Annotated in this window: 206 protein-coding genes, 1 tRNA gene and 2 pseudogenes (1 of these 209 cut by a window edge); 108 read left to right on the top strand and 101 right to left on the bottom strand. The window is 62.3% G+C overall.

Features of this window, described 5'->3' with window-relative positions; all coding sequences use genetic code 11:
- Window positions 1-92: 92 nt before the first annotated feature.
- Window positions 93-1,292, top strand: coding sequence for a phosphoglycerate kinase (locus tag NN662_RS02850; RefSeq protein WP_261928804.1), 1,200 nt, complete (start codon window positions 93-95; stop codon window positions 1,290-1,292).
- A 184-nt stretch (window positions 1,293-1,476) separates the two neighbouring features.
- Window positions 1,477-2,502 (top strand): class I fructose-bisphosphate aldolase, encoded by a 1,026-nt coding sequence (locus NN662_RS02845; protein ID WP_261928803.1) that lies wholly within the window; start codon window positions 1,477-1,479, stop codon window positions 2,500-2,502.
- A gap of 94 nt (window positions 2,503-2,596) precedes the next feature.
- Here NN662_RS02845 and NN662_RS02840 read toward each other — a convergent pair whose 3' ends face one another.
- On the bottom strand, window positions 2,597-2,758 hold the full coding sequence (locus NN662_RS02840) for a hypothetical protein (protein ID WP_261928802.1): 162 nt from the start codon (window positions 2,756-2,758) through the stop codon (window positions 2,597-2,599).
- Window positions 2,759-2,908: 150 nt separating this feature from the next.
- Between NN662_RS02840 and NN662_RS02835 the strand changes: the two genes are divergently transcribed.
- From NN662_RS02835 to NN662_RS02820, 4 genes are all read left to right on the top strand, one after another.
- The gene (locus NN662_RS02835) at window positions 2,909-4,183 is read left to right on the top strand and encodes an MFS transporter (protein ID WP_261928801.1); all 1,275 of its coding nucleotides are present in this window, start codon (window positions 2,909-2,911) and stop codon (window positions 4,181-4,183) included.
- A gap of 12 nt (window positions 4,184-4,195) precedes the next feature.
- The gene (locus NN662_RS02830) at window positions 4,196-4,387 is read left to right on the top strand and encodes a DUF1192 domain-containing protein (RefSeq protein ID WP_261928800.1); all 192 of its coding nucleotides are present in this window, start codon (window positions 4,196-4,198) and stop codon (window positions 4,385-4,387) included.
- Between the two features lie 493 nt (window positions 4,388-4,880).
- Window positions 4,881-5,396, top strand: coding sequence for a DUF1465 family protein (locus tag NN662_RS02825; protein ID WP_261928799.1), 516 nt, complete (start codon window positions 4,881-4,883; stop codon window positions 5,394-5,396).
- A gap of 167 nt (window positions 5,397-5,563) precedes the next feature.
- Window positions 5,564-7,630: a prolyl oligopeptidase family serine peptidase gene (locus NN662_RS02820; protein ID WP_410010898.1), complete on the top strand. Its 2,067-nt coding sequence runs from the start codon at window positions 5,564-5,566 to the stop codon at window positions 7,628-7,630.
- Window positions 7,631-7,637: 7 nt separating this feature from the next.
- Here the strand turns inward: NN662_RS02820 and NN662_RS02815 are convergent, their stop codons facing one another.
- Together NN662_RS02815 and rpmE are read right to left on the bottom strand one after the other, a co-directional pair.
- Window positions 7,638-9,512: an acyltransferase family protein gene (locus NN662_RS02815; RefSeq protein ID WP_261928798.1), complete on the bottom strand. Its 1,875-nt coding sequence runs from the start codon at window positions 9,510-9,512 to the stop codon at window positions 7,638-7,640.
- Window positions 9,513-9,600: 88 nt separating this feature from the next.
- Window positions 9,601-9,822: a 50S ribosomal protein L31 gene (gene rpmE, locus NN662_RS02810; protein ID WP_261928797.1), complete on the bottom strand. Its 222-nt coding sequence runs from the start codon at window positions 9,820-9,822 to the stop codon at window positions 9,601-9,603.
- Between the two features lie 204 nt (window positions 9,823-10,026).
- On the opposite strand from rpmE, the gene NN662_RS02805 reads away from it, so the two are divergent.
- On the top strand, window positions 10,027-11,847 hold the full coding sequence (locus NN662_RS02805) for an ABC transporter transmembrane domain-containing protein (protein ID WP_261928796.1): 1,821 nt from the start codon (window positions 10,027-10,029) through the stop codon (window positions 11,845-11,847).
- A 55-nt stretch (window positions 11,848-11,902) separates the two neighbouring features.
- Here the strand turns inward: NN662_RS02805 and NN662_RS02800 are convergent, their stop codons facing one another.
- The 6 genes from NN662_RS02800 to NN662_RS02775 all read right to left on the bottom strand — a co-directional run bounded on the left by NN662_RS02800 (window position 11,903) and on the right by NN662_RS02775 (window position 17,456).
- Window positions 11,903-12,934, bottom strand: a complete 1,032-nt coding sequence (locus NN662_RS02800; RefSeq protein WP_261928795.1) for a peptidoglycan -binding protein — start codon at window positions 12,932-12,934, stop codon at window positions 11,903-11,905.
- A gap of 3 nt (window positions 12,935-12,937) precedes the next feature.
- Window positions 12,938-13,981 carry a MotA/TolQ/ExbB proton channel family protein gene (locus NN662_RS02795; RefSeq protein ID WP_261928794.1) on the bottom strand — a complete coding sequence of 348 codons (1,044 nt, stop codon included), beginning with the start codon at window positions 13,979-13,981 and terminating at the stop codon, window positions 12,938-12,940.
- Between the two features lie 122 nt (window positions 13,982-14,103).
- Window positions 14,104-14,904: an inositol monophosphatase family protein gene (locus NN662_RS02790; RefSeq protein WP_261928793.1), complete on the bottom strand. Its 801-nt coding sequence runs from the start codon at window positions 14,902-14,904 to the stop codon at window positions 14,104-14,106.
- 141 nt (window positions 14,905-15,045) lie between these two features.
- Window positions 15,046-15,510, bottom strand: coding sequence for an Lrp/AsnC family transcriptional regulator (locus NN662_RS02785; protein ID WP_261928792.1), 465 nt, complete (start codon window positions 15,508-15,510; stop codon window positions 15,046-15,048).
- A 114-nt stretch (window positions 15,511-15,624) separates the two neighbouring features.
- Window positions 15,625-16,794: a tetratricopeptide repeat protein gene (locus tag NN662_RS02780; protein WP_261928791.1), complete on the bottom strand. Its 1,170-nt coding sequence runs from the start codon at window positions 16,792-16,794 to the stop codon at window positions 15,625-15,627.
- Window positions 16,795-16,802: 8 nt separating this feature from the next.
- Window positions 16,803-17,456 (bottom strand): thiamine phosphate synthase, encoded by a 654-nt coding sequence (locus tag NN662_RS02775; RefSeq protein WP_261928790.1) that lies wholly within the window; start codon window positions 17,454-17,456, stop codon window positions 16,803-16,805.
- Between the two features lie 138 nt (window positions 17,457-17,594).
- Between NN662_RS02775 and NN662_RS02770 the strand changes: the two genes are divergently transcribed.
- A complete protein-coding gene (locus tag NN662_RS02770) occupies window positions 17,595-18,362 on the top strand; it encodes a sulfite exporter TauE/SafE family protein (protein WP_261928789.1) in 768 nt (255 codons plus the stop codon).
- An 84-nt stretch (window positions 18,363-18,446) separates the two neighbouring features.
- A complete protein-coding gene (locus tag NN662_RS02765; protein ID WP_261928788.1) occupies window positions 18,447-18,707 on the top strand; it encodes an ArsR/SmtB family transcription factor in 261 nt (86 codons plus the stop codon).
- A 167-nt stretch (window positions 18,708-18,874) separates the two neighbouring features.
- Here NN662_RS02765 and NN662_RS02760 read toward each other — a convergent pair whose 3' ends face one another.
- The gene (locus NN662_RS02760; RefSeq protein WP_261928787.1) at window positions 18,875-19,051 is read right to left on the bottom strand and encodes a YdcH family protein; all 177 of its coding nucleotides are present in this window, start codon (window positions 19,049-19,051) and stop codon (window positions 18,875-18,877) included.
- A 352-nt stretch (window positions 19,052-19,403) separates the two neighbouring features.
- Between NN662_RS02760 and NN662_RS02755 the strand changes: the two genes are divergently transcribed.
- The 6 genes from NN662_RS02755 (at window position 19,404) to NN662_RS02730 (ending at window position 23,251) form a co-directional block, all read left to right on the top strand.
- Window positions 19,404-19,607, top strand: a complete 204-nt coding sequence (locus NN662_RS02755; RefSeq protein WP_261928786.1) for a YdcH family protein — start codon at window positions 19,404-19,406, stop codon at window positions 19,605-19,607.
- A 22-nt stretch (window positions 19,608-19,629) separates the two neighbouring features.
- The gene (purE, locus tag NN662_RS02750) at window positions 19,630-20,130 is read left to right on the top strand and encodes a 5-(carboxyamino)imidazole ribonucleotide mutase (RefSeq protein ID WP_261928785.1); all 501 of its coding nucleotides are present in this window, start codon (window positions 19,630-19,632) and stop codon (window positions 20,128-20,130) included.
- Entirely contained in the window at window positions 20,130-21,209 is a 1,080-nt protein-coding gene (locus NN662_RS02745) for a 5-(carboxyamino)imidazole ribonucleotide synthase (RefSeq protein WP_261928784.1), read from the top strand. Before purE ends, NN662_RS02745 begins: the two co-directional genes overlap by 1 nt.
- Before the next feature lie 149 nt (window positions 21,210-21,358).
- Complete coding sequence (ykgO, locus tag NN662_RS02740) at window positions 21,359-21,484, top strand: type B 50S ribosomal protein L36 (protein WP_093004239.1); 126 nt, start codon at window positions 21,359-21,361, stop codon at window positions 21,482-21,484.
- Window positions 21,485-22,216 carry a tetratricopeptide repeat protein gene (locus tag NN662_RS02735; protein WP_261928783.1) on the top strand — a complete coding sequence of 244 codons (732 nt, stop codon included), beginning with the start codon at window positions 21,485-21,487 and terminating at the stop codon, window positions 22,214-22,216.
- Window positions 22,217-22,243: 27 nt separating this feature from the next.
- The gene (locus NN662_RS02730) at window positions 22,244-23,251 is read left to right on the top strand and encodes an alpha/beta fold hydrolase (RefSeq protein WP_261928782.1); all 1,008 of its coding nucleotides are present in this window, start codon (window positions 22,244-22,246) and stop codon (window positions 23,249-23,251) included.
- Window positions 23,252-23,311: 60 nt separating this feature from the next.
- Here the strand turns inward: NN662_RS02730 and pyk are convergent, their stop codons facing one another.
- Together pyk and NN662_RS02720 are read right to left on the bottom strand one after the other, a co-directional pair.
- Window positions 23,312-24,751, bottom strand: a complete 1,440-nt coding sequence (pyk, locus tag NN662_RS02725) for a pyruvate kinase (protein WP_261928781.1) — start codon at window positions 24,749-24,751, stop codon at window positions 23,312-23,314.
- A complete protein-coding gene (locus tag NN662_RS02720; RefSeq protein WP_410010897.1) occupies window positions 24,751-25,266 on the bottom strand; it encodes a DUF1036 domain-containing protein in 516 nt (171 codons plus the stop codon). The genes pyk and NN662_RS02720 overlap by 1 nt, the downstream gene beginning before the upstream one ends.
- Before the next feature lie 152 nt (window positions 25,267-25,418).
- On the opposite strand from NN662_RS02720, the gene NN662_RS02715 reads away from it, so the two are divergent.
- The 3 genes from NN662_RS02715 to NN662_RS02705 all read left to right on the top strand — a co-directional run bounded on the left by NN662_RS02715 (window position 25,419) and on the right by NN662_RS02705 (window position 26,899).
- Window positions 25,419-26,216 (top strand): N-formylglutamate amidohydrolase, encoded by a 798-nt coding sequence (locus tag NN662_RS02715; RefSeq protein ID WP_261928780.1) that lies wholly within the window; start codon window positions 25,419-25,421, stop codon window positions 26,214-26,216.
- Between the two features lie 23 nt (window positions 26,217-26,239).
- A complete protein-coding gene (locus tag NN662_RS02710; protein WP_261928779.1) occupies window positions 26,240-26,545 on the top strand; it encodes a DUF1244 domain-containing protein in 306 nt (101 codons plus the stop codon).
- A 90-nt stretch (window positions 26,546-26,635) separates the two neighbouring features.
- The gene (locus tag NN662_RS02705) at window positions 26,636-26,899 is read left to right on the top strand and encodes a DUF2312 domain-containing protein (protein WP_261928778.1); all 264 of its coding nucleotides are present in this window, start codon (window positions 26,636-26,638) and stop codon (window positions 26,897-26,899) included.
- Between the two features lie 76 nt (window positions 26,900-26,975).
- On the opposite strand, the gene NN662_RS02700 is transcribed toward NN662_RS02705, so the two are convergent.
- The 3 genes and pseudogenes from NN662_RS02700 to NN662_RS02695 all read right to left on the bottom strand — a co-directional run.
- Window positions 26,976-28,733 carry a DUF882 domain-containing protein gene (locus NN662_RS02700; RefSeq protein ID WP_261928777.1) on the bottom strand — a complete coding sequence of 586 codons (1,758 nt, stop codon included), beginning with the start codon at window positions 28,731-28,733 and terminating at the stop codon, window positions 26,976-26,978.
- A 246-nt stretch (window positions 28,734-28,979) separates the two neighbouring features.
- Window positions 28,980-29,183: pseudogene (locus NN662_RS21475) on the bottom strand (helix-turn-helix domain-containing protein); the annotation flags it as partial.
- A gap of 170 nt (window positions 29,184-29,353) precedes the next feature.
- A pseudogene (locus NN662_RS02695) lies at window positions 29,354-30,539 on the bottom strand (sigma-54-dependent transcriptional regulator); the annotation flags it as partial.
- A gap of 238 nt (window positions 30,540-30,777) precedes the next feature.
- Between NN662_RS02695 and NN662_RS02690 the strand changes: the two are divergent.
- From NN662_RS02690 to hemH, 9 genes are all read left to right on the top strand, one after another.
- Window positions 30,778-32,631: a M3 family oligoendopeptidase gene (locus NN662_RS02690; RefSeq protein ID WP_261931843.1), complete on the top strand. Its 1,854-nt coding sequence runs from the start codon at window positions 30,778-30,780 to the stop codon at window positions 32,629-32,631.
- A gap of 24 nt (window positions 32,632-32,655) precedes the next feature.
- Entirely contained in the window at window positions 32,656-33,810 is a 1,155-nt protein-coding gene (locus tag NN662_RS02685) for an aminodeoxychorismate synthase component I (RefSeq protein WP_261928775.1), read from the top strand.
- Window positions 33,795-34,415 carry an aminotransferase class IV family protein gene (locus NN662_RS02680; protein ID WP_261928774.1) on the top strand — a complete coding sequence of 207 codons (621 nt, stop codon included), beginning with the start codon at window positions 33,795-33,797 and terminating at the stop codon, window positions 34,413-34,415. Before NN662_RS02685 ends, NN662_RS02680 begins: the two co-directional genes overlap by 16 nt.
- Window positions 34,416-34,454: 39 nt before the next feature.
- Window positions 34,455-36,113 (top strand): YciI family protein, encoded by a 1,659-nt coding sequence (locus NN662_RS21465; protein WP_315972578.1) that lies wholly within the window; start codon window positions 34,455-34,457, stop codon window positions 36,111-36,113.
- 99 nt (window positions 36,114-36,212) lie between these two features.
- Window positions 36,213-37,145: a heme-dependent oxidative N-demethylase family protein gene (locus NN662_RS02670; RefSeq protein WP_261928773.1), complete on the top strand. Its 933-nt coding sequence runs from the start codon at window positions 36,213-36,215 to the stop codon at window positions 37,143-37,145.
- A 79-nt stretch (window positions 37,146-37,224) separates the two neighbouring features.
- A complete protein-coding gene (locus tag NN662_RS02665; protein ID WP_261928772.1) occupies window positions 37,225-38,670 on the top strand; it encodes a homospermidine synthase in 1,446 nt (481 codons plus the stop codon).
- Between the two features lie 183 nt (window positions 38,671-38,853).
- Window positions 38,854-39,222, top strand: coding sequence for an outer membrane lipoprotein Omp10 (omp10, locus tag NN662_RS02660; protein WP_261928771.1), 369 nt, complete (start codon window positions 38,854-38,856; stop codon window positions 39,220-39,222).
- A 226-nt stretch (window positions 39,223-39,448) separates the two neighbouring features.
- Complete coding sequence (locus NN662_RS02655) at window positions 39,449-41,455, top strand: 5'-nucleotidase C-terminal domain-containing protein (protein WP_261928770.1); 2,007 nt, start codon at window positions 39,449-39,451, stop codon at window positions 41,453-41,455.
- A 117-nt stretch (window positions 41,456-41,572) separates the two neighbouring features.
- Complete coding sequence (hemH, locus tag NN662_RS02650) at window positions 41,573-42,604, top strand: ferrochelatase (RefSeq protein ID WP_261928769.1); 1,032 nt, start codon at window positions 41,573-41,575, stop codon at window positions 42,602-42,604.
- Between the two features lie 12 nt (window positions 42,605-42,616).
- Here hemH and NN662_RS02645 read toward each other — a convergent pair whose 3' ends face one another.
- Window positions 42,617-43,387 (bottom strand): MBL fold metallo-hydrolase, encoded by a 771-nt coding sequence (locus NN662_RS02645; RefSeq protein WP_261928768.1) that lies wholly within the window; start codon window positions 43,385-43,387, stop codon window positions 42,617-42,619.
- An 88-nt stretch (window positions 43,388-43,475) separates the two neighbouring features.
- On the opposite strand from NN662_RS02645, the gene NN662_RS02640 reads away from it, so the two are divergent.
- The 3 genes from NN662_RS02640 (at window position 43,476) to NN662_RS02630 (ending at window position 46,085) form a co-directional block, all read left to right on the top strand.
- The gene (locus NN662_RS02640) at window positions 43,476-44,429 is read left to right on the top strand and encodes a GlxA family transcriptional regulator (protein WP_261928767.1); all 954 of its coding nucleotides are present in this window, start codon (window positions 43,476-43,478) and stop codon (window positions 44,427-44,429) included.
- 174 nt (window positions 44,430-44,603) lie between these two features.
- On the top strand, window positions 44,604-45,620 hold the full coding sequence (locus NN662_RS02635) for an SPFH domain-containing protein (RefSeq protein WP_261928766.1): 1,017 nt from the start codon (window positions 44,604-44,606) through the stop codon (window positions 45,618-45,620).
- Window positions 45,621-45,623: 3 nt separating this feature from the next.
- Entirely contained in the window at window positions 45,624-46,085 is a 462-nt protein-coding gene (locus NN662_RS02630) for an NfeD family protein (RefSeq protein ID WP_261928765.1), read from the top strand.
- On the opposite strand, the gene NN662_RS02625 is transcribed toward NN662_RS02630, so the two are convergent.
- Entirely contained in the window at window positions 46,086-47,081 is a 996-nt protein-coding gene (locus NN662_RS02625; RefSeq protein ID WP_261928764.1) for an SIS domain-containing protein, read from the bottom strand. It abuts the gene before it with no gap.
- Between the two features lie 144 nt (window positions 47,082-47,225).
- Between NN662_RS02625 and NN662_RS02620 the strand changes: the two genes are divergently transcribed.
- Complete coding sequence (locus NN662_RS02620) at window positions 47,226-48,746, top strand: outer membrane beta-barrel protein (protein WP_261928763.1); 1,521 nt, start codon at window positions 47,226-47,228, stop codon at window positions 48,744-48,746.
- Between the two features lie 57 nt (window positions 48,747-48,803).
- On the opposite strand, the gene galU is transcribed toward NN662_RS02620, so the two are convergent.
- Window positions 48,804-49,685 (bottom strand): UTP--glucose-1-phosphate uridylyltransferase GalU, encoded by an 882-nt coding sequence (gene galU / locus NN662_RS02615; protein WP_261928762.1) that lies wholly within the window; start codon window positions 49,683-49,685, stop codon window positions 48,804-48,806.
- 259 nt (window positions 49,686-49,944) lie between these two features.
- Between galU and NN662_RS02610 the strand changes: the two genes are divergently transcribed.
- Window positions 49,945-51,165: a lytic murein transglycosylase gene (locus tag NN662_RS02610; protein ID WP_261928761.1), complete on the top strand. Its 1,221-nt coding sequence runs from the start codon at window positions 49,945-49,947 to the stop codon at window positions 51,163-51,165.
- 154 nt (window positions 51,166-51,319) lie between these two features.
- The gene (locus NN662_RS02605; protein ID WP_261928760.1) at window positions 51,320-52,531 is read left to right on the top strand and encodes a DUF459 domain-containing protein; all 1,212 of its coding nucleotides are present in this window, start codon (window positions 51,320-51,322) and stop codon (window positions 52,529-52,531) included.
- A 7-nt stretch (window positions 52,532-52,538) separates the two neighbouring features.
- Here NN662_RS02605 and NN662_RS02600 read toward each other — a convergent pair whose 3' ends face one another.
- Both NN662_RS02600 and gltB read right to left on the bottom strand, forming a co-directional pair.
- A complete protein-coding gene (locus tag NN662_RS02600) occupies window positions 52,539-53,993 on the bottom strand; it encodes a glutamate synthase subunit beta (protein ID WP_261928759.1) in 1,455 nt (484 codons plus the stop codon).
- Between the two features lie 102 nt (window positions 53,994-54,095).
- On the bottom strand, window positions 54,096-58,793 hold the full coding sequence (gltB, locus tag NN662_RS02595) for a glutamate synthase large subunit (protein ID WP_261931841.1): 4,698 nt from the start codon (window positions 58,791-58,793) through the stop codon (window positions 54,096-54,098).
- On the opposite strand from gltB, the gene NN662_RS02590 reads away from it, so the two are divergent.
- From NN662_RS02590 to NN662_RS02565, 6 genes are all read left to right on the top strand, one after another.
- Window positions 58,792-59,109: a hypothetical protein gene (locus NN662_RS02590; protein ID WP_261928758.1), complete on the top strand. Its 318-nt coding sequence runs from the start codon at window positions 58,792-58,794 to the stop codon at window positions 59,107-59,109. The genes gltB and NN662_RS02590 overlap by 2 nt on opposite strands.
- A 277-nt stretch (window positions 59,110-59,386) precedes the next feature.
- Window positions 59,387-60,436, top strand: coding sequence for a threonine aldolase family protein (locus NN662_RS02585; RefSeq protein WP_261928757.1), 1,050 nt, complete (start codon window positions 59,387-59,389; stop codon window positions 60,434-60,436).
- A 274-nt stretch (window positions 60,437-60,710) separates the two neighbouring features.
- Complete coding sequence (locus NN662_RS02580) at window positions 60,711-61,019, top strand: DUF2282 domain-containing protein (RefSeq protein ID WP_261928756.1); 309 nt, start codon at window positions 60,711-60,713, stop codon at window positions 61,017-61,019.
- A gap of 73 nt (window positions 61,020-61,092) precedes the next feature.
- The gene (locus tag NN662_RS02575; RefSeq protein WP_410010896.1) at window positions 61,093-62,004 is read left to right on the top strand and encodes a DUF692 family multinuclear iron-containing protein; all 912 of its coding nucleotides are present in this window, start codon (window positions 61,093-61,095) and stop codon (window positions 62,002-62,004) included.
- Window positions 61,997-62,770, top strand: coding sequence for a DUF2063 domain-containing protein (locus NN662_RS02570; protein ID WP_261928755.1), 774 nt, complete (start codon window positions 61,997-61,999; stop codon window positions 62,768-62,770). Before NN662_RS02575 ends, NN662_RS02570 begins: the two co-directional genes overlap by 8 nt.
- 29 nt (window positions 62,771-62,799) lie before the next feature.
- On the top strand, window positions 62,800-63,384 hold the full coding sequence (locus NN662_RS02565; protein ID WP_261928754.1) for a DoxX family protein: 585 nt from the start codon (window positions 62,800-62,802) through the stop codon (window positions 63,382-63,384).
- An 83-nt stretch (window positions 63,385-63,467) separates the two neighbouring features.
- On the opposite strand, the gene NN662_RS02560 is transcribed toward NN662_RS02565, so the two are convergent.
- Window positions 63,468-63,938: an Hsp20 family protein gene (locus NN662_RS02560; protein WP_261928753.1), complete on the bottom strand. Its 471-nt coding sequence runs from the start codon at window positions 63,936-63,938 to the stop codon at window positions 63,468-63,470.
- 399 nt (window positions 63,939-64,337) lie between these two features.
- Here NN662_RS02560 and NN662_RS02555 point away from each other — a divergent pair, with 399 nt between their 5' ends.
- Complete coding sequence (locus tag NN662_RS02555) at window positions 64,338-65,324, top strand: alpha/beta hydrolase (RefSeq protein WP_261928752.1); 987 nt, start codon at window positions 64,338-64,340, stop codon at window positions 65,322-65,324.
- On the opposite strand, the gene hisN is transcribed toward NN662_RS02555, so the two are convergent.
- Both hisN and NN662_RS02545 read right to left on the bottom strand, forming a co-directional pair.
- Window positions 65,325-66,098, bottom strand: a complete 774-nt coding sequence (hisN, locus tag NN662_RS02550) for a histidinol-phosphatase (RefSeq protein WP_261928751.1) — start codon at window positions 66,096-66,098, stop codon at window positions 65,325-65,327.
- Window positions 66,099-66,397: 299 nt separating this feature from the next.
- On the bottom strand, window positions 66,398-67,282 hold the full coding sequence (locus tag NN662_RS02545; protein ID WP_261928750.1) for an N-formylglutamate amidohydrolase: 885 nt from the start codon (window positions 67,280-67,282) through the stop codon (window positions 66,398-66,400).
- Between the two features lie 255 nt (window positions 67,283-67,537).
- Here NN662_RS02545 and cpdR1 point away from each other — a divergent pair, with 255 nt between their 5' ends.
- Together cpdR1 and NN662_RS02535 are read left to right on the top strand one after the other, a co-directional pair.
- Window positions 67,538-67,903, top strand: coding sequence for a response regulator CpdR1 (gene cpdR1 / locus NN662_RS02540; RefSeq protein ID WP_261928749.1), 366 nt, complete (start codon window positions 67,538-67,540; stop codon window positions 67,901-67,903).
- Window positions 67,904-68,098: 195 nt separating this feature from the next.
- Window positions 68,099-68,173 (top strand) — tRNA-Val (locus NN662_RS02535).
- Window positions 68,174-68,202: 29 nt separating this feature from the next.
- Here the strand turns inward: NN662_RS02535 and NN662_RS02530 are convergent.
- The 9 genes from NN662_RS02530 to pcaD all read right to left on the bottom strand — a co-directional run bounded on the left by NN662_RS02530 (window position 68,203) and on the right by pcaD (window position 75,511).
- The gene (locus NN662_RS02530; RefSeq protein ID WP_261928748.1) at window positions 68,203-68,862 is read right to left on the bottom strand and encodes a phosphoribosyltransferase; all 660 of its coding nucleotides are present in this window, start codon (window positions 68,860-68,862) and stop codon (window positions 68,203-68,205) included.
- Entirely contained in the window at window positions 68,859-69,713 is an 855-nt protein-coding gene (locus tag NN662_RS02525) for a D-amino-acid transaminase (protein ID WP_261928747.1), read from the bottom strand. Before NN662_RS02525 ends, NN662_RS02530 begins: the two co-directional genes overlap by 4 nt.
- A gap of 4 nt (window positions 69,714-69,717) precedes the next feature.
- On the bottom strand, window positions 69,718-70,704 hold the full coding sequence (dgcA, locus tag NN662_RS02520) for an N-acetyl-D-Glu racemase DgcA (RefSeq protein WP_261928746.1): 987 nt from the start codon (window positions 70,702-70,704) through the stop codon (window positions 69,718-69,720).
- Complete coding sequence (dgcN, locus tag NN662_RS02515) at window positions 70,701-71,702, bottom strand: N-acetyltransferase DgcN (protein ID WP_261928745.1); 1,002 nt, start codon at window positions 71,700-71,702, stop codon at window positions 70,701-70,703. The genes dgcA and dgcN overlap by 4 nt, the downstream gene beginning before the upstream one ends.
- Window positions 71,703-71,873: 171 nt before the next feature.
- Window positions 71,874-72,932, bottom strand: a complete 1,059-nt coding sequence (locus tag NN662_RS02510) for a 3-carboxy-cis,cis-muconate cycloisomerase (protein WP_261928744.1) — start codon at window positions 72,930-72,932, stop codon at window positions 71,874-71,876.
- On the bottom strand, window positions 72,929-73,546 hold the full coding sequence (gene pcaG, locus NN662_RS02505) for a protocatechuate 3,4-dioxygenase subunit alpha (RefSeq protein WP_261928743.1): 618 nt from the start codon (window positions 73,544-73,546) through the stop codon (window positions 72,929-72,931). Before pcaG ends, NN662_RS02510 begins: the two co-directional genes overlap by 4 nt.
- A gap of 1 nt (window position 73,547) precedes the next feature.
- Window positions 73,548-74,297 carry a protocatechuate 3,4-dioxygenase subunit beta gene (gene pcaH, locus NN662_RS02500; RefSeq protein WP_261928742.1) on the bottom strand — a complete coding sequence of 250 codons (750 nt, stop codon included), beginning with the start codon at window positions 74,295-74,297 and terminating at the stop codon, window positions 73,548-73,550.
- Window positions 74,290-74,712, bottom strand: a complete 423-nt coding sequence (pcaC, locus tag NN662_RS02495; protein WP_261928741.1) for a 4-carboxymuconolactone decarboxylase — start codon at window positions 74,710-74,712, stop codon at window positions 74,290-74,292. The genes pcaH and pcaC overlap by 8 nt, the downstream gene beginning before the upstream one ends.
- Window positions 74,699-75,511, bottom strand: coding sequence for a 3-oxoadipate enol-lactonase (gene pcaD / locus NN662_RS02490; RefSeq protein ID WP_261928740.1), 813 nt, complete (start codon window positions 75,509-75,511; stop codon window positions 74,699-74,701). Before pcaD ends, pcaC begins: the two co-directional genes overlap by 14 nt.
- A 91-nt stretch (window positions 75,512-75,602) precedes the next feature.
- Here pcaD and pcaQ point away from each other — a divergent pair, with 91 nt between their 5' ends.
- The 11 genes from pcaQ (at window position 75,603) to NN662_RS02435 (ending at window position 94,625) form a co-directional block, all read left to right on the top strand.
- On the top strand, window positions 75,603-76,535 hold the full coding sequence (pcaQ, locus tag NN662_RS02485) for a pca operon transcription factor PcaQ (RefSeq protein ID WP_261928739.1): 933 nt from the start codon (window positions 75,603-75,605) through the stop codon (window positions 76,533-76,535).
- Between the two features lie 345 nt (window positions 76,536-76,880).
- A complete protein-coding gene (locus NN662_RS02480) occupies window positions 76,881-78,305 on the top strand; it encodes a mannose-1-phosphate guanylyltransferase/mannose-6-phosphate isomerase (RefSeq protein ID WP_261928738.1) in 1,425 nt (474 codons plus the stop codon).
- A 131-nt stretch (window positions 78,306-78,436) separates the two neighbouring features.
- Complete coding sequence (locus NN662_RS02475) at window positions 78,437-81,763, top strand: DUF2126 domain-containing protein (RefSeq protein WP_261928737.1); 3,327 nt, start codon at window positions 78,437-78,439, stop codon at window positions 81,761-81,763.
- Window positions 81,764-81,772: 9 nt separating this feature from the next.
- Window positions 81,773-84,190, top strand: a complete 2,418-nt coding sequence (locus NN662_RS02470) for a circularly permuted type 2 ATP-grasp protein (protein ID WP_261928736.1) — start codon at window positions 81,773-81,775, stop codon at window positions 84,188-84,190.
- Window positions 84,191-84,204: 14 nt separating this feature from the next.
- Window positions 84,205-85,083, top strand: coding sequence for a transglutaminase family protein (locus tag NN662_RS02465; RefSeq protein ID WP_261928735.1), 879 nt, complete (start codon window positions 84,205-84,207; stop codon window positions 85,081-85,083).
- A gap of 205 nt (window positions 85,084-85,288) precedes the next feature.
- Window positions 85,289-87,754, top strand: a complete 2,466-nt coding sequence (locus NN662_RS02460) for a glycogen/starch/alpha-glucan phosphorylase (RefSeq protein WP_261928734.1) — start codon at window positions 85,289-85,291, stop codon at window positions 87,752-87,754.
- Entirely contained in the window at window positions 87,751-89,946 is a 2,196-nt protein-coding gene (glgB, locus tag NN662_RS02455) for a 1,4-alpha-glucan branching protein GlgB (protein ID WP_315972577.1), read from the top strand. Before NN662_RS02460 ends, glgB begins: the two co-directional genes overlap by 4 nt.
- Window positions 89,947-89,964: 18 nt before the next feature.
- The gene (gene glgC / locus NN662_RS02450) at window positions 89,965-91,236 is read left to right on the top strand and encodes a glucose-1-phosphate adenylyltransferase (protein ID WP_261928732.1); all 1,272 of its coding nucleotides are present in this window, start codon (window positions 89,965-89,967) and stop codon (window positions 91,234-91,236) included.
- A 4-nt stretch (window positions 91,237-91,240) separates the two neighbouring features.
- Entirely contained in the window at window positions 91,241-92,683 is a 1,443-nt protein-coding gene (glgA, locus tag NN662_RS02445; RefSeq protein ID WP_261928731.1) for a glycogen synthase GlgA, read from the top strand.
- Between the two features lie 23 nt (window positions 92,684-92,706).
- Window positions 92,707-94,335, top strand: a complete 1,629-nt coding sequence (locus NN662_RS02440; protein ID WP_261928730.1) for an alpha-D-glucose phosphate-specific phosphoglucomutase — start codon at window positions 92,707-92,709, stop codon at window positions 94,333-94,335.
- Between the two features lie 8 nt (window positions 94,336-94,343).
- Entirely contained in the window at window positions 94,344-94,625 is a 282-nt protein-coding gene (locus tag NN662_RS02435; RefSeq protein WP_261928729.1) for a c-type cytochrome, read from the top strand.
- Window positions 94,626-94,642: 17 nt separating this feature from the next.
- On the opposite strand, the gene NN662_RS02430 is transcribed toward NN662_RS02435, so the two are convergent.
- Window positions 94,643-95,080 (bottom strand): peptidylprolyl isomerase, encoded by a 438-nt coding sequence (locus NN662_RS02430; RefSeq protein WP_261928728.1) that lies wholly within the window; start codon window positions 95,078-95,080, stop codon window positions 94,643-94,645.
- Window positions 95,081-95,306: 226 nt separating this feature from the next.
- Between NN662_RS02430 and glgX the strand changes: the two genes are divergently transcribed.
- Together glgX and NN662_RS02420 are read left to right on the top strand one after the other, a co-directional pair.
- On the top strand, window positions 95,307-97,289 hold the full coding sequence (glgX, locus tag NN662_RS02425; RefSeq protein ID WP_261928727.1) for a glycogen debranching protein GlgX: 1,983 nt from the start codon (window positions 95,307-95,309) through the stop codon (window positions 97,287-97,289).
- Between the two features lie 36 nt (window positions 97,290-97,325).
- On the top strand, window positions 97,326-97,814 hold the full coding sequence (locus tag NN662_RS02420; protein ID WP_261928726.1) for a MaoC family dehydratase: 489 nt from the start codon (window positions 97,326-97,328) through the stop codon (window positions 97,812-97,814).
- A 31-nt stretch (window positions 97,815-97,845) separates the two neighbouring features.
- Here NN662_RS02420 and NN662_RS02415 read toward each other — a convergent pair whose 3' ends face one another.
- From NN662_RS02415 to NN662_RS02400, 4 genes are read right to left on the bottom strand one after another with little or no spacing between them, the layout of a single operon-like run.
- Window positions 97,846-98,400, bottom strand: a complete 555-nt coding sequence (locus tag NN662_RS02415) for a sarcosine oxidase subunit gamma (RefSeq protein WP_261928725.1) — start codon at window positions 98,398-98,400, stop codon at window positions 97,846-97,848.
- Window positions 98,393-101,386 (bottom strand): sarcosine oxidase subunit alpha, encoded by a 2,994-nt coding sequence (locus tag NN662_RS02410; RefSeq protein WP_261928724.1) that lies wholly within the window; start codon window positions 101,384-101,386, stop codon window positions 98,393-98,395. The genes NN662_RS02415 and NN662_RS02410 overlap by 8 nt, the downstream gene beginning before the upstream one ends.
- The gene (locus tag NN662_RS02405) at window positions 101,383-101,700 is read right to left on the bottom strand and encodes a sarcosine oxidase subunit delta (protein WP_261928723.1); all 318 of its coding nucleotides are present in this window, start codon (window positions 101,698-101,700) and stop codon (window positions 101,383-101,385) included. Before NN662_RS02405 ends, NN662_RS02410 begins: the two co-directional genes overlap by 4 nt.
- Before the next feature lie 50 nt (window positions 101,701-101,750).
- Entirely contained in the window at window positions 101,751-103,004 is a 1,254-nt protein-coding gene (locus NN662_RS02400; RefSeq protein WP_261928722.1) for a sarcosine oxidase subunit beta family protein, read from the bottom strand.
- Window positions 103,005-103,327: 323 nt separating this feature from the next.
- Between NN662_RS02400 and rpsU the strand changes: the two genes are divergently transcribed.
- A complete protein-coding gene (gene rpsU / locus NN662_RS02395; protein ID WP_261928721.1) occupies window positions 103,328-103,552 on the top strand; it encodes a 30S ribosomal protein S21 in 225 nt (74 codons plus the stop codon).
- Between the two features lie 126 nt (window positions 103,553-103,678).
- Window positions 103,679-104,581 carry a tetratricopeptide repeat protein gene (locus tag NN662_RS02390; protein WP_261928720.1) on the top strand — a complete coding sequence of 301 codons (903 nt, stop codon included), beginning with the start codon at window positions 103,679-103,681 and terminating at the stop codon, window positions 104,579-104,581.
- Window positions 104,582-104,706: 125 nt separating this feature from the next.
- Here the strand turns inward: NN662_RS02390 and NN662_RS02385 are convergent, their stop codons facing one another.
- Window positions 104,707-104,931, bottom strand: a complete 225-nt coding sequence (locus NN662_RS02385; RefSeq protein WP_261928719.1) for an aa3-type cytochrome c oxidase subunit IV — start codon at window positions 104,929-104,931, stop codon at window positions 104,707-104,709.
- A 364-nt stretch (window positions 104,932-105,295) separates the two neighbouring features.
- Between NN662_RS02385 and NN662_RS02380 the strand changes: the two genes are divergently transcribed.
- Together NN662_RS02380 and NN662_RS02375 are read left to right on the top strand one after the other, a co-directional pair.
- Window positions 105,296-105,859 carry a TRAP transporter small permease subunit gene (locus tag NN662_RS02380; RefSeq protein WP_261928718.1) on the top strand — a complete coding sequence of 188 codons (564 nt, stop codon included), beginning with the start codon at window positions 105,296-105,298 and terminating at the stop codon, window positions 105,857-105,859.
- Between the two features lie 3 nt (window positions 105,860-105,862).
- A complete protein-coding gene (locus NN662_RS02375; protein WP_261928717.1) occupies window positions 105,863-107,761 on the top strand; it encodes a TRAP transporter large permease subunit in 1,899 nt (632 codons plus the stop codon).
- 195 nt (window positions 107,762-107,956) lie between these two features.
- Here the strand turns inward: NN662_RS02375 and NN662_RS02370 are convergent, their stop codons facing one another.
- Complete coding sequence (locus tag NN662_RS02370; protein WP_261928716.1) at window positions 107,957-109,063, bottom strand: TRAP transporter substrate-binding protein; 1,107 nt, start codon at window positions 109,061-109,063, stop codon at window positions 107,957-107,959.
- A 288-nt stretch (window positions 109,064-109,351) separates the two neighbouring features.
- Here NN662_RS02370 and NN662_RS02365 point away from each other — a divergent pair, with 288 nt between their 5' ends.
- Complete coding sequence (locus NN662_RS02365) at window positions 109,352-110,125, top strand: gamma-glutamyl-gamma-aminobutyrate hydrolase family protein (RefSeq protein ID WP_261928715.1); 774 nt, start codon at window positions 109,352-109,354, stop codon at window positions 110,123-110,125.
- Between the two features lie 2 nt (window positions 110,126-110,127).
- On the opposite strand, the gene NN662_RS02360 is transcribed toward NN662_RS02365, so the two are convergent.
- The 3 genes from NN662_RS02360 to NN662_RS02350 all read right to left on the bottom strand — a co-directional run bounded on the left by NN662_RS02360 (window position 110,128) and on the right by NN662_RS02350 (window position 112,773).
- Window positions 110,128-111,096 carry a 2-hydroxyacid dehydrogenase gene (locus NN662_RS02360; RefSeq protein WP_261928714.1) on the bottom strand — a complete coding sequence of 323 codons (969 nt, stop codon included), beginning with the start codon at window positions 111,094-111,096 and terminating at the stop codon, window positions 110,128-110,130.
- 10 nt (window positions 111,097-111,106) lie between these two features.
- A complete protein-coding gene (locus NN662_RS02355; RefSeq protein ID WP_261928713.1) occupies window positions 111,107-112,138 on the bottom strand; it encodes a LacI family DNA-binding transcriptional regulator in 1,032 nt (343 codons plus the stop codon).
- A gap of 128 nt (window positions 112,139-112,266) precedes the next feature.
- A complete protein-coding gene (locus NN662_RS02350) occupies window positions 112,267-112,773 on the bottom strand; it encodes a MarR family winged helix-turn-helix transcriptional regulator (RefSeq protein WP_261928712.1) in 507 nt (168 codons plus the stop codon).
- 85 nt (window positions 112,774-112,858) lie between these two features.
- Between NN662_RS02350 and NN662_RS02345 the strand changes: the two genes are divergently transcribed.
- A complete protein-coding gene (locus NN662_RS02345; protein WP_261928711.1) occupies window positions 112,859-113,650 on the top strand; it encodes a creatininase family protein in 792 nt (263 codons plus the stop codon).
- Here NN662_RS02345 and NN662_RS02340 read toward each other — a convergent pair.
- Entirely contained in the window at window positions 113,636-114,157 is a 522-nt protein-coding gene (locus tag NN662_RS02340; RefSeq protein ID WP_261928710.1) for a GNAT family N-acetyltransferase, read from the bottom strand. The genes NN662_RS02345 and NN662_RS02340 overlap by 15 nt on opposite strands.
- Window positions 114,158-114,289: 132 nt before the next feature.
- Here NN662_RS02340 and NN662_RS02335 point away from each other — a divergent pair, with 132 nt between their 5' ends.
- The 5 genes from NN662_RS02335 (at window position 114,290) to NN662_RS02315 (ending at window position 119,734) form a co-directional block, all read left to right on the top strand.
- A complete protein-coding gene (locus NN662_RS02335) occupies window positions 114,290-115,390 on the top strand; it encodes a CobW family GTP-binding protein (protein WP_261928709.1) in 1,101 nt (366 codons plus the stop codon).
- On the top strand, window positions 115,390-116,376 hold the full coding sequence (locus tag NN662_RS02330; protein WP_261928708.1) for a WD40 repeat domain-containing protein: 987 nt from the start codon (window positions 115,390-115,392) through the stop codon (window positions 116,374-116,376). Before NN662_RS02335 ends, NN662_RS02330 begins: the two co-directional genes overlap by 1 nt.
- 6 nt (window positions 116,377-116,382) lie before the next feature.
- Window positions 116,383-116,802: a DUF2267 domain-containing protein gene (locus NN662_RS02325; RefSeq protein ID WP_261928707.1), complete on the top strand. Its 420-nt coding sequence runs from the start codon at window positions 116,383-116,385 to the stop codon at window positions 116,800-116,802.
- Window positions 116,803-116,986: 184 nt separating this feature from the next.
- Entirely contained in the window at window positions 116,987-118,837 is a 1,851-nt protein-coding gene (locus NN662_RS02320; protein WP_261928706.1) for a methyl-accepting chemotaxis protein, read from the top strand.
- Window positions 118,838-119,014: 177 nt separating this feature from the next.
- Window positions 119,015-119,734, top strand: a complete 720-nt coding sequence (locus NN662_RS02315) for an SH3 domain-containing protein (protein WP_261928705.1) — start codon at window positions 119,015-119,017, stop codon at window positions 119,732-119,734.
- A gap of 96 nt (window positions 119,735-119,830) precedes the next feature.
- Here the strand turns inward: NN662_RS02315 and NN662_RS02310 are convergent, their stop codons facing one another.
- The 4 genes from NN662_RS02310 to odc2 form a co-directional block, all read right to left on the bottom strand.
- Window positions 119,831-120,277, bottom strand: a complete 447-nt coding sequence (locus NN662_RS02310; protein WP_261928704.1) for a glyoxalase superfamily protein — start codon at window positions 120,275-120,277, stop codon at window positions 119,831-119,833.
- A gap of 240 nt (window positions 120,278-120,517) precedes the next feature.
- Entirely contained in the window at window positions 120,518-121,207 is a 690-nt protein-coding gene (locus NN662_RS02305; RefSeq protein WP_315972576.1) for an OmpW family protein, read from the bottom strand.
- A gap of 297 nt (window positions 121,208-121,504) precedes the next feature.
- Window positions 121,505-122,092 (bottom strand): GNAT family N-acetyltransferase, encoded by a 588-nt coding sequence (locus NN662_RS02300; RefSeq protein ID WP_261928703.1) that lies wholly within the window; start codon window positions 122,090-122,092, stop codon window positions 121,505-121,507.
- Window positions 122,093-122,167: 75 nt separating this feature from the next.
- Window positions 122,168-123,301: an ornithine/lysine decarboxylase gene (odc2, locus tag NN662_RS02295; RefSeq protein WP_261928702.1), complete on the bottom strand. Its 1,134-nt coding sequence runs from the start codon at window positions 123,299-123,301 to the stop codon at window positions 122,168-122,170.
- 521 nt (window positions 123,302-123,822) lie between these two features.
- On the opposite strand from odc2, the gene NN662_RS02290 reads away from it, so the two are divergent.
- The 3 genes from NN662_RS02290 (at window position 123,823) to NN662_RS02280 (ending at window position 126,461) form a co-directional block, all read left to right on the top strand.
- Complete coding sequence (locus tag NN662_RS02290) at window positions 123,823-124,719, top strand: LysR family transcriptional regulator (protein ID WP_261928701.1); 897 nt, start codon at window positions 123,823-123,825, stop codon at window positions 124,717-124,719.
- Between the two features lie 72 nt (window positions 124,720-124,791).
- Window positions 124,792-125,424, top strand: coding sequence for a DUF1007 family protein (locus tag NN662_RS02285; RefSeq protein WP_261928700.1), 633 nt, complete (start codon window positions 124,792-124,794; stop codon window positions 125,422-125,424).
- Window positions 125,418-126,461, top strand: a complete 1,044-nt coding sequence (locus NN662_RS02280; protein WP_261928699.1) for a nickel/cobalt transporter — start codon at window positions 125,418-125,420, stop codon at window positions 126,459-126,461. The genes NN662_RS02285 and NN662_RS02280 overlap by 7 nt, the downstream gene beginning before the upstream one ends.
- Before the next feature lie 7 nt (window positions 126,462-126,468).
- Here the strand turns inward: NN662_RS02280 and NN662_RS02275 are convergent, their stop codons facing one another.
- Window positions 126,469-126,675, bottom strand: coding sequence for a hypothetical protein (locus NN662_RS02275; protein WP_315972615.1), 207 nt, complete (start codon window positions 126,673-126,675; stop codon window positions 126,469-126,471).
- Window positions 126,672-127,370 (bottom strand): GNAT family N-acetyltransferase, encoded by a 699-nt coding sequence (locus tag NN662_RS02270; RefSeq protein ID WP_261928698.1) that lies wholly within the window; start codon window positions 127,368-127,370, stop codon window positions 126,672-126,674. The genes NN662_RS02275 and NN662_RS02270 overlap by 4 nt, the downstream gene beginning before the upstream one ends.
- A 171-nt stretch (window positions 127,371-127,541) precedes the next feature.
- Between NN662_RS02270 and NN662_RS02265 the strand changes: the two genes are divergently transcribed.
- Window positions 127,542-127,988: a MarR family winged helix-turn-helix transcriptional regulator gene (locus NN662_RS02265; RefSeq protein ID WP_261928697.1), complete on the top strand. Its 447-nt coding sequence runs from the start codon at window positions 127,542-127,544 to the stop codon at window positions 127,986-127,988.
- A gap of 3 nt (window positions 127,989-127,991) precedes the next feature.
- On the top strand, window positions 127,992-129,983 hold the full coding sequence (locus tag NN662_RS02260; RefSeq protein ID WP_261928696.1) for an FUSC family protein: 1,992 nt from the start codon (window positions 127,992-127,994) through the stop codon (window positions 129,981-129,983).
- On the opposite strand, the gene NN662_RS02255 is transcribed toward NN662_RS02260, so the two are convergent.
- Entirely contained in the window at window positions 129,958-130,659 is a 702-nt protein-coding gene (locus tag NN662_RS02255) for a tellurite resistance TerB family protein (protein ID WP_261928695.1), read from the bottom strand. The two genes, NN662_RS02260 and NN662_RS02255, sit on opposite strands and share 26 nt — an antisense overlap.
- 73 nt (window positions 130,660-130,732) lie before the next feature.
- Window positions 130,733-131,371: a 2-dehydro-3-deoxy-phosphogluconate aldolase gene (locus NN662_RS02250; protein WP_261928694.1), complete on the bottom strand. Its 639-nt coding sequence runs from the start codon at window positions 131,369-131,371 to the stop codon at window positions 130,733-130,735.
- A gap of 162 nt (window positions 131,372-131,533) precedes the next feature.
- On the opposite strand from NN662_RS02250, the gene NN662_RS02245 reads away from it, so the two are divergent.
- The 3 genes from NN662_RS02245 to NN662_RS02235 all read left to right on the top strand — a co-directional run bounded on the left by NN662_RS02245 (window position 131,534) and on the right by NN662_RS02235 (window position 133,953).
- A complete protein-coding gene (locus NN662_RS02245) occupies window positions 131,534-132,028 on the top strand; it encodes a CYTH domain-containing protein (protein WP_261928693.1) in 495 nt (164 codons plus the stop codon).
- Entirely contained in the window at window positions 132,006-132,947 is a 942-nt protein-coding gene (locus NN662_RS02240) for a CHAD domain-containing protein (protein WP_261928692.1), read from the top strand. Before NN662_RS02245 ends, NN662_RS02240 begins: the two co-directional genes overlap by 23 nt.
- Before the next feature lie 88 nt (window positions 132,948-133,035).
- Entirely contained in the window at window positions 133,036-133,953 is a 918-nt protein-coding gene (locus NN662_RS02235; RefSeq protein WP_261928691.1) for a rhodanese-related sulfurtransferase, read from the top strand.
- A gap of 24 nt (window positions 133,954-133,977) precedes the next feature.
- Here the strand turns inward: NN662_RS02235 and NN662_RS02230 are convergent, their stop codons facing one another.
- From NN662_RS02230 to NN662_RS02220, 3 genes are all read right to left on the bottom strand, one after another.
- Window positions 133,978-136,161: an EAL domain-containing protein gene (locus NN662_RS02230; RefSeq protein WP_410010958.1), complete on the bottom strand. Its 2,184-nt coding sequence runs from the start codon at window positions 136,159-136,161 to the stop codon at window positions 133,978-133,980.
- A 104-nt stretch (window positions 136,162-136,265) separates the two neighbouring features.
- A complete protein-coding gene (locus NN662_RS02225) occupies window positions 136,266-136,808 on the bottom strand; it encodes an NADPH-dependent FMN reductase (protein ID WP_261928689.1) in 543 nt (180 codons plus the stop codon).
- 53 nt (window positions 136,809-136,861) lie between these two features.
- The gene (locus NN662_RS02220) at window positions 136,862-138,241 is read right to left on the bottom strand and encodes a GH1 family beta-glucosidase (protein WP_261928688.1); all 1,380 of its coding nucleotides are present in this window, start codon (window positions 138,239-138,241) and stop codon (window positions 136,862-136,864) included.
- A 350-nt stretch (window positions 138,242-138,591) separates the two neighbouring features.
- Between NN662_RS02220 and NN662_RS02215 the strand changes: the two genes are divergently transcribed.
- Window positions 138,592-139,230 (top strand): CatB-related O-acetyltransferase, encoded by a 639-nt coding sequence (locus tag NN662_RS02215; RefSeq protein WP_261928687.1) that lies wholly within the window; start codon window positions 138,592-138,594, stop codon window positions 139,228-139,230.
- 50 nt (window positions 139,231-139,280) lie between these two features.
- Here the strand turns inward: NN662_RS02215 and xylA are convergent, their stop codons facing one another.
- The 5 genes from xylA to NN662_RS02190 form a co-directional block, all read right to left on the bottom strand.
- Window positions 139,281-140,591 (bottom strand): xylose isomerase, encoded by a 1,311-nt coding sequence (gene xylA / locus NN662_RS02210; RefSeq protein WP_261928686.1) that lies wholly within the window; start codon window positions 140,589-140,591, stop codon window positions 139,281-139,283.
- Between the two features lie 44 nt (window positions 140,592-140,635).
- A complete protein-coding gene (gene xylB, locus NN662_RS02205; RefSeq protein WP_261928685.1) occupies window positions 140,636-142,087 on the bottom strand; it encodes a xylulokinase in 1,452 nt (483 codons plus the stop codon).
- 26 nt (window positions 142,088-142,113) lie between these two features.
- Window positions 142,114-143,139 (bottom strand): LacI family DNA-binding transcriptional regulator, encoded by a 1,026-nt coding sequence (locus tag NN662_RS02200; RefSeq protein ID WP_261928684.1) that lies wholly within the window; start codon window positions 143,137-143,139, stop codon window positions 142,114-142,116.
- Window positions 143,140-143,267: 128 nt separating this feature from the next.
- Window positions 143,268-144,848 carry a DHA2 family efflux MFS transporter permease subunit gene (locus tag NN662_RS02195; protein ID WP_261928683.1) on the bottom strand — a complete coding sequence of 527 codons (1,581 nt, stop codon included), beginning with the start codon at window positions 144,846-144,848 and terminating at the stop codon, window positions 143,268-143,270.
- 16 nt (window positions 144,849-144,864) lie between these two features.
- Window positions 144,865-146,097 carry an HlyD family secretion protein gene (locus tag NN662_RS02190; RefSeq protein ID WP_261928682.1) on the bottom strand — a complete coding sequence of 411 codons (1,233 nt, stop codon included), beginning with the start codon at window positions 146,095-146,097 and terminating at the stop codon, window positions 144,865-144,867.
- 169 nt (window positions 146,098-146,266) lie between these two features.
- On the opposite strand from NN662_RS02190, the gene NN662_RS02185 reads away from it, so the two are divergent.
- The 6 genes from NN662_RS02185 (at window position 146,267) to lysS (ending at window position 151,912) form a co-directional block, all read left to right on the top strand.
- Window positions 146,267-146,920: a TetR/AcrR family transcriptional regulator gene (locus NN662_RS02185; protein ID WP_261928681.1), complete on the top strand. Its 654-nt coding sequence runs from the start codon at window positions 146,267-146,269 to the stop codon at window positions 146,918-146,920.
- Between the two features lie 96 nt (window positions 146,921-147,016).
- Window positions 147,017-147,754: a TerC family protein gene (locus NN662_RS02180; protein ID WP_261928680.1), complete on the top strand. Its 738-nt coding sequence runs from the start codon at window positions 147,017-147,019 to the stop codon at window positions 147,752-147,754.
- Between the two features lie 149 nt (window positions 147,755-147,903).
- Window positions 147,904-148,299: a DUF1236 domain-containing protein gene (locus NN662_RS02175; protein WP_261928679.1), complete on the top strand. Its 396-nt coding sequence runs from the start codon at window positions 147,904-147,906 to the stop codon at window positions 148,297-148,299.
- Between the two features lie 65 nt (window positions 148,300-148,364).
- A complete protein-coding gene (locus tag NN662_RS02170; protein WP_261928678.1) occupies window positions 148,365-148,715 on the top strand; it encodes a hypothetical protein in 351 nt (116 codons plus the stop codon).
- 222 nt (window positions 148,716-148,937) lie between these two features.
- Window positions 148,938-150,410: a glutamate--tRNA ligase gene (gene gltX / locus NN662_RS02165; protein ID WP_261928677.1), complete on the top strand. Its 1,473-nt coding sequence runs from the start codon at window positions 148,938-148,940 to the stop codon at window positions 150,408-150,410.
- Window positions 150,411-150,415: 5 nt separating this feature from the next.
- Entirely contained in the window at window positions 150,416-151,912 is a 1,497-nt protein-coding gene (lysS, locus tag NN662_RS02160; RefSeq protein WP_261928676.1) for a lysine--tRNA ligase, read from the top strand.
- A gap of 114 nt (window positions 151,913-152,026) precedes the next feature.
- Here the strand turns inward: lysS and NN662_RS02155 are convergent, their stop codons facing one another.
- Both NN662_RS02155 and tal read right to left on the bottom strand, forming a co-directional pair.
- The gene (locus NN662_RS02155; protein ID WP_261928675.1) at window positions 152,027-153,496 is read right to left on the bottom strand and encodes a hypothetical protein; all 1,470 of its coding nucleotides are present in this window, start codon (window positions 153,494-153,496) and stop codon (window positions 152,027-152,029) included.
- Window positions 153,497-153,741: 245 nt separating this feature from the next.
- On the bottom strand, window positions 153,742-154,707 hold the full coding sequence (gene tal / locus NN662_RS02150) for a transaldolase (protein WP_261928674.1): 966 nt from the start codon (window positions 154,705-154,707) through the stop codon (window positions 153,742-153,744).
- Between the two features lie 230 nt (window positions 154,708-154,937).
- Between tal and NN662_RS02145 the strand changes: the two genes are divergently transcribed.
- Window positions 154,938-155,930, top strand: coding sequence for a sugar-binding transcriptional regulator (locus NN662_RS02145; RefSeq protein WP_261928673.1), 993 nt, complete (start codon window positions 154,938-154,940; stop codon window positions 155,928-155,930).
- A gap of 3 nt (window positions 155,931-155,933) precedes the next feature.
- Here the strand turns inward: NN662_RS02145 and NN662_RS02140 are convergent, their stop codons facing one another.
- Both NN662_RS02140 and NN662_RS02135 read right to left on the bottom strand, forming a co-directional pair.
- Window positions 155,934-156,815, bottom strand: coding sequence for a bifunctional helix-turn-helix domain-containing protein/methylated-DNA--[protein]-cysteine S-methyltransferase (locus NN662_RS02140; RefSeq protein WP_261928672.1), 882 nt, complete (start codon window positions 156,813-156,815; stop codon window positions 155,934-155,936).
- Between the two features lie 79 nt (window positions 156,816-156,894).
- Entirely contained in the window at window positions 156,895-157,392 is a 498-nt protein-coding gene (locus tag NN662_RS02135; RefSeq protein WP_261928671.1) for a DUF2244 domain-containing protein, read from the bottom strand.
- A gap of 25 nt (window positions 157,393-157,417) precedes the next feature.
- On the opposite strand from NN662_RS02135, the gene nth reads away from it, so the two are divergent.
- Entirely contained in the window at window positions 157,418-158,185 is a 768-nt protein-coding gene (nth, locus tag NN662_RS02130; RefSeq protein WP_261928670.1) for an endonuclease III, read from the top strand.
- On the opposite strand, the gene NN662_RS02125 is transcribed toward nth, so the two are convergent.
- The 4 genes from NN662_RS02125 to NN662_RS02110 form a co-directional block, all read right to left on the bottom strand.
- A complete protein-coding gene (locus NN662_RS02125; protein ID WP_261928669.1) occupies window positions 158,175-158,897 on the bottom strand; it encodes a sulfate transporter family protein in 723 nt (240 codons plus the stop codon). The two genes, nth and NN662_RS02125, sit on opposite strands and share 11 nt — an antisense overlap.
- Before the next feature lie 129 nt (window positions 158,898-159,026).
- Window positions 159,027-160,349 (bottom strand): tetratricopeptide repeat protein, encoded by a 1,323-nt coding sequence (locus NN662_RS02120; RefSeq protein WP_261928668.1) that lies wholly within the window; start codon window positions 160,347-160,349, stop codon window positions 159,027-159,029.
- Window positions 160,346-161,701: an HlyD family type I secretion periplasmic adaptor subunit gene (locus NN662_RS02115; RefSeq protein WP_261928667.1), complete on the bottom strand. Its 1,356-nt coding sequence runs from the start codon at window positions 161,699-161,701 to the stop codon at window positions 160,346-160,348. The genes NN662_RS02120 and NN662_RS02115 overlap by 4 nt, the downstream gene beginning before the upstream one ends.
- Window positions 161,673-163,901, bottom strand: coding sequence for a peptidase domain-containing ABC transporter (locus NN662_RS02110; protein WP_261928666.1), 2,229 nt, complete (start codon window positions 163,899-163,901; stop codon window positions 161,673-161,675). The genes NN662_RS02115 and NN662_RS02110 overlap by 29 nt, the downstream gene beginning before the upstream one ends.
- 213 nt (window positions 163,902-164,114) lie before the next feature.
- Here NN662_RS02110 and NN662_RS02105 point away from each other — a divergent pair, with 213 nt between their 5' ends.
- A complete protein-coding gene (locus NN662_RS02105) occupies window positions 164,115-165,305 on the top strand; it encodes a glycosyltransferase family 4 protein (RefSeq protein WP_261928665.1) in 1,191 nt (396 codons plus the stop codon).
- On the opposite strand, the gene NN662_RS02100 is transcribed toward NN662_RS02105, so the two are convergent.
- The 4 genes from NN662_RS02100 to NN662_RS02085 form a co-directional block, all read right to left on the bottom strand.
- A complete protein-coding gene (locus tag NN662_RS02100) occupies window positions 165,296-166,810 on the bottom strand; it encodes a tetratricopeptide repeat protein (protein WP_261928664.1) in 1,515 nt (504 codons plus the stop codon). The two genes, NN662_RS02105 and NN662_RS02100, sit on opposite strands and share 10 nt — an antisense overlap.
- Window positions 166,807-171,834 (bottom strand): tetratricopeptide repeat protein, encoded by a 5,028-nt coding sequence (locus NN662_RS02095; RefSeq protein ID WP_261928663.1) that lies wholly within the window; start codon window positions 171,832-171,834, stop codon window positions 166,807-166,809. The genes NN662_RS02100 and NN662_RS02095 overlap by 4 nt, the downstream gene beginning before the upstream one ends.
- Window positions 171,835-171,924: 90 nt before the next feature.
- Entirely contained in the window at window positions 171,925-172,311 is a 387-nt protein-coding gene (locus NN662_RS02090; RefSeq protein WP_261928662.1) for a DUF6165 family protein, read from the bottom strand.
- Between the two features lie 113 nt (window positions 172,312-172,424).
- Complete coding sequence (locus tag NN662_RS02085) at window positions 172,425-173,180, bottom strand: IclR family transcriptional regulator C-terminal domain-containing protein (RefSeq protein WP_261928661.1); 756 nt, start codon at window positions 173,178-173,180, stop codon at window positions 172,425-172,427.
- Window positions 173,181-173,330: 150 nt separating this feature from the next.
- On the opposite strand from NN662_RS02085, the gene NN662_RS02080 reads away from it, so the two are divergent.
- The 5 genes from NN662_RS02080 to NN662_RS02060 all read left to right on the top strand — a co-directional run bounded on the left by NN662_RS02080 (window position 173,331) and on the right by NN662_RS02060 (window position 179,259).
- Entirely contained in the window at window positions 173,331-174,038 is a 708-nt protein-coding gene (locus NN662_RS02080) for a 3-oxoacid CoA-transferase subunit A (RefSeq protein WP_261928660.1), read from the top strand.
- Complete coding sequence (locus NN662_RS02075; protein ID WP_261928659.1) at window positions 174,035-174,739, top strand: CoA transferase subunit B; 705 nt, start codon at window positions 174,035-174,037, stop codon at window positions 174,737-174,739. Before NN662_RS02080 ends, NN662_RS02075 begins: the two co-directional genes overlap by 4 nt.
- 46 nt (window positions 174,740-174,785) lie before the next feature.
- Window positions 174,786-175,988 carry a 3-oxoadipyl-CoA thiolase gene (gene pcaF, locus NN662_RS02070; protein ID WP_261928658.1) on the top strand — a complete coding sequence of 401 codons (1,203 nt, stop codon included), beginning with the start codon at window positions 174,786-174,788 and terminating at the stop codon, window positions 175,986-175,988.
- Between the two features lie 877 nt (window positions 175,989-176,865).
- Entirely contained in the window at window positions 176,866-177,963 is a 1,098-nt protein-coding gene (gene nspC / locus NN662_RS02065; RefSeq protein ID WP_261928657.1) for a carboxynorspermidine decarboxylase, read from the top strand.
- A gap of 48 nt (window positions 177,964-178,011) precedes the next feature.
- Window positions 178,012-179,259, top strand: a complete 1,248-nt coding sequence (locus NN662_RS02060) for a saccharopine dehydrogenase family protein (RefSeq protein ID WP_261928656.1) — start codon at window positions 178,012-178,014, stop codon at window positions 179,257-179,259.
- A 60-nt stretch (window positions 179,260-179,319) separates the two neighbouring features.
- Here NN662_RS02060 and nagA read toward each other — a convergent pair whose 3' ends face one another.
- Window positions 179,320-180,534 (bottom strand): N-acetylglucosamine-6-phosphate deacetylase, encoded by a 1,215-nt coding sequence (gene nagA, locus NN662_RS02055; protein ID WP_261928655.1) that lies wholly within the window; start codon window positions 180,532-180,534, stop codon window positions 179,320-179,322.
- Window positions 180,535-180,845: 311 nt separating this feature from the next.
- Here nagA and NN662_RS02050 point away from each other — a divergent pair, with 311 nt between their 5' ends.
- Together NN662_RS02050 and folD are read left to right on the top strand one after the other, a co-directional pair.
- Window positions 180,846-181,778 carry an ROK family protein gene (locus NN662_RS02050; protein ID WP_261928654.1) on the top strand — a complete coding sequence of 311 codons (933 nt, stop codon included), beginning with the start codon at window positions 180,846-180,848 and terminating at the stop codon, window positions 181,776-181,778.
- A 128-nt stretch (window positions 181,779-181,906) separates the two neighbouring features.
- Window positions 181,907-182,812 carry a bifunctional methylenetetrahydrofolate dehydrogenase/methenyltetrahydrofolate cyclohydrolase FolD gene (gene folD, locus NN662_RS02045; protein WP_261928653.1) on the top strand — a complete coding sequence of 302 codons (906 nt, stop codon included), beginning with the start codon at window positions 181,907-181,909 and terminating at the stop codon, window positions 182,810-182,812.
- Between the two features lie 15 nt (window positions 182,813-182,827).
- Here folD and NN662_RS02040 read toward each other — a convergent pair whose 3' ends face one another.
- The 7 genes from NN662_RS02040 to NN662_RS02010 all read right to left on the bottom strand — a co-directional run bounded on the left by NN662_RS02040 (window position 182,828) and on the right by NN662_RS02010 (window position 189,901).
- Window positions 182,828-183,535 (bottom strand): SDR family NAD(P)-dependent oxidoreductase, encoded by a 708-nt coding sequence (locus NN662_RS02040; RefSeq protein ID WP_261928652.1) that lies wholly within the window; start codon window positions 183,533-183,535, stop codon window positions 182,828-182,830.
- 99 nt (window positions 183,536-183,634) lie between these two features.
- Window positions 183,635-184,405 carry an ABC transporter ATP-binding protein gene (locus tag NN662_RS02035; protein WP_261928651.1) on the bottom strand — a complete coding sequence of 257 codons (771 nt, stop codon included), beginning with the start codon at window positions 184,403-184,405 and terminating at the stop codon, window positions 183,635-183,637.
- A gap of 1 nt (window position 184,406) precedes the next feature.
- On the bottom strand, window positions 184,407-185,159 hold the full coding sequence (locus tag NN662_RS02030; RefSeq protein WP_261928650.1) for an ABC transporter ATP-binding protein: 753 nt from the start codon (window positions 185,157-185,159) through the stop codon (window positions 184,407-184,409).
- A gap of 12 nt (window positions 185,160-185,171) precedes the next feature.
- Window positions 185,172-186,380, bottom strand: a complete 1,209-nt coding sequence (locus tag NN662_RS02025; protein WP_261928649.1) for a branched-chain amino acid ABC transporter permease — start codon at window positions 186,378-186,380, stop codon at window positions 185,172-185,174.
- A 1-nt stretch (window position 186,381) separates the two neighbouring features.
- Complete coding sequence (locus NN662_RS02020) at window positions 186,382-187,413, bottom strand: branched-chain amino acid ABC transporter permease (protein WP_261928648.1); 1,032 nt, start codon at window positions 187,411-187,413, stop codon at window positions 186,382-186,384.
- Window positions 187,414-187,507: 94 nt separating this feature from the next.
- Window positions 187,508-188,851, bottom strand: coding sequence for a substrate-binding protein (locus NN662_RS02015; RefSeq protein WP_261928647.1), 1,344 nt, complete (start codon window positions 188,849-188,851; stop codon window positions 187,508-187,510).
- Between the two features lie 246 nt (window positions 188,852-189,097).
- On the bottom strand, window positions 189,098-189,901 hold the full coding sequence (locus NN662_RS02010; protein ID WP_261928646.1) for a ferredoxin--NADP reductase: 804 nt from the start codon (window positions 189,899-189,901) through the stop codon (window positions 189,098-189,100).
- Between the two features lie 278 nt (window positions 189,902-190,179).
- On the opposite strand from NN662_RS02010, the gene NN662_RS02005 reads away from it, so the two are divergent.
- Window positions 190,180-190,629: a MarR family winged helix-turn-helix transcriptional regulator gene (locus tag NN662_RS02005; RefSeq protein ID WP_261928645.1), complete on the top strand. Its 450-nt coding sequence runs from the start codon at window positions 190,180-190,182 to the stop codon at window positions 190,627-190,629.
- A 36-nt stretch (window positions 190,630-190,665) separates the two neighbouring features.
- Here the strand turns inward: NN662_RS02005 and NN662_RS02000 are convergent, their stop codons facing one another.
- The 9 genes from NN662_RS02000 to NN662_RS01960 form a co-directional block, all read right to left on the bottom strand.
- A complete protein-coding gene (locus NN662_RS02000; protein WP_261928644.1) occupies window positions 190,666-191,370 on the bottom strand; it encodes an ABC transporter ATP-binding protein in 705 nt (234 codons plus the stop codon).
- A complete protein-coding gene (locus tag NN662_RS01995; protein WP_261928643.1) occupies window positions 191,360-192,133 on the bottom strand; it encodes an ABC transporter ATP-binding protein in 774 nt (257 codons plus the stop codon). Before NN662_RS01995 ends, NN662_RS02000 begins: the two co-directional genes overlap by 11 nt.
- Window positions 192,130-193,992 carry an ABC transporter permease gene (locus NN662_RS01990; RefSeq protein WP_261928642.1) on the bottom strand — a complete coding sequence of 621 codons (1,863 nt, stop codon included), beginning with the start codon at window positions 193,990-193,992 and terminating at the stop codon, window positions 192,130-192,132. Before NN662_RS01990 ends, NN662_RS01995 begins: the two co-directional genes overlap by 4 nt.
- A gap of 79 nt (window positions 193,993-194,071) precedes the next feature.
- On the bottom strand, window positions 194,072-195,271 hold the full coding sequence (locus NN662_RS01985; RefSeq protein WP_261928641.1) for an ABC transporter substrate-binding protein: 1,200 nt from the start codon (window positions 195,269-195,271) through the stop codon (window positions 194,072-194,074).
- Window positions 195,272-195,338: 67 nt separating this feature from the next.
- Window positions 195,339-196,406: an aromatic ring-hydroxylating dioxygenase subunit alpha gene (locus NN662_RS01980; RefSeq protein WP_261928640.1), complete on the bottom strand. Its 1,068-nt coding sequence runs from the start codon at window positions 196,404-196,406 to the stop codon at window positions 195,339-195,341.
- A 30-nt stretch (window positions 196,407-196,436) separates the two neighbouring features.
- Entirely contained in the window at window positions 196,437-197,021 is a 585-nt protein-coding gene (locus NN662_RS01975; RefSeq protein ID WP_261928639.1) for an amino acid synthesis family protein, read from the bottom strand.
- Window positions 197,018-197,602: an amino acid synthesis family protein gene (locus NN662_RS01970; protein WP_261928638.1), complete on the bottom strand. Its 585-nt coding sequence runs from the start codon at window positions 197,600-197,602 to the stop codon at window positions 197,018-197,020. Before NN662_RS01970 ends, NN662_RS01975 begins: the two co-directional genes overlap by 4 nt.
- Window positions 197,595-198,476 (bottom strand): UPF0280 family protein, encoded by an 882-nt coding sequence (locus NN662_RS01965; protein WP_261928637.1) that lies wholly within the window; start codon window positions 198,474-198,476, stop codon window positions 197,595-197,597. Before NN662_RS01965 ends, NN662_RS01970 begins: the two co-directional genes overlap by 8 nt.
- A gap of 2 nt (window positions 198,477-198,478) precedes the next feature.
- Window positions 198,479-199,933 carry a 6-hydroxynicotinate reductase gene (locus NN662_RS01960; protein ID WP_261931837.1) on the bottom strand — a complete coding sequence of 485 codons (1,455 nt, stop codon included), beginning with the start codon at window positions 199,931-199,933 and terminating at the stop codon, window positions 198,479-198,481.
- A gap of 234 nt (window positions 199,934-200,167) precedes the next feature.
- Between NN662_RS01960 and NN662_RS01955 the strand changes: the two genes are divergently transcribed.
- The 13 genes from NN662_RS01955 to NN662_RS01895 all read left to right on the top strand — a co-directional run bounded on the left by NN662_RS01955 (window position 200,168) and on the right by NN662_RS01895 (window position 219,517).
- Window positions 200,168-202,276 carry a hydantoinase/oxoprolinase family protein gene (locus NN662_RS01955; RefSeq protein ID WP_261928636.1) on the top strand — a complete coding sequence of 703 codons (2,109 nt, stop codon included), beginning with the start codon at window positions 200,168-200,170 and terminating at the stop codon, window positions 202,274-202,276.
- Window positions 202,273-204,018 carry a hydantoinase B/oxoprolinase family protein gene (locus NN662_RS01950; RefSeq protein ID WP_261928635.1) on the top strand — a complete coding sequence of 582 codons (1,746 nt, stop codon included), beginning with the start codon at window positions 202,273-202,275 and terminating at the stop codon, window positions 204,016-204,018. The genes NN662_RS01955 and NN662_RS01950 overlap by 4 nt, the downstream gene beginning before the upstream one ends.
- A 32-nt stretch (window positions 204,019-204,050) precedes the next feature.
- Window positions 204,051-204,548 carry a (2Fe-2S)-binding protein gene (locus NN662_RS01945; RefSeq protein WP_261928634.1) on the top strand — a complete coding sequence of 166 codons (498 nt, stop codon included), beginning with the start codon at window positions 204,051-204,053 and terminating at the stop codon, window positions 204,546-204,548.
- Window positions 204,545-208,057 carry a molybdopterin cofactor-binding domain-containing protein gene (locus NN662_RS01940; RefSeq protein ID WP_261928633.1) on the top strand — a complete coding sequence of 1,171 codons (3,513 nt, stop codon included), beginning with the start codon at window positions 204,545-204,547 and terminating at the stop codon, window positions 208,055-208,057. Before NN662_RS01945 ends, NN662_RS01940 begins: the two co-directional genes overlap by 4 nt.
- A gap of 83 nt (window positions 208,058-208,140) precedes the next feature.
- Window positions 208,141-209,163: a zinc-binding alcohol dehydrogenase family protein gene (locus tag NN662_RS01935; protein WP_261928632.1), complete on the top strand. Its 1,023-nt coding sequence runs from the start codon at window positions 208,141-208,143 to the stop codon at window positions 209,161-209,163.
- 225 nt (window positions 209,164-209,388) lie between these two features.
- Complete coding sequence (locus NN662_RS01930; RefSeq protein ID WP_410010957.1) at window positions 209,389-210,369, top strand: sialic acid TRAP transporter substrate-binding protein SiaP; 981 nt, start codon at window positions 209,389-209,391, stop codon at window positions 210,367-210,369.
- A gap of 117 nt (window positions 210,370-210,486) precedes the next feature.
- Window positions 210,487-211,053, top strand: coding sequence for a TRAP transporter small permease (locus NN662_RS01925; protein ID WP_261928630.1), 567 nt, complete (start codon window positions 210,487-210,489; stop codon window positions 211,051-211,053).
- Window positions 211,054-211,061: 8 nt separating this feature from the next.
- On the top strand, window positions 211,062-212,336 hold the full coding sequence (locus NN662_RS01920) for a TRAP transporter large permease (protein WP_261928629.1): 1,275 nt from the start codon (window positions 211,062-211,064) through the stop codon (window positions 212,334-212,336).
- 160 nt (window positions 212,337-212,496) lie between these two features.
- A complete protein-coding gene (locus tag NN662_RS01915) occupies window positions 212,497-214,272 on the top strand; it encodes an N-acetylglutaminylglutamine amidotransferase (protein WP_261928628.1) in 1,776 nt (591 codons plus the stop codon).
- A 9-nt stretch (window positions 214,273-214,281) separates the two neighbouring features.
- Window positions 214,282-216,087, top strand: coding sequence for an N-acetylglutaminylglutamine synthetase (gene ngg / locus NN662_RS01910; protein WP_261928627.1), 1,806 nt, complete (start codon window positions 214,282-214,284; stop codon window positions 216,085-216,087).
- Between the two features lie 9 nt (window positions 216,088-216,096).
- Window positions 216,097-217,269 carry an osmoprotectant NAGGN system M42 family peptidase gene (locus tag NN662_RS01905; protein WP_261928626.1) on the top strand — a complete coding sequence of 391 codons (1,173 nt, stop codon included), beginning with the start codon at window positions 216,097-216,099 and terminating at the stop codon, window positions 217,267-217,269.
- A gap of 155 nt (window positions 217,270-217,424) precedes the next feature.
- Window positions 217,425-218,375 carry a diacylglycerol/lipid kinase family protein gene (locus NN662_RS01900; RefSeq protein ID WP_261928625.1) on the top strand — a complete coding sequence of 317 codons (951 nt, stop codon included), beginning with the start codon at window positions 217,425-217,427 and terminating at the stop codon, window positions 218,373-218,375.
- A gap of 101 nt (window positions 218,376-218,476) precedes the next feature.
- Window positions 218,477-219,517, top strand: a complete 1,041-nt coding sequence (locus NN662_RS01895; protein WP_261928624.1) for a sensor histidine kinase — start codon at window positions 218,477-218,479, stop codon at window positions 219,515-219,517.
- A gap of 48 nt (window positions 219,518-219,565) precedes the next feature.
- On the opposite strand, the gene NN662_RS01890 is transcribed toward NN662_RS01895, so the two are convergent.
- Window positions 219,566-220,102 (bottom strand): PRC-barrel domain-containing protein, encoded by a 537-nt coding sequence (locus NN662_RS01890; RefSeq protein ID WP_261928623.1) that lies wholly within the window; start codon window positions 220,100-220,102, stop codon window positions 219,566-219,568.
- A gap of 169 nt (window positions 220,103-220,271) precedes the next feature.
- The gene (locus NN662_RS01885; RefSeq protein ID WP_410010895.1) at window positions 220,272-221,024 is read right to left on the bottom strand and encodes a Crp/Fnr family transcriptional regulator; all 753 of its coding nucleotides are present in this window, start codon (window positions 221,022-221,024) and stop codon (window positions 220,272-220,274) included.
- A 214-nt stretch (window positions 221,025-221,238) separates the two neighbouring features.
- Here NN662_RS01885 and NN662_RS01880 point away from each other — a divergent pair, with 214 nt between their 5' ends.
- Window positions 221,239-221,598, top strand: a complete 360-nt coding sequence (locus NN662_RS01880) for a hypothetical protein (RefSeq protein ID WP_261928622.1) — start codon at window positions 221,239-221,241, stop codon at window positions 221,596-221,598.
- 19 nt (window positions 221,599-221,617) lie between these two features.
- Here the strand turns inward: NN662_RS01880 and NN662_RS01875 are convergent, their stop codons facing one another.
- Complete coding sequence (locus NN662_RS01875) at window positions 221,618-222,181, bottom strand: sigma-70 family RNA polymerase sigma factor (protein WP_261928621.1); 564 nt, start codon at window positions 222,179-222,181, stop codon at window positions 221,618-221,620.
- On the bottom strand, window positions 222,174-222,395 hold the full coding sequence (locus NN662_RS01870; RefSeq protein ID WP_261928620.1) for a NepR family anti-sigma factor: 222 nt from the start codon (window positions 222,393-222,395) through the stop codon (window positions 222,174-222,176). Before NN662_RS01870 ends, NN662_RS01875 begins: the two co-directional genes overlap by 8 nt.
- Window positions 222,396-222,581: 186 nt before the next feature.
- Between NN662_RS01870 and NN662_RS01865 the strand changes: the two genes are divergently transcribed.
- Window positions 222,582-222,749, top strand: coding sequence for a DUF1328 domain-containing protein (locus NN662_RS01865; protein WP_261928619.1), 168 nt, complete (start codon window positions 222,582-222,584; stop codon window positions 222,747-222,749).
- A 99-nt stretch (window positions 222,750-222,848) separates the two neighbouring features.
- On the opposite strand, the gene NN662_RS01860 is transcribed toward NN662_RS01865, so the two are convergent.
- The 7 genes from NN662_RS01860 to NN662_RS01830 form a co-directional block, all read right to left on the bottom strand.
- Window positions 222,849-224,627, bottom strand: coding sequence for an SLC13 family permease (locus NN662_RS01860; protein WP_261928618.1), 1,779 nt, complete (start codon window positions 224,625-224,627; stop codon window positions 222,849-222,851).
- 74 nt (window positions 224,628-224,701) lie between these two features.
- Window positions 224,702-224,884: a hypothetical protein gene (locus NN662_RS01855; protein WP_261928617.1), complete on the bottom strand. Its 183-nt coding sequence runs from the start codon at window positions 224,882-224,884 to the stop codon at window positions 224,702-224,704.
- Between the two features lie 20 nt (window positions 224,885-224,904).
- Window positions 224,905-225,243: a hypothetical protein gene (locus tag NN662_RS01850; protein WP_261928616.1), complete on the bottom strand. Its 339-nt coding sequence runs from the start codon at window positions 225,241-225,243 to the stop codon at window positions 224,905-224,907.
- 56 nt (window positions 225,244-225,299) lie between these two features.
- Window positions 225,300-226,307 carry a putative zinc-binding metallopeptidase gene (locus tag NN662_RS01845; protein WP_261928615.1) on the bottom strand — a complete coding sequence of 336 codons (1,008 nt, stop codon included), beginning with the start codon at window positions 226,305-226,307 and terminating at the stop codon, window positions 225,300-225,302.
- Complete coding sequence (locus NN662_RS01840) at window positions 226,304-227,404, bottom strand: AI-2E family transporter (protein WP_261928614.1); 1,101 nt, start codon at window positions 227,402-227,404, stop codon at window positions 226,304-226,306. Before NN662_RS01840 ends, NN662_RS01845 begins: the two co-directional genes overlap by 4 nt.
- 77 nt (window positions 227,405-227,481) lie before the next feature.
- Window positions 227,482-228,432, bottom strand: coding sequence for a sensor histidine kinase (locus tag NN662_RS01835; RefSeq protein ID WP_261928613.1), 951 nt, complete (start codon window positions 228,430-228,432; stop codon window positions 227,482-227,484).
- A gap of 128 nt (window positions 228,433-228,560) precedes the next feature.
- Window positions 228,561-229,355: a response regulator gene (locus NN662_RS01830; RefSeq protein ID WP_261928612.1), complete on the bottom strand. Its 795-nt coding sequence runs from the start codon at window positions 229,353-229,355 to the stop codon at window positions 228,561-228,563.
- A gap of 169 nt (window positions 229,356-229,524) precedes the next feature.
- Between NN662_RS01830 and NN662_RS01825 the strand changes: the two genes are divergently transcribed.
- Window positions 229,525-229,722, top strand: coding sequence for a NepR family anti-sigma factor (locus NN662_RS01825; protein WP_261928611.1), 198 nt, complete (start codon window positions 229,525-229,527; stop codon window positions 229,720-229,722).
- A gap of 8 nt (window positions 229,723-229,730) precedes the next feature.
- Here the strand turns inward: NN662_RS01825 and NN662_RS01820 are convergent, their stop codons facing one another.
- Complete coding sequence (locus tag NN662_RS01820; RefSeq protein ID WP_261928610.1) at window positions 229,731-229,979, bottom strand: hypothetical protein; 249 nt, start codon at window positions 229,977-229,979, stop codon at window positions 229,731-229,733.
- An 86-nt stretch (window positions 229,980-230,065) separates the two neighbouring features.
- On the bottom strand, window positions 230,066-230,091 hold the 3' end of the coding sequence (locus NN662_RS01815) for a Dps family protein (RefSeq protein ID WP_261928609.1). 487 nt of this gene lie beyond the right edge of the window; the window shows 26 of its 513 coding nt (coding positions 488-513); its start codon lies beyond the right edge, outside the window — the gene reads right to left on this strand; its stop codon occupies window positions 230,066-230,068.

Genomic DNA, 230,091 nt, shown 5'->3' with positions numbered 1-230,091 from the left:
CTGCGGCCCGGCGTAGTATGGTCCGGGCCGACAGTTGGGAGCGGCTGCGGCCGCTCTTCAAAGCCTACCAGACGGACAAAAGTGGAGCACCCATGCCGACCTTCAAAACCCTCGACGATCTTCCGGATGTCACCGGCAAGCGCATTCTTCTGCGCGTCGATCTCAACGTGCCCGTCACCGACGGCAAGGTGTCCGACACGACCCGCATCGAACGCGTCCGCCCGACCATTCTGGAACTTTCCGACAAATGCGCCAAGGTCATCCTGCTCGCTCATTTCGGCCGCCCGAAGGGCAAGCCGGTTGACGACATGTCCCTGTCGCTAATCATCCCGGCCATCGAAGAGGTTCTGGATCGCCACGTCGCCTTCGCTTCCGATTGCATCGGCGAAGCAGCGGCGGAAGCCGTCGAGAAGATGAACAACGGCGATATCCTGCTGATGGAAAACACCCGTTTCCATGCCGGCGAAGAAAAGAACGACAAGGACTTCACCGCCGCGCTGGCTGCAAACGGCGACATCTTCGTCAACGACGCCTTCTCCGCCGCCCACCGCGCCCACGCGTCGACCGAAGGCCTTGCCCACCATCTGCCCTCCTATGCCGGCCGCACGATGCAGGCCGAACTGGAAGCACTGGAGAAGGGTCTCGGCAATCCGACCCGTCCGGTGGTCGCCATCGTCGGCGGCGCCAAGGTCTCGACCAAGATCGACCTCCTGCAGAACCTCGTGAAGAAGGTCGATGCGCTGGTGATCGGCGGCGGCATGGCCAATACCTTCGTTGCTGCCAAGGGCATCAATGTCGGCAAGTCGCTTTGCGAGCATGACCTCGCCGACACCGCCCGGGCCATCATGGCCGAGGCGGAAAAGTCCGGCTGCGAGATCGTTCTTCCGGTCGACGGTGTGGTTGCCCGCGAGTTCAAGGCCGGCGCCGACAACGAGATCGTCGCCATCGACGCGATCCCCGCCGATGCGATGATGCTCGACGTTGGCCCGAAGTCGGTCGATGCCGTCAATGCCTGGATCTCCAAGGCCCATACGCTGGTCTGGAACGGCCCGCTCGGCGCATTCGAGATCGAGCCCTTCGATGCGGCGACGGTTGCCGCCGCAAAGCATGCGGCAAACTGCACGACCGGCGGCGAGCTGGTCTCGGTTGCCGGTGGCGGCGACACAGTCTCGGCCCTCAACCATGCCGGCGTTGCAGACGATTTCACCTATGTATCGACCGCCGGCGGCGCCTTCCTGGAATGGATGGAAGGCAAGGTCCTGCCGGGCGTCGAGATCCTGACCAAGCAGTAAGCATTTCGATTATTGCGTGCACGAAGGAGCGGGATTTCCCGCTCCTTTTTGTTAAATTGATGTGAATTACTCAAATATTTCAAACGATTAAAATAATTTCAATCGTTTCAATAAAATCCACCTGCATTTTAATTGCCATAAACTTCTGCTAACGGAGGCTGAGATTTGCCCAGGGAGTAGTTGCATGAGCGAGCGCCTCGAAGACATTGCTGTGAAAATGGTGACCGGAGGCAAAGGCCTGCTGGCAGCCGACGAATCCACCTCCACCATCAAGAAGCGGTTTGACACGATCGGTCTGGAATCGACCGCCGACAGCCGCCGCGACTATCGCGAGATGCTGTTTCGCGCCGACGAGGCGATGAACGACTACATCTCCGGCGTCATCCTCTATGAGGAAACCCTCTTCCAGAAGGCCGCCGACGGCACGCCGCTCGTCGAGCTGATCAAGGCCGCCGGCTCCATTCCGGGCATCAAGGTCGACACCGGCGCCAAGCCGATGGCGCTTGCCCCCGGCGAAACCATCACCGAGGGCCTCGACGGCCTCGCCGACCGGCTCGCGCGTTACCATGAGGCCGGCGCCCGTTTCGCCAAGTGGCGCGGCGTGATCGCCATTTCCGACACACTGCCGACCTACGGCTCGCTGAAGGCCAACGCCCATGCACTGGCCCGCTACGCAGCCCTCTGCCAGGAAGCCGGCATCGTGCCGATCGTCGAGCCGGAGTGCCTGATGGACGGCAAGCCGGGCAACCACGACATCGCCCGCTGCGTGGAAGTCACCGAATTCGTGCTGCGCACCGTCTTCAACGAATTGGCCGAGATGAAGGTCGATCTCGAGGGCATGGTGCTAAAGCCGAACATGGTCATCGACGGCAAGAACGCCCGCAAGGCGTCTGTCGCCGAAGTCGCGGAACGCACCGTGCGCGTCTTGAAAGCGACCGTTCCCGCCGCGGTGCCGGGCATTGCCTTCCTGTCCGGCGGCCAGTCGACCGAAGAGGCGACGGCCCATCTCTCGGCCATGAATGCAACCTATGACATGCCTTGGGCCTTGACCTTCTCGTATGGACGTGCTCTGCAAGAGGACGCTTTGAAGGCGTGGGGCGGCAAGTGCGAGAACGTCGCTGCCGGCCAGCGGGCGTTTACGCACCGCGCACGCATGAACAGCCTGGCTGCCAAGGGCAGCTGGAAAAAGGATCTTGAAAAGGCAGCATAAAAAACGCGCCGTTCAAGGGAGGTTGGAGCCGCTGCGCCTTTGGCTGCAGCGGCTTCTTTCATTTCGGCGCTGTCGTCTCGATGGTGCCTGCCTATCAGCCGCCGGGCCGGATGAGCGCCGTCAGCATGGTCAGTACGAAAGCGCCGACCGCGATCTTCCAGAAATCGCCCCGCCGCGTCAGCCCCGGCAGGCCGATCGGCTTGATGATCTGCACGGCCATGGCGAGCACAAGCAGCAATGCAATGAGTTTTGCCATGACCTTTCCTCTTTTTCCGGTATGCTTTGCCGCAGGAATGATTCCGTCCCTCGCGATCGAGGGCTCCGCCCCGATCTATCGCAGATGAATGGAACCATGCAATGGCACTGAGCATTTGCATTTTCATTCAAAGTCCGCTCACATAAGACCATGCGCCGCAATATTTTTCCTGTTTTCGCACTCCTCCTCGGAGCCCTGTTCCTCTTCATCGGCAACGGCCTGCACGGCCTGCTGCTGCCGGTCCGTGGAGCCTCCGAAGGCTACAGCACCACCATTCTCGGCCTGCTTGGCACGGCCTGGGCCGGAGGCTTTGTCACCGGATGCTTCGTGGCGCCGGCGCTTGTCAGGCGCATTGGCCATGTCCGCGCCTTTTCCGGCTGCATCTCGCTGATCGCCATCGTCGCGCTGCTGACCGGCCTCGTCGTCAACGACATCGCTTGGGTCGCGCTTCGCGCCATGACCGGCTTTGCAGCCGCCGGAACGTCGATGATCGTCGAGAGCTGGCTCAACGAGCGCGCGACGAATGAAAGCCGCGGCACGATCTTCTCGCTCTATTTCGTGATCAACCTCTCCGGCGTCGTCGCCGGCCAGATGGTGGTCTCCTTCGGCGACGTCCACACGCCGGTCCTGTTCATGATCTGCGGCATCCTCTACTGCGTCGCCATGTTGCCGACCACGCTCTCCAACGCCGCCTCTCCGCAACCGTTGAAGAACGTCAAGCTCGACCTCAAGAGCCTCTTTTCGCATTCGCCCGTCGCCTTTGTCGGCATTCTCCTGATCGGCATCGCCAATGGCGCATTCGGCACGCTCGGCGCCGTCTTCGGCGCGCGTGCCGGCCTGCCGCAGGCCTCCATCGGCCTGATGATGAGCGCCGCCATCTTTGCGGGCGCCCTCCTGCAGCTGCCGGCCGGCCGCATCTCGGACCGGATGGACCGTCGCTACGTGCTCGCCGCCCTTGCCGGCATTGCCGCACTGGCAGGCATTATTCTCGTCGTCCTGCAGCCGACCAATGTAATATTCCTGATCGTCATCGTCGCCATCTACGGCGGCACGGCCAATACGCTCTATCCGATCGCCGTGGCGCATGCCAACGACCACGCCGCCCCGGACGAATTCGTCAAGGTCTCCGGCGGCCTCCTGCTGCTCTTCGGCATCGGCACCATCATCGGCCCGACGGTCGGCGGTCCGGTGATGTCGGCGCTTGGTCCCTACTCCCTGTTCCTGATCACGGCGATCGCCCACATAGCCACTGTCGGCTACGCCATCCTCAGAACCCGCATGCGGGCGGCCGTTCCCATCGCCGATCGCGAAAACTTCACGACCGTATCCAACACGCCGAACGCCCTCACCACGCCACAAGGCGCAGAACTAGACCCACGCGCCGGCGGCGATAACAGGCAGGATGGGCTGCAGGCTGCGGAATAGGAACCGATACCCATGAACCCGTTCGACGACGACAAGCCCAAGAAAAAGACCGAACACGAGATCGGCTCGGATATATCGAGCCTTTCCGCCGACGAACTGACGGCAAGGATAGCGCTGCTCGAAGCCGAGATAACCCGTCTCGCGACCGAGCGAGACGCCAAGTCGAAGGGCCGCGCGACGGCCGAAAGCTTCTTCAAACGCTAGAAATTATAAGTCTTCACGGACGAGAAAACGCAGTCATTTGAAGACGATATTAAGGCTTGATACACCCGGCCGATGGCGTTTAACGCAATATTAAGCTTTATAAGTCATTACTGTTGGCATCCAGTTCACTGGATTCGGACATTGCCCTTTTGGGTGTGACGTCTGATTTCTCCCTGTTTTACCTTGAGAGCTGCTTCCGAGCGGCTCTTTTTTTTGCCATTTTGGTGCCATAAGGCACAAGGACTGCGGAACAACGCCGTCAGATCGGAGTTTAGTTAAAATCCTAAGCAAAATCGGCACCTTGGCTTTGGCAATCGGCAGTATCTTCACATTGGTTTCTGCAAAGGTGTGGGAATTAACCCTTTCTTAATAATCGGCTTGCGCATTTGGGGTAATGATTGCATCCTGTAAACCGATAAAACGGGTGCCGCCCATCCAAGAAGGCGGCCAGTCCGACACCCAAGAATGTGATGCGTTGAACAGGGAAGTATCGATGTCAGACCGCGGTTTGAACACTATCAGTTTTGCCGGCCACGCGGCATCTTCCAGTCAGTTTCAGACACTCTACTCCGAGGGCATGTCCCTGGTGGAAGAGACTGCAAGCTATCTGGACGGTCCGGGTCGTGCCGCCTCCAAGGTTCTGCCGCGCCTCGCCTCCGTTCTCTATGCCGCCGAATCCATGCGGTTGACCACCCGCCTGATGCAGATGGCCTCCTGGCTGCTCCTGCAGCGCGCCGTCAACAACGGCGAGATGACCCGCGAGCAGGTCATCGCAGAGAAGAGCAAGGTGCGCCTCGACAGCTTCAACGTCGACCGTTCGGCCCCGGGCTGGAACGATCTGCCGGAATCCTTCCGCGATCTCGTCGAGCGCTCGCTCCGCCTGCAGAAGCGCGTCTCCCTGCTCGACCGCGAAATCTATCGCCCGGCCGAAACCGCACCGCAGACCGGTGGCGAGAATTCGGTCCAGGCCCAGCTCGATCTTCTGAAGACCGCCTTCGGCGGCCAGTAAGACGGATCCGTCGGTGCCGACCCGACCCCGATAAAAGCATCGCATCAGAAAAACCTCTGGCGAACCTCTTGCCGGAGGCTTTCTTTTTCCGATCTCGACCAGACAAACGACATACGAATCTCTTAAGCTCCCGCCCCAAGACGAGAAGCGGACGAGAGGAAGTGCCCGTGACATATCTGGAGTTCGAAAACGACGCGGCGCCCGAAACGCGTGCCTTCGTCGACAGGATGAACGCGGCGGCGGATGCGGCACTGCGCGACCCGGCCTTCGAACGTGACCGCGACCAGATCCGCGCACTGATCGAACGAGACGACAAGCTGATCATCCCTGGACGACGCGGTGACTGGCTCTATCAGTTCCGCAAGCTGAAAACCCACGCCCTCGGCGTCCTGCAGCGCGTACCAAAGGACGTACCGCCGCTCCCCGATGCCGACTGGGAAACGGTCTTCGACCTCGACGCCTTTTGCGAGGCGGAGGGCAAGACATGGGTCTGGCGCGGCGCCACGGCGTGTATCGACGACCCTGACCTTATTCTCATAGCACTGTCCGACGGCGGTTCTGACCTGATGCGCGACATCGAATTCGACTGCCGCGACAAGACGATCGTCAGGGACGGCTTCGATACGCCCGCCTGCCGCGCGCATGCCTCATGGATCAGCCGTGACGAGATCTTCTATTTCGGCTCCATCGACCGGGAATCGGCGACCCGTTCCGGCTGGCCGCGGGTCGGGCGGATATTGAAGCGCGGCATGGCACCCCCCGATGCCCCCGTCGTCTTTGAAGCCGGCGAGGACGACGTGACCGCCTATGCCTTCCGGATCGGCCCATCGCTTGCCGGCCTGCCGAAAACCGCCGGCCACATCGACGTCTTCGCCATCCGGCACGACATCGGTTCGGCGAGCTATTGGCTGCAGAAGAACGGCGGCGAGCGCATCGCCCTGGAGGTGCCGCGGCTCAGCGATGTGAGCTTCAACCACAATTACTATTTCTGGCGCGCCAAATCGAACGAAGCGGTGGCCGAGGGAAGCCTGGTGCTCGCACCGCTGCCGGTCTATTTCGACGGATGCCCGCCGCAGCTTGGCGAGCCGCGCATCCTATTTGCCCCCGGCGAACGCCAGACCGTCACGCAGTTCACCCTGCTGAAGGAGTGGTGCGTCTTCACGGTGTCCGACAATCTGCGGCCGAAGGTCTATTTGCTCGATCTCAGCGATCCGCAAGGCGAGCCGCGCGAGCTTCACATGCCGGCGAATGCCGAGACCATCTGGTTCAGGACGCTCGACGACGAGCTGCATCACGGCGACGACACCCTCCTCGTCTGGACGCAGGGTTTCCTGCAGCCGCCGACCCTCTATCGGCTCGATCTCACCGGTGCTGCGCAACTGCCGGAATTGATCGAGATGGCACGGGCGCCGGACCTCTTCGACGCTGGCGGCATGCGCTCGGAACTTCTGATGGCGACCTCGTCGGATGGCACCAAAATTCCCTACAGGCTCGTCCTGCCCAAGGACGCAACGGTCATGCCCCTGCCCGTCCTGCTTTACGGCTATGGCGGCTTCGAAAGCGGCTTGCAGCCCTATTACTCCGGCGTCACGGGCCTGTGGCTCTCGCAGGGCAATGCCTATGTCCAGGCCTATATCCGCGGCGGCGACGAATACGGTCCGGCATGGCATCTGGCCGCCAAGCGCGAAAAGCGGCCGACGGCCTATGAGGACTTCGCAGCCATCGCCCGCGATCTGGTGATGCGCGGCTATGCCCGGCCGGTGACGATCGCCTGCCAGGGCGGCTCGAACGGCGGCCTTCTGACGGGCGTCATGCTGACTCGCTACCCGGAAGATTTCGGCGCGGTCTGGTGCCAGGTGCCGGTGCTCGACATGCTGCGCTTTCACACCTTCCCCGCCGGCCGCGCCTGGATCGACGAATACGGCGACCCGGACACGCCGGAGGACGCCGCCTTTCTGAAGGCCTATTCACCGATCCACAACATTCGCCCGGCGGAGGAGCGCCGCTATCCGCCGGTCTACGTCGAAAGCTCCAGCAACGACGACCGCGTCCACCCCTCGCACGCAAGGCGTTTCGCCGCCCTGCTGCAAGATGCCGGACAGTCCGTCCTTTTCCGCGAGTTCGGCTCCGGCGGCCACGGCGGCGACGGCCGCGCCGACGACATCGCCGCCCGCCTAGCGACAGGCTACAGCTTCCTGAGGACAACGATCGTCGCAAATGCCCGCAGGGGGTAGTCGATACCTATTGACCTGATATCTGCCCCTCAAGGCGGAGATCGTCCAGGATGCCTTTCTCGATAAGAAAGGCATCTCCTTCCTCTGTCAGATGCTTGTTATCGAAGAAAACGGGGACACCGTCTTCGTTGAGCACATAGCAGAGATCGGCACGAGGGCAGACTTTTCCGAGAATATCGACATATTCGACGCCAGCCTCGTCGGAAGCGCGCTTGAGATCGGCATTCGTTCTGACGACGGTCGGATCAAGTTTCTCGGCGGCCAACTTCTCGACACCGTCAAGCTTCCCGAGTGAAGCCACCAGATCCATGCCGCTGCTGGACTGTGTCTTCGGCCCGATCAAGACGATGCGCTTGGCGCCCGACTGCCGCAAGGCTTGTACATTGTCCTTTATGAAGGACGGTGACCGGTCGAACCAGTTGAAGGCCAGAATGACAAGATCAGCTTCCTTGATGCGGCTGTCCGCCAGAATCCGCTCATTGCTCTTGCCGCAGCGTTCCCTCTCGTCGGGCTCCAGATCGTAGAAGGCGTTGTTCACGAGGATCTGGCAGGCGGCCGAGCTTGGAAACGACCTCAGATCGATGGACTCGCCATATTTTCGATCCAGCATATTTGCCATGTCGCCGGCCTGGCTGTCGCCGATGATGAGAACCTTCATTCGTGCGTCGTCTGCGAACGGGGTCTGCCTCTTCTTCAGCAGAGGCCACGTATGCTTTGCGCCAACGACCGCAAATCTCGGGTTCATCGAGAATGCAATTCGCGATGAATATCGAAATTTCCACACGCTATCGTCAAGACGCAGGCAAACAGCCAACCCGACAGTTAGCAACAACACTCCATAGCTCATCAGCCTGAATTTTATCGCCCGGTGAGGACCGGACCGAAAGGGCGTTTCGATCCAGCGGTAGCTCAGGAAGCCGAGCACCAGTGATATGACGAACAGCCAGTTGGTTCCAAGGCCGGCATCAAGATAGTTATCGAAGACGATCAACGGCCAATGGACGAGATAGATGGAGTAACTGGCACGTCCGAGCAACGCCATGACCCGATTGCCGAGGACCATCGAGCTGGCAGCGCCACCGGCCGACGCGATGACAGCCGCGGCGGAAAGGCATGGGAACAGGGCATAGAGGCCCGGAAATGGCATCGTTTCGCGATAGACGATCGCACAGACCAGAATGCCCGACAATCCAACAACGAGCGCTGCGAGGGACGTCTTCCTTGAGAGCCTCCCGGTCCCGCCAATCCAGTTCAGGGCCGCCCCGACGCCAAACTCGAATATGCGCGCCGGGGTCAGGAAGAACGCACCGGCGGGATCGATTGCAAGCCATGCCTGCGACAATGATATCGCCAGGACGAGAAATATGCCAGTGGCCAGGTATCGAGCAATCCGGCTTCGAATCCCGACGGCAGCCAGCATCAGCAATGGCCAAAACAGATAGAACTGCATTTCCACGCCGAGCGACCAGGTGTGGAGCAGCGGTTTGAAAATCGCATCGGAATCGAAATAACCCGCCTGCATCCAGAACAGAAAATTGGAGAGCCCGAACAGGCTCAGCAAGGCGGACCACAGTGTCGGCTCGATATTCGACGGCAGGAAGATGAAGACGCCGGCCACTGCGGAAATGGAGGCAACCGCCGCGAGTGCCGGAAGCAGGCGACGAATGCGACGGGCAAAAAACCGGCGGAAGGAAAACTCCCCCCGCTCCATCTCGCCGAGCAACTGCTGCGTGATCAGATAGCCGCTGATGACGAAGAAGACATCGACGCCGATGAAGCCCCCTCGAAAGATCTTATTGCCGAGATGAAACAGGAGAACGAGCAAAACGGCAACTGCGCGCAGGCCGTCGATATCGGGATTGTATTTGGTCTTCGCAAGCATGCCGTTCCGTCGCACATCGCTTCGGGTAATTCAAACGCAAAAAGCCCGGCGCGAGGCCGGGCTTTGGAAGCTGTTCGAGCGCGAAATCTTAGAGGCCGAGGCCGGAGAAGCGCTGCTTGAACTTGGAGACGCGGCCGCCGCGGTCCATGAGCTGCTGGTTGCCGCCGGTCCAGGCCGGGTGCGACTTGGAGTCGATTTCGAGGTTCATGACGGCGCCTTCCGTACCCCAGGTGGACCGGGTTTCGTATTCGGTGCCATCAGTCATGACCACCTTGATCATGTGATAGTCGGGATGGATGTCTGCCTTCATAACAATCTTCCTGTGACGCGCTTCGGGTCCAATTGTCGCAAGTTTTTGGCAAACCATTGCGGTCTATGGACCAATTGAATAAATGAAGCCGCAGTCGTTTCTGGCTACGGCTTTCCAATTCGATGCCGTGCCTATACATGAACGTTGCCTGGATAACAAGGCCCACAAGGCAGGAACTTCGTCCCGCCCGGGCAAGGGGGAAAAGTGGCCCAACAACAGCCCGACAGCACTGCCTCACGGCGCAATCTGCAGCCCCTGGCGCAACTGCTTCCGTACCTCAAGCGCTACAAGACGAAGATTGCCTACGCGTTGTTCTTCCTGACGCTTGCGGCCGCCATGACGCTCGCCCTGCCGCTTGCCGTGCGCCGGATGATCGACCACGGCTTCAACGAGGCCGACCACGCCTTTATCAACAACTACTTCGGCATGCTGGTGCTGATGGGCCTTCTCCTCGCTCTGGCGAGCGCCATGCGCTACTACCACGTCATCTCGCTTGGCGAACGGCTCGTCTCCGATGTGCGCCGCGACGTGTTCACGCGTGTCACCGCCCTGTCGCCGGAGTTCTTCGACGTCAACCAGTCCGGCGAGATCGTCTCGCGGCTGACGGCAGACACCACGCAGATCAAGTCCGCCGTCGGTGCGACTGCGTCGCTGGCATTGCGCAACACCATTCTCTGTCTCGGCGCAATCGGCATGATGGTCTATACCAGTCCCAAGCTGTCGAGCCTTGTTCTGGCCGCCATCCCTATCATCGTCTTTCCGCTCGTCGCCTTCGGCCGCTCCGTGCGCCGGCGCTCGCGCGCAGCACAGGACACGCTGGCCGATGCCACCGCCTATGCCGGAGAAACGATTGCCGCCAGCCGCACCGTGCAAGCCTTCAATGGCCAGGATGTTGCCAACGCCCGTTTTTCCGGCGCCGTGGAGCAGGCCTATGAGGCGGCGAGGGACGCCATCAAGTCGCGCGCGCTTTTGACCGGCGTTGCCATCACCCTGATCTTCGCCAGCATCATCGGCGTCCTCTGGTTCGGCGCCCAGAGCGTCATGGCCGGGACTTTGTCGCCCGGCACGCTCGGCCAGTTCCTTCTCTATTCGGTCATTGCCGCCGGCTCGCTCGGCTCGCTGTCCGAGGTCTGGGGCGAACTGGCGCAGGCCGCAGGCGCCGCCGAACGCATCGGCGAACTCTTGCGCGAAGTGCCGGCGATCCGTGCTCCGGCAAAGCCGCTCGCGCTGCCCGAGCCGGCCAAGGGCGAAATCGAATTTAGCGACGTCTCCTTCTCCTACCCGACCTCCGTCAGCAAGGTGACCTTGAACGGGCTGAGCTTCAAGGTCTCCTCCGGCGAACGCGTGGCGATCGTCGGTTCTTCAGGGGCCGGCAAGAGCACCGTCTTCTCGCTGCTGCTGCGCTTCTACGATCCGCAATCCGGGCTCGTCACGCTGGATGGCGTCGACGCCAAGGCGGTGACGCCCGAAGACCTGCGCGCCCGCATCGCCATCGTGCCGCAGGACGTCACCATGTTTGCCTCCTCCGTGCATGACAATATCGCCTTTGGCTCTCCCGGCGCCAGCCGCGAGGCGGTCCGCGCAGCGGCGGTCGCAGCCCAGGCCGACGAGTTCATTTCGCGCCTTGAGAACGGTTACGACACCATGGTCGGCGAGCGCGGCATCACGCTCTCCGGCGGCCAGCGCCAGCGCATCGCGATCGCCCGCGCCATCCTCAAGGATGCCCCCGTGCTGCTGCTCGACGAGGCGACATCGGCGCTGGATGCGGAAAGCGAAACACTGGTGCAGAAGGCGCTGGACGGGCTCATGGAAGACCGCACGACGGTTGTCATCGCCCACAGGCTGGCAACCGTGCTGAAGGCCGATCGCATTCTGGTGATGGACCAGGGAAAGATCGTCGAGGAAGGCACGCATCAGAGTCTTGTGAAGAAGGGCGGCATTTACGCCCGCCTGGCGCGCCTGCAATTCAACTACGAGATCGAGGCCGACGCCTCGGCGCAGGCGACGGCTCCCGCCGCAGTCTGACGGCGGACGCCAAGCCCAACTATCACCCTTGCCTTGCAGCCCAAGGCGGAGCGCCTCAGCGCTCCGTCAGCTTGAATTCGATGCGGCGGTTCTGCGACCGCGCTTCCGGGCTGTCGCCTTCGGCGATCGGCTGGTATTCGCCGAAGCCGGCCGCGACGAGGCGGTTGGCCGGCACGCCCTGCGAAATCAGGAACTTGACCACTGAGGTTGCGCGACCGGAGGAAAGCTCCCAGTTGTCGGAATATTTGCCCGAGCCGGACAGCGGCACATTGTCGGTATGGCCGTCGACGCGCAGCACCCAGTTGATCTCGTTCGGAATTTCCTTGGCGATATCGACGACGGCGCTGGCGAGCTTCGCGAGCTCTTCCTTGCCTTGCGGATTAAGATCGGCGCTGCCCGAGGCGAAAAGCACTTCCGACTGGAAGACGAAGCGGTCGCCGACGACGCGGATGTTCTTGCGATCCGAGAGGATCTCCCTGAGACGCCCGAAGAAGTCGGAGCGGTAGCGGTTGAGTTCCTGCACGCGCTGGGCAAGGGCGACGTTGAGCCTGCGGCCAAGATCGGCGATCTTCGTCTGGCTCTCCTGGTCCTTGGCTTCAGAAGCATCCAGCGCCTGTTCGATCGCGGCGATCTGCCGGCGAAGGGCGGCGATCTGCTGGTTGAGAATATCGATCTGGCTTAGCGCCCGGGCACTCACCTGTTTCTCGGAATCGAGCGCCTCGTTGAGATCGCTGATCGTGCCCTGCGCCGCCGCAGCACTGCCGGAACCGGAATCGAGTAGGCTCTGCAGCCGCGAGCGCTCGCTTTCCGACGTCGTCAGCGACGCCTGCAGATTGGCGAGCTGGTCTTCGAGATCCTGCTTGTTGCCCTTTTCGAGCGCCAGAAGCTGGGTGAGTTCGTTGATCTGACTGTTCAGCCGGTTCAGCACCTCGTCCTTGCCGCTGATCTCGCGCGACAGGATGAACTGACCGATGACGAAGACCGTCAGCAGGAACATGATGGCGAGCAGAAGCGTCGACAGCGCGTCGACGAAGCCCGGCCAGTAATCGACCGTGTGCGCCTGCCGCCGGTTGCGGGAAAGACCCATCGGCTATTCTCCGCTGACGATGTCGGTAAGGCGGTCGAGCGATCGGCGCATCGCCTTGGATTCCTCCTGCTGCGCCTCGATCCAGTCACGCAGCATCTGCTGTTCGGACCGCATGTTCTTGACCAAGCCCTGGATGCCTTCGGCAAGGTTGGCCATTGCCTGCACCGTCCGCTGGCTGGAGCCGCCGCCTTCCGCGATCTTCTGCAGCTGTTCGACGAGCAGCTTCATGTCTTCCGACGAGCCGCCGTCCGGCGCCGTGGTGGTCACGGCTTCGGCAACCGCAGCGATTTCGGAGCCGACGTCGGTGACGGACGACAGCCAGTTTTCCAGTTCCATGTAGAACCGGTTCTGGGCGCGGCCGGCCTGCAGGTCGAGAAAGCCGAGGATCAGCGAGCCCGAAAGGCCGAGCAGCGAGGATGAAAATGCCGTGCCCATGCCCGAAAGCGGCGCAGCAAGGCTTTCCTTCAGCGTGCCCAGAACGTCGGCGCTGTCGCCGGAGCCGGGGTCGAGCGACTGGATGACGTTGTTGATCGATCCGATGGTGCTGATCAGACCCCAGAATGTGCCGAGCAGGCCGAGGAAGACCAGAAGACCGATGAGATAGCGGGAAATTTCGCGCGATTCATCGAGACGCGTGGCAATCGAATCGAGGATCGAGCGCAGCGCGGTGGTCGACAGCGCGATCGTCTGCCAGCTGCCGATCAGCGAGCGCATCGGCGCCAGCAGCTTCGGCTCCCGCCCCACCTTGTCGGCACTGCCGACGGCGCGGAACGAGTTGAACCAGCGCACCTCCGGTCCGAGCCGCAGCACATGGCTGAAGACGAGCAGGATACCGATCCACAACACGAAGACGATGAGGCCGTTCAGACCCGGATTGGCCATGAAGGCCGTCTGGGCCTGGCGATAGAGAATGGCGACGATGAAGCCGACGATGATGAGGAACAGCACCATCGTCCAGAAATAGGGCATCGGGCTGGAAAGCTTCTGCCCGTACTCTTCAGCCTCCAGATCCGACTTACCAAAGCCAGACAGTCCGAATCTCGCCATATTTCATTCGCCTCCGCAACCAGTGCGCCGGAGGCTATTAGAAAATAGTGGAAAATTGAAGTGAAAAGCCGCGCAAAACTTTGTCGGGCAGCCGACGAATTGGCCGATTTGCCGAACCCGCCTCACGCTTTCGCGATCGGACGCTTCAAAACTTCGCCGAGTGCGCGGTGGATATGCTCGTTGCCGGCGAGCACGGCGCCCGTCTCCAGGCTCTTCGTGCCACCGTCCATGTCGGTCGCATAACCGCCGGCTTCGCGAATCAGTAGCAAGCCTGCCGCGAGGTCCCATGCCTGCAGCCCGGTTTCCCAGAAACCGTCGAGGCGACCAGCCGCCACATAGGCGAGATCGATGGAAACCGCACCCATGCGACGAATGCCGGCGACCTCACCCATGACGTTGCGCAATTCGACGAGGAACTGGCCGTGATGACCGCGGCCGAGATGCGGCACGCCGCAACCGATGACGGCGTCGGACAGTTCCCGGCGTGCGGCAACGCGCATGCGGCGATCGTTGACGAAGGCGCCGCCACCCTTTTCAGCCGTGTAGAGTTCATCCGTCGCCGGGTTGAACACGACCGCGACAACGATCTCGCCATTGCGCTCGAGCGCGATCGAGATGCCGAAACAGGGAATGCCGTGCAGGAAGTTGGTGGTGCCGTCCAGCGGGTCGACGATCCAGCGATGCGCGCCGTCGGTGCCGATGATCTCTTCGCTTTCCTCGCCGAGGAAGCCATAGGTCGGACGCGCCTTCAGGAGTTCGTCGCGGATGATCTTCTCGGCCTTGCGGTCCGCCTGGGAGACATAATCGCCGGGTCCCTTGAGCGACACCTGCAGGTTCTGCACCTCGCCAAAATCGCGCGCCAGCGACTTGCCAGCCTTGAAGGCGGCCTGAACCATGACATTGAGGAGAGCGGAGCGGGCCATGAGGCTTCTTATCCTTGAGAACTGATCGTGCAGCTTCGGCTCCACGAGCCCGGAAAGCTGTCTTCGTCGATGCGGATTGAATGATCGGCGGGTTCAAGACCACAAAACGGCCCGGAATTCAAGCCTTGGCGGTCAAGAGGCTCAGAAATCGAGCGGCGCGTTGTCGATCACTTCCTTCATCACGAAGAACGTCCGCGTCTGGCGAACGCCCGGCAGCGCGATCAGCTGCTCGCCATGCACGCGATTGAAATCCGCCATGTCCTGCGCACGGATCTTCAGGAAATAGTCGAAATCACCGGCCACGAGATGGCAGTCGAGCACGAATTTCAGGGAGCGCGCGGCCTTCTCGAATTCGGCGAAGCTGTCCGGCGTCGACCGGTCGAGCACAACGCCGACCATGACGAGCGCACCGCGATTGACCTTCTGCGGCGAGACCATCGCCCGGACCGTCTGGATATAGCCTTCGTCGAACAGGCGCTGGGTCCGGCGGTGGCACGTCGCCGGACTGACGCCGACGAGATCGGCCAGGTCGGCATTGGTCAGGCGGCCGTTTTCCTGAAGCAGTTTCAGGATTTTGACGTCGATCCGGTCGAGCTCTGACAGCATGGCGATGAGTTCCGTGATTTGCCAAAAGCCCGGAATATACGATCGCCTTCCGGCTTTCCAGTTCGTTCTGGCGCAAAGCGACACGCCGAAGGCGGCGTATCAGACTGCATCCGATCAGATGGGCCGGAATTTGTTGGCGGCGTCGATCGCCTGCTTCTGCTGGTCGTCGGTGAGGCCGAGGTAGAAATCCTCAAGTCCCGGATCGGCAAGCCCGGCGCGGCGCGACAGCACGTACCACTTGGCGGCCTCGATCGGATCGGGCCGTGTTCCAAGCGCGTTGATGTAGAGATAGGCGAGCTTGTTCTGCGCGGCGACATTGCCGCGAAGCGCCGCGATCCTCAGCCACTGAAAGCCCTTGTCGAAGTCCCGCGGCCCGCCCACACCGTTGACGAGCCAGACGCCCATGTCGAGCTGGGCGGTGTCGTAGCCGGCCCGCGCCGCGCGCAAGAGCCATTCACGGGCCTTCGCCCGCTTGTCTTCCGGAATATCCGGCAGCGACATGTAGACCTGCGAAACGGCGTATTGCGCGTCGGCGATCCCCTGCTCGGCGGACTTTTCGTAATAGGGCAGCGCCTGTTCGAGCCCGCGCTCGCCGGGATTGTCGGCAACCAGCATCTGGGCATAGTTGAACTGCGCGGAAGCATTGCCCGCCTCCGCCGCCTTCTTCATCATCTCGTCGGCCTTCGCCTTGTCGCGCGGCACATCCTCTCCCTCCATCAGGAGAAGCGCATAGCGGAACATGGCCGGCGGATCATCGTTTTCGGCCGCCTGCTTGAACCAGAACGCCGCCGCCTTCGCATCGCGCGCAACGCCGAGACCTCGCGACAGGAGCACGCCGACAAGCGTCTGCGCCACCGCATCACCAAGCTGTGCACGCGGCAAGGCCTTCTGCAGGGCGGTGACGTAGAGACCGCGCTGGTAGGCGCCATAGGCCTCGTCGACGACACCGGTATATGGCTTTTCGGGGGGAAGATCCGGCAGGCCCTCGGCCATGCGATGCAGGATCGTTGCGCGATCCGCCGCCCCGACCCTTCCGGATCGCGCGTCTGGAGCAAGCGTTCCACCGCCCGCCACCGGCGGCTCGATACCCATTCGCTGCAACAGGTCAGCCTCGCCGCCCGCTGCCGCACCGGGCCTTGCACCCTTGTGCAGCGGCTGCGCGAGGGCGCCGTCGTCCTGAAGCAAAAGACCGCCGAGGCTGTCGTCAGCCGCCAGCGCACCCGAACAGGAAAGGGCGCCTAGCACGGCGAAAAACAGGCAAGAGCGGGCGGGCTTCAGCATCATGCCAACGTTCAATCGTCAAACCGTGGCGCTTTTTCGTCAAGAAGAGCGTTTGCTTCGGCGACGGCACGGGCGGCTGCGGCCAGGTCCCCGAAAATCGCGGTCCGGAGCGCCACGAATTCCGCTCCGGTTTCGGCAACGGTGACGACGGAGTCGATCGAGGTGCCGCCCATGACGATGCAGGGAATTTCCACCATCGAGGCCCACCACTCGCCAAGCGCGACATTCTTCGGATGCGCTTCGGGCCGGATGTCTCCATCGAGCTTGCCGAAGAAGGCGTAGTCCGGATTGCATTCGCCGATTTCCAGCGCGTGATGACGATCCGGCATGTTGCCGCTGCCGACGATCATCTTCGGCGCGTGCTTTTCGATCGCGTCCGCCAGCGCCTCGGCGTCGGCTTCGATATGCAGGCCATCGGCGCGGGCGCGGCCGGCCACCCGGCTGTCGCCGGCGATCAGCGCTGCAACGCCGGCGTCCTGGATCACCGGGACGAGCTTTTCGGCATAATCCTGAAAATCACGGTCGGACATGCCGTATTGCGGCACGATGACCGATGCGACATCGCCACCGCGCAGAGCGTCCTCGACGGCTTTCAGCGCAATCGACGGCTCAGCAATGTCCGGAATCACGAGAACAAGTCTGCAACGATTGTCGGCACCGGCCATGTGTTACCTCTGCATTCTGACGGCATTCATGTCACAGGAAACGTCGGGAATGGGCTTTTGCCCAGATCGCCCCTCGTCTTATCCATGCAAATCCGATAGACCTCTCTCACCAATTGATCAACCGGAATACGGCCCGCCGTGACTCTTCCAGACATAACTTTCTTCCTCGCGGCCATTCCGGCCGTGACCGTGGTCGGCCTGTCGAAGGGCGGCATGGGCGGCGCCATGGCGCTGATGGGTGTGCCGCTGCTGGCGCTCGTCGTGCCGCCGGTTCAGGCCGCCGCCATCTTTCTGCCGATCCTGATCGCCATGGATCTGGTCGCCCTCTGGGCCTGGCGCAGCCACAATCACCGTGAAACGCTGCTTATCTGCCTTCCGGGTGCCGTCATCGGCATCGCACTTGGCTGGGCGACGTCGGCCTATGTCTCCACGAACATCATGCGCCTCGTAATCGGCGCGATCACAATCGTCTTCGCGCTGAAATTCTTCTACGACACCTACGGGCCGAAGCGGCATGTCGAAGTCAAGCCGAAGGAGCAGCGCCCGGCACTTGCGACCTTGTGGATGACGCTGTCGGGCTATGGCAGCTTCGTCGCCCATGCCGGCGGCCCACCCTTCCAGATTTACGTCCTGCCGCTGAAGCTCGACCCGAAGACCTACACCGGCACCAGCGTTCGCTATTTTGCCATCGTCAACGCGATCAAGGTCTTGCCGTACTTCGCGCTCGGCGAACTCGACACGGAGAACCTGTCGCTGTCCGTCCTCCTGCTGCCGGTCGCCTTCGTTTCCACCATGATCGGCGCCTGGGCCGTCAGGCACATGAAACCGCAGTTCTTCTACCCTTTCATGTATGTCATGGTGCTGATTGCGGCGACGAAATTGTTCTACGACGGGCTGCAATGGTAGCGCTCAAGATGAGAGATCGCCTTTTCTCGCTGCAGCGCACAAATATTCTTGCCCGCCTCCGGCCTTTCCCGTAAGTTCGCGCTCATGTCCAACACCGATCCTTTCAGTGCGATTGCGGATCCGAACCGGCGTTACCTGCTGGAGGAGCTCAGGCGCGCACCACGGACGGTGAACGAGCTGGCCGAGGGCCTGCCGATCAGCCGGCCGGCCGTCTCCCAGCATTTGAAGGCGCTGCTCGAAAGCGGCCTCGTTTCCGTGAAATCCGAAGGAACACGACGTATCTATGCCGTCAACAGCCAGGGCTTCATGAAGCTCAATCTGTGGCTGGACCAGTTCTGGGCGTGAACTACGGCAACAGCGGACACCCAGAACCGGTTTCTTGAAGGGCCGGATCTATCTATCCGGCAAATCCACCCTTAACAGACCTCGTCGAGGCCGGCCTCCTGGGCCGGGTGGCGGACTTCCCGGTCCAAATGCCGGAAAGCCGAGTAAACACACATACAGAATTCGACTTAGTGTCGCGTGGAGCTTTTGATGCGCTCCATCTCGTCCTTGATGCGCAACTTGCGGCGCTTGATCTCGGCAATTTCGCGGTCGTCACTGGATACGGACATAAGCGCTTGGTGCAGTTCCTGCTCGAGAGCGTCGTGCTTTTGTTCAAGCGATGCAAGATGAGCCTGTATGGTCATTTTTACTGTCCTTCCTTCCCTAAACCTATCCCGGCCACACTTGACCGTGGCTTCAGGTTTCAACAGGAGAAATGTGCCACAAGATGCCCCCCTTGTCGAAGGCGATTTCGTGGATTCTTGAAGGCAATTTGACAGCCGGATGAATTTTTTTCGGCTTTCAACAGACATCCCTAACGGAAGGTTAGCAACCGTTTCCCAAGGCTCTGAACGGCCTCGGCCGCATGGCCGGCCGCAAAATGCGGAACAGCCGTTCCAGATAACTTCCCGAATGCACGTTTTAGTGATAGGAGCTTGCCGCAATCGCCGGGCAACCGGCTCGCAGGGCATTGTGACGTGAGAGGCGGGGACTGGAATGGCGGATCAGGAACAGGCGGAAATTCGGCTGGCGGTCGCAAGGTTGCGTCAGGAACACGAAGACTACGATGCCGCCATCAACGCCATGATACAGGTCGGCTGCGAAGCCCTTCGCATCCAGCGCATGAAGAAGAAGAAACTTGTCATCAAGGACAAGATCAGCAAGCTGGAAGATCAGATCATCCCCGACATCATTGCCTGAACAGCTTGAAAGAGGACGACTTATGACCAGTGCGGAACGACCGCCGATCGCCATCATCATGGGAAGCCAGTCAGACTGGGAAACCATGAAGAATGCGGCCGACACGCTGGAGGCGCTCGGCATCGAATACGACGCCCGGATCATATCCGCCCACCGCACGCCCGACCGGCTGGTGACCTTTGCGAAGGGCGCCCGCGACGAAGGCTTCAAGGTGATCATCGCCGGGGCCGGCGGCGCAGCCCATCTGCCGGGAATGGCGGCTGCCATGACCCCGCTTCCGGTCTTCGGCGTACCGGTCCAGTCGAAGGCGCTCTCCGGACAGGACAGCCTGCTCTCCATCGTCCAGATGCCCGCCGGCATTCCGGTCGGCACGCTGGCGATCGGCAAGGCCGGAGCGGTCAACGCAGCGCTATTGGCCGCCGCCGTGCTGGCGCTGACCGACGAGGACGTCGCGATCGCGCTTGACCAATGGCGCACCCGCCAGAGCGAAGCGGTCGCCGAATACCCCATGGACGACGTATAATGAAAGACAGAACGATCGGGATCATCGGCGGCGGTCAGCTCGGCCGCATGCTGGCGATGGCCGCTGCCCGGCTGAACTACCGCACCATCATCCTCGAGCCACAGCCTGACTGTCCGGCAGCCCAGCTCACCAACGGCCAGATCACCGCTGCCTACGACGATGCGGCGGCCCTCGCCGAACTGTCGAACCTTTGCAGCGTCGTCACCTACGAATTCGAGAACGTGCCGGTCGCCGCCGCCGAAACGCTGGCCGCGACCGTACCCGTCTATCCGCCGCCGAAAGCGCTGGAAGTGGCGCAGGACCGCCTGACCGAGAAGCGGTTCCTGAACGGCTGCGGCATCGAGACCGCGCGCTTCCACGCCGTCGACAGCCAGGCAGACCTGGAAGCAGCGCTGGCCGATTTCGACGGCAAGGGCGTGCTGAAGACCCGCCGCCTCGGCTATGACGGCAAGGGGCAGCGCGTCTTCAAGGGACCTCAGGACAGCCCCGCCGGCGCCTTCGAGGCTCTCGGCGCCGTACCGCTCATTCTCGAGAGCTTCGTCCCGTTCGAGCGCGAGGTGTCGATCATCGCGGCGCGCGGAACCGACGGCACGGTACGCGCCTACGATGCAGCCGAAAACGTCCATCGCGACGGCATCCTGCACACCTCGACGCTGCCCGCAGCGATCGGTCCGCAGACGCAGGCCACCGCCCTGAAGGCTGCCGAAAGCCTGTTGTCGGCGCTCGATTATGTTGGCGTCATCGGCATGGAATTCTTCGTCCTTGGCGACGGCACGCTGATCGCCAACGAGATCGCGCCGCGGGTGCACAATTCCGGTCACTGGACGGAAGCCGCCTGCATCGTTTCGCAGTTCGAACAGCACATTCGCGCCGTCGCGGGCCTGCCGCTCGGCGATCCGGCCCGCCACTCCGACTGCGTGATGCAGAACCTGATCGGCGACGACATCGACGATCTCAATGATTGGCTGAAGACGAGCGACACCCTTGTCCACCTCTACGGCAAGACCGAGGCCCGCCCCGGCCGCAAAATGGGTCACGTCACCCGGCTGACCGGTGCAAACCGGCAGGAAAAGGCTTGAAGGCCGGTTGACAGGCCCAGGCCTACAGGGTATTTGCCTGTCAACTTTTCGAGGGGCGCGCCATAGGCTTTTCCGACCGGCGCGCTTTTGATTGTTTGGAGACCGGGAGCGCCGAGAGGCATCCCCACTGAGAAACGCGGATTAAGAAAATGAAGATCAAGAATTCGCTCAAAGCGCTGAAGGCCCGTCACCGCGAAAACCGCCTGGTTCGTCGCAAGGGTCGTATCTACATCATCAACAAGCAGAACCCGCGCTTCAAGGCCCGCCAGGGCTGATTGCCGCGCCGCCGGCGTGACCGGCGGCTGGCCGCGAGATCGGCAGGCTTGCGCGACAGGACTTTTGCCGCGCAGCATGATGACAGGCAGATTTCATTTGATATTGGGCGCTTTGCGGATACCATGACCGCCATGCGCCCTTTGTCATTTTGCCTGATAGCAATGCTGGCTTGCCCCTTGGCGGCAACTCCGGCCTTTTGCGTCGACGACACAGCCCGAATCGAAGAACCGGATACCGGCACGCTGACGCAGGCCGAAGAACTCGATTCGCTTTTCCTGAAATTGAAGCGTGAACGCGACGCCGGCAAGGCGGAGGACATCTCCCGCCAGATCCGTCGCCTGCTCACTGATTCCGGCAGTCCCACGGTCAACCTCCTGATGGATCAGTCCGCCAAATCCATGACCGAAGGCAGCACAGATGCCACCCTCGATCTCCTGGACCAGGTGACGCTATTAAAACCGGATTTCGCCGAGGGCTGGAACCGCCGCGCCACCGTTCATTACACGATGGGCGATTACCGCAAGGCGATGGCCGACATCCAGAAGACGCTTGAACTGGAACCACGACATTTCGGCGCGATTGCCGGCATGGCGGAGATCATGAACCAGATCGGCGACGAAGAAATGGCCCTGAAGGCCTGGCAGCGATATCTCGAGATTTTCCCGGCGAGCAAGGAAGCCCGCAAGAACATGGAAGACATCTCGGAAAAGCTTGCCGGCCAGCGCACCTGATAGCTTAGTCCAAACCCGGTCCCTCCCTTGCTTTCCATCCTCGCCTTCATCCTGCTCGCCATCCTGCTGGCGCTTCTCCTTCTCTTGATCTTTTCCTGGATCATGGCGCGGAGGATCACCCGACGCTTTCCGCCCCAGGGAAATTTGGTCGATGTCGGCGGCTATCGCATGCATGCCGTGCATGTGCCGCGGCCGGACACCGCCGACCTGCCGCCGCTCGTCTTCATCCACGGCGCCAGCGGCAACTGTCTCGACCAGATGACGCCCTTCCTGGCGCCACTTTCCGGCCGCGCCGAAATGCTGTTCGTCGACCGGCCCGGCCATGGCCACTCGGAACGCGGCGGACCGGAAAACGACACGCCGGACGGCCAGGCGCGCGCCATCGCCGCCCTCATGGATCGCTACGGCATCGAACGGGCGATCATCTGCGGCCACTCCTTCGGCGGCGCCATTGCCGCAAGCTTCGCGCTGGCCGCGCCGGAGAAGACGGCGGGACTTCTGTTTCTGTCACCCGCCACGCACCCCTGGCCAGGCGGGGTCGACTGGTACTACACGCTGACGGCGAGGCCCGTTCTCGGTTGGCTCTTTTCCCGAACGCTTGCGATGCCCGCCGGCCTGGTGCGGATGCACGGCGCGATCCGTGCAGTCTTCCATCCCAATCCGCAGCCGCCGGACTATCATGAGCGCACCGCGCCGGCGCTCGTCCTGCGGCCGGCCACCTTCCGCAACAATGCCAAGGACGTCGCGGGCCTGCTGGACTATGTGACTACCGCCGCCCGATCCTATCCGAGCATCTCCGCTCCGACGATCGTCATCACCGGCGACAGCGACGATATCGTGCTCGCCGACATCCATTCCGTGGGACTGGTTCGTGACATTGCGGATGCGGAACTGGTCACCCTTCGCGATCTCGGCCACAAGCCGGATTACATCGCCACCGACATCGCGATCGCCGCGATCGAGAAGATCGCCGGCAGGCAACACGACCTGCAGCACATGGCGCGAACCTTCGTCGCACCTCTTGCGGCACAATGACAAAAGCCCCGCACGGTGGCGGGGCTTTCGAATAATGTCAGCGCATATCTGGGAAGCGGCTCAGACGCCGCTCTGCCCGTCCGAACCGATATAGGCGATGCGCAGCATGTTGGTCGCGCCGGGTGTGCCGAGCGGAACGCCGGCGGAAATGATCACCCGATCGCCGGGCTTGCCGAAGCCCTCTGAGGCAACGATGCGGCAGGCGCGGTTGACCATGTCGTCGAGGTCGGACGCGTCCTGCGTGACCACGCAATGCGTGCCCCAGCAGATCGACAGGCGGCGGGCCGTCTGGATGATCGGCGACAGCGCAATGATCGGCACTTCCGGACGCTCGCGCGAGGCGCGCAGGCCGGTGGTGCCGGAAGCGGTGTAGCAGACGATCGCGGCAAGGTTCAGCGTTTCGGCGATCTGGCGGGCTGCGAGCGAAATCGCATCGGCGCCGGTTGCCTGCGGCTGCGGCCGCTGCGCATAGATGATGCCATGGAAGTGCGGGTCGCGTTCGACCTTGCTGGCGATCTTCGCCATCGTCTCGACGGCTTCGACCGGATAGGCGCCCGAGGCGGACTCGGCCGACAGCATGACGGCATCCGCGCCTTCGAAGACGGCGGTGGCGACGTCGGAGACTTCGGCGCGCGTCGGCACCGGAGCGGAAATCATCGATTCCAGCATCTGGGTGGCGACGACGACAGGCTTGCCCGCACGGCGACAGGCGCGAATCAGCTGCTTCTGCAGACCGGGAACCGTCTCAAGCGGCATTTCGACACCGAGGTCGCCACGGGCGACCATCAGCGCGTCGGACAGCTCGATGATCTCGTCGATGCGTTCGATGGCCTGCGGCTTCTCGATCTTCGACATCAGGCCAACCTGGCCGCGGGCGATCTTGCGCACTTCGGCAATGTCTTCCGGGCGCTGGATGAACGACAGGGCAACCCAGTCGACTTCACCGGTCGCCAGCACGGCGTCGAGATCGGCGCGGTCCTTCGACGTCAGCGCACCGACGCCGAGCATCGTGTCGGGAAGGCTCACGCCCTTGCGGTCGGAGATCGTGGTGCCGGAGATGACCGTGCAGACGATGGAGGTGCCGTCGCACTTTTCAGCGCGCAGATGCAGCTTGCCGTCGTCGATCAGCAGGCGCTGGCCCGGCTTGACCGATTCCAGGATTTCCGGATGCGGCAGGAACACGCGGTTCTCGTCGCCGGGAACGTCCTTGTTGTCGAGCGTGAAGGTCTGGCCGATCTTCAGCTCAACCTTGGTATCGGCGAACTTGCCGACGCGCAGCTTCGGACCCTGGATGTCGGCAAGAATGCCGATCGGCCGGCCGCTGCGCTTCTCGACGCTGCGGATACGGCCAATGAGCGTGCGCATCACGTCGTGGCTGGCATGGCTCATATTGATGCGGAACACGTCGGCGCCGGCCTGATGCAGCTTCTCGATCATGGCCTCTTCGCTCGAGGCCGGACCTAGAGTGGCGAGAATTTTTACTTTGCGATTGCGCTTCATCAGTTTTGGCTTTCCTGCGTCCCGGGAGTGTCAGACAATTGGACCATCCAGCTTCCCTGGCGGCCCGTATCATATTCTTTGAAGCCCATTTTTTGGTAGCCACGGGCATAGCAGTCGTTGACCCCGAGGATTTTGAACTCGTCCTCGGCAACGCACATATTGATATCGCCGGCCCAACGGCCGCCGCGCGCCGCATCCTCGGCATAAAGATAATAGTAGCGGGACTGGAGTTCGCCCTCGATCAGTGTCGCGCAGGCCGAGGCGGGCACCTGCCACCATCCCTCGCTCACCCAACCCTTTTCGGTGCGGTAACCGATCGCCACGCCGACGAGGTTCGCCGTGCCATTGCAGACGCGGAAGTCGGCATAGGCCGCCGGGGCCGAAAAATAGAAGACCGGAGCAAGCAATGCGAGGAACGCACGCAAGCCATAGCGTGACAGCCCCCGCCCGTATTTTGAATAGCGCTGTGGCACGATGATCAGGGAAACTCCGTGGCTAAGCATTTGGGTCTTCATGCGACGCCCATTGTCGAAAGTCAACGCCAGTTTAATCGATATAAATGGTCCGGGACATGGGTCACGCGGCATCCCGGACGCCGGATTGCGGCGCTTGCACGCTCTTCGGGCTCATGTAAATAAAGGCGCCTTATCATTTCAGGATGTGCCCCATGCATGAATTCTCACCATTCGAATTGCTAGAAGGCGACTATGACAAAGGTATGGTCCTGATCGCCGATCATGCCATGAACGGGCTGCCGGCGCATTACGGCTCGCTTGGACTTCCCGACAGCGCCTTCAAGCGCCACATTGCCTTCGATATCGGCATTGAGGGACTGACCCGGCGCTTGTCGGCAATGCTTGGTGTGCCCGCCATCATGGGCTGCTTTTCGAGGCTGCTGATCGATCCGAACCGCGGCGAGGACGATCCGACGCTGATCATGAAGATCTCCGACGGCGCGATCGTTCCGGCCAATCATCCGATCACCGAGGAAGAATGGGACAACCGCGTCAAAACCTTCCATCGGCCGTACCACGCGGCAGTCGATGCGCTGATCTCGCGCACCGCGAAGGCCTGCGGCAAGGCGCCGCTGGTGCTTTCGCTGCATTCCTACACGCCGTTCTGGAGAGAAACCCCGCGCCCCTGGCACGCGGCAGTCCTCTGGGACAACGACCCGCGTGCGCCGAAACAGCTCATCGACCTTCTTTCGCGACAAGGTGATATTCTGGTCGGCGACAACGAGCCCTATGACGGTGCGCTGAAGGGCGATTGCATGTACCGGCACTGCATGTCCCAGGGCATTCCGCACGCGCTCCTCGAGGTGCGCCAGGACCTGATCGGCGATGATGAAGGGATAGAGGCCTGGGCAAAGCGGCTGGCGCCGCTATTTGAAACGATGAATGCCGATCCGTCCTTGCATGCGGTCGAGCTGCACCCGTCCCGCACGGGTCCCTACCCGCAAGGCTGACCGAAACAAAGGAGAGCGACACGATGTCCAAGCCCACCCCGCAACAGGAAATCGAACTGCAGGCCGCCGCCTTCCGCCGCCTGGTCAGCCACCTGCGTGAACGCACCGACGTGCAGAACATCGACCTGATGAACCTCGCTGGCTTCTGCCGCAACTGCCTGTCGAACTGGTATCGCGAGGCAGCAGAGGCGGAAGGCCTTGCCGTCACAAAGGACGAATCGCGCGAGATCGTCTACGGCATGCCTTACGAGGAGTGGAAGGCCCGTCATCAGCGTGAGGCTAGCGCCGACGATCTGCAGTCGTTCGAGCGCAACAGACCGAAGGAATAGCGGCCTCGCCCGGAAATCTGCTTGACCTTGCCGCCCGTTCGCGGCAGGTGACGCTACCAAACCGAAAGTCACATCAAACAGGAGTAAGACATGTCTGATGCTCACGGGCTCGCCCGCGACCAGCTCCGCGCCTTTGTCGAACGCATCGAGCGGCTGGAAGAAGAAAAGAAGACGATCGCCGACGACATCAAGGACGTCTATGGCGAAGCCAAGTCCATGGGCTACGACACCAAGGTGCTGCGCAAGGTCATCTCGATCCGCAAGCAGGACAAGGATGAGCGCCTGGAACAGGAAGCGATCCTCGACACCTATCTGCACGCTCTCGGCATGATCGAAGCGCCGCCGGAAGAATGATGCGGGTCTGAAGACGACAACAAAAAAGCCGCCCCAGGGGCGGCTTTTTTCATGACCTGCGACACGCTCGAATACGTCAGAGCAATTCGTCGGCGGATCCGCTGAAACGTCCGGCATCGATCGGCTGCGTCTGCGTCGAGAAACCGGTGCCGCGGGCAATGGCCGGGCTGCGGCGGATGGCGTCGCCGGCAAAGCGGGGGGCCTTGATCACGCCGGCTCCATCCGGAGCGACCGCATTGGCGACCGCCCAGTCGGACAGCATCTTCCTGGTCAGCTCGACGCGAACCTTGTCGTCGCCGACACGGGCAACGATCGCCTCGGCCGTGTCGGGGCGTGCGCCCTTGACCGGAAGTCCCTTGGCGAGACTGTTGTCGGCCGCTTCAGGAACATCGAACGCATCGCCGAGGCCGCTGTTCTGCTTTATCACCTGCTTGACGGGGTCAGGTGCGGCATAGGCCGTCATGATCGGCTTCTGCTCGAAGCCGCTCTTCAGGACGGCAGCCGTCAGGATCTGGTCGGCATGCTGGACATGGCCGGCCTCCTGCTGCTTCTTGCCCCAGGAGACAACCTCGTCTGCAGACAGTCCTGCGCTGCGCAATTCGGCAGGTGTCAGCGACGCAACCTGATAGGCGGGGCGTTCCTGCGGCGCCGGAGCATCGCCGAAGCGGCTCCACTGACCGTCATCGGCACTCGCCGTCATGTTGCCCTCATCGGCATCGCCTGGCAGGCCACGGGCCGCAAGCAGCGTCGGAATCGGAATGTCGTCATAGTCCGCAAGATCGGCATATTCCTCGCCCGCATCCGTCGGGTTCTCCGGCATGGCAGCAGCAAGCGCATCTTCCGCTTGATTGTGTGCCGGCGGCAGGAGCGCAGCCGCGACCGCAATGTTGGCAGGCGCATCCTTGAGCGAAGGCCTCAGGAGCGGCACGGGCGGCTCTATGCTGTCGACGCCCGGAAGCTCAACCGAAGCGACCTGGACGGGCGCCTGCTCGACAACCTGCGGCGCGGGAGCCGGAGCCGAGACCGTTGCAGGCGCATCACCCACGTCCTCGCCCTCATCCTCGTCACCGCCGCCGAACAAGGCTGCGAATAACGTCTTGCCTCTCGATTTTCCACCGCCCTTGTCGGCCACGAGAACGGTGTTGGAACTCAGCCGTTTCTTGTAATCCGCCATCGCCAGTTCATAGCCCGGCAGCGGCTTGCCATCGGCGGGAATATGCAGGGTGCGGCCATTCGGGAACAGCTTCACCAGCTCCTGGCGGGTCATGCGCGGCCAGGCGCGAACGCTGCCGACGTCCATATGCACGAAGGGCGAGCCCGAGCGCGGATAGTAACCGACGCCGCCGGCCTGCAGCTTCATGCCGATTTCGCGAATCTTGGCGAGCTGAACGCCGGGAATGAAGAAGTCAACGGCGGTGCCGAGCATGTGCTGGCTCTTCTTGGCGACGCCGCTGGAGCGCGACCGGAGCATGGCATTGGTGGCCGGGGAGCGGTAACCGGAAACGACGTTGATGTACCCGTTTGAACCACTCTCGCGATAGACCTGCCAGAGCACGTCGAACAGACGCGGGTTCATGTTGGTGGATTCGTTGCGCCGCCAGTCGCGCAGGATATGGTTCAGCTGTTTCAACCCCTTGGGATCGTAACGACCATTCCGCTTGTAGACGATGTTGGCTTTTTCGCCGGTGTGGATGAAGTAGATTTTCAGCGAGCGCGTTTCGGCGGCGGCGCTGTTGGCCGACGCGAGGAATACCGGCGCTGCTGCAAACATCAGCATGAGCCAGCACAGGACCTGCAGCATGACCTGCCGTAGCGGAAAGCCACGCGCGGGCACTTGCCTAGAGTCCGGCCGCCCGTGCAATGCGGGCAGCTTGTAGCCTGTCACAACCTGCAACTCGATCCCCGTCCGAGAGACAATTTCAATGCCGTCTCACATGAAGCTGAAATACGGTAACACAATGGCAATTTTGCCACGGATTACCACTTCTTCCTGACATAGTGAATAATCCACTAACAAGATTTAGGGACATATACACTATGTGGCTTGCTCGACGGTTAACGGGGAACGCTTAAATATTTCTCATGCAGCGTCTTTTTTGGGATCATCCGGATCGATGCCGTAATCCCTGAGCTTGCGGTAAAGCGTCGATCGACCGATGCCGAGCTTGCGGGCCACGCGGCTCATCTGGCCGCGATAGAACTTCAACGCGAAGCGTATCAACTCCTCCTCGACCTCGGCAAGCTTCTTGACGTCGCCGAGCGGGTCCGTGCTGACGATGACATTGTCCGGAAAATCGTCCGTGGCATCGCCTTTCGCAGCAGCGGGAATTTCCTCCGCGGGCGCTGAAGCCGGTGCGGCGGCGCTGAATTCGGGATAGACCGGCGGCGCGGAATAGCGCAGCTGCGGCTTGAAGCCGCCGGGCGGCACCGATACGCCCTCGTCGCTCAGCGCACCCGGAATTTCGGCGGCCACCTGCGGGAAATCATGCTCGGTCAGCTGGCCGTCCTTGGCAAGCACGACGGCGCGGAAAATCGCATTTTCCAGCTGGCGGATATTGCCCGGCCAGTCATAGGCCGTCAGCAGCGCCAGCGCACCGGATGTGACTTCCGGCACCGTGTCGAGCTTCTGCTCCTCGGCAAAGCGCTGCACGAAGACGCGGACGAGATGCGGAATGTCCTCCCGGCGGCGGCGCAGGGCCGGAATATGGATCGGGAAGACGTTGAGACGATAATAGAGGTCCTCGCGGAAGCGGCCGGCCTTGACCTCCTCGATCAGATCCTTGTTTGTCGCCGAGATCAGCCTGACATCGACGCGGCGCGGCTTGGTGGCACCGATCGTTTCCACCTCGCCCTGCTGGACGGCGCGCAGGAGCTTGACCTGGACCTCGAGCGGCAGGTCGCCGATCTCGTCGAGGAACAGCGTGCCGCCATCGGCCTCGACGAACTTGCCGCTATGACGCTCGGTCGCGCCGGTGAACGCGCCCTTCTCGTGTCCGAACAGAATGCTTTCGACGAGGTTGTGCGGAATCGCGCCGCAATTGACGGTGATGAACGGACGGTTGGCACGCGGGCCGGACGACTGAATGGCGCGGGCGACCAGCTCCTTGCCGACGCCGGATTCACCTTCGAGAACAACCGGAATGTTCGACTGGGCCGACCGTTCAGCCAGCTCCACCACGCGCAGCATGTCGGGGCTGGCGGAAACGATGTCCTCGAACGAGATGTGCCCGGTGCGCGGACGGCGTCCGGCGCGCGCGAAGGCTTCCCGCTGGTCGAGCTTCAAGGCGTTGGAGATCGCCGAAGCGATGCGTTCCGGCGAAACCGGCTTGACGACGAAATCGAAGGCGCCGGCCCGCATGGCCTGGACGACGGTCTCGATGCCGCCCTGTCCGGTCTGGACGATAACGGGAATTTCCGTGCCACGCTGACGCAGCGCCTCGAGGAATTCCAGACCGGTCATCTCCGGCATCATCAGGTCGAGCACGATGACGTTGACCTGGTATTCGCCACGGCGCAGGAATTCCAGCGCCTCGCGGCCGTTCTCGGCAAGATGCGCCACATATCCGTGTCGTTCGATCGCATTTTTAAGCAGACGACGCTGGATCGGATCATCTTCGGCGACGAGGACATGGGCGGACATATTGGTATCACTCCTGCAAATCGGCTTCGGACCTGAAACAGGCTCAGGGCTGGCGATGGCACTCTTCCATGAACGATTGAACATCCCGTTTTGAGAAATGGTCGCATTTTAGCGATTGCCGTTTCCGCACGAGACCATGTCTTCTTCCGGCCTTGCCCCGCCCGCCTGGCTTGACTACTTCTTGGGCTGACGATGACGGCAGCGCGCCGTCGGCATGAACATGAAGGACTTGAAGACGATGAAGAACATTCCGGCAGCCGCCCTATTTTCCCCTGTCCGCGCCGCGGACGAAGCGCGGGCGAATGTTGCCGGGCTCGGCGATCTGCCGGTCTGGAACCTGACCGATCTCTATCCGTCCGCCGACTCGCAGGAATTCAAGACGGCGTTGAAGGAAGCCGCCGAAAAGGCCGAGGCCTTCGAAGCGCGCTGGAAGGGCAGACTGGCCGAGGCAGCGACCCGCGCCGGCGATCAGGGCATCGGCCAGGCGCTGAAGGAATACGAGGTGCTGGACGACCTGCTCGGCCGCATCGCCTCTTTCGCGGGCCTCACCTATTTCGGCGATACGTCCAAGCCCGAAAACGGCAAGCTTTACGGCGACGTTCAGGCCAAACTGACCGATGTTTCGGCGCGTTTGCTGTTCTTCACGCTCGAAATGAACCGCATCGAAGACGCCGTCATCGACGGCTGCCTGGCAAACGATCCCGTCGCCGCTCACTACCAGTTCTGGATCGTCGATCTGCGCAAGGACAAGCCATATCAGCTCGACGACAAGCTGGAGCAGCTGTTCCTCGAAAAGTCGATGACCAGCGCCGCCGCGTTCAACCGCCTGTTCGACGAGACGATGGCCGAACTGCGCTTCGATATCGATGGCGAAAAGCTGCCGCTGGAGCCTGTCCTCAACATGTTGCAGGAGCCCGATGGCGACGTGCGGAAGAAGGCTGCGATGGCGCTCGCCGAGACCTTCAAGGAAAACCGCCGGCTGTTCGTCCAGATCACCAATACGCTCGCCAAGGACAAGGAAATCTCCGACCGCTGGCGCGGCTTTGAGGACATCGCCGACAGCCGGCATCTCGCAAACCGGGTCGAACGCGAGGTCGTCGATGCGCTCGCCGCCGCCGTCCGTGACGCTTATCCGCGCCTGTCCCATCGCTACTACAAGATGAAGGCGAAGTGGCTCGGAATGGAGCAGATGAACTTCTGGGACCGCAACGCGCCGCTGCCCGAAACTCCCAACGCGGTGATCCCGTGGAGCCAGGCGAAGGACACGGTGCTGTCGGCCTACGGCGCCTTCTCGCCCGACATGGCGGGCATTGCAAAGCGCTTCTTCGACGAACAGTGGATCGACGCACCGGCGCGCCCGGGCAAGGCGCCCGGCGCCTTCGCCCACCCGACGGTTCCCTCCGTCCACCCCTATGTGCTCGTCAACTACATGGGCAAGCCGCGCGATGTGATGACGCTTGCCCACGAACTCGGCCACGGCGTCCATCAGGTGCTCGCCGGTGCGCAGGGCGCGTTGATGTGCCAGACGCCGCTGACGCTCGCCGAGACCGCGTCCGTCTTCGGCGAGATGCTCACCTTCCGCGCCCTTCTCGCCAAGACGACCGACAAGCGCGAACGCAAGGCCATGCTCGCCCAGAAGGTCGAGGACATGATCAACACAGTCGTCCGCCAGATCGCCTTCTACGAATTCGAGCGCAAGGTGCACACCGCCCGCAAGGAGGGCGAATTAACGGCAGAGCAAATCGGCGATCTGTGGCTCTCCGTCCAGGGCGACAGCCTCGGCCCGTCGATCTCGATCACGGACGAATACCGGGATTACTGGATGTACATCCCGCACTTCATCCATTCGCCCTTCTACGTCTACGCCTACGCTTTCGGCGATTGCCTGGTGAACTCGCTCTATGCGGTCTACCAGAACGCCGAGGCCGGCTTCCAGGAGAAGTATTTCGCGATGCTGAAGGCCGGCGGCACCAAGCATCACAGCGAGCTCCTGAAGCCCTTCGGCCTCGATGCGTCGGATCCGGCCTTCTGGTCGAAGGGGCTGTCGATGATCGAAGGCCTGATCGACGAGCTGGAAGCCCTTGACGCATAGGCCGCCTTGCTGACCTGATACCGCATGCGTGAAGCCTTCGCCCTCTTCCGGGACGACACCACCCGGCAAAGCCTCGTCTTTGCCGGGCCGGAGGAAATCGTCTGCGTTCGGCGCAGGGCCGACATCCTGCCGGCGCTCGAACGGCTGGAAGAGGCGCGACGAGAGGGCAAGTGGCTGGCAGGCTACATGTCCTACGAGGCGGGCTACATCTTCGAAGACAAGCTCGCGCCGCTGATCGAGGACAATCGCGAGACGCCGCTTGTCAACTTCGGCATTTTCGATGCGCCACAGGCCGACGACCATCCGTTGGCCGAGACACGGCAGCGCCAGGAAAACGAGCCCTTCATCACCGAACCGGCGGCAGCCTGGGATTTGGAAGCCTACCGCCAGCGCTTCGACACGCTGCATGACCATCTGCGCAAGGGCGATTGCTACCAGGGCAACCTGACGATGCCGATTGTGGCACGCTGGAACGGCGATCCGCTCGCCGCATTCCATTCGCTGATCGAGCGGCAGCCGGTGAAATACGGAGCGTTGATTGATCTCGGCGGCCCGATCATCCTGTCGCGCTCGCCCGAGCTTTTCTTCCGCACCGATGACGAGGGCTGGATCGAGACCCATCCGATGAAGGGCACCGCCCGTAGAGGCGCAACCTCGAAGGAAGATGAAGAGATCATCGCGGCAATGAAGGCAGACGAAAAGTCCCAGGCGGAAAACCGCATGATCGTCGATCTCCTGCGCAACGATATCTCGCGCATCACCGAAGTCGGCACCTTGGACGTTCCGAAGCTCTTCGAGGTCGAGACGTATCCGACGCTCCACCAGATGGTCAGCCACGTGCAGGCGAAACTCATTCCGGAGACGACGCTGACGGACATCTTTGCCGCGCTCTTCCCCTGCGGCTCGGTGACGGGTGCGCCGAAGATGTGGGCGATGAAGATCCTGCACGAACTGGAGGCCGGCCCGCGCGACGTCTATTGTGGCGCCATCGGCTTCGTCTCGCCGTCCGGGGCCATGCGGTTTTCCGTGGCGATCCGGACGCTGACCCTGTTCGATGATGGCCGGGCCGTCTTCAATGTCGGCGGCGGCATCGTCTTCGATTCCAATGCCGAGGCCGAATACGACGAATGCCTGCTGAAGGCCCGCTTTGCCGTGGGGGACCAATGGATTTCTCGCTGATCGAGACGCTGCGCTGGGAGCCGGGGACAGGCTTCGTCCGCCTCCCGCTTCATCTCGAACGGCTGAAAGCCTCTGCTGAAGCGCTCGGCTTCCCGGGTGCAGAAGGTGCGGAACGCGCATTACTTGCTGCCGTATCGGGAGACGAGCCCCTTCGCGTCCGCCTCGAGCTTTTCCCGAATGGCGGGATAGACGTGATGACTGCGCCCCATGCAGCATTGCCGGCCGATACGGTCTGGACCGTAAAGATGGCGAGAACGCGTCTTCGCTCGGACGATACACTCCTCCGCCACAAGACTTCGAGACGCGATGTCTATGCCGCGGCCCGCGCGGAATATGCCCGCGACGAGGCAGACGAGGTTCTGCTGCTGAACGAAAAGGGCGAACTCTGTGAAGGGACGATCACCAACCTCTTCATAGGGGACGCGACGGGGCGATTGCTGACACCGCCGCTCTCGGCCGGACTGCTCGAAGGTGTGCTCAGAACCGAACTCATCCGGTCAGGGCAAGCTCGGGAGCAATGCCTGAGACCGGAAGACATTTGCGATCGAGAAGTCTTCATTGGCAATTCACTCCGCGGCCTTGTTCGCGCGCATTGGCGCAAGTGATACGTCTTGGCGGCGAGAGCCGATTCGAGGCTCAGTTGCATGGAAGCGATTGCGAAAGTCGGCGAGCAGATGAACCTTGAAAGTCCGGCCAAAGTCGAAGGCATGCAGGAGGCGTATTCCCGGCGCAGCGGATCACCTCTGACGGACGCCTTCTTCATTCTGGCGCTGACCGGCCTTTTCCTCCTCCCGGCGGCACTCAACGGTTTTCCCTTCGTCATGGAGGACTCGATTGCCTATTCCGGCGAAGGCACGAACTGGATGCGGCCCGCCTTCGCCGCGGTTCTGGCATCCCCGCTGTATCACCTGATCGGCTATTGGAGCCTGCCGGTTATCATGGCACTCCTGTCGGCCGTTGCCTGGGTCTCCTTCTGCTCGGAATTCAATTGTCGGCGCTGGTTGCCGCTGGCCGTTCCACTGGCAGTCCTCTCGCTGCAACCCGTCTACACCAGCGCGGTCCTGGTGGACGGGCTCTTTTTCCCCGCTATTGTCTTCATGATCCTGGCAATCAGGAGGAAGAACCTCGCATTCGCTCTTGTTGCCGGCTGCCTATTGTCCAGCCATGGCAGCGGCGTGCCACTCGCGGCCGTGCTGACACTCGTTGCAGCTCTATTGCTGAGAAGCCGCGCGGCCCTGATCTTTGGAGGCCTGACCGTTCTGGTCGCCCTCGGCGTCGGCATGGCGCTTCATGCAAAGTACGACAACGGCTTGCCAACCCTTGGCAAGACATTCCTCGCCGCAAGGCTGTTCTCTGTCGAACCGACACTTCTCGGCGACGAGTGCCGCAAAAGTGGAAACCAGAGCCTCTGCGAGGCCGAGGCAGAGTTGAAGATCATCAAGACGTTGCCCGGAAACAAGAACCGCCGCGACCTGTTCTGGGATGTGAAGAGCCGCATGGGCGAACGCTTCGATATGGTGGATTTCGAACGCAATCACGCCCTGCCGATCGTCTGGCACGGGCTGACCAGCCAACCAGTGAGATTTGCCGGTATCATTCTGCAGGATTGGCTGAGTTTCTATCTTCCCAGAACGCGGTTCGATTTTCGTGCCACGCTCGACGAACCCATGCCGACCGCCTATTACAAGTCTCTCCAGAGCAAGGGAATGATGCAGAGCAGCGCCGCACGAGATATCGCTACGGGCCTGCGTTACGCCTTCTATATCACCCTGGCCTTCGGGCTGTTCACCGCCCGCAAGATCCTATCCGGTAGCGAATGGCGCTGGAGTGCAACGATACTGCTACTTTGTCTCGCCAATGATCTGCTGTTCGCCATCGTCTCGGGGCCGCCCGACCGCTATCACCACCGCATACTGCCGGTGGCTGCTCTTGTCGCTCTTCTTGCCCTGGCCCGCGCACTGGAGGCAAGGCGCAAGGCTGAGAGCCATCTTAACCCAGGATCAGATGAGGTCCCCCCAATGATCATCGTTTCGCTCACCTATGTCATGCCCATCGAAGCCGTCGAGGCGCAATTGGAGGGCCACATTGCGTGGCTCAAGGAGGGATATGAGAGCGGCATGCTGATCGCCTCCGGCCGGAAGGTGCCGCGCACCGGCGGCGTGCTGCTGGCAAAGGGGGACCTCGACGACGTCAAGGCATTTTGCGCGCGTGATCCATTCGCGGTTCACGGGGTTGCCACATACGACTTTACGCAGGCTGCCATCTCCATGACCGCTCCCGGTCTGGAAGGCCTCAAAGACTGAGGCGGCCAAAAGATTGGGTCAAGAGATATCGCCTCGCTGATCTCGACAGCGGCAACGACAGCAGCATAGTCTGGGCTGAGTTCAATTGGACGTCTTCGCATGGTCACGACGATACAAGCACCCATCTACACCCGCGACACCGCCCTGCCGACGCCCTTCAGCATCGGCCTCAAGCCAATAGACTATGGCCACTGGATCGAACCCGACGTGGATCTCGGCTTCTATCTCGACGAAAAGGCCCGCCTGTGCCGCGAAAACCTGGACGAGGTGTTCCGGATGGAGAGCGGGACGGAAGAGGCGCAGGAAGAGGTGCTGACGCGGCTTGCCGATCATCTGGCGAGCGAGCACGGCGACCTTTACCGTCGCGAGGGCTCGATCTTCGAGATGGGCGGACATCGCGTCGACATCGCCGATACGTCGCGGCCCGCCTTGCTGCGTGCCGGCTCGCTCGTTCAGGACGATCTGGTCCTCATGCGGCGCAAGAAAACGGGCTGGCACATCGTTGCCGCCTATGTCGCGTTCCCATCGTCGTGGTCGCTCACGGAAAAATTCGGCCAGCCGATGGAAGGTGTCCACGCCAGCGTTCCGGGTTTCCAGGGCGGCACCCGCAACGCGCAGCTGGTCAACCGGATCTTCGACAATCTTCTCTTCGAAAAGCCGGTCGAACGACTGAACTGGTCGATCAAGGGCGACGGTGCCCTGCCGCAACCCGTCTCCAAACACACAGCCGGTGATCCCGCGGTGGCGGGAGCGGAAGCGATCAAAAACTTCATCCGCGCCGAACGCCAGACACTGAGCCGTCTGCCGGTCTCGGGCGACATTCTCTTCACGATCCGGGTCTTCGTCGATCCGCTGGCGGCGATCGCCGCAAGGCCCGACGCTTCCCAACAGCTTTCCAGCATGGCCAGGCTGCTCGAAGGCCTGAATGACGATCAGCTTGGTTACAAGGGGTTACGCACGCTGCGCGACCCGCTGGTGGCATTTCTCGGCGCCTTGGCCGCCGAAAAAGCGGCCGCGACGGAACAGGCGTGAGAGAACCGTCTTTATTATGTCAGAAGACTGTGATTAGAGCGGAACGAACAAGGGCGCTCATGCCCAGGAGAAAAGCATTATGACAGACCAGACCTACCCGGTTTACGCTGAAATCACCGGCCCGATCGTGATGATCGGTTTCGGCTCCATCGGTCGCGGCACGCTGCCGCTGATCTGGAGGCACTTCAGCTTCGACATGAACCGGTTCGTGGTCATCGATCCCCTGCCCGACGACACTGGCATCCTTGCCAAGTTCGGCGTCCGTCATATCCAGGAGCATGTCACCAAGGAGAACTACAAGGACCTCCTGAAGCCGCTGCTGACGGAAGGCGAAGGCCAGGGTTTCTGCGTCAATCTCTCCGTCGACACCTCCTCGCTCGACATCATGAAGCTCTGCCGCAAGCTCGACGTCCTTTACATCGACACGGTCGTGGAGCCGTGGCTCGGCTTCTACTTCGACAAGGGCATGAAGAACGCCGACCGCACCAACTACGCGCTGCGTGAAACCGTGCGCAAGGAAAAGGAAAAGCGCCCCGGTGGCACGACCGCCGTCTCCTGCTGCGGCGCAAATCCGGGCATGGTCTCCTGGTTCGTCAAGCAGGCGCTCGTCAACCTCGCCAACGATACCGGCCTGGAATTCGAGGAACCGAACCACGAGGATCGCGACGGCTGGGCGAAGCTGATGAAGAAGCTCGGCGTCAAGGGCGTGCACATCGCCGAACGCGACACCCAGCGCTCCGTCAATCCGAAGCCGCTCAACGTCTTCTGGAACACCTGGTCGGTCGAGGGCTTCATCTCCGAAGGCCTGCAGCCGTCCGAACTCGGCTGGGGCACGCACGAGAAGTGGATGCCGAAGAACGCCAAGAAGCACAAGAAGGGCAACAAGGCGGCGATCTACCTCGAGCAGCCGGGCGCCAATACCCGCGTTCGCACCTGGTGCCCGACACCCGGTCCGCAATACGGCTTCCTCGTCACCCACAACGAGTCCATCTCGATTGCCGACTACTTCACGGTCCGCGACAAGGACGGCGACGTGTCCTTCCGCCCGACCTGCCACTATGCCTACCATCCGGCCAACGACGCCGTTCTGTCGCTGCACGAGATGTTCGGCAATGGCGGCAACGCCCAGCCGGTGCTGCATGTTCTCGACGAGAACGAACTGGTCGACGGCGTCGACGAACTCGGCGTGCTGCTCTACGGCCACGAGAAGAATGCCTACTGGTACGGCTCGCGCCTGTCTCTGGAAGAAACCCGCCGCATCGCGCCCTATCAGAACGCCACCGGCCTGCAGGTGACCTCCGCGGTCCTCGCCGGCATGGTCTGGGCGCTGGAGAACCCGAAGGCCGGCATCGTCGAGGCCGACGAGATGGACTACAAGCGCTGCCTCGAAGTGCAGATGCCTTATCTCGGCCCCGTCGAGGGGCACTACACGGACTGGACGCCGCTCGAAGGCCGCCCCGGTCTCTTCCCCGAATCAATCGACGAAAGCGACCCCTGGCAGTTCCAGAACATCCTGGTCCGCTAGGCCGAACCGCCGCAATCAAGGGCCTCAAGCCAAAGCTTGAGGCCTTTTTGCAACGCTATCAATTGCTTGCCTCCGGATAACCACGGGTAACCTGCCCGGGGACCCTTGCTTTCGCCCCTTCGTCGCGGCAAGGTCTTGTCAAAGGCCCGAAAAAGGGCGGGACTCTGTTTCTGGAGAGACTTCATGAATTTCAAGATTGCCGGCACGGCCATCCTCTGCGCCACCGCGCTCACCGCCTGCCAGACCGGCGGCAGCTACTATCGCCCGCTGCCGGCGCAGCCCCGCGTGCAGACGATCGAAGGGACCTGGGCCGATTCCAACGGGCTGATCTCGACGTTCCAGGGCGGCTCGTTCGCCACCCGCACCACCGACACCAACCAGCTCCTGGCGTCGGGCACCTACGCGCAGATCAACGACAAGCTTATCGAGATCAACCTGACCTCGATGGTCCGCAACACGACCTCCAAGGTCAATTGCGCGCTGGTCACGCCGAGCCAGTTGAACTGCACCTCGGAATCCGGCGGCCAGTTCTCGCTGACGCGCCGCAGCTGACGGCCTGCCGCATACGGCAAATGACAGACCTGAAAACTCCCGCCCCGGCGGGAGTTTTTTTATGCCCAGGCGCTAGGTGCCGGCGATAAGCAAACCCGCAAAGTCATATTTTTTGACCGGAAGGAAAAAATCGGCTTGCTCATCATTAGAAGCGATGAATAATCGTCATAAAGGCTTGCGGATAGTCAGCCTATAAGGGCTTCGGCCGAAGAAAGAGGAGAGCCACATGTTTTCACGATTGAAACTGGGACTGTTCAGCGCCTCGCTGATCGCGCTGTCAAGCGGCAGCGCATTTGCCGACTTCGAACTCGACATCCTGCACATCAATGATTTTCACTCGCGCATTGAATCGATCAACAAGTACGATTCCACCTGCTCGGCCGAGGATGAGACCGCCGGCAAGTGCTTCGGCGGCGCCGCTCGCCTGCTGACGGCGATCAACCAGACGCGCGACACGTTGAAGGGCGAAGGCAAGAACGTCATCCTCCTCAATGCCGGCGACAACTTCCAGGGCTCCCTGTTCTTCACCACCTATCACGGCGCGGTCGAGGCCGAGTTTCTCAACCTGATGAAGTTCGACGCGATGACCGTCGGCAACCACGAATTCGACGAGAGCGAGGATTCGCTGAAGACCTTCCTCGACAAGGTCCAGTTCCCGGTTGTCACCGCCAATGTGAAGGCCAATGCCAACTCCACCATCAAGGACCGCATCGTACCCTCGCTGGTGCTGACCGTCGGTGGCGAAAAGGTCGGCATCGTCGGCGCCGTCACCAATGACACGCCGGAATTGTCTTCTCCCGGCCCCAATATCGACATCACCGTCGACAAGGACGCCATTACCGCCGAGGTTGAAAAGCTGAAGAGCGAAGGCGTCAACAAGATCATCGCCCTGACCCATGTCGGCTATCCCCGCGACCTGGCCGTCATCGCCAAGATCCCGGATGTCGACGTCGTCGTCGGCGGCCATTCGCACACACTCCTGTCGAACACCGACGAGAAGGCCGAAGGCCCCTATCCGACCTGGGTCGACAATCCCGGCGGCTACAAGGTGCCGGTCGTCCAGGCGGCGTCCTACAGCAAGTATCTCGGCAATCTCGACGTTGTCTTCGACGACAACGGCGTGGTGAAGTCCGCCAAGGGCGACCCGATCCTCATCGATGCGAGCTTCAAGCCGGATGAAGCCGTGCTGGCCCGCATCAAGGAACTGGCTGCCCCGATCGAGGAACTGCGCCAGAAGGTCATCGGCAGCAGCACCGCTCCGATCGAGGGATCGAGCAAGGTCTGCCGCGTCAGGGAATGCGCCATGGGCGACCTCGTCGCCGATGCCATGGTCGACCGCGTCAAGGATCAGGGCATGACCATCGCCATCCAGAACGGCGGCGGTCTCAGAGCCTCGATCGATGGCGGCGATGTGACGATGGGCGAAGTCCTGACGGTGCTGCCGTTCCAGAACACCCTTGCCACCATGCAGCTGAAAGGTGCCGACATCGTCACGGCGCTTGAAAACGGCCTGAGCCAGATCGAGGACGGTGCCGGCCGCTTCCCGCAGGTCTCCGGCTTGAAGTACAGTTTCGACCGCTCGAAGCCGGCCGGCAGCCGCGTTGTCTCGGTTGAGACGAAGGAGGGTGACGCCTATGTGCCGCTCGATCCCGAGAAGCTCTACGGCGTGACGACCAACAACTACATGCGCTCCGGCGGCGACGGCTACAAGATCTTCGCCACGGCCGGCCAGAACGCCTATGATTACGGCCCGGGCCTCGAGACCGTGGTTGCCGATTACATCGCCGCCCACAGCCCCTATCAGCCGATCGACAGCACCGACCGTATCACCGACGTGACCCCGGCCGACTATGTCGCACCGACAGCCGCACCGGCAACGGCAACCGCCGCCGAGGTGGTCAAGGAACAGAAGAAGACCGCCGAGGCAGCCCCCGCAAAGACCGAAATGCCGGCCAAGACGGACGCAGCGGCACCGGCTGAAACACCGGCCAAGGCCGAGACGACGGCACCGGCGGAAGCGCCTGCGAAACCTGAGGCGACGATGACGTCGGAAATGCCGGCAAAGACCGACATGTCGATGACCTATGTCGTCAAGAAGGGTGACTCCCTCTGGGCGATCGCCAAGGAACAGCTCGGTGACGGTGGCAAGTGGACGGCCATCGCCAAGGAAAACAAGCTGCGCCATCCGAACGTCATTTCGATCGGCAAGGAGCTGACGCTTCCGAAAATGTGATCGGATCGTCAAAGCCGATCGTAATCAGGACAGACAAATGTCCGGCCCGGGCTTTGCCGGGCCGGATTTTCTTTCTAAATAGCCGGCACATGACTTCGTCAAAGGACTGATATCGAAATGCTCACCGCACCCTCCGCGCTCCCCTCCGATCATCCACCGGTCAAGTTCGGCAAGGTCGGTGTCCTGCTCGTCAACCTGGGAACGCCGGACGGTACCGACTTCAAATCGATGCGCCGCTATCTGGAGGAATTTTTGACCGACCGGCGCGTCATCGAATGGTCGCGGCTGTTCTGGTACCCGATCCTCTACGGCATTGTCCTCAATCGCCGTCCGGGCAAGGTCGGCAAGGCCTATGAATCGATCTGGAACAAGGACCGCAACGAAAGCTACCTGCGCACCTACACGCGCAGCCAAGGCGAGAAGATGGCGACCGCGCTTGCCGACCTGCCGAACGTAACGGTGGACTGGGCCATGCGCTACGGCCAGCCGTCGATCGCCTCGAAGATCGATGCGCTGCAGCAGGCGGGCTGCGAGAAGATCCTGCTCTTCCCGCTCTATCCGCAATATGCCGCCTCGACGACCGCAACCGTCAATGACAAGGCCTTCGAGAAACTGCAGCAGATGCGCTGGCAGCCGGCGCTGCGCACCGTACCGGCCTATCATGACGATCCGGTCTATATCGAGGCGCTGGCCAATTCCGTCACCAGCCATCTGGCAAGCCTCGACTGGGAGCCGGAAAAGGTCATCACCTCGTTCCACGGCATTCCGCAGTCCTACTTCAAGAAGGGCGACCCCTATCACTGCCACTGCATGAAGACCGCCCGCCTGCTGCGCGAGAAGCTTGGCATGGGTGACCGGCTGATGATCACCTTCCAGTCCCGCTTCGGGCCGGAGGAATGGCTGCAGCCCTACACCGACAAGACGGTCGAGAAGCTCGCCCAGGAAGGCGTGAAGCGGATTGCGGTAATGAACCCCGGCTTCGTTTCCGACTGCCTGGAAACGCTTGAGGAAATCGCCGGAGAAGCCGGCCACATCTTCCTTGAGCACGGCGGCGAGAAGTTCACGCACATCCCCTGCCTCAACGACAGCGAGGACGGGATGCGCGTGCTCGAACATGTCGTCCGGCGGGAGCTGCAGGGCTGGGTCTGAGCCCCTCTCGTCTCAGGCGAGCGCCACCCGCTCGCCGCGTCCGATCGTCCGCAGCCGTTCGCTCATCCCGAAGGTCGTGAAAGCGTCGACCAGCACGTCTGCGCTTTCCGTGAAGTGTTCCCATCCCTCATTGTGAACCGGAATGATCAACGCATCCTTGAAGGCGTGCGCCGTGTCGAGGACATCGTTGACGGACATCGTCAGGTCGAAGGGGCCACGCGCCTGGGCCGCCCCGGTGAACGCGATGATGTGGCCGGGCGAAAAGCGGCGGGCGACCTCGGCCACACCCTCATAATAGACCGTGTCTCCGGTGACATAGACCGGCTCCATGCCGCCGGCCTCGATCATGAAACCGATGACGTCGCCGGCGATCGGCTCGATGCCCGCCGGTCCGTGGCGGCACGGCGTGGCGGTCACGCTGACGATGGTGCCATCGGGTGCCGTCAGCTCGACATGATCCCACACCGCGAGCCCTCTGACCGCGCCACCCAGCCGCCCGGCTCCCACCTCCGTGGTCAGCACCAGAGGCACGCTTTCGAGGAATTGACGGCCTGAATCGTCGAGATTGTCCTTGTGCTGGTCGTGGCTGAGCAGCACGGCGTCGATCGTGCCGAGCGAAGCCGGGTCGATCACCGGGTCGGAGGTTTTCCGCAGCGTGACGGCACCATGATATTCGCATCCGGCGTGGTCGAAGGTGGGATCGGTCAGAAACCGCAAGCCCTTGAACTCGATCAGAACCGTTGGTCCGTTGATCAGCGTGACGACGAAATTTTCATTTGGCATTTTTACCTCCTTTGATAATATAATGCCAAAATCCTACAATGCCGCCGTGAGTGCGCAATTGGCCAATTTGCCATTATTGGAGTGTTTAATGCCAAATTCGGCCGGCATCGCCATTCTGTTCCACAAGCATGCGGCGGTGAGCTACGCGCTGCTCTGTCAGTCGGTGTTCAAACTGGCCAACCGCATTTCCGGCGAGATTTTATTCGACGTCCGTTTGGTCGGTGCCAACAGACACCACAAATGGGAGAACGGACAGATCGACCTGCAGCCGATCGCAGACATGTCACCCGGCTCCTATCTCGTCATCCCGCCCATCGAAGATTTTTCCGAGGAGACCGCACTTCGCGACAAGGACCTCGCCATGATCCGCGCCGCCCATGGCGCAGGCACCGTCGTCGCGTCCGCCTGCCTCGGCGCCTTCCTGACGGCGGAGGCAGGCCTGCTCAAGGGCCGCGAAGCGACCACGCACTGGTCACGCATCGACTATGCGGCACGGCGCTTTCCCACGGTCCGCTGGAACGGCCGGGAAATGCTGATCGACCACGGCGACATCGTCACCGCCGGCGGCCTGCTTTCCGCCGTCGATCTATGTCTTCACATCGTCCGCAAGACCTGCGGCCGCGAATTTTCCCTGCAGCTCGGCCGGCATCTGCTGGCGGACACCATCCGGCAGAAGCAATCGCTCTATGCCGTCCATCTCACCGCGCCTCCGAAGGATGCCGGCAGGTTCGCAGCACTGGAGGCCGAGATCGAGCGGCGGCATCCGGACAGCCCCTCCGTCGCGGAGATGGCCGAGTTTTGCGGCATGAGCCTGCGCAGCTTTCATCGGCATTTCGAGGCGAATTACGGCGTCACCCCGGTCAAGTATCTGCAGTTGCGGAAGATCGAGAAGGCGAAAAGCCTGCTTGCCGAAAGCCACATGCCGCTCGAGACGATCGCCGGGGAAACGGGGTTTTCCGACATGGCCTTCTTCCGCTCCGTCTTCGCAAGGGAAACCGGATTGACGCCAGGCCAATTCCGTCGAAAGGCCAGCGCGGAATGAGGTGTCATCTCTCAAAGAAAAGGCTCAGATCGCAGGCCAATCAGGCATGCTGCGCAAGCGCCGAAGCGTCACAACCGGTTATGGCCCCTGCCGATTTCATCTTGTGTTCGCAGACAATCCATACCATTTGACATCTAGTTGAACTCTTTTACCTGGGGCTCAGGGGAGGTTGTCATGAGTTTTACCGGTTTCGACATCGTCGTTATCGCGCTTGTCGTGCTCGTCATTCTTGTTGTCTTCGCGGGCGTCAAGACGGTGCCGCAGGGCAACAAGTTCACGATCGAGCGGTTCGGGCGCTACACGCGCACCCTCGATCCCGGCCTGCATCTCATCGTGCCCTTCATCGACCGCATCGGCGCGCGCATGAACGTCATGGAGCAGGTGCTCGACGTCCCGACCCAGGAGGTCATCACCAAGGACAATGCCAGCGTCTCGGCGGACGCCGTCGCCTTCTACCAGATCCTGAATGCGGCCCAGGCCGCCTATCAGGTCGCCAATCTGGAGCTTGCTATCCTGAACCTGACAATGACCAACATCCGTTCGGTCATGGGCTCGATGGACCTCGACGAGCTGCTTTCGAACCGCGAGACGATCAACGATCGCCTGCTGCGCGTCGTCGACGAGGCCGCAAGCCCGTGGGGCATCAAGATCACCCGCGTCGAGATCAAGGACATCCAGCCGCCGACCGATCTCGTCAATGCCATGGGCCGGCAGATGAAGGCCGAGCGTGAAAAGCGCGCGCAGGTGCTGGAAGCCGAAGGCGCCCGCAACGCGCAGATCCTGCGCGCCGAAGGCGCCAAGCAGTCGGCGATCCTGCAGGCGGAAGGCCAGCGTGAAGCGGCCTACCGCGAGGCCGAAGCCCGCGAGCGTCTGGCGGAGGCCGAAGCCAAGGCCACCCGCATGGTCTCCGAGGCGATTGCCGCCGGCGACGTGCAGGCGATCAACTACTTCGTCGCCCAGAAATACACCGAGGCCATGCAGGCGATCGGTTCGGCCAACAATTCCAAGGTCGTGCTGATGCCGATGGAAGCCTCGGCGCTGATCGGCACGCTCGGCGGTATCGGCGCGATCGCAAGGGACGTCTTCGGCAACCCGCCGGCCTCGCAGCCGGCGCCCCCTGCCCCGCAGGCTCGTCCGGCCCGCACGGCACCGCCGGTCAATCCCTTCAACATGCCGCCGCGGGAGGAATAAGCCATGATCGTCGGTCTCGCGGTCTCATTCGGTCCGTGGAGCTGGTGGATTCTCGGCCTCATCCTGCTTGCCGCAGAACTGGCCATGCCGGGTTTCTTCCTGATTTGGATCGGCGCCGCAGCCATCGTCACCGGTGTTCTGTCGCTCGGTCTGTGGGACAATCCGATCTGGATGTGGCAAATCCAGCTGCTGGTCTTCGCCGCCTTGTCCATGGTCTCGATCATCCTTGGCCGGCGCCTGTTCTCGCGCACCAATCGGCCGACCGACGAACCCTTCCTGAACCAGCGCGGCGAAAGCCTCGTCGGACGGACGGCAACGCTCGCCGAGCCGATCGCAAACGGCCGCGGCCGCATCAGGCTGGATGATACCTACTGGTCGGTGATGGGGCCGGACCTGCCGTCGGGAACGACGGTCAGGGTCGTCTCCAGCCACGGCCGCGACCTCAAGGTCGAAGCCGCAGCCTGATCAGACGACTCCGATCCGGAAGAGATCGTGGAAGTGGACAATGCCTTCGGGCCGTCCCTCGTCGTCGATGACGATCAGGGCGGAAATCCCGAGTTGATTGAGAAGGGCCGTGGCGTTGGCAACCAGCGTCGCGGCCTTCACCGTTTTCGGCGTGCGGGTCATGATGTCGTCGACCATCAGCTCGGACAGATTGCGGTGCAGGTTGCGGGCCATGTCGCCCTCGGTCATGATGCCGCGAAGCTTGCCGTCCTCGCCGACCACGCCGACGCAACCGAAACGCTTCTTCGAAAGAGTCGAGACCGCTTCCGGCAAGGGCGTGCCCGCCGCAACCAGCGGCACCCGGTCACCGGTGTGCATGATGTCCCCGACATGCGTGAGGCTCGCACCCAGCTTGCCGCCCGGATGGAAGGTCTTGAAGTCCAGCGCGCTGAAGCCGCGTGCTTCCAGCAGGGCAATCGACAACGCGTCGCCGATCGCAAGCTGCAGCAGCGCCGAGGTCGTCGGCGCCAGACCGTGCGGGCAGGCTTCCTGCGCCTTCGGCAGGCAGATGACGATGTCGGCCGCACGCGCCAGCGCCGACGATGCGCCCGACGTAATGGCGATCAGCGGAATGGAGAAGCGCCGGGAATAGGCGACGATACCCTGCAGCTCGGCGGTTTCACCGCTCCAGGACAGCGCGATGATCACGTCGCTCGGCGTGATCATGCCGAGATCGCCGTGATTGGCTTCGACGGGATGCACGAAGAAGGACGGCGTACCGGTGGAGGCGAGCGTTGCGGCGATCTTGGTGCCGATATGGCCACTCTTGCCGATGCCGGTAATGATCACCCTGCCCGGCAGCTCTCCGATCAGCCGCACCGCCGACAGGAAGCTTTCGGCGAGGTCGCTTTCCAGCACGTCAATCAGTGCCGTCAGGCCATCGCGCTCGGTGGTCAGGGTCCGGATGGCGGACGCCAGCGCGTCGGCCTCTTCGATTTTCAAAGCCGTCTTGATCATGGCGACGAGCGTTAGCGCTTTCTGTGTCGGCTGTCCAATATCTAATACCGGCAGCAACGCGCACCTCACACTAAACTGAACATTAACCATATGGTTTTACGGTTTGCTAAGTGATTTTCGGGTTCGGGAAGCAATCAGACAGCCATGGCGAAGCATCGCAGCAAACCTGCCGGTCCGGTGGGATCGCAATCCGCACAGCTTTTCGCTGTAGCGGCCTTCTGCGCGCTGATTGCCGGCGGCTCCGGCGCCAATGCCCAGACGGTGACTGGGGATGGAACCAACGTCAACGGCGGGTCTCAAGCATCAGGTTCGACGCTTGCCTTCGGCGACGCCTCCGGCTCCACCACGACAGCGACGCCCGGAACGGACGCGGCCACCGCCGACGCCGCCACGGCAACCGCCGCGCCTGCTGCTTCTGCAGATGGCAGCGATGCCAATGATCCCACCCTGCTCGATACTGCTGAGCTTGAAGACCTCAAGCGACAGAACTTGCGCGAAGGCTCGGTCGACAACCTGAAGACGGCCAGCACGCCGAAAGAGGATGACGACGGAATTTCCCTCGGAACGATGCGATTGCGAACATCGCTGACCCAGTCTTACGGCTACGAGCAGCAAAAGACCGATGCCGAGGTTCACAAGCGCCACTATCTCGAAACGGAAATGAAAGGCACGCTCACGTCGGACTGGTCACGCCATCAGTTGACCATCAGCGGCGACGGTGTCTGGCAGAAGAATCTCAGCGGCGACCTGGAAGAAAGCCCCTCCGCATCTCTGGACGCAGAGCTGCGCCTCGACTTGTCCAACGACACAACGTTGAACCTGAAGGCCGGCTACGATTTCTCGCGGGAAGACACGAACGACCCGAACGCGATCGACGGTGCATCCGCACAGTCCGGCGTCCACACATTCTCCACGGGAATCAGCGCCAGCCGCAATCTCGGCGTTCTGCGGGGCACGGCGGCGATAGACCTGTCGCGCACCATCTATACCGCCGCCAAGCTCTCCGACGGCACATCTCTGTCGCAAAGCGACCGTGATGCCAATACGGTGACGGGAACCGCGCGGCTCGGCTATGAATTGTCGCCGGCGTTGATCCCCTTCATCGAGGCATCCGTGGGCCGGACCATCTACGACCAGACCACGGATTCGAGCGGCTACAAGCGTTCCTACAATTCCTACAGCGCCATGGCCGGCGTCGCGTTCGACGGTGGTGAAAAGCTGAGCGGGGAACTGGCCGCAGGCTACGAACTGAGCGACTTCGACGACGGACGGCTGCAGACCATCGGCGGATTGAAAGTTGAAGGCAACCTTCTCTGGTCGCCCTTGCGCGGCACGACGGTTTCGACAACGCTGTCGACAAAGGTCGAACCGTCCACGACCGGCGGTGAAAGCGGGTCGACGATCTATGCGATGAATTCGACGCTCAACAGGCAGGTTCGCGACGATCTGGTCGCCAGATTGACCGGTTCGACGAGCTATCGCACCTACCCGTCCGAAAGCACGGCCGCAAATCAGATGGTCTGGTCCGTCGGTGGCGGTCTGACGTGGACGATCAATCGCTACCTTGAGCTCGCCGGAGACGTCACCTACCAGTATACGGACAGGGAAACGGGCGCAGATACCGAAGATCTGATCGCCAAGATCGGCCTGACATTGAAGCGCTGAACGAAAAGGCCGCGCGAAAACCTCCGCGCGGCCGCGATTCCTTGAAAGGCGTGCAGCCTAGAGCTTGGCCGCCAACGCCTTGAACTTCTCGGCAACCGACGGACGGATATCATCGCGTTGCAGCGCGAAGGCGACGTTGGCCAGGATGAACCCGTCCTTGGCGCCGCAGTCATAGGTCTCGCCCTTGAAGTGGTAGGCCGCGAAATCCTGCTCGTTGGCAAGCTTCAGCATCGCATCGGTCAGCTGGATTTCGTTGCCGGCGCCCGGCTCCTGCCGCTCAAGGATTTCGAAGATCTCCGGCTGCAGGATGTAGCGGCCGTTGATGAACAGGTTGGACGGGGCCTCGCCGCGCGGCGGCTTTTCCACCATCTCGGTGATGCGAAAACCCTCGCCGACCGGCTCGCCGATGCCGACAATGCCGTATTTGTAGGTGAGTTCCGGATCGCATTCCTCGACCGAGATGACGTTGCCGCCTGCGTGATCGTAGAGATCGACCATGCCCTTCAGGCATGGCGTCTCGTGCTTCATCACCATGTCGGGAAGAAGCAGGGCGAAGGGTTCGTTGCCGACGATATCACGGGCGCACCAGACGGCGTGGCCGAGGCCGAGCGGCTCCTGCTGGCGGGTAAAGCTCGTCGTGCCCGCCATCGGACGGAGGTCGGAGAGAAGCGAAAGCTCGGTGCGCTTGCCGCGATCGCGCAGCAGCTGTTCCAGTTCGAACTGGATATCGAAGTAGTCCTCGATCACCGCCTTGTTGCGGCCCGTCACGAAAACGAAATGCTCGATGCCCGCCTCGACCGCCTCGTCCACGACATACTGGATGACCGGCTTGTCGACGACCGTCAGCATCTCCTTCGGCACGGTCTTCGTCGCCGGAAGGAAGCGCGTGCCGAGACCGGCAACGGGCAGAATGGCTTTGCGAACTTTCTTGATGGTCACGCGGTCCTCCTGGTTGAAATCGGGCGTGATAGAGGGATATGGCACTGCTGAACAAGGAATAAAGGTTTTTCCGGGGCGTTTTACAAAGCCGGGCCCGCAAAAGATAGCCCGCGCGCAGTCAACCGCAACATTATGGTGATGACTTCCTAGCATTCGTGGTAAACATTTTGTTGACCATGTTTCGGTATGTTTTCGTGTCAGGTCAAACAATGGCCGCAAACCACCCCCGATTTTTTATCCAGACCGGCGGGAGACCCGAATGAGCCTCGTGAACACAATTCTGAAAAAAGCCGCAGTTGCGCTGATCGTCGGCGCCACCTCGCTGAGTTTTGCCGGCGCAGCCCGTGCAGACGCGAAATTCCAGCGCTGGATCAACGGATTTTATGAAACAGCCGCCAAGAACGGCATTTCGAAGAAGACATACCAACGCGCCTTTGCCGGCGTGACGGATCCTGATCCGGTGGTCCTTCAAAAGGCGAACTATCAGCCCGAATTTACCTCGGAAGTGTGGGATTACGTCGATTCCCACGTCAATCCCTATACCGTGCGCATCGGCCGCGAGATGGCGGTCAAATATTCATCGACGCTGGCGAAGCTTGAAAAGCGCTTCGGCATCGAGCGCCAGGTGCTTCTGGCCATCTGGTCGATGGAAAGCAGCTATGGCGCAGTGCTGGAGAATTCCGATCGGCTGCACTATGTCCCGAGGGCACTCGCAACGCTGGCCTATGCGGATCCGAAGCGCTCGAAATACGCCAGGACCCAGCTGATCGCAGCGCTGAAGATCCTGCAGAACGGCGACGTATCGGCGAAGGGCCTGACGGGCTCCTGGGCCGGCGCCATGGGACACACCCAGTTCATTCCGACCAGCTACCTCCTCTATGCGGTCGATGAAGACGGTAACGGCCATCGTGACATCTGGAATTCCATTCCCGATGCGCTCGCCACGTCGGCCAACCTTCTCTCCAAGAACGGCTGGGAAAGCCACCGCACCTGGGGTTATGAGGTCGCCGTTCCGCGCAGCGCCTCGAAGTACGAGGGCCAGACCAAGACGCTTTCCCAATGGGCAGCCCTCGGCCTCAGCCGTCCGAACGGCAAGGGCTTCGGCTTCGCCGACGACCGCGCCGTGCTGAAAATGCCCGCAGGTTCCAACGGACCGGGCTTCCTGATGGTGCGCAATTTCTTTGTCATCAAGAAATACAATTCCGCCGACAAATACGCCCTTGCAGTCGGCCTGCTGGCCGACGAGATCGCCGGCTATGGCGGCATGCAGCAGCGCTGGCCGCGCCCGGCGGGAACGCTGGACGTGAAGCAGAAGTTCGAGCTGCAGACCCGCATGAAGGAACTCGGCTATTACGACGGCGAGGTCGACGGCAATATCGGCTCCGGCTCCCGCGCCGCAATCGCCGCCATCCAGAACCGCCTCGGCCTGACTGCCGATGGCGAGCCCAGCGAACGGCTGCTGAATGCCCTGCGCCGCTAGGCATCTGGCAATGAAACTCACGGAAAGACCGGCCGCACTGGCCGGTCTTTTTTTTGGCTTGGGAAGCTCAAGGAGAATGAGGCTGGCAAGCCCCCCGCTTCTTTTGTTATGACTTGGTCAGCGGATGCGCCTGCATCCGGTCGGGAGGGATCGATTGACTGACGGCCAGGCAAGAACGGGACGAGCAAGACACCCGGGCAGAAGTATCGCCTTCCGCCTCGGCATCGTCCTTCTGTGCGCCGTCCCGCTTGGCCTCGTGTCGTCTGCCGAAACATTCGCCGCGGAAAAGGTCGGCAAGCGCCGCACGATCCTACAGTTGCTGTTCGGCAAGCGGCAGAAGCCGGAACCGCCGCCGGCTGAGGTTCCGCAACCCCGCAGAAAATCGACCCGCCGCAGCGTCGTCAAGATCGAGACGAAGGCGCCAGTGAGCGCCGATGCGAAGAAGGCCAGCGATGCGCTCGCCGTCGAGAACACCGGGCCGGTGATCAAGGTGCTCGTCGCCGGCGACTTCATGGCGAGCGGATTGGCAAAGGGTCTTGAAGATGCCTTCGCCGACGTTCCGAATGTCGAGATCGAATCGCGCACCAGTGCGGCCTCCGGCCTCGTCCGCAACGACTACTACGACTGGCAGGCGAAGCTGCCGTCCTTTATCGAACAGGTCGAACCGTCGATCGTGGTGATCATGGTCGGTTCCAACGACCGTCAGGCCCTACGCGGTGTCGCAGGCAATCCCGAACCGCTCTCCGAAGACTGGCAGAAGGAATATATCCAGCGCGTGCAGGCGCTGGTGCGCACGGCGACGAGCAAGAGCCTTCCCGTCATGTGGATGGGCCTGCCGTCTTTCCCCAGCGCCTCGATGTCGGCCGACATGATCAAGCTCAACGAGATCTATCGCCGCGAAGTGGGCAAGATGGGCGGAGAATTCGTCGACATCTGGGACGGCTACGTCGACGACGCCGGCAAGTTCGTGATGAGCGGCCCGGACGTCAACGGTCAGCAGGTACGCCTGCGTGGTCCCAAAGGCATCAACATGACCGATGCCGGCTTCCGCAAGCTCGCCTTCTACGCAGAAAAGCCGATCCGACGACTGCTGGGCGGCACATCGATCGGGAATTCCGTGCTGCTAGACGGCTCGACCCTGCCGGATCTCATGAGCCTTCCGCCGTCACAACTCGCAGCGGTCACGCGCGTGCCGCCGATCGGCTTGTTTGATCCGGAACTGGACGGCGGCAAGACGTTGCTCGGCGCCACGCCCTATCCCGGTTCCAGCGGACTGACCGCCCGCGACCTGCTTCTGGAAAGCACGGATACGACATCAGCGCCGCCGGGTCGGGTGGACTATTACACCCTTCCCCGGCAGCAGTGATATTCGCTTAGCGCGGCAGCACGGAGCTGCCCATCAACGCTTCGTCGATGGCGCGCGCGGCCTGACGGCCCTCGCGGATCGCCCAGACCACCAGCGACTGGCCGCGACGAACGTCGCCGGCAACCCACAGCCGGTCGACCGACGTGCGGTAGTCCCGGTCGTTGGCGACCACGTTGGTCGAACCACGACGGTCGGTATTGACCTCCAGCTTCCCGTCCATCTCCTTCACCACGCTGTCCGAGAACGGACCGCGGAAACCGATGGCGATAAACGCCAGATCGGCCTTGATGACGAATTCCGTGCCGGCGATCGGCTTGCGTTTCTCGTCGACCTTGCAGCACTTCACGCCGGTCAGCACGCCGTCTTCGCCGACGAATTCCAGCGTCGCGACCTGGAATTCGCGGTTGGCGCCTTCGGCCTGCGAGGAGGAGGTGCGCATCTTGGTCGCCCAGTAGGGCCAGACGGCGAGCTTGTCTTCCTTCTCCGGCGGCATCGGGCGAATGTCGAGCTGGGTCACCTTGACCGCACCCTGACGGAACGCGGTGCCGACGCAGTCCGATGCCGTGTCGCCGCCACCGACGACGACGACATGCTTGCCGCCGGCCAGGATCGGTTCGGACGGCCAGCCGACGCTGTCGATGTTCTCGCGGCCGACGCGGCGGTTCTGCTGGACGAGATACGGCATGGCGTCGTAGGCACCATGTAGCTCAACACCCGGAATGCCGGCTTCGCGCGGGGTTTCCGAGCCGCCGCAGTAGAGCACCGCATCATGGTCGGCCAGAAGCTTCTCGACGGTCACGTCGACACCGACATTGACGCCGCAATGGAAGGTGACGCCCTCGCCCTTGATCTGCTCGACGCGGCGGTCGATGAAGTTCTTCTCCATCTTGAAGTCCGGAATGCCGTAGCGCAGCAGGCCGCCGGGCTTGGATTCGCGTTCGAACACATGCACGTCGTGGCCGGCGCGGCCAAGCTGCTGGGCCGCCGCCATGCCGGACGGACCGGAGCCGATGATCGCGACCTTCTTGCCGGTCTTCACCGTTGCCGGCTGCGGCACGATGTAGCCGAGCTCATAGGCCTTGTCGGCAATCGCCTGTTCGACGGTCTTGATGGCAACCGGCGTGTCTTCGAGGTTCAACGTGCAGGCCTCCTCGCAGGGAGCGGGACAGACGCGGCCGGTGAATTCCGGGAAATTGTTTGTCGAATGGAGGTTGCGGATCGCTTCCTTCCAGTTGCCGTTATAGATCAGGTCGTTCCAGTCGGGGATCTGGTTGTGGACCGGGCAGCCGGTCGGACCGTGGCAGTATGGAATGCCGCAATCCATGCAGCGCGCCGCCTGCTTCTGCACTTCCTGATCCGACATCGGAATGGTGAATTCGCGGAAATGCCGGATGCGGTCGGAGGCGGGCTGATACTTCGCCACCTGCCGGTCGATTTCCATAAAGCCAGTAACCTTGCCCATCGTGATAATCCGTTCCGTAAATCTTAAACGTTGCCTCTACGCTTTGCAGCGCATGGGAAGCGGCGCCCGAACGGTTCCTCCGTCCGGCGCCGCCCGTATTCGTTACTCGGCAGCGATGCCCATCCGCATGCGTTCCATCTCTTCGAGCGCACGACGGTACTCGACCGGCATGACCTTGCGGAACTTCGGACGATACTCGACCCAGTGATCCAGGATCTTCTTGGCCTGTCCCGAACCGGTGTAGTGCAGGTGGTTCGAGATCAGCTGGTAGAGGCGCTCCTCGTCGTGACGCGTCATGTCGCCGGAGACGTCGACGCGTCCCTTGTGCATGAGGTCTCCACCGTGGTGGTGCAGCTTCTCCAGCATATCGTCTTCTTCCGGAACCGGTTCGAGCTCGACCATCGCCATGTTGCAGCGGGCCGAGAAGTCTCCGGCCTCGTCGAGGACGTAGGCCACGCCGCCGGACATGCCGGCCGCGAAGTTGCGTCCCGTCTCGCCGATGACGACGACGACGCCGCCCGTCATGTACTCGCAGCCGTGGTCACCCACGCCTTCGACGACGGCGACGGCGCCGGAGTTGCGCACTGCGAAGCGCTCGCCGGCGACGCCACGGAAGTAGCACTCGCCCTCGATCGCGCCGTAGAGCACGGTGTTGCCGACGATGATCGACTTTTCCGGAACGATCTTCGTGTTCTCCGGCGGACGGACGATGATGCGGCCGCCCGAAAGCCCCTTGCCGACATAGTCGTTGCCGTCACCGATGAGATCGAACGTGATGCCGCGTGCGAGGAACGCGCCGAACGACTGGCCGGCCGTGCCGCGCAGCGTCACGTTGATCGTGTCGTCCTTCAGGCCCTTGTGGTTCCAGCGCTTGGCAAGCTCGCCAGAAAGCATCGCGCCGGCGGACCGGTCGACGTTGCGGATCGGCATTTCGAAGGCCACCGGCTCCTTGCGTTCAAGCGCCGGCATGGCCTTCTCGATCAGCTTGCGGTCGAGAATGTCGTCGATCGGATGATGCTGGCGCGTGGTCCAGTGGGTCGCCTCCTTCGGCGCATCGACCTTGTGGAAGATGCGCGTGAAATCGAGACCCTGGGTCTTCCAGTAGTCCAGCATGGTTTCCTTTTCGAGGAGACCGGATTCGCCGATGATGTCGTCGAGCTTGGTGTAGCCCATCGATGCGAGGATCTCGCGCACTTCTTCCGCAATGAAGAAGAAGTAGTTGACGACATGCTCCGGCGCGCCCTTGAAGCGCTTGCGCAGGACCGGATCCTGGGTGGCAACGCCGACCGGGCAAGTGTTCAAGTGGCACTTGCGCATCATGATGCAGCCGGCGGCGATCAGCGGTGCTGTCGAGAAGCCGAATTCGTCGGCACCCAGAAGCGCACCGATGATGACATCACGACCGGTCTTCAGCCCGCCGTCGACCTGCAGGGCGATGCGCGAGCGCAAGCCGTTCAGCACCAGCGTCTGCTGGGTTTCGGCAAGGCCGATTTCCCACGGGCTGCCGGCATGCTTCAGCGAGGTCAGCGGCGATGCGCCGGTACCGCCGTCATAGCCGGAGATGGTGATGTGGTCGGCGCGCGCCTTGGCCACGCCGGCGGCAACCGTGCCGACGCCGACTTCCGAGACGAGCTTGACCGAGACATCGGCTTCCGGGTTGACGTTCTTCAGGTCGTAGATCAGCTGCGCCAGATCTTCGATCGAATAGATGTCGTGGTGCGGCGGCGGCGAAATGAGACCGACGCCCGGCGTCGAGTGACGCGTCTTGGCGATCGTCGCATCGACCTTGTGGCCGGGCAGCTGGCCGCCTTCGCCGGGCTTGGCGCCCTGTGCGACCTTGATCTGCAGCATGTCGGCGTTGACCAGGTATTCGGTCGTCACGCCGAAGCGGCCGGAGGCGATCTGCTTGATAGCCGAGCGTTCCGGGTTCCTGGAACCGTCGAACAGCGGCAGGTAGCGGTCGGCTTCCTCGCCGCCCTCACCGGTGTTCGACTTGCCGCCGATCCGGTTCATCGCGATCGCCAGCGTCGTGTGCGCCTCGCGCGAAATCGAGCCGAAGGACATGGCCCCGGTCGAGAAGCGCTTGACGATTTCCGACGCCGGCTCGACCTCGTCGATCGACACGGGCGTACGGCCGAGCGTTGCGGCGTCCTTGATCTTGAACAGGCCGCGGATGGCGTTCATGCGCAGCGCCTCGCCGTTCACCATGTCGGCAAACGCCTTGTAGCGATCCTGGGCATTGCCGCGCACGGCGTGCTGCAGTTCGGCGACCGCATCCGGCGACCAGGCATGGCTTTCGCCGCGCATGCGATAGGCATATTCGCCGCCGACATCCAGCGTGCCGGCGAGAACCGGATCACGACCGAATGCAGCTGCATGGCGATCGGCGGTCTCGCGGGCGATTTCTTCCAGGCCGATGCCTTCGATGGTCGTCGCGGTGCCGAAGAAGTACTGGTCCACCAGCGCCTTGGAGAGACCGACGGCATCGAAGATCTGCGCGCCGCAATAGGACTGGTAGGTCGAGATGCCCATCTTGGACATGACCTTCAGGATGCCCTTGCCGATCGCCTTGATGTAGCGATAGACGACTTCGCTCGCATCGACTTCCTTCGGGAACTCGCCGCGCGCATGCATGTCGAGCAGCGTGTCGAAGGCCAGATACGGGTTGATCGCCTCGGCGCCATAGCCGGCGAGACAGCAGAAGTGGTGCACTTCGCGCGGCTCGCCGGTTTCGACCACGAGGCCGACCGAGGTGCGAAGCCCCTTGCGGATCAGGTGGTGATGCACGGCTGCGGTCGCCAGCAGCGCCGGGATGGCGATGCGGTCCGGGCCGATCTGGCGGTCGGAAAGCACGATGATGTTGTAGCCACCGCGAACGGCCGCTTCGGCGCGCTCGCAGAGCCGCTCCAGCATTTCCGGCATGCCTTCGGCACCGCGCTCGGCATCGTAGGTGAAGTCGAGCGTCTTGGTGTCGAAGCGATCTTCGGTGTGACCGATCGAGCGGATCTTTTCGAGATCGCCGTTCGTCAGGATCGGCTGGCGCACTTCCAGACGCTTGGCCTTGGCGGCGCCCTCATGGTCGAGGATGTTCGGACGCGGGCCGATGAACGAGACGAGGCTCATCACCAGCTCTTCGCGGATCGGGTCGATCGGCGGGTTGGTGACCTGCGCGAAGTTCTGCTTGAAATAGGTGTAGAGCAGCTTCGACTTCGACGACATGGCCGAAATCGGCGTGTCGGTGCCCATCGAACCGATCGCTTCCTGGCCGGTGGTGGCCATCGGCGACATCAGGATCTTGGTGTCTTCCGAGGTATAACCGAAGGCCTGCTGGCGATCGAGCAGCGACACGTCGCGACGCAGCGCGCGCGGCTCTACCGGCTTCAGGTCCTCGAGGATCAGCTGCGTCTGGTTGAGCCACTTCTGGTAGGGGTGCTTGGAAGCAAGATCCGCCTTCATTTCCTCGTCGGAAACGATGCGACCCTTCTCCATGTCGATCAGCAGCATCTTGCCCGGCTGCAGGCGCCACTTCTGGATGATGTCCTCTTCCTTGACCGGCAGCACGCCGGCTTCGGACGCCATGATGACGCGGTCGTCGCTGGTGACGATGTAGCGGGCCGGACGCAGGCCGTTGCGATCGAGCGTCGCGCCGATCTGGCGGCCATCGGTGAAGGCGACGGCGGCAGGCCCGTCCCACGGCTCCATCAGGGCGGCATGGTATTCGTAGAACGCCTTGCGCTCCTCGCCCATCAGCTGGTTGCCGGCCCAGGCTTCCGGGATCAGCATCATGACGGCATGCGCCATGGAATAACCGCCACGCACGAGGAATTCGAGCGCGTTGTCGAAGCAGGCGGTGTCCGACTGGCCTTCATAGGAGATCGGCCACAGCTTGGAGATGTCGTCGCCGAAGAGCGGCGAGGATACCGATGCCTGACGGGCGGCCATCCAGTTGACGTTGCCACGCAGCGTGTTGATTTCGCCGTTGTGGGCGACCATTCGATAGGGGTGCGCCAGCTTCCAGGACGGGAAGGTGTTGGTCGAGAAGCGCTGGTGAACGAGCGCGACGGCGCTCTCAAAGCGCGGATCGTTCAGATCTTGATAGTAGGCACCGACCTGATAGGCCAGGAACATGCCCTTGTAGACCACCGTCGAGGTCGACAGCGACACGAAGTAGAAGCCGAGATCGCGGCCCGCTTCTTCCGCATAGATGCGGTTGGAGATGACCTTGCGCAGGATGAACAGCTTGCGTTCGAATTCGACGGCTTCGGCGGCGTCCTTGCCGGCACCGATGAACACCTGCACGTGGCGCGGCTCGGTCGCGGCGATGTCGGGCGCCTTGGAGAGCGACGAATTGTCGACCGGCACGTCGCGGAAGCCGAGCAGGATCTGCCCTTCCTCGGCGACGACTTCGGTGATGATGTCCTTGAAGTGTGCCGCAAGCTCTTCGTCCTGCGGCATGAAACAGTAGCCGACCGCATATTCGCCGGCCTTGGGAAGGGTCACGCCCTGCGCCGCCATCTCCTCGCGGAAGAAGCGGTCCGGAATCTGGACGAGGATGCCCGCGCCATCGCCCATCAGCGGATCGGCACCGACGGCACCGCGATGCGTCAGGTTTTCCAGCATGAACAGGCCGTCCTTGACGACCTGATGCGACTTCTGGCCCTTCAGATGCGCGACGAAGCCGACGCCGCAGGCGTCATGCTCGTTGATCGGATCGTAAAGACCCTGCTTCGGCGGAAGGCCGCGCGCCGCTTCACGCATAACGGTCCGGATGGCTGTCGAACCGGCCGCCTGGCGCGCCATGGCCGCTGATGGCGTCATCTTCGTCATCGTCATTCCTCCTGCCGGCCCGGAAATCCGGGCGTTCTGTTGGGTGCTGGTCGCCGGAAATCCGGGTCTACAGGCTCTTTGCAATATTCATTTGAAGCCAGCCGCAGCCATCCCCTTTCGGGACGGTATCCAATGGGCCTGCGGTCGACCTCTTCACAATGGCCCTGAAGGCATGCCGCTGTCGGCGCCGATCAATCGTCAGGACTATAGCGTTTTCGGCCGAAATGGTCAGGCCCTTTGGCGATATTTTTGCCGCAAGGCTGAAATTAGGACAACAGAGCTGACCTAATTTCGATAAATCTATGACAGAAAGCCGGGCTTTTCGCAAGGCCTCCAAAATAAATTCTCCGCTGCAGAGCGATTGAAGCTTTCTCCAATGCTGACATTTCTGAAACAAGCTTCCGCCATCGCCTTGTCCAGCGCAACAGGAAATCTGCTCCGGAAATCAGGTCGCCCCACCCGGGATTGAAACCCGGGCCACTTGGCGTATACCGGAGGTTCGAAACCGCGATGCTTTCCTGACATATTTCCAGACTGACGATCCCCAATCAGAAAGACCCGCCTTCATGTTCTTTGCCTCAGACAACTGGGCCGGCGCCCATCCCGCCATCAGCGAACGGCTGTTCAAGGAATCCGGCCGCTTCGCCGCCGCATACGGAACGAGCGATCTCGACCGGCACGTCGAGAAGACGTTCAACGAGATCTTCGAGAAGGAGGTCGCCGTCTTCTTCGTCGGCACCGGGACGGCCGCCAACTCGCTCGCGCTCGCCAGTATAGAGAAGGCCGGCGGCGTCACCTTCTGCCACTCCGACGCCCATGTGGTGGCGGACGAATGCGGCGCGCCGGAATTCTTCGCCAATGCATCGCGCCTCTTCACCGTCCCCGGTCCCGAAGGCAAGATCGACCCGGCCCGCCTGAAAGCCGCCATCCGCCGCTTCCCGCAGGACGCCGTTCACCAGGGTCGCGCCCAGGCCGTCACCATTACACAAGCCACCGAGACCGGCACGATCTACAGCCTGCAGGAAATCGAGACGATTTCCGCCATCGCCGCCGAAAATGGCCTGCCGCTGCACATGGACGGTGCACGCTTTGCCAACGCAGTCGTAGCGCTCGACGTCACCCCGGCGGAAATGACCTGGAAGCGCGGCGTCGATGTCCTGTCCTTCGGTGCCACCAAGAACGGCTGCTGGTGTGCCGAGGCGCTGGTCTTCTTCAAGCCGGAGATGGCGCGCGACCTGCCCTTCATCCGCAAGCGCGGCGCCCAGCTCTTCTCCAAGACCCGCTTCATCGCCGCGCAGTTCGACGCCTACCTGAAGGACGACCTGTGGCTGGAGCTTGCAGGTCACGCCAACGCCATGGCCGACCGCTTGCGCGAGGGACTGGACAAGAGTGCCCATGGACACCAGGCATGGCCGACGCAGTCGAACGAGGTCTTCGCCGTTCTCGACGACGCAACGGCTCGTAAGGCGGAACAGGCCGGCGCCAAGTTTTACGACTGGCCCGTGCCGGTAGACGAACCCTACATGCTGAAGGACAATGAGCGATTGATCCGCCTCGTCACCAGCTTTGCGACCAGCGAGGAGGATGTCGGGCGCTTTGTCGACCTGATCGCCTGACGGAAGACCACAGGTCTCAATCTTGAAAGCCGGCCGGGCATCCGCGCCGGCTTTCTGTTTTCGTACCCGTGGCATGCGATTGCTATGCCTGCCTGATCACCGTGCCATCACGCCGCCGTCAGAAATGCGCCAAAACGCCTCACGTCAGTGTGACGCTGGATAACGGCCCATTGATTTCCAATTGATCGCAGCTTTTGGGAGTGTCTCCTCACCGGAACGAACGAGCCGGTCCGCAACGAGAAGAAGCGGATTTCAATTTCAGAGGAGAATACAAATGACCACCAAGACCGCCTTCAATGCATCCGCTCTCGCCGGCGCCGTTGCTCTCGCCGTTACCGGCCTCGCTGCACTGTCCGCCACCGGGGCACAGGCCGCCGAGAAGGAAAAGTGCTTCGGCGTCGCCATGGCCGGCCAGAACGACTGCGCCGCCGGTCCGGGCACGACCTGCGCCGGCACCTCCAAGGTCGACTACCAGGGCAACTCCTGGAAATACGTCGAAGCCGGCACCTGCGCGACCATGAAGCTCCCGGGCGACCGCATGGGCTCGCTCACCGCCCTTGATCGCGACGTGCCGAAGGCCTGATCCGAACAGATCATGCGCATCGGGCCAGACCGGCCCGATGCGTACTCCACAAGGCGTAATCGGGAGAGCCGTCATGGCCGCAACCAACCTCCAGTCCCAATTCACTGCGACCGCTTTTCCGGCCTTCGCCATGCCGCGCCGCGCCGGCGCCGGCTTCAAGACCGCCCATGCCGATCAGATCCTTGCCGACGACTACCGGATCGGCTTTCTGGAGGTGCATGCCGAAAACTATATGGGCGCGGGTGGCCACCCGCACCGCATCCTGACCGCCATGCGCGAGCGGTTTCCCCTCTCCATTCACGGCGTAGGCCTGTCGATCGGCTCCCCAAAGGGCCTTGATCCTGACCATCTCGCCCGTCTCAAGACCGTCGTCGAACGCTACCAGCCGTCGCTCGTGTCCGAGCATCTGGCCTGGTCCACACACGACACGACCTTCTTCAACGACCTCTTGCCGGTCCCCTACAGCCGCGAGACCCTGAACCGCGTCGTCGAGCACATCGACCAGGTCCAGGAGACCCTAGGCCGCAAGATGCTGCTCGAGAACCCGTCAGCCTATGTCGCCTTCAGCCAGTCGACCATGAGCGAGACGGATTTCATCCGCGAGATCGCGGCGCGCACGGGCTGCGGCCTGCTGCTCGACATCAACAATGTCTATGTGTCGGCCACCAATCACGGCTTCAAGCCGATCCGCTACCTCTCCGATTTTCCGCTGGATCTGGTCGAGGAAATCCATCTCGCCGGCCACGCGGAAGACACCGACGACGAAGGCGACCGGCTGCTGATCGACGCCCACGACCGCCCGGTCGACGAGGCCGTCTGGTCTCTCTATGACATCGTCATCGGCCAGACGGGCCCGCTGCCGACCCTCATCGAGTGGGACAACGACGTGCCCGAATGGGACGTGCTGAAGCGGGAAGCGCTGCTGGCGGACGCCATTCTGGACCGCCACGCCGGAAATTACCTCATGGGAGCCCGGCATGGCTGACACGGCCACGACAAGGCTCACGGACGCATTTTCCGACGCGCTGCTTGATCCGGACCGGCCTTTGCCCGACGGCGTCGTCGGCCCGCAGGGAAAGCAGGCGGCTAAGCGCTTTTCGGTCTATCGCAACAATGTCTCCGTCAGCCTGGTGAACGCGCTCGCCGATATCTTTCCGACCGTCCAGCGGCTGGTCGGCGAGGCGTATTTCCGGGCGATGGCCCGGGTCTACGTCCAGCAACATCCGCCAAAGTCCCAGCTGATCTTCGAATACGGCCAGGATTTTGCCGATTTCATCGCCGCGTTCGAGCCGGCAAGGCACCTGGTGTTCCTGCCCGATGTCGCCCGGCTGGAACGGCTCTGGCTGGACGCCTTCCATGCCGCCGATGCCACACCATTGGATGCGGCCGTTCTCGCCACCATTCCGCCGGATAAACTGGCCGGACTTCGCTTCACCGTTCATCCGGCCGCACGGGTCTTCCGCGCAACGCATGCGGCGGTTTCGATCGTCTCGCACGACCGCTCGGGCCGATCGCTTGCCGATCTCGATCCGACAACAGCTGAGGATGGCCTGATCACCCGGCGGGGCTTCGATGTCGAACTGCGGCATCTGCCCAAAGGAGCGGCGACCTTCCTGGAAGCATTGATCAACGGCCAAACACTTGGCGATGCCGCCGGCGCAGCGATGGCCGAAAATCCGGAACTGGATCTGTCCGGCACGATTGCCGGCACGCTTGAGGCCGGCGTCTTCACGACATGCATCACCTGCTGATAGCCGGACCGACTTGGGGGAACAAAGACATGACAATCCTTCAAACGCTGACCAGGCTCTACGCCAGGGTTTTCTCAACTCTCGAAAAGGCTCTCGACGGCTGGTTCCTGGGGCTTGCCGCACGGCTGGTCTTCCTGGCCGTGCTCTACCTCTATTTCCTGAACTCGGCGCTCACCAAGGTCGGGGACGGATTACTCGGGCTCATCCATCTTTCCGCCGGCGCCTACTACCAGATCGTTCCGCAGGCGGTGGATGCCGCCGGCGGCGACGTGGACGCGATTGGCTTCCTGCCCTGGGGGCTGATCGTTCATCTCGGCACCTATGCCGAATTCGTTCTGCCGGCCCTGATCGTCGCCGGCCTGTTCACGCGCGCGGCGGCACTGGGCATGATCGGCTTCATCGCCGTCCAGACGCTCGTCGACATCACCCTGCATATGGTCGATGCGACGACGATCGGCGCCCTGTTCGACCGCTTTCCCGACAGCGTCATTGCCGACCAGCGCCTGCTCTGGGTCTTTCCGCTCGCCTATCTGGCCGTCAAGGGTGCGGGACTGGTGTCACTCGACGCCCTGCTCTGGCATCGCTGCCGGCCGGTTGCAGCCATTGCGGCGTAGCAAGGCAGCCACGCTTCCACCAACGAGAAACGGCACCCCGATCGGGGTGCCGTTCCACATTCTGGCTTTTTCAGGCTCGCGCGTCAGGCGGCGTTGGCCTGTGCCTCGATGGCCTTCTGCTGATTGGCAGCACTCGCGTCGATCGCGATCCGGCGCGGCTTCATGGCCTCCGGAATGTTGCGCAGAAGGTCGATGTGCAGGAGCCCGTTCTTGAGCGAAGCGGACTGGACCTCCACGTGGTCGGCAAGCTGGAAGCGGCGTTCGAAAGCACGCTTGGCAATGCCGCGATAGAGGTATTCGTTTCCGTCTTCGGCTTCCTGGGCCTTCTCACCCTTCACGATCAGCACCTGGGCATGGGATTCGATGGAAAGCTCGGTCTCATCGAAGCCGGCGACGGCCATCGTGATGCGGTAGTTGGTCTCGCCGGTCCGCTCGATGTTGTAGGGCGGATAGGCGGGAGCCTGTTCGGGCTGGCCGACGCCGTCAAGCAGATTGAACAGGCGGTCGAAGCCGACGGTGGAACGATAGAGGGGGGAAAAATCGAATTGACGCATGGTGTCCTCCTTCATGAAGCGACGATGTGCGGTTGCTGTTTTCTTCGGCGTCCCGTTCTGGCGAAACCGAAGCACTGTGCGGACCCATTTTCTTTGAGCGGCGCCCGCAGGAACGAGATGGGAATTGCCGATTTCGAATTCAAGAGCCGGAACGAGCGGCAAACCTGAACCCTGGGTGAACAGCCGGTTCCGGCGAAATTCAGCTTGTACTTATTAAGAAGGAGACCGTCGGACCGAATGTGTCCGACGGCTGGGGCACAACGTCCCGCCCGCCTCAGCCTACCTTGGCCGGCTCGTCGCGCGTAACTGGACGGGCCGGTCTTTTTTCTTTGACGAGGCCCCGCGCTTGCGCCTACTCATGGATGCTCCGCCTGATCCCAGACGCACCGGAACACGTTGATGATGGAAGCCAATCTGCGCCTGACGCCTGACAATCCGCCGCCGGGCCGCTACACGGCAGGCTTCTTCACCGGACGCGACGGAGTTGCGCTGCGCTACGCGATCTTCCGCACCAAGCGCAGCATCGCGCGCGGCACCATCATCATCGTCCAGGGCCGCAACGAAAGCATCGAGAAATACTTCGAAACGATCCGCGACCTGAACGAACACGGCTTCTGGGTAGCGACCTTCGACCTGCGCGGCCAGGGCGGCTCCGAACGGCTTCTTCCCGATCCGCGCAAGGGTCATGTGGGACGTTTCGCGGACTATGAGGACGATCTCGAAACCTTCCTGCAGAAGGTGGTGCTTCCCGACACCCGCCTGCCGTTCTACCTCATCGCCCATTCGACCGGCGGCCTGATCACGCTTTCCGCTGCGCCCAGACTGGCCAACCGCATTGAGCGCATCGTCGTTGCCTCGCCCTTCATCGCGCTTCGTCGCAATGGCCTGTCGCAAGGCACGATCGGCAGGATTGCCGGGACATACTCGATGCTCGGGCTCGGCGGCTGCAGACTGACGTCCGATGTCGGAGAACCGCCGTTCGACGGCAATCTCCTGACGTCGGATCCGGCACGCTTCGAACGCAATCGCCGGATCACCAGACAATACCCGGCACTGGCGGTCGGACCGCCGACGGCGCGCTGGATCTACGAGGCAACGCGGACGATGAAGAAGGTGCACGGCCATCAGCACCTTGCCTCGATCATGATTCCGACGCTGGTTCTCGCCGCCAGCAATGACAGGCTCATTCCGATCGAGGCACACGAGAAGCTCAGCGAATATTTCCGTGCCGGCCATCTGATCACCATTCCCGGTGCCCGCCACGAATTGCTCCAGGAACGCGACATCTACCGCAGCCAGGCGATGGAGGCGATCAAGGCCTTCATACCGGGAGCGGATGCAGAGGAACGCGAAGCAGGCGAGGCAGAGGCCGCCGCCGAGGCCTGATCAGCCGGCAAGCAGCGCCATCGCCTCGGCATGGACTGCGGCGCTTCCGGCTGCGATGATCCGGCCGCCGTTCTCCGGCCTGCCGCCTTCCCACGTGGTCATGACGCCGCCCGCCTGCTCGATCAGCGGGATGAGCGCGCCGACATCATAGGGCTTGAGGCTGTTTTCCACCACCAGATCGACATAGCCGGCAGCAAGCAGCGCATAGGCGTAGCAGTCGGTGCCGTAGCGGAACAGCCGGACCTTCTCTTCGACCGCCCGGTATCGCGGCATGTCGTCACCGGCAAAAAGATGCGGCGAGGTGGTGAACAGGATCGCGTCAGACAGCGAGCCGCAATCACGCGTCCTGATCTGACGCGTTCCGTCCGGTCCGGCATACCAGGATGCCTTGCCGTCGGCGAAGTAACGCTCTCGCGTGAAGGGCTGGTCGACCATGCCCATCACCGCCCGGCCGTTCTGCTGCAGACCGATCAGCGTGCCCCATACCGGAACGCCGGAAATGAACGCACGCGTGCCGTCGATCGGGTCGATCACCCAGACCATCTCCCGGTCGAGGCCGACATTGCCATGCTCTTCGCCGAGAATGCCGTGCTCGGGATAATGCTCTTCGATCAGCGCGCGTATTGCCGTCTCGGCCCCCCGGTCGCCTTCGGTCACCGGATCGAAGCTGCCGACCTCCTTGTTGACGATAGCGGCACCGCTTCGAAAGCGCGGCAGGGTTTCCTTGCTGGCAGCATCCGCGAGGAGATCGAAGAAGGCGCGATTGGGGAGCATGGGACATCCATAGGCAGGCAGGAACAACGATCTGACTGCTCTACCTGAAAACGGGTGTGATGCAAATGCCGCAGTTTGGGGCGATTTTCACGTCGAATGACATAATGCACATTTTTTGATCGTCGCGCATTCCCTAGGCACTTGACATTTGTGCACCGCAAAAATACCGTCATCTCACAGTCTTCCGACTGTAAATACCCTCCTTGGGTGTTTCCTCCCTAGACTTAACCGCGCCTAAGGCGCGGTTCTTTTTTGCCGCGACGACGCATTTCCGAAATATCTAAAATAAAATTCGGGCTTTATTCTGCCGCAAGCGCGGTGTCGGCGGCAAAGTCGTCGACGAACTCCGACAGCCTTTCCATGAAAGCGCCAATCGCTGCCGCAACGGCGTGGAATTCCGGCCTTTTCTGCAGCGTTACTTCGTCGATATAGAGCGCCCGGTTGATTTCGATCTGCAGCGCATGCAGCCCGCGCGCAGGACGACCGTAATGTTCGGTGATGAAGCCGCCGGCATAGGGCTTGTTGCGGATTGCGCTGAAGCCCATTTCCTCAAGGATCTGGATGGCTGCCCGGGAGAGGTCCGCCGCCGCGCTGGTTCCATAGCGGTCGCCGATGATGAAATCCGGCCGGATTGCCGAACCGGCAACGCGGACATTGCCCGGCATCGAATGGCAATCGACCAGTATGCCGAAGCCGAATTGCACATGGGTGCGGGCGATCAGGCGGCGCAGGCAGGCGTGATAAGGCTTGTAGACCCGCTCAACGCGCTCCAGAGCCTCTTCCACCGGCAGCCGGTGGGCATAGATTTCCATGTTTTCCGCGACCAGCTTCGGCACGGTGCCGAGACCGCCGGCAACCCTCAGCGAATTGATGTTGGCGTAAGCGGGCAGCTTGCCCTCGAACATGCGCGGATCGAGTTCATAGGGCTCGCGGTTCACGTCGAGATAGGCGCGCGGGAAATGCGCCAGCAGCAGCGGCGCGCCGAGATCGGTGGCGGACGCGAAGAGTTCATCGACGAAATGATCCTCCGAGCGGCGGATCGAGTGCGCGTCCAGCCGCGTCTGACGAAGGAAATCCTCGGGGTAGTGGCGCCCGCTGTGCGGGGAATTGAACACGAAGGGGATCCTGACCGTTTCCGGCTCGCGGACCTCGAAAAGGTCGCTCTCACGTTTCGCCCAGTCCATCTCGCCTCTTCGGTCTCGGTATCCGCAATCGCGCGGCGACCGTCATTCGACAGTATCTGGTTGAATCACCAGACATTTCAATGGTGCTACGCACATTGCTGATGCCGGCATGTTGCCAGTTGCGTTCCCTCAAGTCCATACTATGCTCATCCGGCTTGCCTGTGGATTGCGTCGGCATTCACTGGATATTTACCGGCAGGCCTTTAGGCTTGTGGCTCAAGTTTCTTGTGCATCCCATTAAAGACGGTCACCTAAATGAGTCAGAAAATCCTCCTCGCCGAAGACGATAACGATATGCGCCGCTTCCTGGTCAAAGCGCTGGAGAAGGCCGGCTACGACGTCGTGCATTTCGACAACGGCGCGAGTGCCTATGACCGGCTGCGCGAAGAACCCTTCTCGCTGCTCCTGACCGACATCGTCATGCCGGAGATGGACGGCATCGAGCTGGCGCGGCGCGCAACCGAGCTCGACCCAGACCTCAAGGTGATGTTCATCACCGGTTTCGCCGCCGTGGCGCTGAACCCCGATTCCAAGGCACCGAAGGACGCCAAGGTGCTGTCCAAGCCGTTCCACCTGCGCGATCTCGTCAACGAGGTCAACAAGATGCTGGTGGCCGCCTGAGGCGAAAAAGCCGGGGTTTCCGGGCGAATTTCGAAAGATCGAATTTCCTCCAAAAACCCTATTGACGCCATCCCCTCTTTTGTGGTCTATGCCCCGCACCGACGGACGTCGCGGGGCAAAAGCCCGGCAGAAAAGACGGCCACGGTAACTCCGCAAAGCGGCATTTGCCTTCGGGCAAGCACCGCGAAATGGAATGGGCGTGTAGCTCAGCGGGAGAGCACTACGTTGACATCGTAGGGGTCACAAGTTCGATCCTTGTCACGCCCACCATTCCTTCTTCTTCGACATTCGTTGAAACGTCATTCGATCGCAAGGTCGATGATCGGCGTTGAAAAGACGCCAACGACGGGACCGTTCCATTCCGTCGGCGAGCCGGCCAGCCGTTCGCGCCAGCGGTCGGTCTGCAGCATGGCGCAGCCGAGTGCGACCGGCTCGACGCCGCAGCGGCGCATGAGTGCCAGGCCGGCGACCATAGAGGTGCCGCTGGAAATCACGTCATCGATCAGCACCACGCGGCGATCCCCAATCAGCGGCAGCATGCGTGGGTCGATATAGAGACGCTTCGACTGGTCCGGCGTCGTTATCGACGACAACGGCACCGAGAGCGCCTCATCGTACCAGAACTTCCGCGACGTCCCGAGCGCCACATAACGATCGTGGCCGAGTACGCGGGCAACGGCGGCTGCAAGCGTCAGCCCCAGCGTCGGCAGACCCACAACGACATCCGGTCCGTAAGGCCGCAAAAGCGCCGCCAGCCGCTCGGCAAGCGCATCCTGAACGGCAAAGCTCGCCTGCGTGATGATCAGCGAGGCAAGCGCGTTCCGGCCATCGGGAAGCGGACGGACGGGCAGCTTGATCTGCCGCCCGTCATCGAGTTCCGCGACATAACAATCCTCTGCCCGGCCGGCCTGATAGGTGCAGGGCGCGAAGATGTCCTGCCAGAAATCGGTCGGTGTCACTGCGCCGCCTGGCGGCTGCGCTCGATGTAGATCTCGCGCAGCTTGGCGGCGACCGGGCCCGCCGTCCCCTCGCCGATCACCACACCGTCGATTTCCACGACCGGCGAGACGAAGCTGGTGGCCGACGTGATGAAGGCCTCCCTGGCATTCTTTGCCTCTTCGACGGTGAACGGCCGCTCCTCGACCTTCATCTGCAGGTCACGCGCGCATTCCAGCACCGCGTGGCGGGTGATGCCGTGCAGGATGTCGGTGGAGAGGTCGCGGGTGACGATCGTGCCATCCCTGGTGACGATATAGGCATTGTTGGACGAACCTTCGGTCACGAACCCGTCGCGCACCAGCCAGCCGTCGTCGGCACCGGCCTTCTTCGCCATGGTCTTGACCATCGACGGATAGAGGAGCTGCACCGTCTTGATGTCGGCGCGCCGCCAGCGCAGGTCTTCCGCCGTGATCACCTTCAGCGCCAGATCGGCGATCGGCTTGGCGGTCAGCGCCTTCTTCTGCGTGAACAGGACGACGGTATTCGCCGTGTCCTTGGCCGGGAACAGGAAATCGCGATCCGCCACGCCACGCGTCACCTGCATGTAGACGAGGCCTTCGTCGATGCCGTTCAGCGCCACCAGCTCGCGGTGAATGTCGAGAAGATCCTGGTCCGTCAGCGAGAACGGCATGTCCAGTTCTTTCAGCGAACGATGGAGGCGCGCCATGTGGCCCGGGAAATCGACGAGCTTGCCGTCGAGAACCGACGTCACCTCATAAATGCCGTCGCCGAACAGGAAAGCCCGGTCGAAGATCGAAACCCTGGCTTCGTTCTCGGGAAGGAACTCGCCGTTGATATAGACAGTCCGCATGAAATCAGCCCCAGAGAGATGCAGACGGCGGATGCATGATCGAGCCGTCATAGTGAATGGCAGGGTCGCGCTCGGATGCGAGCAGCAGTGGCCCGTCGAGATCGACATACTGAGCGCCCTGCGCGATCAGGAAGGCCGGCGCCATGGCGAGCGAGGTTCCGAGCATGCAGCCGACCATCACGCCGAAGCCCGCCGACTGCGCGGCCTTTTTCAGCTCCAGCGCCTCGGTCAGCCCGCCGGTCTTGTCGATCTTGATGTTGATGAGGTCATACTTGCCCTTGAGCTTCGGCAGCGACGCCCGATCGTGGCAACTCTCGTCGGCACAGACGGGCAGCAGCCGCTCGATGCCGCGCAGCGCCTCGTCCGCACCCGCCGGCAACGGCTGTTCGACGAGCGCCACGCCAAGGCGGACGAAGACAGGGGCCAGCTCGAGATACTGCTCGACCGTCCAGCCTTCATTGGCATCGACGATGATCGTCGCATTCGGAGCGCCAGCCCTGACGGCCTCGATCCGCTCGAGATCACTGTCGGTGCCGAGTTTGACCTTCAGGAGCGGCCGGTCGGCGTTCTTCGCCGCACTCTGGCGCATGCTCTCCGGCGTGCCGAGTGACAACGTATAGGCCGTCGGCAACGGCTTGGGCTCGCGCAGGCCCGCCAGCTGCCAGGCCGGCAGGTCCGCCCGCTTGGCTTCCAGATCCCAGAAGGCGCAGTCGAGCGCGTTGCGGGCGGCACCCGGCGGCAGGCGCTTCTGAAGCCCGGCCCGCTCCATGCCGATCTTCAGGTCGGTCGCAACAGAACGGATGGTCTCGATGACGCCCTCGACCGTTTCACCGTAGCGGGCATAGGGTACGCATTCGCCCCGGCCGGTATAGCGGCCGTCCGTCAGTTCGACAGTCACAACCCTGATCTCGGTGCGGGATCCGCGCGAGATCGTGAAGGAGCCAGCGATCGGAAAGATTTCATCCCGAACGGTAAGCTGCAATCCGCTCATATCGCCTCCAGCGCTTCGGCAAGCCTTTCCGCGCCGTGGCGGAACGGATCGACAGTCGGCAGGCCCATGCGCTTTTCGACTTCGGCGCAATAGGCAAGCGATTCCGCATCCGACATGGCGGACGTGTTGAGCGAGACGCCGACAACCTTGCAGTCGGGATTGACGATTTGTGCCATGGTCAGCGCCAGATCGCGAAGAGCCTCAAGGCTCGGCAGCTGATAGTCCGGCAGGCCGCGCATATGCGGCCGATTGGGCTCGTGGCAAAGGACGAGCGCATCCGGCTGCCCGCCATGCACCAGCGCCAGCGTCACGCCGGAATAGGAGGCGTGGAACAGGCTGCCCTGCCCTTCGATCAGGTCCCAGTGATCGGCGTCGTTGTCGGGCGTCAGATATTCGATCGAACCTGCCATGAAATCGGCAATGACCGCGTCGAGCGGCACCCCGTCGCCCGTGATCAGGATACCGGTCTGGCCGGTGGCGCGGAACGTCGCCTTCTTGCCGGCCGCGCGCATCGCCCTCTCGACGCAGAGCGCCGTGTACATCTTGCCGACGGAGCAATCGGTACCGACGGCCAGCATGCGCTTGCCGCTCCGCTTCTTGCCGTTGGCGATCGGATACTGGACGGTCGGAATGCGCACGTCATGCAGCGAACGGCCGAGTTCCTTCGCCTTCGCTGCGAGGTCCGCCTCGTTGCGCAAGAGATTGTGCAGGCCGGAAGCGATGTCGAGACCTGCTTCGAGCGCTTCGATCAGCACGCTCTTCCATGCCGGAGAAATAACCCCGCCACGGTTGGCGACGCCGATGACGAGTGTCTTGACGCCCTTCCCGACGGCCTCCGCAATGGTCATGTCCGGCAGCTTCATGTCGGCATTGCAACCCTCAAGGCGGATTTGGCCCACGGCAAACTCCGGTCGCCAGTCCTTGATGCCTTGCGCGACCTTGGCCGCCAGCGGATCTGCCGCGTCGCCGAGGAAGAGGAGATAGGGAGTTTCGATCATGATTCATGTATCCGGAAATGTCTGGCTGAAATAAGGGAGGATCAAGCCGGTGCAATGGCCGGCGACCGGCATCATGCGCAAAACTGTCTGCGCACGCAACCGGTATGGAAGACTGATTTTCAATCCCTTATGCCGCAGAGGAAGCAGTCGTCACGACTGCGGACACAACCTTCAGTCGGCTGTGCCGAGCATCTCGATCCGCTCAGTGAGTGCGGTCGCCAGCGTCAGAGCGGCCGCCGTTGCGCCGACCATCTGCGGCAGGATCATCCATTCCAGCGTCCATGCCGCTCCGGAGCGTTCCTGCTCGTGAACGAGGCTGTGATGCAGCCCGGAGACCTGCACTGCATTGAAACGCGCAAGCGCCACCAGGGTCTCGGCCGCGACCGGGTTCTGCTTGTGCGGCATGGCGGACGAACCGCCACCACCGGAAAGACGAATTTCGTCCGCGCGTTCAGCAAGCAACGCAACGTCCTGTCCGAATTTTCCGAGCGAGCCAGTCAACAGCGACAGCAGGGAGGCGAATTCTGCCACACGATCGCGTTGGCTTTGCCATTGTGGCCGATCGGCAAGGCCGAGCTCCCCGGCCAGCGCGGCGCGCACCGCATCGGCCTTTTCGCCGAGCTTTTCGAGTGTGCCGGCAGCGCCGCCGAACTGCAGGGCAAAACCGTCAGCCCCGAACGCATCGAACCGGGCAGCACTGCCGACCAACGGCTCCCGCCACGTCCGGATCCGGTCGGCGGCCGTGATCGGGATCGCCGCCTGCATGCGGGTAAAGCCCATCAGCCGGTTGCCGCCGAAAGTGGCCAGCAAGCGGTCGAGACCGGCTATCACCGCCGATGTCTGCCGGACAAGAATGCCGGTCGCTGTCTTCAAACGCAGCATCAGGCTGGTGTCGATCGCATCCTGGCTCGTGGCGCCGAAATGGACGTGCTGGGCCTCGTCGCCGCCAACGGCCTGGCGCAGCTGGAAAACCAGATCCGGAATGACCACGCCATCCCGACCGACCGCCTCCCTCAAGCGGAAGATATCCGGTCGGAAGGACGCGCAAACCTCGGCAATCCTCAGCCCCGCCGCCGGCGGAATGACGCCGAGGCGGCCCTCGACGCGGGCGAGCGCTGCCTCGAATTGCAGCATGGCACGGATGTCCGCATCCGTCGAAAAACACGCCGCGACCTCGTCGTTACCGACGAGGCCCGAGAGGATCGGATGATCGAAGACGCTATAACTCATATGTCGAAGAAGATGGTTTCGTTTTCGCCCTGGAGATGGATGTCGAACGTCACTGTATCGCCTTCCCGCCTACCGATCAAAGTGGGAATGCGCACCTTGTGCTCGATCCTGCTCAGGATCGGATCGGCGGCATTGGCCTCTTCCTCGTCCGAAAAATACATGCGGGTCTGAAGGCCGATATTAATGCCGCGCGCGACGATCCACAGCGTGACGTGCGGAGCCATCGGCCGGCCGTCATTGAAAGGCACCTTGCCCGGCTTGATGGTTTCGAAGACGAACTCGCCGGTTGTCATATCCGCGGGGCAGCGGCCCCAGCCGGAAAAGTTGGCATCGGCCGTCCCGCGCGTTTCCGAGGGCGAATTGTAGAGCCCCTCGGCGTCCGCCTGCCAGATCTCGATCATTGCATCGCGAAGCGGCGTGCCGGACCCGTCGATCACCCGGCCACGAATGGTGATCCGCTCGCCGCGCGTCTTGTCGTTGACGAGCGGTCCGGCGCCGAGATCGGTTTCGAAGATGCCGTGAATGCCGGTGAAGTTCGGCGTACACCCGATATGGACATAGGGTCCGGCCGTCTGCGACGGCGATTCCTTCAGATAGCCAAGCGACTGCACCATGTCAGTTGCCCTCCTTGCGGTTTTCAAACAGCGTCGACCGGCGGCCGCGCAGAACGATGTCGAACTTGTAGGCGCGCATATCCATGGGGATCGTCGCATTCATGTCGAGCGGTGCGATCAGACGTTCGATTGCTTCCGTGTCCGGGATCGTCTTGACGATCGGACAAATCCAGATGAGCGGATCGCCCTCGAAATACATCTGCGTGATCAGCCGCTGCGCAAAGCCGTGGCCGAAGACGGAGAAATGGATATGGGCCGGACGCCAGTCGTTGACGCCGTTCGGCCAGGGATAGGGACCGGGCTTGATCGTCTTGAACCAGTAATAGCCGTTCTCGTCGGTGATCGTCCGGCCGACACCGCCGAAATTCGGGTCGAGCGCGGCGAGATAGGTCTCCTTCTTGTGGCGATAACGGCCGCCGGCATTCGCCTGCCAGAATTCGACCAGCGCACCGGCAACGCCGACACCGCGCTCGTCAAGCACGCGGCCATGCACCAGAATCCTCTGGCCGATCGGCATCTCGCCGGGCCTGGCATAGTTCAGGATCAGGTCGTTATCCAGTTCGTTCAGCATGTTGTGGCCGAACACCGGACCGGTGATCTCGCTCTTCGTACCCTCCAGCGAGATCAGGGCGCGCTGCGGCGAGCGCAGCACGGAGGTCTTGTACCCCGGCGTATAGGCCGGCGGATGCATGCTGCGGTCACGGGTGAAAAACGAACCTGTCTCCGGCGTCTTGTTGGATAGGTCAGCCATTGCGCTCCTCCGTCGATGCCGTCTCGGCATCCATTTGCTCAAACACCTGCTTGACGATCTTGATTGCCGTATTGGCAGCCGGGACACCGGCATAGATCGCCACGTGCAGCATCGCTTCGGTGATATCCTCTCGCGTCGCGCCGGTATTGGCCGTGGCGCGCACATGCATCGCCACCTCGTCGTGATGACCGAGAGCGGCAAGCAGCGCGATCGTCACCATCGACCGCTCGCGCTTCGTCCATGTCGGACGCGACCAGACATGGCCCCAGGCCGCTTCGGTGATCAGTTCCTGGAAGGGTCTGTCGAATTCCGTCATCAGACCGCTGGCGCGGTCGACATGGGCGTTGCCCAGCACCGACCGGCGCGTCGCCATGCCTTCTTCGAACCGCTTGGATGGCTGGTCAGCCATGGACAATTCCTTCTAGGTAGTGGGAGCCGAGAAAGTCGCGGACAAGCGCGACAAAGGCTCGGGGTTGTTCGATGCAGGGAAGATGGCCGGCGCCGGCAATCACCTCGAACCGGGAACCGGCGATCATGTCTGCCGTCGAGCGGACGAGATCCGGCGGCGTCGAGCCATCCTGGTCACCCACGATGACGAGCGTCGGCAGCGAAATCTTTGCGGTCGACCGCGTGAAATCCGCGTCGCGAATGGCCGCGCAGGTTGCGGCATAACCGTCCGCCGGCTGACGGGTGAACATGTTGCAGTAGATCTGGTAGGCGGCGTTTGCCGGAGACCGGAAGGCCGGCGTGAACCAGCGCTCCATGACCGGATCGAGAATGCTTGCGAGCCCGCTTCTGGCAATAGCGTCGATGCGGGTGTTCCAGCTTTCTGCCGTGCCGATCTTGTGGGCGGTATCGGACAGGATCAGCTTGCCGACGAGCTCGGGGCGGCTGGCGACAAGACCCTGGGCGATGAGACCACCGACCGACAGGCCACAGAGGATGACGTTCTTCAGCGCGAGATGATCGAGAAGCGCCGCAAGGTCGGCGACATGATCCTCGATCCGGTGCGGCGCGGTACCGCAATCGGAGAGGCCATGACCGCGCTTGTCGTAGGTCACGATCGCGTAGTCGCTCTTCAGGAGGTCGACCACATCGTCCCAGATCCGAAAGTCGGTGCCAAGCGAATTGGAAAAGACGATGACCGGCTTCTCCGTGGGCGAGCCGATAACGCGATAATGGAGCGTGATGCCGTTGAGCTTTGCAAATTGCACGTCTGTTTCCTCCTGCGGCGAAGATTGCATCTTCAAATTGGTTAAGTAAAATGATATTTGGCGCCAATAAAATAACCAATAGGTTATGATTATGGCCGATCCGCGCGTAAAATTCCGTCACCTGCAGACCTTTGTCGAGGTTGCCCGCCAGAAAAGCGTGATGAAGGCCGCCGGACTCCTGAACGTCAGCCAGCCGGCAGTGACGAAGACCATCCGCGAGCTCGAAGACATTCTCGGCGTCGCCGTTCTGGAACGCGACGGCCGCGGCATTCGCCTGACAAGATATGGCGAGGTTTTCCTGCGGCATGCCGGTGCGGCGCTGACGGCGTTGCGCCAGGGGATCGATTCCGTCTCCCAGGAGAGGGCCGGCGGCGGACCGCCGATCCGGATCGGCGCGCTGCCGACCGTCTCCAGCCGGATCATGCCGGCCGCCATATCGCTTTTCCTCAACGAAGACACCGGCAGTCACGTGAAGGTGGTGACCGGCGAAAACGCCGTGCTCCTTGAACAGTTGCGCGTCGGTGACCTCGATCTGGTCGTCGGCCGGCTGGCGGCACCGGAAAAGATGCAGGGCTTCTTCTTCGAGCATCTCTACTCCGAAAAGGTCCTGTTCGTCGTCCGCCATGACCATCCGCTGATGCGGTCGCTGCGCTCGCCGTTCGACGGGCTTGCCGATCATCCGGTGCTGATGCCGACACAGGGCTCCGTCATCCGCCCCTTCGTCGAAAGCTTCCTGATCGCCAACGGCGTCGGCCGCATCCCACAGCAGATCGAGACGGTCTCCGATGCCTTCGGCCGGGCCTTCGTGCGCTCGTCCGATGCGATCTGGATCATCTCCGAAGGGGTCGTAGCCGGCGACATCGCCGACGGTTTCCTGTCGGCGCTGCCGATCGACACCAGCGAGACCACAGGACCGGTGGGTCTGACCATGCGCACCGACACATCCCCTTCCCTGCCGCTCTCCATGCTGACCCAGACCATCCGCGAAGCAGCCCGAAGCGTTGCCGTTACCTCCGTCCGATGAACCGTGCGAATTGAGCCATCGACATGCCTGTTGCCGGAGGTAGATATCCCGGAAAATTGCACTTTTCAGGGAGATGTGCGAGAAGACTGCCTGCTGCAAAGCACACACCTCTCGCCCCTGGCGGATTTATTCCGCGTCCAAATCCGGGCTGTCAGATCGCGTGACACATGTCCTGCCGAACATCACTGCTGGGCGCGGCGCGTTCTGAAGCGACGGGACAAAGAAACAAATGCATGATTGCTGCGTTCGTTAAAATGTCACTCCGCAACCATAGTGAGCACAAGACGTTCCAGACTGTAGAAATGCGCGTGGCGACGCCGTAAACGAGAACAAGGAGATTGAAGAATGGAGAAAATCGTCCCGGTCATCCTGGCTGGCGGAAAGGGAACGCGCCTTTGGCCGCTCTCCCGCGCACAGGCACCGAAACAGTTCATCGAGTTCATCGGTGACCGGACGCTCTTCCAGAACACGCTCGACCGGGTCTCCGATGCCAACCTGTTCGAACCGCCGATCGTCGTCACCAACGAGGATTTCCGCTTCCTGGTCGCCGAACAGGCCCGCGAAATGGACGTGACCTTGGCCGCCATCGTGCTGGAGCCGGTTGCGCGCAACACCGCCCCCGCCGTCGCCGCCGCGACGATGATCGCCCAAAAACACTACGGCGCCGGCTGCCTCGTGCAGGTGCTCGCGTCCGACCACGAGATTTCCAACGACGCGACCTATCGCGGCTGCCTTGAAACCGCGGCCCGCGCAGCCGCTAGCGGCAAGCTCGTCACCTTCGGCATCGAGCCCACCGAGCCGGCAACCGGCTACGGCTACATCGAAACCGGTGACGAGATCTTCGAAGGCGCCAACACCGTAAAGCGCTTCGTCGAAAAGCCGGAAGAGGACAAGGCCCGCGAAATGCTTGCCCAGGGCGGCTTCTACTGGAACTCGGGCATGTTCATGTTTGCCGCGTCCGCTTTTCTGGACGAGCTGCAGCGTCTGGAGCCCGGCATGTTCGAGGCTGTCAGCCAGGCGGTTGCCGAGGCTGCCGGCGATCTCGACTTCACCCGACTGGCCGAAGAGCCGTTCTCCCGCGCCGCCAACATCTCCATCGACTATGCGGTCATGGAAAAGACCGCCAATGCGGCCGTCGTGCCCTCGCCGTTTGCCTGGTCCGACCTCGGCAGCTGGGATGCGGTCTGGAAACTCGGCGGCCAGGACGAGAGCGGCAACGTCGCCATCGGCAACGCCACCATTTCCGACAGCTCGAATTCGCTGGTAATCTCCCGCGACGCCCATCTGGCCGTCCACGGCATCGACAACATGGCGGTGATCGCCAGCGAGGACGCCGTCTATGTCGGTCCGCTCGACCGCAGCCAGGAAGTCGGCAATCTCGTCAAGCTGCTCGCCTCGACGTCGGCGACGGAAAACCTCACCAAGACGCACCCGACCTCCTACCGTCCCTGGGGCGGTTACACGTCGGTGCTGAACGGCGACCGCTTCCAGGTCAAGCGGCTGTTCGTGCTGCCGGGCAAGAAGCTGTCGCTGCAGAAGCACCATCACCGCTCCGAGCACTGGGTCGTCGTCAAGGGCACCGCGGAGGTGACCGTTGGCGAGAAAACGCAGATGCTGCGCGAAAACGAATCCGTCTATATTCCGCAAGGCGATGTCCACCGGCTCGCCAATCCCGGCAAGATCCTGTTGGAACTGATCGAGGTACAGACCGGCTCTTATCTCGGTGAGGACGACATTATCCGCATAACCGACGAATTCGGCCGCAGTTGAGCGGATAACGCTTTCATTACAAATGCTTGCAAGGCGGCAGATTCCGCCTTGCTTTATTTCTTTGCATTGCACAAGATCGCCTTCGGAATAATCAAGCGCCACCCTGCATTCCAGTGTGCCCCGGAGAGACGATGTCCATACAAGCCAGCATTTATCATCTGACGCACTACAAGTATGACAAGCCCGTCCGCCTCGGCCCGCAGATCATCCGCCTCAAGCCGGCCTCTCATTCCAAGACCCGCGTCATCAGCCATTCGCTGAAGATTTCGCCGGAAAATCACTTCGTCAACCTGCAGCAGGACCCTTACGGCAACTACCTGGCCCGCTACGTCTTCCCCGAACCGGTGACCGAGTTCAAGATCGAGGTCGACCTCGTCGCCGACATGACGGTCTACAATCCGTTCGACTTCTTCGTCGAGGAACACGCCACCAAATGGCCGTTCGAATACCCGGCCGACCTCGAGGAAGACCTCTCGATCTATCGCAAGCCCGAACCCGCCGGTCCGCTGCTGGCGAAATACGTGAAGGGCATCGACAAGACGCCCGGCCAGGTGACGGTCGACATGATCGTGACGCTGAATGCGAAACTGCAGCAGGACATCGGCTATGTCATCCGCATGGAGCCTGGCGTGCAGGAGCCGGAGGAAACACTCTCCACCGCCAAGGGTTCCTGTCGCGACACCAGCTGGTTGCTGGTCCAGATCCTCCGCCATCTCGGCTTTGCCGCCCGCTTCGTCTCCGGCTATCTGATCCAGCTCGCCCCCGACCTGAAGGCGCTTGACGGCCCAAGCGGCACGGAGGTCGATTTCACCGACCTGCACGCCTGGGCCGAGGTGTATCTGCCCGGCGCCGGCTGGGTCGGTCTAGACCCCACCTCGGGCCTTTTGACCGGCGAAAGCCACATTCCGCTCGCAGCCACCCCGCATTATCGCAACGCTGCGCCCATTTCCGGCGGCTATTACGGCGAAGCGGAAACCGAATTCGCCTTCGACATGCAGGTTCGTCGCGTCGCCGAGCATCCGCGCATCACCAAGCCCTTCTCGGATGAAAGCTGGGATGCGCTGAACGCGCTTGGCGAACAGGTCGACGATCTCCTGCAGGCGCAGGACGTGCGCCTGACCATGGGCGGCGAGCCGACCTTCGTTTCGATCGACGACTTCCAGTCGGCCGAATGGAACACCGCCGCCGTCGGTCCGACGAAGCGCGATCTCGCTGACAAGCTGATCAAGCGGCTGCAGGAGAAATTCGCCCCCGGCGGTTTTCTGCATTACGGCCAGGGCAAGTGGTACCCCGGCGAAAGCCTGCCGCGCTGGACCTTCTCGCTTTACTGGCGCAAGGACGGCATTCCGGTCTGGCACAACCCCGACCTCATCGCCAAGGAGGCCGAGAAATCGGACGTCACACATGAGGACGCCGGACGCCTTCTGGTGGCGATTTCGCAGGAACTGGCCATCGACCCGACCATGGTCGTACCGGCCTTCGAGGATCCCGGCGAATGGCTCCTGCGCGAGGGCAATCTGCCGAACAATGTCGATCCGTCCAATTCCAAGCTGAAAGACCCGGAAGAACGCAGCCGTATCGCCCGCGTCTTCGAGCGTGGCCTGACGAAACCGACCGGTTACGTCTTGCCGGTGCAGGCATGGAACAGCAAGGCGACCGGCATCAAATGGGTCAGCGAGCGCTGGCGCACTCGCCGTGGCCGGCTGTTCCTCGTTCCCGGCGACAGCCCGGTCGGCTACCGTCTGCCGCTGGAATCGCTCCCCTATGTCGCCCCGGCCTGGTATCCCTACATCCATCCGGCCGATCCCTCGATCCGCCGCCGCCCGCTGCCCGAACGCTTCCAGACGCCCGGTCAGGCGATGCCCGAGGCGAGCTTCGTCCCCGATCCCGATGCCATGCAGGACCGTATCGAGCAGTCCGTCGGCGAGATCGGCGGCGCCGTGCGCACCGCGATGTCGGTCGAGCCGCGGGACGGCAAGCTCTGCGTGTTCATGCCGCCGTGCAGCTGGATCGAGGAATATCTCGAACTGATCACGGCCGCCGAAAACGCCGCAGCAGCACTCGGCCTGCCGGTTCACATCGAAGGCTACACGCCGCCGCAGGACGAACGCATCAATGTCATCCGCGTCGCACCCGATCCCGGCGTCATCGAAGTCAATATCCATCCGGCCTCCTCATGGAAGGACTGCGTCGAGACCACGACGACGCTCTACGAAGAGGCCCGCCAGACCCGCCTCGGCGCCGAGAAGTTCATGATCGACGGCCGCCACACCGGCACCGGCGGCGGCAACCACGTCGTCGTCGGCGGCAACAATCCGGGCAACAGCCCGTTCCTGCGCCGCCCGGATCTGTTGAAGAGCCTCGTCCTCCACTGGCAGCGCCATCCGTCGCTTTCCTACCTGTTCTCCGGCCTGTTCATCGGCCCAACCAGCCAGGCACCGCGCATCGACGAGGCCCGCCACGACAGTCTCTACGAGCTGGAGATTGCGCTGTCACAGGTGCCAATGCCCGGCGAAGGCTGGCCGCCACTGCCCTGGCTCGTCGACCGCCTCTTCCGCAACATGCTGATCGACGTCACCGGCAACACCCACCGCGCCGAAATCTGTATCGACAAGCTGTTTTCTCCGGACGGCCCGACCGGCCGTCTGGGTCTCGTCGAATTCCGCGGCTTCGAAATGCCGCCGAATGCCCGCATGAGCCTTGCCCAGCAGCTTCTGGTGCGCGCCCTGATCGCTCGGTTCTGGAAGAACCCGGCCAGCGGCAAGCTGACCCGCTGGGGGACGACCCTGCATGACCGCTTCATGCTGCCGCATTACGTCTGGCAGGATTTCCTCGATGTGCTCGCCGATCTCCGCGAGAACGGCTTTGATTTCCGTCCGGAATGGTTTGCGGCCCAGCTCGAATTCCGCTTCCCCTTCTGCGGCGAGGTCGAGTACGAGGGCTCGAAACTGGAACTGCGCCAGGCGCTGGAGCCATGGCACGTCATGGGCGAACAGGGAGCAATTGGCGGCACGGTCCGCTATGTCGATTCTTCGGTCGAGCGCTTGCAGGTCCGCCTCGAAACACTCAACCCGGACCGCTACACGGTGGCCTGCAATGGTCGGGCCGTGCCGCTCAAGAGAACGGGCACCGAGGGCGTTTCGGTCGCCGGCGTCCGCTTCAAGGCATGGCAGCCGGCTTCCGGCCTGCATCCGGTGCTGCCGGTCAACACCCCGCTCACCTTCGACATCTACGACAACTGGTCCAACCGCTCGATGGGCGGCTGCCGCTACCATGTCGCGCATCCGGGCGGGCGCAATTACGAAACTTTCCCTGTGAATGGTAATGAAGCGGAAGCCCGCAGACTTGCGCGATTCGAGCCTTGGGGGCATACCGCTGGGTACTACCAGCTCATGCCGGAGTCGGTTTCACCGGAATTTCCGCTGACTCTGGACCTGAGAAGGCCTGTGGGGATTTAGAGAACATAGATGACGAGCCTGCCGGGGGGAGATACGAGCGCGCGCAAAAAGCCTCTTGCCGAAAAAAGCAGGAAGCTTTCCTATGCCGCCCTGCCCGGCGTGGCCGACGAGATGGTCGACAATCTCGGCACTGTCCGTCCGGTCTGGCAACGCTTCCTGCAGTCTCTGGAACGCCTCTCACCCGAAGACCTCGCCGAACGCTTTTCGCGAGCCGACCGCTATCTCCGGGAAGCCGGCGTGTTCTTCCGGGCCTATGGTGACAAAGAACACTCCGAACGCAACTGGCCGCTCTCCCACATTCCGGTCCTGATCGACGATCATGAATGGCAGGCGCTTTCGGCCGGGCTCGTGCAGCGCGCCGATCTCCTCGAAGCGATGGTCGCCGACATTTACGGCGACAACCTTCTCGTCAAGGAAGGCTATCTGCCGCCGTCGCTGATCGCATCCAATCCCGAGTTCCTGCGGCCGCTGGTCGGCGTGAAGCCGCGTGACGGCCATTACCTGCACTTCGTCTCGTTCGAGATCGGCCGCGGCCCGGACGGCAAGTGGTGGGTGCTGGCGGACCGCACCCAGGCCCCCTCCGGTGCCGGCTTCGCGCTGGAAAACCGCGTGGCGACCGCCCGCGCCTTTTCCGATATCTATGCCGAGACGCATGTCCATCGCCTGGCCTCCTTCTTCGGTGCCTTCCGCGATGCCATGCTTGCTTCCAAGCAGGGGCTGGAGGACCGGATCGGCATCCTGACGCCGGGACCGGCAAACGACACCTATTTCGAGCACGCCTATATCGCCCGCTATCTCGGCTTCATGCTGCTCGAAGGCGAGGACCTCGCCGTCGTCAACGATCGGGTCATGGTACGCACGGTGGCCGGCCTGAAGCCGGTCAGCGTGTTGTGGCGGCGTCTCGACGCGAGCTACGCCGACCCGCTGGAGCTCAACCAGAATTCCCACATCGGCACGCCGGGCATCGTCCAGGCGCTCAGGGCCGGTTCGATCAGTTTCATCAATGCGCTGGGCTCCGGCATCATGGAGACCCGCGCCTTCCTGGCCTTCATGCCGACGATCTGTCGGCGACTGATGAACGAGGATCTGACCATTCCGTCAATCGCCACCTGGTGGTGCGGCCAGAAGAGCGAACGCGAACATGTGGCCCGCAACATTTCCGGCATGGTGATCGGACCGGCCTATTCCCGCCTCCCCTTCTTCGACGACAACGGCCAGTCGGTACTCGGATCGTCGCTGCGCAGCACGGCACAGGACTCGATTGCCGAATGGCTCGCCTCCGACGGAGCAAAGCTGGTCGGCCAGGAAGTCGTCAAGCTGTCGACGACGCCTGTACTGGTGGACGGAAAGCTCGTTCCACGGCCGATGAGCCTTCGCGTCTTTGCCGCCCGCACCGAAAGCGGCTGGCAGATCATGCCCGGCGGCTTTGCCCGGATCGGCTCGTCCGACGACGTGTCGGCGATCGCCATGCAGTCGGGTGGCCGTGCGGCGGACGTCTGGATCGTGTCCGACAATCCGGTCGAACGCACAACGCTCCTGCCGGCGGCGGAAAAGTTCACCCGCAACATGCCGGGCAGCCTGCCGAGCCGCGCTGCCGACAACCTTTTCTGGCTTGGCCGTTACATCGAACGGGCCGAAGGCACGCTCCGCATCCTGCGGGCCTGGCATTCGCGCTTTGCCGAATCCGCCAATCCCGAGCAGGCGCTGCTGGCCGCCATCACCGACTATCTGGCACCGCTTGACGTCGACACGAAGGAGCCGGTGCCGGATACGCTCGTCCGCGATATCGAAAATGCCATCTATTCGGCGAGCAACATTCGCGACCGCTTCTCGCCCGACGGCTGGCTGGCGCTCAACGATCTCGCCAAGACGGCACGACGGTTCCATGAGCACATCAAGCCGGGCGACGACGCGGCGCATGCCATGACCATTCTCCTGCGCAAGCTTGCCGGCTTCGCGGGTCTCGTGCACGAAAACATGTACCGCTTCACCGGCTGGCGCTTCCTGACGATCGGGCGCTTCCTCGAGCGCGGCCTGCACATGACGCGGCTGCTCGGCTACATGTCCGGCCCGGACGCCCCGGACGGGGCCTATGACCTGCTGCTGGAAATCGGCGACAACGTCATGACTCACCGTCGACGTTACAACGTGAACACCGCGCAATTGACCGTCACCGACCTCTTGGCGCTCGATCCCTTGAATCCCCGTTCGATCCTCTTCCAGCTCAACGAGATCCGTACGGAGATCGAGCAGCTGCCGAACGCCTACACCAACGGCCAGATGTCGGAATTCTATCGTGAGGCAGTCCGCCTGCATTCCGGTCTTGCCGTCATGACGCCGGAAGCCATGAATCCCGCCGTCTACCACAACCTCGAACGCGAGATGGAACAGCTTTCCGACATCCTCGCGCGCACCTACCTCAGCTGACGGGTACCGGCGGAATGCTTTACGATCTCTCGATGCATCTCGGCTACCAGTACGACACTCCGGCGTCGGGGGCCCGGCACATCCTCCGCGTCCTGCCGATCACGATTCCGGATCGCCAGCGCCTGATCGCCGGCTCGCTGACGGTTACTCCGAAGCCGGAAGAGCGCGGCAATTTCATCGATTTCTTCCGTCATCCGGCAACGTCCATCCTGTTTCGCACGCCGCATGCCGCCCTCGACATCCACATGCAGGCCCGCATCCAGGTCGACACCGAATTGCCGACGGCCGACTTCTCTCCCGACCTGTCGCGGCTGCCCGCCGAGATAGCCGACCAGCTGTCCCTCGATCCGGATTCGCCGCATCATTTCTGCGGCCCGAGCCCCCGCCTGCCCGAGACGCCGGAAATCAGCGCCTACGCCCGCGAGATCGCCGCCGATGGCATGACCATCCGACAGATTGCCACGGCGATCTGCGCCAGGATCTACAAGGATTTCAAATACGATTCGGACGCGACGACGGTCGACACCACACCGCGGGAGGCCTTCAAGCTGAAGCGCGGTGTGTGCCAGGACTTTTCGCACATCATGATCCTGGCGCTGCGCAGTCTCGGCATTCCGGCCGGCTATGTCAGCGGCTTCCTGCGCACCATCCCGCCGCCGGGCAAGGAACGGCTCGAAGGCGCCGACGCGATGCATGCCTGGGTCCGCATCTGGTGCGGAAAGACGCTTGGCTGGCTCGAACTCGACCCGACCAACAACATTGCGGTGGCGACCGATCACATCGTCGTCGGATACGGCCGCGACTACTCCGACGTCGCCCCGGTCATCGGCGTGCTGAAGAGTTATGGCGAGCATCAGACGAAGCAGTCCGTGGACGTCATTCCGGTCAAGTGACCGCTTTGCGGGCTGACGCGAAGACCGGCACGAGCCTTTGGGCCTTTTCCCGTTCGACTGCCGCCTCCAACTGAATTTCACGAACACGGATTTCACCTGTTGCCAGCGCATTGGATAGGTGCATAAACTGATCGTGGATTTTTCAAGTGCTCGATCGGTGGCTCCCTAACACTCTGATCGGCTTACAAAAGTATTGGTGATTGCAATGACGAATGACATGCTGAAAGCCAATCTCCCTTCTCCAGCGCCACGTGTTTCGAATCCCGAAATTCTCGCCGAAGAGATCATCGAAAAGCTCGCCTATCGTATCGGCAAGGACGCGAAGGCCGCCAAGCCGCACGACTGGCTGACCGCCGCCATTCTCGTCATCCGCGACCGCATCATCGACAAGTGGATGGAGTCGACGAAGAAGGTCTACGCAACCGGCGACAAGCGGGTCTACTATCTGTCGCTCGAGTTCCTGATCGGCCGGCTGATGCGCGACGCCGTCTCCAATCTCGAGCTGATGAACGAACTGCACGACGCGCTGCAGTCCCTTGGCGTCGACCTCGACGTGATCGCGGCGATCGAACCGGATGCAGCCCTTGGCAATGGCGGCCTCGGCCGGCTTGCCGCCTGCTTCATGGAATCCATGGCCACCGTCGACATTCCGGCCTACGGCTACGGCATTCGCTACGTCCATGGCCTGTTCCGCCAGCAGATGGCCGACGGCTGGCAGGTGGAACTGCCCGAGACCTGGCTTGCCCACGGCAATCCCTGGGAATTCGAGCGCCGCGAAGCCTCCTACGAAATCGGTTTCGGCGGCTCGGTGACGACTATCGAGGACGACAGCGGCCTGCAGCGCTACGTCTGGAAGCCGGCGGAACGCGTGATCGCCACGGCTTTCGACACGCCGATCGTCGGCTGGCGCGGCAAGCGCGTCAACACGCTGCGCCTCTGGTCCGCACAGCCGATCGACCCGATCCTGCTCGATGCCTTCAATGCCGGTGACCATATCGGCGCTCTGCGCGAGAGCAACAAGGCCGAAAGCCTGACCCGCGTCCTCTATCCCGCCGATGCCACGCCCGCCGGCCAGGAACTGCGCCTGCGCCAGGAATTCTTCTTCTCCTCGGCATCTCTCCAGGACATCCTGCGTCGGCACCTGCAGCAATATCCGGATTTCACCTCGCTGCCGGACAAGATCGCGATCCAGCTCAACGACACCCACCCGGCCATCTCCGTCACCGAACTCATGCGCCTGCTGTGCGACGTGCACGGACTGGAATTCGAACAGGCCTGGGACATCACGTGGCGGACGTTCAGCTATACCAACCACACGCTGCTGCCGGAAGCGCTCGAAAGCTGGCCCGTGCCGCTGCTCGAGCGCCTGCTGCCGCGCCACATGCAGCTCGTCTATGCGATCAATGCGAAAATCCTGCTGCACGCCCGCAAGGAGCGCAAATTCTCCGACGGCGAAATCCGCTCGATCTCGCTGATCGACGAAAGCGGCGACCGGCGCGTGCGCATGGGCAACCTCGCCTTCATGGGCTCGCATTCGATCAACGGCGTCTCCGCGCTACACACCGAACTGATGAAGGAAACCGTCTTCGCCGACCTTCACAAGCTCTATCCCGAGCGGATCAACAACAAGACCAACGGGATCACGCCACGGCGCTGGCTGATGCAGTGCAATCCGGGGCTGACGGACCTGATCCGGGAGGCGATCGGCGGCGACTTCATGGACAATGCCGAGGCCCTGAAGGCGCTCGACAGGTTTGCTCATGACAGCGAATTCCAGAAGAAGTTCCTGGGCATCAAGCGCACCAACAAGGAAAAGCTGTCGAACCTCGTCGCGCGCCGGATGGGCATCCGCATCGACCCGTCGTCGATGTTCGACATCCAGATCAAGCGCATCCACGAGTACAAGCGTCAGCTCCTCAACATCATCGAGGCCGTGGCGCTTTACGATCAAATCCGCTCGCATCCGGAACTCGACTGGGTTCCCCGCGTTAAGCTCTTTGCAGGCAAGGCGGCGCCGAGCTACCACAACGCCAAGCTGATCATCAAACTGGCAAACGACGTCGCCCGCGTGATCAACGGCGATCCGGCCGTGAGAGGGCTTCTGAAGGTCGTGTTCATTCCGAACTACAACGTCTCGCTGGCCGAAGTCATGGTGCCTGCCGCCGACCTGTCCGAGCAGATTTCCACTGCCGGCATGGAAGCGTCAGGCACCGGCAACATGAAATTCGCGCTGAACGGCGCACTGACGATCGGCACGCTCGACGGCGCCAATGTCGAAATGCGCGACCACGTCGGGGCCGAGAACATGATCATCTTCGGACTGACGGCTGCGGAAGTGTCGGCGGCGCGCGCCGACGGGCACAATCCGCGTGCCATCATCGAGGGCTCCCGCGAACTGTCGCAGGCGCTTTCGGCAATCGCCTCCGGCGTCTTTTCGCCGGACGATCCGAGCCGGTTTGCCGGGCTGGTCGATGGCCTGTACAGTCATGACTGGTTCATGGTGGCGGCCGATTTCGAAGCCTATGCCAATGCCCAGCGCGAAGTTGACGCATTGTGGACGGACCAGGACGCCTGGGGGTCCAAGGCGATTTACAATACCGCCCGCATGGGATGGTTTTCGTCCGACAGGACGATCCGGCAATATGCGAGCGAAATCTGGAGAGCCGGATGACAGGCTCAGGGGGGAGCGGAGGAAACATGAACATTCCGGCAGGCGCCATCACCGCGATCTGCGACGGCAGCCACTCCGATCCGTTTTCCGTCCTCGGTCTGCACGAGACCCCGGGCGGCTTCTCGGCCCGCTGTTTCATTCCGGGTGCAGAAGCCGTCACCGTACACGATCTGACCGGCAAGGCGGTCGGCACGCTGGAATGCCTTGATCCCGCCGGCTTCTTCGCAGGTCCCGTCAAACTGACCAAACGCCAGCCGCTCCGTTACAAGGCACGCCGCGGCACCGACGAATGGACCGTCACCGACCCCTACAGTTTCGGACCGGTGCTTGGGCCGATGGACGATTATTATCTTCGCGAAGGTTCGCATCTGCGCCTGTTCGACAAGCTCGGCGCCCATCCGCTGACCCTCGAAGGGGTCGACGGCTTCCACTTTGCCGTCTGGGCGCCCAATGCCCGCCGGGTGTCGGTCGTCGGCGACTTCAACAACTGGGACGGTCGGCTGCACACGATGCGGCTCCGCCTCGATACCGGCATATGGGAAATCTTCGCACCCGACGTGCCTGTCGGCTCCGCCTACAAGTTCGAGATCATCGGCAAGGACGGAACGATGCAGCCGCTGAAGGCTGATCCGTTCGCGCGCCGTGCCGAACTGCGGCCGCAGACGGCCTCCATCACCGCCGATCACCTCAAGCAGGAATGGGATGACGATGATCATCGCGCCTACTGGGACAATGCCGATCATCGCCGTCAGCCGATCTCGATCTACGAGGTCCATGCCGGTTCGTGGAAGCGTCATCCCGACGGCAGCTTCTATTCCTGGGACGAGCTCGGCGATCATCTGATCCCCTATTGCGCCGATATGGGCTTCACCCACATCGAATTCCTGCCGATCACGGAGCACCCATACGATCCGTCCTGGGGCTATCAGACGACAGGGCTCTACGCCCCCACCGCCCGCTTCGGCGAGCCGGAAGGCTTCGCGCGTTTCGTAAACGGCTGCCACAAGGTCGGCCTCGGCGTCATCCTCGACTGGGTGCCGGCGCATTTCCCGACGGACGAGCACGGACTGCGCCGGTTCGACGGCACGGCGCTCTACGAACACGAGGATCCGCGCCAGGGCTTCCACCCGGACTGGAACACGGCGATCTTCAATTTCGGCCGCAACGAGGTCGTCTCCTACCTCGTCAACAACGCGCTTTACTGGGCCGAGAAATTCCATCTCGACGGGCTGCGCGTCGATGCCGTCGCCTCCATGCTCTACCTCGATTATTCGAGGAAGGAGGGCGAATGGATCCCCAACCAGTTTGGCGGCCGCGAGAACCTCGACGCCGTCCGTTTCCTGCAGTCGATGAACGCGAACGTCTACGGCCTCCACAAGGGCATCATGACGATCGCCGAGGAGTCCACCTCCTGGCCCAAGGTGTCGCATCCGACGAATGACGGCGGGCTCGGCTTCGGCTTCAAGTGGAACATGGGCTTCATGCACGACACGCTGAGCTACATGTCGAAGGAGCCCGTCTACCGCAAATACCACCACAACGAGCTGACCTTCGGCCTGATCTATGCGTTCAGCGAGAATTTCGTGCTGCCGCTCTCCCATGACGAGGTCGTGCACGGCAAGGGCTCGCTGATCGCCAAGATGTCGGGCGACGACTGGCAGAAATTCGCCAACCTGCGCGCCTATTATGCCTTCATGTGGGGGTATCCCGGCAAGAAGCTCCTGTTCATGGGCCAGGAATTCGCCCAGTGGAGCGAATGGAGCGAGGAGCGCGAACTCGACTGGAACCTGCTCTCCTACCCCAACCATGCCGGCATGCAGAAGCTCGTCCGGGATCTCAATTTCCTCTACCGCGACAAGCCGGCGCTGCATGCGCGCGACTGCGAGGGCGAGGGCTTCGAATGGCTGATCGCCGACGACCGCGACAACTCGGTATTCGCCTGGCAGCGCAAGGCTCCCGGCGAAAAGCCGGTCGTCGTCGTGACGAACTTCACCCCCGTCTATCGGGAGGGCTATCGAGTGCCTTTGCCGGCAGCCGGCACATGGCGGGAGATCATGAATACCGATGCCGACGTCTATGGCGGCAGCGGCAAGGGCAATGGCGGCCGCGTCATTGCCCATGATGATAACGGCAACAAGTCAGCGTCCATTGTACTTCCACCTCTGGCCACGATCATGCTGGAGCTGGAATAAGCGTTCGGGAGGAATGTGATGACGAATAACAAAATGCGACGCCACCAGCCACTGGCCCGTGACGCCATGGCTTACGTGCTGGCGGGAGGCCGCGGAAGCCGCCTGAAGGAATTGACCGATGCCCGCGCCAAGCCGGCCGTCTATTTCGGCGGCAAGACGCGCATCATCGACTTTGCCCTGTCAAACGCGCTCAATTCCGGTATCCGACGGATCGGGGTGGCGACCCAGTACAAGGCACACTCGCTTATTCGCCACCTGCAGCGCGGCTGGAACTTCTTCCGCCCGGAGCGTAACGAGAGCTTCGACATCCTGCCGGCCAGCCAGCGCGTATCCGAGCACCAGTGGTACGAAGGCACCGCCGACGCGGTCTACCAGAACGCCGACATCATCGAGCCATACGGCCCGGAATACATGGTCATCCTCGCCGGCGACCACATCTACAAGATGGACTACGAGCTGATGCTCCAGCAGCACGTCGATTCCGGCGCCGACGTGACCATCGGCTGCCTCGAAGTGCCGCGCATGGAAGCCACAGGCTTCGGCGTCATGCATGTCGATGCCAAGGACGTCATCATCGACTTTGTCGAGAAGCCCGCCGATCCGCCGGGCATTCCCGGCAACGAATCGATGGCGCTCGCCTCGATGGGCATCTACGTCTTCCATACCAAGTTCCTGATGGAGATGCTGCGCAAGGACGCCGCCGACCCGCAGTCGAGCCGCGATTTCGGCAAGGACATCATTCCCTATATCGTCAAGAACGGCAAAGCCGTCGCCCACCGCTTCAACCAGTCCTGCGTACGCGCCGAATCGGAAACGCACGCCTATTGGCGCGACGTCGGAACGGTGGACGCCTACTGGCAGGCCAATATCGACCTCACCGATATCGTTCCCGAACTTGACCTCTACGACAGCAACTGGCCGATCTGGACCTATGCCGAGATCAATCCGCCGGCAAAGTTCGTGCACGACGTCGACGGCCGGCGTGGCCAGGCAATCTCGTCGCTGGTATCCGGCAACTGCATCATTTCCGGCGGCGCGCTGAACCGAAGCCTGCTGTTTACCGGCGTCCGGGTACATTCCTATTCGTCGCTGGACCACGCAGTGGTTCTGCCGGAAGTGACCGTCCACCGCAACGCCCGGCTGTCAAACGTCGTCGTCGACCGCGGCGTCGAAATTCCGGAAGGCCTTGTCGTCGGCGAGGATCCCGAACTCGATGCCAAGCGGTTCCGCCGCACCGAGAGCGGCATCTGCCTCATCACCCGCTCGATGATCGAGAAACTGGACCTGTAGCGGCATGAAGGTTCTTTCGGTCGCCTCGGAGGTCTTTCCGCTGATCAAGACAGGCGGGCTTGCCGATGTCGTCGGCGCGCTTCCGCTGGCGCTTTCTGCCAGCGGCGTCGAAATGAAGACGATGGTGCCAGCCTATCCGAAGGTGAAGGCGGCGCTCACCTCACCGGTGAAACTGCACGAGTTCGATGATCTTCTTGGCGAAAAGGGCACGCTTCTCGAAGCGAAGTGCGAAGGCCTGGACGTTCTCGTTCTTGACGCGCCGGCCTATTTCGACCGCCCGGGCGGCCCCTATACGGATGCAGCCGGAAAGGACCATCCCGACAACTGGCGACGCTTCGCGGCCTTCTCGCGTGCCGGGGCGGAAATTGCCGCCGGCGTTCTCGGCGGCTGGCGACCGGATCTCGTGCATGTCCATGACTGGCAGGCGGCCATGCTGCCTGCCTACATGCGCTATGCGGAGACGCCGGAAATTCCGAGCGTCATCACCATCCACAACATCGCCTTCCAGGGGCAGTTCTCGCCGGCGATTTTCTCCGAGCTGCAGCTGCCGCCGCATGCCTTTTCCGTCGACGGGGTCGAATATTACGGCGACGTCGGCTTCCTGAAGGCGGGGCTGCAGACGGCAACGGCGATCACCACCGTCAGCCCGTCCTACGCCGACGAAATCCTGCAGCCGGAATTCGGCATGGGGCTCGAGGGCCTGATCGCCGCGCGCGTCTCCAGCCTGCACGGCATCGTCAACGGCATCGACACCGATATCTGGAACCCTGAAACCGACAAGCATATCGAGGCGAACTTCAGCGTTGGAGATCTTTCCGAGCGTTCGAAGAACCGTCGAGCCCTCGCCGGCCGTTTCGGCCTCGATGACGACAACGGTCCCCTCTTCTGCGTGATTTCCCGCCTGACCTGGCAGAAGGGCATGGACGTGCTGATCGATGTGGTGGACGACATCGTCCGCCAGGGCGGCAAGCTCGCCGTGCTCGGTGCCGGCGAATTCGCCATCGAAGGCGCGCTGCTGGCCGCCGCTTCGCGTTACCGCGGCCGGGTCGGCATGGCGCTGACCTATGACGAGCCGCTGTCGCATCTCATGCAGGCGGGCGCCGACGCGATCCTGATTCCATCGCGCTTCGAACCGTGCGGCCTGACCCAGCTATACGGCTTGCGCTATGGCTGTGTGCCTGTTGTCGCCCGCACCGGCGGTCTTGCCGATACCGTGATCAACGCCAACCACGCGGCGCTCGCCATGAAATGCGCCACCGGCTTTCAGTTCTCGCCGGTCACCCCCGATGGCATGCGCGGGATCCTCAGAAAGGTGTTTCGCCTTTATGAGGACAAGAAAACATGGACCAAGATACAGAAGCAGGGGATGAAGTGCGACGTCTCGTGGGAAAAGAGCGCAGAGCGCTATGCCACGCTTTACGCCGGCCTTCTTGCCCGTGACCTCTGACACCCCAGGGAGAGCCCAAGACCATGATCGTCACCGTTGAAACCACGCCCTTCGGCGACCAGAAGCCGGGAACCTCCGGCCTGCGCAAGAAGGTGCCGGTCTTCGCCCAGAAGAACTATGCTGAGAACTTCATTCAGTCGATCTTCGATTCGCTGGAAGGCTTCTCCGGCAAGTCGCTGGTGATCGGCGGCGACGGCCGTTACTACAACCGCGAAGTCATCCAGAAGGCGATCAAGATGGCCGCCGCCGCCGGCTTCGGCAAGGTGATGGTCGGCAAGGGCGGTATCCTGTCGACGCCCGCGGCCTCGAACGTCATCCGCAAGTACGAGGCATTCGGCGGCATCGTGCTCTCGGCCAGCCATAATCCCGGCGGCCCGAACGAGGATTTCGGGATCAAGTACAATATCGGCAATGGCGGTCCGGCCCCGGAGAAGATCACCAATGCGATCTTCGCCCGGTCGAAGACGATCACCGAGTATAAGATCGCCGATTGCCCGGACATCGAACTGGACGCGGTCGGCACGCAGACCGTCGAGGGCATGACCGTCGAGGTTATCGACCCGGTCGCCGATTACGCGGAACTGATGGAAAGCCTGTTCGATTTTGCCGCCATCCGCGCGCTGATTTCCGGCGGCACCCGCGTCGTCATCGATTCCATGGGCGCGGTCACCGGTCCCTATGCCACGGAAATCCTCGAACGCCGTCTCGGCGCACCGTCAGGCTCCGTCCGCAACGCCGTTCCGCTCCCCGATTTCGGCGGCCATCACCCGGACCCGAACCTCGTTCACGCCAAGGAGCTCTATGACGACGTGATGAGCCCGGACGGACCGCATTTCGGTGCAGCTTCCGACGGTGACGGTGACCGCAACATGATCGTCGGCAAGGGCATGTTCGTCACGCCGTCCGACAGCCTGGCGATCATCGCGGCCAATGCGACGGTGGCGCCCGGCTACGCCAGGGGCATTGCCGGCATCGCCCGCTCCATGCCGACCAGCGCCGCCGCCGACAAGGTGGCCGAAAAGCTCGGCATCGGCATGTACGAGACGCCGACCGGCTGGAAATTCTTCGGCAATCTGCTCGACGCCGGCATGGCGACCGTCTGCGGCGAGGAAAGCTTCGGCACCGGCTCGGACCATGTGCGCGAGAAGGACGGGCTGTGGGCAGTGCTCTTCTGGCTCAACATCATGGCGGCCCGCAAGGAAAGCGTCGCCGACATCGTCAGGAAGCACTGGGCCGAATACGGTCGCAACTACTATTCCCGGCACGACTACGAGGAAGTGGATACGGATGCCGCCAACGGCCTGATGGCGGCGTTGCGCGGCAAGCTCGCGACCCTGCCAGGCACTAAGATCGGCGCGCTGACGGTCGAGGCCGCCGACGATTTCGCCTATCACGATCCGGTCGATCATTCGGTCAGCGAGAACCAGGGCATCCGCGTGCTGTTTGAAGGTGGGTCGCGCGTCGTCTTCCGCCTGTCGGGCACCGGCACCTCCGGCGCGACGCTGCGCGTCTATGTCGAACGCTACGAGCCCGATCCGGCCAACCACGGCATCGACACGCAGGAAGCGCTCGCCGACCTGATCGCGGCCGCCGACACGATTGCCGAGATCGGCAAGCGCACCGGCCGCAGCGCACCGACCGTCATCACCTGATGCCGGTCATGCTTCGCAGAACTCTGGCGGCATCTCTGGCTGCAGCCGGCATCCTTGCGCCGGCTGCGGCTTCCGCCTTCACGGCGGAGCAGATCGCCAAGGGTGAAGCCCACTACCAGCAAGACTGCGCCCGCTGCCACGCTTCGCCGCAAATGCTGCTGGAGAGTACGCCGGGAGCAACCACGTTCAAAAAAGGCGTCTGGATGACGCCTTTTCTCGCCCGGCACCACGCGCCCGTCCAATCGACGCGCGCGCTGATCATCGGCTATATCGAGAGCTTCGGAGACTGAGCTCTGGAAGCGCCGCCTCAGGCCGCCTTGATGATTTCCACCAGTTCGACGTCGAAGACGAGATCCTTGCCAGCCAGCGGATGGTTGGCGTCGACCGTCAGTTCGTCGTCGCGCACTTCGGTGACGAGAAGCATCAGCGTGCCCCCGTCCTGCGTCTGCGCCTGCAGCTGGATGCCGGGCTTGACGTCGATATTGGCGGGAATTGCCGAACGCGGTACCGACTGGACCTTCTGCGGATCGTGCGGGCCGTAGGCCTGATCCGCCGGAACCGTCACCGTCTGCTGGGCGCCGAGCTCCATGCCGTCGATTTCCTTGTCGAGACCGGGAATGATCTGGCCGGCGCCAACGGTAAACTCCAGGGGATCGCGCCCACTCGACGAATCGAACTGGGTGCCGTCCGTCAGCTTGCCCGTGTAATGGATGCGAACCGTGTCGCCGCTCTTTGCTTGCGTCATATGCTTCAACCTTTCGGCTTGTTTTGGAAGGTGACCGCATACAAGGGACTGAATACGGCCGGTTGAACGGCCTTTTCCTGTGACCTGTCCCAAGCCTAAAGAAAACAATCGCGGGATGCAAACCACCGCGGCTGTCGACAAGCCTCGGAAATTGATTATCAATATCGAACGAAGCGTGCGTTGCCGAACCGGCGGCGAGCTCGGCACAGTCAGACTGGACCCGCGAATGGCTTTCACCTCCCTCGGCGCCAACCTTACCGATAGCGGATGCGATTTCGCGATCTGGTCCAAGCACGCATCGCGGATGAATCTCTGCCTGTTCGATGCCTCGGGAAAGAAGGAAATCAGCCGGCTACCCATGGTGCGCGGCTCTGACGATGTCCATCGTGTATCCGTCGACGGTGTTCGGCGCGGCACGCGCTACGGGTTTCGCGCCGAGGGCGTCTATTCTCCCGATCACGGCCTCTGGTACGACGCGGCCAAGCTGCTGGTCGATCCCTATGCCAAGGAACTCGACAGGCCGTTCACCTACAGCAAGCGCCTCTCCGAATTCGGATACGACACGGCAAACCTTGTCCCGAAAGCGATCGTGACGGCACCGGAGACGGTGGACATCAAGGCACCGCTCTTCCGCCCCGGCGGCTTCATCTATGAGGTCGCGGTAAGGCCGTTCACCAAACTTCATCCGGATATTCCCGAAAGGAAGCGCGGCACCATCGGCGCGCTGGCGCATCCGTCCGTCGTCGATCACCTGCTGAAACTGGGCGTCGACGCGGTCGAACTGATGCCGATCACCGCTTGGATCGACGAGCGCCACCTGCCGCCGCTCGGCCTGAAGAACGGCTGGGGCTACAACCCCGTCACCTTCATGGCGCTCGATCCGCGCCTGGCGCCTGGCGGCGTCGCCGAATTGCGCCAGACAGTGGCGACGCTCAGGGAAGCCGGCATCGGCGTGATCCTCGACCTCGTCTTCAACCACACCGGCGAGAGCGACCGTCATGGTCCCACGCTGTCACTGCGCGGCATTGATAGCCTTTGCAGCTTTTTTCATGCGCCCGACAATCCCGGCCTCTTGGTCAATGACACGGGCTGCGGCAACACGGTCGCCTGCGACGCACCCATCATCCGCCAGATGATCGTCGACAGCCTGAGACATTTCGTTCTGGCGACCGGTGTCGACGGCTTCCGCTTCGACCTGGCGCCCATTCTCGGCCGCGATCTGCAGGTCGGCTTCAGCCGCGATGCGGAAACGCTGAAGGCGATCCAGACGGATAATGTGCTTTCGGACCGGGTTCTGATCGCCGAGCCATGGGACATCGGCCCCGGCGGCTATCAGCTGGGCAATTTCCCGGAAAAATTCCTGGAGTGGAACGACCGGGCGCGCGACGACATGCGGCTCTATTGGCGCGGCGACCGGTCCATGACCGGCGCTATGGCGACGGCTCTTGCCGGCTCTTCGCCCATCTTTTCGCGAAATGGCGGTCGCCAGACGCGTTCCGTCAATTTCCTCGCCGCCCATGACGGTTTCACACTGATGGATCTCGTCTCTTACGAGCGCAAGCACAATGAGGCGAACGGTGAGGAAAACCGCGACGGCCACAATGAAAACCACTCGTGGAACAATGGCGCCGAAGGCGAGACGACCAATCGCTCGATCCTCAAGAACCGTCGAGACGACGTGATGGCGATGCTCTCGACGCTGTTTGCCAGCCGCGGAACAGTCATGCTGACGGCCGGCGACGAAGGCGGCCGCACCCAAAACGGCAACAACAATGCCTACGCTCAGGACAACGAGATCACCTGGCTGAACTGGGAGGCGATGGACGAACGGCTGGTCGATCACGTCGCCTTCGTCTCCGCGATCCGCAAGCGCTTTGCGGCGCTGCGCGAGACAACATTCTTCTCCGGCGAAGACGGCGACATCGAATGGCTGAACCGCCACGGCCAGCCGATGACGGTCGCCGATTGGGAGACGCCGGATCTCGACGGCTTCGTCATGCTGCTGCGTACCCCGGACATCAAGGCCGCCATGACCGACACCCGTCTGGCAATCCTCGTCAACCGCGGCCGAGAGCCGATGGAATTCAACCTTCCCGATCGCGACGGAACCCGCTGGATGCAGGTCTTTGCGCGTGGAGACCGGCCGGCGAGGACACCTGTCGTCCTTGCCCGCCGCACTGTCGCCTTTTATACAGAGCAGGAACTCTAAGCCCCCTTGTGACTCCCTTTTGAAAGAACCCCCTTCATGCCTTCAGAAATTTCACTGTCTGAGGTCACAGGCCTTGTCGGACAGGAGATCGGCGTTTCCGACTGGATTATTGTCGACCAGTCGATGATAGATGCCTTTGCCAGCGCCACGCTGGATCACCAGTTCATCCATACGGATCCTGAAAGAGCGGCCGCGGAAACGCCGTATGGCGGAACCATCGCCCACGGCTTCTTGACGCTCTCGCTGCTGTCGGCCATGAGCTACAGCTGCATTCCGCGCATTCGAGAACAGACGATGGGGGTCAATTACGGCTTCGACAAGGTCCGTTTCGTTTCGCCGGTCAGGTCCGGCAAACGCGTGCGCGCGCATTTCTCCCTCGCCGAAGCGCGCTTTCGCGGCGGCTCCATGCTGATGAATACCTACGGCGTGAAGATCGAGATCGAGGATGAAAAAAAGCCGGCGCTGACGGCAGATTGGCTGACAATCAGCCAGTTCGATCCCAAGGACCGGCCCGACAACGTCTGACCGGCCATGGGACTGTCCATGAGACGCCGCTTCAGAGAGCGGCGTCTTCGGCACCTTCCGTCAGAAGACCAAAGGCGTAATCGGCAAACGAGCGCCAGCATTCGACACGGAATGTGTCGTCGGCCGTGCGCAAAAGAACGATCTCGATCTTGCCGAAGATCGTGCGCGAGCAGGCACCGACCGGAAAGATGGCAAGCGACAGATCCTGCGGGCAGCCGCTGTTGACGGTCGCCTCAGCCCCGGGGCCGGAAACGATGATCGCCGTATTGCGGTGCGATACATCCGTTGCCGAATGCAGCGCGCCCGCAGACGCCGCGGCAGCCATCAGGTCGGCCTCGTTCTCGTCGATGATCAGCCATTCGTCCGGACCGATCCAGAGCGCATGACGGCCGTCGGCGCTGTTCGACGTCTTCGGCTTGACTGGCAGCGTCAGCCCCAGCGCGCCCGAAAGGGCGGCGAGAGAGCCGGCCGGCGCACGCAGCGAAATCCGGCTTGCCGGCGCGGCGGGCGTGATCCGGACGACGGCGGAACCGCCGAACCGGCCGGAGAGAACGCCTTCGCGATTTGCCTGAGCGATATCAGCCATTGATCCGGCCTCCTTCCTTGTCAAAGAACACCATGTCCGTCACCTCGACTTCGATGGTGCGGTCCGCCATCGGCACATAGAGCGTCTGACCCATCCGGGCCTGGCCACCGGCCACCAGCGCGAACGCGATCGAATGGCCGCAATTTTCCGACCAGTAGGCCGAGGTCACGTGACCAAGCATCGTCATCGGCTTCGGCTCGTTCGGATCGGCGACGATCTGAGCGCCTTCTTCCAGCACGATCTTCGGATCCTTCGTCTTCAAGCCGACCAGCTGCTTGCGTCCCTCGCGAACGAGATCCGGGCGCTTCAGGCCGCGAATACCGACGAAGTCCGTCTTCTTCTTCGACACAGCCCAGGCAAGACCCGCATCATAGGGCGTCACCGTGCCGTCGGTATCCTGACCGACGATGATGTAGCCCTTTTCGGCGCGAAGGACGTGCATGGTCTCGGTGCCGTAGGCGCAGGCGCCCATCGGCTCCGCACGCTCCCAAACGGCTTCCCAGACGGCCTTGCCATAATCGGCCGGCACGTTGATTTCGAAGCCCAGTTCACCGGTGAACGACATGCGGAAGAGCCGGGTCGGCACGCCGCAGATCTTGCCCTCGGCAACGCTCATATGCGGGAAGGCTTCGTTGGAAAGGTCAATGCCTTCGACGAGCGGCGCGATGATCTCGCGTGCCTTCGGCCCCTGAACGGCGATGACCGCCCACTGCTCCGTGGTCGACGTCAGCCAGACGTTCAGCTCGGGGAATTCCGTCTGCAGATAATCTTCCATGTGCTGCAGGACGCGCGGTGCACCACCGGTCGTCGTCGTCACATGGAAGCGATCCTCGGCCAGGCGTCCGACGACGCCGTCGTCGTAGACGAAACCGTCCTCGCGGGTCATGATGCCATAGCGGCAGCGACCGGGCTTCAGCGTATCCCAGGCGTTGGTGTACAAGAGGTTCAGGAACTTCGCCGCATCCGGACCCACGACTTCGATCTTGCCGAGCGTGGACGCGTCGAACACGCCTGCGACTTCACGAACCGTCTTGCACTCGCGGTCGACCGCATGATGCATGGTCTCGCCGGCCTTCGGGAAGAACCAGGCACGCTTCCAGTTGCCGACGTCTTCGAATTCCGCGCCCCGCGCCTCGGCCCAGGGATGGATTGGGGTCTTGCGGGCGGGATCGAACAGCTTGCCGCGTGAATGATTGATCAGCGTGCCGAACGTGACCGGCGTATAGGGCGCGCGGAACGTGGTGAGGCCCACTTCCGGAATGTCCTTGCCGAGCATTTCCGCGGCGATCGCCAGACCATGCATGTTGGAAAGCTTGCCCTGGTCGGACGCCATGCCGTTGGTCGTGAAGCGCTTGATGTGCTCGATCGAGCGCATGCCCTCGCGAACGGCGAGACGAATGTCCTTGGCGCACACGTCATGCTGGAAGTCGATGAACGCCTTGACGGCGGTCTCCGGCCCGGCGCCTTCGGCAGCACCGATCATGCCGCCGGTCCATTCATAGGCGGACGATCCGGAGACGGCGACCTTCTCGCCGGTCGCAAATCCGGACTCGGCAGCCATGGCCTCGCCGGCAGCGATCGCCTCGTCAATGGCCGCCTGAATGGCGTCCGTACCGTTGCAGGCACCGACGCAGATGCCCTTCTCGGCGTAGATGTTGGGCAGGAAACGCTGCTTTTCGGCATCGAACTTTAGCTTGCCGCGCGACTGCGAGAAGAGATGCACCGACGGCGTCCAGCCTGCCGATACGATCAGCGCGTCGACGGCATATTTCTCGCCGCGGCTCGCGCCGTTGCGGGAAACCGTCATCGAATTGACGCGCAGCTTGCCCGTCGTGCCGATCACCGAATGACCGATCAGCACCTTGATGCCCAGCCGGTCGGCTTCCTTCAGGACGGCAACGCCCGGCTGCTTGCGGCAATCGACGATGGCGACGATGGACACACCGGCGCGCTTCAGGTCGAAGGCGGCCTCATAGGCAGAGTCATGCGCAGTGTAGACGCCGATCTTGGTGCCGACGGCAACGCCATACTGGTTGAGATAGGTGCGTGCCGCCGATGCCAGCATGATGCCGGGACGGTCGTTGTTGGCGAACACCATATGCCGCTCGATCGAGCCGGAGGCGATGACCACGCGCTTGGCGCGGACCTGCCACAGCCGCTCACGCGGCAGAGCCTTGTCGAACGCGGCCAGGTGATCGGTAACGCGTTCGGCGAGACCGATGAAATTGTGATTGTAATAGCCGAAGGCGGTCGTGCGGGTCAGCACGGTGACATTGCCCATCGCCTTCAGGCGGTTGACCGTGCTTTGCGCCCAGTCGTAACCGTTCATGCCGTCGATGACGACATCGGTGTCGAAGCGCAGCGCACCGCCGACTTCCGGGTTTTCGTCGACGAGGATGACCTTCGCGCCGGTCTTGGCAGCGGAAAGCGCGGCCGAAAGGCCGGAAACGCCGCCGCCGACGACGATCACGTCGCAATGAGCGTAGCGCGACGCGTAGTGATCGGGGTCCGCTTCCTTCGGCGCGACGCCGAGGCCGGCGGCCTGACGGATGAAGGGCTCATAAAGGTGATGCCAGGCGACCTTCGGCCACATGAACGTCTTGTAGTAAAAGCCAGCGGCGAAGAAGGGCGAGAAGAAGTCGTTGATCGCCCCGATGTCGAAGGCGAGCGACGGCCAGCGGTTCTGCGAGGACACCTTCATGCCATCGAAGACTTCCTGGACGCTGGCGCGCACGTTCGGCTGCTTGCGGGCAGCGTCGCGCGAAACGTCGATCAGGGCGTTCGGCTCTTCCGGACCCGCAGACAGGATGCCGCGCGGACGGTGATACTTGAAGGAACGGCCGAGCAGATGCACGCCGTTGGCAAGCAGTGCCGAGGCGACGGTATCGCCTTCAAGCGCGGTGTAGGTGCGGCCGTCGAAGGTGAAACGGGCGGTCTTGGCGGGCGTCAGACGACCTGCGCCGGGAATACGGTTGGCGCCGCTCATTTCTGCATGTCCTTCTGGCTACCGATGGCAACGGCGGCGAGATCCGGCTTCGGCTCGCCCGCCCTGTAGGTGGTGATGAACTTGTCGCTGACGGTATCGCGCGCCGCGTTGAAGAAGCGGCCGCAGCCGTGGATGTGCCGCCAGCGCTCGAAGATGACGCCCTTCGGGTTGTCGCGCAGGAAGAAGTACGCCTCGAACGCTTCGTCGGAGATGTCGGCGATGTTGGCCGGACGGACGATATGAGCGTCACCGGCATTGCGGAATTCGAGCTCGGAGCGCTCTTCCTCGCAGTATGGGCAGTGGATCAAAAGCATGTCTTAACTCCCGGTCGGGTGGAGACCGTCAAATCTGCGAAACATCGGGATCAGTGCGCCACGGCGGCCGCAGCCGCCTCGTCGATCAGGCGACCCGAGCGGAACCGGTCCAGCGTCAGCCCGGCGGCGAACTTGTGCGGCTCGTTCTTGGCGATCAGGTGCGCGAACAGATGCGCGGAGCCCGGCGTCGCCTTGAAGCCGCCCGTACCCCAGCCGCAGTTGACATAGAGGCCAGGCACCGGCGTCTTCGACTGGATCGCCGAACGGTCCGGCGTGTTGTCGGTGATGCCGCCCCACTGGCGCATCATCTTGACGCGGCGGAAGATCGGGAAGATCTCGCAGATGGCGTCGAGCGTATGGGTGATGATCTGCAGGCCGCCGGTCTGCGAGTACGAGACGTACTGGTCGGTGCCGGCACCGATGACGAGTTCGCCCTTGTCGGACTGCGAGATGTAGGCGTGCACCGTGTTCGACATCACCACGCAGGGGAAGATCGGCTTCATCGGCTCGGACACCAGCGCCTGCAGCGGATTGGAATGCAGCGGCACGCGCACGTCGGCCATCGACATGATCGCCGTATTGTGGCCGGACGCCGAAACGCCGATCTTCTTAGCGCCAATGAAACCACGGCTCGTCTCGACGCCGGTCACTTCGCCGTTCGGACCACGGCGGATGCCGGTCACTTCGCAATTCTGGATGATGTGCACGCCGAGATCGGAAGCCGCACGGGCATAGCCCCAGGCAACCGCATCGTGGCGCGCCGTGCCGCCGCGGCGCTGCAGCGCTGCACCGTTGATCGGGTAGCGGGCCGACTTCGAAATGTCGAGCGGCGGGCAATAGGCCTTCGCCTGCTCCGGCGACAGCCATTCATTGTCGATGCCATAGAGCCTGTTGGCATTCACATGGCGCTTGAACGACTGCACGTCATGGACGTTGTGCGACAGCATCATCACGCCACGCGGCGAGTACATGACGTTGTAATTGAGCTCCTGCGACAGGTTCTCCCAGAGCTTCAGGGAGTGCTCATAGATGTGCATGCTCTCTTCATACAGATAGTTCGAGCGGATGATCGTCGTGTTGCGGCCGGTATTGCCGCCGCCGATCCAGCCCTTTTCCAGCACCGCCACGTTGCGGATGCCATGCTCCTTGGCAAGATAGTAGGCCGCGCCCAGACCATGGCCGCCGCCGCCGATGATGATGACGTCATAGGCTGCGTTCGGCTCGGGCGATGCCCACTGCGCGCCCCAACCCTTGTGGTGACGCATTGCCTCGCGGGCAACGGCGAAAATGGAATATTTGCGCATGGCGCCCTGTCACTCCTTGACCAAAGCAAGATGGCCGGCAGAACCGGATTTTGCAGAGCCTAGCAATCGCAAATCGCGCCCCGGCACAACGGCTCTTTTGCGACGCATTCAAGCATCGCTTTCGACACAATGGCGGACAGTACATCAGATGCTGCGCGGGAACGCAAAAAATCTACTACAGCCCCTACTCTCCCGCTGGACTTGACGCCGGTGATCTGCTATCCCGCTTTCCAATCGCAAGGCTTGCGCACTGCGAATTATTATTATTTTGCCTGCTGCAATGCCTGCGGGCACAACACCAACACCAAAGGAACGGGATTCACGTGCAGGTACTTGTCCGCGACAATAACGTTGATCAGGCTCTCCGCGCTCTGAAAAAGAAGATGCAGCGCGAAGGCATCTTCCGCGAAATGAAGATGCGCGATTACTACGAAAAGCCGTCTCAGAAGCGCGCTCGCGAAAAGGCAGAAGCCGTCCGCCGCGTACGCAAGCTGGCACGCAAGCGCGCCCAGCGCGAAGGTCTCGTCGGCAACGGCCGCAGCCACTAATTGACCGGTCGTCTTTTTGACGCTTTCGGATGTATCTTGGGCGGAGGCGATCTGATCGCCGCCGCCTTTTGCTTTTCAGACGAAGAAAACGATACGAACTTCGTACCGTAGGGGGACTTAAGCCTGATGACGGCTGATCTGCGCGACTGCACCATTCGCAACCACGTTTCGGCAACTTCCACGCGAACGATCAAGCGCTCGGCCTTCGCCGTCGTTCTGCTCGCGGGCGCCGCACTCCTGCAAGGCTGCGTCAGCACACCGACCAGCAGCGACGTGATAAAGCTGGACCGGGCACAGGGCTCGGAACAGAACATCTCCTCGCTGACGGCTGTCATCAACGCAAATCCGAACGATCCGCAGGGCTACAACACCCGTGGCTACGCCTATGGCAGCGCCGGCGAGTTCAACAAGGCGCTGGACGACTTCAACCGCGCCATCCAGCTGAACCCGCGCTTCTATCAGGCCTACGCCAACCGGGCGCTGATCTACCGCAACATGGGCAAGCCGGTCGAGGCCGCGCAGGATTACAGTCGCGCCCTGCAGATCAACCCGAACTACGACGTCGCCTATATCGGCCGCGGCAACATCTATCGCCAGGCCGGCCGCATCGATGAAGCCTTCAGCGATTTCAACCGCGCCATCCAGCTGGATACGACCGACGGACGCGCCTACCACAATCGCGGTCTGATCTATCAGAAGCGCGGCCAGCACGAGAAGGCGATCGACGACTTCTCGAAGGCGATCTCGCTCTCGCCGAATTCGCCGGAGCCGTATAACGGCCGCGGCCTTTCCTATGTCGCGCTGAACGACGACGAGAACGCCTTCGCCGATTTCAACCACGCCATCGAGCTGGATCCGAGCATTGCGGAATCCTGGGCGAACCAGGCGTTCATCTACGAGCGCCGCGGCGACTTCACCAAGGCGGCCAAGTCGTACCGCCACGCCCTGGGTCTGGACCCGAAGTACACGCCGGCACGCGATGGCCTCGCCCGCGTTCAGGGCAAGGCCAACACCGCCAGCGCCGGCTGAACAAGCCGGTCGCCATCGCTGGGCGACCCGGCGGTGGCGGATGTCTGCAGCTTATTCCGAGCATGAAAAAACCGGCCCCGGCGTGAAAGCCAGGACCGGTTTTTCAGTCTCTGATCGTGCGTCCGTTACTTCAGGAAGATGAAGCCGGCGACGCAGGCAATGATGAAGGTCAGGATACCGCCGAGGAAACCACCGGCGGTGAAAAAGCCGGCAGCCATGGCGATCAAAAGGGCGACAACGATCATCGTGCCGTACTTGGCGCCGGCGATGAACATGTCGTAGGTCTTCTCGTGTTCCTCATAGTTCATCGGCGCACCGGTTTCGACCGGTCCAGTCGGATGCTCGCTCATCGTATCTTGTCTCCCCTTTGCAAACCGATCGGACAAAGGCGGTAATTCGCCCGATCAGGTCGGAATCCCCGCGAAACGACGCCTGCAGATTCCATCCACTCTTGACTAAGCCGATTACACAAATGCTCCGGAAAGTGCAATGGGCTTGGCGCCACGCCTCCCGAATCGCATCACGGCAAGTCCCGCGCTTCGACAACAATAATGCAACCATATGTAACAAGTTGCGCCGTCCTCGCCCAGCACATGGCCGAGGCGCCAAAATATAATTCGACTCGAGCGACTTAACCGGGCAATTGCCCTTGACAGACGTTGCCATCGGTTTGGCGAGCCTTTAAGGACAGAGGGCGCTTCGGGGAGGAATTCTATGCAGGCTTTACTGTCCTTGAGCCGTATGATCGACGCGGTGACGCGCTTCATCGGCCAGTCCGTGTCATGGTTGCTTTTGGCGGCAGTGCTGATCAGCGCTGGCAACGCGGTCATCCGCAAGGTGTTCGACATGTCGTCCAATGCCTGGCTGGAGATTCAGTGGTATCTTTATGGCGTCGTCTTTCTGCTTGCGGCAGCCTACGCGTTGCTCAATAACGAGCACGTCCGCATCGACATCATTTCCAGCTCCTGGAAGAAGCGTACGCGCGACTGGGTCGATCTCGTGCTGCATGTCATCTTCCTTCTGCCCTTCTCGTCGCTGATGGTCTGGCTGGCATGGCCGTGGTTCTGGACCTCGTTCAATTCCGGCGAAATGTCGCCGAATGCCGGCGGCCTGATCATCTGGCCGGCCAAGCTCGCCGTGCTGGCCGGCTTCATTCTCCTCACCTTTCAGGCCGTTTCGGAAGTCATCAAGCGTGCGGCGGTGATCGCCGGCACGATCGATGATCCGCGTCCCGACAATCATGCCGACCATATCGCCGAGATCATGGAGAACCACTAAGCCATGATCGACCTTATCGCCCACAATCTCGCGCCGGTCATGTTCACCTCGGTGATGGCGCTTCTCCTGCTCGGCTACCCCGTCGCCTTCACGCTCGCCGCAGGTGGTCTCATCTTCTTCGTCATCGGCGTGGAACTGTCGTCGATCTCGCCGGAAATCAAGCTTTTCTGGCCGCTGCTGCAGTCGCATCCCGAGCGAATATACGGGATCATGTACAACGACACCCTGCTGGCGATTCCGTTCTTCACCTTCATGGGGTTGATCCTCGAACGATCGCGCATGGCGGAAGACCTGCTCGAGACGATCGGCCAGTTGTTCGGACCGGTGCGCGGCGGCCTCGCCTATGCCGTCATTCTCGTCGGTGCTCTGCTCGGTGCAACCACCGGCGTTGTCGCAGCCTCGGTCATGGCGATGGGTCTCATCTCCATGCCGATCATGCTGCGCTACAATTATCGGCCGTCGCTGGTCGCCGGCACGATCGCCGCATCCGGCACTCTGGCGCAGATCGTGCCGCCATCGCTCGTTCTTATCGTCATGGCCGACCAGCTCGGCCGGTCCGTCGGCGACATGTATGTCGGCGCGCTCTATCCGTCGCTGATCATTATTGCGGCCTACTGCCTCTACATCTTTGTCATGTCGATGATCCGGCCGAAGTCGGTGCCGGCACTGCCGATCGAGGCGCGGACACTCGGATCGGGCGTGACGTCGCTGATCGTCATGCTGGCGATTGCCGCCGTTCTCTACTATCTCGGCGACACCATTCTGTTCACCGCCATCAGCCCCGAATGGCGGCTGGTCGCATCGCTCGCTTTCGGCATTCTCGTCATCTACGCGGTCGCACTGGTCAACGCCCGGCTCAGAAACAAGATCATCTCGCGGCTAGCCGAGCAGGTCATCATCGTGCTGATCCCGCCGCTGGCGCTGATCTTCCTGGTGCTCGGCACGATCTTCCTCGGCATCGCCACCCCGACCGAAGGCGGGGCCATGGGCGCCACCGGAGCGCTGATCCTCGCCTTCGCCAAGCGCCGGTTGAACATATCGACGCTGAAACATGCGCTGGATTCGACCACGAAGCTCTCCGCCTTCGTCATGATGATCCTGATCGGCGCGCGCGTCTTCGGCCTGACCTTCTACGGCATCAACGGCAATGTCTGGATCGAGGACCTGCTCCTGAGCCTGCCGGGCGCCGAATACGGCTTTCTGATCGTCGTCACCATTATCGTGTTCGTTCTCGGCTGCTTCCTCGATTTCTTCGAGATCGCCTTCATCATGGTGCCGCTCTTGGCACCGGTGGCCGAAAAGCTCGGCATCGACCTGATCTGGTTCGGCCTCATCCTCGGCATCAACCTGCAGACCTCGTTCCTGACACCGCCTTTCGGCTTCTCGCTCTTCTATTTGCGCTCGGTCGCCCCGGCCGGCGCATGGAAGGATCAGGCGACGGGCAAGATGATGAACGGTCTGAAGACGATCGAGATCTACAAGGGCGTCCTGCCTTACATCATCATCCAGTTCGCCGTGATCATGCTGGTAATCGCCTTCCCCTGGCTCGTCACCCACTACAAGGACGACGAACCGCATATCGATCCGAATTCGGTGACCATCGACGTCCCGGGCTTCGGCACGGGCGACTCCGGCCTTCCGGGACTGGGCCTGCCGCCGCTCGGCGGAGCCGACCAGGGCTCGGGCAACAACAACCAGCCGACCTTTGGCCTGCCGCCGCTCAACCTCGGCGCACCGGGATCGGCGCCGGCACCGGATCAGGGCGGCAACAACCAGCCCGCCTTGGGCCTGCCGCCGCTGGACCTCAATCCGCCTGCGTCGACGCCCGCACCAAATGCCGGCGACACACCAAAACCGGCCGATCCGGCAATGGATCTCAGCCAGCCGCCCAAGTTCAACTGAGATCAATCAGTGGATGACGAAACCGCCGCGGAGCAAGCTCCTGCGGCGGTTTTCATTTGCAGCCGGCGAAAGCGGTTCCAATGTCTCTGACGTCCTGAAACGGCCCTGAAGTCCGCGTCCCCAGGCATCTGCCCACAAAAAAGCCCCGGACAGTGTCCTGTCCGGGGCCAAGTCGGTCAATGATGTTTCGGCAGATCAGAGCTTGCCCGAGCGCTGCTGGATCATCATGAAGGTGTCGAAGGTGTACTCGGCGATCTGCGCCCAGAGATAGGCATCCTTCTTGAACGCCAGCTGGTCGTCATAGACCTTCTTGAAGCTCGCGCTCTGGTTCGACAGGTCCGCATAGATGCCGAGGGCGGCGTCATAGCAGGCAGCCATGATTTCCTGCGTGAACGGACGCAGCACGGTGCCTTCCGCGACAAGCTGCTTCAGTGCCTGCGGGTTCTTCGCATCATATTTCGCCATCATGTTGGTGTTGGCGAATGCGCAGGCGTCGGTGAGGATCGCCTGATAGTGCTTCGGCAGGTTGTTGTACTTGTCGAGGTTGAAGAAGGCGTGGACGACCGGACCACCTTCCCACCAGCCCGGATAGTAGTAGTACTTGGCGACCTTGTAGAAGCCGAGCTTCTGGTCGTCGTAAGGACCAACGAATTCGGCGGCGTCGATGGTACCCTTTTCAAGAGCCGGGTAGATGTCGCCGCCAGCGAGCTGCTGCGGCACGACGCCGACCTTTTCGACGACCTTGCCGGCGAGACCGGCGATACGGAATTTCAGACCCTTGAGGTCGTCAACCGTGTTGATCTCCTTGCGGAACCAGCCGCCCATCTGCACGCCGGTGTTGCCGGCCGGCAGGCCGTAGACGCCCTGCGTGGCGAAGAACTCGTTCAGCAGCGTGTTGCCGTTGCCCTGATAGAACCAGGCGTTCTGCATGCGGGCGTTCAGACCGAACGGAATGGCCGTTCCGAGAGCGAAGGTAGGTTCCTTGCCCCAGAAATAGTAAGACGTCGTGTGAGCGGCTTCGACCGTACCGGCGGCAACGGCGTCAAGTGCCTGGAGACCGGGGACGATTTCGCCTGCTGCATACGGCTGGATGGTGAAGTTGCCGTCGGTTGCCGCGGCCACACGCTCTGCGATATCGACGGCACCGCCGTAGATCGTGTCGAGCGACTTCGGGAATGACGACGTGATGCGCCATGTAATCTTCGGATTTTCCTGTGCGATGGCCGGCGCAGCCAAAGTTGCCGCCGCAGCGGCACCCGCCCCTGCAACGCCCGCCTTCTTCATAAATGAACGACGATCCATAAATAAACCTCCCAAGTTTAAGTTGTGTCGGATCCCCTGATTTGTTGGTCGTCACCGAACACTGCGAGACCTAACCATTTTGCATCAGGCGTTTCAAGCATTTCGACTTTCATTCGTCAGCCTTTCGTATTGGCTTCGTTGGAAATTCATGGGTCTGCGTGAGCTGATCCTTGCAAAAGCCAAAAAGTGCTCCGAATATCGGCCGTGATGATCGTGCCTGGTTGACAGCAAGGCGGGTGCGCGTACTCAATTTTCAGAATCGAAATCGAACCGAAGGTCGCATCGCCCATGTCGAAGCCCATCGTCGCAGTCCCGGCCGATATCCGTTTTTTCACCGAAACGAACTGGCATTGCGCCCAGAACCAGTATCTGCAGGCAGCACTCGACGTTTCCGGCGTGATGTCCTTCATCATTCCCGCCTTCGAACACGGCAATGAAACGGATGCCATCCTCGACCGCGTCGACGGGCTGCTCGTCACCGGCTCGGCCACCAATGTCCATCCGTCGCTCTATGGTCAGGATGCAAGAGAAGAGGACGGACCGTTCGACCCCGGCCGTGACGCCACCAGCCTTCCGCTCATTCGCCGCGCGCTCGATCGCGGCATTCCGATGCTGGCGATCTGCCGCGGCATTCAGGAGCTGAATGTCGCTCTCGGTGGCACGCTCGCCAGCGAAATCCATGAGCAGCCGGGCATCTGGGATCATCGCAAGCCGGAGAACGTGCACCGGGACGAAGCATTCGGCATCCGTCAGGACGTGTTCATCAAGGAAGGGTCCTGTCTGGCCCGCTACCTCGGAGCAGGTGCCGTACAGGTCAATTCCCTGCACAGGCAGGCCATCGCCGAAGCGGCACCCGGCCTTCAGGTCGAAGCCGTCGCGGAGGATGGCACGATCGAGGCGGTATCGGTGATCAACGCCAAGAACTTCGCCATCGGCGTGCAATGGCATCCCGAATACTGGGCAAAGACGGACACGCCGTCGCGCCAGATTTTCGAAGCCTTTGGTGACGCCGTCCGCGCCTATGCCGGCGCCAAGACGACCATTGTGGCAGCTGCCGAGTAGGTTCAGCCGTCCTTCTGGGGCGTTTCGGGAACCGGCGTCAGCGCGCGGCCCGAGGAGAACCACTCAATCAGGTTGTCGACCACCAGGTCGGCCATGCCGTTACGCGTCGGCACCGAGGCCGAGGCGACGTGCGGCAGCAGCGAGGCGTTTGGAACATCGACGAGCGCCTGCGGCACGTGCGGCTCATCGTAGAAGACGTCGAGGCCGGCCGCTGCAATCGTGCCGTTCTTCAACGCAGCGGCAAGATCCTCTTCATCCACCGACCAGCCTCGTCCGGCATTGACGAAGACACCGTTGGCGCCGAGCGCCGACAGGATCTCGGCATTGATCACCTTGTGGGTTGCATCCGTCTTCGGCACGATCGAGATCAGCGTATCGACGTCGCGCGCCATGTCGAGAAGCGAGGCGTAATGCTTGTAGGGCACGTCATCCCGCGGCGTGCGGGTGCAATAGCTGATCTTCAGCTTGAACGGCTCCAGCCGCTTGGCGATCTCCAGCCCGATCCGTCCAAGACCGAAAATGCCGACATGCCGGCCGGCAAGCGACAGCGGCGACAGAGGGAACGGACCGTCCTTCTCCCAGCGCCCTTCCCGCAGCCATTGTTCGGCCTGCGGCAGGCGGCGGACGGTGTTGATCAGGAGGGCGACCGTCGTATCGGCCACCTCGTCGTTCAGCACGTCCGGCGTGTTGGTGACGATGATCCCGCGCGAGGCCGCGTGACCGACGTTGACCGCATCGTACCCGACGCCGAAGCTGGCGATCACTTCCAGGTTCGGAAGCATGTCCATCCACTCCGCGCTGAACCCGCCGAAAGCTGCCGCCGCGCCGCGAATTTCGCTGCGCTCGGCCTCTGGAAGCGAGGCCGGTCCGTCGATTTCCATCAGCCGCAGGTCGAATTTCTCCTTGAGGCGCTCGAGGACGCGGGGATGGCTCTTGACGGATGCGAGGACGGGAATGCGGGTATCGGACATGGGACGGGGCTCAGGATCTCTGTGATGACGAAGAAATGGGATTGGTCGACTGCCGGATACGCATTTCCGGCTTGATGAGGTGCAGGCCGTCAGGCTCGTGGCTGCCGCTCAATTTGTCAAGCAGCGCGCGCGCAGCCAGTCGTCCGACCTCCGCCTGACCGTTCCAGACCGTCGTCAGCGCCGGCGTGGCGATCGCCGCTTCCTCGAGGTCGTCATAGCCGGTGACGGAGATGTCATGGCCGGGCACGAGGCCGGCGCGCGAAATGCCGTTCATCAGGCCGATCGCCACCAGATCGTTCCAGCAGACGGCCGCCGTCGGCTTCTGCGGCAATGACAGGAAATGCACTGCCGCCTCGAACCCGCCCTGCTTGCTACGCGGGCCCGGAATGCGCAGGTTGGGATCGACTTCGATTCCTGCCTTCTTGAGCGCTGACGCATAGCCGAGATAACGGTCGCGGCCGGTCGAGGTCTGGTCTGTGCCGCCGATCATGGCGATGGTCCGGTGGCCGAGGCCGATCAGATGGTTGGTAGCGAGCGCGATCCCGTAGCTGTCGTCACCGCGATAGGTGGGAACGTCGATCCCCTCCATCTGGCGTGCGACCAGAATGGCCGGCATGCCGTTGTCTTCGGCAAGCTGGATATCTTCCTTCGGCGTGCCGATCGCCGGCGACATGATGACGCCGTCGCCGCCAAGCTGCAGCAGCGTTTCGATGAAGGTCCGCTGCTTTTCTACCGAGTCGTAATGGTTCGAAAGGATGAAGGTGTGCTGGCTGCGGTCTAGCTCGCTTTCGATCGCCTTCAGGATTTCGCCGTAGAACGGGTTCATCACGTCATGCACGACGACGCCAATGATGCCGGAACGTGAGGTCCGGAGGCTCGCCGCACGGCGGTTGTAGATGTAGCCGAGAAGGCGCGCCTGGTCCTTGATCCGTTCGCGCGTGGCAATCGCGACAAGCGGACTGTCGCGCAATGCAAGCGATACGGTTGCCGTGGAAATGCCAAGCGACTCGGCAATCGTCGATAGTTTGACCTTTTGAGCCACGTCCCCTCCTGGATCGACCGATCCGGCACGAGGTGGCGCCAGTCCGGCTTGCCGGACAAGCTTTAAAAAATTTAATTCAAGAATTCAAATAAAAAGCGACCGGGTGAATTGCCGTCCACATCTTGCGATCAGTCAAGCTGATCGTCTGCCTCGGCGGGATCGAGATTGTGCATGATCGCAACCAGCGACACCGTCAGCGCCTTGATCTCCTTGTTGGAGAGCCCCTTGGTCGCCCGCTTCTCACTGACCTTCAACGCCTGCTCGATCCCCTCAACGGCATTGCGGCCGGCATCGGTCAGGAAAACCTTGGTCAGGCGCCCGTCACCGCCATCGCTGCCGCGGGTCACGAAGCCCTGCGCTTCCATGCGTCCGATCGTCCGGGTCATGGTCGGCGCCTTGACGCCGAGCCGGAGAGCGATTGCCCCGGCCGTCAGTCCGTCTTCCCCGGCAAGTGCCAGAATGACGCCTTCCTGTCCGGCATAAAGCCCGCACGCCGCCAGTTGATGGCTCTGCTCGGTGCGCAGCGACCGGGCGGCCTGCGTCAGGGCCGTCGCCAGATCCTTGCCGCCAGCTTCCGCAAGTTTCGCCTTCTTGAGGGACTTGTCCTTCTTGCCGTCCTTTTTCTTCTTGCCCATTTTCCCGCCGAACTCTTACTAGGAATACCTGGCCGTTAACCGGCCCCATGAACGTCCAATACAGAAAATAGCGAGCGACCGCCATATGCCCATTCCCGCCAGACGTTTCGAAGACAACGACCCGGCGCTCGGTGCCGCGGACAGGAGCCGGTGGATTGCGGTGCTGCCGCTGGGCGCCCATGAGCAGCACGGCCCTCACCTGCCGTTCGAAACGGACACGCTGATTGCAGACGGCATTGCCGGTCGACTGGCCGAAAACCTCCCCGAACATCTGCCGGTGACGATCCTGAAAACGGAACCCGTCGGCTATTCCATCGAGCACATGGACGTTGCCGGGACGAAGACGCTGTCCTACTCGCAAGCCGTGGAGCGGTGGCTCGCAATCGCCGAAGGCCTGTCGCGCCAGGGCATCCGCAAGTTCGTCATGCTGAACGCCCATGGCGGCAATTCACCGCTGATGACCATCGTCGCAACGGAAGCACGGGTGCGCTTCGGCATGCTGGCGGTCGCCACCAGCTGGACACGCTTCGGACTGCCGGAAGGGCTGATTTCGCCGGAAGACAAGGCGATCGACATTCATGGTGGCGATATCGAAACCTCGGTCATGCTGGCGCTTCACCCGGACCGGGTGGACAGGACGAAGGCAAAGGCCTTTCCCTCGCGCCAGAGCGATTTTGCAGGACGCTTCCGCCATTTGCGTGCCTACGGGCCGCATGCATTCGGCTGGAAGATGGCCGATCTCAACGCCGATGGTGTGGCCGGCAATGCGGCGGCCGCGACCGCGGAAAAGGGCGAGCGCATCCTCGCTCATGCCGTCCGGGGGATCATCGAGCTTCTCGAGGATGTCGACGCCTTCGACCTGTCAGACCTTGCCTAGTCGCCGACGCATGAAGACCCGGCGGCTTTCATCCAGACCCTTCGCGATGTGCTCGCTCCGGATCGCGCGCATCGCCGGGGAGAACGCCTCTTCCTCCAGCACCCGAAAGCCGATCCGCTCGTAATAAGGCGCATTCCACGGCACATCGCGAAACGTCGACAGGAAGAGGCTGGAAAGCCCCGCCTCGACTGCTGCTTCCGCGACCCGGCCGATCAATGCGGCCCCGATGCCTTGCCCCGCATGATCAGGCAACACATCCAGCTCCTCGATATAGGCGGCCGTGTCGACCTGCCTGTACATGGCGAATCCGACCGGCAGCCCCGAGGCTGCGACAAATAGCCTGCCATCGCGGATACGTTCCACAAGGTCGGATGCATCGGTCGGTCTGCCGTCGGCAATTTCAGCCATGCCTATGGCGCGGAAGCGCTGTGCAGCGCGCCGCTCGATCTCCTGATAGACAAAGGTTTCTTCCAGCAGGCCCGGTCTGATGATGTAGTCTGGTGCCACTTGCCTCCTCCAGGGGCGCCTTGTGCAAAACCCTTTGAACTCCTCCACTCTATTGCCTATATCAACCGGGATTCAATTCAAGCTCCAGCAGCGCCCATTCTGCGCTGCGCTACTCTTCCGAGAGAGGTTATCATGTCCGATACCGCCCAAAGCCCCATCCCCGTAACCGTTCTGACCGGTTACCTCGGCGCCGGAAAGACGACGCTCCTGAACCGCATCCTGTCGGAAAGCCACGGCAAGAAATATGCCGTCATCGTCAACGAGTTCGGCGAGATCGGCATCGACAACGACCTGATCGTCGAATCCGACGAGGAAATCTACGAGATGAACAATGGCTGCGTCTGCTGCACCGTGCGCGGCGACCTCATTCGTGTCGTCGAGGGGCTGATGCGCCGGCCGGGCCGCTTCGACGGCATCATCGTCGAGACGACCGGTCTTGCCGATCCGGTTCCGGTGGCTCAGACCTTCTTCATGGATGAGGACGTGCGCGCCAAGACCGAGCTCGACGCCGTCGTCGCCCTGGTCGATGCCAAGCATCTGCTCCTGCGCCTGAAGGACAGCCGCGAAGCCGAAGACCAGATCGCCTTCGCCGACGTCGTTCTCGTCAACAAGACGGACCTCGTCTCGCATGAGGAACTGCATCAGGTCGAAGACGTCGTGCGCGCCATCAATCCGTCGGCTCGCATCTACAACACCACCCGCTCGGGCGTCGATCTCGCCAAGGTTCTCAATCAGGGTGCCTTCAATCTCGAGCGGGCGCTCGAAAACGATCCGCATTTCCTCGATCACGAAGACGAGGATCATGTCTGCGGTCCTGACTGCGACCATGATCACCACCACCATCATCATCATGGCCACGACCACGATCATCACCACCATGATCATGACCATGGGCACCATCATCATAGCCATGGCCCCTCGCCCATTCATGACGTGACGGTCACGTCGCTGTCCTTCCGTGCCGGCGAGATGAACCCGGAGCGCTTCTTCCCGTGGATCCAGAAGGTGACCCAGACCTTCGGGCCGCAGATCTTGCGCTTGAAGGGCATCATCGCCTTCAAGGGCGATGACCATCGCTATGTCGTCCAGGGCGTCCACATGATCATCGAAGGCGACCACCAGCGCCCGTGGAAGGAAAACGAGAAGCGGGAAACGCGCCTCGTCTTCATCGGCCGTGATCTCGACCGTGAAAAGCTGGAAGCCAGCTTCCGCGCCTGTGAGGCAGCCGCCTGATGCCGACGGTCGCGCCGCTCGACATCGAAGGTTATGTCGTCTCTGCCGCTTTCCTGAATGATGTACCCTTTTTCGCCGCCGCGTCCGGCCATATCCATCGGCTGGATGGCGGCGACAAGGTCACGGAGGCGCATCAGGGCCTGCTCTCCTGCGTCAAGGATCCCTATTCCGAAACGCTGATCACCGGCGGCGAGGACGGCAAGGTCAACCGCATCGGCGCCGATGGCACCGTCTCGCTCGTCGCCGAAGCGCCGCGCAAGTGGATCTCGGTCGTCGCAGGCGGCCCGCAGGGCGCCGTCGCCTATGCGCATGGCCGCTCGGCACTGGTCAGACTTGCCGACGGTTCGGAAAAGGAATTCGCCGAACAGCGCACCGTCGAGGGCATAGCCTTCGCCTCGAAGGGCCTGAGGATCGGCGTGGCCCGCTACAATGGCGTGACGCTGCACTGGGTCGGCACGGCCGGCCAACCTGTCGACCTGGAATGGAAGGGCGCCCATACAGGCATCACCTTCTCTCCGGACGGCCGCTTCGTCGTCACCACCATGCAGGAAAACGCGCTGCATGGCTGGAAGCTCGACGGCAAGCCCGGCGACGCGCGGCACATGCGCATGACCGGCTACCCGGCCAAGGTCAAGTCGCTGTCCTGGTCGCCGAAGGGCAAATGGCTCGCTTCATCCGGTGCGCCCGCCGCCATCGTCTGGCCGTTTGCCGGCAAAGACGGACCAATGGGCAAGGCGCCGCTGGAACTCGGCACGCGGGCCGACATCATGGTCACTTCGGTTGCCTTCCACCCCACCGACGAAGTGCTCGCCATCGGCTTTATCGACGGGATGATCCTGGCCGTCCGCCTTGCCGACAACAAGGAGGCGCTGCTGCGCCGGCCGGGCAAGGGCGCCATCACCGCCATGGCCTGGAACCGCACCGGCAAGCAGCTTGCCTTTGCGTCGGAGGCCGGAGACTGCGGCGTCGTCGACATTTCGGGCTGACTGCACATGCCGATGCCGCAGGAGTACTTTCAGGCCTCACGCGACTTCGAGCGCTACATGGCCGACTTGAAATCAATATCGCTGCTGGCCACGCATCACCAATGTTACGCAATGACGCGGGCGGTGCTGCATGTGTTCCGCTCGCATCTTCCGGTCGTCGACGCTCTAGTATTCGCCGATGTTCTCCCACCGGTCCTCAGAGCGATTTTCGTCGAGGATTGGGATGCCTCCCAGCCTGTGACACCCTTTTCCGACAGAGAAACACTCACCCGAGAAGTCCGCACGGTCCGCGCGAACCACAACATTTCACCCGAGAGCGCCATCGCGGATGTAGCAGCCGCAGTCCGCAAGAACATCGATCCGCAGGATTGGCAGATAGCGCTAGACAGACTGGCAGCGGATGCGCGCAGCTTCTGGGAAATTTAATCGCGCCGTCAATCTTATTCTGCAATCACTAATATCCAAGCCTTCTCAAAGGCTTTAGAGTGTATCCAACCCAGGTTGTCTTTTGTCCGGGACAGTAGAACCCGACACAAAAGTCCGGATTCACCGTTACTTAATCATCTTCCCACAAAATTTGACAAATTCTAATTTCCTGGGGGTCCCCGACATGAAACTTCTGTCGCGTTTTGGCTTGGTCAAGACGGTCACCATCTTGAGCACCGTTGTGACGCTCGCGGCCCTTGCCGCCACCTTCGTCGTGACCTGGCAGGTCATTTCCACCAACGTCCGCACCAATGCGATCGACGGCCAGAACCGCAGTCTGCGCATCGCCGCCGAAATCGTCAGCCGCGATGTTGACGGCACGAAGGTGACCTATGACAAGAACGGCAATGTCGACAAGATCGTCATGGACAAGGTTCCGACCGACGTGAAGGATCACGCAATGATCGACAGCGTCGGCCGCATTTCCGGCGAGACGGCGACGATCTTTGCGTGGGATGACGCTTCCAAGGATTTCTGGCGTCAGACGACCAACATCGTCAAGCCGGACGGCAATCGTGCGGTCGGCACCCAGCTCGGACAGAAGGGCGCCGTCTATCCGGTCGTCACCAAGGGCCAGACCTATCGCGGCGAGGCCGTCATTCTCGGCAAGCCCTATTACACCATCTACCAGCCGATCTTCTCTCCGGCAGGACAGGTGACCGGCATTCTCTATGCCGGCGTTGACGCCCAGGAAATCAATGCGGTGGCCAGCGAGATCGGCGTCAAGGTCGGTATCGCAGCAATCGTCGCCACTCTCGTTGCAGCCTGTCTGATTGCACTGGCGATGCGCGCAGCACTTGGCGGACTGCCGAAGCTGACCGACGTCGCACGCCGCATGACGGACGGCGAACTTGCCGTCGAGGTGCCCAACCTGACGCTCGGCAACGAGATCGGCGACCTGTCGCGCGCGATCGACATCTTCCGCCGCAACGAGCTCGAAGGGCGCGAACTGCGCAAGCAGTCCGAAACGATCCGCGAGACCGCCGAGCAGGAGCGCGCCGCGACCGAAAGCGAAAAGTCCCGCGACGCCGATCTCATTCGCCATTCGGTCGACCGCCTGGCCGAAGGCCTGACCCGCCTGTCGCAGGGCGATCTGACCGTCAGTATCGATGGCAGCTTCCACGGCGACATGGAACGCGTCCGCACCGATTTCAACGCCTCGGTCCGCAAGCTCAACGAGACCCTGACAGCAGTCAGCACCAACGCCCGGTCGATCGACGACAGCGCGATGGAAATGCGCTCGGCATCCGACAATCTCTCGAAGCGGACCGAACAGCAGGCCGCCTCGCTGGAGGAGACCTCCGCAGCGCTCGACGAGATCACGTCGACCGTCGGCAATGCATCGGCCCGCGCCCGCGAAGCCGCGCAGATGGTCGATGCAGCGAAGAAGAGCTCCGAAGCCTCCGCCCAGGTCGTTGCCGACGCGATTGCCGCCATGGGCCGCATCGAGGGCGCATCCGGCGAGATCTCGTCGATCATCAACGTCATCGACGAAATCGCCTTCCAGACGAACCTCCTCGCCCTCAATGCCGGCGTCGAAGCCGCCCGCGCCGGGGAAGCCGGCAAGGGTTTTGCCGTCGTCGCGCAGGAAGTTCGCGAACTGGCGCAACGCTCGGCGAATGCCGCCAAGGACATCAAGGGCCTCATTGAAAAGTCGGGCCAGGAAGTCCAGAGCGGGGTAACGCTGGTGCGCAATACCGGTGAAGCGCTGGAGGCGATCGCCTCGCAGGTCGCCCGCATCAACGAGTCGATCGGCGCCATCGCGACGAGCGCCAGCGAGCAGTCGACGGGCCTGAACGAGGTCAATTCGGCCGTCGGCCAGATGGACCAGATGACCCAGCAGAACGCCGCGATGGTGGAAGAGACGGCCGCACTCACACACCGCCTCGCCTCCGACGCACAGGCACTGGCCGGCCTCATCGAACAGTTCAAGCTGAGCCAGTCGACGGCAGCGCAGAGAAGTCGCGCGGCATAGTCCGGCTCAATCCGTTCCAAGATGAAGCAAGAAGAGCGGCAATTCACATTGCCGCTCTTCTTCCATGCGCATGAATGAAAGCTAAACGAAGACTTCACAACGCGTTCAGGCGGTGCGGTGTTATCTTCTTCTCACCGGCATGAGGACAGCATGCCGACCATCCAGAGGAGAGAGACAATGACCAACTTCAGCAAGGCTTCGGGCGCTGCCCTGGCAATCACCCTATCCCTATTCGCCGGCAGCGCGCTGGCGGCATCCGGCATCGCCACCGGCAACGTCAACGTTCGCACCGGACCCGGCACGAGCTTTTCCAAGGTCGACCAGCTCTATGACGGCGAGCACGTCGAGATAAAGGAATGCGCATCCGGCTGGTGCTTCGTCGAGCACACCGGCACCGACGGCTGGGTCAGCAGCAATTTCCTGGCCGTCGGCGGCAATAACGGCCCCGCAGACGACGAGGAAGACGCCGGCGGCAACGGCCCGGGCAACCCGCTCGACGATTGCGGCATCCAGATCGGCCCCGGCGGCGTGCAGATGGGGTGCGGCGCCGGCGCACCGTCCAACCAGCCCCCGCCTCCGCAGCCGCAGCCGCCCAAGCCACAACCGCCGAAGCCCCCGATCCCGCCGAAACTGCCGCCCAAGCTGACGCTCAGCCAGGTGTGCTTCTACAGCAAGGTGAACTATCAGGGCCCGCACTTCTGCGTTTCGCCGGGCAAGTCCAACGCCAAGCTTCAGGGCTTCTGGAACGATCGGATTTCCTCGATCAAGCTCATTGGCTCGGCCAAGGTCATGGTCTGCAAGGACTGGTACATGAGCGGCACCTGCACCGCCATCACCCAAAACCGGCCGACGCTGCTTCTGATGAACAACAAGATCTCGTCCTTCAAGGCTTTCTGAGCCGAACCGGACCGCAAGCAAAAGACCGGCGGAGCAAACTCCGCCGGTCTTTTCGTCCTTGTGCTGCCAGTCGGCCTTCCGAAACCCGCCTGACGGTCACCAGGCCAGTTCAAGATGAGGCCTTCCGTTGGAGGTTTTCTCCACCGTGCAGCCGTCTTCGCCGATCGTGCACGAGACTCGCTTGCGGAAGGCCGAAAAACTGTCGAAGGTGACGACGTCCACCGGCTCGTCGAAATCAAGCGTGATGCGGTAACGCCCCGGCTGCGCCGAGACCGCCTGCACGCCGATGATTTCACCGGAGAACGCCTGGCCGAGATAATGGCCGGAGACCCGCGAGCCCAGCATGTAGGGGTTGAGCGGCGGCCGGTTGCCGGCAATCGCCGCAAGCGTGTTCCAGTCGCGAAGGCCATATTGCTTCGCGATCAGTTCCAGGGCTTTCGAATGACTTATGGATGCTCCCTCGCCTTCCAGGGAAGCACGCAGGCGCTTGGCCTGGTCCTTCAATGCGTGAAGGGCGGGCAGCGGCATGGATAGTCCGCTCATGACAGTCCTCTTTTCCGGCATCCCGGTGTGGCCTGATAATGTGGGTGCCCGCATTGCCACCGGCCGGATGCCTTGAAAAAGCATGAACCGTGTCTCTTGGAAGAGGGAACTTCACCATGGGCTTCTTGCAAAGCCAGCGAGCGGCAGGGGTTCCAGCCCTTGCCGCCCGAGATAGTGTGTGACCTTGAAAATGTCAATCCGCGGGCCGCCTTCCCGCGGACGACATGCTCAGGCCGCCGCCTAGAAGCGGTAGGTCACGCCGGCACCGATCAGCCACGGATCGAGCTTGGCCTTGCCGCTGATCGGTGTCCCGCCGAGCTTTGCGTCGTAGTCGGCATTGAGGAAGATCTTCTTGACGTCGAAGTTCACGCCCCAGTGATCGTCGAGCATGTAGTCGAAGCCGGCCTGCAGGGCGACGCCGAAGGTGTCCTTCACCTTGAGGTCCGTAACCGAACCATGGCCGTCCTGATTGTAGAACATGGTGTAGTTCACACCGGCACCCAGATACGGCTTGAAGTCGCCGAAATTGGTGAAGTGGTACTGCAGCGTCAGCGTCGGCGGCAGGATCCAGGTCTTGCCGATGCGTCCGAGACCGTCGATCGATCCGTCGCCATAGATATTGGAGTAGGTCGTACCAAGGATCAGTTCGGCGGCAATGTTGTCGGTAAAGTAGTAGCTGATGTCGAGTTCCGGAATGACCGTGTTGCTGTAGGACAGGTCCGACCCCGACACGCCATCCACTTTACCGTCGTCATTCGGCACGACGCCGAGACCGCGGATGCGGACCTGCCATGGGGTGAGCTGAGCCGCCGGCGCTTCTGCCGCGGGAGTTGCAGGCGCCAGATCGGCCGCCATGGCCGCCGGCGCCGCGGCGATGAAAGTTGTTGTTGCAGCCAGTGCGAAAGTCCAAGCCGTCCAGCGAATGCCCATTTCAATTTCTCCTAAAATAAACAAGGCCATGCCTCGCGCGGAGTAAAGCGGAGCGGAGGAACAGACGATTGATTCAGATCAACGGAAGGGAGCTCTGCGACAAAAAAGACAGAGACGAATAGACATACGTTAAGTTGTATTTCCCAGGAATGACGTCCGTCAAAACAGCCAGGCAATGCGCACCGTCATCGGGATCGATGTGCAAGGACCGAAGGCAAGCAAAACGGCCGCCAACGATGATTCGCCGACGGCCGGAAACAGTTGCGACGGGACGCCGGACAAATTCCGGCTGCCGGATCAAGCGGCCTTGCGCAGCGCCTGGAGCGGAAGCTTGCGGCCTGCGGCCGTCAGCATGCCGGCTGCACCGTCAAGCCAGCCTTCGACAAGCTCCAGCGAAAGGAAGCGCGCACGCTCGAACGGACCCGGCATGACCAGGTGCTGGGTCTTGTCCGCGAAGAAGCCGAAGCGTTCGTAGTAGGCGGCATCGCCGACGAGCAGGATCGCACCATGGCCGCGCATCTTCGCTTCCATGATCGCATGACGCATCAGCGCGCCGCCGATGCCCTTGCCCTCATGCGCCGGATCGACGGCAAGCGGCCCGAGCAGGAGCGCCTTCACCGGCCTGCCGCACGTATCGATGCCGGCCTCGATGTCCCAAAGGCGCACCGTGCCGATGACCCGACCGGAATCGTCGCGGGCGACGAATGCCAGGCCTTCCGACGGAAGCCGGCCACGGCGCAGCTTCTCCGAAGACTTGCGGCGGCGGTTCCTGCCCATGGCCTGGTCGAGCAGGCGCTCACGGGCGGCAACATCGCCCTGATTTTCAACGTCAAGTACGAACGCCGGCGCAAAATTTGCGTGCACGGCACCAAGAACAGCGGCCATGGCGGCCTCCCCATTCCCTAGAAACTTCGAAAATTTGTGAGATTGCCGCTCCGGCTGTTCGCCGGAGCAGGCCTATCAGATCACGTAGGACTTCAAGGGCTCGAAGCCGTTGAAGGCGACCGCCGAGTAGGTGGTCGTGTAGGCGCCGGTGCCTTCGATCAGAACTTCGTCGCCGATCGAGAGCGTGAGCGGCAGCGGGTACATGTTCTTTTCATAGAGCACGTCAGCCGAATCGCAGGTCGGGCCGGCCAGCACGCAGGGCTCCATCTCGTCGCCGTCCCGCTCGGTGCGGATCGGGTAGCGGATCGCCTCGTCCATGGTTTCGGCCAGACCGCCGAACTTGCCGATGTCGAGGAAGACCCAGCGATGGTTGTCGTTGTCCGACTTCTTCGAAATCAGGACGACTTCAGCCTTGATCGTGCCGGCATTGCCGACCATGCCGCGGCCGGGCTCGATGATCGTCAGCGGCAGGCGGTTGCCGAAGTGCTTGCGCAGCGCACCGTTGATGGCCAGGCCGTAGGCTTCTGCCGACGGGATGTCCTTCAGGTACTTCGTCGGGAAGCCACCGCCCATGTTGACCATCTTCAGCGTGATGCCCTGCTTGGCAAGCTGGACGAAGACGCGCTTGGCATCGGCGAGAGCCGAATCCCAGGCATCGACCATGGTCATCTGCGAACCGACGTGGAACGAGACGCCATAGGATTCGAGGCCCAGCTGATGGGCGTAGACGAGCACGTCGACGGCCATCTGCGGCACGCAACCGAACTTGCGAGACAGCGGCCATTCCGCACCTTCGCCGTCCGTCAGCACGCGGCAGAAGACGCGTGCGCCGGGAGCCGCGCGGGAAATCTTCTCGACTTCCTCGTGGCTGTCGACGGCGAAGAGAGAAACGCCGAGCGCGTGAGCGCGGGCAATGTCGCGCTCCTTCTTGATCGTGTTACCGTACGAAACGCGCTCGGCGGTCGCGCCAGCGTCGAGCGCCATTTCGATTTCGGCAACGGATGCGCAATCGAAATTGGAGCCGAGGCTGGCGAGCAGACGAAGGATTTCCGGGGCCGGGTTGGCCTTGACGGCGTAGTAGATGGCGCTGTCCGGCATGGCGTGACGGAACGTTTCGAAGTTGCCACGCACGACGTCGAGGTCAACGACGAGGCACGGGCCTTCCGGACGGCGGTTCTTGATAAAGTCGAGGATGCGTGCAGTCGTCATCGTGTTACCCTTTCGAATTCCAATGGTCCGGAAAACCGGAGGACAAAAGTGTCGGGCGCTCTGCACGAGACCGGCCTTTGGAGCTGCCGGAACCATGGATAACGCTCGATACGCGAAGGCGAACCAAAACCCGCGAGGGTTTCAATTCCGCTTTGTCTGCCTTGGATTGGTTGGGGAACCCGACCGCACTTCCGGCAATGAAGGTGTGCCTCTTCAGTAACCCCGGCTGTTGGAAAGCCGGCAGACACCAGAAAGGCCCGCACCGTCGTTGCTTCAAGATGTCCTCGCATCACCGGTTGGCCGGAGAAACGACTGGAGGGGTTAGTTCCAGGTACCTTACCGTGTCCCTCACCTTGTCGAGAGATCGGCGGACACCCACAGGCACGTGCGACTTTGGGCAAGCGAGGAGATATGATTTCCGCCTGTAATAATCAAGAGTTTTTTGAGAGGTTTTTCCAAAAAATGCATTGAACGAATTGCCGCTTTCCGTTCAATAATCCTGCACGAAGCAGGAGCCCTGAATGGATACCCTCACCCGCATCCGCGCCTTCATCGACGTCGTCGAGGCCGAAGGCTTTTCCGCTGCTGCCAGGCGCACGGGCCGGTCCAAGGCATTGCTGTCGAAATATGTGCGGGAACTGGAGGACGAGCTTGGCGCACTCCTCCTGAATCGCACCACGCGGCAGTTCTCGATGACGGAAGCCGGCCACACCTATTATCGTTCCGCGTCGGACATCCTCAAGGAAATCGACAGCCTCGCCGATCTCGTGCGCGAGAACAATGCCGATCTGAAGGGTAAGCTGCGCATCACCGCGCCGCGCACTTTCGTCGATGCCGAAGTCGGCCAGTCGCTGATCGACTTCATCGTCGAACATCCCGACCTGTCACTGGAGATATCGTCGGAGGACCGATTCGCCGATCTCATCGAGGAAGGCTTCGACGCCGCCATCCGGATCACTAAGATGGAGGATTCCGGCCTGATCGCCCGCAAGATCAGCGATTTCCGTGTCCTGGTCTGCGCCTCTAACGACTTCATCGAGAAATACGGTCCGCTGGAACGCCCGCAGGACCTGACCAACGTGCCGTTCCTCGTCGATACCAACGCCCGCTCGCACAACAGCCTCAGGTTTCACGATCCCGAAGGCGGCGGCTTCAATGTCAATGTCACCGGCCCGCTGGAGGTCAACAGCCCGAGGGCGACGCTCCGCGGGGCGCTTGCCGGGCTGGGCGTCGCCGTCGTGCCGGACTTCGTGGCCCGCAGCCACGTCGAATCGGGTGCGCTGGTCAGTCTGTTCGAGGATTACATGGCCAAGGACAGGGGCATCTACGTCGTCTATCCGCACCGGCGCTATCTGCCGGCCAAGGTTCGGACGTTTGTCGACTTCATGTCGAACTGGTTCAAGAAGTCGCAGGAATGAGCATGGCCGCCGCCGCATTTCGGACTCTTTCATGACCAACGAAGATGCTCCCGTTCAGGAAAGACCGTCGCGATGAAGAAAGCAGCGCTCGCCGCACTCATGTGCCTGACGCCGATCCCGGCGCTCGCCCATCCGCACGTCTTCGCCGACGCCAAGCTGGAAGTCGTCGAAGGGCCGGACAAGACGCTGCTGGAACTCAAGCATACCTGGTATTTCGACGAGGTGTTCTCCTCCAGCGTCATGATGGACTACGACAAGAACACCGACCTGAAGCTCGAGCCCGATGAACTGGCGGACATCTCCAACACGGTGGTCAACTCGCTCGCCGATTATAGCTACTACACGCTGGTGACGCTGAACGGCAAAGACGTCGTCATGGCGCATCCGCACTACATCAAGGCGGATTTCAAGGACAACCGCCTGCTGATCACCTTCGCCATCAAGCCTGCCAAGCCGCTGCCGCTGAAAGGCAATATCAGCGTCGGCGCCTACGACCCCAGCCTCTACACTGCCCTCGACTTTGCCAAGGACAGTGACTTCAAGCTCGACGGCAAGGAGCTGAACGCCTGCAAGCACGCGGTCGTTCGTCCCGATCCCGACCAGATCATCAGCCAGAACCAGGCGAGCCTGACAGACTCCTTCTTCAACGATCCCACCACCATCCCGTCCAAGCTCGTCGCCACCCGGCTGGATCTGTCATGCTGAAGCGCCGCGGCGAGGTGAAGGCGGTCCTTCTCGCCCTGTCGATCGCCGCAATCTTCACCGGCGCTGCCCATGCGCAATCCTCGCTTGGCCTCGGAACCGCGGAACCCGTCGTCAGTCTCGGCAGCGGCGGGCCGCTTGCGCCGCTGTTTGCGTGGGTCAACGTCCAGCAGCAGGCCTTCTACCGCGCACTGACAGACGCGCTGAAGGAGATGCGCCAGAACCCTTGGGCCCTGTGGTCTCTCGTCACCCTTTCATTCACCTACGGCATCTTTCATGCCGCCGGCCCCGGTCACGGGAAGGCCGTTATCTCCTCCTACATGATCGCCAACGAAACCGAACTGAAGCGCGGCGTCGTCATTTCGTTTCTCTCAGCCATGACGCAGGGGCTCGTGGCGATCCTCGCTATAGGCACCGCCTTCTTCCTTTTGCGCGGCACGGGAATTTCGGTGACCAAAACCACCTGGGGCCTGGAGATCACATCCTATTTGCTGATCGTGCTGTTCGGTTTGAACATGCTCTGGCGCAAGCTTCGGTCCATGCGCCGCAAGCCGACCATCGTCGGCGGGCTCTTCGACGACCACGATCACAGCACCTGCACGCATGACCATGCGTTCGCCTTTGCCGGGGCCGCAGGTGGAAACAGGCAGCAGACCTTCGTCTGCGACAGCTGCGGCCATTCGCACGGCGCCGATCCCGCCATGCTGAAGGGTGACCGATTCGGCATCAGCGAGGCGTGGTCGGCCATCATCGCGGTCGGCCTTCGCCCCTGCTCCGGCGCACTGCTCGTGCTCACCTTCTCGCTGCTCAACGGCCTCTATCTCGGCGGCCTGCTCTCCGTCTTCGCCATGTCGGTGGGTACGGCCATCACCGTCGCAACACTGGCCACGCTCGCCGTGACGGCAAAGGACGTCGCCGTCCGCATCGCCGGCGGCGGCTCGCGTTTCGGGTCGTTCATTTCGAACGGCATCGAAATTCTGGGGGCTCTAATGGTGATCGTCTTCGGGCTGATGCTGCTTGGCGCATCGCTGACCGCATGACGCGAAGCTATCGCCGGCGCTGGTAGCGCGACCTGAGCCAGAAGATCACGAAGAAGGCGAGGATGACGAGGGCGCCGAAGGCAAAACCCAGGAAGGGCGAGTAGCCGCCCAGCCAGAGGACGATCTTCGGCATCAGCAGCAGCGCAAGACTGACGCCGACGAGGATCGCCGCCGCAGCGATCATCGCGCTGCGGGAATTGTTTTCGTTGCTCACGATCGTACCTCCGCCGACATTGCATTGCGGATATCGGCGAGCTTGCGCCGCTCCTGCCCTGCCGTATCGAAGTTTTCCGGATCGAGCCAGACTTCAAAAGCGGCTTTCAACAGTGGCCATTCCTTGTCGATCATCGAGAACCACGCCGTATCGCGGTTGGCGCCCTTGGAAATGACGTGCTGGCGAAACAGCCCTTCGAAGGTGAAGCCGTAGCGCACCGCCGATTTCTTGCTCGGCTCGTTGGCATTGTGGCACTTCCATTCGTACCGGCGATAACCGAGGTCGTCGAACACATGGCGAGCCATCAGATAATGCGCCTCCGTCGCCATCGGCGTGCGCGACATCGCCGGACCATGGGCGACCGAGCCGACCTCCACAACACCGTTTGCCGGATCGGCGCGCATGTAATTGGCCATGCCGACGACGTCGCCGGTCTTCCGGTTGACGAAGACCTCCGTCACCCAGCCGCCGGTTTTCTGGTTGACGTCGAGCCAGTCGGCGAACCCGTCGACCGTTTCGAAGATCGGACACGGAAAATAGGCCAGAAGATCGTTGATCTTCTCCGCGCCTCCAAATGCCTGCCACAACGCCTCGGCATGCTCGGCGCGGACATAGGGTACGAGATTGACCGTTCGCCCCTCGATCGAGACGGGCTTGGGCAAAGGGCGGGGCGTCCAGTTGGCGAGATCGTTCATGGCAGTCCGAAGCGGCTGGTTGCGGAATGCGCGATAGGATCACATAGCCGGTCCGCCTTCAATGCTACGCAACCACCCGCCGCTCCGATTTTCGAATCGGCCGGCACCGTCATTTGTTGACAAATTCATTGTATCCATATTACTTGAATTCAAACAATATGGATATCAACAATGTCTCCGATCGAACAACGTGCCGGACTGGGCATCCTCATGGCCGGATTGCAACGCCGCTGGCGCCGCCTCCTCGACCACGTGCTGGCAGAATCCGGTTTCAATGACGCCACCTGGCCGCCACTCCTCCACCTCGCCATCACCGGCGACGGCATCAATCAGACCGAACTGGCCGCACGCGTCGGCCTCGACGGCTCCAGCCTCGTCCGGCTGCTTGACCTCATGGAGACCAGGGGACTGATCGAGCGCCGCGCCAGCAGCGAGGACAGGCGCACGAAGCTGATCTTCCTGACCCCGGACGGGCATGACGCGGCCAGGGACATCCGCACGATCATCAAAAACGTGGAGGCCGACTTGCTTGCCGACATCGACGACACCGAAATCGCACTGATGACTGACGCCGTCTTCCGGATCGACGACCGCATCCAGACCTACAACGGACGCTGAATCATGAAGCTGCAGCGAAATACGGCAGGCGGTGTGCTGAAAGCGCTCGGCTTCGACGAGCAGGTCTTGCCCTATGCGATGCGCACCGCGCTGGCCGCATGCATCGCCCTGTTTACCGCATGGCTGCTCAAGCTGGAACATCCGCAATGGGCCGCCATGACGGTCTGGGCAGCCTCCCAGCCGGTGCGCGGCCATCTTCTCGAAAAGGGCCTGTTCCGTGTCGTCGGAACCCTGATCGGCGTCATCTTCGGTATCGGCCTGATGTGGCTTGCCGACGGCAATCCCTTCGTCCTGACGCTCGGCCTGACCGTCTGGATCGGCCTCTGTGCGGCGACCGGCAATCTGCTGCGCTCGTTTGCGGCGTATGGCGCGATGCTCGCCGGCTATTCCGCCGCGATGGTTACACTGCTTGAGGCCGCCCACCCGGACAAGATCGTCGAAATGGGGGTGGATCGTTTTCTCACCATCACAGTCGGCGTCGGCGTCGCGCTGCTGATTGGCTGGTTCTTTGCCAAGCGGCAGGAGACCGACCCGATTGTGGCCGGAACCCGGATACTGACATCGAAACTGCTCCGCCAGATCGCAGCGGACCTCACGGACAAAAACGAGCCACACGATCGCGACGAGACACAGGCCGCCTTGCTGGCGGAGATGGCCGCAATCGAAGACGCGCTCGACGGACATGGCGCCGGATCGTTCAACCGCCGCCGCACCGCCCGCGCGATCCGGATCCTGTTCATCCGGCACATGGCGCTGATGGCCGGACTGCGCGACGTCTCGCTGGCCACCGACGAAAAGCTGGCCGGCGCGCTCGGAAACCTGGCTGACGCTCTGGAAAATGACATCGCCAGCAGCGATGCCTCCAGCCACCTGCGGATTGCGCTCGCCCTGTCGCGAGACCGGCTGCAAATTCGGGACATGCTGCATGCGCTCGCCGCAGCGCTCCGCGACGGAACGGTGGATTTGCCTCAGGCATCCGTCAGCGCTGAAAGCCTGGTGCTCCATCGCGACTGGCTCGGTGCCCTGCAGGCGATGATCCGCGCCGGCCTCACCATATTCGTCATCGGCACGGTGTGGTCCGTGACAGGACTTTCCGTCGGTCCGTTCATGATGCTCGGCGCCTCCATCATGGTCACGATCTTCTCGGCATTCGACATGCCGCATGTCATTTTGCGATCGGTGGTGTTCGGGCAGGCCTTCGGCGCGCTCGGGGCCATCGCCTGCCGCTGGCTCGTCTGGCCGCTTGCCTCCTCGCAAGCCGAGCTGCTCGTGCTCGTCCTACCCTTCATCCTGTTCGGCGCTCTGATCATGGCCCATCGGAGAACGGCGCGCTTCGGCTTCGACTACAACATGGTTCTCCTTCTGCTGCTGCAGCCGGCTTTCCCGCTCACCGGCACGCCCGGCCACTCATTCCTGATGATGGGCGCGGTCGTGGCCGGTCCGACGCTCGGGCTTGCCGCCTTCACGCTGATCTACCCCGTCAGCCTGCAGCGGCGCTTCGACACGCTGATCGCGATGATGGTGCATGATCTGGAGGCGATGAGCGCGCCCGATGGCCATCGCCACGACATCGAAGTGTGGCGGATGCGCTTTTATCATCGCGTGCTGCGACTGGTCCGCCTTGCCGGACGGATCGGCGAGGCGGAAATTACCGCGGCACGCACGGGCATGACGATATTTGCGGTCGGCAAGGCGGTCCGCCAGATCCACGAAGCGGTTGATTCCGGAACAGCGAATGCAGAAATCAGCGACCGGCTGCGCCTGACCTTGAGGGACCTGCAATCCCTCTCGAGGGATCCGCAACGTTGTGCCCGTTCGCTGGAGCGCACGGCCGACCGCCTGCACGCGGAGGCCGGCATGGAGACAAGCCTTCTCGCCCGCGCGGCGGCGCTGATCGACGAAAATGCCGCCCAGCTCCAACGCGCCGAAAAGGCCGGTCTGCGCGGCCTGTATCCGACGTTCCGGTTTTTCAGGCCGAGCGCGATGCGGCCATGACGGTCGCCTCGATGTGTTCGACGAGCGGATCGGGAAGGCCCAGGCGGCCGGCCAGGAGATCGAGATAGCCGCGCTCGGTGCGCGTATCCGGATCGATCGTCAGGCGTGAAACCGTGTAGACCTCGACGCGCTGCTCTTCCGTCTTGGCGCCGGCCACCAGTTCGGCCATGCCGAGCGGCGCAGCCAGTTCCCGCTCCAGGAACTGCCCCGCCTCGTCGTCCAGAGCGGAAAGCCGGATCTTGTCCATGATGTTGGCGCGTTCGCTCGCATCGATATGGCCATCGGCATTGGCTGCGGCGATCATGGCGCGCACCAGATGCAGCGCAAAATCATTGTCCGTCTGCTGCAGGGAAAAGCCGGAGTCGCTCGGCGGCGGCAGCATGGCCGGATCGGCGGGAACATTGTCGCTCTCGGCCGGCGCCTTGCCCGCCTGATAATTCTTGTAGGCCTGGTATCCGAGGCCGGCCACGACGGCCAGGCCGCCGAGTTTCAGCGCGCTGCCGGTCAGCGAACGCCCGGTCTTGGTGCCGAGCAGAACGCCGAGGACGGCACTGGTCGCCAGCGGATTGTCCTTCGCCGTCTGCCAGGCGCCGCTTGCCTTGTCCTTGACCGTTCCCGTCGTTCCGGGAACCTGCGAACCGAGGAACTGGTCCAGCAATTTCTTGGCGTCGAACATCTTGGCAATCTCCGTTCCGTTGAGCTTGAGGCTGACATAGGAACGGAGATCGGCAATTACAAACCGCGTGTGGTCAGCCTGCGAGAGCGGCTGCTTCCGCGGCCAGCTTCGTGATGCCGTCCCAGTCGCCGGCGGCAACCAGCTCCTTCGGAGCGACCCAGGAACCACCGACGCAGATGACGTTCGGCAGCGACAGATAGTCCTTGGCGTTCTTCAGTGAGATACCGCCGGTCGGGCAGAACATGGTGCCGGCAAGCGGCGAGGAGAGCGACTTCAGATAGGCCGCGCCGCCGGCCTGTTCGGCCGGGAAGAACTTGAGGATTTCGTAGCCTTCCTCGCGAAGCGCCATCACTTCGCTGGCGGTCGCGGCACCCGGCAGCAACGGCACATTGGACTTGCGGGCGGCATCGAGCAGCTCCTGCGTCGTACCCGGGCTGACGATGAACTCGGCGCCCGCGTCGACGGCCGCCTTGTAGTGGTCGGCGTTGAGGATCGTGCCTGCGCCGGCAACAGCGCCCTCGACCCGGTCGGCCACGAGGCGGACGGCTTCCAGCGCTGCCGGCGTCCGCATGGTGATCTCGATTGCCTTCAGCCCGCCGGCGACCAGCGCGCGTGCCAGCGGCACGGCCGATTCCGCATCCTCGACGATGAGGACCGGGACCACGGGTTGAAGTTTCAGGACTGATTTCAGCTTTTCCGTTTTCTCACCCATGATCAGGAATCCTTATGCTTTAAACCGATTGAATTTGCATCTGATACAGGCGTGCGCGCGCCCTGTCGAGATAATTGCTGGCGCCAGCGGAACAGATGCTTCCTTAGCGACCAAGCTTGGTCTAGGGTAACCGCATTGTGCAGCGCAAGGCAAACCGGAGCGATGGCAAAGGAAATCGAGCGCAAGTTTCTCGTTCTCAATGACGACTGGCGGAAAACGGCCGAGAAGGGCAAGAGTTTTCGCCAAGGCTACATCGCTACGACCGATGGCCGATCACTGAGGGTGCGGTTGATCGATGGCAAGAAGGCGCGGCTGACCATCAAGATCGGCGCGGGGACGATAACCCGTGACGAATTCGAATATGACATTCCCTACAAGGACGGCCGCCAGCTGATGGCAAGTGCCATCGGCAACGTCTTGGAAAAGACGCGCTACGAGGTGCGGCACAAGGGCTTCACATGGGAGATCGATGTGTTCTCGGGCGCTCACGAAGGCCTCGTCGTCGCCGAAGTCGAGCTCGACAGCGAGAAGCAGATCCCCTCTTTTCCATCCTGGCTCGGGCGCGAGGTGACAGGCGACCACCGCTATTCCAATCAATCGCTGGCTTTGGGCGGAAGTCTCGAGGAATTGCCCGATGAGCTATCAGCTGAGGCCTGAAAAGTCCTTCACCGCAGACGTCACCGCCGTTGCTCGTGAGCAGATTGCCAAGGCGATAGCGCTGCTGTCCGGACCACCCGAAAGCATCGACACCGGCATCCATCAGGCGCGGCGCTGCTTCAAGCGCATCCGCTCCCTCTATCGCCTCGTCGGCTCTGATGCGCGCAAATTTCAGAAGCGGGAGAATGCGCGCTTCAGGGAGATCGCCGCCAGCCTGGCACCCTATCGCGATTCGGCCGCCATCATCGGCGCCTGCACGGCCCTGCACCAGGCCGCCTTGTCGGGCGAGGAAGCCGCTGCGCTCGACCGGATCCGCCAGGCATTGATCGAACAGCATGACGGCCGGAAGGAGACCGGCGGCGAGCTGTCGGAACGCATAGCGGCCGCGAAGGCAGCCTGTGGCGAGGCCCTCGAAGCCGTCGGCGATCTGGCGTTCGACGACGGGCGCAAGAAGACCGCCCGCCGCCTTGCCGCCGGCTGGGAGAAAACGCTGACCGGCATCGCCGAGGCGCTGGAAGCCTGCCGCAACAGCTCGGACCCATCGCACTATCATGCGCTGCGCAAACGGGTGCAGGATTACTGGCGCCAGAGCGCACTGCTTGGCGGCCTCTGGCCGTCTGCCATGTCGATGAAGCGGACCGAGGCCAAGCGGCTCGCCGACACGCTCGGCGAAGCCAACGATCTCGCCGTCCTCTCGGCGCTTGCCGACAGCGGCAAGCTGCCGGCAGAAGGCGACGACCTGATCCACCTCAAGGTCGCGGTCAACCGCAATCTGTTCGCCATGCAGCGCGATTGCGTGACGCTCGCGACATCGCTGTTTCCCGAACCGCCGGCCGTCGAGAGCCGCGTCATCGGTCTCTTGTGGTACGCTGCAACGGCGCGAGGGCAGGACGTTCCGTTCTGGCCCGACGAGGGCTGACGGCGGCGCTCGACAGAATTGGCGATTGCAACGCAGGCCCGCAGGCAGTATTTGCCGCGCAAAGACCAACGAAGGCAAACTGACCACCATGACCGGCCACGACACGTTCCTTGTAGCTGCGCTCTATCATTTCGCTCCGTTCGAGCGCTTCGAGACGCTGCGCGAACCGCTTCTCGATGTCTGTCAGAAAAATGGCGTGAAGGGTACGCTTCTTCTCGCCCGCGAAGGCATCAACGGCACCATTGCCGGGCCGAAGACCGGAATTGCCAATGTGCTCGCCTTCATCCGTTCGCAGCCGGAATTCGCCAATCTCGAGCACAAGGAAAGCCATGCCTCGAAGATGCCGTTCCTGCGCATGAAGGTGCGGCTGAAAAAGGAAATCGTCACGATGGGGGTCGAGGACATCGACCCCCTGAAGATCGTCGGCACCTATGTCGCGCCCAAGGACTGGAACGACCTGATTTCCGATCCCGACACGATCGTCATCGATACGCGCAACGATTACGAGACCGCGATCGGCGTCTTCAAGGGCGCCGTCGATCCGCAGACCAAGACCTTCCGTGAGTTTCCCGACTGGGTGAAGAATAATCCCGGCCTGCACAACAAGCCGAAGATCGCCATGTATTGCACCGGCGGCATCCGCTGCGAGAAGGCGACCGCCTTCATGAAGGAGCAGGGTTTCGACGAGGTCTACCACCTCAAGGGCGGCATCCTGAAATATCTCGAGGAAGTCCCCCCGGAAGAAAGCCTGTGGGAAGGCGCCTGCTTCGTGTTTGACGATCGCGTATCGGTGACCCACGGTCTGGAAATCGGCGAGCACGCGCTCTGCCATGCCTGCCGCCATCCGCTGACCCCGGAAGACCTGCAGTCACAGCAGTACGAGGCCGGTGTCTCCTGCCCGCACTGTTTTGAAGAGCGCACCGAAGAGGATCGCCTGCGTTACCGCCAGCGCCAGCGCCAGATCGAACTCGCTAAGAAGCGCGGCGAACGCCATCTCGGGTCGTAAATGCGGTGACATTGACCTTGAGGGTCAGGCCTCGGCGGAAAGCTCCATGGGCTTGCCGCTCGAAGCATCCAGCGCCTCCTCGATTTCGGCTGCCGATACCGGCCGGCCGAAATAATAGCCCTGGAATTCGTCGCAGCCGAACAGCCGCAGCATGACGGCTTGGTCTTCGCGCTCGATCCCTTCCGCCGTCACCGGGATTTCCAGCGATCTGGCGAGCGCCACGGTCGCCTGCAACATCTCCTTGGCCCGATGGCCGTCGTCGAGCGCGGTGATCAGCGTCCGGTCGATCTTGAGCCGGTCGAAGCCGAACTGACGCAGATAGCCGATCGAGGAGAAGCCGGCGCCAAAATCGTCGAGCACGATCTTGACGCCCAGCGCCTTCAGGCGGGCGATGGTCTCGCGGGCACGAGCCGTATTGTGGACCAGATAGCCCTCGGTCATTTCCAGCGAGACGAGACGGGCGTCCATGCCGGATTCCGTGAGCATGCCCGCGACCGTATGGACGAAGCCCGGATCGCGGAACTGCGCCGGCGAAATATTGATGGAAATTCTCTTCTCCGGCCATTTGGCCGCCTGCGTGAAAGCCTGCCGCATGATCTGGCGGCCGAGCGCATGGATGAGACCGCTCGTTTCCGCGACGCTGATGAAGACATCCGGACGGACCGGGCCATGCCCCTTGCGGTTCCAGCGTGCCAGCGCCTCGAAGCCGACAACCTCGCTGTCGCGCGCTCTCACCAGCGGCTGGTAGGCGACGGTCAGTTCGTCCGCCTCGATCGCCTTCTGCAGGTCGCGTTCCAGCTCCTTCTGCAGCTGGCGCTCTTCTTCCATCGTCGCGTCATAGGCGATGGTCCGCCCCTTGCCGGCTTCCTTGGCTCGGTACATGGCAAGATCGGCAAACCGCACCAGTTCGTCGCGCGCGGTGACGCCAGCCCTCGATATGGCGTAGCCGATGCTGCACCCCACGACGGCGACATGATCGTCGATGAGCAGCGGCTCGGCGAAGAACCGCTGGATGATATCGCCGAGATCTGACGCCGTCTGCGCCGCATCGTCGGCGCAGAGCGCGATTGCGAATTCATCGCCGCCGATGCGCCCGATCACGGCGTCGGCGGGTGACAGCTGGCGCAGGCCGACGGCCACCCCGCGGATGAGCTTGTCGCCCGTTCCATGACCATAGCTGTCGTTGACGCCCTTGAACCCATCGAGATCGAGATACATCAGCAGCACGTCCGACTTCGTCACCGAAGCCTCTTCGATAAGATCGTCAAGCTTTCCGAATAGCCCGCTGCGGTTCCACAATCCACTCAGGCGGTCCTGTAGAGACATCAGCCATGCCCGTCGCTCGGCGCTCCTCAACTTGCGGATCGCTATCCAGCCAACCGAGAACAGAAGGGCGAAAAACACGCCGACGATGCTCATCGCTGCGAGCACGCGGGGCCAGATCTGGCTGTAGCTCGCATCTCCGGGCCGGCGCGATGTCCACACCAGCTTGCCGAGAACCTCACCGTCCGCATTGGAAATCGCCACGAAATTGGCGGCAGCGGCGTCCGTATCGGCAAGTGCCATGCCCTGCACGACATAGGTTTCGGAGAGGTTGGTGATCTTCTCCGCCGTCAGATGCCGGGCGAATATCAGATATTTGTAATCGGCCGGAGGCACGTCGATGGAACCATCCTTCATCCGCACCAGGGCGACGCCGATCGCGGCGATGCCGGCCTTGGTCCTGACAAAGCCGGACGCTTCCGGAGCCTCGCCGGGCGCAGGATTCTCAGCCCGCTCGATCAAGGTCTGCAGGGAAGGATCGAAAAAGGATGCGACAGGCATGCTGACCGGCACGCCGTCCTTGTACGACAAGACAGCATCGCCGCTTCGGTCGATCACCATGGTGATGTCGAACAGATCGCTGTCCTTCGACATTTCCCCGTAATTCGAGATGACCCAGAACATGTTTGGGCGGCTGTATATGTTGATGGCCGCGTCATCCCAGGCGGCATAATCGTTAAGCGTCAGCCCCAGCTGCTGACGAAATGTATCGAGCGCGCCACGCGTGGTTTCCCGCGAACGGGCATCGTCCAGCGCATTGGCATGTGTCGCCATGTCGTTGAAGGACGTCACGACCAAAAGCACGACGACCGCCGCCATCACCGCGAAAGAGGTGAGGGTCCCGACAACGAGACCGCGGGCGTTCACGCGCAAGGCAGTTCTGATCAATGACTTCAATGGCCGCATCCTGATATGTCAAAGGACAGATTAGCGGCAACTGCAGAATGATTGGTTAATTTGAAGAGGCTAAGGCTTTGTTATAGCTTCGACTAATCGCTGCGACCGACACTCGCCCTGCAGACATCGACAAGCACGCCCAGTTTGTCCTTCATCAGCCCCGAACAATCGGCGATGATCGCATCGCGCGCCGCCTCGGCCTTGCCCAGCAATGGGACCTGCAGAAAGGCGTTCTCGACGATGGCCAGCGACATCGTCCGCAACACTTCGCTGAGCGCGGCGAGCACATGCTGACCGCGGTGCGAGGCATGCGCCAGCATCACCGGCTTGAACGGGACCTCGTCGCCACTGACAAGCCAGTCGAGCGCATTCTTGAGGCCCCCCGGAATTCCGTGGGCATATTCCGGGCAGGCGATAATGAGCCCGTCGGCGTCCCGCACCTTTTCCGCCAGCATGCGGACGGCTGCGGGTGTGAGGTCGTCCTCGAGGTCGGGATTGAAGATCGGCAGATCACCGATCAGCTCGCAGAGTTCGATCTCCACATCGGCGGGTGTGAGCGCCGCCAGCGCCTTCAAGAGCGCAGTGTTGGAGGAGGCGGCCCTGAGACTGCCGGAAATTGCCAGGATCCTGATCATGACAGTGAAAAGTCATGAGTCGGCAAGTCCTGGCAACCCCGAACGCGGCCTGATCAGGCCGCCATGTCGTCCGCCTTCGACGGCGCCGTTGCAAGCGCCTTGAACCATTCACCGCTCTTCTTCACGGTGCGGACCTGCGTCTCGTAATCGACATGGACGATGCCGAAGCGCATGCGGTAGCCTTCCGCCCACTCGAAATTGTCCATCAGCGACCATGCAAAATAGCCGCGGATCGGATAGCCGCCCTTGATCAGTTCCGCCGTCGCCTTGAGATGCGCGGCGAGATAGTCGATGCGCGGCTGGTCGTCGATGACGCCGTCGTCATTGGGGCCCATGTTGTAGCACGCGCCGTTTTCCGTGATGTACATCTCCGGCAGGTCGTAGCGGCGGTAAAGTTCTTCGATGCCGTGCTTCAATGCCGGAGCATAGACTTCCCAGCCGATGTCGGTGACCGTCTGGCTGACGAAGGGAGCCGACTTGATTGCCGGGAATTCCGCGCCTTCGCTTCTATCGTCGGCAACGCGCATCGGCGTGTAGTAATTCATGCCCCACCAGTCGAGCTTCTGGCTGATGATCTCCATGTCGCCGTCTTCGATCTCCGGCATGCGATCGCCGAGCGCCGTCATGAAGGCTTCCGGATACGAGCCCTTGAAGACCGGTTCGAAGAAGACGCCGTTGTGGAACTGGAAGGCCCGCTCTTCCGCCGCCTTGTCCGCCTCGCTGTCGGAGCCGGCCATGGTCACCATCGGATTGAAGACGAGACCTGCCGGCATATTCGGCGCCTCGGCGCGGATGGCCTCGACGCCAAGCCCATGCGCCAGCATGGTGTAATGCAGAGCATGAAGAGCGGCGTCCATGTTCTTCTCGCCCGGCGCATGAACGCCCATCAGGTGGCTGAGCCAGACGGAACACCAGGGTTCGTTGAAGGTTGCCACAGCGTCGAGACGATCGCCGAGGCGGGCCATCACGGTGCGGGCATAGCGCTGGAAGGCGTAAGCGGTCGACCGCGCCGTCCAGCCGCCGTCACCCATCAGGGCCAAAGGCAGGTCCCAGTGGTAGAGCGTCGCAAACGTCTTGATGCCGCGTGCCTTGCAGCCGTCGACGAGACGGTCGTAGAAATCGAGCCCTTCCTCGTTCACGCGGCCCGTCCCTTCCGGAACGATGCGCGGCCAGGCGATGGAGAAGCGGTAGGCCTCGACGCCGAGGCTCTGGATCAGGTCGAGATCCTCTTCGAGGCGGTTATAATGGTCGCAGGCAACGTCGCCGTCATGGCGACCAAAGACGCGGCCCGGCATCTTGGAGAAGGCGTCCCAGATGGACGGCTTGCGGCCATCGGCCTTTGCCGCGCCTTCGATCTGGAATGCAGCGGTGGCAACGCCGAACGTGAAATCACCGGGAAACGCCCGGCGAAGGTCCTGTGGGGTGATGGTCATGATGCGGTTCCTTCGATGTGGCGCCCGTTGGGAGGCCGGGCGCACATAAATGATGATGCTCTAAAACACTCCTGCGGCGCCTGTATAGCCTTCAAACATGCGCTCTTCGTCGCAGAAGCCTCAACATCTCGCGCCTGGCAGATTCCGGACTGCCACCGTAAACAGCGGTATCAGTCCATGCTCTGGTCAATACTCCGTATTTCACGTAATCTCGCCGCCATCAACGGGAGTACAGGAACATGAACAAGTAAGACCCGCCTTCGCTTGAGGGCATCGATACCATCCGCTGGAACCGCGACGAAATTTTGGCGCGGATTCTTTGCCAAACGGCTATTGAAAGGTCTTTCATCATGCCTCTTCTCGACAAATCTCTCCGCTATCCGATCACGACGCCGGACGGCACCAACCTCAAGACCAGCGTCTATCTGAAGAATGCCATCGATCACCCGCGCATCGAGGCCGGTGACTATGCCTATGCGTCCTTCTTCGAGGCCCCGGAAAACGTCGCGGAAGCGATCGCGCCCTATCTCTTCGCCTTCAGCCGCGAAAGGCTGGTGATCGGAAAGTTCGTCCAGATCGCCAACGGTGTGAAGTTCATCACCTCGTCCGCTAATCACCCGATGGGCGGGCTGACGACCTATCCCTTCCGCATCTTTGACCCGTCGACCATGGCCGCCTATCTCGACCTGCCGTTCAGCGATACGGTCATCGGCCATGACGTCTGGATCGGCTATGGCGCTATCGTCATGCCCGGGGTGACCATAGGTTCCGGCGCGATCGTCGCCTCGGGTTCGGTCGTCACGCGCGACGTCGCGCCCTACACCATCGTCGGCGGCAATCCGGCCGCGGTCATCCGCCAGCGTTTCGACGACGAAACCATTGCGGACCTTTTGAAAATCGCCTGGTGGGACTGGCCGATCGACAAGATCGAAGACAACCTGCCTGCGCTCGAAGCTGGAGACATCACAGCACTGAAGAAGGCTGCCTGATACGGAAAGAGCCGGCGGGCAACCGCCGGCTCCCTGTTCTTTCAACCGTCTCAGACGTAGCGGTTGACGATGTTTTCCAGATGCTCCTGGCGTCCGGACTTCGGCTGCGGATTGATGTTTTCCGCCTCGACCATCGCCGTGATCTCTTCCAGCGACATGCCGCCCGACAGCATCTTCTTGGCGCGTTCGCTTTCCCAGCCGGCATAGCGTTCGGCGAGCGGCTTCGAGAGTGCGCCGTCCTCGACCATCTTCGCTGCTGCCTTCAGGCCGCGCGCGCAGGCGTCCATGCCGCCGATGTGACCGTAGAGCAGGTCTTCCGGGTCGATCGACTGACGGCGCAGCTTGGCGTCGAAATTGGTGCCGCCGGTGGTGAAGCCGCCGGCCTGCAGGACCTGGTAATAGGCAAGCGCCATTTCCGGCACGTTGTTGGGGAACTGGTCGGTATCCCAGCCGGACTGGTAATCGTTGCGGTTCATGTCGATCGAACCGAAGATGCCGAGTGCATTGGCAAGCGCAAGCTCGTGCTCGAACGTGTGGCCGGCGAGGATCGCATGGCCCTGTTCGATATTCATCTTCACTTCGTTCTCGAGGCCGTGCTTCTTCAGGAAGCCGTAGACGGTCGCGACGTCGTAGTCGTACTGGTGCTTGGTCGGCTCCTGCGGCTTCGGCTCGACGAGGATCGTGCCCTTGAAGCCGATCTTGTGCTTGTACTCGACGACCATGTGCAGCATGCGCGCCATCTGGTCGAGCTCGCGCTTCAGGTCCGTGTTGAGCAAGGTCTCGTAGCCTTCACGTCCGCCCCACAGAACGTAGTTCTCGCCACCGAGCTTCATCGTCGCGTCCATGCAGGTCTTGATGGTCGCGGCCGAGTAGGCAAAGACGTCCGGATCCGGGTTGGTCGATGCGCCCGACATGAAGCGGCGGTTGGAGAACAAGTTCGCCGTACCCCAGAGAAGCTTGACGCCGGTCGCCGCCTGCTTTTCGGCAAAATAGTCGACGATCTCGTTGAGGTTCTTCGTGTTCTCGGCAAAGGTCGCGCCTTCCGGACGCACATCGGCATCGTGGAAGCAGTAGTAGGGCGCGCCGAGCAGGTCGAAGAGTTCGAAGGCGACGTCGGCCTTCAACTTCGCCTTCGCCATGCCATCGCCATACCAGGGACGGTCGAATGTGCGTCCGCCGAACGGGTCGCCGCCTTCCCAGGCCAGCGTATGCCAATAGGCGACGGCGAAGCGCAGATGATCTTCCATGCGCTTGCCGAGCACGAGCTCGTCGGGATTGTAATGCCGGAAGGCGAGCGGATTGGTGCTCTCCGGCCCTTCATACTTGACCTTGGCGATATCGCCGAAAAATCCGGTGCTCATGATGTTTCCTCCGTAAATGGGCTCGTGTTGTGATGGATTTTGGTTCAGGACAACGCCCGGATCGCCGGGTAGAGCGACCGGTAGCGCTGGTAGGCTTCCTCGTATGCGCCGGCGAGGGCGCCCTCCGGTTCAATGGTCGCAGCCGTTGCGGGCGCGGTGCAGACCGCCACCGGATCGGCGCCGGTCGCCGCGATCAGGCCGAGCCGGGCCGCACCGAAGGCTGCGCCGAAATCGCCGTCGGCGGGAATACCGACCGGCACGCCGAGCGACGTCGCAATCGACTTCAGCCAGTAGTGCGACCGCGAGCCGCCGCCGATCGCCGTGACGCGCGAAATTTGCGTGCCGGCCGATTTCAGCGCCTCGAGATTGTCGCGTATGGCGAAGGTCACGCCTTCGAGCACGGCCTGCGTCAGCGTCGCTCGACCGGATTCGTGGCCGAGGCCGGAGAACACGCCGCGGATGACCGCATCATTGTGCGGCGTGCGTTCGCCGGAGAGATACGGCAGGAAGGTAACGCCGGTCGGTGCCTTCAGGTCTTCGCCGAGTTCCGACGTCAGTTCGGCTGCAGACCGTCCCGCAATGCCGGAATACCAGTTGAGCGCATCGGTCGCCGACAGGATCACGCCCATCTGGTGCCAGGTGTTCGGCAGCGCATGGCAGAAGGCATGCACCGCACTTTCGGGCTTCGGCAGATAGGAGGCATTGGCTGCAAACAGGACGCCCGACGTGCCGAGCGAAACGAAGGCCGCGCCTTCGCTGACCGTTCCCATGCCGCAGGCAGATGCCGCATTGTCGCCGGCCCCGCCGGCAACCACGATCGAACCCGTCATGCCCCATTCCGCCGCCAGTTCGCCGCGCAGCGTGCCGCCGACCTCCGTCCCTTCGACGAGTTTCGGCATCTGCCGTTCGTCGAGGTCGGTCGCGGCGAGCAGCTCCTTCGACCATTCGCGCTTGCCGGTGTCGAGCCAGGATGTTCCGGCCGAATCCGACATTTCGGAGATCCGCTCGCCGGTCAGCCACAGCCGCAGATAATCCTTCGGCAGCAGGACACAGTCGACCTTGGCGAAGATCTCCGGCTCATTGTCCTTGATCCAGGCAAGCTTCGGCGCGGTGAAGCCCGGGAAGACGATGTTGCCGGTGATGCGCCGGAACATCGGATCGGCGTCCAGCCTGGCGGCCTGCTTGTAGGAGCGCGTGTCGTTCCACAGGATGCAGGGATAGAGAACTTCGCCATCCTTGCCGATCAGCGTCGCGCCATGCATCTGGCCGGAAAGGCCGATCCCCTTCACGGCGGCGAGCTCGGCCGCGTGCGTTTTCTTCAGGCCGGCTACGGCGTCCTTCGTGGCGCGGATCCATTCCGCCGGATCCTGTTCGGACCAGCCGGGATTGCGGCGGACGACATCCAGCGAACCGGTCGCCGATCCGACCACCTTCTGCGATGCGTCGATCAACATCGCCTTCACGCCGGATGTTCCAAGATCGAGTCCCAGATACATGCTTTCCTCCCTTGTCTCCCGCCGTCTCACGGCAGGTTGTCTTTCAAGAATATGTCGATGCCGATCTTTTCCTGCGCATCGATGACCGGCTGGCCGTCGGCCTTGGCCTTCAGGATCCGCACCGCGCTGCGCACCTCGTGGCCGGGATCCTGGGCGATGATGACGTCGATCGTGCCGTCTTCCAACGCGGCGCGCGAAGCCGGCGTCAGCTCGTGGGCGACAACCTTCACCTTGCCGGCCAGGCCCCGTTCCTTCAGCGCCCGGACGAGGCCGCGATTGCCCGCGCCGAGACTGTAGATCGCGGCGACATCGGGCCGCTCGTCGAGCAACATGCCGATCTGGCGGTAGACGATCGCGCCGTCATCCCTTCCCTCGATGGGCGCCAGAACGCGCAATTCCGGATGGTCGCGCATCACGGCGTCCCGAAAACCCTCGACGCGTTCGCGATGGTCCTTGACCAGCATCGAACCGGCGATGACGGCAACCGGTGCCCCAGGCGTCGAAACGAAGCGGCCGATCAGCCGCGCTGCGCAACGTCCGGCGGCGCTGTTGTCGATGCCGCAATAATGCGCCCGCGCCGATGCGGTCAGATCGGAAACCAGCGTCACGAAGGGAATGCCCTTCTCGCTCAGCCGTTCCACCGCCACAGCCACCTCGGGCGCATCGACCGCGACCGCAGCCAGCCCGTCGACGCCTTCGGCACCGATTTTGTCGAGCGCCTCTGCCAGCGCCTTGGCGTCGAAGGCCGGTACCTTGACAAGCCGCACCTGGGTCCGCTCGTGCGGGCCGCGCGACTGCGCTTCGGCGATCGCTGCTTCCAGAGCTCCCATGAAGGAATTGTCGCCGTCGGGAAGGATGAAGGCCAGCGAATAGATGCGGCTCTTGGCGAGGTTCGCCGCCGCGACGTCACGAACATAGCCGAGAACCCCGATGGCGTTCTCGACCCGCTCGCGCGTCGCACGCTTCACGCCCGGCCGGTTGTTGAGCACCCGGTCGACCGTCGCAAGGCTGACGCCCGCTGTCGCGGCAATGTCGTGAACGGTCGGACGCACGGGAACTCCTCTCCTTGGAAGGGAGGACTATCGCTTTTTTTGATGTACGTAAATCAGAATTTTGAAAGCCTCATTGACCGCAAGATCAAGGCTTTGAAAAATATCGATTAATCCGTATCAGAGCCGGATCAGTGTCCGGCTCCTGCAGGGGCTGCAGCCTTGGGCTTGCGCAGGATCATCGCCAGGAAGATCAGCGCGAAGAAGAGCATGGAAAGGCCGACAAACACATCCATGAAGGACAGCAGCCATGCCTGTTGCTTGACCACGCCGGCAAGCTTTTCGATCGCGATGTTGGCGCCGTCGAGGCCATAGCTGCTGTAATTCGCACCAACGCTGCTCAGCCAGTTCTGCGCCGCCTGGTTGCCGGCATTGATGCGCTCGGACAGATAGGCGTAGTGGACGTCGGTGCGCTCGGTCAGCGTCGTGTTGATCAGCGCCAGGCCGACCGCGCCGCCGAGGTTTCGCGTCAGGTTGAACAGGCCCGACGCGTTGGCAATGCGCTGCGGCGGCAGGGTACCGAGCGCGATGTTGTTGATCGGCACCATGCAGAGCATCATCGACAGACCGCGCAGGATCTGCGGGATGAAGAGCTCCCAGAAATCCCAGTCCGGCGTGATGTAGGTGATCCAGTAGGTCGAGGCGCCGAAACCGGCGAAGCCGATCATCATCATGACGCGCGGATCGAGCTTGCTCGACAGGATGCCGGAGAGCGGCGCACCGAAGAACATCGCCAGGCCGGAAACGAACATCGTCTCGCCGATCATCAGCGAATCGTATCCGCGGATACGGCCGAGATAGAGCGGATAGAGATAGGTCATGCCGTAGATGCCGACGCCCATGATGAACGAGAACAGCGAGCCGACGGCAAAGTTCATGTTGTTGAACGCCTTCAGGTCCACGACGGGGAAGTCGACCTTGAACGCCCGGTAGAAAAACACCGCAGCGCCGACGGCGAGCGCGACCGTTCCCATGACGATGTGCTCGTCCTGAAACCAGCCCTTGGTATTGCCCTCCTCGAGCACGTATTCAAGCGATCCGAGAAAGACCGCCATTGCGGCCAGGCCCACCCAGTCGAACCGCTTCATGAGGCTGTGGTTCGGCTTGTCGAAATCGATCAGCAGCCAGGCGGCGGCGGTAACACCCAACCCGGGAATCACGTTGACCAAGAACAGCCAGTGCCAGGAAAAGGCATGGCTGAGATAGCCGCCGATGGTTGGCCCGACGGTCGGCGCCATCGTTGCGACGAGCCCGATGATCGGCGAGACGATGTTGCGCTTGGAGGGCGGGAAGATGGTGAAGGCGGCTGCGAACACCGACGGGATCATGCCGCCGCCGATGAAGCCCTGGATGGCGCGGTAGACGATCATCTGGTCGATGTTAGTAGCCGTCGCGCAGAGCATGCTGGCGGCGGTGAAGCCTGCCGCCGATATCGTGAACAGGACACGGGTCGAGAGAATGCGCGCAAGCGTACCCGACAGCGGGATCATCACCACTTCGGCAATCAGGTAGGAGGTCTGGACCCAGGCGATCTCGTCGGTGCCGGCGCCGAGGCCGGCCTGAATTTCCGCCAGCGAAGCCGAGACGATCTGGATGTCCAGGATCGACATGAACATGCCGAAGACCATCGCGACGAACGCGATGGCCCGCCGCGGATCAATGACTTCGGAGGGCGCGGACATCGCCGCGGCCGGGTTCGCTGTGGTTGCCATTTTTCGTCACCAGGCCTTACTTGCCGGCGTCCTTGGCGGGGGCCGTGCGGGAATCGACGTCGACGACGACACTGAGTCCTGCGCGCAGATAGCCCTCGTCGAGCGCATCCTGCGGGATGGCAATGCGCACCGGAACGCGCTGGACCACCTTGGTGAAGTTGCCGGTGGCGTTTTCGGCAGGCAGCATCGAGAAGACGGAGCCGGACGCGGGAGCGACAGAGGCTACGGTGCCGACGAGCGGCCGATCTTCGAATGCATCGACCGTGATATTGACCTTCTCACCCGGCTGTAGGCCTTCGATCTGCGTTTCCTTGAAGTTGGCCTCGATGTAGAGGTCCTTCACCGGAACGAGCGATGCAAGACGTGCGCCCGGCGATACGAGATCGCCCTTCTGGACCGCCATGTTGCCGATGATGCCGTCATAGGGCGCGACGAGGACCGTAAAGCCCAGGTCACGCTCGGCCTTGTCCTTGGCGAGGTTCAGGGACGCAAGCGAGCTTGCCGCCTCGTCGCGCTGGGCCTTCAGGACGACGATATTGGCCTGCGCGGCTGCGATATTGGCATCGGCGCCGACCATGTTGGCCTTGGCCTGATCCAGCGTCGTGGAGGCCTGATCCAGGGTTGCCTGCGAGGCGAAGGACTGTGCCTGCAGCTTCGTCGCACGGTCCGCATTCTGCTGGGCGTTTTCAAGAGCCGCCTCAAGGGAGAGCTTCTGCGCCTTGGCCTGCTCCAGCGAAGCTTCCGCACCCTTGATCTGGGCATCGAAGCGCTTGAGCGACAATTCCTGCGTCGCGATCTGCGCGGCCGCCTGCTTGGCGGCAATGGCGTAGTCGCCATCATCGAGCGTGATCAGCGGTTCGCCGGCCTTCACCAACTGGTTCGCCTTGACGTTGACGTCCTTCACATAGCCGGTGACCTTCGGCGAGATGACGGCGATATCGCCCGAAATATAGGCGTCGTCGGTCGAGATCATGAACCGGCCATAGGTCCACCAGTCATAGCCGAACCAGCCACCACCGGCCAGAAGCGCACCGAGGAGGACAGGCAGCACCTTGCCCTTCAGCCCGCCCTTCTTGGGAGCAGCCGCGGGAGCCTCTACCTTCTGAGCCTCTTCGGATCTCATTTCCGGTGCCGGTTCGATCTTGCGGGCCTCTGCGGCCTCAGCGATTTCGGCAACGTCTGCATCTTGCCCGGAGTCGCCCTGCAATTTGACGACACGTGCGGAGCGGGCATCCTTCATGGTGGACATATCTCTAACCAACTTGAAAATGAATGTGGCGGCATCGAACTAAACTGTTCGGTTCGATTTGACATATAGATAAAAAAATCGCATATCAAGACCAAATCGAACTGATTGGTTCGAAAAAGGTTAAAGGGTGCCGAAGAAGATGCACGCCAATAAAGAAGACACGGATATTTTGGCAAAAGACGAACAGCAATCCGGCCATCATCGCCGGGCGGCCGGGGAAGATCCGGTCAAGCGCGAACAGATTCTCGACGGCGCCAAGCGCGTCTTCATGAAGCTCGGTTTCAGCGCCGCAAGCATGAACGACGTGACGCGTGAAGCGGGCGTCTCCAAGGGCACGATCTACGTCTATTTCAAGAACAAGGAAGACCTGTTCGGCTCACTGATCGAGCGCGAGCGCACACGGATTGCCGAATCCATGCGTCTGGCTCTCGCCGAAGAGGTCAACGTCGAGGACGCCCTGGCGGCCTATGGCCGGACGTTTGCCTATCATTTCACCTCCGCGGACATCATCCGCGCAATGCGCAGCGTCATCGGCGTCGTCGACACCATGCCGGAGCTGCCGCAGCGTCTGTTTGCCTGCGCCCCTCAGAACGCCCGCACCGTGCTGATGGATTACTTCGAGCATCAGGTGCGCGACGGCAAGCTGGCGATCGACGATATCGAACTGGCGTCCTGGCAGTTCATGGACCTGACGACCGGCAGCCTGTTCAAGCTGCGCATCTTCGGCGAATTCAGCGAAAAGGACGCACGGGAGCGGATCGACAAGATCGTGGATGGCGCTGTGCGCGTTTTCATGGCGGCTTACGGACCCAATACGCGATAGGTCGGCGATAGCATGCACTGAAGCGACGAGAGCGGCCTTGAAGCGGGTCCGCCCTTTTCCTATCTGGCGCGAAGTCTCCAAACAGGAACAGCACCAATGGACGGTATCGTCGCCCTTCTGCAGGACCCTGCCGCCTGGATTGCCCTCATCACCCTCGTGGTGATGGAAGTCGTTCTTGGTATCGACAACCTGATCTTCATATCGATCCTCACCAACAAACTGCCGGAGGCGCAAAGACGTCCCGCACGGCGTATCGGCATCGGCCTGGCGCTCGTCATGCGGCTTGCCCTCCTCGGCACCGTGGCATGGATCGTGAAGCTGACGACGCCGGTCTTCGAAGCCTTCGGTCACGGATTTTCGTGGAAGGACATGATCCTCGTCGCCGGCGGCCTGTTCCTCGTCTGGAAAGCCACGAAGGAAATCCACCACACGGTCGATCCTGCCGATCACGAGACGGATTTCATCGCCAGCTCCGCCACCTCCGGCCTGTCGGCGGCAATCGTCCAGATCCTGCTGCTCGACCTCGTCTTCTCCGTCGACAGCATCATCACGGCCGTCGGCATGACCCCGCATCTGCCGATCATGATCGCCGCGGTCATCATTGCCGTTGCCGTCATGATGACCGCTGCAACGCCGCTTGCGAATTTCATCGAGCGCAACCCGACCATCGTCATGCTGGCGCTCGCCTTCCTGCTGATGATCGGCATGACCCTGATCGCCGAGGGATTCGGTGTCCATGTACCCAAGGCTTACATCTACGCAGCCATGGCGTTCTCAGCCCTCGTCGAAGTGCTGAACATGTTCGCGCGACGCGCTCGCCAGCGGCAGAAATAGCCTTTCCTTACGCCTTCGGATCCAGACAAACGCCCGCCTCCTCGGCGGGCGTTTTCGTGTCTTGCGACAGTACAGCCGGATATTTTTGAGGAACAAATATCCCGCCGCGGACTTTCTTGGACATGGCATTCACGAGAAAGGAACGAGCCATGAATAAGAAAACAATCGTTATTGCCGCTCTTCTTGCCACTGCCACGGCCACCACGACGTACGCCGCAGATTCCGCGGTCACCGGCGCTGCCGGAGGAGCCGTCACCGGCGCCGTCGTTGGCGGTCCTGTCGGCGCAGCGGTCGGTGGCGTTGTCGGCGCCATTGCCGGCGCAGCCATCGATCCGCCGCCGCAGAGGGTCGTTACCTATGTCGAAACGCAGCCGGCTCCGCCCCAGCCGGTGATCGTCCAGCAGCCTGTCGTCGTCGGCAAGCCGATCCCGCAGACCGTCGTGCTGACGCCGGTGCCGGAAGATCCGACCTATTCCTATGCGTTCGTGAATGACCAGCGCGTCATTGTCGATCCCAACACCTACGTAGTCGTCGGCGTGTATTGACGACTCTGGAAGGCTGCGGAGCCGCCCCTACTCCGCAGCCTTCCAACCCATTGATGGAGAGGAAGATGCACGTGCCCGAACTCGAGACCGCTACCCAGACCGGTCTGATCGCAATTGGCATACTGACCGTCACCTTGAGCGCATGGGCGATCGGTGCGGACAACCCCGCCAAGCCTGACCTGCAGGCCGCCACGTCCGTCGCCGTCGGCATCCCTTCGGTACCAGCACGAAAACTTGCTCCCGCCGTCAAGGTCCTCAGCCTCTCCCCGAGCCCGTTTGAAGGCCAGCCCGCGTCCTTGTCGGAAGCCGAACGGGATGTACGCCGCGTCGGTCCCCGCTTCCTTCAGGATCCCTCCACCGCCATCGACTTTCGCCATCACCGGAACGTGCCGGAGATCGAGCTCGCCGGAGCCTGACACTGGCCGCGACGCGCCCGCCGCAGCGGCGACCCTCGCGTTACCCTTGACGTGCCTGACTGAATATGGCCTAAGGCCTGCCGAACATACATGCGCCCGACGTGCGGCGATTGCGGCACGCCGGCAATGATCACCGGAAAACGGCGCCGCGCTGCGGCCGACAGCAGTCGGCCTCATGTCAGCGGGGCCGATTTTGCATGTCAGCACAGGCACCTTGAAAAGATGACCACGTCCAACGTCCGCGTCCGCATTGCTCCCTCGCCCACCGGCGAACCCCATGTCGGCACCGCCTACATCGCCCTCTTCAACTATCTCTTCGCCAAGAAGCACGGCGGCGACTTCATCCTCCGCATCGAGGACACGGACGCCACGCGCTCGACGCCGGAGTTCGAGCAGAAGGTGCTGGACGCGCTGAAATGGTGCGGGCTGGAATGGAAGGAAGGTCCCGATGTCGGCGGACCCTATGGTCCCTACCGACAGTCCGACCGCAAGCACATCTACGGCGAATATGTGGAGAAGATCGTTTCTGCCGGCCACGGCTTCCGCTGCTTCTGCACGCCCGAGCGCCTGGAAGAAATGCGTGCCGCACAGCGCGCCGCCGGCCAGCAGCCGAAATATGACGGCCGCTGCCTCAACCTGACCGCCGAAGAAGTCACCAGCCGCATGGCCGCCGGAGAGCCGTCCGTCGTGCGCATGAAAATCCCGACCGAAGGCGCTTGCGAATTCCACGACGGCGTCTATGGCGACGTCTCCATTCCGTGGGACTCGGTCGACATGCAGGTGCTGCTGAAGGCCGACGGCATGCCGACCTATCACATGGCAAACGTCGTCGACGACCATCTGATGAAGATCACCCATGTGGCGCGCGGGGAAGAGTGGCTGGCCTCGGTGCCGAAGCACATCCTGCTCTATCGCTACCTCGGCCTCGAACCGCCGGTCTTCATGCATCTGTCGCTGATGCGCAATGCCGACAAGTCGAAGCTGTCGAAGCGCCGCAATCCAACGTCGATCTCCTATTACTCCGCGCTTGGCTACATGCCGGAAGCGCTGATGAACTTCCTCGGCCTGTTCTTCATCCAGATCGCCGAAGGCGACGAGTTGATGACGATGGACCAGCTGGCGGAAAAGTTCGATCCGGAAAGTTTGAACAAGGCCGGTGCCATTTTCGACATCCAGAAGCTCGACTGGCTGAACGGCCGCTGGCTGCGCGAAGGCATCTCGACCGAGGAATTCGTCGGCCGCGTGCTGAACTGGGCGCAGGAGAACGATCGCTTCATGGAGGGCATGAAGCTCGCCCAGTCGCGCATCGAGAAGCTCTCCGATCTGCCCGGCCTTACCGGCTTCCTGCTGAAGGGCGATCTGGGGCTGACCTCCGCCGACTTCGCCAACATCAAGAAGGTCCCGCTCGCCGACGTTCAGGTGATCCTGGAAACCGCGCAGGCCGATCTCGACAAGATCTTCGAATGGAACCAGGAAGCGATCGAGGCCGAGCTTCGCGCCATCGCCGAACGAATGGAGAAGAAGCTGCGCGACGTGCTCGCACCGCTCTTTATCGCCGTCTCGGGCTCGTCGCGCTCGCTGCCGCTGTTTGATTCCATGGCGATCCTCGGCCGCTCGGTGGTACGCCAGCGCCTCAAACAGGCCGCCGTCGCCGTAAAGGCAGGCGTCGAAGCGGACAAGAAGAACAACGGATAAGAACCATGACCGATCAGACCAAGGAAACCGCCCTCTCCTCCGACGTGACGGAAGTCCGCGCCCAGAAGCTGAAACTGCTTCGCGAACAGATCGGCGACGTCTATCCGGCCCATTTCCATCGCACGATGACGAATGAGGAACTGGCCGAAAAATATGCCGGCATCGAGCCGGACACCGAGACCGGCGACATCGTGACCGTTGCCGGTCGCGTCTACTCGTCACGCAACTCCGGCATGTTCATGGACATCCGCGACGCCTCGGGCAAGCTGCAGATCTTCTCGCACAAGGACATCACCCCGGAAGAAGCCCGCGCGCTGCTGCCGATGATCGACCTCGGCGACATCATCGGCGTCAAGGGCGAAGTCCGTCGCACCAAGCGCGGCGAGTTGACGGTCAACGCGCACGAGATCACCATGCTCACCAAGGCGCTGCTGCCGATGCCGGAAAAGTGGCACGGGGTGTCCGACATCGAGACGCGCTACCGAAAGCGCCACCTCGACATCATGACCAATGACGATTCCAAGCTGCGCTTCCGCCAGCGCTCGAAGATCGTCTCCGGCGTCCGCCGCTTCATGGAGGAAGAAGGCTTCCTCGAAGTCGAAACGCCGATGCTGCACTCCGTCTATGGCGGCGCCACGGCCGAGCCCTTCAAGACCCACCACAACACGCTGAAGCTCGACATGTACCTGCGCATCGCGCCGGAACTCTTCCTGAAGCGCACGCTGGTTTCGGGGCTGACGGACAAGGTGTTCGAGGTCAACCGCAACTTCCGCAACGAAGGCGTGTCGACCCGGCACAATCCCGAATTCACCATGATGGAATGCTATTGGGCCTACGCCGACTACGAGGACATCATGGGCCTCGTCGAGCGCATGTTCGCCCATCTGGCGATGAGCATTCATGGTTCGACCGAGTTCCGCTACGGCGACAAGGACCTCTCCTTCAAGGGACCGTTCCGCCGCGTGCCCATGCCCGACGCCGTCAAGGACGTCACCGGCATCGACTTCCTGGCGATGAAGACGGACGAAGAAGCCCGCGCCGCCGCCAAGGCCGCCGGCTTCGACGTCGAGAAGGACTGGACCTGGGGCGAATGCCTCGCCTTCATCTTCGAGGAGAAGGTCGAAGGCACGCTCATTCAGCCGTCCCACGTCACCCACTTCCCGAAGGACATCTCGCCCTTCGCGAAGGAAGTTCCCGGCGAACCGCGCCTCGTCGAACGTTTCGAGACCTATTGCAACGCATGGGAACTCGGCAACGCCTTCTCCGAGCTCAACGACCCGGAAGAGCAGCGTCGGCGCATGGTCGAACAGCTCGAGCAGGCCCATGCCCGCGGCGAGAAGGAAAAGCAGCTCGACGACGAATTCCTCGACGCCATCGATCAGGGCATGCCGCCTGCCGGCGGCCTCGGCATCGGCATCGATCGTCTGATCATGCTCCTGACCGATGCCCCGTCGATCCGCGACGTCATCCTCTTCCCCGCCCGTCGCCAGAAGGCCGACTGAGCCAGGCGAGTTTCAATTCACTGAAAAGAACGGGACGGTATCCCTCCGTCCCGTTCTTCGTTTCTGAAGCCGCCCTGTCGATCCGTTCGCCTGCGCGTTGAAATGGCGTGGGGATCAATGGCCGGCCTGGTCGTGAGCTCCTCCTTCTTCCTCCGGGGTCTGTTTCACGATCGGCCTTTCGGCCGAACCATGCGGATCTTCGCCGATACCGGCCGCACCGGTCACCGCCTCGGCATCGATTGCCGGTGCAGCTGCGTGACTGCTGCCCTCGGCGACAGCCTCGGCATGTGTCGTCACCGGTTGCGGATCGTGTCCGACCTCTTCCACGACGGCCGAAGCATGTCCGGCCTCCTGGATGACGGGGACATGTACCGCATCCGCCGGCGCTTCCTCTGCGACGACTGCGTGCGCTGCGGGTTCACCATGGTCGCCGTTGCCAACCGCCACAGTCTCATGTCCCGCTGCCGCATCGCCGCTACCATGGCCAGCATCGGCGTTCTCGATGGGTGCATTTCCATGGCCGTCGGTCTCACCATGCGCGACGACCGGCGCATCGGCGGACCCATGCCCGCCTGAATTCGACTCACCATGGCCTTCGCCGGCCGCGCTGTCGCTGGCAGCGGCCTCGCCATGATCGGCTGGCGCCGCATCGTGGCCTGCTCCGGCGTCCGCCGCTGTCGTGCGATCCCCTGCAGCGGTATTTCCGTGACCCCCGCCTTCGACGCCATTGCTGGCGACAGCGTCCTTGGCCTCGCCGTGACCACCATCGGCCTGGCCATCGGAACCGAAGCCGACCATGCTCAGCATCTTCGAGAAGAAGGATGGCTCTTCGGCTGACGCGACAGGCGTTTCGGAATCGCCGCCGCCATGGCCGCCACCGTTCTTCTGGTCGGAACCGTGGCCCTCGCCTTCCGGCGCGCTTTCGCCGTGACCGCCTTCCGTCTTGCCACCGCCATGATCGGCGGCAGGCGCGGCACCATGTCCACCGCTTCCGGACTTCTTGTTCGCCTCTTCCGGATCGACACAGCCTTCGACCTTGTCGAAGAGGGCGGTTATCTTGTCGATTTCATCCTTCGGCACCACCACCTTGTTGCCATAGAAATCGCCGTCTGCATTCGCCGATCCATCGATATACTTCGCCGTGAAGCCCCCTTGCGCGTTGTAATCGGGGATCTTTTCGGGATGTGCGATGAACACGACGTCCGCGCCGACGGCACGGCCGCGCATGTCGGCCCGCTGTTCGGGACCATGCTCGTCGAGTACGACCACCTGCACGAGGTCGGGCTGTTTCTCCTCATTGATGGCCTTGGCAACCCTCAGCGCCGTCTTGACGCGCATCGGCCCGTCGGTCGGCGCCGTCTTGATGAAGGCGCGGATCCAGTAGCGGTCGTCCTGCTTGATGTTGAAGGTCTTGACGGGGGTGCAGGCAAGCCCGTTCAGCGTCTCTTCCGACGGGCCGAAGATGAGTTCCTGGTGGAGATAGACATAGGCAGCCGCGCTCGCGACACCACCGAGAAGCCCTAGGCCTCCGATGATGAAGAGAACCTTCCGGGGAATCCGGAAAATGCGCAGGATGGCTTTCACGCCAGCTGCTCCGTCATCAAACTCCACTCCAACGCGCAAAAATGGATAATCCACCGTAGCCGTTTGGTGTTTCCGAATGCTTAAGGAGGCGTTGAAGGGATTGGTTGCCGCAAGATTAACCGGCGCAATCCGTCGATAAAGACTTTTCCCGGCCAATTGCGGCGGACGCCAGCGTCGTGCCGGCAGCAAAAAGGCCGGTGCGCAGAACGCCCGGCCTCTTCAGAATTCGTCGATCGGACTGCCTGTCAGGCGGCAGCGGCCTGCAGTTCCTTGCGGACGATGTCACGCAGCGAACCGAGATCCTTGGCGAAGGAACGAATGCCCTCGGCAAGCTTTTCGGTCGCCATCGCATCTTCGTTCATCATCCAGCGGAATGCCTTCTCGTCCAGCGAAACGAGCGGATCGTCCTTGGCGTCGGAAGCCGACAGGACCTTCTCCAGCTTGCCGTTGTCGGCCGCCAGTTCGTCCATCAGCTGCGGGCTGATCGTCAGGCGGTCGCAACCTGCCAGTGCCTCGATCTCGCCGGTGTTGCGGAACGAAGCGCCCATGACGATGGTATCGATGCCGTTCGCCTTGTAGTAATTGTAGATCGCCTTGACGGAAACAACGCCCGGATCGGTCTCTGAGGTGTATTCCTTGCCCGTCGACTTCTTGTACCAGTCAAGGATACGGCCGACGAAAGGCGAAATCAGGAACACCTTCGCTTCGGCGCAGGCAATCGCTTGGGCCTTGGAGAAAAGCAACGTCAGATTGCAATCGATGCCTTCCTTCTGCAGGATTTCCGCCGCGCGTATACCCTCCCAGGTGGATGCGAGCTTGATCAGGATGCGGTCCTTCTCGATGCCGCGTTCCTTGTAAGCCGCGATGATCTGGCGTGCCTTGGCGATCGAACCTTCGGTGTCGAAGGAAAGATCGGCGTCGACTTCCGTCGAGACGCGGCCGGGAACCAGTTCGACGAGCTTCGCGCCGACGGAGATGGCGAGGCGATCGGCGACGGCCGCAACCACGGCTTCGTCCTGACCGCCCTGCTTCTTGCCCCAGCTGACGGCCTCGGCCAGCGTCTCGGCGAAGGCCGGCGTCGAAAGCGCCTTCAGGACCAGGGTCGGATTGGTTGTGCAATCGACAGGCTGCAGGCGGGCCACGGCTTCAAAGTCGCCGGTATCCGCTACCACCGTCGTCATTGCGCGCAGTTGTTCTAGCTTGGATGCCATAATCTCTCTCTTCCTGTTCGCGCCGTCTCTACCCAATAGCTAATGCCTCGAACGGACGAGACAAGGGCGAAGAAGCGACGGCTGCCTGCGATAGGCCGGACTATCACCGCGAGGGGATGAGAAAGTCAAGCGACATTTGTCCATCCATGTTGACATAAGTCGCAAAAGAACGATTATCCCGGAAACTTCGCGGCTCGCCCGCGGCGGCATATGAAAAAGGAACCCGCAACGTGGTCAAACTGAGGCGCGGCACCCATCAGGCCTATACCGAAACGGGATCCCTGCGGCTGCGCGCCGCGTGGCTCTACTACAACCAGGGCATGACCCAGAAGGAAGTCGCCGACCAGCTCTCCATCAGCCGCACCACGGTCATCCGAATGCTCGACGAAGCGGTCAAGCGCGGCGAGGTGCAGATCTGGATCAAGGAAGGCGTCGACGACTGCGTCGAGCTCGCCATCAAATTGGAGCGCCTCTATGGCCTCGACGAAGCCCTCGTGGTTCCGTCTCCGGCCAAGGCGAGCGCCGATGCCATCGCCAAGAATGTCGGCCTTGCGCTCGGCCAGTTTCTCTCGGAAGTGATCACCGACAACTGCACTATCGGCACCGGCTGGGGCCGCACGATGACGGCCTCGCTGGCGAGCTTCCATCCGCCGCGCCGGGAAAACTGCCGCGTCGTCTCGCTGCTCGGTGGTGTCGTTGCCGTCCACCTCAACAATCCGATCGACTACACGTGGCAGCTCGCCAGCCAGCTCGGCGCCGAATGCTACATGTTCCTCTCGCCTTTGCTGGTCGATTCGGCCGAAACCCGCCGCAGCCTCATTGAGGAATGCGGGCTCGCCGAAATCTACCGGCTCGCCGAGGAGCTCGACCTCGCCATCGTCAGTTGCGGTGACATCGGCCCGCATTCGACCTCGCAGTCCGAGCGCTTCATCACCGAGAAGGACCGCGAGGAGCTGATCGCCGCCGGCTGCGTCTGCGACACGATGTTCAACTTCCTCGACGCCGAGGGCAACTCGATCGACCACCCGCTGAACCGCCGCGTCATGGCCGTCGGTCTCGACAGCATCCGCAAGGCAAGGCATGTCGTCCTCGCCTCGGGCGGCGCCAGACGTGCCCAGGCGATCCGCGCCACCATCAAGCGGATCGGCTGCAATACGCTGGTGACCGACGAGGCAGCAGCACGCGGCCTTCTGGCGCTGGCGGAAAAAGACGAAGCAGCCTGACCGTCAGACGGCTTCGGACTGGGCCGCCTCCCAGCCGAGGATCGCCCGCTTGCGGGTCAGCCCCCAATGATAGCCGGTCAATGTCCCGCCCTTTCCGAGCGCCCGGTGGCAGGGAACGACGAAGGAGATCGGATTGCGGCCGATTGCGGCTCCGACGGCCCGTGATGCCTTGGGCTGGCCGATGTCGCCGGCGACATCCTTGTAGGTGACGGCCCTGCCGAAAGGAATCTTCAACAGGCTCTCCCAGACGCGGATCTGAAAATCCGTTCCGATCAGCACCACGCGCAGCGGCTGCTCGCCCGTCCAGGCCGATGGATTGAAGACACGCGCCGCATAGGGCGCCGTCGCGCTAGAATCCTCGACAAACCGGGCATTCGGCCAACGGCGCGCCATGTCATCGAAGGAAGCCCTTTCCTGACCGGCATCGGCAAATGCCAGACCGGCCAGCCCGCGACTGGTTACAAATATCAGCGCCAGGCCGAACGGCGACGGGTGAAAACCGTAGCGCATCACCAGGCCGTCGCCCTTCGCCTTCCATTCGCCGGGCGACATCGCCTCATGCGTGACGAAAAGGTCGTGCAGCCGCCCCGGTCCGGACAGGCCGAGCTCGATCGAGGTTTCGAGAAGCGGCATGCCCTCATCGCCGAGCAGCCGCTTGGCATGGTCGAGGGTGACCGCCTGCAGAAAGGCTTTCGGCGACAGCCCCGCCCAGCGCGTGAACGTCTTCTGCAATTGGGTCGGCGACTGCCTTAGGCGGGCCGCGATCGCTTCCAGCGACGGCTGCTCCTGGTACTCCTCGGTCAGCATCTCGATGACGCGGCAGACGGTCTCGTAATCTGTTCCGTCGGGGGTGATGTCGTGCGCGGTCGCAATCTTCATGCTCATGGCAAATCTCCTGATCGTTCCCGATCAGACCACGACAACGGGCCGCAAACCACCCGTTTCCTGCGGTGAGGGAATGCTGTCAAAGCCGGCGCTTCACGGTCGCCAGCGCTCCCTTGAAAGCCTTGGCGAAACTTTCCCGGTCTTCCGGATTGAGGCACGAACCGATATCGGTCGCCCGTCCCTCGCCGCTGACATGCATGGAGAGGATGCCGAACTCCTCGTGCCGATGGACACGGAACTTCGCCCAGAACGGATTGAAGCGATACTGGGCCCGAATCCGTCCCGACGGCGAGAACTTGCGGATCGACAGGTCGGTGTGCGATACGCTGACTTCCTCGCGCGCCCGGCCGGAACGGTAGCTCAGCCAGAAGGCGCCGTAGAGCAGCAGAAAATCGAGCCCGCAGAACATCACCACCGGCCAGGCACCGGTCGTCATGAAGAGAGCCGCCTGCAGCGCCAGCATGGCGAATGTCAGGGTCAGGAGCACCCTGAACCCTTTGCCGCCAAGCGAGCGATAAGGCATGAGCACGGCCGCGAAGACCGGCTGTTCGTTCACATTTTCCGCGTTGCTTTCCATCGTCGGGGCTGACTATAGAGGATTCATGGCAAAATCGTCTCCCAAATCCAGCACCCAAGCGACCCAAAAGTCAACGGCACGCAAGGTAACAAAGCCGCGACGCCGGCTGACGGCCTATTCCCGCGCCGAACTCGAGGAGATTTTCCGCCGGTTTTCCATCCAGCGGCCGGAGCCGAAGGGCGAACTTGCCCACGTCAATCCTTTCACCCTCGTCGTCGCCGTCGCGCTCTCGGCGCAAGCAACCGACGTCGGCGTCAACAAGGCGACGAAGGAACTGTTCAAGGTCGCCGACACGCCGCAGAAGATGCTCGACCTCGGCGAGGAGCGACTGATCGGCTACATCAAGACAATCGGCCTTTTCCGCAACAAGGCGAAGAACGTCATTGCCCTGTCACGAAAGCTGATCGACGACTTCGGCGGCGAAGTGCCGAAGACACGCGAAGAGCTGGTCACATTGCCGGGCGTCGGCCGAAAAACCGCCAATGTGGTCATGTCCATGGCATTCGGCATTCCGACCATCGCCGTCGACACGCATATCCTGAGGATCGCCAACCGGATCAAGCTGGCACCGGGCAAGACGCCCGACCAGGTGGAGGACGTCCTGGAAAAGATCATTCCGAAGGAATACCTCTTCCACGCCCACCACTGGCTGATCCTGCATGGCCGTTACTGTTGCAAGGCCCGCAAGCCCGAATGCGAGCGCTGCGTCATTGCTGACATCTGCAAGTCGCCGGAAAAGACCTGCGATATTCCCGCGCCGCTTGTCGAGCTGCCCAGCCAGATTATCGAGTGATCGCCGGGAACGTCGGGTCCTTGCGGCTCAGCATCTTGTGCAGGTGTACCATCATGCCGGCGGCAAACAGCGGCGTCAGCAGGTTGACGATCGGCACGGCCAGGAAGGCGGCAATCAGCAGGCCGCCAAGGAAGACGGTCGACCCGTGCTTTGCCCGAAACTGCCGGGCCTCCGCATGGGTCCGGAAACGCGTCGCCGCGAATTCGAAATACTCCCGCCCCAGCAGATAACCATTGACGAGGAAGAAGGCGATCAGGTTGACGCCCGGAATGAACAGCATCATCAGCGCGAACAGGTTTCCGAGAATGACGATGCCGAGGAACTTGATCGAACTGAGGATCGCATCGCCGAGTGGCATTGCCGTGCCCGGCGTGTCGGTGGGATAATCGCGCTGTTCGACCACCTCCGCGACATCGTCGAGAAACAGGCCGGCGATCAGCGCTGTGACCGGCGAAATCAGCAGGGCAAGCGACAGGGCGAGACCGACGCTCGCCAGAATGCCGAACACGAAGGCCAGCCAGCCGGCCCAGTCGGGAATTCCCGGCAGGAAGCTTTCGATCCAGGGCAGCGCATAGGCCATGAAGCTCTCGCGCACCGCAAGCCACAGGGCCGCGAGCACAAGCACCGTCAGCCCCAGCACCTTCCAGAAGACGCCGCGCGTCTCGGATGCGAGCAGATTGACAAGGCCCAGCCTGGCCGCCTCGAGGATCATGGTCCGTCTCCTGTTTCACCGAGTCACCTCGGTTGATCAACGCCATGTAGGCATGCCGGTTCCCTCAAGCAAGAAGGCCCGCGGTAAAGCGGGCCTTTGCAACGGAATGAGCTTGGCTTCCGGCCGGTCTCAAGCGGCGCGCTCTTTCAGCACGGCATCGAGCTTGGCCAGCAGCTGGCGGGAAAGGGCGTCACCGCTCTGCGCGCCGCGGGACAGGACCAGCCGGGCGGCTTCGTAATCCGGCGGATCGGACTTGAAGGCATAAAGCTCCCCGAGCGCCGGGAAGACGGCCTGTTCGCCCATTTCATAAGCCTTTTCCAGCCACTCGCGGGCGCCCTTGATATCGACGGATCCGCCCGTGCCGCTCATCATGAACCGGCCGAGATTGACCATCGCGATCGTGTGACCCTTCTGCGCCGCCTTCTTGAACCACTGGCGGGCCCGGGCATTGTCGAGCGGTGTCAGCCGGCCGAGTGTATACTGGATCGCCAACTGGAACTGCGCCGCGACGTCGCCGGCTTCCGCGCCCTTCTCCAGCCAGGCGATCGCCTCGAAGGGATCGGGCGCCACATCGACGCCCTTGGAATAGCGCTGCACCAGTTCGCGGCAGGCGCGGTGATGGCCCATGCGGCCGAGCGAGACCAGCCAGCGCATGCCCATCTGCCGGTCCCGGTCCTTGTGCTCGGGATCGAGATAGTATTTGGCGAGTTCCTCGATCGAGACCTGATGCCCCTTCATCGCCGAGGCAACAAGAATGCGCAGTCCCGCCTGCACGTCGCCTTCCTTGCTGTGGCCCTGCAGCATCAGGACGGCCAGATAGTGGCGCGCCGTCATGTTGCCGGCGTCGGCGGCCAATTTCAGATGCCGTTCGGCCTTCTCGTAATCCGGATTGCCGACCTTGCCGCTGGCGATCAGCGTGCCGATGCCGAGATTGGCCTCGACATTGCCGGCATCTGCAGCCTTGGAATACATGATCCAGGCCGTGCGATAATCGACCTCGCCGCCGATGCCGGAGGCGCAGAGATAGCCGGCAAGGGCCATGCCCTCGATGCTGCCGGCCATGGCCGCGCGCGTGGCGTAGAGCCGCGCTTCGGTCGGACGCGCTTCGAGATCTTCCAGTTCCGACTGCAGCAGGTTCGCCGCCGCGCCCTTGTAGGCCGGAACATTCGGCTGGATGAGATAGAGCTTTGCCAGCCGCACCATGGCGCGTGCATGCCCGGCATCCGCCGCCTGTCGAGCCCAATGGCGGGCGCGGCCGATATCGGCGATCACGCCCTTGCCGCTCTCGTAGAGCTTGGCCAGTTCGTAAGCCGCGTCGCGATGCCCATGCGAGCCGATCCGGTTCAAAAGCCGTGCACCCTGCACGAGTTCGCCGTTGCGAATGTGCTTGCATGCGCGCTTGAACATGAAATTGTCGAGGAAGGTCATCTTCCGCGTGAAAAGATCCATCATGGTTCTCGCATTCCTTCAGTCAATGCAGGGCTTGCGCGCTCGAACAGATAGCCCGCAAGCGTTCTCTTGCCGACGACGATGTCGGAGGTCAGCGTCATGCCCGGAACGAGCCCGTAGCCGGCCGGCTTCGAATCGAGGTTCGGGCTGTCGAGGTCGATCTTGGCCAGGTAGACGGCCTTGCCGTTGCTGTCGTTGTTCTTGCCGATGGTGACGCTGTCGGCCGACAGCGAACGGACGGTTCCCTTCAGTCCGCCGTACTTGGCAAACGGCCAGGCGTCGAGCTTCACTTCCACTTCCTGGCCGGGATGGACGAAACCCTGTTCCAAAGTCGAGATCTCGGCCTCGACTTCGAGCTTTGCATCCGCCGGGACGAGGATGAACATCTTCTGCGCCGTCTGGACGACTGCGCCGACGGATATGTCGCCAACCTGCAGCACGATCGCATCCTGAGGCGCGCGCATCTCGATCAGCTCATGCCGCTTGTCTGCCTTGGAGAGCTGTTCCATGGCGGAATTCAGCTCGCCCTGCTGCTTGACGAGCTGCTGCATGGCGTCTGAACGCCATTGCTGGACATAATTGTCCCGCGCCGCCTTGGCGCTTTCGAGATCATTGGCGCTGGTCGACAGCTGGCCCTGCAGTTCGGCGATCTGCCGCTCCAGTTCCAGCCGGTTGTCCGAGACCTGCAGCAATTCCATCTTGCTGATCGCCTGCCGCTCAACCAGCGATGCCTTCATCTCCTCCGTCTGCTTGAGGATATCCAGCCGCTGGCCGAATAGATGCAGCTCGGAGGAAAGCTGGGTGCGCAGCGCTTCGATCGCCGCCACCTTGCCATTCAGGTTGGTGATGGCCGAATCGTATTGCGACTTGCGGGCGCTGTAGTAGCGCTGCTGCAGTTCGGTGAAGAGGTCGTTGCCGAGCGGCTGGTAGGGACGTCCGTCGACTTCGTCGTAAAGCCGCTCGATTTCCGCCTTCAGCGCACCGACCTGGCGCCGCCACGAGGTGGCATCGGCTTCAGAAAAGGTCGGATCGAGGGTGGCAAGGATTTCACCCTTGTTGACCCGCTGGCCTTCGCGCACATGGATTTCCCGGACGATCGACGTTTCGATCGGCTGGATGACGACATGCGGCGCTTCCGAAATGATCCGGCCGGTCGACGACACGACGCGCTCGATCGGGATGAGGATCGACAACAGAATGGCGACGCCGACAAAGGCCGCGACGACGGTCACGGTCATCCGCGCAGCCTTGGGAATGGCTGCGTTCAGGATTTCCGCACTGTCCGATATGAACTCCGAGGCCGCATTCTGCGACGCATCGGCATCGTCAGGCAACAGCGTTAAGGCCTTGAACATTGCTCTTTGCATCCATCATCATGTGGCGGTTCTGCTGGTTCCACAGATACCGGTAGTCGGGGGACCGCTTCATCAGATCGCCATGCAGGCCCGCATCCCTCAACCGTCCGCGTTCGAACATCAGGATCTGGTCGCAGTTGACGAGCGAAGACAGACGGTGGGAAATCATCAGGACCGTGCGGCCCCGGGCGATCTCGTTGAGATTGCCCATGATGATCGCCTCGCTGTCGGGGTCGAGCGCGCTGGTCGCCTCGTCGAAGACGAGAATGGGCGGGTTGGAGATCAGCGCCCGGGCGATCGCCAGACGCTGACGCTGGCCGCCGGAAAGGTTGGTCGCACCTTCTTCCAGCATGGTGTCGTACCCACGCGGCAGCCGCTCGATGAACTCGTCCGCGCCGGCAAGCTGTGCTGCGGCAATCATCTCTTCCGGCAGCGCATCCGGCTTGCCCGCGGTGATGTTGTCGCGGATCGAGCCCTTGAACATGAAGCTTTCCTGCAGCACCACGCCGATATTGGAACGCAGGTGATAGAGGTCGATTTCCTTCAGCTCGACGCCGTCCATGCGGATAAGACCGCCGTAATTCGAATGCAGGCCCTGCAGGAGCCGCGTCACCGTCGTCTTGCCCGAGCCGCTGCGGCCCATGATGCCGACGACTTCACCCGGCTTCACACGGAAGCTGATCTGGTCGAGCGCCGGCTGCGAACCGCCGGCATAGGTGAACCGCACGTCCTCGAATTCGATCTCGCCTTTCAGCACCGGACGCACGCCGCTGCCTGAACCGCGTTCAGCCGGATGGTTGATGACCGATCCGACCTGCCTCAATGCAGCGCGGGCCTCTTCCAGCGGCTGCATGAGCGCCGCCAGCTGCACGATCGGCTGGGTGGCCCGCTGTGCGACCATGGTGAAGGCCACGAGCGTGCCGGTCATCACCGCGCTGTCGGAGGAGATCGCAATATAGGCGCCGATGCACAGCGATCCGGCGTAGATCAGCTTTTCGAGCGGCGCCAAAAGGGTCTGCGGCTGGTTGGCGAGGTTCAGGAGTTCGGTCTGTGCACGGACGGATTCGGCGACCTTCTGGTCCCATTCGCGCCGCTTGCGGCCTTCCAGCGCCATCGACTTGATCGTGCGGATGCCGTTGATCGTCTCGATCAGCATCGAGGTGCGCTGGTGTTCGGACTTCATCACCCGCGCATAGGCCTTGCGGATCGGCCCCATGTAGATGACCAGCACCAGCGACATCATTGAGGCGATGCCGAGCACCCAGAAGGACAGCACCGGCGAAAGCAGGAACATGGCCGGGATCAGCACGACCAGCGACAGGAGATCGAGCATCGTGCCGAACAGCTGGCCGGTGATGAAGGCGCGCACGCGCTTGGCTTCGCCCAACCGGTAGACGATCTCGCCGGTCGGATTCTGTTCGAAGAATTCGATCGGCAGGCGCGACAGGCGATTGAAGATGTAGAGGTTCAGCCGGACGTCGATGCGCGCGGTGGCGACCGCCGACATCATCCGCTTGAGGTAGCTGAGCGCCATGTCGAAGACGAGCACGACGGCAATCGCGATCACCATCATCATCAGGGTCGAGATGCGGTGATGGACGAGAACCTTGTCGATGACGACCAGATAGAGGATCGACGGCACCAGCGACAGCACGCCGAGCGACATGGCGGCAATCAGGATGTCCCTGAACAGCCGGCGCTCCTTGAAGACCTGGCGCGTCATCCAGGCAAAGTTGAACTCCTCCGGATCTTCCTCGTCGAAATGGTGGAGGACCGGCGCCTTCTTGAACAGCACGACGCTGCCGTCCCAGACCTGTTCCAGGCGCAGCTGGTCGACCGCGACCTTGCCATGGACTGGATCGCCGGGATCGCGCAGCACCACCTGCGGCGTGACCGGATCGTTGAGATACTGATCGAAGACGAGAAGCGTGCCGTCGCGCAGGCAGATGATCGCCGAAATGCTCTGGTCGAGCTGGCTGAGCACGCGCCAAGTCACCTTCAGCGCCCGGCTCTTCATGCCGTGTTCCTTGGCGATCTCGGCCAGAACCGGAAGGTCCGGCACTCGTCCGGAATCGGAAAAGTCGCGCTGGATCTGTTCAAGCGAAAGCGACAGGCCCAGCTTGCGTCCGGCCAGCACCAGTGCCTTGAAGGGGGAACTCACCGAACGCTCTGCTGTCGGATCCCGATCCGTCTCACTCATTCTGGACTACCTCTTGGCGTCTTCCGGCAGGAAAACAGGAAAAAGAGAGAGGGCATCCTGCCCATTCAGGTTAGACCCTATGTGTGGAAGCTTTCGCGATGCTGGATTCACGGCTGATTTTGCGGGCTGGCTGAACTTCGCCTCGGCACGTCAGCGCCACGCAACATTGGCGCTGGATAAGGACGGACAAGCGGACAGCATTTTCGGGAGCCGATGAGAAAACCGGTCATCATTCACTGGGGCATTTCCAGCTTCTTCGGCTGGGGAATCTACGGCCTCAACCTCGCCCTCAACTGGTCGGCCGATGCCGATTTCGAACCAGTCTGCTCCCTGCCGCTCCGGGGCGACCAGATCGCCGTTGATCCGCTGCGCCAGCAGGCGCTCTCCCCGTTTTTCAAGGCCTCGCTCGACTTCGTCAAACGGCTGGAAGAGCGCGCCGGCAAGCCGACCAGCGTCAACGCGCCCGTCCTGGTCGGGCTCGGCAACGATTTCCAGACGATGCCCGGCGCCCATGGCGTGATGCTGCAGGGCGCGCCGAACCTCGGTGTCGTCTTCTTCGAAGTGCCGCAACTGTCCGAGGACGTCCTTGAGCGCGCCCGGTCCTTTCCGCTGATCGTCACAGGCTCGACCTGGAACGAACGGATTCTGCGCGCCTACGGGCTGACCAACGTGAAGACTGTCATCCAGGGCATCGACCAGACGCTGTTCCATCCCGCGCAAAAGCAAGGCGTTCTGAAGGATCGCTTCCTCGTTTTCACCGGCGGCAAGCTGGAACGGCGCAAGGGCCAGGACCTCGTGGTCGCGGCCTTTACCCGCTTTGCCAAGCGCCATCCCGACGCGCTTTTGGCGGCGGCCTGGCACAGTCCGTGGCCGCAGCTGGCAAAGAGCCTGGACGAAAGCGGCATGACCGCGCCCTTGCCGTTTACCGCGGAAGGCAAGGTCGACCAGGCCGCATGGGCGGAGACGAATGGCATTGCCCGCAACCAGTTCCTCGACCTTGGCGCCATCCCCAACGCGCTGATGGCGCCGGTGCTCCGCGAGATGGACGTCGCGGTGTTCCCCAACCGTTCGGAAGGTGGCACCAACCTCGTCGCCATGGAGGCCATGGCCTGCGGCGTGCCGGCGATCCTGTCGGCCAATACCGGCCATCTCGATCTGATCGACGGCAACAACTGCTATGCGCTGGAAAAGCAGACACCGGTGGACGGCAGCGGCGCCGGCGTCGGCTCGGTCGCCGGCTGGGGCGAAAGCGATGTGGACGAGATCGACGAGATGCTGGAGCGCGCCTATCGCGATCGCGCGGATGCCCGCAGGCGCGGCGATCGCGGCGCGGCCAAGCTCGCCGGCTATTCCTGGTCGCGCACGGCCGACCAGATGAAGGCGATCGTCAGCGGCTATCTCTGAACTGAAAGCCAGCCCGAGACCACGTCAACGGCAGCGGCGATCGCCGGGCCGAAATCGCCCGACCGTGTCTGCCGGCAGAGCGTCATGGAAGGATACCAGGGCGTATCGGTCCGCTCTGTCATCCAGCGCCAGTCGGCCGCCGTTTTCAAAAGCGCTACACTCGGCACGCCGAGTGCTCCGGCAAGGTGCAGCGGCGCAGTACAGACCGACACGACCCCGCCAAGATTGGCCATGATGCCGGCGGTGTCGATGAAGGCGTCCGCTCCCGCATCGAAGTCCGGACCCGGATGCTCCAGGACGAAATCCAGTCCGCCGACCTTCCAGCCCGACGGCGTATCGGCCCGCTCCAGCATGCCCGCCGCCAGCTTCTGCAGAGCGATCAGCCGGACATCCGTTAGAGCGGCAAAGGGCGCCAGCTCACGTGGTCCGGCAAGGCTGCGGCCGCGCTCGACCGGTGAGTTCGGATTGCCTTTCCAGACAAGGCCGATCGCCTTTGCGCCGCCCTCGAGCCGCAACGCCTTGCGCCAGTGAAGGATACGCTCCGGTTCGACCGTCAGGTGCGACCGGGCGACCGGTATGCTGCCCGGCGTCAGCTGCAGCCGTTGCGGCAGGCCGAGAAGCGGCGATTGCAGGTCGAAGGATCCGGGATCCTCGCTGTCGCCGACGATGCTGTCGAAACCCTGCAGGCGGGAAAGCAGCCTCACCAGCTTGTCCGGAACCTGCAGGACCAGCCGGCCGCCGAGCGAGCGGGCCAGCGGTAGCAGCTTCGCGAACTGGATGGTATCGCCGAGCCCCTGCTCCGCATGCACGAGCAGCGTCTTGCCGGGATAGGGCCGTCCGCCCCAGTCGGCGACTTCCGTATGTCGCGGTCGTGCGGGAAACTTCTCCGTCCGCCAGCGCCACTCGTAGTGGCGGAAGCCGGCGGCAAAATCGCCGGCCCGAAGCAACGCCAGCGCAAGATTGTAGCGTGCCTCGGCAAGATCAGGATAGACGGCGACCGTCCGCCGCAACATGTCGATGGCGCCGTCGAGATCCCCGGCTTCGACCAGCGCGTTGCCGAGATTGTGCATGGCCGTCTTGTGGCGCGGGTCAAGACCGAGCGCGGTATGATAGGCGGCGATGGCCGCGTGATGATTGCCGCCGCCCACCTCGGCAATCCCGAGATTGGCGTAGACCTCCGCCGTCCTATTGCCGCCGTCAATCGCCTTTTGATAGGCGGCTATCGAATCCGCAAACCGCCCGGCGTCCGCAAGCGCATTGCCGTAGTTGAACCAGACTTCCGCCTGTACGGTCTCTTCTGCCGTCAACCTTTCGAAAAGTACCAGCGCGCCGGCAAGATCGCCGGCGGAGCGCTTTGCCGAAGCGGCAAGCCGCAGCGCGTCGGGATGGTTCGGCGCCTCTTCAAGCAGTTGTTCATAAATCGCAAGCGCCGCCGCGAAATCGCCGGCCGTGTGCAGATCGAAGGCACGCTTCAACATGGCACCATCATCTTCGCCGCCCGTCATCGGCGCCACTCCGCGAAGCTCTTCAGCGCGGTCGCCGCCTTTTCCGCGACGCTGTCCCAGTCACCCATCTTCGGCTGGCGAATGAGCCTGAGTTTCGGGTACCAGGGGCTGTCCGACCGGTCACGCATCCAGCGCCAGTCGGAATTGTATTTCAACAGCCCGAAGGTCGGCAGGCCCTGCGTCGCGGCAAGGTGCAGCGACGAGGTGCAGGAGGAAATGACGAGATCCAGAGCCTGCATCGCCGCTGCCGTGCTGGCAAAATCGCCGAGCGCCTCGCCCGGCACCTCGATGCGATCGGCAAACGGCACGTCACGCAACTGGTCGAGGCCATCGCGAAACTGCAGAGCCACGAAATGCATGTCCGGAAGATCGAAGAGAGGCGCCAGGCTTTTCAGCGGCGGCGAGCGGCCATTGTCGGCGCGCGCATTCGGATTGCCCTGCCAGACGAGACCGACGCGGAACTTGCCCTTGCCGCCAAACGTTGCGCGCCAGGTCTCGACAGCAGCCTGATCGACCGCAAAGGGCACCGGCCGCGGCAGGGTTTCCAGGGTCGTGCCAAACACCAGCGGCAGGCTGAGCATCGGAATTTCGAAATCCGCGATCGGCACAGGATCGATACCCTGACGCGTGATGATAACGTTTTCCGTGCCCGGCAGCGCGCGAAACAGCGGGATCAGCGGATCGCGAAGTTCAAGGACGACGTGTCCGGCCATTGTGGCAGCTTGCACCACGAAACGGGCAAACTGGATCTGGTCGCCGAATCCCTGTTCGCCGTGGACGAACAAAACCTTGTCGCCGATCGGCTCGCCCCGCCAGCGCGGGATCGCCAGTTTCCGGTCCTTCATCTCGAGGCCGAAGAAGCGGTGCTCGTAATCCTTGAAGCCAGCCGGCAGATTGCCTTTCTGCAGATAGGCATGCGCCCGGTCGATCAGCGTCTCCGTATCGCCCGGCGCCAAAGCCAGCGCCTTGTTGAACGCATCGATCGCCTCGTCGGTGCGCCCCACATCCTTCAGCGCGTTGGCGAGGCCCCGATGCGACTTGGAGATTTCCGGCCTGAGAATGATCGCCCGTTCATAGGCCGCGATCGCCTCGGAAAAGCGCCCGTCATCGCGCAGCAGATTGCCGAGCGTCATCTGCGCTTCCGCCGTTTCCTTCTCGGCCAGGCATCCCCTCAGCATCGCCTCGGCCTCCGCAACCTTGCCAAGATTGCGAAGCGCAATGGCGAAGTTCGTGCGAAACTCGCGGGTCTTCAGCCCCTTCTCCTGCGCCTTCAGGAAGAAGAGATGCGCGCGCGCGAAATTCTGCGTCTCCAGCGCCATCGCGCCCAGCATATGCAGCGCTTCCGGTTCGGTCTTCGGCTTGCTCAAGAGCCCGGCATAGCCCTTTCGCGCCACTTCCGTCTTTCCGGCAACATGGGCTCGAATGGCAGCCGCGAACTGCTCGCGCTCGCTGGTGGGTGCCGGAGGCGCTTCCGGCTCGACATGCGTGCGAAACAGAACGGAGCGGTCACCGCGGACCAGCTTTTCCAGCTCCCTGGCGAGGCGACCGACCGCTCCGGCAAATGGTGAGCCCGGCGTTTCGCCGGCGACCTGTCGGAAGAGCCGTGCCGAGGGATACCAGGGGGAATCCGACCGGCCGCGCAGGAACCGCCATTCGGCTTTCGCCTTCAACAGGATCCAGACGGGCTTGCCGAGCGCGCCGGCAAGATGGGCGGTGGCCGTGTCCGATGTGACGATGAGGTCGAGGTTCATCATCATCGCCGCGGTATCGGCAAAGGCATCCGGACCGCTATCGAAATCCTCCGGCGGCTGGTCTATTGCGAAACGACCGGAAAGCGCGGCGATCTGTTCCTCGCCCGGCCCCTTCTGCAGCGCGATCAGCCGAACGCCCGGGATCGCGGCCAAAGGCTCCAGCGTCGAAAGCGGGAAACTCCGGCCGCGATCGACCTTCGGATCCGGATTGCCCTGCCAGACGATCCCCACGCGGAAACCGGGCTTCCGGTTCAGCCATTCCGCCCAGCGGGTCTGCCGCTCATCGTTCGCCGTCAGATAACTTGGATAGCTCGGTATGCTCTCGACGCGCGTGCCGCAAAGCATCGGCAGGCTCATCATGAAGGCATAGTAGTCGGTCGCCGGAAACCGGTCGCCTTCGCGCACCACGCCATCGACGCCCTTGGCCCCGGCCATCAGCGCGGCGATCTTCCCCCGGCAACCGACGAAAACCTTGGCCGCACCCCGTTCCTTGAGAACCGCGGCATAACGCACGAACTGGAAGGCGTCGCCAAAACCCTGCTCGGCCAAAAGAAGAAAGCTCTTGCCCGCCGGGTCTTCGCCCTTCCATTCGTCAAGCTTCGGTCGGGTCGCGCCAAGGCCGAGCGCGCCCACGTTCAGCCGCTCCTCGTAAAGCGGCAGGCCGGCGGCGAGATCGCCATTGTTCATCAGCGCCATGCCGAGCGCCATCTTCGGATCGGCGTAAGCTGGACGCAGTTCGATTGCCTTGCGGAAGCAGGCGATGGCCTCCTCCTCCCGCCCCGCGTCCATTTCGCTGACGCCGAGATTCGACCAGGCTTCCGCATTGCCGGGCCGTGCCGCAACCGCCTGGCGCTGGAACCAGACGGCAATGTCCGGCTCACCATGGCTGCGCTCCTGGACGCCGAGATTGTTCCAGGCATCGGAATTGGCGGGATCGGCGATGATCGCCCGTTCCCAGGCCCTAGCGGCCTCATCGGACCGGCCCAGCGCCAGAAGCGCCGCACCCCACTGGACCAGCAGCTTGCTGTCCGCTGGCGCCAGCCGGCAGGCCTTGGCGAGCGCCCGTTCGGCCTCCTCCGGCCGGTCGATCGCGGTGCAGGCATTTGCATAGGCGGAAAGCACCGCGAGATTGTCCGGATGATGAGACAGCAGCGCCTTGGCGCGCGACAACGCGCCATCGGGATGACCGGCAGCGATTTCGCGACGCACGAGCGAGAGATGCGAAGGGATGTGGGCCGGATCGACCTTCAGCGCGACGATCAGCGCCCGCTCCGAATCCCGGTGAAACCCGGCACTGTCGAGCGCGATGGAAAGATTGCTCCAGAAATCCGTGACGGCCGGCGCCAGCGCCAGTGAGTGCAGCGCCAGAGGCAGGCAGGCGAGTGCCGCCTCGCGGGCCCGTCCTCCCGCCTCCAACTCCGCCATGGCCGTCAGGTTGAGAAGCTGGGCCGACCGCCCACGCCGCGCCATCATGTGCCGGTAGAGCTTCGCCGCGCCGGTAAAGTCGCCACGCCTGTTGACGGCGATCGCCTGCTCCAGGGCGATCGTACCCGGGTCCGGATCGATCGGCTGCGGCGCGTCGACAAGCCCCTTCAGCTCCGTCGCGACCCGCGCCATGACGCCGGCCCAATCGCCCTGCTCCGGCTGCCGGAACAACCGCATGGTCGGATACCAGGCCGTCAGCTCGCCAGAAAGACCCCAGCGCCAGTCGGGCGCGGCCATCAGCAGCAGCCAGACGGGACGCCCCATGGCGCCGGCCAGATGTGCGACGGCCGTATCGGAGGTGATGACGAGATCAAGCGATGCGATGAGGCCGGCCGTATCCAGAAAGGCGTCCGACCCGGCGTCGAAATCGGGACCGGGTTTCAGCAGATTGAGGCCATCGGGCGCCGGCTGATCCGCACCGGGCCCCTTCTGCAACGAAATGAACTCCACGCCATCGCCGAGGGCTCCAAGCGTCGCGAACACCTCCAGCGGCACCGACCGCCCGCGCTCGGTGGCGGCATTCGGGTTGCCCTGCCACGACAATCCGATCCTGAGCGGCCTTGCCGTGCCTTCTGGACGATCGGGAAAGGCCGCCCATTTGTCCTTGCGCTCTGGCTCGGCGGACAGATACGGAAAACCGCCATTCGGCTGATCCGGCTGCAGACCGAGCAGACCCGGAAGCGACATTAGTAGCTTGTGATAATCATGCGTCGGCAACGGCGCCTCACCGTCTGCGACCAATTCAAACCGCTCGGAATTGTCGCGAAACGCCGGAAAGGTCTTCAGCAACGCATGCAACTGCGGCTGGCAGACGAAGATGACTTTCTCGGCCTTCTCGCCGATCAGCGGCAAGAGGCGGACGAACTGGATGGTGTCTCCGAGCCCCTGTTCGTGCAGGACGACGACCGTCTTGCCCGTCAGATCCTCGCCACGCCAGAGCGGCGCGTCCGACACGGTCGCCCGCGCAGGCTGCGGCAACACGCCGACGCGCTTCTCGTAATCGGCCCAGGCCTCGCTCCACCGGCCGAGCAGCAGCTTCGTCCAGGCGATATTGTACGCAAGCGCAGGGAAGTCCTCCGGCTTGAGCGGCGCGCTTTCCAGCGCCGTCAACGCATCCGTCACCCGGCCGAGATTGCGCAGGCAGACGGCGCGGTTGATGATCGCGCCCTGATGACGCGGATCGGAATCCAATGTGCGCCGGTAATACTCGACGGCCTCGCCGTCATTGCCCTGGCGTTGCAGGAGCACGCCGAGGTTATAGCTTGCTTCATGCTCCTCGGGGCGGATGGCAAGCGCCCGGCGCAAGTGCTCTTCGGCCTCTTCCCTGCGATCCAGTTGCAGGAGGATATGTCCCATCTGCGTCAGCAGGGTCGGATTGTCGGCAAAGGCGGACAAGGCCTCTTCGCAGGCGACTGCCGCCTTCTGCCAGTCGCCGCCGCGCGTCAGCGCCAGAATGAAATTGACGCGGGCGCCGAGGCTGCGCGGCGCAAGTGCGACCGACCGCTCTCCGGCGGCAATCGCTTGTTGAACATCGCCGGTGGCCAGAAACGGCAGAACCATGTTCTGGTGAATGGCGGCATTGTCCGGTTCGAGCTCGGCTGCCTTTTTCAGAACCGCGATGCCCTCGGCCGAGCGACCGGAGAGATGCAAAGCGAGGCCGAGATAATGATGAACGTCGGCATCGTCCGGATGGTCCTCGGCGAGCGCCTGAAGGTTCGCCACTGCGTCGGCCGCCTTGCCGGCGCCGATCAGCTTTACACAATCCTGCAGGGCGCCTTGAACCGCCACCGTCCGCAATCGTCCTTCGATACCATTCCGCCGACACCGGGCCGACGCACCAAACCTTACGCATGACCGGCAAAGCGGTCACAATCTCCATTAAGCCTTGTAGGGCTTATAGGATTTTTCCTCAATGATCGCAGAATCAAGGGCTATGTTGATCTTTCGCTTCAGCTCTGCGCGTTCGTCGTTGGTAACGTAGACGGCACGCGCCAGCTTGACGAATTCCGGGCCGAAATTGCCCGCATGTTCACAATCGCGGATCGCATCTTCGATGTCCCAGAGCGTCGCGTTGACCTCGAAAAGCGCCGCACGGATTTCCGCAACCGCCGGCACATTGACCGTATCGCCGAGCTTTCCCTCGAGTAACGCCAGTTCCTTGCGGACATTGGCGAGCTTGCCGTCGTCGGCAATTCGGGCGCTCTTGATTTCGAGAATCGTGATCTTGTCGATCAGTTCGCCATAGGAAACGGGCACTTCAATCATTGCAGTCCTCGGGATCAGCGTCGTCAGTCTTTCATGCAAGGCGTCATGCCAGGCGATTGTCACGCAAGGTTAGGGTCACTGGCTTTTGCGAAACTGGCCGGCCTCGGCCCATGCTAGCGGAGGATCGGGTGCAGCGCCTGCTGGGTTTCGATGAGTTGCTCCAGGTAGAGGCCGGGCATGTCTGCCGCCGGTGCACTGGTTGATGCAGCGCCGATGTTGAGCGCCGCGATCGTCTCGCCCCGCGCATTGATGAGCGGCACCGCAATCGAGCAAAGGCCGAGCTCGAGCTCCTGGTCGATGACTGCATGCCCCTTGGCCCGGATCGTCGCCAGCTCCGCCATGATCTGATCGAAATTGGTCTTCGTCAAAGGCGTGCGCGCCTCGAGGCTCGAATGTTCGAGCACTTCGCGCGCCTTTGCTTCCGGCAGCGCGGCAAGCAGCACCCGCCCCATGGAGGTACAGTATGCCGGCATTCGGCTCCCGGCCATCAGGCTGATCGACATGATCTTTTTCAACGAGGCGCGCGCCACGTAGACGATTTCCGTTCCGTCGAGAACCGAGACGGAGGCGCTCTGCCCGGCCTTTTCGGCAAGCCGGTCGAGATGCGGCTGGACGATCGCCGGCAGCGGGGTCGCGGAAAGATAGGCCTGCCCGAGCCGGAGGATCTTCGGCGTCAGCGCGAAGAACTTGCCGTCATAGTCGGCATAGCCGAGCCCCGACAGCGTCAGGAGACACCGGCGCGCCGTGGCCCGGTCGAGCCCCGTGCGCTTGGCGGCTTCCGCAATCGTCAGCCTCGGCTGATCGCCGCCAAAGGCTTCGATGATGCTCAGCCCCTTGGCAAAGCCTCCCATAAAATCCGTTTCGCGCACGATCACATCTCCAATCTGATGCCCATTATGTGCGATATACGAACAAATGTCAATTATCGCACATATATCATTGCCGCATGTTTCCGATTGGATTATTTCAATGCCCAGCATTCCCGGCGGCAGACAGGACATGCCGGGACGGAGGATTTGATGAACAAGACAATTGCAAGTCTGGCCGAGGCCGTATCCGGCATCGGCGACGGCGCGACCGTCATGATCGGCGGATTTGGCGGCTCCGGCGCGCCGATCGAACTGATCCACGCCCTGATCGACAAGGGACCGAGGAACCTCACGGTCATCAACAACAATGCCGGCAACGGACGGATCGGCATCGCCGCCATGATCGACGCCGGCATGGTGAAGAAGATGATCTGCTCCTTCCCGCGTTCGTCCGACCCCCGCGCCTTCACCGACAAGTATCTCGCCGGCGAGATCGAGCTCGAACTGGTGCCGCAGGGCACGCTCGCCGAACGCATCCGGGCCGGCGGCGCCGGCATCCCGGCCTTCTACACGCCGACCGGCTTCGGCACGGAAATCGCAGAGGGCAAGGTCATCGCCGAATTCGAGGGACGGTCATACGTGCAGGAACGCTGGCTCAAGGCCGATTTCGCCATCGTCAAGGCCGAACTCGGCGACCCCTACGGCAACCTCACCTACAACAAGGCGGGCCGCAATTTTAACCCGCTGATGTGCATGGCCGCCGCAAAGACCATCGCGCAGGTGTCGAAGATCGTGCCGGCTGGCGGCATCGACCCCGAACATGTGGTCACACCCGGCATCTTCGTCGATGGCATCGTTGAAGTGCAGAACCCGCAACAGGAAGAAGAGCTCATCCGAGCCGGAGTGGCCTACGTATGACCCCCGATAACCACTCATTCGACACGCGAGAAGACATCAAGCTTTCCAACGCCCAGATCGCCTGGCGCGCGGCGCAGGATATCGCCGATGGCGCCTACGTGAACCTCGGCATCGGCTTTCCGGAAATGGTGGCGAAATTCCAGCCGCCCGGCCGGCAGGCGATCTTCCATACGGAAAACGGCATCCTGAACTTCGGCGAGGCTCCGCCTGAAGGTGAGGAGGACTGGGATCTGATCAATGCCGGCAAGAAGGCCGTGACGTTGAAGCCGGGCGCGGCCTTCTTCCATCACGCCGACAGCTTTGCCATGGTCCGCGGCGGTCATCTCGACGTCGCCATCCTTGGCGCCTATCAGGTGGCCGAAAACGGCGACCTCGCCAACTGGCGTGTCGGCTCGAAGGGCGTTCCCGCCGTCGGCGGCGCCATGGATCTGGTCCACGGCGCAAAGCAGGTGATCGTCATCACCGAACACGTGACGAAGAAGGGCGAGCCCAAGCTCGTGGAGCGCTGCTCCTTCCCGCTGACGGGCGTCGGCTGCATCACCCGGATTTACACGAGCCACGCCGTCATCGACATCAAGGACGGCCGCTTCCTCGTGCGCGAAAAGCTCGCTGCCATGACAATGGACGAACTGCAGGCTATGACCGGGGCAAAGCTCTACACCGACGGGCCGATTGCCGACCTCGTCGTCCCGGAACTTTGATCAAGACCGGTTTAGTGCCGGACCACATGCATCGAGGAATGACATCATGACTGAAGCCTTCATCTGCGCCTATGTGCGCACGCCGATCGGCCGTTTCGGCGGATCGCTCTCCTCCGTCCGCGCCGACGATCTCGGCGCGGTCCCGCTGAAAGCACTGATGGAGCGCCATCCGAGCGTCGACTTCGAAGCGGTCGAGGATGTCATCTTCGGCTGCGCCAACCAGGCGGGCGAAGACAACCGCAACGTGGCGCGCATGTCGGCACTGCTGGCCGGCCTCCCGGTTCCGGTACCGGGCACCACCATCAACCGCCTCTGCGGTTCCGGCATGGACGCCATCATGACAGCCGCCCGCGCCATCAAGGCCGGCGAGGCCGAGCTGATGATTGCCGGCGGCGTGGAAAGCATGAGCCGGGCGCCCTTCGTCATGCCGAAGGCCGACACCGCCTTTTCCCGCCATGCCGAAATCCACGACACGACCATCGGCTGGCGCTTCGTCAACCCGTTGATGAAGCGTCTCTACGGCGTCGACTCCATGCCGGAAACCGGTGAAAACGTCGCCCGCGACTTCGGCGTCAGCCGCGAGGACCAGGATGCCATGGCCGTCCGCTCCCAAGCAAAGGCAACGGCGGCCCAGGAAAATGGACGCCTCGCGAAGGAAATCGTGCCCGTCACCATTCCGCAGAAGAAGGGCGACCCGGTTGTCGTCGCAAAGGACGAGCATCCGCGCGCCGGCACCGACATGGCGGCATTGGCCAAGCTGCGTCCACTCTTCCCCGAAGGTACCGTGACGGCCGGCAACGCGTCAGGCGTCAACGATGGCGCCGCCGCACTGATCATCGCCTCGGAAGCTGCCGCGAAGAAGCACGGCCTCACCCCGATCGCCCGCATTCTCGGTGGTGCCACCGCCGGCGTTCCGCCGCGTGTCATGGGTTGCGGCCCCGTTCCGGCCAGCACGAAGCTGCTTGCCCGCCTCGGCATGACGATCGACCAGTTCGACGTCATCGAACTCAACGAAGCCTTTGCCAGCCAGGGCCTCTACGTCCTGCGTGAACTCGGCGTCACCGACGACGATCCGCGCGTCAATCCGAACGGCGGCGCGATCGCCCTCGGCCATCCGCTCGGCATGTCCGGCGCCCGCATCACAGGCACGGCAGCACTCGAACTGTCTTTGTCCGGCGGCAGATACGCGCTCTCGACCATGTGCATCGGCGTCGGCCAGGGCATCGCCATCGCCACCGAACGCGTCTGATTTTCCCCCTCCACACCCGACCGGTGGGAGGAAACTCGGGACAGGAACCCGTCGCATTAGCGTCCGCCGGGTTCCTGTCCGTTTTTGTTTCTGGAAAGGGAAATGGGAGAGCCGGCGTCTAGGTCCGCCACTTGATTGCACCCGGATTTCCCCGTCCCCGAATGCGTCACACCGGCTCTCCTGTCGGGCAGTTGTTGCCTGGCCCGTAGGCTTTTGCCACCGCTGGCGAGCCCGGGTCGAATCCGGAGCGCCAGAAGAGGCATGCCTGACCCTATGAACAAAATCCAAGGTCAGGAAAATCCGCAAATATCAGAATCTCCCCATAATTCTTCGGAGCTGGCCACCCTCCGTGCTCGCGACTGGGCCGCCCATAGATAGGCGAGTATTGAAATGTCGTTGATCTTGATCAGAAGGGAAGGGAGAGTGTGAGAGAGTTGACTCAAGGCCCGCCGACCTCGTGCACCGAATGGCCCCATATCCGGAGCAACGTCAACTCTCTCACAATTGGGCGACAAAGCTGCCCAACCAAAACCCGATGCCAATCCCGCTTGGCCCTGAAGTCCTCGCTCGAAGACCGGTTCATCAGCATCTGTGAATATATCTAACCGGCGGATCGCATTTGCGGAATCGCAAGAATTTGGGAGAGACGCCCTCAAATCTTGGGACACGGATGATTCGTCGCTCCGCGCCCTTCGACAGCAGTGAAAGCCCCGGATCGCCACATTTGCCATTGAGATATCGGTCCGGACGCGCTATGGGCCCACCTGCTTTCAAATTTCGGGCAGTCCGCCAACTTGGACCGGCCCGAAGCGACCCGTTGAACCCCTTTGCCGCCCTGCGCCTTAGGCGCGAGAGAGAGGCGCCGGACCGCGAGCCCATGCTGAAAACCCCGTACTACCTCATCGACAAGTCAAAACTCCTGAAGAACATGGAGACGATCAAATACGTGCGAGAGCAATCCGGCGCGAAATCGCTCCTGGCCCTGAAGTGCTTCGCCACCTGGGGCGTGTTTGACTTTATGAGCGAATACATGGACGGCACGACCTCGTCCTCGCTGAACGAGGTGAAGCTCGGCTTCGAGAAATTTCCAGGCGAAACGCATGCCTATTCGGTCGCCTACGCCGACGACGAGATCGATGAGGTCATCGCCCACTGCGACAAGATCATCTTCAACTCGATCGGCCAGCTGACGCGCTTTGACGACCAGTCGAAGGGCAGAACGCGCGGGCTGCGCGTCAATCCGCGCGTCTCGTCCTCCGAATGGCTGATCTCCGATCCGGCCCGTCCCTTCTCGCGCCTCGGCGAATGGGATCCGGCCCGGATCGAGACGGTGATGGACAAGATCTCCGGCTTCATGTTCCACAACAACTGCGAGAACGGCGATCTCGGCTTGTTCTCCGACATGCTCGGCAAGATCGAGGCGCAGTTCGGCCACCTGATCGGCAGGCTCGACTGGGTCAGCCTCGGCGGCGGCATCCATTTCACCGGCGAGGGCTATCCGCTCGACGACTTCTGCGCACGCCTGAAAGCCTTCTCGGAGAAATACGGCGTGCAGGTCTACCTGGAGCCCGGCGAAGCGGCGATCACCAAGTCGGCAAGCCTTGAAGTGACCGTGCTGGACACCATGTTCAACGGCAAGAACCTGGCGATCGTCGACTCGTCGATCGAGGCCCACATGCTGGACCTCCTGATCTACCGCCAGAGCGCCAAGCTGGAGCCGAACACCGGCGACCACGAGTATATGGTCTGCGGCAAGTCCTGCCTTGCCGGTGACATTTTCGGCGAATTCCGCTTCGAGACCGAACTGAAGGCCGGCGACAGAATTTCGATCGCCGACGCCGCCGGTTATACGATGGTCAAGAAAAACTGGTTTAACGGCGTGAAGATGCCGGCCATCGCCATCAGGGAACTGGACGGGACGGTGCGTGTCGTTCGCGAGTTTTCGTACGACGACTACGTCGCCAGCCTGTCCTGAACGAACAACCAATCAACCCCGAACATTGCACGGAGGCTTACGTGTGAGATGAAGAAGAATGTGCTGATTATTGGTGCGGGCGGCGTCGCCCAGGTCGTTGCGCACAAGTGCGCCCAGAACAACGACATCCTCGGAGATATCCATATCGCGTCGCGTACCAAGGCGAAGTGCGACCAGATCATCCAGTCCGTCCACGACAAGAAGGCGATGAAGCAGCCGGGGATTCTTGAAGCCCACGCGCTCGATGCGCTCGACATTGAGGCGACCAAGGCGTTGATCGAAAAGACGGGATCCGAGATCGTCATCAACGTCGGCACCGCCTTCCTCAACATGTCGGTGCTGCGCGCCTGCATGGATACCGGCGTCGCCTACATCGACACGGCGATCCACGAGGAACCGAACAAGATCTGCGAAACGCCGCCGTGGTACGGAAACTACGAGTGGAAGCGCGCCGCCGAATGCGAAGAGAAGGGCATCACCGCCATCCTCGGCGCCGGCTTCGATCCGGGCGTCGTCAACGCCTATGCCGCGCTCGCCAAGGCCGAATATTTCGACAAGATCACCGACGTCGATATCGTCGACATCAATGCCGGCAGCCACGGCAAGTATTTCGCCACCAATTTCGACCCGGAAATCAACTTCCGTGAATTCACCGGCGTCGTCTATTCCTGGCAGAACGGCGAGTGGCAGACGAACAAGATGTTCGAAATCGGCAAGGACTACGACCTGCCGGTCGTCGGCACGCGCCGCGCCTATCTCTGCGGCCATGACGAGGTGCATTCGCTGTCAAAGAACATGGACGGCGCCGACGTGCGCTTCTGGATGGGCTTCGGCGAGCACTACATCAACGTCTTCACCGTCCTGAAGAACATCGGCCTTCTGTCCGAACAGCCGGTCAAGCTTGCCGACGGTTCCGAGGTTGTGCCGCTGAAGGTAGTCAAGGCCTGCCTGCCCGACCCCGCATCGCTGGCGCCGGACTATGAAGGCAAGACCTGCATCGGCGATTTCGTGAAGGGCCAGAAGGACGGCAAGGACCGCGAGGTCTTCATCTACAACGTCGCCGATCACAAGGAAGCCTACAACGAAGTGGGCTCGCAGGGCATTTCCTATACCGCCGGCGTTCCGCCGGTCGCCGCCGCGATCCTGGTCGCCAAGGGCGCATGGGACGTGAAGAAGATGGCCAACGTCGAGGAACTGCCGCCGCAGCCCTTCCTCGCAGTGCTCAACCGCATCGGCCTGCAGACCTGCATCCGCGACGAGAACGGCGAACGGCCGCTCGAATTCGTCGAGCCCTGATCGGTTCAACGTCATCGAAAGAAACGCCGGCCGGCAGATCAACCGGCGGGCGTTTTCCGTTTACATGATGCGGTGCGCCGGACGGCGGGAGTCGGGTTCATCCTGCCCGGTGCAAATCTTGCGACCACCGGTCCACACTCCGGCGATGTGCAGGGTATCGGTCAGATGCAGGAAGTCCGCGCGATGGCCGGGGCGCAGATAGCCGCGATCCTTCAGCCCGAGAAAGCGGGCCGGATAGGAGGTTGCCATGCGCAACGCCTCGGTCAGTCCGGTCTCCATGTTCAGGAGCGTGCAGCGGATGGCGGTCAGCATCTCGAGGTCGGAACCGGCCAGCGTCCCGTCAGGCATCAACAGGCGCGAACAGAAGTCGCCCGCATGCTTTCTGATTTCGGTGCCGTGCAGCATGAAGCTCTCCTCGGCGCTTCCGGCAAGCGACATCGCATCCGTGATGAGGAACAATCGACCCTCGCCCCTCTTGGCGCGATGAGCGATCCGCATCGCCGGCGGCAGGACATGGTGCCCGTCGGCGATGATGCTGCACCAGACGGAGGGATGTTCCAGCGCGGCGCCCACCGCGCCGGGCGCCCGATGGCTGAAGCCGCTCATCGCATTGAAAAGATGGGACACTCCGGTCGCACCGGCGTCGAACAAGGTCATCGCCGTCGTGAAATCGCAGTCGGTATGACCGAGGCTGACGACCACCCCGCCTGCCGTCAGCTCCCGCACCTGCCCCGGAGTGATCTGCTCACCGGCAACCGTTATCATCAGTACGCCCAGGCTCTCCCGCGCCTCGATGTAGTAATCAATGTCGGCATCTTCGACCGGGCGGATATATTTTCCGGGATGGATGCCTCTGCGGGCAGGCCAGAGATGCGGACCTTCAAGATGCATGCCCACAATGCAGGCGTCCTTCATCGCGGCGCCCGTGACGGCCCTGACGGCCGCCCGCATGGCAGACGGGCTGTCGGTCATCATCGTGGGCAGGATCGCAGTCGTTCCCATGGCCCTGAGGCTGGACGCCATTGCCGTCGCGGTGCCGACCGTCGGCGCCGCATTCAGCATCTTGCCGGCATAACCGTTAACCTGCGCATCGATGAAACCCGGCACGAGCATACCGCCATCGAGGCGGGTAACCGGATCGTGCTCGGTCAGGTCCCGTTCCGGAACGACGGCATGGACGCGGTCCTGGCTGACGAGGAGCGCAACCTTGTCGCGAAAGGCATCCCCGTCGAAAATACGCGCGCCGACAAAAGCCTGGCTGATCTGCATGTCCATATGAGCGAAGGATCCCCCAACAACGTACCGTTCACCTCGAGATCAGGGCAGGCACACCAAAAGCGCGAACAGTGTATCCGTATTCCCCTCAATCGGACATAAAGATGCATAGTAAAAATGTAATAATTAAGGAAATTCACTGACCGGATTTGCAATTGCAAAGGGCTCAACAGCAGCAAATGCTGTGATATAGCAGGTGCGTGGTTGCTGCCGGACGCAGCCGGCTGCATGTTCGAAAGAGCGTCCCGCTCGGTGCCAATCCCAGACAGTTCCGGCAGATGGTTCGTCAGATATTTTCAGGATAATGCATAATGATCGTATGCTTTGATATTGGCGGCACGGCGATAAAGGGCGCATTGGCGCATTCCCCGGACGACGTCAGGCCCCTCGGGCGCCGTCCCACACCCACGAACGACTACGCCGCCTTTGTCGACACGCTGCGCTCGGTGATTGCCGAGGCCGGCGAGCGCCCGGACTGCGTCGCCATCTCCAATGCCGGCTCCATCGACCCGGACACCGGAGCGATCATCTGTGCGAATATTCCCTGCATCAACGGACGGAGGCTTGCCGCCGATCTCACCGCGGATCTCGGCGTGGAAGTGCTGATCGCCAACGACGCCGACTGCTTCGCACTCGCCGAAGCCCTGGCCGGTGCCGGACGAGGCCATCACACCGTCTTCGGCATCATTCTCGGCACCGGTGTCGGCGGCGGCGTGGTGGTCAAGGGCAAGCTGATCAACGAGCGTGGCGGCTATGCCGGTGAATGGGGCCACGGCCCCGCAGCGCCGCACTTTGCCGGCCATCCGCCTGTGGCAATTCCTGCCATACCTTGCGGCTGCGGCGGCGAACGCTGCCTCGACCCCATCGGCAGCGCTCGCGGAATGGAACGCCTCCACCGCCATCTGCATGGAACGGAGTTCACCAGCGAGCAGATCGTATCAGCCTGGCAGGCGGGAGAAGCCGAGGCGTCCCGCACCATCGAGGTCTTCGTCGACATCCTTGCCGGCCCTCTCGCCCTGATCGTCAACCTGATCGGCGCAGACATCATCCCGGCCGGAGGCGGACTATCTAACAGCGAGCCGCTGCTGACCGGGCTCGACCGCTCCGTCCGCGCAAAAACCCTCAGGACATTCGACCGACCGCTGGTGGTGCGCTGCGAATGCCGGGTCGAGCCGGGTCTGATCGGCGCGGCACAGCTCGGCTTCACACGACTGCAGGAGATGGCCGAGGCCCTGCCTGTCTGAACCCCGCCGCCGGCGTCACACGGGAGCGAAACGACGCAGACGAGGACAAGAATGTTGTTTTCGGGCCATCTCTATACTAGAGCCTCTGCGAAAGTGCGCGACATCACACGGAGAGGCCGGTAACCGGTATGGAGGCAGCATTGAAGGCAGAGACGACCATTCTTTCTGGCAAGCCCATTGCGGAACGGGTGCTGAGCACCGTCCGGCAGGAAACGGCGGACCTGATCGCTAAAACCGGTGTGCAGCCCGGCATCGCCGTCGTCATCGCCGGTACCGATCCGGCAAGCCAGCTCTACGTCCGCTCCAAGGGCAAGCGGGCAATCGAATGCGGCTTCAAGTCGGTCGAGCACAAGCTCGACGAAACCGTCTCCGAAGAGGAGCTGATGGCCCTCCTGCACACACTCAATGCCGATCCGTCCATTCACGGCATTCTCGTGCAGCTGCCCCTGCCCTCGCATATCAACGAAGCCCGCATCATCCAGGAAATCGATCCGGCCAAGGATGTGGACGGCTTTCACCTGATCAATGTCGGCAAGCTGACGACCGGCATGACGGAGACGGCTGCCATCCCCTGCACGCCGGCCGGCTGCATGATCCTGATCGAGGAAGTCATCGGCAAGGACCTCTCGGGCAAGTCCGCTGTCGTGATCGGCCGCTCCAACATCGTCGGCAAGCCGATGGCAAGCCTGCTGCTGCAGGCCAACGCGACCGTCACGATCGCGCATTCGCGCACGAAGGATTTGCCTTCGGTCTGCCGCCAGGCCGATATCCTGGTTGCCGCCGTCGGCCGTCCGGAAATGGTCAAGGCTAACTGGATCAAGCCCGGTGCGATCGTCATCGACGTCGGCATCAACCGCGTCGCCAATCCGCCCGGCTCGGAAAAGCCGCACCGCATCGTCGGCGACGTCGACTTCGAGGATTGCAAGGATGTCGCCTCCGCCATCACCCCCGTTCCCGGCGGTGTCGGCGTCATGACCATTGCGCTGCTGATGGCCAATACGCTGAAGGCTGCAAAGATTGCCGCCGGCAAATAAGCCGCAGCATCGGACTTACCATTCGATCTTGCTGCCGTCATAGGCTCGAAAGCCGCCCGTCGCCTCTGGCGGCAGGCCATCGAGCGTCGTCAGGATATTGGCGGCAGCCTCCTCCGGTGGGACCGAGGGATGGCCCGAGAGATAGCGGGACGAGAGTGCCGTCGCCACCGTGCCCGGATGAATGCTGACGAGTATGGATTGAGCATGCGTCCGCCGCGCTTCGATGGCCGCCGTGTGAACGATCTGGTTGAGCGCCGCCTTCGACGCCCGGTAGGATATCCACCCACCCAGACCATTGTCACCGATCGAGCCGACGCGGGCGGACAGGAACGCAAAGATGGAACGGCGTTTGCGATCGAGCCGCGGCAGGAAATGCTTGATGACCAGAGCCGGGCCGGCCGCGTTGACGGCGAAAAGGTCGAGCATCGCGGTGGCGTCGATCTGGCGGACGGTCTTTTCCGGCCCTTGCGCGCCTGTCGCAAGCACCCCCGTCGCGCAGATGATCAGCTGGAACGGTTCATCGCCCGATCGCATAGCGGCGTCCTCGACGGCGGCGTCATCGGTGATGTCGAACCCGTCGCCGCTGCGGGAGAGGCTGGAGACCTGACCGCAAGCAGCATCGCGCTCCAAGGTGCCGGCGAGCGCCTGCCCAATGCCGCCGCTGGCCCCGATCACCAGCGCGCGATAGCCGCTTCCAAGTGAAGTGAGTGTAACCGCCACCATCCTGCTCCCGCGATTTGCCTGACAGACAATACGCTGACAATGGGCGGATGGTTCAGAAGAAGAAGGCCGGCGATCCGTGGAGGACCGCCGGCCGGACGCTTAGATAGCCAGGTATTCGTTGCGCAGTTCCTCGTTTTCAAGGACGTCCTGCGCCTTGCCGGAATAGACCACTTCGCCCATGTCTACGATCACCGCCTTGTCGGAAAGCTTCAGCGCCGCGACCGCGTTCTGCTCGACGATGATGGTGGTGATCCCGAGCTCCTTGATCTGGCGAACGATCTTCTCGATCTCCTGGACGATGACAGGTGCCAGACCTTCGTAAGGCTCGTCGAGCAGCAGCAGCTTGACGTCGCGCGCAAGCGCCCGCGCGACCGCCAGCATCTGCTGTTCGCCGCCCGACATGGTGACGGCAACCTGGTTGCGCCGTTCCGCAAGGCGGGGGAAATGGTCGTAGATCTTGGCGATCTCCCACCCCTTCGGCTCGGAGACCTGCGACAGCAGCAGGTTTTCCTCCACCGTCAGGCCGGCGATGATCCGCCGGTCCTCCGGCACCAGCTGCAGGCCGAGCTGGGCAGCCTGATAGGCCTTCTTGTCATGCAGGGAATGACCGTCCAGCCAGATCTCGCCGCGTTTCAGCGCCGGGTCATCGACCCGCGCGATCGTGCGCAGGGTCGATGTCTTGCCGGCACCGTTGCGGCCGAGCAGAGCGAGGATCTCGCCCCGGTTCAATTCCAGCGAAATGCCCTGAACGATATAGGACTCCCCGTAGTAGGAATGGATGTCCTTGACCGAGAAGAAGGGCCGTTCGCCGGGCTTTGCAGCCGGCTGCGCTCCGGCAGTCGCCGGGTTTTCCTGAGAAACAACAGTCATGTCAGTGCGCTCCCCCGAGATAGGCTTCCTGGACCTTGGGATTGCCCTTGATCTCTTCCGGCTTGCCGGAGGCGATCACGGTTCCCTGAGCGAGCACAGTGATACGGTCGGCCAGCGAGAACACCACATGCATGTCGTGCTCGATGATCACCTTGGTCATGCCGGTCTGCTTGATCTCCTTCAAAAGGTCGATCGTCCGGTTGGTGTCGAGGCGGGACATGCCCGCCGTCGGCTCGTCGAGCAGCAGCAGCTTCGGCTCCTGCACCAGGCACATGGCCATTTCCAGACGCCGCTTGTCGCCGCGCGAAAGCGTTGCCGCATTCATGTCGCGCTTGTCGAGCATCTTCACGTCGTCCAGCATCTTCTCGGCCTTCTCGAGGATGTCCCGCTCGCCGGGCACGCTGTCCAGGCCCTGCAGGCGGAACGCCCCGTCGCGATGCGCGAAACAGGGGATCATGACGTTTTCGAGAACCGAGAGCTCCCCGAAGATTTCCGGCGTCTGGAAGACGCGGCTGATCCCCATCTGGTTGATCTCGTACGGCTTGCGTCCGAGAACGGGCTGGCCGTTGAAGCTGACCGAGCCGACATCGGGCGAGATACGCCCGACAAGGCAGTTGAGAAAGGTCGACTTGCCGGCACCATTCGGTCCGATGATGGCATGCACCGTGCCCGCTTCCACCGCCAGATTGACCTGATTGAGGGCAAGCAGGCCGCCGAAGCGCTTGGAGACGTCGTTGACTTCAAGAATGTTCATGGTCGTCTCCCCTTATTCCGCCGCATGCGCAGCAGGTTTGCCCTGCGGCCCGTTTCCGCCCGCCTTGCGGCTGGACAGCGCCCGCCCGATGCGGCGCGCGCCTTCCATCAGTCCGCCCGGCAGGAAAATGACGACAGCCATGAAGATCAGGCCAAGCGTCAGCGACCAGCCTTCGCCGGTAAAGCGCGCGGCAATCCAGACGCAGACGTCCTGAATGCCTTGCGGCAGGAACGAGAACCACTGGTGCAGCACGCCTTCGTTGATCTTGGAAAAGATGTTTTCCAGATACTTGATCAGTCCGGCGCCCATGATGGGACCGAACAGCGTGCCGGCACCGCCGAGGATCGTCATGATCACGACTTCGCCGGATGCGGTCCATTGCATGCGCTCGGCGCCCGCCAGCGGGTCCATGCAGGCGAGCAGCGCTCCGGCGAGGCCGGCATACATGCCGGAGATCACGAAGGCCGCCAGCGTGTAGGGCCGCGTGTTGATGCCCGTATAGCTCATGCGGTTGCGGTTCGTCTTGACAGCCCGCAGCATCAGGCCGAAGGGCGACCGGAACAGCCGGATCGCCAGATAGAAGACGATCAGCATGATCAGCGCACAGATGTAATAGCCGACATTGAGCTGGAACTCCCAGCCACCAAAGTGCAGCGTGGTCGTCGCCCGCATCTCGGCCCCGAAGATCTGCGTCACCGGAATGCCGCCGGTCTGCGTTGCCGTCTGACCGAGGATGCGCGGATCGCTGAGCGTGATCTGCAGGCCGGTTTCGCCGTTCGTCAGCGGTGTGAGGACCGAATAGGCGAGGTTGTAGCACATCTGCGCGAAGGCGAGCGTGAGGATCGAGAAGTAGATCCCCGAACGCCGGAGCGAGATATAGCCGATGACAAGGGCGAAGATGCCCGAGACGATGACGGCCAGCACGATGGCCGGAATGATGTTCATCGTCAAAAGCTTGAACATCCACACCGCCGAATAGGAACCAACGCCGAGAAAGGCTGCATGGCCGAAGGAGAGATACCCCGTCAGGCCGAACAGGATGTTGAACCCGATGGCGAAGATTCCGAAGATCACGAAACGCCGCATCAGGTCGGGATAGCCGGCATTGAACTGCGCGAGTGCGCTGTCCGCCGGGAACGGGTTGAGAATGACCGGCGCGAACAGGCAGAGCCCGAACACCAGCAGGAGAAGACCGAAGTCCTTGCGATCGAGGCCCAGCATGTCAGTCCTCCATCACGCCGACACGTCCCAGCAAGCCGCGCGGGCGGGCCAGGATGATGACGATTGCCACAAGATAGATGATGATCTGGTCGATGCCGGGAAACAGCATCTTGACCTCGTTCATCGACGCGAAGCTCTGCAAGATGCCGAGCACGAAACCGGCGAGCACGGCGCCCGCCAGCGAACCCATGCCGCCGACGACCACCACGACGAAGGACAGGACGAGGAAGTCCATGCCCATGTGGTAGTTCGGCGAACTGATCGGCGCATACATCACGCCGGCGACACCCGCCACCGCGGCGGCGATGCCGAAGGTGATGGTGAACCGCTTGTCGATGTTGATGCCGAGAAGACCGACGGTCTCACGGTCCGCCATGCCGGCCCGCACCACCATCCCGAAGGTGGTGAACTGCAGGAAGGCGAAGACCGCGCCGATCACCACCAGCGAGAAGCCGAAGTAGATCATGCGCCAGTAGGGATAGATGATGACGTTGGGATCGAAGCCCAGCATCGCGCCGAAGTCGAACGATCCGGTGAACTGCGAGGGGCCGGCAGTCTGGATCGGGTTGGCGCCGAAGAAGTATTTGACGATCTCCTGCAGGACGATCGCAAGGCCGAACGTCACCAGGATCTGGTCGGCGTGCGGCCGCTTGTAGAAATGCCGGATCAGCCCACGCTCCATCGCATAGCCGACGATGAGCATCACCGGTATGGCGAGAAGAATGGCGAGCGGCACCGACCAGTTGAGGATGGCCGCACCGACGTCCTGGCCGAACCAGGCCTCGATATAGGCGGTCTTGACCTTCAGCGGCTGGCCGAGAAAGTCCGTTCGTGTCGGGTCGACCGTCTCGAAGGACAGGCCGAGCAACCGTTGCATCGTCACGGCACAGAAGGCGCCGATCATGAAAAGCGCGCCGTGCGCGAAGTTCACGACGCCGAGCGTACCGAAAATGAGGGTCAGGCCAAGAGCGATCAGCGCGTAGGCACTGCCCTTGTCCAGCCCGTTCAGAATCTGAAGAATAATTGCGTCCATTGCCCCTCCCGCTGGAACACACCCGAACCATCAAGCTGTAGAAGCCGGCCGCCCTCCTCCCGAGAACGGCCGGCTGTCGACTGTCACCGAGCGCTTATGCGCCGGCGTTGCACTTGCCGAGGTCGCCACCGGCGAACATCGGATCATCGGGGGCGTACGTCACCTTGTCGGCCGGGGTGATTTCGACAACGTCGAGCACGTCATACTCGTTGTCCGGCTTGTCCTTGCCCTTCACGACGAGAACGTCCTTGAAGCACTGGTGGTCGGCTGCACGGTACAGCGTCTTGCCGTTGCCGAGACCATCGAACTCGTAGCCTTCCAGCGCCGCGACGACGTCGCAGGGATTGAAAGACTTCGCGCGGGCGACGGCATCGGCATAGAGCAGGGTCTGCACGTAGCAGGTCTGCGCAGCCTGGCTCGGCGGGAAGCCGTATTCGGTGCCGAAGGACTTGACGAACGCCTTCGTGCCGTCGTCCTGCAGCTTCCAGTTCCAGTTGGACGAACCCGGAATGCCCTTGATGTTGTCGCCGGCACCCTTGGCCATCAGCTCCGAAATCAGCGGCACGATGATTTCGAACTGCTTGCCGTTGACCTGCTTGTCCTTCAGGCCGAACTGCACGGCCTGGGTCAGCGAGTTGACCATGTCGCCGCCGTAGTGATTGAGAACCAGCACGTCCGCACCGGAGTTGAGGACCGGCGTGAGGTACTGCGAGAAGTCGCCGGCACCGAGCGGGGTCATCACGTTGGTCACGGTTTCCCAGCCGATGGTCTTGAAGGATGCTTCCATCGACTGCTGCTGCGTCCAGCCCCAGGTGTAGTCGGCCGTCAGCATGTAGGCCTTGCGACCGTCGCCGTAGAGGTTCTTCAGAACCGGTGCGAGTGCGGCAGCCGACATGTAGGCGTTGAAGAAGTGGCGGAAGCCATTGGCCTTCTTGTCCTTGCCGGTCGTGTCGTTGGAGTGTGTCAGGCCCGCCATGAAGATGATGCCGGCTTCCTGGCAAAGCGCCTGAACGGCAACCGCGACGCCCGACGACGAACCGCCGGAGATCATGATCGCGCCGTCCTTCTGGATCATCGACTGCGCGGATGCGCGTGCGGCGTCGGATTTGGTCTGCGTGTCGCCGGTCACATAGGCGACCTTCTTGCCGAGAATACCCGTGCCGTCCAGAACCTTGGACGAGAAGGTGTTCAGCATGCCGCCGTCGCCCTCGCCGTTCAGATGCTTGACGGCGAGCTGGAATGCCCGGAGTTCATCGGCGCCTTCATCGGCATAAGGTCCCGTCTGCGGAACGTTGAAGCCGAGCGTGACGCTGCCCCCCTTCGGTTCGTTGACGAAGCCGTAGGCCGAGCGGGTGAAGATCGTCGGGGTCGCAAGAATGAGACCCGACGCGGCACCCGCCTTGAGCGCCTGACGACGCGTAAAGTTGAATTTTGACATTAAGCTCCTCCCATGAGCTGTAATCAGCGATGTAAGTCTGTTCCGTCCTCCCCGGAACAGACATAACCTTAATAAGCTTGCCGAAGCAGGCAAGCGATATATTTCGTTGTGGGTATATAATGATGATCTAAATCGTTTTAGCGCCGCAAATCCTGGTGAAACCACCAGGCCTTGCAGCGCCAAACTTTGATTTTGTCAAAATGGACAGGTCGAATTCACAGACCCGTCGGTCTTTCGGCTGAAATATCAGTCGACGAAGGCACGCTCGACGACGAAACTGCCGGGGGCATTGTTCGCCCCTTCCACGAGACCGCAGGCCTCGAGGATTTCCTTGGTTTCCTTCAGCATGGCCATCGAACCGCAGATCATCCCGCGGTCGACTTCGGGATCCAGCGGCGGCACGCCGAGGTCGGAGTAAAGCTTGCCGGACCGCATCAGATCGGTGATCCGGCCCGTATGGGTGAACGCTTCGCGGGTGACCGTCGGATAGTGGATCAGCTTGCCCGACGCGAATTCGCCGACCAGCGGATCGTTCAGGGTTTCTTGAACCAGATCCTGGCCGTATTTCAGTTCGGCGACGTCACGGCACGTGTGCGTGAGGATCACCTGCTCGAACTTCTCGTAGGTTTCCGGATCGCGAACGAGGCTGGCGAAAGGCGCGATGCCGGTCCCGGTGGAGAACATGTAGAGACGCTTGCCGGGGAGAAGGGCGTCGTTGACCAGCGTTCCGGTCGCCTTCTTGCGCAGGAGGATGGTGTCACCGGGCTGAATCTTCTGCAGGTGCTCCGTCAGCGGACCGTCCGGCACCTTGATGGAGAAGAACTCCAGTTCCTCGTCCCAGGCGGGACTGGCGATCGAATAGGCACGATAGACGGGCTTCTCGGCATTCGGCAAGCCGATCATCACGAACTCGCCCGAGCGGAAGCGGAAGGCCGCCGGGCGCGTGGTGCGGAAGCGGAACAGGCGGTCGGTATAGTGCTGTACCAGCGTCACCGTCTCGGCGTATACATTCTCGGGAATTGCGAATGTTTGCTTCGCCATCATATCCATGATCCATCACCCTCAGTTCAGATATTTGTTGAAAGCTCTTCGTCCGCGACGGTCGGTCTCGACGGCGTTCCACTGCATGCAACATCGTCATTTCATTCGTATACTAACGATAATGAAATCGCGGTCTTCTGTCAATGCCGTCGCGCGCGCTTGCCGGCGATGCAGCCGACCGCAAGACGGGTCGTGACTTGACCCGTTCCGCAACCTATGGAAACAAGAGCATGGCGTCGGCATCCGAATGCAGGGCGCCACCGGCATAGGGGGGACATCCCATCTCAATGGATTCCAACGACAAGAACGCGCTTCCCGCGAACCGTGACGGCTACCGCCTGGAAGACCAGATCGGCTATCTGCTGCGTCTGGCCAACCAGCGTCACACCTCCATCTTTCAGGAGCATTTTCCGGAACGGCTGACGGCAACGCAATTTTCCGCCATGGCACGGCTGGCCGATGTCGGCCCCTGTTCGCAGAACCAGCTTGGCCGGCTGACCGCGATGGACGTCGCGACTATCAAGGGCGTGGTCGACCGGCTGAAGGCAAAGGAACTCGTCGCCATCACCGCCTCGGAAAGCGATCGCAGGCGTTCCCTGATCAGCCTGACCTACAAGGGACAGACGCTCCTGGACGCGCTCTATCAAACGGGCTTCGAAGTCTCGAGGCTGACCCTCGCTCCGCTGTCGGCGGAGGAGAGCCGCACGCTCGTAACGCTTCTGGCGAAAATCACCTAGCCGTGGCCCTGGCCGTGACACAGCCTCTCGATGCAGTCACACCGAGAGGTATTGATCCCTGATCTCCGGCTCCCGTTCGAGCACTTCGAACGTGCCGTCGAATTTCTTCGTCCCGCCTTCGATGATGATCGTCCGGTCGGCGACCGCGCGGGCAAAATGCAAGTTTTGCTCGGAAATGACGACCGTCAGCCCATGCTCCTTGAACTTCAGGATCGACGCGGCCATCTGTTCGACGATCACCGGCGCAATGCCTTCCGAGGGCTCGTCGAGAAGGATCAATGAGGGATTGCCCATCAGCGTGCGGGCGATCGTCAGCATCTGCTGCTCGCCGCCCGAAAGCGCCTTGCCGAGATTGTTGCGCCGCTCCGACAGGTTCGGGAAGAGTTCGAACAGCGCATCCGTCGTCCAGTAGGGAGCACCCGCGCGCTTCGGCTGCCTGCCGACCTCGAGGTTTTCCAGGATGGTCAGGCTGGTGAAGATGCGACGCTCCTCGGGCACATAGCCAAGCCCCTGGCGCGCCACCTTGTAGGCCGGCTCGCCGGTAATGTCGCGACCCTGGAAACGCACGCTGCCGGAGCGCGGCCGCACCATCTGCATGATCGACTTCATCGTCGTCGTCTTGCCGGCGCCGTTGCGCCCCAGCAGCGCCACCACTTCGCCGGGCTCGACGGAAAAGCTCAGATCGTTGAGGATATGCGCCTTGCCGTAGAAGCTGTTGATCGCGGTCAGCTCAAGCATCAACGCCATCCTTCTTGTAGAGAGTGCCGCCGCCGAGATAGACCTCTTGGACCTTCGGATCGGCTTTCACTTCCGCCGCCGTTCCGTCGGCGATCAGCTTGCCGCGATTCAAGACCATGATCCGGTGCGCATGGGCAAACACCACGTCCATGTCGTGTTCGGTGAAAAGCACGCTGATCCGGCGCTCTCGGACGATGTCTCCCGTCAACTGCATCAGGGCGATACGCTCCTTCGGCGCCATGCCTGCGGTCGGCTCGTCCATCAGCAGAAGCTGCGGACCATGGGCAAGGGCGATCGCCAGTTCGAGGCGTTTGAGGTCGCCGTAGGCGAGGATTGCGCAGGCACGATCCGCCTGATCGGCCATGCCCACGAGATCAAGCAGCGACAGCGCCTCGTCGCGGTAGAGCCTCCAGGCCCTTGGCCACAGCGAATTCAGCCGCCGGTGATAGCTGATCAGGGCCATCTGCACGTTTTCGGCAACCGTCATGCTCTGGTAGGTGCCGGTGATCTGGAAGGTCCGGCCAACACCCATCCGCCAGATCTTGCGCGGCGGCAGGCCGGTGATCGGCTTGCCCTTGAAGTAGACGCGTCCCGACGTCGGCTTCAACTGCCCCATCAGCATGTTGAAGCAGGTCGACTTGCCGGCGCCATTAGGCCCGATCAGCGCCTTCATCTCCCCCTCGGCCACGGCAAAGCTGACGCCGGCCACCGCCTGCACGCCGCCGAAGGACTTGCTCAGATTTGTAACGTCGAGAACCGGCTTCATACCCGTTCCTCCTTGTCGGCATAGAAGCCGAGCCGTGTCGCCAGCCTCTGCAGTGTTCCGGCAATGCCATAGGGCGCGACGATGACGACGGCGATGATCAACAGACCGAGGAGGAGGCGCCAGTATTCCATGCGCGTCAGCCAGTCCTTCGCCGACGCCAGGAACGCACCGCCGACGACCGCGCCGGAGAGTGTCTTCACCCCGCCGAGGAAGACGACGATCAGAGCGTCGAAGCTCTTGGCGATCTCGAGTTCGTTGGGGAACACCGATCCCTTGGAAAAGACGAACAGGCCGCCGGCAAGACCCGCCAGCGCACCGGCGATCGCGAACGCCGTCCACTGGATCATCTTCACGTCGATGCCGGTGGCTTCCGCCTGCCTGGCGCTGTCGCGCGTCGCCCTCAGCGCGTAACCGAACGGAGAGTGGATGATGTGACGCAGCACGAGAATACCGCCAATGCCGAACACCAGCGTGAAATAATAATAGGCGGTGGTCGACGACAGCCACGACGCCGGCCAGATGTTGAGAATGCCGTCGTCGCCGCCGGTGAAATCGCCCCACTGGAAGACCAGCGACCAGATGAGCTGGCTGAAGGCCAGTGTCAGCATGGCGAAATAGACGCCGGAAAGCCGGATGCAGAACCAGCCGACGATGACCGCCAGCAGCCCGGCTCCGAGCGGCGCAAGCAGGAAGGCAAGCTCCATGGGCGCGGCGAAATACTTGACCGACAGCGCCGCAACATAGGCCCCTCCGCCGTAGAAGGCGGCGTGGCCGAAGCTGACGAGACCGCCGGTGCCAAGCATGAACTGCAGCGAGGCTGCGAAGAGGCAGAAGACCAGGATGTCGATGATCAGAACCTGTGCGAAGTTCGATCCGAGCGCCGGAACCGCCGCCAGGCAGGCAACCAGCGCCAGGAAGAAGATCTGGCCTCGGCGTCCGAACGGACGGATCGGCGGCTCGATCTCGCCGGCCTGACCGTGCTCGCCGGCCACCTCAGGCTTGCCCAGCAGACCGTAGGGCCTGAAGATCAGCACGACCGCCATGACGACATACATCAGCACCAGCGTGCTTTGCGGAATGTAGGTGACACCGAAGACGTTGAGGACGGAAATGATGACCGCGGCGATGAAGGCGCCCGGCAGCGATCCCATGCCGCCGATGACCACGACCACGAAGGCGCCGGCGATGATGTTGAAATCCATCAGCAGGTCCGCACCGCCCTTGGGCAGCTGGATCGCCCCGCCGAGACCGGCCAGCGCCGAGCCGAGGAAGAAGACGCCGGTAAACAGCCAGGCCTGGTTGACGCCGAGCGCGCCGACCATCTCACGGTCCTGTGTCGCCGCGCGCACGAGGATGCCGATGCGCGTCTTGGTGATGAGCCACCAGAGGAAGAGAAGGATGAACGGGGTGATGGCGATCAGCGCCAGATCATATTGCGGCACCGGTTCGCCGAAGATGCGGATCACCGACTTGAGGCCCGGGGCGCGCGGTCCCAGGCGGTCCTCGGGTCCCCAGATCATCAGCGTCAGGTCCTGCACCACGAGGATGACGCCGAACGTCGCGACCAGCTGGAAGAGTTCCGGCGCCTTGTAGATCGGCCTGAGCACCAGGATTTCCACGACCACGCCGATCAGCCCGACCGCGATCGCAGACAGCACGATCGAGCCCCAGAAGCCGACGGCTCCGGGCAGGATCTGCATCAGCGTGACGCCGATAAAGGCTCCGAGCATGTAGAAGGAGCCGTGCGCGAAGTTGACGATGCGGGTCACACCGAAGATCAGTGACAACCCGGAGGCAACGAGAAAAAGCGCCGCCGCGTTTGCAAGCCCGGTCAGGAGCTGCGCTACCAGAAGTCCCATAGATGTCCGCTCGATGTCTGAGAAGGGGCTGGCTCCGGCCGGTTCGTGGCAAACCGGCCGGATCGATCGTCAACCGTGATCAGTTGGCCGGACGCATGGCTTTGACTTCGTCATCGCTCGGCATGTAGGGGGTCGGGTCCTTGTAGGACCAGTCAACCATCACGCCCTTGCCATCCTTGACGGCCGTCGTGCCGACATAGGCACCCATCGTCGACTGGTGGTCGATGTCGCGATAGGTGATTTCGCCGACCGGCGTTTCGACCTTCAGATCCTTGAACGCTTCAAGCAATGCCGGCGTATCGGTGGAGCCCGCTTTCGTCAGAAGTGCGGCAATGCTCTTGGCGGTCATGTAGCCGACAAGGCTGCCGATCTTCGGCCCGTCGCCGTAAGCGGCCTTGTATTCATCGACGAAAGCTTTGCCCGGACCATCCTGAATGTCGTACCAGGGATAACCGGTCACGAACCAGCCTTCCGGCGCCTCTTCGCCGAGCGGATCGAGATATTCCGGCTCGCCGGTCAGGAGACCGTAGACCTTGCGGCCTTCGAACAGCCCGCGCGTATTGCCCTCGCGGACGAACTTGGCGAGGTCGGTCCCGAATTCGACATTGTAGATCGCATCGGGCTTGGCCTTCTCGATCGCCTGCACTTCAGCACCGGCGTCGATCTTGAAGAGTGCCGGCCACTGTTCGGCGACGAACTCGACATCCGGCTTCAGCTTCTTCAGCTGCGTCTTGAAGGCTTCGACGGCGGCCGTACCATAGGCATAGTTCGGCGCGATCGTCGCATAGCGCTTGGCGTCCGTCTTGGCGGCTTCTTCGGCCAGCATGCCGGCCTGAACCCAGGTCGAGGCGCGCAGGCGGAAGGTGTAGGGGTTGCCATTCTTCCAGATCAGCTCGTCGGCCAGCGGCTCGGACGCGAGATAGACGTAGTGCTTTTCGCCGGCGAGCGCGGAGAGCGCCAGGCCGACATTCGAGAGGATCGAGCCTGTCAGCATGACGGTGCCGTCACGCGTCATAAGCTCTTCGGCGATCTTGACGGCGTTGCCGGGATTGCCTTCATCGTCGCGGTAGACGAATTCGAGCTTCTTGCCGAGCACGCCGCCGCCATCGTTGATTTCCTTCAGCGCCAGCTCGATGCCCTGCTTGTAGGGCTCGGCAAATGCCGCCATGCGCTTGTAATGATTGATTTCGCCGATCTTGATCGTGTCTTCGGCCAATGCTGCCGTCGACAGGGCGAGCACCGCCAGACCTGTTGCGGCCAATTTATTGAATAATTTCATGTCGTTCTCCTCTGACGGCTTGTTTTCGCCTTTTCGTGATTCCGGTCTGCGCCGGATTGTTACGGATTTAGTCGTGATAGATAAAGGCCGGTGTCGGATCCGACGCGATATCGTGTGTCCGCTCCTTTTCCAGAAGTTCGGTGATCCGCTTGCGGTAGACCATCGGTCCCTTGTCGATGGCAATGCGGATCGGACGGCGTTTCAGGGGGCGTTCCTCTTCCGCCTGGACTGCTTCCAGGATCTCCTTGTCTTCATTAAAGGCGATCCGGAACATGGCGTCCATCGCCGCGCTCGCCTCTTCGTCACCGACGGCCCGGTTGCGCAGATGCATCCACCGGTCGATGGTGTAGTTCCTGGTCACCGGCGTCATGAAATGCAGCGCAAAGATGCGCACGCCCTTGTCGCGCTCGTCCTCGGCGATCTGATCTTCCACCGGCGCCGAGCCGAAATCGATGACCGCCGTGCACGGCGTGTAGAGATAATAGTAGTGCCAGCGATCGACATTGCCGGAAAACCCGCCGAACTTCTTGAAGAAGCCAACCGGCTCGGCATCGCGGATCCAGCGCCAGGCGACGATCGCCTTGCCTTCGGTCACGACATGGACCGGCACGTTCTCGGAGGCCGCGCTGCCGAGCGTCGTCGGATGCACGAAGCTCACATGTGCCGGATCGACCAGGTTTTCAGCGACATTCAGATAGTTGGATTTGAGATGCAGCGCCTCGCCCTGATGGGCGTGCCAGCTCGGGTCGTAGAATTCCGGCATGTCGAACACGTCGTCGGCATTCGCCTTGTCCTTGTCCCCCATCCAGATCCAGACGATGTCGTTCTTCTCGACGATCGGAAAGGCTTCGACATAGGCGGAAGCCGGCAGGTTGCTCTGTCCCGGCACCCGCACGCATTTCCCCGAACAGTCGAAGGTCAGCCCGTGATAGCCGCACTGGACGGTGTCGCCGATACGCTTGCCCTTGGAAAGCGGCAGAAGGCGATGGGGACAGCGGTCCTCCAGGGCAACAACCGAGCCGTCGGATTTGCGGAACATGACGATGTGTTCGTCAAGGATTGTGAACCGGCGGAGTTCCGCATCGATTTCCTTCGACCAACCGGCCACGTACCAGGCATTTCTGACAAACTCCATGGATCCGTCTCCTTGTTCGAGCGCTTCGTTCTATCTCAACCCGTCTTCACCAATTACGTCTTCATGCTTCAGTCCACCGACTCGCGGCAGCGGGCGCCCGCCCGCCGTGACCGCGATGGCGACCAGTATTTCATTGGCCCGCGGCGCGTCGGCGACACGGATTTCCATGCCGTCGAAATGCGAGCGGACATAGGCCGCATCCTTGTGGCCGAGCGGGACGTCGAGCGGCTGGCCGGGAGCGCCCATCTTCTTGTTCGACGGCACCAGCGCGGCACCCTTTTCGACCGCCTTGCGCAAGGGGGCGCCCATCTTCGGATGCAGGAGGGCGGCGGCATGTTCCAGCTCGCCGTTCTCACCGACGAGAGCCGCCTTGCCGTAGCCTTGCGCCTCCGCCGGCGAAATCCCGAGCGCGGCGACGCATTTCTCACCGAGCAATGCGCCGAGCTCCTCACCGATCGCGACCAGTTGGTCGAGATCGGCGGAATAGCGCCCGGCATAAGGGTTGGCGATGACGGCAGCCGCAACCGCGCGGCGCGCATGCGGCGTCACCGGCTGGCCCATTTCGAAGGCCACATCCTCAAGAACGGTAACGATCTTGCGGATCTTCACAATCACCGCAGGCCATCCTCCCCCTTGACGTCTGCGTGCTTGAGGCCGCCGACGCGTTCGTGAATGCGCGCACCCGTGGTCATGACCAGCGCCAGCAGGATTTCGTCGGCCTTGGGAGAATCGTTCAACCCGACTTCCATGGCGTCGAAATGCGAGCGGACATAGGAGGCATTGGTATGGGTCACCGGCACGTCGAGACGTGCGCCCGGACCGCCGACCTTCTTGGTCGACGGAACGATCGCCGCCGAGTTCGGCAGGATTTCGCGCATCGCATAGCCGCCCGGCACATGCCAGAGCGCGCCGTGCTCGATTTCACCGGCAGAGCCGACGATCGCGCCCTTGCCATAGCCTTCGATGACGGAGGCGTCGCCGCCCAGCGCATTGACGAGGTCCTGCGCCATTTCCAGCCCGAGAGGATTGAGGTCGTCCATGAAGCCGGCAATCTCCTCGACATACTGGCCTGCAAAGGGATTCTTGATCACGGCGAGGCAGGCGGCACGCTTCAGCGTACGCCCCGGAACGGGACCGCCCTCGTGAAAGATTTCCTCGACGATGATCGCCTTCTTGCGGACGACGGGCTTAGGCATGGATGATCTCCCTGGGATTATTGTGGTTCGGCGCGGCATCCACTGTACGGCGCTCGCCGGAAAGACTGAGATAGGCGGCGCGGATCAGGCCGCGCTGACGGTAACCATAGGCAGCCCGCTCGCCGGACGAAAGGGCTTCTTCGACTTCATCGCGATCAAGAGGGGCAACGCCTGTCGTCACCAGACGATCGCCGAGGTCGCTGTCGTGGGAAAGATCGCGGGCCGGTACGCGCGTTACCTTGGCGGACAGCGGCAGATCGACCTTGTTGGCGATCATGGTCGCGGCGGCGTCCGCCTCGGCGGCGCTTTTTGCCAGCACGGTCACCGCGTCGGCGATGCCAAGGGAATGCGAACGTCCGCGCCAGCCGCTGGTGGCAATGCCGCCGATACCGTCTTCAGGCCGGATTTCGACAGTGCCGCCGGCCTCCCCGGTTTCGGGATTGTCGCAGATGCGGATGCGGAACGATCCTTCGGAAAGATGGATGGCGATGTCACCGCCATTGTTGACATAGGCGCGCTCGAGCCGGGTTCCGAACCGCATCGCCGCGAGAATGCGATCGGCAACACTGCCAGCCACCGCCGCCATCGGCGTGATGAATTCCGGTGCATAGGGCGCAACGGCCGCTGCCATACGGCTGGCGACCACGCCATGGGGCTCCGCTCCGCTCGCGGAGCGCAACCGTGGCAATTCGAGAACGAGATCGGCAAGCAGGGGATCGAATGCGGCCCGCGCCTGCTGGTAGGCCTGCCGGACATCGGCGGGCGATCCGACGGCCTCGATGACGAGATCTATCGGTCCGTGCTGAAGATGCAGTCGGCGGCTGTCCGGCAGCAGAACCGCGATCGCACCCGATTTGCCGCCTGCCGCCACCATTCTCAGCTCACCTTCTTCTGAGGCGCGGGTTTGGCGCGCGGCGGCCAGGGATTGTCGCCGCTGGCGGAGAGGTTGCGGCGGCCCTTCAGGAGATGGTCGTTCTGCCGCCCGGTCTTGCCGCCAAGCGCTTCCATCAGCGGCATGACGTAGTCCATGTGTCCGCCAAGCGCTGCGTAGTCGTCAGCGCGCATGGTGAATTCGATCGGGGCGACCAGCGCCGGGGTCGGGACGTAGCCGAAGGAGTTCTTCGGCATGCGCGTCACGTCGACCATCAGCGTAATACCGCCGCCGGGCCAGACATAGGCGGGTGCGCCGCCGCAGGAGACGTAGGTCAGCGCCTGCTGGACCGAGCGCGTGAGGCCAACTGGGTTTTGCGTCGCACCGGCGCGCAGCGATCCGCCGGCGCCCGCCATGAACAGGACGGACGTCATTGCCGGCTCACAGTTTTCCTCGATCCGCCTGACCGAGGGGAGAAGCCGCTCCGGCATCTCCATTTCGATGGGACAGAGGTGTTCGTCGAGTTCGTAATAGGCGGCGTGCTCGCCGGTGGTCGAGACCATCAGCAGCGACTGGCCGGGCTTTGCCGCCTTGGGATCGAACTTGCCGAGAATGGTGAGCGGATCGGAGAGATCGGTGCCGCCCCAGCCGGTGCCGGGTTCGGCCACCTGAAAGTATCGGCCGGGCGTCGAACGCCGACCGTTGATCTTGATGCCGGTCGGCTGCCAGCCGATGACCTTGCCGGCCTGATGCTCGGACATGACGCCGGTGATGTGATCATCGACGACGACGACTTCATCGACCAACCCCATCCATTGCGCCGCGAACATGCCGACCGTCGCCGATCCGCAGCCGACACGCATGCGGCTCTCGGCCACGCCATTGACGATCGGCGATTTGCCGGCCTCCACAATGAGCGTCGCACCCTCGTCGATCGAAACTTCGACCGCCTCGCCGTTACAGAGCTTCAAGAGCGTATCGCAGGTGACGCGACCTTCCTTCTTGGAACCGCCCGTCAAGTGGTTGACGCCGCCGAGCGACAGCATCTGGCTGCCATATTCCGCCGTCGTCACATGACCGACAGGCTCGCCGTCGACGCGGACGGTGGCGCATTCGTGACCAAGGTGGCGATCGGTGTCGATCTTCACCTTCACGCCGCAATAAGAGAAGATGCCTTCGGTGACGACGGTAATCATGTCGGCGCCATCGACCTCTGACGAGACGATGAAGGGCGCCGGCTTGTAATCGGGATAGGTCGTACCGGCACCGACGGCAGTCACGAAACTGTTCGAGGCACCCACCACGTCGCCGTCCCAGTCGCGCTCCAGGAAGGGCACGACATCGCCGCCGCTTGCCGAACGGTTTTCGAGGATAACGAGGGGATCGAGACGGATCAGCTGCCCGCCTTCATTGGCGTAGCGGTCGCAGGCTCCGGAGCGGCCGTCGGCGATGTAGCACATCACCGGACAGGCATCGCAGCGTATCTTCTCGGCCTTGACATCGGGGGCAGTCGTCACATTCGGCTCCCATGCGCCTGAACATCATTCGTTCGTATACAAACATCTAACTTGAAGACCTGTCAACGGTCTGTTTTCCGCAGAGGAGAAATTGTTTCCGACGACGAATGTGACGCTTGACAGTCGTCCAGCTTCATTCATAGTCTGTTCGTATACAAATGATAAATGGGGTTCACGATGCAGGACGATGTGCTGGCCGCCGATCACGCGGGCAAACCGGTGGATTTGGCGCCAACGGTCCAGTCCCAGGTCGCCGGCATCGACGTCGGAGGCACTTTTACCGACCTCGTCCTTGTCGACAGCGCCACCCGCACGGTTCGCCTCGCCAAGACCCCGACCACGCTCGACAATCAGGCCGGCGGCGTGCTGAACGCGCTGGAAGCGGCCGGCGCGGATCTCCATACGCTCGACCTCATCATCCACGGCACGACGACGACGACGAACGCGGTTCTGGAACGCACGCTCGCCAAGACCGGCCTCATCACGACGACCGGCTTCCGCGACGTCCTCGAACTTGGCCGCCGCACCCGTCCCAATCCCTACGGCATGAAGGGCGACTTCCAGCCCATTATCCCGCGCGACCTGCGCCTCGAGATCCCCGAGCGCATGGACGCCGGCGGCAATGTCGTCACCCCGCTCGATGAGGACGCGCTGAAATCCGCTCTTCAGGCGCTGATCGCCAAGGGCTGCGAATCCCTCGTCATCCATTTCCTGCATGCCTACGCCAATCCCGCCCATGAGCTGCATGCCGCCGAGATCGCCGCGGACATCTGGCCGAACGGCAACATCACCATGGGCCATGCCCTGCTCTCCGAAAGCCGCGAATTCGAACGCGGCGTGACGGCGGCCGTCAACGCCTCTGTCCAGCCACTGCTGCGCCGCTATGTCGAGCGTCTGGCCGACAAGCTCGCCGAGCGCGGCTATCGCAACGACGTTCTGGTGATGAACGGCAACGGCGGCATGGTCTCGGCCCGGCACGTCTCCAACGAAGCCGCCAAGACCGTCATGTCCGGCCCGGCATCGGGCGTCATGGCCGCAGCCTATACCGGACGGCGCGCCGGCATCACCAATCTCCTGACCTATGACATGGGCGGCACCTCGACCGATGTGGCGCTCATCAAGGGCGCGGAACCGGCGGTCTCCAACGAGATCGAGATCGAATACGCCATGCCGATCCACGTGCCGATGGTCGATGTGCGCACCGTCGGCGCGGGCGGCGGCTCGATCGCCAAGGTGACGGCCGCAGGCCTCCTGCAGGTCGGACCGGAAAGCGCCGGCGCCACGCCCGGCCCGATCTGTTACGGCCGCGGCGGCACGCGACCGACCATTTCGGACGCCAACCTTCTGCTCGGGCGCATGAACCCGGACAAGCTCAACTCCGTTTCCTCGAAAATCTCCCTCGACGACATCCGCGCGATCTTCGAACGCGACCTCGGCGTGCCGCTCGGCCTCGATGCGACAGGTGCCGCCGCCGCCGTGCTGCAGATCGCCAACGCCAAGATGGCCGGCGCCGTGCGCATGGTCTCGGTCAGCCTCGGCGAAGATCCGCGCGACTACGCCCTCTTCGCCTTCGGTGGCGCCGGCCCGCTGCATGCCGTGGCAATCGCCCGCGAACTCGGCGTGCCGCGCGTCCTTTGTCCCTCCCGGCCGGGCATCACCAATGCACTCGGCTGCGTCGTCGCCGATCTCCGGCACGACTTCGTCAACACCGTCAACAAGCCGCTCGATCTCGCCGACATGGATGCCGTCCATGCGCTGTTTGCCCATCAGGGCGAAGAAGGACGCCGGCTGATTGCCAAGGAGCCGGTCGAGATCGAGGAACTGAAGGAGATCTATTCGGTCGACATGCAGTTCATCGGCCAGACCCACCTCCTGCGCGTGCCGCTGGACACGCCGACGCCGAGCCGCGAGGAGCTGCGCCAGCGCTTCGCCGACGCCTATTTCAACCGCTTCCACGTCGAGCTCCCGGAAATCCGCCCGAGCCTCGTCAACGTCAACACCTCGGTCATCGGCCGCCGCAAGGACATTGACCTGTCCCTGCTGATCGACGCGTCGGGCCGCAAGGCGACGCTCGCCGAGGCAAAGACCGGCGAACGCGCCGTCTGGTTCGACGGCTGGGTGACGACGCCGGTCTACTGGCGCGACCATCTGCCGGCAGTCGCCACCGTCACCGGCCCCGCCATCATCGAACAGATGGACACGACGATCGTCGTCGAACCCGGCGACACCGCCGCGCAGGACCGCGACGGCAACATCATCATCACCCTCAAGGGAGCGCTCGCATGACCATCGATCCGATCACGCTCTCCGTCATCCAGAACGGCCTGCAGCAGGTCTGCGACGAGATGGACCTGACCTTCTCGCGCGCGGCCTTCTCTCCGGTCATCGCCGAGGCGAACGACCGCTCCGACGGAATCTATTCGGCCGAAGACGGCGCACTGATCGCGCAAGGGGCCGGCGGCCTGCCGGTCTTCGTCGGCACCATGCAGTATTCCACCCGCACGCTGATCGAGATGATCGCCTCGGGCGACGCGGCCGAACCGCAGCCGGGCGACATCTATATCGTCAATGACCCCTATCTCGGCGGTACGCATCTGATGGATGTGCGCTTCGCCATGCCCTATTATCGCGACGGCAAGATCTTCTGCTGGCTGTCGAACACCGGCCACTGGCCCGATACCGGCGGCGCGGTGCCGGGCGGCTTCTCCGCCTCCGCGACCGCTGTCGAGCAGGAAGGCCTGCGCCTTCCGCCGGTCCGTCTCTTCAAGAAGGGCGTGCTCGACAAGGAAATCTACGCCATCATCTGTTCCAACATCCGTGTCGCCGAACAGCGCATCGGCGACGTCAAGGCGCAGGCCGCCGCTCTTCTCGTCGGCGAAAAGCGATTGAACCGGATTCTCGACCGTTACGGCGATGACACCGTGGCCGAGGCGATCGGCGAACTGAAGCGCCGCGCCGCCGAGCAAATGCGCGCCAACATCCGCCTCATCCCCGATGGCGTCTACACCTCGACCGCCTATGTCGACAGCGACGGCGTGATCAACGAACCACTGGAGATCAGGCTCACCGTCACGGCCAAGGATGGCGAGCTGACCTTCGATTTCGCCGGCTCGTCCGCGCCCTGCATGGGGCCGATGAACTCGGTGCTGGCGACGACGCATTCCTCCGTCTATCTGGCCATGCGCCACATCTTCCCAGATGTGCCGATTTCGGCCGGCGCCTTCGAGCCGCTCAGCATCGTTCGCCCGGAAGGCACCTTCCTCGATGCCCGATATCCGCGCCCCGTTTCAGGCTGCGCCGCCGAAGTCTCGCAGCGCATCGCCGAAGCGGTCTTCGCCGCACTCGTCGAGGCACTGCCCGACCGCGTCACCGCCGCCCCTGCCGGCTCGTCCGGCAATTTCGGCCTCGGCGGATACGATCCCGAGCGCGGCCGCAACTTCGTCATGTATCAGATTTCCGGCGGCGGCTATGGCGGCAATGCGGAAGGCGACGGCATCGCCAATGGCTGCTCGACCATCGGCATCTCCAAGGCGCCTCCGGTCGAGATCATGGAGCAGCAGTTCCCGGTGCTCTATCACCGCTACGCGCTGCACGAAGGCTCCGGCGGCGCCGGCAAGCACCGCGGCGGCTTCGGCCTCGACTACGAAGTCGAACTCCGGCGCGGCCAGGCGACGGCGAGCTTCGTCATGGATCACGGCCGTTTCGGCCCGCAGGGTGCGCTCGGAGGACACGACGGCAAGGTCAACCAGGTTACCGTCTGGCAGGACGGCAAGCCGGTGACGCCGGAACACCTGTCGAAGGCGCAGGACATTCCGATGCGGCCGGGCGACCGGGTGCGGGTGCGCACACCCGGCGGCGGCGGCTACGGCGATCCCCTGACCCGCGACCCTGCGCTGGTTGCCGAGGACGTGCGGCTGGAACGCTACACGCGAGAGGAAGCCGGCACGCTGTTCGGCGTTGTCATCGCCGACGGCGGCATGCCAGACTGGCAGAAAACCGAAGCCCTGCGGACGCATCTTCGAACATAACGGACAAGAGGGGCAAACAGGGTGACCGATCCATGAGCATTCCCCATGAGATCACCGTCAATGGCAGGACCGTCACCGTCTCTGCCAACCCCGAAACGCCGCTCCTCTATATCCTGCGCAACGATCTCCAGCTCAACGGTCCGAAATTCGGCTGCGGGCTCGGCGAATGCGGCGCCTGCATGGTGCTTGCAGGCGATCGCGCCGTGCGTTCCTGCACCGTGAAAATCCGCGATGCCGCAGGCCGCGCCTTCACCACCATAGAAGGCCTTGGCGATGAAGAGCGGCCGCACCCCGTCCAGCAGGCCTTCATCGAGGAAAACGCTGCCCAGTGCGGATATTGCCTCAACGGCATGATCATTGCCGCAACAGCGCTTCTCAAACGCTGTCCGACGCCGAGCGAAGACGAAATCCGCGCGGCGCTGAAACACAATCTCTGTCGTTGCGGTACACATATGGAAATTCTGGCCGCCGTCCGGAAGGCCGCCGGCCTGATGCGTGAGCCGTCACCGATCGAAAGCACCGCCGGATGAGCGACAGCCGCGATCTCCCCAAAAGCGCATGGTTCGCCAGCGACGACATGCTCCTCGTCACCGGCGGTGACGGGTCCGACATTTACATAGCCATCGATGGACATGGTGCGGTGACGGCCTTCAACGGCCATGTCGATCTCGGTACCGGTATCCGGACGGCGCTTGCCCAGATCGTCGCCGAAGAGCTGGACCTCGCCTTCGCCAGGGTCGAAATGGTGCTAGGATCCACCGGCTCCGTTCCGGATCAGGGCGCGACCATTGCCTCGGAAACGATCCAGATCACCGCTAAGCCCCTTCGCTTCGCCGCCGCGACCGCGAGGCGACATCTGCTCAAGGAAGCGTCCGAGCGTCTGGAAATCAGCCCCGACGCGCTGGTCTTCGATGACGGGATCATCCGCGAGAAGGACGGCAACCGCTCGATAAGCTTCGGCGAGATCATTACCGGCCGGCATATCGATATCCCTCTCGACCGCGACGCGCCGGTCAAGTCCGTGTCGGCCTATCGCCTGGTCGGTACGCCGCAACGGCGCAGCGACATTCCGGCAAAGGCACGCGGCGCCTGGGTCTATGTCCACGATGTGCGCCTGCCCGGCATGCTGCATGGCCGCGTCGTGCGCCCGCCCTATGCCGGCTACGACCAGGGCCCGCATGTCGGCAACAGCCTGATCGCGATCGACGAAGGGTCCGTCGCCGATATCCCCGGCATGGTCGGCGTCTTTTCCGAAGGCGATTTCGTCGGTCTGGTGGCGGAGCGCGAAGAGCAGGCGATCGCGGCGATGAAGCGCCTCAAGGTCGACTGGAAGGAGCCACCCGCCCGGCCCGATCTCAACGACCCCTACGACCCGCTCCACCAGAATCCGGGCATTGCCCGCAAGCTGGCGGACAAGGGCAATGTCGACCGCGTGCTGGAAGGTGCCGCCGAGCCGCTCACCCGCAGCTATGTCTGGCCCTACCAGATGCATGCCTCGATCGGCCCCTCCTGCGCCGTCGCCGACTGGCGCGAGGATGGCCTGACGGTCTGGTCCGGTACCCAGAACCCGTTCTGGATGCGTCGCGATCTTGCCCAGCTCCTCCATGTGCCGGAAAGCTTCATCACCGTGGAGCGGCTGGAGGCGGCAGGCTGCTACGGCCGCAACTGCGCCGACGACGTCACCGCCGATGCGGCCCTCCTGTCGCGCGCCTGCGGACGCCCGGTCAGGGTGCAGCTGACGCGCGAGCAGGAGCATGAATGGGAGCCGAAGGGTACTGCCCAGGTGATGGACGTGCGCGGCGCGCTCGATATCGAAGGCGGACCGGCGGCCTATGACTTCGAGAGCCGCTATCCGTCGAACGCCGCGCCGACGCTGGCGCTGATCCTGACCGGCCGTCTCGCGCCTGTCGCCGATACGCTGCAGATGGGCGATCGCACCGCCATTCCGCCCTATGATTTCGGCGCCGTGCGCGTGACCGTCCACGACATGCCGCCGATCGCCCGCGCCTCATGGTTTCGCGGCGTTTCATCGATGCCGAACACCTATGCGCACGAATCCTTCATCGACGAGCTCGCCGCCGCCGCCAAGGTTGACCCGATCGAATACCGCCTGCGCTACATGAAGGACGAGCGCGCCATCGATCTCATCAAGGCGACTGCCGAACGCGCCTCTTGGACGCCGCGCACGACCTGGGGAACGATGGGCGGTGAAGGTGACCTGCTCTATGGCCGCGGCTTTGCCTACGCCGTCTATGTCCACGGCACCTTCCCCGGCGTCGCCGCAGCCTGGGCCGCCTGGGTGACCGATGTCGCCGTCAACCGCAAGACCGGCGAGATCGCCGTCACCAAGGTCATCTGCGGCCAGGATTCCGGCCTGATGATCAATCCGGACGGCGTGAAGCACCAGATCCACGGCAACATCGTCCAGTCCGTCAGCCGCACGCTGAAAGAGCAGGTTGAGTTCGACAACACGAAGGTCGTGTCGAAGGATTGGGGCAGCTATCCGCTGATCACCTTCCCGGACGTGCCGGATATCGACGTGCTGCTCATGCCGCGCCGGAACGAGCCGCCGCTTGGCGTCGGCGAATCCGCCTCCGTGCCCAGCGCCGCCGCCATCTGCAACGCAGTTTATGATGCAACCGGCATCCGCTTCCGGGAATTGCCGCTGACGCCGGAGAAGGTGCTCGCCGCGCTGAAAGGCGGAGAACCGCAAGCAAAACCTCAGTCGGAGAAGCCGGGAAAGAAGGGGCTGCTCGCCGGCCTGTCGTTTGCCGGCATAGCCGCCACGCTCGCCGGTCTTTCATGGGTATCGCCCTTTCCCGCCTCGATCGCCCCGGTGGCGAAGCCGCAGAGCGGCGTCTACAGCGCCGAGACGTTGGAGCGCGGCCGGCTGGTCGCCGCCGCAGGCGCCTGCAACGTCTGTCACGTCGGTGCGGACGGAACCGCCTATGCCGGCGGCAGGGCCTTCGAAACGCCGTTCGGCAATATCCATGCGCCCAACATCACGCCCGATCCGGACGCCGGCATCGGCGCGTGGTCCTATCCCGCTTTCGCCCGGGCCATGCGCGAAGGCGTCCGCCGTGACGGTCATTTCCTCTATCCCGCACACCCCTACACGTCGTTTGCCGGCGTTGAGGAAAACGACATGCAGGCGCTCTATGCCTACATGACCAGCGTCACGCCGAGCCCACAGAAAGCGCCGGAAACGGCACTCGCCTTCCCCTTCAACATCCGCACGCTGATGGCCGGCTGGAATGCGCTCTTCCGCAAGCCCGAGCCATTCACGGCGAATGCGGCAATGAGCGCCGAATGGAACCGTGGCGCCTATCTGGTTGAGACGCTCGGCCACTGCTCCGCCTGCCACACGGAGCGCAATGTCCTGCAGGCGGAAAAGACAGGTGCTTACCATCTTGCCGGTGGATTTGCCGATGGCTGGGAGGCCCCGGCTCTGACCGGCGCATCGAAATCGCCCTCCGGCTGGTCCGCCGACGACCTCTACGCCTATCTGCGCCACGGCTATTCCGAAAATCACGGCGGCGCCGGCGGACCGATGGCCGAGGTGGTCGCCTCGCTGGCACCCCTTCCGGACAGCGATATCCGCGCCATGGCGACTTATCTCAACGCCTTGAACAGTGGCGCGCACCGGGCCGTCGATCCGAACGCTGTGATAGCGGTCAGCGACGCCGCGGCTGAAGCGGCTGCTCTTGCCGAACCGCGCGGCAAACGGATCTTCGACGGGGCCTGTGCGTCCTGCCACGAGAATAATGATCTGCTGACGCCGCTCGCCCTTCGCTCCGCCGTTGTCAGCGACAATCCGGCCAATGTCCTGCAGGCGATCGTCAACGGCGCCGAGGCCCCCGCCCGTCTGGCAAACCTGACCGGTGGCACGCATGAGGAAATCATGTCGATGCCGGCCTTCGGGCAGACGCTGACGGACAAGCAGGTCGGCGAGCTTGCCCGTTATGTCCGCGCCCGCTTCGCACCGGGGACGCCCGCCTGGAGCGGGGTCGAGCACGCCCTTGGAGAAATCCGCCACTGAACGATTGCATCCGAAAAAGCCGTTTCTTCCTGCAAGGCTTTGGCGTATGCATCGGACAACGAGCCGGAACCTGTTGGAGGAGTATGACTATGGTGCGCGCGCTGATGATCGAACGGGAAAACACGACCGTTTTCCATGATATTGAGCCCTCGCCCATGGGCGAGGGCCAGGTGCGGATCGCAGTCCGGCACGTCGGTCTCTGCGGCAGCGATCTCAACACCTTCAAAGGCCTCAATCCCCTCGTCGAGCTGCCGCGCATTCCCGGTCACGAGATCGGTGGCGAGATCATCGAGACGGGCGCAGCGGTCGATCCGGCCTACCAGCCCGGCAAGCGCGTCATCGTCATGCCCTACACCAATTGCGGCAACTGCTCATCCTGCCGCAAGGGCCGCCTCAACGCCTGCCGCTACAACAAGACCCTGGGCGTCCAGCAGAATGGCGGTCTTGCCGACGAGATCGTCCTGCCGGCCGAAAAGGTCATTCTCAACGACACCCTGAAGCCGCTGCATCTGGCGCTGGTCGAGCCGCTGTCCGTGGGCTTTCACGCCGTCGAGCGCGGCCGGGTCGCCAAGGGCGACCGCGTCGCCGTCATCGGCTGCGGCATGATCGGCATGGGCGCGGTCATCGCGGCTGCGTCGCGCGGTGCCGAGGTCATCGCCATCGATCCGAGCGAACAGAAGCGCGAATTGGCAAAGCGCTTCGGCGCCGCGCATGCCCTGCCCTCGGGCGCCGAGGAACTGGTCAAGGCCGTCTACGACCTGACGGATGGCGACGGCGTCGATGTCGCCTTCGAGGCCGTCGGCCTGCCGCAGACCTTCACCCAGGCCGTCGATCTCGCCTGCTTTGCCGGGCGCGTGGTCTATGTCGGATACTCCAAGGCGCCGGTCACCTATCAGACGCAGTTCTTCAACCTGAAGGAACTGGACATCATGGGCTCCCGCAATGCCACCATGGCGGACTTCCGGTCGGTGATTTCCTACCTCGAATCGGCGGGCGACACACCAGACCTGCTGGTCTCCAGGGTCGTGCCCTTTACCGAGGCGGAATCCGCGCTGCCCTACTGGGATTCGCACCGTGACGCATTGAAAGTGGTCATCAGCAGATAGCTGTCAGCGCGCTTGCCACAATATGACAAGTGCAATTGATTGGCCTCGAATTTCATACTATGAGTTGAAGCAATCACCTGTTGGGAATGGGTGATGCTTCCGTAATTTTTGCGGAAGTTATCAGACAAGATAGTTTGTCCACTGGCAGTTAACGTCTTGGAGGAGACGCCTGCCGGTGGAATTGTCCGCCGAAGGCGGCACCCTAGGAGGAGGGAAACCATGAAGATTACACGCAGAACGGCCACGTTCGGCCTCGCCGCCCTGTCGCTGTCGACGGCTCTGTCCGTTCCGGCCAAGGCCGCCATGGAACTGAAATGGGCACACGTCTACGAGACGTCCGAACCCTACCATGAACAGGCGCTCTGGGCCGCCGAGGAGATCAAGAAGCGGACCAATGGCGAGATTTCCATCTCTGTCTTCCCGGCGTCCCAGCTCGGCAACGAAAACCAGATCAACGAAGGCCTCGGTCTCGGCACGGTCGACATCATCTATACCGGCGTCGCCTTCGCCGGCTCGATCTACAAGCCGATGGCGATCTCCAACGCGCCGTTCATCCTGCGCGACTTCGACCATTGGAAGGCTTACCGAGACTCGCAGCTTTTCCAGGATCTGACCGGCGGCTACAATGATGCCTCCGGCAACCATGCCGTTGCTCTGACCTATTACGGCCAGCGCGACCTGACCGCCAACAAGGCGATTACCAAGCCGGAAGACATGAAGGGCATGAAGCTGCGCGTGCCGCCGGCGCCGCTGTTCCTGATGTTCACCAAGTCGGTCGGCGCCAACGCCACCCCCATCGCCTTCTCGGAAGTCTATCTCGCCCTGCAGCAGGGCACGGTCGACGGCCAGGAAAATCCGCTGCCGACCATCAAGGCGAAGAAGTTCTACGAAGTGCAGAGCCACATCATGCTCACCCAGCACATCACGGAATCGCTTCTGACCATCGTCGGCCCGCATGTCTGGTCGCAGCTTTCGGACGACCAGAAGAAGATCTTCGAGGACGTTCTCCGTGAAGCCGCTGCAAAGGCAACGGACCAGATCCGCGATGCCGAAGGCAAGCTCGCCGCCTGGTTCACCGAGCAGGGCAACACCGTCGTCGAAGTCGATCGCGGTCCGTTCATCGAAGCGGCCAAGCCTCTGCACAACGATCCCGACTCCGGCGCCGGCTGGACCAAGGAACAGTACGACGCCCTGCAGGCTCTGTAAGGCATCCGCCGTCGACACCGCCGGCCCAGAGGCGACCCGACAGGGCGCTTCGGGACCGGCGGGAAGTCAGGACAATCCGCAATCGCGGAAGCCGATAATGGATGGGGGAAGAGCCGCATGGCGATGGACGACGACAAGCCGCAGGAAGAGCTGAGCGCAGCACAGGCCCTGCACATGGAAGACGAACAGGACGGGCCGATCGAACATCATTTCGACGACTGGCTGTCCTTCCTGCTGTTCTGGGGAATGGCGATCGTCACCTTCCTGCAGTTCTTCAGCCGCTACGTGCTGAACGATTCCTATGCCTGGACGGAAGAGATAGACCGCTATCTCCTGATGTGGCTGACCTTCATCGGCGCCAGCGTCGTCTTCCGCCGCCGCTCGAACATCGCCGTCGACATCCTGCCCTACATGCTGCCGGAAAAGGCCGGGCGGGTGCTGCGGGTGCTTTCCGACACGATCACACTGGCTTTCGTCGGGCTGCTGGTCGTCTTCTCCTGGACCGTGATGGAGAAGATGAAGATCCAGCGCATGACCGTCTTCGACATCTCCATGCAGGTCGTCTACGCGGGCATCGCGATCGGCTGCCTGATGATGCTCTGGCGCGCCGTCACGAGCTTCATTGCGAGCGCCCGTCGCGGCTGGCGCGAAGATGAAAACAGCACCCCGCTGATCATAGACTGAGGTTCACGATGCTTCTCCTACTCACCGTCTTCTTCGGTCTGCTCATCATCGGCGTGCCGGTCTTCGTCTCGCTGGGCGCAGCCTCGCTCGCCTATGTCTATTTCATCGGTCATATCCCGGCCTTCGTCGTCCTGCACCGCATGGCGGGCGGCGTCGACAGCTTCCCGCTGATCGCCGTGCCGTTCTTCATTCTCGCCGGAAACCTGATGAATTCGGCCGGCATCACCAACCGCATCTTCGACTTCGCCACCGCCGCCGTCGGCTGGCTGCGCGGCGGCCTCGGCCACGTCAACGTGCTTGCCTCGGTGATCTTTGCCGGCATGTCGGGCGCAGCCGTCGCCGATGCCGGCGGCCTTGGCACCATCGAGATCAAGGCCATGCGCGACCGTGGCTATGACGACAACCTGTCCGTCGGCATCACTGCCGCCTCGTCGACGATCGGCCCGATCATGCCGCCATCCCTGCCGATGGTCGTCTTCGGCGTCATGGCCAACGTCTCGATCGGCCAGCTGTTTGCCGCGGGCTTCATTCCAGGCCTGCTGATGGCCTTCGCGCTGATGCTCTACGTCACGTGGTATTCGCACCGCAAAGGCATCGGCCGAGACCAGGCCTTCCGCGTCACCACGCTCGGCCGCACCTTCGTCTCCGCCGTTCCGGCATTGATGACCCCGGTGATCATCATCGGCGGCATGTCGTCCGGCGCCTTCACCCCGACGGAAGCGGCGATCGCCGCCTGCGCCTGGGCACTGCTCCTCGGCTTCGTCTTCTACCGCACGCTCACCTTCCGCCGCTTCTACAAGATCAGCATCCAGACCATCGAAACCACGGCCAGCGTCCTCATCATCGTCGCCGCTGCATCGCTGTTTTCCTGGGTGCTGACGGTGACGCAGGTGACGACGCTTGTGACCAACTTCCTGCTCGGCGTCAGCGACAATCCGCTGATCATCCTGCTGATCATCAACATCCTGGTGCTGATCGTCGGCTGCTTCATGGAAACGATCGCCGCGATTTCGATCCTCGTGCCGGTGCTCATGCCGGTGGTGGTTCATGTCGGCATCGACCCCGTCCAGTTCGGTGTCATCATGGTGCTGAACCTGATGATCGGCCTGCTGACACCGCCGGTCGGAATGGTGCTGTTCGTGCTGTCGCGCATCTCCGGCCTGTCGGTCGAAAAGACGATCAGGGCGACCGCACCCTTCCTCATCCCGCTGCTTCTGGTGCTGGCCGCCATCAGCATTTTCCCGTCCATCACGCTTTATCTGCCGACGCTCTGGTACCGGTAGCCGAAGCGCAATCCGGAAAAGTTCCCGCCGAAATTTGAATTCGGGGAACTCTTTCTATAGAAACCCGTTACCAGAAGGCGCGGCTTGGTCCGCGCCTTTTTTGTTTTGACTGCAACAGCGCAGGGTCGACAGCCCTGCAGAACAGGAAGGTGTCACCGTTATGTGTGGAATTGCCGGAGAAGTCCGTTTTGATGATTCGTTTGCCAATGCCTCGGCTGTCGGCAGGATGATGGAGGTGCTGGCACCTCGTGGTCCGGATGGTGCAGGTGTGGTGTCGAGAGGACGGATAGCCTTCGGCCACAGGCGGCTGAAGATCATCGATCTTTCCGAAAAGGCCGCCCAGCCGATGACGGACCCCGATCTCGGCCTGACCATCACATTCAACGGCTGCATCTACAACTACCCCGAGCTGCGCAAGGAACTGCAGGAAGCCGGCTACCGCTTCTTTTCCGAAGGCGACACCGAGGTCATCCTCAAGGCCTTCCACAAGTGGGGCGAGGCCTGCGTCGACCGCCTTCACGGCATGTTCGCCTTCGCCATCCACGAGCGCGACACGGGCGCCGTGACGCTGGCGCGCGACCGCTTCGGCATCAAGCCCTTCTACATTTCCGAAGACGGCAAGCGCCTGCGCTTTGCCTCCAGCCTTCCGGCACTGGTTGCCGGTGGCGACATCGACACCGGCATCGACAAGGCCGCGCTCCACAACTACATGAGCTTTCACGCCGTCGTGCCGCCGCCGCGCACGATCCTCAAGGGCGTGCGCAAGCTGCCGCCGGCGACCGTCCGCCGGATCGAGCAGGACGGCACGAGCCGCGAGCGCCGCTACTGGCAGCCGGTCTATGAGCGCCGCGAGGAAGACAGCGGCCTTTCCCGCGAACAGTGGCGCGAGCGCGTGCTGGAAGCCCTTCGCGTCGCCGTACGCCGCCGCATGGTGGCCGACGTACCGGTCGGCGTCCTGCTGTCGGGGGGCGTCGATTCCAGCCTGATCGTCGGCCTGCTTGCGGAAGAAGGTCAGAAGGACCTGATGACCTTCTCCATCGGCTTTGAAGAAGCAAACGGAGAGAAGGGCGACGAGTTCGTCTATTCCGACCTGATCGCCAAGCGCTTCGAAACGGATCACCACAAGATCTTCGTTCCGGCAGAAGACCTGATGGGTCATCTGCCCGACACGATCCGCGCCCAGTCGGAACCGATGGTCTCCTATGACAATATCGGCTTCTACCTGCTGTCGCGCGAAGTCTCCAAGCACATCAAGGTCGTCCAGTCCGGCCAGGGCGCCGACGAAGTGTTTGCCGGCTATCACTGGTATCCGCCGCTGATGGGCTCCAACGATGTCGTCGGCGATTACGGCAAGGTATTCTTCGACCGCAGCCATGAGACGTTGGCCACGCAGCTGTCGGGCGAATGGATGGCCGACCGCGACGAAAGCTTCGAGCTGGTGCGCGACCATCTGATGATGTCCGGTGCAGCCACGCCCGTCGATCGTGCCCTGCGCCTCGATTCGCAGGTGATGCTGGTCGATGATCCGGTCAAGCGCGTCGACAACATGACGATGGCCTGGGGCCTCGAGGCCCGCGTGCCCTTCCTCGACCACGAACTCGTCGAACTGGCCGCCACCGTTCCGCCGGAACTGAAGCTCGCCGACCAGGGCAAGGGCATCCTCAAGGACGCCGCCCGCCAGGTGATCCCGAGCGAAGTGATCGACCGCAAGAAGGGCTACTTCCCCGTCCCGCAGCTCAAATACATCCAGGGTCCGTTCCTCGACATGGTGCGCGACGCCCTGACCTCGCAGAAGGCACGCGAGCGCGGTCTCTTCCAGAAGCAGTGGCTCGACCAGCTCTTCGCCGACCCCGCAGCCCACATCACGCCGCTGCGCGGTTCGGAACTGTGGCAGGCCGCCCTCCTCGAAATGTGGCTGCAGGCCCACGACATCTGAGGTGCAGACATGTCGGATACAAAGAAGACGACGCCCGTGAACCAGCGCGGTCGCGACGGACACCGGCTGAAGCGGATGCGCGATCAGGGGCTGAAGCCGCCGATCGCGCATCCGCAGCCCGACGAGGACCAGAAGGCGGAATCGGATTTTGCCCTCGACTGCGGCTGGGGGCGTCTGGTCTTCGCCCAGACCTTCAACAGTCCGGATGCGCTCGCCGGCGCGCTCCGCGAAGAAAAGGCGGACCGCCGCGACATCGCGCTTTACGTCCGCGACCCGCATGTGCTGCTGGCCAGCGCACCGCAGGAGATCTTTCTCGATCCCTCGCACACCTATCGGCTCGATCTTGCCGGTTACCGCCCGTCGAAACGAACGCCGAAGGGCTATTTCATCCGCCGGCTGACCTCCCAGCAGGATGCGATCGCCATCAACCGGATCTATGCCTCGCGGGCCATGGTGCAGGTGCCGCCGGAGTTTTTCTGGTCGAAGCGCGATGCGCGGGCGATCATCTATTTCGTCGCCGAAGACGAGCGCACCGGCCAGATCATCGGTACGGTGACCGGCGTCGACCATGCGCGCGCCTTCAACGACGGCGAACGCGGCTCGTCGCTGTGGTGCTTGGCCGTCGATCCGCAGGCCCGCCACCCGGGCATCGGCGAGGCGCTGGTGCGCCGGCTGGCGGAGTACTATGCCGCCCGCGGCGCGAGCTTCCTTGATCTCTCCGTCCTGCACGACAACGAGCAGGCGATCGCACTCTACGAAAAGCTCGGTTTCCAGCGCGTGCCGTTCTTTTCGGTCAAGCGCAAGAACTCCATCAACGAGCGGCTCTTCACCCGGCCGGAAACCGATGAAGGGCTGAACCCCTATGCGGCGATCATCGTCAAGGAAGCGCGCCGACGCGGCATCCAGGTCGACATCATGGACGCCGGCGGCGGCTTTTTCCGCCTGACGCATGGCGGCGTCTCCATCCGCTGCCGGGAAAGCCTGTCGGAGCTGACGTCCGCTGTCGCCATGTCGATCTGCGATGACAAGGCGACCACACGGCGGATCGTCGAACAGGCGGGTGTGACGGTACCGCCGCAGGTCAGCGGCGACGCCGGCAACGATGCGATCAGCGCATTTCTTGTCGAACATGGCTCCGTGGTGGTCAAGCCGGCCCGCGGCGAACAGGGGCGCGGCATCTCCATCGGCTTGACGACAGAAGAAGAGGTTGCGGCAGCCGTCGCCGAGGCGAAGACGGTTTCCAACGACGTGCTCATCGAGGCAATGATCGAAGGGCAGGACCTGCGTCTTGTCGTCATCAACTATCGGCTGGTCGCCGCCGCGATCCGGCGCCCGCCGATCATCGTTGGCGACGGACGCAGCACCGCCGCAGAACTGATTGCCGCACAAAGTCGCAGGCGGGCCGCCGCGACGGGCGGCGAATCCGAGATACCGGTGGATGCGGAAACCCGGCGGACACTTGCGGCCGCCGGCTATTCGTTGAAAAGCGTCATACCGGCAGATCAAGAAGTCATGGTGCGGCGAACGGCCAACCTGCACACAGGCGGTACCATCCATGACGTGACCGAGGAGGTGCACCCGGTCCTGATCGAAGCGGCGGTAAAGGCGGCCCGCGCGATTGACATACCGGTGACAGGCATCGACCTTATGGTGAAGTCGCCGCATGAAGCCGACTATGCCTTCATCGAGGCGAATGAACGACCGGGGCTTGCCAACCACGAGCCGCAACCCACCGTCGAACGCTTCATCGACCTGCTGTTTCCGCTCTCCATGCCGGAATCTGTACGGCAGGCCATGCGCCGGACGGGAATTTGAGGAGGACACATGAGACGGCTGACGATCGACAGCGACTATCTCATCAAGGTTTTGAAAGACCTGCTCACCATTCCGAGCCCGACGGGCTACACGGATACGATCGTACGCTATGTAACCGGGGAACTTCAGAAGCTTGGCCTTGAAGCCGAGCTAACCCGTCGCGGCGCAATCCGCGCCGTCAGGCAAGGATCTCGCCGTCAGGGCGCGCGCGCCGTGGTAACGCATCTCGATACGCTGGGCGCCCAGATCAAGGCGCTGAAACCCAACGGCCGGGCCGCGCTGGTGCCGGTCGGCCATTGGTCCGCCCGCTTCGCCGAGGGCGCGCGGGCGACCATCTTCACAGAAAAGGGCTCCTATCGCGGCACCATCCTGCCGCTGAAGGCGTCCGGCCACACCTACAATGACGAAGTCGACACGATGCCGATCGGCTGGGACTATGTCGAAATGCGCGTCGACGCGATGTCGAGAAGCGCGGAGGATTTGGAAAAGCTTGGCATCGATATCGGCGACATGGTCGCCATCGATCCGCAGCCGGAATTCATCGACAACGGATTCATCGTCTCTCGCCACCTCGACAACAAGGCAGGCGTTGCCGTCGAACTTGCCGCGCTGAAGGCCCTGCAGGACGAAAAGGTCCGCACGCCGGTCGACATCCACTTCCTGTTCACGATTGCAGAAGAGGTCGGCGTCGGTGCGGCCTCGGTGCTGACCCCGGAAGTGGCCTCCATGATCGCCGTCGACAACGGCACCTCGGCCCCCGGTCAGAACTCCTCCGAGTTCGGCGTCACCATCGCCATGGCAGACCAGACCGGTCCCTTCGATTATCACCTGACCAAGAAGCTGGTCGACCTCTGCCGGGAAAACGATATCCGCTACCAGAAGGATATCTTCCGCTATTATCGGTCGGACTCCGCCAGCGCGCTTGAGGCCGGCGCCGATGTGCGTACCGCTCTGATCACCTTCGGCGTAGACGCCTCACACGGCTATGAGCGCATCCATCTGCATGCGCTGCGCTCGCTCTCCGAACTGATCACCGCCTATGTGACAAGCCCGGTGGCCATCACCCGCGACTTTTCGCCGACGGCGGAAGGCGTGAAGGGTTTCACCCGGCAAAACACCGACGAGGCAAGCCAGGACCTGTCGCCGGATATCGGGGACAACGAACTCGACGCCGGAGAATAGAACGAGCTGACGTCGCAGCGATCACGTCGACCGCGAAAATTTAAGCGTTTGGGGAACCATTCCCCATCGGAAGCATTCTTGGTTGGGGCGTACCAGATGGTCGCCCCTCGCCGCATTGTGTCCGGCGGCGACATGGGAACCAAGGGGGAGCCGCCATGCGTTTTGCAGCCATCGTGAATGCCGCAGGCGGAACGCTGCGCACGATCGACGTCGAGCAGTTCACCCGGCATATCGAGACCGCTTTCACTGAGGCGGGCCATGAGGTCGAAATCGTCATGGCGTCCGGCAAGGATGTGGTGGAGGCCGTCGAACGGGTGACGACAGACCCTCGCCTTGACGGCATCATCGTCGCCGGCGGCGACGGAACGCTGTCGCTCGGCGCAGCCGCCGCCTGGAAGCATGAGAAGCTTCTGGCCGTTGTCCCCGCCGGTACCATGAACTTCTTCGCCAAGTCGCTGGAGCTTCCCACCGACATATTTGCCGCGGTCGAGGCGCTCGCCACCGGCGAGGAAAAGCGCGTCGACATTGCAACCGCGAACGACAAGCCGTTCATCCATCAGTTCGCCGCCGGGATTCACCCCAAGATGGTCCGCCTGCGCGAATCGCTGCCCTTTCGCTCGCGCATCGGCAAGATCCTGGCGAGCATGCGTGCCGCGCTGACGGTCTTCCGGCGTGCGCCGCGCATCAAGATGCAGATCCTGTGCGACGGCGTGCCGAAAAAGAGCGGCCGCTTCAGCCTGGTGGCCGTGTCGAACAACATGTATGGCGCCGGTCACCTGCCATATTCCGACAGGCTCGACGAAGGCATTCTCGGCCTCTACACGCTGCCGCCGGCCACCTTCGGCACGCTCATCAAGCTTTCCTTCGGCCTGATCAGGGGCCACTGGCTCGACGATCCCGACATAGATATTTCGTCGGCGCGCGAAGTCAGCCTGAAGCTTCTCGACAGCCGCCGCAAGACCCATGTGGTCATGGACGGAGAAATTGTGCTGTTTGAAGGCGAGGTTGTTATCCAGCTTCACCCGAAGGCATTGCGAGTACTCGTGCCGAAGCGAGACACCTCTGAAAATTCATCCGTTTTCGGTGAACTTTTGTCTGACCGTTGATCACATGCAACTAGGAATTCAATCCGCGGCGCGCTAACGTGCGGCCTTCGAGGAGACCGGTCAAGGGGTATGCCCCTGCAGGACAGACGCTAGCGGCTTATATGGAAACACGCATACTCTACATTGATGACGACCTTGCCCTCGCGAGTTTGGTCAAGAGAAATCTTGGCCGGGCGAGTCACGATGTCACGCACACGCATGACCCGGAAATCGCGATCAGCTACCTTCGCGAGCAGTCTTTCGACGTGATCGTTCTGGATCACTACCTGAGCAACATGACCGGCCACGACATGCTGAAGCGCTTTCAGGAGCTCGGCATCGGCATCCCGGTGGTCTACATAACCGGCTCGCACGAGGCGCGCATCGCCATCGATGCGTTGAAGTCCGGCGCATCCGACTATGTGCTGAAAAGCGTCAGCGAGGATTTCTTCCCCCTTCTGGTCGATGCGATCAACCAGACGGTCAGCAATGCGCGGTTGCGCGAGGCGAAGGCCCGCGCCGACGAGGAAACACGGCTCGCCAAGGAAAGGGCCGAAGCCCTGCTCGCGGAAATGAACCATCGCGTCGCCAACAGCCTGGCGCTCGTCGCCGGTCTTCTGCGCCTGCAGGCCAACAATTCCGGCAATCCCGAAGTCAAGGAAGCGCTGGAAGAGACGCAGGCCCGCATTTCGGCCATCGCCGGAATGCACCGCAGCCTCTACACGACGGACGATGTTCGCAACGTCGAGATGCAGCCTTACTTGAACGCACTGGTCAAGGACATTACCGCGACTGCCGCGAAGGGCTCGTCGACGTCGATCAGCATCGATGTCGATCGCATCCTGCTACCCGCCGACAAGGCGGTCTCCGCCGGCATGATCGTCACCGAGCTGGTGACGAATGCGTTGAAATACGCCTATTCCGAAAGCCAGCAGGGTGAAATCCGCGTTCTGTTCAACCAGAGCGACGAAACCTCCGCCCGGCTTGCGGTCGAAGATGACGGTGTGGGGGTCAATGCCGCCCAGCCGAGCGCCGCGTCGACCGGACTTGGACGCAAGATCGTCAAGACGATGGCCGACACCATCGGCAGCGGCATCCGTTATCCGGAGACCGACCGCGGCACGGTCGCGGAAGTGATCGTGACGCTCGCCAAGCCGGAATAAAAAAGCCGGCGTCTTGCGACGCCGGCGAATTGTCAGAATGTCTTATTGTTATTTCGTAGCCGGAGCGGCCGCATCCATCGGATACTTGGTCGCATCGAACTGCGGGGCCGATTCCAGCTGTTCCTTGGTCATCGCCGTCTTGACGGAGAAGTTGCCGTCGGCATCAGCCATGATGGTCAACTGGTCGGGGGCAATGGCAACCGGTTTGTCGCCGATACCCAGGAAACCGCCGACATTGACGATGTAGGACTGTACGCCACCCTCGGTGGAGAGGATGATGTCGCCGATTTCGCCGATGCTCTCATCGTTGCCATCGGTGATCGAGGTGCCGATCAGCTGGTTGGCAGCAAATTCCTTGCCTTCCAAGTTCATCATCGGCTTGGCCTGGGCGTCAGCCGTAACATCGGCGGTACCGGCAGTGCCGACGCCCGGAACGGCCGGCTTGGTGTCCATGGTGCCGGTTGCAGCACCGGAATCCATCGTCGCGGCACCGCTTGCGCCGGCGTCGGTGTTGGTGCTCTGCGCCATGACCGGGAAGGCAACGGCAGCGGTCAGAAAGGTCGAAGCAATAAGTGCACGAAACATGGGATGTCTCCTTTGGTTTCTCTCTCTATCCGGTCAGGCTTGGGAGGTTTCTTGTCTTTCCGACCGGTTACAGGAGGTAAACGTGATGAGCTCTTTAAAGGTTCCTGAAATCATCGGCAGAATTTTTCTTTTTATTTTATTATTACAATTCAAATAGATAAGAGAAAATCTAGATGAACGGCCGTTCAGCTTCGGCTCTTGGTTCCCATTGTGCGACCGCGCAGAGGCCGTCGGCGTCAAGGATTTCGCACCCCTTTTCCTTCCAGGCCACGAGCTTGCGGGCGGCGAGCTTCTTCAGGGTCTTGTTGGTATGCACGATCGACAGTCCGAGCGTGTCGGCGATCAGCGCCTGCGTGACCGGAAGGTGTGCTCTGCCCTTCGAGATCAGACCCGAGGTGAGGCCCCTGTAATAAAGAAAGGCCAGCAGATAGGCGGACCTCTCCAGCGCGGAACGACGGCCAACGCTCAGCAGATGCTCATCGAGGATGCATTCTTCCCGCGAAGCGATCCAGGTCACGTCGAATGCCAGATCGGCATGCTGCTCGAACAGAGAAAAGAAGCGTTCCCGTTCGAACACGCACAGGCGCATGGGCGTCAGGGCCTCGACGCTGTGATCCATGTATTTGAGAACGGCGCCCTGCAGGCCCACCATATCTCCGGGAACGACAAAATTGAGGATCTGGCGACGGCCATCCTCAAGCGTCTTGTAACGGAAGCCCCAGCCGTCGAGAACCGTGTAGAGATGCGGGCTGTAGGCACTCTCGGCGATCAACGTCATGCCGGGATCGCAGGCGAGTTCTCCGGACTTGAAATCCTGGACGAACTTCAGTTCCGGCACCGACAGCGGCCTGAGGCCCGACAGTTTGCGCAGGCTGCAATTCTTGCAATCCTGCGACGGCCTGGTGTCAACTTTTGTGTCCACGACGGGATCTCCTGTTCAACTCTCATGAACGCCGATGCTGCGGGTTTGTTCCGCAAAAGCGATTTCACATGTCATATTTAAATGACTTGTTGCCCAACTCGGTCTTTCGTGTCGCCAATCGTAGTTGCTCCCCGGCCCCCGCCTCGAGAACTGCAGACTTTCACTCCGCCACACAGTTCTCGACCGTGTAGACGACAACGATTCGCAGGATGAGATGACCCAACGCCGCCGCCAGATTCTGATTGCCGAGAACGAGTTTTTCATTGCAATGGACGCGGAAAGGGCTGTGCGCGAACTGCTCGACTGCGAGATCAGCCTCTGTCGGCGCGATCACCTCGATGACATGCTGGCGCATTCCCAGCGCGATCTCGTGCTCGTCGAGGCTGGCGCCACGTTCCAGGAATGTTGCGAGCAGGCAGAGAGGATCATGAAAGCGGGCTCGCAAGTCGCTTTCCTGACGGCCAATCCGAATATCCGGGAAAAATTGCGCGCGGAAACCAGTTACCCCGTCATCGACATACCGTTTACCGATGATGCCATACGGGCATTTCTGGAAGGCTTGTACGGGGCCTGACGGCCCCGTTTGCCTGTTGTTACGCGGTCAGAGTCTGCTTGATGACGGCAGCGCTATGGGCGTCCGGGCCATAATCTGCTTCACCGCTGACGCCGAGAAGTTCCTGAAGGCGGCTTCTTGCCCGGTTGATGCGGCTCTTGATGGTGCCGACCGCGCAACCGCAGATCTCGGCCGCTTCCTCGTAGGAAAAACCGGACGCGCAGACCAGGACGATCGCTTCGCGCTGATCTTCACTGATCTGTTTCAGCGCATGCAGGAAATCCTTCATGTCGACGGATCCGTACTGGTTTGGGTGGACGGACATCTGCGAGGTATAATAATCGTCGGGATCGGAAACTTCCCGCCCCTTCTTCCGCATCTGAGAATAGAATTCGTTGCGCAGAATGGTAAACAGCCAGGCCTTGAGATTGGTGCCCGGCTCGAACGATTCCTGCTTCGACCATGCCTTCACCACGGTCTCCTGGACAAGGTCGTCCGCCCGATCGTGTTGGCCGCTCAATGACACGGCGAACGCCCGCAAGCTGGGAATGGTGGTCAGCAGCTGGCTCTTGAAATCAAATCCGGCTTTGGTCTTGTCAACCATCGACTGTACCCTTTGAAGTCTGAACTTTGGCGCCGGCCTTTTCGGCGGCATCAAGCTTTTCCAGGAGCTGAACGAGGTTGTCGGGAATACCCTCGTCTTCGAGGACCCCGTAAAACTCCTTGAGCTTGGAGGCTATGCCGTCATGGGCGAAATCTGTTGACGCGTCGGCCCCGCCGGCCGTCCCGCCAACTTGTCTGGAATCTGTTTTGCGCATTTCGAACCACGTATCTTTGTTTCTGTTTTCACCCTAACGGTGCCCGTGGGGTGAAAGTTCCCCGCAGGAATTGCAATTTCGTCAGCCTCCCGCAAATTCCATACAATGAACGAATTCCTTTATAAGTCCATGGGAACGACTTCGTGTCCGGCGCGTTTAGCAAGCATCTGTCAAAGGAGAAGTGACATGCTTTACTACGCCCTGGTATTTCTGGTTATCGCCCTTGTTGCAGCAGCCCTCGGTTTCGGCGGCATCGCCGGTGCATCGGTCGGCATCGCGAAGATCCTTTTCTTCGTCTTCATCATCCTGTTCGTCCTCTCGCTGATCTTCGGCGGGTTCCGCCGGGGCGTCTAACCGCCCCGTCAACCGACGGACCAAAAAATGCCCGGCATGACGCCGGGCATTTCTTTATGCGCAGTTCAGGCCCTCCCGAAGGCAGGCCGCAGAGAAGCGTCAGACGAAGAAGAAATAGATCGCCGTGCAGGAGGCCAGACCGCAGATGATGTTCATGGGGACACCGATCTTCAGGAAATCGACAAAGCGATAGTCGGCCGCGCCATAGACGAGCGTGTTGGTCTGGTAGCCGATGGGCGTGGCGAAGCTGGCGCTGGCGGCAAACATCACGACCACCAGGAGCGCGACCGGCGGCAGGTCCAATCCTTCCGCCGCCGACACCGCGATCGGGCCCATCAGGATGGCGACCGCGGCATTCGAGATGATCTCGGTCAGGAATGAAATCAGGACATAAAAGGCGATCAGCACCATGAAAGGCGACAGGCCCTTCAGATACGGCAACAGGGTGTCGACGATCAGCTGCGCCGCGCCGGATTTTTCCATCGCAGTCCCCACCACAAGCATGCCGAAGATCAGCATGACCACCTCGCCGTTGACGGCGGGCCATGCATCCTTTGCGTCCAGGCCGCGGATGAGGAGCAGAAAACCGACCGCGATGATGACCAGCCCCACGATCGGCATCACATTGAATGCGGCCAGCACGACGACGAAGACCAGGGCAAGGATGGCGAGAATTGCCTTGTTGCGACGGAAAGGCGGAGCCAGCCCGCTTTCGGACGCGATCAGAGACCGGTCGCGCGCAAGCGTCGCAAGCTCCTCCTTCGGACCGCTGACCCAAAGCCGGTCGCCTGGTTTCAGGATCAGGCCCGACAGGTCCGGGCCGGCGAGATTGCGGAAGCGGCTGGCGCCGACGACCGTGACAGCCGAGCGGGAAAAGAAGGTTGCATTCGGCAGCGTCGATCCGATGGCCGGACTTTGCGGCGCTATGCTCACGCGCAGGATCTCGTCTTCGGGATTGAACCGGCCACGCACGCTGAGCCCGACGCGCACACCTTCGACGGTGCGCAGCGTGGCGAGTTCCTCAGCCGTTGTCCGCAGCACAAGACGGTCCCCGGCCTCCGCCACCGTCGCGGCGTCCTCCTGATCGAGCTTCACCCGGTTGCGGTAGATCGCGACAATCTTGACGCCGCGCGGCTTCAGCTCCGAAATATCGCCATAACGCTTGCCGAGCGACGCGAAGGTATCGCGCAGACGCAATTCGGTGATGATGTCCGGGCGCACGATCGTGTCGTCGTCGCTCTCCCTGTCCGCCGGCAGAAGCCGCGCACCGAAAAGCAGCATGAACGTCAGACCGGCGGCTGCCGTGATCAGCCCCACGGGCGTGATGTCGAAAATCCCGAAGGCCGGCAATCCGGCCTGCCTGCCGACGCTGTCGACCAGAAGGTTCGTCGAGGTCCCGATCAACGTGCAGGTGCCGCCGAGGATCGCCGCGTAGGACAAGGGGATGAGCAATCGCTTGGAATTGGTGCCGAGCGCGGACGCGAGATTCTTCATCAGCGGAATGAGGACAATCACCACCGGCGTACTGTTGACGAGGGAGGAAAACAGGACGGAACCGCCAAGCATCATGGCCAGCGCGCTGCGGGGTCGGCTTGAAGCGGCCGCAACAACATACCCGGCCAACGCTTCCAGCACGCCGGTCCGCACGAGGCTGGCCGAGAGGATCAGCATGCCGCAGATCGTGATGACCGCACTGTTCGAGAAGACGGCAAGCGCTTCATCTGTCGTCACCAGACCAAGGGCAACGATCAGGCTCGCCCCGATCGTCGCAACTGCCGAAGCGGGCAATTTCTCCGAGACGAAAGCGGCAAACAGGGCGGCAAGAATGACAAGGCAAATAACGGCGCCATGCGCCTGGACGAAGCCAGCCAGATCCATGCGTTCTCGAACTCCAAAAGAGGAAGGGGCGGACGGACTGCCAGCTTAAGCGAATGCTTGTTCGTCGGAAATCGTCAGCCGATGGAAACGTAGAGAATTGCGATCAGCGCAAGCGCGATCAGGCAGAAGAGAACAGCCATGAAGAAAGATGTCGAGCGCTTCCAGGTCGGCGGAACCATCGATTCCAGGTCCTCGTCGAGCTGGGCATCCTGAGCCATCTTGCGGATTTCGAAGTCTTTCTCACTGGAATTTGTCATGATCGTCTCCTGTACGGCGTCTAGTTGGAAGCGCGCTGGGCCAGGGTCCTTTCAAATTCGGACGTAGAGAAACTCATAGCCTGGCCTGTCGGCGCGGCAGTGACACGGGCAGTCTTGTAGGCACTAGCGCCCGCCGTGAAATTGATCGGGGTGCGCGTTGTCACCAGATTGGCATCAACGATGTTGCACGATCCGTAGATCTTCATCCCGTATTTCCCAGCCCGCTTGGTCTCGATCGGAAGTCTTCTGTCGCATTCCGCGACGCTTTCGTAGGATACCACGCGGACAGGTTCGCGAACGCATTCGCCATATCCCACCGGGCAAGCCACCAAAACCAGAATTGCTGCAAAGCCGCTCATAGCCGCCTCCGTTTTTCCATGATGAAGAAACGGCCATGGCGAAGTTTTGTTCCTTTTCAGGCCTGGGCGTGCACCAGGTGGTGGATGAAGCCAAGCTTTGCGATCACATCCTCGGAGAACACGAAGGGATAAAGATCCGGCTGCCCGATGCTCCGGTTAACCGCGTTGACGGCAATCGACAGCGAGACCCAGGCGTTGACCATCTCTTCGACCGGCTGGGCGGCATCGTAGGGATCATAAGGCATGGCCGCGTTGGTGGATTTCAGCCCGTACGACTGCGCCGTCTCCAACCCGTCGACGATATGGAGGTAATGCGCCCAGCTTTCGGCGAAATCCTCCCAGGGATGGCTTGAGGCATAGGCGCTGATGAAATGGTCCTGCCAGGCGGGCGCCGGACCATTGGCATAATAGCGCTGCAGCGCCTCGGCGTAATCCTCGCTCTCATCCCCGAAAATCGGGCGCGCCTCCGGGATCTTGCCCCGGTCGCGCACCAGGCGGTTCCAGTAATAGTGGCCGGATTCGTGGCGGAAATGCCCTATCATCGTGCGCAACGGCTCGCCCAAAGCTTCCCGGCGTGCCTCGCGCTCAGGATCGCTGCCCTCGGCGATGTTGATTGTGATCAGGCCATTGTCGTGCCCGGTCATCACCGCACCGCTGTCGTCGCCTGGCTGATCGGCCAAGAGTTCGAAGGCGAGCCCCTCTTCGGGATCCTCCTCGCGCGACACGATCGGCAGGCCGAGGCGCATCAGACCGTAGAGAAACTGGCGCTTGGCGCTCTCCAGCCGCCGCCAGCGCTCGGCATGCTCCGGATTGGAGAGGTTCGGCACCATCAGGTTCAGCCGGCAGGCGACGCAGAAGGGATGGCCCTCATCCGCATCGACGAGCCAGTTGCAGCTGGCCGCATCCGCATTCGCGCAGCGAATTCGCCCTGCTGGCAGCTGCTCCGTAAAGGCAAGCATCTCGAATGTTTCGTGGCTGTATCCGAGCGACGCGCCGCAATTGACGCAGACGTGATTGTCGAAATGGACGTCATTGTTGCAATTGCTGCATTTGAAGATTTTCACGGGTTTCTCCTGGGAGATGTCGGCTCTCCGATGGCCAGCGTCGGGATGATGTTGGTCAGGATCGCCGAGCAGATGAGCAGCGACGGAACGGCGATGAAACCGCCGATCGGACCCCACAGCCAGAGCCAGAATGTGAGCGCCAGAAAGATCAGAAAGGGATTGAGCGTCACCGACGAGCCGAGCACGCGCGGTGTGACGAACTGCGATTCGATGAAGTTGATCGAAAGGTAGACGAACGGCGGCAACAGGGTAGCACCCATCGTGTCATTCGTTGCGAGCGCGACCGCCAGCAGGATCACCGTCATCAGGGCCGGCCCGACATAGACGACGTAGTTGAGAACCGCCGCCAGCATGCCCCATAGGAAGGCCGACGGAACTCCGATCAGCCAGAGCGCCAGGCCGACGACGATGCCAAGGCCGATATTGACGATGGAGATAGACAGCAGATAGCGCGACATCAGACGTTCGGCGTCGCGAAAAATCCGTGCCGCGCGCCAGCGCAGCGGTCGGGTTATGCAGAGAGACAATACAAGCACACGGAAATTATCGCGCGTCGCGAGGAAGAAATAGAGGCTGAGCAGAAAGAGGATGATCTCCGCGACATAGGCCGGCGCGAGTGTGATCACCGTTTCGACGCCGCTGTTGCCGTCCACGCTGACCTTCATCTTGCTCGCGTCGCCGGCGACCTGGCCGAGCCGTTCCCAGAACGCATTCAGCGAGGAGATCGTCGATCGCCAGTCGGAAATGCGCAATTGCAGCGACTGCCATATCTCCGGCGCCTTATCCACCCACGCGGAAATCGGAACTGAGAAAGCAATGATCGTACCCATGATCAGAATGAGAAGCGCCAGGACCACCACTCCGGACGAGAGCCAGGGCGAACAGCCGATCCGTTCCAGCCGCAAGCCGAGCGGCGCGAGCATCAGCCCGATCACGATCGCCAGCACGACCGGCGCGATGATGACCTGCGCATAGTCCATCGCCGCGATGCAGGCAAACAAGGCGAGCACGATCAATGACAGCCTCGCAAGAAGATTGAGAAGGCTGTCCAGATTGATTCTCTTATGGCTGTAGTTCGACCGTCTGACGGTGATCATTGTCTGTGTCCCCAAGGCCACGGACAACGAACGGGAGCCGTGTTTGTTCCTTTGTGAAAGTGTGTCCCAGTCCGAATTCAGTCGCGGACGTCTGCCGGGAATGTCAGCTCGTAGTGGATGCCGCTCTCGTCGACCCGGTGGATCGCGCGGCCGTTGACGGAGGCAGGCACGACCTTCTGCAGGACCGTGCTGCCGAACTGGCCCTCGATCGACTTCGCCTCCTCGAACGTCCCCGACGACGGCTGCTCGGTCCAGACGATCTTGATCTCACTCCCGGCGGCCGTCTGGATGCGGTGACAGCTGACACGAACCGTTCCGGTGCCTTTCAGGATGTCACCATGGCTGATGGCATTGATGATCAGTTCATGCAGGGCAAGCCCCACATGCATCGCCGCGTTAGGAGACAGAAGGATGTTCTCGGCAGAGACCTCTATGGCGGTCGAAGTGTCGGCAACATAGCGAGACAGTTGACCGCGCAGCAGATCCAGGAAAGTGGCGCCCTTCCAGCTCGATTCGGTCACCAGATCCTGCGACTGGGACAGCGCATAAAGCCTGCCCCTGAATTTCTGCAGGAACGAATCGAGCGATCCGGAAAACCGTGCGGTCTGCGAGGCGATCCCCTGCACCACCGCAAGCAGGTTCTTCGAGCGATGACTGACTTCCAGCAGCAGCGTTCGCAGGAGTTTTTCACGCTGGCGCTCTTCGGACTTGTCGGTGATCGACGTGATGTAATAGAGGCCGCGCTCGGGAATATCGACCTTTCGGCAGCGAAATTCGAAGACGGTCTCCTCGTCGGGACTGACATCGATGCGGTCCTGCATGCCGGGATTTGTCAACCCCTTCTTCAGCGCGCTCAGCCGATCGGCGATTTCGGGACCGAAAAGGCTGAGATCGGTCGGCGTCTCGACAAGCGTGCGCGTCCACGGATCCGGCAGGCGGGTTATGCAGATGCACTTGTCGCTCTCGTCGTAGAGCAGATAGCAGGCGCCCATATCGAGAAGAGCATGGATGAAGAAATCGCGCGACAACGCGTCAATCTCCCCCGACTCAACCCACGACAATCTATGCACCAGTCAAACCCTCTGTGGGGCGCCCGTCGACCATCGCCGACGGTGCCGCAAATGAACTTTCGAAACCGGTTTGCGCAGCCGATTTATTACGCCTGTTCCTTCACCTTCTCGTTGAAGAACAGAGCCTGGCTGATCAGAGCCTTCACCATGTCCGGGTTGAACGGCTTGGTCACGAGGAACGCCGGCTCGGGACGTTCCCCCGTCAGCAGCCGTTCCGGGAATGCCGTGATGAAGATCACCGGCATCATGTCCTCTTTAAGGATATCGTTGACCGCGTCGATACCGGAGCTGCCGTCGGCAAGCTGGATGTCGGCGAGGATCATCTTCGGCGCGCTCTTCTTGAAGAGAGCGACGGCTTCCGTGTGCGTGCGCGCCACGCCGGTCACCCGGTGGCCGAGGTCCTCGACCATCTGCTCGATGTCGAGCGCGATGAGCGGCTCGTCCTCGATGATCATGATGTCGGTCGCAACCTGCTGGGAAATCTGTCGCGAGGCTTCCTCGATCAGGCGCGAGAACTGCGCTTCGTCAACGTCGAGAATCTTGGCGGCGTCGGAGGGGGAAAATGCTTCAACCGAGATGAGCAGGAACGCAATGCGCTCCGTCTTCGGCAGGTTGGCAAGATTTGCCGCGGCCCGCTTTTCCCAGGCGAAGGGCGATTCCAGCGGCGCGACCTCGACATCCAGACGTTCGAAGATCTGAACAAACAGCCTGTAGAGGCTGACCCGGTCATTGCCGGTATCGCAGAAAAGCGAGAGATCCTCGATGAGAGCCTCGAGCATGGCGGCGACATAGGCGTCGCCAGAAGTCTGAGAACCGGTTACGGCCCGGGCAAAGCGTCGGAGGTATGGAAGGTGGGTAGCGACGCGTGCAGTCAGCGACATATGAAATATCTCCAGATTAGGAAACCAAGACTCAATCCGGAAGAAAACGTCTGGTCCAGAAAAAAGTTCCCTTCATCGGAACTTTTTTTCAACTCATCGATTATTAAGTGCGGCCGGCCGCCTTTTGGTGGATAAATGGCCTCGAAATCATCTCAACGGACGGGGCATAATGGCGTCTAATAACACCGGCAGCGAAAACGGCGACCCACCGGAAAAGTTCATCACCGAGAAGGCGACCGGGCTTATCGAAGGCAGCCTGAGAACCTTCTATGATGGCATTGTCGAAGAAGGAACTCCCGACAAGCTTCTCGACCTTCTCGAGAAACTCGACGCCGCAGAAAAAGCGGCAGTCGAGAAGCGCAAGTAGTTCATCTGCTAAAGCGTCGCGGCGCTTTTTTCCTCGGCATCGCTCAGTCCGTCGTCACCGAGATCGGCAAGCGCCATCTCGATGGTGCGCAACGCATCGTTCAGACCGTCATCGTCGACCATCGAACTTTCGCTTGCGGCGCGCTGTTCACTACGGGCGTATTCATAGAGCTCCCGCAACTTTGCGATCTTGTCCTGGTCATTCAGCGCCGAATCGTCCCTGACGGCTTTCGCCTGGCGCAACAGATCATGTTCCATTGTCGGCCTCCTTTCAGTGTCGGATTTCACGTCCGGGGATCGACGGCGGCATCCCGCCGTCGAAAGTGCGTGCGTCTTTCAGGCCATCACTCGGAAATGATGGCACGCAGCA

It is taken from the genome of Rhizobium sp. NRK18 (assembly GCF_024385575.1).
Taxonomy (GTDB): domain Bacteria; phylum Pseudomonadota; class Alphaproteobacteria; order Rhizobiales; family Rhizobiaceae; genus JANFMV01.
The sequence above is the reverse complement of the archived record's forward strand: the minus strand, read 5'-3'. Positions and strand labels throughout refer to the sequence as shown.

Bases quoted from the DNA above. Each gene is read 5' to 3' on its own strand.
- NN662_RS02850 (WP_261928804.1), top strand. From the start codon at position 93: ATGCCGACCTTCAAAACCCTCGACGATCTTCCGGATGTCACCGGCAAG.
- NN662_RS02525 (WP_261928747.1), bottom strand. From the start codon at position 69,713: ATGCGGACTGTCTATATCAACGGCGAGTTCCTTCCCGAGAACGAAGCC.
- NN662_RS02370 (WP_261928716.1), bottom strand. From the start codon at position 109,063: ATGGATCGTCGTTCATTTATGAAGAAGGCGGGCGTTGCAGGGGCGGGT.
- NN662_RS01880 (WP_261928622.1), top strand. From the start codon at position 221,239: ATGACCCAACGCCGCCGCCAGATTCTGATTGCCGAGAACGAGTTTTTC.
- NN662_RS02305 (WP_315972576.1), bottom strand. From the start codon at position 121,207: ATGGGCATTCGCTGGACGGCTTGGACTTTCGCACTGGCTGCAACAACA.
- NN662_RS01915 (WP_261928628.1), top strand. From the start codon at position 212,497: ATGTGTGGAATTGCCGGAGAAGTCCGTTTTGATGATTCGTTTGCCAAT.
- NN662_RS02260 (WP_261928696.1), top strand. From the start codon at position 127,992: ATGAAGCTGCAGCGAAATACGGCAGGCGGTGTGCTGAAAGCGCTCGGC.
- glgA (WP_261928731.1), top strand. From the start codon at position 91,241: ATGAAGGTTCTTTCGGTCGCCTCGGAGGTCTTTCCGCTGATCAAGACA.
- NN662_RS02245 (WP_261928693.1), top strand. From the start codon at position 131,534: ATGGCAAAGGAAATCGAGCGCAAGTTTCTCGTTCTCAATGACGACTGG.
- NN662_RS02825 (WP_261928799.1), top strand. From the start codon at position 4,881: ATGTCAGACCGCGGTTTGAACACTATCAGTTTTGCCGGCCACGCGGCA.
- NN662_RS02250 (WP_261928694.1), bottom strand. From the start codon at position 131,371: ATGGGTGAGAAAACGGAAAAGCTGAAATCAGTCCTGAAACTTCAACCC.
- cpdR1 (WP_261928749.1), top strand. From the start codon at position 67,538: ATGAGTCAGAAAATCCTCCTCGCCGAAGACGATAACGATATGCGCCGC.
- NN662_RS02140 (WP_261928672.1), bottom strand. From the start codon at position 156,815: ATGAGCATGAAGATTGCGACCGCGCACGACATCACCCCCGACGGAACA.
- NN662_RS01945 (WP_261928634.1), top strand. From the start codon at position 204,051: ATGAGCATTCCCCATGAGATCACCGTCAATGGCAGGACCGTCACCGTC.
- NN662_RS01990 (WP_261928642.1), bottom strand. From the start codon at position 193,992: ATGGGACTTCTGGTAGCGCAGCTCCTGACCGGGCTTGCAAACGCGGCG.
- NN662_RS01905 (WP_261928626.1), top strand. From the start codon at position 216,097: ATGAGACGGCTGACGATCGACAGCGACTATCTCATCAAGGTTTTGAAA.
- NN662_RS02090 (WP_261928662.1), bottom strand. From the start codon at position 172,311: ATGATTGAAGTGCCCGTTTCCTATGGCGAACTGATCGACAAGATCACG.
- NN662_RS02285 (WP_261928700.1), top strand. From the start codon at position 124,792: ATGAAGAAAGCAGCGCTCGCCGCACTCATGTGCCTGACGCCGATCCCG.
- hemH (WP_261928769.1), top strand. From the start codon at position 41,573: ATGCTCACCGCACCCTCCGCGCTCCCCTCCGATCATCCACCGGTCAAG.
- odc2 (WP_261928702.1), bottom strand. From the start codon at position 123,301: ATGACGACTGCACGCATCCTCGACTTTATCAAGAACCGCCGTCCGGAA.
- NN662_RS02030 (WP_261928650.1), bottom strand. From the start codon at position 185,159: ATGAACATTCTTGAAGTCAACGACGTCTCCAAGCGCTTCGGCGGCCTG.
- NN662_RS02400 (WP_261928722.1), bottom strand. From the start codon at position 103,004: ATGCGCAAATATTCCATTTTCGCCGTTGCCCGCGAGGCAATGCGTCAC.
- NN662_RS02710 (WP_261928779.1), top strand. From the start codon at position 26,240: ATGTCCAAGCCCACCCCGCAACAGGAAATCGAACTGCAGGCCGCCGCC.
- NN662_RS02115 (WP_261928667.1), bottom strand. From the start codon at position 161,701: ATGTTCAAGGCCTTAACGCTGTTGCCTGACGATGCCGATGCGTCGCAG.
- NN662_RS02105 (WP_261928665.1), top strand. From the start codon at position 164,115: ATGAGAAAACCGGTCATCATTCACTGGGGCATTTCCAGCTTCTTCGGC.
- NN662_RS02480 (WP_261928738.1), top strand. From the start codon at position 76,881: ATGGAGAAAATCGTCCCGGTCATCCTGGCTGGCGGAAAGGGAACGCGC.
- NN662_RS01970 (WP_261928638.1), bottom strand. From the start codon at position 197,602: ATGCCTAAGCCCGTCGTCCGCAAGAAGGCGATCATCGTCGAGGAAATC.
- NN662_RS02215 (WP_261928687.1), top strand. From the start codon at position 138,592: ATGCCTCTTCTCGACAAATCTCTCCGCTATCCGATCACGACGCCGGAC.
- NN662_RS02635 (WP_261928766.1), top strand. From the start codon at position 44,604: ATGAGTTTTACCGGTTTCGACATCGTCGTTATCGCGCTTGTCGTGCTC.
- NN662_RS02565 (WP_261928754.1), top strand. From the start codon at position 62,800: ATGACAATCCTTCAAACGCTGACCAGGCTCTACGCCAGGGTTTTCTCA.
- NN662_RS02780 (WP_261928791.1), bottom strand. From the start codon at position 16,794: ATGATGCTGAAGCCCGCCCGCTCTTGCCTGTTTTTCGCCGTGCTAGGC.
- NN662_RS01820 (WP_261928610.1), bottom strand. From the start codon at position 229,979: ATGGAACATGATCTGTTGCGCCAGGCGAAAGCCGTCAGGGACGATTCG.
- NN662_RS02760 (WP_261928787.1), bottom strand. From the start codon at position 19,051: ATGACCATACAGGCTCATCTTGCATCGCTTGAACAAAAGCACGACGCT.
- NN662_RS02715 (WP_261928780.1), top strand. From the start codon at position 25,419: ATGCATGAATTCTCACCATTCGAATTGCTAGAAGGCGACTATGACAAA.
- NN662_RS02645 (WP_261928768.1), bottom strand. From the start codon at position 43,387: ATGCCAAATGAAAATTTCGTCGTCACGCTGATCAACGGACCAACGGTT.
- NN662_RS02840 (WP_261928802.1), bottom strand. From the start codon at position 2,758: ATGGCAAAACTCATTGCATTGCTGCTTGTGCTCGCCATGGCCGTGCAG.
- NN662_RS01920 (WP_261928629.1), top strand. From the start codon at position 211,062: ATGCTTCTCCTACTCACCGTCTTCTTCGGTCTGCTCATCATCGGCGTG.
- NN662_RS02255 (WP_261928695.1), bottom strand. From the start codon at position 130,659: ATGTTCGACGCCAAGAAATTGCTGGACCAGTTCCTCGGTTCGCAGGTT.
- NN662_RS01995 (WP_261928643.1), bottom strand. From the start codon at position 192,133: ATGAAGCCGGTTCTCGACGTTACAAATCTGAGCAAGTCCTTCGGCGGC.
- xylB (WP_261928685.1), bottom strand. From the start codon at position 142,087: ATGTATCTGGGACTCGATCTTGGAACATCCGGCGTGAAGGCGATGTTG.
- dgcN (WP_261928745.1), bottom strand. From the start codon at position 71,702: ATGATCGAAACTCCCTATCTCCTCTTCCTCGGCGACGCGGCAGATCCG.
- pyk (WP_261928781.1), bottom strand. From the start codon at position 24,751: ATGAAGCGCAATCGCAAAGTAAAAATTCTCGCCACTCTAGGTCCGGCC.
- NN662_RS02720 (WP_410010897.1), bottom strand. From the start codon at position 25,266: ATGAAGACCCAAATGCTTAGCCACGGAGTTTCCCTGATCATCGTGCCA.
- NN662_RS01855 (WP_261928617.1), bottom strand. From the start codon at position 224,884: ATGACAAATTCCAGTGAGAAAGACTTCGAAATCCGCAAGATGGCTCAG.
- NN662_RS02680 (WP_261928774.1), top strand. From the start codon at position 33,795: ATGGATTTCTCGCTGATCGAGACGCTGCGCTGGGAGCCGGGGACAGGC.
- NN662_RS02410 (WP_261928724.1), bottom strand. From the start codon at position 101,386: ATGAGCGGCGCCAACCGTATTCCCGGCGCAGGTCGTCTGACGCCCGCC.
- NN662_RS02315 (WP_261928705.1), top strand. From the start codon at position 119,015: ATGACCAACTTCAGCAAGGCTTCGGGCGCTGCCCTGGCAATCACCCTA.
- NN662_RS02775 (WP_261928790.1), bottom strand. From the start codon at position 17,456: ATGGCCGGTGCCGACAATCGTTGCAGACTTGTTCTCGTGATTCCGGAC.
- NN662_RS02170 (WP_261928678.1), top strand. From the start codon at position 148,365: ATGCACGTGCCCGAACTCGAGACCGCTACCCAGACCGGTCTGATCGCA.
- NN662_RS01895 (WP_261928624.1), top strand. From the start codon at position 218,477: ATGGAAACACGCATACTCTACATTGATGACGACCTTGCCCTCGCGAGT.
- NN662_RS02010 (WP_261928646.1), bottom strand. From the start codon at position 189,901: ATGGATATGATGGCGAAGCAAACATTCGCAATTCCCGAGAATGTATAC.
- NN662_RS01830 (WP_261928612.1), bottom strand. From the start codon at position 229,355: ATGTCGCTGACTGCACGCGTCGCTACCCACCTTCCATACCTCCGACGC.
- NN662_RS01850 (WP_261928616.1), bottom strand. From the start codon at position 225,243: ATGAGCGGCTTTGCAGCAATTCTGGTTTTGGTGGCTTGCCCGGTGGGA.
- NN662_RS01935 (WP_261928632.1), top strand. From the start codon at position 208,141: ATGACTATGGTGCGCGCGCTGATGATCGAACGGGAAAACACGACCGTT.
- NN662_RS02705 (WP_261928778.1), top strand. From the start codon at position 26,636: ATGTCTGATGCTCACGGGCTCGCCCGCGACCAGCTCCGCGCCTTTGTC.
- NN662_RS02110 (WP_261928666.1), bottom strand. From the start codon at position 163,901: ATGAGTGAGACGGATCGGGATCCGACAGCAGAGCGTTCGGTGAGTTCC.
- dgcA (WP_261928746.1), bottom strand. From the start codon at position 70,704: ATGAGCGGATTGCAGCTTACCGTTCGGGATGAAATCTTTCCGATCGCT.
- ykgO (WP_093004239.1), top strand. From the start codon at position 21,359: ATGAAGATCAAGAATTCGCTCAAAGCGCTGAAGGCCCGTCACCGCGAA.
- NN662_RS02835 (WP_261928801.1), top strand. From the start codon at position 2,909: ATGCGCCGCAATATTTTTCCTGTTTTCGCACTCCTCCTCGGAGCCCTG.
- NN662_RS01860 (WP_261928618.1), bottom strand. From the start codon at position 224,627: ATGGATCTGGCTGGCTTCGTCCAGGCGCATGGCGCCGTTATTTGCCTT.
- NN662_RS02015 (WP_261928647.1), bottom strand. From the start codon at position 188,851: ATGTCAAAATTCAACTTTACGCGTCGTCAGGCGCTCAAGGCGGGTGCC.
- NN662_RS02545 (WP_261928750.1), bottom strand. From the start codon at position 67,282: ATGGACTGGGCGAAACGTGAGAGCGACCTTTTCGAGGTCCGCGAGCCG.
- NN662_RS02195 (WP_261928683.1), bottom strand. From the start codon at position 144,848: ATGGCAACCACAGCGAACCCGGCCGCGGCGATGTCCGCGCCCTCCGAA.
- NN662_RS02405 (WP_261928723.1), bottom strand. From the start codon at position 101,700: ATGCTTTTGATCCACTGCCCATACTGCGAGGAAGAGCGCTCCGAGCTC.
- NN662_RS02025 (WP_261928649.1), bottom strand. From the start codon at position 186,380: ATGCTGGGCCTCGATCGCAAGGACTTCGGTCTTCTCCTGCTGGTGTTC.
- NN662_RS02790 (WP_261928793.1), bottom strand. From the start codon at position 14,904: ATGGCCCGCTCCGCTCTCCTCAATGTCATGGTTCAGGCCGCCTTCAAG.
- lysS (WP_261928676.1), top strand. From the start codon at position 150,416: ATGACCGATCAGACCAAGGAAACCGCCCTCTCCTCCGACGTGACGGAA.
- NN662_RS02235 (WP_261928691.1), top strand. From the start codon at position 133,036: ATGACCGGCCACGACACGTTCCTTGTAGCTGCGCTCTATCATTTCGCT.
- NN662_RS02225 (WP_261928689.1), bottom strand. From the start codon at position 136,808: ATGATCAGGATCCTGGCAATTTCCGGCAGTCTCAGGGCCGCCTCCTCC.
- NN662_RS02035 (WP_261928651.1), bottom strand. From the start codon at position 184,405: ATGACTGTTGTTTCTCAGGAAAACCCGGCGACTGCCGGAGCGCAGCCG.
- NN662_RS21465 (WP_315972578.1), top strand. From the start codon at position 34,455: ATGGAAGCGATTGCGAAAGTCGGCGAGCAGATGAACCTTGAAAGTCCG.
- NN662_RS01900 (WP_261928625.1), top strand. From the start codon at position 217,425: ATGCGTTTTGCAGCCATCGTGAATGCCGCAGGCGGAACGCTGCGCACG.
- NN662_RS02220 (WP_261928688.1), bottom strand. From the start codon at position 138,241: ATGACCATCACCCCACAGGACCTTCGCCGGGCGTTTCCCGGTGATTTC.
- NN662_RS02580 (WP_261928756.1), top strand. From the start codon at position 60,711: ATGACCACCAAGACCGCCTTCAATGCATCCGCTCTCGCCGGCGCCGTT.
- NN662_RS02360 (WP_261928714.1), bottom strand. From the start codon at position 111,096: ATGTCCGATACCCGCATTCCCGTCCTCGCATCCGTCAAGAGCCATCCC.
- NN662_RS01950 (WP_261928635.1), top strand. From the start codon at position 202,273: ATGACCATCGATCCGATCACGCTCTCCGTCATCCAGAACGGCCTGCAG.
- NN662_RS02330 (WP_261928708.1), top strand. From the start codon at position 115,390: ATGCCGACGGTCGCGCCGCTCGACATCGAAGGTTATGTCGTCTCTGCC.
- NN662_RS02640 (WP_261928767.1), top strand. From the start codon at position 43,476: ATGCCAAATTCGGCCGGCATCGCCATTCTGTTCCACAAGCATGCGGCG.
- NN662_RS01925 (WP_261928630.1), top strand. From the start codon at position 210,487: ATGGCGATGGACGACGACAAGCCGCAGGAAGAGCTGAGCGCAGCACAG.
- NN662_RS02440 (WP_261928730.1), top strand. From the start codon at position 92,707: ATGATCGTCACCGTTGAAACCACGCCCTTCGGCGACCAGAAGCCGGGA.
- NN662_RS02785 (WP_261928792.1), bottom strand. From the start codon at position 15,510: ATGCTGTCAGAGCTCGACCGGATCGACGTCAAAATCCTGAAACTGCTT.
- NN662_RS02290 (WP_261928701.1), top strand. From the start codon at position 123,823: ATGGATACCCTCACCCGCATCCGCGCCTTCATCGACGTCGTCGAGGCC.
- gltX (WP_261928677.1), top strand. From the start codon at position 148,938: ATGACCACGTCCAACGTCCGCGTCCGCATTGCTCCCTCGCCCACCGGC.
- NN662_RS02690 (WP_261931843.1), top strand. From the start codon at position 30,778: ATGAAGAACATTCCGGCAGCCGCCCTATTTTCCCCTGTCCGCGCCGCG.
- nspC (WP_261928657.1), top strand. From the start codon at position 176,866: ATGCTGAAAACCCCGTACTACCTCATCGACAAGTCAAAACTCCTGAAG.
- omp10 (WP_261928771.1), top strand. From the start codon at position 38,854: ATGAATTTCAAGATTGCCGGCACGGCCATCCTCTGCGCCACCGCGCTC.
- NN662_RS01875 (WP_261928621.1), bottom strand. From the start codon at position 222,181: ATGGTTGACAAGACCAAAGCCGGATTTGATTTCAAGAGCCAGCTGCTG.
- tal (WP_261928674.1), bottom strand. From the start codon at position 154,707: ATGGCATCCAAGCTAGAACAACTGCGCGCAATGACGACGGTGGTAGCG.
- nth (WP_261928670.1), top strand. From the start codon at position 157,418: ATGGCAAAATCGTCTCCCAAATCCAGCACCCAAGCGACCCAAAAGTCA.
- NN662_RS02610 (WP_261928761.1), top strand. From the start codon at position 49,945: ATGAGCCTCGTGAACACAATTCTGAAAAAAGCCGCAGTTGCGCTGATC.
- NN662_RS02350 (WP_261928712.1), bottom strand. From the start codon at position 112,773: ATGGGCAAGAAGAAAAAGGACGGCAAGAAGGACAAGTCCCTCAAGAAG.
- NN662_RS02630 (WP_261928765.1), top strand. From the start codon at position 45,624: ATGATCGTCGGTCTCGCGGTCTCATTCGGTCCGTGGAGCTGGTGGATT.
- NN662_RS01980 (WP_261928640.1), bottom strand. From the start codon at position 196,406: ATGGAGTTTGTCAGAAATGCCTGGTACGTGGCCGGTTGGTCGAAGGAA.
- NN662_RS02080 (WP_261928660.1), top strand. From the start codon at position 173,331: ATGAACAAGACAATTGCAAGTCTGGCCGAGGCCGTATCCGGCATCGGC.
- NN662_RS01825 (WP_261928611.1), top strand. From the start codon at position 229,525: ATGGCGTCTAATAACACCGGCAGCGAAAACGGCGACCCACCGGAAAAG.
- NN662_RS02005 (WP_261928645.1), top strand. From the start codon at position 190,180: ATGGATTCCAACGACAAGAACGCGCTTCCCGCGAACCGTGACGGCTAC.
- folD (WP_261928653.1), top strand. From the start codon at position 181,907: ATGGAGGCAGCATTGAAGGCAGAGACGACCATTCTTTCTGGCAAGCCC.
- NN662_RS02415 (WP_261928725.1), bottom strand. From the start codon at position 98,400: ATGGCTGATATCGCTCAGGCAAATCGCGAAGGCGTTCTCTCCGGCCGG.
- pcaQ (WP_261928739.1), top strand. From the start codon at position 75,603: ATGGCCGATCCGCGCGTAAAATTCCGTCACCTGCAGACCTTTGTCGAG.
- NN662_RS02060 (WP_261928656.1), top strand. From the start codon at position 178,012: ATGAAGAAGAATGTGCTGATTATTGGTGCGGGCGGCGTCGCCCAGGTC.
- NN662_RS02755 (WP_261928786.1), top strand. From the start codon at position 19,404: ATGGCGGATCAGGAACAGGCGGAAATTCGGCTGGCGGTCGCAAGGTTG.
- NN662_RS02620 (WP_261928763.1), top strand. From the start codon at position 47,226: ATGGCGAAGCATCGCAGCAAACCTGCCGGTCCGGTGGGATCGCAATCC.
- NN662_RS02365 (WP_261928715.1), top strand. From the start codon at position 109,352: ATGTCGAAGCCCATCGTCGCAGTCCCGGCCGATATCCGTTTTTTCACC.
- NN662_RS02685 (WP_261928775.1), top strand. From the start codon at position 32,656: ATGCGTGAAGCCTTCGCCCTCTTCCGGGACGACACCACCCGGCAAAGC.
- NN662_RS01840 (WP_261928614.1), bottom strand. From the start codon at position 227,404: ATGATCACCGTCAGACGGTCGAACTACAGCCATAAGAGAATCAATCTG.
- nagA (WP_261928655.1), bottom strand. From the start codon at position 180,534: ATGGACATGCAGATCAGCCAGGCTTTTGTCGGCGCGCGTATTTTCGAC.
- NN662_RS02280 (WP_261928699.1), top strand. From the start codon at position 125,418: ATGCTGAAGCGCCGCGGCGAGGTGAAGGCGGTCCTTCTCGCCCTGTCG.
- NN662_RS01965 (WP_261928637.1), bottom strand. From the start codon at position 198,476: ATGGTGGCGGCAGGCGGCAAATCGGGTGCGATCGCGGTTCTGCTGCCG.
- NN662_RS02335 (WP_261928709.1), top strand. From the start codon at position 114,290: ATGTCCGATACCGCCCAAAGCCCCATCCCCGTAACCGTTCTGACCGGT.
- NN662_RS01890 (WP_261928623.1), bottom strand. From the start codon at position 220,102: ATGTTTCGTGCACTTATTGCTTCGACCTTTCTGACCGCTGCCGTTGCC.
- NN662_RS02420 (WP_261928726.1), top strand. From the start codon at position 97,326: ATGCCTTCAGAAATTTCACTGTCTGAGGTCACAGGCCTTGTCGGACAG.
- NN662_RS02555 (WP_261928752.1), top strand. From the start codon at position 64,338: ATGATGGAAGCCAATCTGCGCCTGACGCCTGACAATCCGCCGCCGGGC.
- NN662_RS02470 (WP_261928736.1), top strand. From the start codon at position 81,773: ATGACGAGCCTGCCGGGGGGAGATACGAGCGCGCGCAAAAAGCCTCTT.
- NN662_RS02845 (WP_261928803.1), top strand. From the start codon at position 1,477: ATGAGCGAGCGCCTCGAAGACATTGCTGTGAAAATGGTGACCGGAGGC.
- NN662_RS02325 (WP_261928707.1), top strand. From the start codon at position 116,383: ATGCCGATGCCGCAGGAGTACTTTCAGGCCTCACGCGACTTCGAGCGC.
- NN662_RS02430 (WP_261928728.1), bottom strand. From the start codon at position 95,080: ATGACGCAAGCAAAGAGCGGCGACACGGTTCGCATCCATTACACGGGC.
- NN662_RS02320 (WP_261928706.1), top strand. From the start codon at position 116,987: ATGAAACTTCTGTCGCGTTTTGGCTTGGTCAAGACGGTCACCATCTTG.
- NN662_RS02270 (WP_261928698.1), bottom strand. From the start codon at position 127,370: ATGAACGATCTCGCCAACTGGACGCCCCGCCCTTTGCCCAAGCCCGTC.
- NN662_RS02560 (WP_261928753.1), bottom strand. From the start codon at position 63,938: ATGCGTCAATTCGATTTTTCCCCCCTCTATCGTTCCACCGTCGGCTTC.
- rpmE (WP_261928797.1), bottom strand. From the start codon at position 9,822: ATGAAGGCAGACATCCATCCCGACTATCACATGATCAAGGTGGTCATG.
- NN662_RS02625 (WP_261928764.1), bottom strand. From the start codon at position 47,081: ATGATCAAGACGGCTTTGAAAATCGAAGAGGCCGACGCGCTGGCGTCC.
- NN662_RS02590 (WP_261928758.1), top strand. From the start codon at position 58,792: ATGGCCGCTGATGGCGTCATCTTCGTCATCGTCATTCCTCCTGCCGGC.
- NN662_RS02390 (WP_261928720.1), top strand. From the start codon at position 103,679: ATGACGGCTGATCTGCGCGACTGCACCATTCGCAACCACGTTTCGGCA.
- NN662_RS02435 (WP_261928729.1), top strand. From the start codon at position 94,344: ATGCTTCGCAGAACTCTGGCGGCATCTCTGGCTGCAGCCGGCATCCTT.
- gltB (WP_261931841.1), bottom strand. From the start codon at position 58,793: ATGGCGCGCCAGGCGGCCGGTTCGACAGCCATCCGGACCGTTATGCGT.
- NN662_RS02265 (WP_261928697.1), top strand. From the start codon at position 127,542: ATGTCTCCGATCGAACAACGTGCCGGACTGGGCATCCTCATGGCCGGA.
- NN662_RS02310 (WP_261928704.1), bottom strand. From the start codon at position 120,277: ATGAGCGGACTATCCATGCCGCTGCCCGCCCTTCACGCATTGAAGGAC.
- NN662_RS02075 (WP_261928659.1), top strand. From the start codon at position 174,035: ATGACCCCCGATAACCACTCATTCGACACGCGAGAAGACATCAAGCTT.
- NN662_RS02100 (WP_261928664.1), bottom strand. From the start codon at position 166,810: ATGACGGGCGGCGAAGATGATGGTGCCATGTTGAAGCGTGCCTTCGAT.
- NN662_RS01960 (WP_261931837.1), bottom strand. From the start codon at position 199,933: ATGTGCTACATCGCCGACGGCCGCTCCGGAGCCTGCGACCGCTACGCC.
- NN662_RS02575 (WP_410010896.1), top strand. From the start codon at position 61,093: ATGGCCGCAACCAACCTCCAGTCCCAATTCACTGCGACCGCTTTTCCG.
- ngg (WP_261928627.1), top strand. From the start codon at position 214,282: ATGTCGGATACAAAGAAGACGACGCCCGTGAACCAGCGCGGTCGCGAC.
- NN662_RS02040 (WP_261928652.1), bottom strand. From the start codon at position 183,535: ATGGTGGCGGTTACACTCACTTCACTTGGAAGCGGCTATCGCGCGCTG.
- glgC (WP_261928732.1), top strand. From the start codon at position 89,965: ATGACGAATAACAAAATGCGACGCCACCAGCCACTGGCCCGTGACGCC.
- NN662_RS02585 (WP_261928757.1), top strand. From the start codon at position 59,387: ATGTTCTTTGCCTCAGACAACTGGGCCGGCGCCCATCCCGCCATCAGC.
- NN662_RS02765 (WP_261928788.1), top strand. From the start codon at position 18,447: ATGTCCAACACCGATCCTTTCAGTGCGATTGCGGATCCGAACCGGCGT.
- NN662_RS02175 (WP_261928679.1), top strand. From the start codon at position 147,904: ATGAATAAGAAAACAATCGTTATTGCCGCTCTTCTTGCCACTGCCACG.
- purE (WP_261928785.1), top strand. From the start codon at position 19,630: ATGACCAGTGCGGAACGACCGCCGATCGCCATCATCATGGGAAGCCAG.
- pcaH (WP_261928742.1), bottom strand. From the start codon at position 74,297: ATGGCTGACCTATCCAACAAGACGCCGGAGACAGGTTCGTTTTTCACC.
- NN662_RS02375 (WP_261928717.1), top strand. From the start codon at position 105,863: ATGATCGACCTTATCGCCCACAATCTCGCGCCGGTCATGTTCACCTCG.
- NN662_RS02385 (WP_261928719.1), bottom strand. From the start codon at position 104,931: ATGAGCGAGCATCCGACTGGACCGGTCGAAACCGGTGCGCCGATGAAC.
- NN662_RS01870 (WP_261928620.1), bottom strand. From the start codon at position 222,395: ATGCGCAAAACAGATTCCAGACAAGTTGGCGGGACGGCCGGCGGGGCC.
- NN662_RS02240 (WP_261928692.1), top strand. From the start codon at position 132,006: ATGAGCTATCAGCTGAGGCCTGAAAAGTCCTTCACCGCAGACGTCACC.
- NN662_RS02665 (WP_261928772.1), top strand. From the start codon at position 37,225: ATGACAGACCAGACCTACCCGGTTTACGCTGAAATCACCGGCCCGATC.
- NN662_RS01985 (WP_261928641.1), bottom strand. From the start codon at position 195,271: ATGAAATTATTCAATAAATTGGCCGCAACAGGTCTGGCGGTGCTCGCC.
- NN662_RS02380 (WP_261928718.1), top strand. From the start codon at position 105,296: ATGCAGGCTTTACTGTCCTTGAGCCGTATGATCGACGCGGTGACGCGC.
- hisN (WP_261928751.1), bottom strand. From the start codon at position 66,098: ATGCTCCCCAATCGCGCCTTCTTCGATCTCCTCGCGGATGCTGCCAGC.
- NN662_RS02600 (WP_261928759.1), bottom strand. From the start codon at position 53,993: ATGGGCAAGGTTACTGGCTTTATGGAAATCGACCGGCAGGTGGCGAAG.
- NN662_RS02120 (WP_261928668.1), bottom strand. From the start codon at position 160,349: ATGATGGATCTTTTCACGCGGAAGATGACCTTCCTCGACAATTTCATG.
- xylA (WP_261928686.1), bottom strand. From the start codon at position 140,591: ATGAGCACCGGATTTTTCGGCGATATCGCCAAGGTCAAGTATGAAGGG.
- NN662_RS02475 (WP_261928737.1), top strand. From the start codon at position 78,437: ATGTCCATACAAGCCAGCATTTATCATCTGACGCACTACAAGTATGAC.
- NN662_RS02815 (WP_261928798.1), bottom strand. From the start codon at position 9,512: ATGCTTGCGAAGACCAAATACAATCCCGATATCGACGGCCTGCGCGCA.
- NN662_RS02800 (WP_261928795.1), bottom strand. From the start codon at position 12,934: ATGGGTCTTTCCCGCAACCGGCGGCAGGCGCACACGGTCGATTACTGG.
- NN662_RS02465 (WP_261928735.1), top strand. From the start codon at position 84,205: ATGCTTTACGATCTCTCGATGCATCTCGGCTACCAGTACGACACTCCG.
- glgB (WP_315972577.1), top strand. From the start codon at position 87,751: ATGACAGGCTCAGGGGGGAGCGGAGGAAACATGAACATTCCGGCAGGC.
- NN662_RS02510 (WP_261928744.1), bottom strand. From the start codon at position 72,932: ATGAGTTATAGCGTCTTCGATCATCCGATCCTCTCGGGCCTCGTCGGT.
- pcaG (WP_261928743.1), bottom strand. From the start codon at position 73,546: ATGGTGCAGTCGCTTGGCTATCTGAAGGAATCGCCGTCGCAGACGGCC.
- NN662_RS02670 (WP_261928773.1), top strand. From the start codon at position 36,213: ATGGTCACGACGATACAAGCACCCATCTACACCCGCGACACCGCCCTG.
- pcaF (WP_261928658.1), top strand. From the start codon at position 174,786: ATGACTGAAGCCTTCATCTGCGCCTATGTGCGCACGCCGATCGGCCGT.
- NN662_RS01940 (WP_261928633.1), top strand. From the start codon at position 204,545: ATGAGCGACAGCCGCGATCTCCCCAAAAGCGCATGGTTCGCCAGCGAC.
- NN662_RS02300 (WP_261928703.1), bottom strand. From the start codon at position 122,092: ATGGCCGCTGTTCTTGGTGCCGTGCACGCAAATTTTGCGCCGGCGTTC.
- NN662_RS02745 (WP_261928784.1), top strand. From the start codon at position 20,130: ATGAAAGACAGAACGATCGGGATCATCGGCGGCGGTCAGCTCGGCCGC.
- NN662_RS02180 (WP_261928680.1), top strand. From the start codon at position 147,017: ATGGACGGTATCGTCGCCCTTCTGCAGGACCCTGCCGCCTGGATTGCC.
- NN662_RS02460 (WP_261928734.1), top strand. From the start codon at position 85,289: ATGACGAATGACATGCTGAAAGCCAATCTCCCTTCTCCAGCGCCACGT.
- NN662_RS01955 (WP_261928636.1), top strand. From the start codon at position 200,168: ATGCAGGACGATGTGCTGGCCGCCGATCACGCGGGCAAACCGGTGGAT.
- glgX (WP_261928727.1), top strand. From the start codon at position 95,307: ATGGCTTTCACCTCCCTCGGCGCCAACCTTACCGATAGCGGATGCGAT.
- NN662_RS02020 (WP_261928648.1), bottom strand. From the start codon at position 187,413: ATGGACGCAATTATTCTTCAGATTCTGAACGGGCTGGACAAGGGCAGT.
- NN662_RS02190 (WP_261928682.1), bottom strand. From the start codon at position 146,097: ATGTCCACCATGAAGGATGCCCGCTCCGCACGTGTCGTCAAATTGCAG.
- NN662_RS01865 (WP_261928619.1), top strand. From the start codon at position 222,582: ATGCTTTACTACGCCCTGGTATTTCTGGTTATCGCCCTTGTTGCAGCA.
- NN662_RS02830 (WP_261928800.1), top strand. From the start codon at position 4,196: ATGAACCCGTTCGACGACGACAAGCCCAAGAAAAAGACCGAACACGAG.
- NN662_RS02135 (WP_261928671.1), bottom strand. From the start codon at position 157,392: ATGGAAAGCAACGCGGAAAATGTGAACGAACAGCCGGTCTTCGCGGCC.
- NN662_RS02570 (WP_261928755.1), top strand. From the start codon at position 61,997: ATGGCTGACACGGCCACGACAAGGCTCACGGACGCATTTTCCGACGCG.
- NN662_RS02125 (WP_261928669.1), bottom strand. From the start codon at position 158,897: ATGATCCTCGAGGCGGCCAGGCTGGGCCTTGTCAATCTGCTCGCATCC.
- NN662_RS02050 (WP_261928654.1), top strand. From the start codon at position 180,846: ATGATCGTATGCTTTGATATTGGCGGCACGGCGATAAAGGGCGCATTG.
- NN662_RS02655 (WP_261928770.1), top strand. From the start codon at position 39,449: ATGTTTTCACGATTGAAACTGGGACTGTTCAGCGCCTCGCTGATCGCG.
- NN662_RS02345 (WP_261928711.1), top strand. From the start codon at position 112,859: ATGCCCATTCCCGCCAGACGTTTCGAAGACAACGACCCGGCGCTCGGT.
- NN662_RS02795 (WP_261928794.1), bottom strand. From the start codon at position 13,981: ATGGCGAGATTCGGACTGTCTGGCTTTGGTAAGTCGGATCTGGAGGCT.